This is a genomic window from Actinoplanes sp. HUAS TT8 (assembly GCF_051380535.1).
Lineage (GTDB): Bacteria > Actinomycetota > Actinomycetes > Mycobacteriales > Micromonosporaceae > Actinoplanes.
On the sequence record NZ_CP195646.1, the window covers coordinates 2,299,458 to 2,527,085 of the forward strand.

A 227,628-nucleotide genomic window follows, 5' to 3' on the forward strand; every position below is an offset into this window, starting at 1 on the left:
CGGCGGTCCGAAGCCGCGCACCGTACTCGCCGCACTACTGCTCAACCAGGATCACGTCGTCCCGGAAAGCACGCTCGTCGACCTGACCTGGGGTGAGAAGCCGCCGGCGGGCGCCCGGCGTCAGCTCCAGCTCTACGTGTCCCGACTACGAAAGGTCCTCGGCGGCGCCGGTATCACCCGCCACGGCGACGGATATGAACTCTCGATCGGCCCCGAGGGGCTGGACCTCGACGAGTTCGATGACGAGACGGAGTTGGCCCAGGCCGATCTCGCCGCCGGGCGTCTCGAGCAGACCGCGAATCGATTGCGGCAAGCTTTGAAACTGTGGCGCGGTAACGCGTTGAACGGTACGAGCTCTCTGCTGGCGGAAATCGAAGGACCGGCGCTGGCCGAGCGGCGGCTGACCGCGCTGGAAGCTCTCTTCGAGGCGGAGCTTGAGCTGGGCCGCCACGGACGCGTCCTCGCTGATCTGTATCGGATCGCGGCCGAGGAGCCGTACCGGGAAAAGTTCCAGGCGCAACTCATGCTCGCTCTGCACGAGAGCGGGCGCACCGAAGCGGCCCTGCGGGTTCATGCCGAAACTCGCAAGCGGCTGAGTACCGACCTCGGCATCGACCCCGGCCGGCACATAACCGAAGCGCATCTGCGGATATTGCGCGGCGGTGACCCGGTTCCGATTCCGCCGCGGCAGTGGGTGTTGCGACCCGGCCCCCCGGCCGAGGACACCGGTCCGCCCGTGACGGCTCCGGCCTTCGCGGGTCGTCCTTTCATCGGCGAGCAGACCGGCTGAACCGGTGCGGGGGTGTCGCTGTATCCACAGTCGTGAGTGTTCGGGTTGGTGACGCGCGGACTGGGGGAGTGCGATGGGAGCGTTGCGGCGGCTTCAGGAGGAGGCGGACCGGCTGGTCGGGCAGGCGGCGAGCGCCGACGGCCGGGTCACGGTGACGGTTACCGGCAGCGGTGAGATCGAGGTTCGTCTGGGTGAGAGCGCGCTGCGGGACATCAGCGCGAATGCTCTGGCGGCGACCATCTCGCGGACGGCCGGTGACGCCATGTGGGACCTGCACACGCAGTACCGGCAGACCAGCCAGCGGATCCTGGGACGGCTGTGACATGGCTGACCAGGTCAAAATCGATATCCCGTTCATCACCTACTACGCCGAGGAGCGGATGGAGGACGGTGATGTCGGGGTCGGTCTCGCCCGGCTGATGCTGTCGGTCTACCGGATGCCGCCGCAGGTGTGGGGTGAGCTGCTGCCGTATTCGCCGAGATGGGCGAAGGGTTGGGCCGACAACTGTCTGTGGCGGGCGCAGGACGCCATGGCGGTGCGCGACTTCTGTGTCGAGACCGGCCAGAAGACGTTTCAGGCGCTGGCCGATTTCACCGGGGCCGACGTGGACGCCGCGGAGTCGATCGACGACGTGCAGATTGCCGGCATCGAGCCGTACATGCGGGACTACACCGATCTCGGCCGGCTGCACTCGGGCCGCGGCAACGGTTCCGACCTGGGCACCTTCCGGCCGGGCTCGGGCGGTGAGCCGGATTTCGACATCCCACAGCCGGGCCGGTACGGGCAATCCGCGGATCCGGGATGGGATGCGGCTCCTCTCGACGGTGGCGTGGTCCGGCCGGAGCCGGATGCCTTGGCCGCCTCCATGGGCGATCGGGCCCACGCGATTCTTCAGGCCGAGGTAACTCTCAAAATGCTCGGTCACGAGCCGGCCCCGGTCTACGAGAAGTATCTCGTTCCGGCGCTTTCGCTCAGTCCGTCGGTGATCGAGAGGAATACGCAGGAAATCTGGAAAGCCGTGAACGCCTGGAAGGTGATGGCCGACCGGATCAAGCACGACAACGGTGAGCTGCCCGAGAACTGGGGCGGCGACGCCGGACTTGCGGCGCTGCATCGGGGGACCCGTTTCGCCGACTACGTCGATTACTGCATCACCCAGGCGGAGTGGCTGGCCAAGGCCGGGGACGCGGCGGTGAAGACGCTACGCGAGGTCCGCAACGAGTTCGCGAAGATCTGCGACAGCGTGGCTCAGCAGCTTGTCCAGGAGCACCAGGACATGGTCGGTTTCCTCAAGACGGCCGGGCAGGCGCTGGTCAAGGTGGCGAGCCTCGACTTCGGTGGCGTCGCCGAGAAAATGCTCGACCTGTTGAGCGACGCGGCCCTCCAGGCCGATCGGAAGTTGATCGCGGCGGCGCAGATGGAGAGTGCCGTGCGGGATGTGGAGATCACCGCCGGGACCATTCCGAACATCGGCTCGCTGGAGCACGAGCACCGCGATCCGTTGCGTGACGGCAGTCCTAAGTCGGGAGCCTGGGCCGACCCCGACGACTGGGGTGGGCGCCGCACGCGCGAGCCGTCGCTGCCTCTCACCGGCTGATGTCGGCCCCCGTTGCTGCGTTCGCGGTTTGTTTCATGGCTGGTTGGGGCGGTTTGGCGACCGGTATCGGGGGCTTCGAGTAATTGGCGGGGAAATCAGGTGATTGACTGGCCCCGATCGGGTCGCCAAGATTTCCGGCAAGTTTCTTTACGGTTCGGACCTAGTTGAGAGGCTCCCGCCGAATGACCCGCCCCCGTTTCGCCGGACTGGTGGCAAGTCTGCTTGCCACCACCGGTCTTTTCGTCCCCCAAGCCGCCCAGGCCGCGCCGGCCGCGAGTGTGCAGGCCTGGTTCAGCTCCGAGTCGCGCACCGCGGGCTACGAGCCGAAGAACGGCAACTGGTACACCAGCCCCGCGACCGGGCTGGCCGGCACGCCGTACCAGCTCAGCAAGCAGGCCGACATCGCGACCGCCGCGGCGAGCGGCACGGCCACGATCGCGGTCGACACGACGCAGAAGTTCCAGACCGTGCTCGGTGTCGGGTCCTCGCTGGAGGAGTCGACGATCTTCAACCTGGCCCGGATGAGCGCTACCGGGCGCACGAACGCGCTGCGCGCGCTGGTCGACCCGAGTGCCGGGGCCGGCTTCAACGTCGCCCGGATCACGTTCGGGACCAGCGACTTCACCTCGCACGACTTCTACACGTACGACGACGGCGCCGCCGATCCGACGCTGTCGCGTTTCTCGATCCAGCGGGACATCGACTACAAGATCATTTCCACGCTGCGCGAGGCTCTCGCGATCAACCCGAACCTGAAGATCTTCGCGAGCGCGTGGTCGGCGCCGCCGTGGATGAAGACCAGCAACGCGATCATCACCGGCAGCCTGCTCGACCAGCACATCCCGACGCTGGCCACCTACTACCGCAAGGCGATTCAGGCGTACGCCGCGCAGGGCATCCCGATCTACGGCCTGACGCTGCAGAACGAGCCGCTGTTCGAACCGGCCGACTACCCGGGCATGAAGGTGACGGCCGACCAGGAACGGCGTCTCGCCGTCGCGTTGCGGACCGAGCTCACGAACAACGGGCTCGCGGCCACCAAGATCTGGGCTTTCGACCACAACTTCAGCGAGGGTGTGTCGTACGCGCAAGGGGTCTTGACGAACGACGCCCGCGCCTCGGTCGACGGCATCGCCTTCCACGACTACGCCGGTGACCCGTCGGCCATGGCGACCGTGAAGGCGCAGTTCCCGGAGAAGGACGTGCTGATGACCGAGCGTTCGGTCTGGGGCACCTCGGGCGCCGACCGGGTCGTGCAGTACTTCCGCAACCAGGCCACCCTCTACGAGGGCTGGGTGTCGATGCTCGACCAGAACCGGTCGCCGGAGCGTTGGAGCGGCTCGCCCGACCCGACGATGCTGGTGCAGAGCACGTCGAACCCGGACACGTTCTGGAAGACGCCCGACTACAACATGATCGCCCAGTTCTCGAAGTTCGTGCAGGCCGGCGCCAAGCGGGTCGCCACCGGTTACGGCTCGACCGGCACGGTCACCAACGTGTCGTTCGTGAACCCCGACAATTCACTGGTCACGGTCGTGGTCAACCAGACCGCGTCGAACCAGACGTTCACCCTGCGCGCCGGTTCCCGCCAGTTCACCAGCACCCTTCCGGCGAAAACCACCGGGACGTACGTGTGGGCCGGCGCGGGCGATGCCGGAACGGTCCCGTCGCGCACCGGTCAGATCACCGGGCTCGGCGGCAAGTGCATCGACGTGCCGAGCGCATCCACCACCAACGGCACCCAGGTGCAGCTCTGGACCTGCAACAGCTCGTCGGCGCAGACCTGGACCGTCGGGTCGGACGGCACGGTTCGCGCCCTGGGCAAGTGCCTGGACGTGAACGCGGCGTCCAGCACGAACGGCACCAAGGTCCAGATCTACGACTGCAACGGCACCACGGCCCAGCAGTGGACGGCCGGGACCGACGGCACGCTGCGGTCACTGGGCAAGTGCCTGGACGCGACCGGGCCGTCGTCGGCCGACGGCACCAAGCTGCAGATCTGGGACTGTTTCGCCGGCGACAACCAGCGCTGGACCCTTCCGTAAGCAACCTCGGCCCTCCGGCGTCGCCCGCTCCAGCCCAGCGGGCGGCGCCGGATCGCTCTCAGCCGGCGGCCCGGCCGAGCGGCCGGTTCTCGGCGCGGGCGAGCAGTCCCGAGATGGTCACGGCCAGGCTCTCCCGGAGCAGGTCGGTGAAGTCCACCCGCATCGCGGCGGCCACCGGGTTCGACTCGTAGGCGGCCAGCAGCGCCGCCGGCGGCCGGCTGTATGGCCACGCCGCGGCGGTGAGCAGCGTGGTCGTCGCGATCAGGCGGGCGGCGTCGTGCGGGCCGAGCTCGGGCAGGCAGCGCCGGATGAGCCCGGCCTGCGTCTCGAGGAGGACCCCGAGGGACAGCTTGTGCCGCAGCGCGACCTCGGCCGACACGTTGTGTTCGAGCACGCCGGCGTGGGCGCTGGTCAGATCGCACAGCATCGGCCGGTCGGCCAGGGATTCGGCCAGCACGGCGGCGAGCCGGTCGCCGCGCTCCCGGGCGGTGCCGTCGCCCGCTTCCAGGGTGCGGTCGAGGTAGTCCAGCCAGGCGCGCTGCTCGGCGTCGAGCAGCTCCAGCAGGATGGCCTCGCGCGACTCGAAGTAGCGCAGCACGTTCGACTTGGCCAGGCCGACCCGCCGGCTCAACTCGTTGAGCGCGAGCTGGGCGACCGGCATCTCGGTCAGCATGGCGGCGGTCGTCTCCAGGATCTGCCGCCGCCGCTCGTTGCGCTGCTCATCGCTGCGGGCGCGCTGAAATTCCACGGCGCCCAGCTTACAGACCTCAGGTCTGTTGCCCGGAGGTCGCGGCCCGGCCCAGGTCGCTGTCACTTCGCGGCATGACGGCCGCGAGCGCGACGATCCCGGCGGCGAGGACCGCGGGCACCGCCATCGCGTGGTGCAGCCCGAAACGGGTGACCAGGAAGCCGATCACCGCCGGGCCGGCCAGGAACGCGCCGTACCCGAACGTGACGACGACGGCCAGTACGCGGCCACCGCCGATGTGCCCGGCCACCGCGTACACCTGCGGTGCGATCATCCCGACGCCCAGCCCGACCAGCGCCCAGCCTGCCAGGAGCAGCGGCAAGCCGCTGACCAGGGTCACCGTGGCGTATCCGACGCAGGCGCACGCGCCCCCGAACCGGACCACGGCCCGGCGCCCGAACCGGGCGACCAGCCGATCCCCGATCAGGCGGATGACGACCATGAAGCCGCTCACCGCGATCAGCCCGAGCGAACCGGTGGTGGAGTCGACCCGGGCCACCTCGGTGACGTGCAGCGAGGACCAGTCGGTGCCGGTGCCCTCGGCCAGGCCGAACCCGACCGCCATGATGCCCAGGAGCCAGGCCACGGCCGGGATTTTTGTCCGTACGCCGTCCTTGGTGTGTTCCACCAGGGCGGTCGGCGGGGTGATCCGCACGGCGACGACCAGCGCGACCGCGGCCACCCCGGCCAGGAACAGCATGAGCGGTCGGACGATCGACGACCCGTCGAGGCCGAACACCGTGGCCATCAGCAGCACACACCCGGCGCCGGTGAACCCGCCGAGCGACCACAGCGCGTGGAACGAGCTCATGACCGGCCGCTTCCGGGCGGCCTCGACCTGGACGCCGACCGCGTTCATGGCGACGTCGATGGTCCCGTTGCCGAGGCCGAGCAGCATCGCCGCCGCGACCGCCACCGGGAACGTGGTGGCGAAGGCGAAGGCGATCGCGGCCCCGACGAGGATCAGCAGGCCGGCCAGGGAGATCTGCCGGGCGCCGATCGAGTCGGAGAGCCGGCCGCCGACCTGCATGCCGGCGATGGCGGCCAGGGCCGAGGCGAACAGCAGGATCGAGATGTGGGTGGCGTCGATGTCCAGGCGTTCGCGGATCGACGGGAGGGCACCGCCGTAGCCGCCGACGATCAGGCCGTTGGCGGCGAAGAGGAGCGCCACGGCGACGACGGATCGCGTGGTCGCCAGGCGAGTGGTGAGGTCGTTCGAGGTCATGAGCCGCACGCTAGGGGTGAGAGCGCTCCCAGAGCCAGGGTTCCCGAGACGTTTGTGTACGCTCGTACGCATAGGCTGGATGGAGTGAGATGGCGCAGGTCAAGTTGACGATCGAGGACGTGGCGCGCGCCGCCGGCGTGTCCCGGTCGACGGTCTCCCGGGTGCTGAACAACCGTCCCGGCGTCAACGACACGGTCCGCCGCGAGGTCAAGGCGACCATCGCCGAGCTGGGCTACGTGCCCGACCAGACGGCCCGGGCGCTGGCGTCCCGGCAGCACCCGGCCATCGACGTCGTGGCGGTCACGCACGGGTCGTCGGTGGGGTGGCTCGGCTCGCATCCGTACTACAGCCGGGTCCTGGCCGGGGTGATGACCGCGCTCGACGGCCGCGACGTGCAGCTGCGCGTCCACCGGATCGGGCGCGACGACGCGGCCGAGGCCGTCGACGTCATCGCCGAACGGGCGACCGCGGGCCTGGTGCTGGCCGACGCCCCGCCCGCCCTGGCCGCGCGGCTGCGGAAACTCGGCACCCGGATGGTGTCGCTGGTCGCGACCGCGACCTCGGTGCCCACCGTCGAGGCCGACAACGCCGGGGGAGCGTACGCCGCGGTGAAGTTCCTCCACGACCTCGGCCGCCGCCGCATCGCGGCCATCCACGGCCCGGACGACACCTCGTGCGGCGTCAACCGCCGGGCCGGCTACATGCGCGCGATCGAGGAACTCGGCCTGCCCGACCTGAGCGACGGCGGCAGCTTCCGCCGCGAGGCCGGCTTCGACGCCGCACACCGCCTGCTCGACCGTCACCCGGACATCGACGCCGTGTTCGTGGCCTGCGACCTGATGGCCGCCGGGGCCGTGCAGGCGATCAGCGCCACCGGCCGCAGCATCCCGCAGGACGTCAGCCTGGTCGGATTCGACGACAGCATCGCCGCCGTCTGCACGAACCCGCCGCTGACCACGATGCGGATGCCGGTCGAGGAGATGGCCGCCACCGCCACCCGGCTGCTGCTCGACGACACCGTCCCGGCCGGCTACCACCAGCGCTTCCCGGTCGCCCTGGTCCAGCGGGCCAGCACCACCCGGGTCAGGCCCGCGCCCGCTGCTCCCGCACCACCAGCATCAGCATCGCGAGACCGGTGACCACACCGAGCACGAACTGGGCGGTGACGATGCCGAGCTGCTCGGGCCACTGCGCGTCGATGTCGACACCGGCCATCTGAAGCACGACGAACGGCAGCTTCCAGGCACTCCACGCGAAATGGAAGCCGGACACCAGCCAGAGCAGCCCGACCGGAATCCACAGCCGCACCGACGACCGACCGCGAGCGATCACCCACACGCACCACGCGCCGGTCAGGGACCAGAGCGCCGCGTTGCCGGTCTGCAGACGCCAGTCCAGGTCGCGCGCCCCGGGATGGGCCAGCCCCGCGGTGCCGCCGGCCACCCAATAAAGATCCGCGATCCCGACCAGAACGGTTCCGGCCAGCGCCACCTTCGCCGTCGAAGACCACGATTTCGGCGTACGGCCATCGACCCGCCCCGCGAACGCGGCCGGCCACCGCGCCCGCAGGTAGAGCGGCAACGCCCCGGCCAGCCCCACCGCCATCCCGAGAAAACTCCCCTGAATCGCCACGAACTCCCACGCCGGCATCACCGACGTGCCGCCACCGGACGTGCCCGACGACACCACCGCGTACGGGATCATGGGGATCAGGAACCCACCGCCGACCCAGCTGAACAGCAGCACCGGAAACGCCGGGATCCGCTCACCCCACGGCCGGACCAGCGCCAGTGCGAGCGCAATCCCGGCCAGCCCGAGCCCCACCGTGACCGTGTTGAGCAGCACCATCCCGGCCACGCCGACACCCTCGTCGCGCGGGACCAGACCGAGCAGAGTGCCGCCCGCCCAGACGATTTTGATCAGCACGTACGGTGTCAGCGCCAGCGCCGCCCCGTACCCGAAAACCGCCCGCGTGCGTGAGATCCCCCGATTCTCCATGCCCGGATCGTCACTCCGGCCACCTGTGCCCCCGCTGAGGTTGGGCGTCGGCGCCACCCTCCTGGCATGATCGCGCGATGATCGAACGATCGAAACAAATGCGCGCCGGCCTCGGCATTCTCGGCCGGGCCGCCGTTCTCCTGATCTTCGTGGTCGCCCTGATCCACGCGGCCGAGTTCACGGCCGGCACGTGCAGCCGCGCCGACGGGGCGGCCGGCGGCTGGGCCACCGCGGTCCTGTTCGCCGTGATGGGCCTGCTCGGCCTCCTGCTGCTGGGCCTGTGGCGCACCCGCGGCACCCAGGTCTGGCCCGGCATCCTCCTCGGCTGGGCCCTCGCCGCCCTGGTCACCGTCGCCGTCCTCGCCGCCGAAGCCGCCTACGTCCGCGGCCTCCCGCTCGGCTGCTGACCCCCAGCATCCGCGCCACCCGCCCGTCGGCCCGCTGTCCCGCGGCCGCGCCGCCCCCCACCGGGCTGCTGCCGCCGTGGCCGCGCCGCCTCCCACCGGGCTGCTGCCGCCGTGGCCGCGCTGACTTCCCGTCGGCCCCCTGCCCCGGCCGGCCGCGCGGTCTCCCGCGCGGGGCCGGGCCGGTCAGCAGAGGCCGCAGACGCATGTATTGCTTCGGGGGCGGTTCGCGTTTCCGAAGAGGCGGGGACGCCACGGGCGGCGCAGCGGCGACATTCCGCAACTGCGGAGGAATTCCTTGTCCTCCGGCCGGAGAACGGAATAGTAGTGAAATCCGTAATGAATGGACAGCTCATTTTTCAACTGGGCGCGCAGTAGCGAGGCCTGCCGGATGACCACGCACCCGCGCCGCCGCTCGGCCTCTTCCGCGGACAGCGACGCCAGCTGCCGGGCCAGCGTCGGCGGTGTCATCGCGGCCGGCGGGCAGACGAGGTTCGTGCGCACGGCGACGTACAGGTCACGGGTCGGCGCCGAGGCGAACACGCCGTCCCCGGTGCCGAAGTACCAGTCGACCATGTGGTCGTAGACGACCTTGCGTTCGTCCTCGGTGAGCGGCGTGTCCCGCTCCGGGGTCGCCGTCGCGATGATCGTCCACAGTTTCTGGTAGGAGTCCAGTTGGCGCTCGGCGAGCTTCAACCGGATCTGGCGGCGAAAGCTGTGCACCAGCCAGAGCCCGACGAGCCCCACAAAAATAGTGCTCGCCGTTTGCAGTAAATTGCCGCTCGACATGATGATCCTTAACATGTTGAGGTCAACTTACCGCGCATTGTTCCACCGCCGGTCAAATAGATCTTCGACCGGAATCAATGCGGGCGCGAATTATTCGGCGAGGCCGGAGCGGTAGGCGTAGACGGCGGCCTGCACCCGGTTGGCCAGGCCCAGCTTGCCGAGCAGCGCGCTCACGTGGATCTTCACGGTTCCCTCGGCCAGGTGCAGCCGGCGCCCGATCTCGGCGTTCGACAGGCCGGCCCCGAGCAGCGCCAGCACCTCACGTTCGCGACCGGTGAGGACCTGCACGTCGGCCTGTGCGGCCACCCGCCCGCGCAGCAGCCCGACGATCCGCTGCGCGACCGGCGGCGCCAGGACCGTCCCGCCGTTCACCGCGGCCTTCACCCCGCCGATCAACTCGTACGGATCGCCGGACTTGAGCAGAAACCCGTGCACCCCGGTCTCCAGCGCGCGGGCGATGTATCCGTCCTCGTTGAACGTCGTGATGATCAGCACCCGCACCGCCGGGTGCCGGGCTCGGATCGACTCGGCCGCGGTCAGACCGTCCATTCCGGGCATCCGGATGTCGAGCAGCGCCACGTCCGGCCGGAACCGTTGCACCGCGGTCAGCGCCTCGCGCCCGTCCGAGGCTTCCGCGACGACCTCCAGCTCCGGATCGGACGCGAGCACGGTGCGCAACCCGGCCCGGACCAGCGGCTGATCATCCACGATCAAGATCCGGATCATCCGGTACGCCCGGTCGAGTCCCGCAACCGCACGACCCAGCCGCCCTCGAAGCAGACCGCATAGTTCCCGTACGCCAAGGGATAGTTCCCGTCGGTGTAGTAGTGACACCCCGCCCCGTAGCCGTGACCGAGTCTGATCGGCGCCTCCCGCCCCGGCAGCCGAGCCAGCGCCGCCTCCTGCCCCATCCCCACCCGCAACGAGTCGAACGTCCCCGGCTCCATCGACGCGTCCCGCACCGCCCACGCGTAGAACCCGGTCGCCACCACGAACAGCGCCACCGCGGGCACCAGAACCGTCCCGACCAGGGCCATCCGCGCCCGCCGCCGCCCGCTGTCGTAGTCCGCGTCCTCCCGATCGATCCCCACCGGTATGTCAGCCACGAGCCGGAACAAGCCTTCCGACGACGCCGCGCTCAGCGAACCACCGGCCCGCTCCAGCCGCCCGGCCAGCGCCACCAGCCCGCTCCCTGTCCGATCCGGATTACCACTCGACGGAGCCGTGCCCGGACCGGAGTCACGGGCCGACGGCGTCGCGCCCAGATCCGGTTCACGAGCCGGCGGAGCCGGGCTCAGGTTGCCGGCCGACGGTATCGGGTTCACGATCTCCACCCGCCGGCCACTGAACGTCACGGTCACCGCGGCATCGGGGGCGTGCCGGGCGGCGTTCGACAGGGCCTCGGCCACCAGCCGGGCCACGAACGCCCCCGCCGGCGCCACACCCGCCACCTGGACCGGCATCCCGGCCGCGCGGGCCCGGTCGATCACCGTCGCGACATCCGGATCGGCCTCGGACTCCAGAAGATCGACGATCCGCCGGACGGAGTCGATCGCGGCGGCCGACCCGGCCCGCAGCGCCGCGGCCCGTTCCCGGGTCTCCGCATCGGTCGCCGTCACCTGAATGCCGGCCGCCTGCAGGGACAGCAACGCCAGGTCATGCCCGAGCGTGTCGTGCAGATCGGCCGCGATCCGCGCCCGTTCCTCCAGGCGGGCCCCGCGGGCCCGGGCCCATCCCTGCTCGACGAGGTCCTGCCGCAGCCGCCGGTACGCCCCGGTCAGCGCCCCGAACACGACCAGCACCACGACGAGCTGATCCACCAGCCAGGCCACCGAGTCCTGACTGCGCACGACCGCGATCGCGGCGGCCGCCTCCACGACACCCAGCAGCACGATCACCGCCCACGTCCGCCCGCGCCGCCCGCACAGGTGACCGCCGATGACCACGGCGGCCGCGGCGAGCGCGTACCACTGCCCCCACCCGTGCATGCCGACAGCCTATTGCGCGTCGCGGCGCACGAGCAGCACCTGAGCGCCGGCCAGGGCGGCCACCGTCCAGGCCAGGAGGACCAGGAGATGGCGTATGCCGTCGCCGGCCGCGAAATCCACCGACGCCCACGCCGGGAGGTAGACCCCGAGCCGCTCGTCGACCATCTGCAGCCCGACCAGCAGCACGACCATCGTGGTCAGCGTTCCCACCCCGCTGCGCAGCAGGAACCCCACCCCGGTGGTGAACGCGCAGGCCACCGCCGTGACCACGGCCAGTCGCAGGCAGCCCGCGACCGGATCACCGGCCGCCGCGTGCGGACCCAGCGCGAACGCGCCGGCCGCCCACCCCGCGGCCGAGCCGGCCAGGCCCGCGCCGAAGCCGACGACCACGGCCACCGCGGTCTTGGCCAGCAGCACGTCGCCGCGACGGGGCCGGGCCAGGAACGTGGACCGGATCAGGCCGGTCCCGTACTCCGACGTGACCATCAGCATGGCCAGGGCGACAAGTGCCAGCCGCCCGATCTGGGTGGCCTGGACCAGCGGATCCAGCACGGGCAGCGTCTCGGAAGCCGGGAGGCGGCCGTTGGCGATGTCATAGGCGAAGTCGTTGGCCAGGGTGAACGACAGGCCCGCGGTCAGCAGCACGGCGGCGGCGACGCAGAACCACGGCGACCGCAGCGACCACAGCTTGCCCCACTCGGCGGCGAACGCGGCCCTCATCGGGGCACCGCCACGAACTCGGTCCGGTCCTCGATCAGGCGCACGTAGGCCTCCTCCAGGCTGGGGGCGTCGGTGCGCAGCTCGCGCAGGACCGCGCCGGCTCGGTGCGCGCGGCGGCCGACGTCGGCCGCGTCCCCACCCCGTACGCGCAAACGGTCTTGACCGGTCTTTTCGGCACGATCGCCCATCGCGGTGACGAGCAGGCCGAACGATGCCTCGTCGGCGGCCGCCACCTCGACCGCGGCCGCCTGACCGGCGGTGAACTCGGCCACCGTCGCGTCGGCCAGCAGGCGGCCCCGGCCGATCACCACGACCCGGTCCGCGATCAGGGCGACCTCGCTGATCAGGTGGCTGGTGAGCAGCACCGTGCGGCCCTCGCCGGCCCACGTGCGCAGCAGCTCGCGGACCCAGCGGACACCGTCCGCGTCCAGGCCGTTGACCGGCTCGTCGAGGATCAGGGTGCCCGGATCGCCCAGCATCGCCGCCGCGATGCCGAGCCGTTGGGCCATGCCCAGCGAATACGTCCCGGCCGGGCGCGCGGCGACGGCACCGATCCCGACCTGGTCGATCACCTCCCGCACCCGCGCCCGGGCGAAGCCGTTGTAGCGGGCCAGCGCGAGGAGCCCGGCCCGGCCGCTGCGCCGCGGGTGGAAGGCGCGGGCGTCCAGGTGGGCGCCGACCAGCCGCAACGGACGGCGCAGCTCGGCGTAGCGGCGGCCGTCGACCAGGGCTGTCCCGGAGGTGGGCCGGTCGAGGCCGAGCACGAGGCGCATCACTGTCGACTTGCCGGCCCCGTTCGGCCCGAGCAGCGCGGTGACCTGCCCGGACGGCACGGTGGCGGTAACCTGGTCGACGGCCGTCCGGTCGCCGTACCTTTTGGTGAGGTTCCTGAGCTCGATCACGAGGACCAGCTTTGCGGGTCCGGGTATCGGCCCACATCTGTCTCAGGTCAGTGACCGCGTATGTCTTTGGGCATACCCCGGTGGTGTGTCAGTGGCCACGTCTTCGCAAGTTGGGCGTCATTCTTTGTTTCCCTCCCGTAACTTTGAATGCTGCCCCGGGCGGCGCTGATGCCGCGGACCTGGCTGATGTCTGAACTGCGGTGGAGATGGAGCGCGCCCGGTGACGGTGACCACTGACCTGCGACTGATCGAACTTGCCGAGACCGATGTCTCGGCCGAGGCCCCGGCGGTGTTCCGGTCCGACTCCGCGCCGATCCGTCGCACGCTGGTCGACATCCTGGACGCGACCGTGCGCGACCACGGGGGAGCCCCCGCGATCGATGCCGGCGGCGTGACGCTGACCTACCGTGAGCTGGCCGGACGGGTCGACGAACTGCGGGCGACGCTGCAGGGCCACGGGGTCGGCGTGGGCGACCGGGTGGGCATCCGGATCTCGTCCGGTTCGGCCGAGCTCTACCTGGCCATCCTCGGCGTCCTCGCCGCCGGTGCGGCCTACGTGCCGGTCGACGCGGACGACCCCGAGGAGCGGGCCGAGCTGGTGTTCGGCGAGGCCGGCGTGTGCGCGGTCCTCGGTGACGGGCTGAGCGTCTCGCTGCGCCGTACGCCGGAGGGAATTGCCGGACGACCGGGGCCGGCCGACGACGCCTGGATCATCTTCACCTCCGGTTCCACCGGCACGCCCAAGGGTGTGGCCGTCTCGCACGGCTCCGCGGCCGCGTTCGTGGACGCCGAGGCGCAGATGTTTCTGATCGAGGAGGGTGTCGAGCCGCTCGGCCCGCAGGACCGCGTGCTGGCCGGCCTGTCGGTCGCGTTCGACGCGTCGTGCGAGGAGATGTGGCTGGCCTGGCGGCACGGCGCCTGCCTGGTGCCGGCCGCGCGCTCGCTGGTCCGCAGCGGCGTCGACCTGGGTCCGTGGCTGGCCGGGCAGCGCATCACCGTCGTCTCCACCGTGCCGACCCTGGCCGCGCTCTGGCCGGTCGAGGCCCTGGAGGACGTGCGGCTGCTGATCTTCGGCGGCGAGGCGTGCCCGCCCGAGCTGGCCGAGCGGCTGGCCGTCGAGGGGCGTCAGGTCTGGAACACGTACGGGCCGACCGAGGCGACGGTCGTCGCCTGCGGCGCCCGCCTGACCGGTGAGGGCCCGGTCCGCATCGGGCTCCCGCTCGCGGGCTGGGAACTGGCCGTCGTCGATGCCAACGGCGAACCGGTCGTGATGGGTGGGACCGGCGAGCTGGTCATCGGCGGCGTCGGGCTGGCGCGTTACCTGGACGCGGCCAAGGACGCCGAGAAGTTCGCGCCGCTGCCCTCGCTGGGCTGGGCGCGGGCCTACCGCAGCGGCGACATCGTCCGCGCCGAGCCCGAGGGCCTGCTGTTCCTGGGCCGCGGCGACGAGCAGATCAAGCTCGGCGGCCGGCGCATCGAGATGGGCGAGATCGACGCCGCGCTGCAGGCCCTGCCCGGCGTCGCCGGTGCCGCCGCCGCGATCAAGAAGACCGCCGCCGGCAACCAGCTGCTGGTCGGCTACCTGGTCCCGCACGACAGCGACGCGTTCGACCTGGCCGCGGCCGGCCGGCGCATCCGCGAGCAGTTGCCGGCCGCGCTCGTCCCGCTCCTGGCGGTCGTCGACGACCTGCCGACCCGCACCTCGGGCAAGGTCGACCGGGCCGCGCTGCCCTGGCCGCTGGTCGTGGCCGGCGAGTCCGCGGCCGAGCTGACCGCGGCCGAGGACTGGCTGGCCGGCGGCTGGGAGCAGATCCTCGGCCTGCGTCCGGCCGACGCCGACGCCGACTTCTTCAGCAACGGCGGCAGCAGCCTGAACGCGGCCCAGCTGGTCGCCTGGATCCGGCAGACCTACCCGCAGATGTCGGTCGCCGACATCTACCAGAATCCGCGCCTGTCGCAGATGGCCACCGCGGTCGAGGCGCTCGGCGCGCAGGAGACGTCGCGCCGCGACATCCGGCCCACCCCGCTGTGGTCCGGGCTGGTGCAGGCCCTGCTGATGCTGCCCATGCTCGCACTGGTCGGGCTGCGCTGGCTGACCGTGCTGGCCGCGCTCGGCAAGATCCTGGCCCTGATCTCGGCCGCGCCGTGGGCGCCGCAGGTGTCCTGGTCGTGGATCGCGGCCAGCTGGATCGTGCTGTTCAGCCCGGCCGGGCGGATCGCGGTCACGGCGGCCGGCGCCCGGCTGCTGCTGCGCGGCGTCGGGCCCGGTGACTACCCGCGCGGCGGGGGTGTGCACCTGCGGTTGTGGGCGGCCGAACGGCTGGCCGAGCTGACCGGGGCCAACGGGGTCACCGGGGCGGGATGGATGATCACGTACGCGCGGGCGCTCGGCGCGCGCATCGGGCGCGACGTCGACCTGCACTCGGCGCCGCCGGTGACCGGCCTGCTCAAACTCGGCCGTGGGGTGGCCATCGAGCCCGAGGTCGACCTGTCCGGCTACTGGATCGACGGTGACCTGGTCCGGGTCGGCATGCTCCGGGTCGGGGCCGGCGCCCGTGTCGGTTCGCGCAGCACGCTCATGCCCGGCGCGCGGGTCGGCAAGAACGCGCGGATCGCGGCCGGGTCGACCGTCACCGGTGCGGTCCCGGCCGGTCAGCGCTGGGCCGGCTCCCCGGCCGTGCCCGCCGCGGCCAAGGACGGCGAGGGCTGGCCGGCGCAGCGTCCGGAGCGGCACCGGTTCGGCTCCAAGTTCTGGGTGGCCGCGTACAGCGCCACCGCTCACCTGCTCGGCCTGGTGCCGGTCGTGGCCGCGCTGCCCGCGCTCGCACTGCTCGGCTACGCGCTCGGCGAGCGGCCGACGGCCGGCGCGGCGCTGCTGGCCGCCCCGGTCGCCGCGATCGCCTACGTGATCACGTACGCGATGGTCGTGCTCGTCGCTGTTCGCATGCTCGGCATCGGCATGCGGGAGGGCTTCCACCCCGTGCAGGGGCGGCGGGCCTGGCAGGTCTGGACGACCGAGCGGCTGATGGGGATGGCGCGGACGGCGCTGTTCCCGATCTACTCCAGCCTGTTCACCCCGGTGTGGCTGCGCCTGCTCGGGGCCAAGGTCGGCCGCAACGTCGAGGCGTCGACCGTGCTCGCGCTGCCGAAGATGACGACCGTGGACGACGGGGCGTTCCTGGCCGACGACACGATGGTCGCCACCTACGAGCTGAGCCACGGCTGGCTGCGTGTCGCCCCGGCCCGCATCGGCAAGCAGGCGTTCCTCGGCAACTCGGGCATGGCCGCCCCCGGCCGCTCGGTGCCCAAGCGCGGCCTGGTCGGCGTGCTCTCCTCGGCGCCGCGCAAGGCCAAGAAGGGCTCGTCGTGGCTGGGTGCCCCGCCGATGCCGCTGCGCCGCACGGTCGGGGCGTCCGACGCCAACCGCACCTACGCGCCGCCGCTGCGGCTCAAGCTGGCCCGCGCCGTCTTCGAGCTGTGCCGGGTCGTCCCGGTCATGCTGGCCGGCCTGCTGGTCGTCGGGGTGCTGGCCGTGCTCGCGCTGATCTGGCAGCAGGCCGGTGGCTGGGTGACCGCGCTGGCCGCCGGTCCGATCCTGCTGGCCGGCGCGATCGTCTCGGCCCTGGTCGCCTCGGCCGCGAAGTGGCTGCTGGTGGGCCGGTTCCGGGTCACCGAGCACGCGCTCTGGACGTCGTTCGTGTGGCGCAACGAGCTGGCCGACACGTTCGTCGAGGCGTTCGCGGCGCCGTGGTTGTTCCGTTTCGCCAACGGCACCCCGCTGCTCAGCATGTGGCTGCGCACGCTCGGCGCCAAGATCGGCCGTGGGGTCTGGCTGGAGACGTACTGGCTGCCCGAGTACGATCTGGTGCGCCTCGGCGCCGGCGCGACCGTCAACCGGGGGTGCGTTGTTCAAACCCACCTGTTCCATGATCGGATCATGAGCATGGACGAGGTGACACTGGGCGCGGGCGCGACGCTCGGCCCGCACGGCATCGTGCTGCCCGGCGCGAGCATCGGTGAACGCAGCACGGTCGGACCCGGCTCGCTGGTCACCCGCGGTGACGCCGTGCCCGGTGACAGTCAGTGGCTGGGAAACCCGATCGCGGCCTGGCCGGCCTCGGCTCGCCGGCGGTCATGACCCCGGCGGCATCCCCGGGTGCCGAGCATTCGGCCGACCCGTATCTGCCCGCGCACGGCAACGGCGGATATCGGGTGCTGCACTATGACCTCGACATCGACTACCGGGTGCAACAGAACCGGATCACCGGCACGGCGGTCGTCACCGCGCGTGCCGTCCAGTCGCTGTCCCGGTTCACCATCGACCTCGGACGTTTCCGCGTGCGGGACGTCCGGGTCGACGGTCGGCCGGCGAAATTCGACCACCGGCCCGACAAACTGCGCATCCGGCCCGACCGGCCGATCAGCTACGGCGCCATTTTCAAGATCGAGATCAGGTACGGGGGGAAGCCCGCACCCATCTCGGGACGCTGGGGCGACATCGGCTGGGACGAGCTGACCGACGGCGCCCTGGTGGCCAGCCAGCCGAACGGGGCGCCGTCGTGGTTCCCGTGCAACGACCGGCCCGACGACAAGGCGACCTTCCTGATCGCGGTGACCGCGGCGTCCGCGTACACCGTGGTCGTCACCGGTGACCTGGTCGCGCGCCGCCGCGCCCCCGGCACCATCACCTGGGTGTACGAGCGGAACGAGCCGACCGCGCCGTACCTGATGAGCGTGCAGGTCGGCCGCTACGACCTGGTCGAACTGGCGCCCGGGCGGATCGTGCAACGCGCCGCCGTCCCGCCGCGCTCCCTGCTGACGTTCCGGCACGACTTCGGGCGGCACGGCGAGATCATGGCCGCGCTGGAGCATCTGTTCGGGCCGTACCCGTTCCGCGAATACGTCGTGGTCGTCGCCGACGACGACCTGGACGACCCGATCGAGGCCCAGGGCATGGCCGTCTTCGGGCGCAACCACCTCGACGGGCAGCGCACCCACGAACGGCTCGTCGTGCACGAGCTGGCCCACCAGTGGTTCGGCAACAGCCTGACCGTGGCCAGCTGGCGGCACATCTGGCTCAACGAGGGCTTCGCGACGTACGCGGAATGGTTGTGGTCCGGCGCCTCGGGCGGCCGGTCGGCGGCCGCGCACGCCGCCCAGTGGCACGCGTGGGCGGCCACCCAGCCGGCCGTCATCACCGTGGCCGACCCGGGCGTGGACCGGATGTTCGACCCGCTCGTCTACAAGCGCGGGGCGCTGACCCTGCACGCGCTGCGCGCCCGGATCGGGGAGGCGGCGTTCTTCGCGGCGGTGCGCTCGTGGGTGGCCGAGCACCGGCACAGCACGGTGACGACCGAGCAGTTCCGGGCGCACGTGGCCCGCTTCACGACCCGGCCGTTGGACGACCTGTTCGAGGCCTGGCTGGACCGGCCCGCGCTGCCGCCGCTGCCCCGCACGTCCTGAGGTCCGCGCGCCGCCCGGCCTGGGCCGGTCAGCCTCTCGGAAGGGTCGGGCCGAACATCTTCCGGCGGAGGATCGGCAGGTGGTTCCCGGCCCGGAGCAGGGTGCGGAAGATCGCTCGGCCCGCCGGTGAGGCCAGGGTCGCGTTCGTCGCGTTACGGGTGGAGAGCTTGAGGGCGCGGTTCGCGTATTCCCGCATGACCGTCTCGTAGGCCCCGACCGCGCGCACCGGGTCACCGCCGCCGGTGAGGGCCTGCCGCAGCTGGTCGGCGTCGCGCAAGGCGGTGTTGGCGCCGATGCCGGCCATCGGCGTCATGTTGTGGACGGCGTCGCCGAGCAGGGTGACCGGTCCCGGTTCCCAGTCGGGCAGCGGCGGCATGGTGCGCAGGGGCACGGCCGTGACAGCAGCGGGGTCGGTGGCGCCGACGACGGCGCGCAGGGCGTCGTCCCAGTCGTGGACACGGTCGGTGACCAGCTGTTTGAGCCGGGAACCGTCGTAGTCGTCGACGCCGGCGGGGTAGGACGTCCGCGCCGCCGCCCAGGCCCAGACGAGGTAGCGGTCGGCGCCCTGGCTGAGGTCGGCGTTGTCGGGGTCCCCGGTGGTCCAGGTGGACAGGAACATCCAGCCGCTCCCGGCCGGCACCACGTTGTTGATGCCACCGTCGGTCAGCTCGGCCGGCAGGACGGCGGCGAGGGCCGGGGTGAGCGGGACCCGGCCGGCGACGTTGAGGATGCCGAGATCCAGGCGTCGCAGGTCGGGCAGGCGCTGACCGCGGACACGGGAGTTGCTGCCGTCGGCACCGACCAGCAGGTCACCGTCGGCGTGGGTGCCGTCGGTGAAGTGGGCGCGGACGCCGGTGCCGGTGATCTCGTACCGCTCGAAGGTCTTGGCCCAGTGCACGGTGTCGGCGTCGACCAGGAGGGCTTCGCGCAGCTTGCCGCGGCTGATGGCCCGACGCTTGGTGACCGGGTCGGTGGCGTGCTCGGGAAAACGCCTGTCGACGGTGGCCAGAACACCGCGGCGCGGGTCGTGGAAGCGGATGATCAGCGGGGCGGGCATGCCGTCGGCGTCGATCTGCTTCCAGTTCCGCGCGGGCAGGCTGTCGTGCAGGGCCCGCAGGCCGTCGGCGTCGAGGTGGATGCCGTAGCTGGCCGGCTGCCCGCCGTGCCGCGGCGAGCGCTCGTAGACCTGGGCGTCGAGGCCGGCCCGGCGCAGGCCGTGCAGCAGGGTCAGGCCACCGAGTCCGGCGCCGATGATCAGGACACGCATGGGAGAGCCTTTCGAGGGTGGAGGGCGCGCGGGAACCGCTGACCGGCGTGGATCGGATGCCGGTCGGCCAGGGGCCGGGTGGTCGGGGCCTCAGGCGCCGATCATGAGGCGTAGCAGCAGCTGGAGCTGCTCGTTCTGCTCCGGGCTGAGCGGCGCGGTCGCCGCCGCCGAGACGGGCGCGGCGGCCTCGTAGGCGCGGGCGAACACGTCGTGGCCGTGGTCGGTCAGGGTGACCGCCCGCAGCCGCCGGTCGCCGGGCACCAGCTCGCGCGAGGCCAGGCCGAGGCGCTCGAGGTCGTCGACGATCCGCACGATCGACGCCTTGTCGTGGTCGGTCTGCGCGACCAGGTCACGCTGGTTGAGGGGGCCGCTCGCGTTCAGGCGCATCAGCACCACGAGGTGCCGCCGCTCGATGCCGAACGGGGCCAGCGCCGCGTCCATCGCCGAGGCGAAGCGCTCGTGCGCCTGGCGCAGCAGCAGCCCCAGCGCGAACGGCGACCCGGCCCGCGGGTTTTCCGGAGTTTCCGCTGCTGACGACGAGGCGGTATCAGTGGTCACGCCGGAACACTATCCCGCAAGAAACAGACTTGCAAGAGACAGTTTCACGTGAGACGGTTTTACCCGTGACCAATCAAGAGACCGTGCCGCAGACCGGATGGGCCGCGGTCAAGCAGACCTGGAGCGACCCGCGGAAATGGGTCGGCGTCCTGCTGGCCACCGCGCCCAGCCTGGTCTTCGTGGCCGTCAACGCGGCCACCTCGCTCTACCCGGCGATCGGGGCGGCAGCGGCCACCGCCGTCGCCGGGCTGGGCTATCGGCTGGCCCGCCGGGAGTCGGCCCGATCCGCCCTGGTCGGCATCCTCGTGGTGGCCGCCTGCGCCGGTGTGGCCGCGTTCACCGGGCAGGCCCGCGGGTTCTTCCTGGTGCCGATGCTGATCCCGTTCGCGGCGATCCTGATCTGCCTGGCCACCGTCGTGGCCCGGCGCCCACTGACCGGGCTGATCCTCAACCGGGTCACCGGCGGACCCCGCGACTGGTATCGCGACCGCCGGCTGCTCCGGGTGCACCTGATCGCCACGAGCGCGGCCATCGCGGTCAACGTCGTCAACGCCGCCGTGCAGGTGATCTCCTACGGCCGCGGGGACACCGTCGTGCTGGCCGTGGCGCACGCCGCGACCGGCCCGGTCTTCGCCACCCTGGTCGCGGTCACGATCGTCGCGGTCCGTCGCACCCTCGCCCAGCCGGGTCAGCGGGTGCCGTAGTGGCGGGCGGCCAGGTCGACGAGGGCGCGCAGCAGATCGAGACGGTCGTCGGTGTTCATCATCACGGCGACCGCGGTGCCCGACGCCGGCCAGACGAACGAGAAGCAGCTGAACCCGGTGTTCTGCCCGGTGTGCCCGAAGCATCCCTCGCCGAGCTCGGTGCCCAGGCCGAACCCGCCCGGCACCTGCGGGGTCACCATCTGCGCGGCCAGATCGGCCGGCAGCAGCGCCGACTCGCCCACCGTGGCCCGGAGGATCTCCCGCTCCAGGCGCACCAGGTCGGCCGGGGTGCTCCACAGGCCGGCGCCGGCCATCTCCGGCTGGGTGTGCCAGCCGCCGGGAACCGGAACCCCGCCGGTGCGGCCACGGGCAGCGCGGTGCTCATGTCCGTACGGGAAATGCTGGTTGAAACTGCTGGTGGTCATGCCCACCGGGTCCAGGACGAGCGCGGCCGTCAACGTGTCGAACGGGGACCCGGTCACGTCGGTCAGCAGCTGCTGGAGCACCGCGTAGTGGCTCCCGGAATAGCGGAACTCGGTGCCCGGCGGCAGTTCGCGCCGCACCGGGGGAGTGTTGGCCGGCGGCTCACCCCGCAAAATCTGAAGCATTGAGGGTACGGGCTCGCCCACGGCATACCCGGGGAACCAGTTCTTCGTCAGCCCCGCGGTGTGGGCCAGCACCTGACGCACGGTGACCGTGCCCTCGCCCGGCAACCGCCAGGTGGTCAGATAGTCGTTGACGTCGGCGTCGAGCTCGATCGTGCCGTCGGCGACCAGCCGCAGCGTGCCGAACGCGGCCACGTGCTTGCTGATCGAGCACGCGGGGAACAGCAGGTCGTCGCCGCCGGTCCAGATCTCCCGGCCGGGCCGGGCGACCGCGACCCCGATGCCGTCGTCCGGAACGAGGTCGCGCCACTCCGCTTCGAAACCCATGGTTCCCGAGTATGCCGCCGGCCCACCCGACTTCACGGAATGCTCGCCCGCGCCCCTCTTCCGGACGAGACAGCCATCCGGCTGTCGCGAGATCGGGAAGGTGAGTGCGTGGTGAAGAGCATCGGCGAGTCTCGACCGACGCGGTGGTCGGCCGGAAACCTGGTGATGGTGATCAACGGGATTCTCGTGGGCGTGGGCGGAGTGTTCCTGGCGACCGCATCGGTGCTGGTCACGGTGGTCGCCGCCGTTGCCGCGGTCCTGCTCGCGGCGCTGATCGTCCTGGTTCACCGCTGACGCGGCAGTCTCGATCGTCCGGCCGGAAAAATCGTCGTAAATCATGTCACAGTCGGGCCGGACGGATGCCTCTACTGATTGACAGCCGGCCTCGACGACGAGCAGAAGCAGGTGCCGATGGGCCCGAAGGGGAACAGCCTCCCAGCAGCCGGTCCGCAGCTGCCCCCGGCAGCGGAGTTCGACCCGTTCTTCGATCGCCTCTACCCGCAGTTGGTCAAGTACGGCGCGGTCGTGTGGGGAAGTGTTCTCGACGCGGAGGAGGCGGCCGCCGACGCGATGAGCTACCTGTATCTGCACTGGGACGTGATCGAGAGCAAAGAGGCATACGCCCGGACGATGGTGACGCGATCGATCGGTCGTCTGCGCCGCAATGCCGCCCGGCTCGACCAGACGGGCGCGGTCGAGGAGCGCGCGGAGCCGGACAGCGGCGACGCGGCCGGCGAATGCGCCGACCGGCAGTGGATCGTCGAACTGCTGCGGACACTGCCGCCCACCCAGCAGGCGGTCATGGCCGGATTCTTCGACCAGGTTCCGACCGCCGACATCGCCGCCGCACTGGGCAAGACCGAAGCGGCCGTACGGAAGAACCTGCAGCTGGCCCGGCGCCGATTACGAGACGAGATCGAGCGGCAGAGAACGTGCGACAGCCTGCCGCCGCTCTCGGCAACCGTCGCCGCCCCAACGCCCGGGAGGGAGTTCCAGTGACCAACTTCGAGGATTACGAGCCGGCCCAGGCGCCCGTCGGCGAGCTGATGTCCGAGGTGATCGATCTGGCCGACCAGGCCGTCGCCGCCAGGCTGGCCGACGGTCAGCTGGCCATGCGCCGGGAGATTCTCAAGCTGTCGGCGTCCCCCGGTGCCGAGGCCGTGACCGGTCCGTCGCGGCACGCGGGTTCGTGTGTGTGTGTGCCCGCCCCCGCCCGGCGAGCCGGCTCCGTCGCCGAGCCGGGCGGGTGGCGGCCAGGTCCCGGCCGGGTTCGCGGCTGTGGAGGCCGGGCGTCCTGCTGATGATCGTGCTGCTGGGGCTGGTCGGTACCGGGCTGTCGGCGTCCGCGTCGCGTCGCGCGAATGAGCAGTGGGCTGCTCGGACCATGGACGCCCGCGCCCAGGATGCGAAAGTGACGTTGTCCGATGATTTCGACCGGTACGCCAGCCGGCTCCACGCGTTCGCCGCTGCGGCGGGCACGCGGGAACGACTGGACGCCGCGAGTCTGTGGGACTCCGCCGCGCCGCTGGACCTGCCGAGCCTGCCGGCGGCCGATGTGGTGTCCTTCGTCGTTCCGGCCGACACCGGGCAGATTCCCCAGGTGCAGGCGCGGTGGCGTACCCGGGGGGCGACCGACCTCCTTCTGCGGCCCGCCGATTCGACCGGCCTGCACCTGTTCGCAGTACTCACCTGGACGGTGAGCGAAGGCGGCTTCGCCGCGGACGGCAATGACCTCGTGACGACGTCGGCTGTGGCCGACTCGTTGAGCGACTCCTTGGCCCGCGGCGCGGTCACGGCGAGCCCGCCATACCAACTACTTCGGGATGGCGGTCGTCCCTCGCAGCCCGAGCAGGTTTCCACAGTTCTCAGCATGCCGGTCTACGGGACGGCCGCCGATGTGCCGGACCGGGGCCGGTTCCGCGGCTGGATGGTCCTGGGGCTGAGCCTGCAGGACTTCCTGTCCGGGAACGTCGCGGGAACCACGGCGGGAGATGCGGCCGTGAGCCTTCGAGACGCCAGCTCGAAAGGTGGAAACGGAGCGACGGCCACCTACCCGCCCGGCTCGGCCGTCGCGGTCACCGCGAAACGGACGGACATCTACGCGTGGAACCGGGTCTGGGAGCTGAGTCTGGCCGCCGACGTCGGCCTGCTCAGGCACGGATCCGGTTCGGAGAGGTCCACCTGGGCGATCGGTGCGGTGATCACCGTGCTGCTGGTCGGGCTCACTCTGATCGCCGCCGGCCTGGTCGAGCCCGTGCCGACCGGGCCCTTCCGCCTGCGCGCCAGGAGATCGCGGAAGGGCAGGACGGTCGCGGGGAATGCGTTGTTCTGAAGGCCGGCCGGTCAGGGGCGCAGGTGGTGGACCGCGTCGGCGGCGGCTCGGGCCAGCAGCGAGGCGTCCGAGCCGACGCCGACGAAGCGGAACCCCGCGGCCGTGTAGGCGGCGGCCTGCTCCGGGTCGCCGGCCAGGATCCCGGCGGTGATCCCGGCGTTCTTGGCCGCGGCCAGGACCTGGTCGAGCGCGGCGGTGAACGCCGGCGCGGTGAACCGGCCGGCGCAGCCCAGGTCGGTGGAGAGGTCGCGCGGGCCGACGAACAGGACGTCGACGCCGGGCACGGCGGCGATTTCCGCGGTCGCGGCCAGGGCGCTGCGGCTCTCGATCTGCACGATGCCGACCACGCCGTCGTTGGCGGTGGTCAGGCGGTCGGGGCGCAGGCCGAAGTCGTACACCCGGTTGTAGGTGGCGACGCCGCGGTCGCCCTCGGGCGGGTAGCGCAGGTGGCGGACGGCCGCGCGGACGTCGTCGACCGAGTCCAGGCGGGGGAACATCACCCCGGCCACTCCGGCGTCGAGCAGCCGGCCGGTGCGGATGCGTTCGGCCGATTCGACGCGGGCCAGCATCGGGATCCGGTGGGCCTCGCCGGCCAGCTGCTGGTGCAGCAGGGCCTGTTCGTCGCCGCCGCCGTGTTCGAGGTCGACCAGCAGCCAGTCGAAGCCGGCGACCGCGCACGCCTCGGTGGCCAGGGCCGAGCCGAGCCCGAGGAACGTGCCGTACAGGGTGTCGCCGGCGGCCAGCCGGTCGCGCAGCCCACTCATCGGGACCGGCCCGACAGCTGCTCGACGCCGCGCAGCAGCACCCCGTGGTCGAGGTCGCCGTAGCCGCGCTCGCGGACCGCCTCGATCAGCTGGGCGACGAGTTCCCCGGCGGGCAGCGCGACCTTGGCGGCCCGGGCCGCGTCGAGCACGATCCCGAAGTCCTTATGGTGCAGGTCTATCCGGAAGCCCGGCTCGAAGCGGCGTTCCAGCATCGCCGGCCCTTTGCGGTCGATGACCGTGCTGCCGGCCAGCCCGCCGCCGAGCACCCGTAGTCCGAGGGCCGGGTCGACGCCGCTGGCCTCCAGCAGCACGATCGCCTCGGCCACCAGCTCGATGGTGCCGCCGACGACCAGCTGGTTGGCCGCTTTGACGAGCTGACCGGCGCCGGCCGGGCCGACGTGCACGACGGTGGTGCCGAGCGTTTCGAGGACCGGGCGGGCCCGTTCGAACGCGACGGCGGCGCCGCCGACCATGATGGACAGTACGGCGTCGATCGCCCCCTGCTCGCCCCCGGACACGGGCGCGTCGAGCGCCTGCAGGCTGGCCGCCCCGGCCGCGCTCGCGACGAGCCGGGCGGTCTGCGGCCGGACCGTGCTCATGTCGATGATCAGCGCGCCCGGGTCGGCGTGCCGGATCACCCCGTCCGGCCCGAGCAGCACCTGCTCCACGTCGGGGGAGTCGGGCAGCATCGTGATCACCACGTCGGCGCCGCGTACGGCCTGCGCGATCGTGTCCGCATGGCGGCCACCGGCGGTGACGAGCCGGTCGGTGCCGCCGGGGCGGCGGGTGTGGCCGGCCACGTCGTAGCCGGCCTTCACCAGGTTGCCGGCCATCGGCGCGCCCATCACGCCGAGACCGATGAAGGCGATCGTCCACATATGTAGATGCCAATCCTGTAGTTGGATGCTGCCCAACATAGGAAAGGCAAGAGCAAGGGTCAAGACGCATTTACGTACGAGGATGTCTGCTACTGTCGGCGACCACTGAGAGGAAGGGAGGGCGTCGATGCGCATCCTGGTCACCGGTGGAGCGGGCAAGGTCGCCACCACCCTGCGGTCCCGCCTGGTCGCCGACGGGCGGGTGCTGCGCCTGTTCGACCTGGTCCGCCCGGCCGCCGTCGAGGGTTCCGGCCCGGAGGAGGTCGTGCTCGGTTCGCTCGCCGACCCGGACGCGGTGGCCGCCGCCTGCCAGGGCGTGGACGCGATCGTGCACCTGGGCGGGCAGAGCAAGGAGGCCGACGCCGGCGAGGTGCTGCGGGCCAACGCGCTCGGGACGTATCACCTGCTGGAGAGCGCCCGCCGCCAGGGCATCACACGGCTGATGCTGGCCTCGTCGTCGCACGCCGCCGGCTTCCACGTGCGCGACGCCGAGGCGTACCCGGATGGTCTGCCCGCCGATCTGCCGCCGCGCCCGGACACCCTCTACGGCTGGAGCAAGGCGGCCGTCGAGTCCCTGGCCGGCCTGTACGTCGACCGGTTCGGCCTGGACGTGATCTGCGTGCGCATCGGCCTGTGGTTCCCGACCCCGCCGCAGAACCGGGGCCTGGCCACCTGGCTCTCCCCGGACGACGGCGCCCGCCTGGTCGAGGCGTGTCTGTCCGCACCGAGCCCGGGCTTCCGGATCGTCTGGGGCGTCAGCCGCAACACCCGGCGCTGGTGGTCCCTGGCCGAGGGTGAGGCGATCGGCTACGTCCCGAAGGACGATGCCGAGGTCTTCGCGGCCGAGCGCATCGCCGAGTTCGGCGAGCCCGACTTCGACGCCGACCCGGAACTGAACCGGGTCGGCTCGTGGTGGTGCGACTGGCCCCTGGCCCAGCGCATGGGCTGACTTCCTGCACGCCGCCGAAAAACCAGCGGCGCACGCCGCCGAAAAATCTAACGAATGCCCTCGCGGCGCAGCGTGCGCGCGAGCGCCGAGACGTGCCGGGTCACCGCGTCAGCCACCTGCTGCACGTGTTCGGGGGTGGCCCGGCCGGCCGGCATCGAGCAGGACACCGCGTCGCTGGCCGGGATCCGGTACCCGACCGCCACCGCCACGCAGGCCACACCCTCGGTGTTCTGCTCCCGTTCGAACGCCCAGCCCCGCTTGCGGACCGCGTCGAGCTCCTCGTGCAGCGCCGACCGGTCGGTGATGCTGCCCGGTCGCAGCGCGTCCAGGGTGGCCGGCAGCAGCGCGTCGACCTCGGTCTCGGTCAGCTCGGCGAGCAGCGCCTGCCCGAGCCCGGTGACGTGGGCCGGGAGCCGCCGGCCGACCCGGGACACCCGCCCGCTGGAGTCGCGCGCCTCCCGGCTGGCCAGGTAGAGCACGTGCGCGTCGTCGCGCCGGGCGTAGTGGATCGTGTAGCCGAGTTCGCCGCGCAGATCCTCGATCGTCTCCTGGGCGAATCGCAGGGCCGGGTCGCGGTCCAGATACGCCGTTCCGGACAGCAGTGCGTGCGGGCCGACCCCGAACGCCGAGCCGCTCTCGTCGGCCTCCACCCATTTGAGTTCGCGCAGCGTGCGCACCAGCGCGTGCAGGCTGGACCGCGGGTAACCCATCCGCTCCTGCAGCTCGGAGAGCGTGAGCCGGGTCGGCGAGGCGGCCAGGGTCTCCAGGATCCGCACGGTCCGCTCGGCCGATTTCACCGGCGAGACGTCATTGGCCGTCGTAGATCCGTCAAGTGCCTGCGGCATTGATACCCACCATTGATAAGGAGTGTTGACGGTCATCATACCGGCGGCTAGCTTATCCCTACTTACGTGACACACACGAAACATGCGTCCACATATGTAGACAGGAGGCAGGCACGTGACTGGTCGGAGAGTGCTCGCGCTGGCGGTGACCGCCGTCGTCGCGGCCGGCTGCCTGGTGGCGTGCGGCGGCGACAGTGCGAAGACCGATCCCCACGCCGAGCTGCAGATCTGGGTGCGCAAACCGCCCGGGTCGAGCACCGAGAAGACCGATCAGCAGCTGGCCGCCGCGTTCACCGCCAAGACCGGCATGCCCGCCCACGTCACCGCGCTGTTCGACGACTTCGAGACCAAGTTGCAGCAGGCAGCTGCCCAGAAGAAGCTGCCGGACATCGTCATCAACGACACCGACCGGCTCGGTGGCCTGGTCAAACAGGGTCTGGTCCGGGAGGTCGACCGGGCCGCCCTGGCCGGGCAGGCCGACCTGACCTCGGCCTCCTGGCAGGCGGCGACCGGCGCCGACGGCAAGATCTACGGCGTGCCGTTCTCGGCCCAGTCGTTCGCGCTGTTCATCCGCAAGGACTGGCGGGAGAGGCTCGGCCTGCCGCTGCCCAGGAGCTGGGCCGACCTGGACGCGATGGCGAAGGCGTTCACCACCGGCGACCCGGACGGCAACGGCAAAACCGACACGTACGGCTATGTCATCCCCGCCTCCACCAAGCGCGGCTACACGTCGTGGTACTTCGCCAGCTTCCTCTTCTCGGCCGGCGGCGACTTCCTCACCGGCGAGACCGGCAAGCTCACCCCGGCGATCAACAGCCCGCAGGCCCTCGCCGCCACCCAGGAATTCCGGAAGCAGTTCTGCACCGACAAGACCGTGGTGCCCGGCTCGGTCACGGCCGAGACCACCCAGGCCCACCCGCTGTTCGAGACCGGCAAGGGCGGCATCTACCTGACCGGTCCGTACAACATGGCTCGTTTCGACAAAAACCTCGGTAAGGACAAGTACGAGGTGGTGGCGCTCCCGCCCGGCCCCGGCGGCACGAGCGTGTCGCTGGCCGAGGGCGAGAACGTGTACCTGATGGCCGGTTCGGCCAACCCCGAAGGACAAACCCGATTCGCCGAGTACGCGGTGTCGCCCGAAGGGCAGACGCTGGGCATGGCCGGCGACACCGACGGCAACGTGGTGCGCCTGCCGGTCAACGGCAAGGTCGCCATGGCCGCGGTCCGCCAGGACACCCGCTGGCAGCTGTTCGCCGGCATCTACCAGAACGGCGCCCGCTACGTCCCGGTCGTCCCGGACTGGACCCCGTTCCGCCAGTCCTCCGCCGACACCCTGAACGCCCTGGTCGCCGACTGTTCCCAGGACCCGAAGGCTGCCCTGGACAAGCTCGCGCAGACGTTCTCCGACGAGCTGACCAAGCAGAAAGCAAAGGCGTGACCAGAAGGCACGCGAGCGCCTGGCTCTGGCTCGCCCCGGCGCTCATCCTCTTCGCGCTGTTCAAGTTCGTGCCGATGGCTCGCGCGATAACCATGAGCTTCCAGGAGGTTCGCCCCTACCTCGGCAACCGCTGGGTGGGCCTGGACAACTATCGGACCGTCCTCGGTGACGACGCGTTCCGGGCCGCGGCCGGGCACACGGTCGTCCTGGCCATCGGCGAGACCGTCGGCTCGATCGTCGTCGGCCTCGCCCTGGCCCTGCTCCTGGAAGGCACGGCCCGGCACCTGTGGTTCGTGCGCACCGCGGTGTTCCTGCCCACGGTCACCGCGATGGCCGTGGTCGCGGCGCTGTGGCGGGTCATCTACTACCCGGCGCCGGACGGCGCGCTCAACTCGGTGCTGGGCTGGATCGGACTCGGGCCGGGCCAGTTCCTCGACTCGCCGCACACCTCACTGTGGTCGGTGATGGCCGTCGGCGTCTGGCGCGGCGCCCCGTACGACATGATGATCTTCATTGCCGGCCTGGCCGGCGTCGACCGCACGCTCTACGAGGCCGCGGCCGCCGACGGCGCCGGGCCGCTGCGCCGGCTGTGGCACGTGGCGTTCCCGGCCATGCGCGCGGTCTTCGGCATCGTGATCACCCTCGCCGCGATCCGCGGCCTGCGCGTCTTCACCGAGATCTACCTGCTCACCAACGGCGGCCCGAACGGCTCGACCGAGGTCGTGATGACGCTCGTCTACAAGCTCGGCCTGGAACGCAACGAACTGGGCGTCGCCTCGGCGGCGTCGATGCTGCTGCTGGCCGCCACGGTCGTGCTGACCCTGATCGCGCAGCTGCTGCGGCGGCGATCATGAAGCAACTGGACACCGCGCTGGGGCTCGGCGCGGTCCGCGGGCCCCTCGGCCGGATCATCAAGATCGGACTGTACGTCCTGGTGGTCTTCGTCTTCGCCGGCCCGCTGCTGGCGTTGCTGGTCAGCGCGTTCGGCCGGGTCACCGATCCGACGAAGCTCTCGCTGATCCCGCACGACCTGACCCTGGACAACTTCCGCACCGCGTTCGACCAGGGCGTCCTGCGCTACCTGGCGAACTCGCTGATCGTGGTCGGCGGCGGCCTGCTGCTGCAGATCGCGGTCAGCGTCACGGCCGCGTATGCGCTGGCCCGCAAGCGATTCCCCGGCGTACGTCTGATTCTGTTCTTGATTCTCTCGACCATGATGTTGCCGGAGGAGATCCTGGCCATCCCGCTGTCCCTGGTCCTGGCCGACGTGCCGGTGCTGCACGTCAACCTGATCGGCAGCCTGGCCGGCATGATCGTGCCGGTCGGCGCGTGGGCGTTCGCGATCCTGGTGATGACCGAGTTCATGCGCGACGTCCCGATCGAGCTGGAGGAGGCGGCCCGCCTCGACGGCGCCGGTGACCTGCGGATCTTCTGGTCGGTGATCCTGCCGGTGTGCCGTCCGGCGCTGGGCGTGCTCGGCATCTTCGGCTTCACGATGATCTGGGACCAGTACGTCCTGCCGCTGCTCGTCGCCCAGGACGCGCATCAGTTCACCCTGGCCCTGGCCCTGCGCAGCCTGCGCGCCGACGAGCAGGTCGGCACCGGCGTCGTGATCGCGTCGGCGCTGCTCGCGCTGCTGCCCTCGGTCGTCGTCTTCCTCGCCCTGCAGCGCCAGTTCATGCGCGGCCTGACTTCAGGAGCTATCAAGGGATGATTTCCGTACGCGAGGTGACCGTCACCCCGGTCGCTTTCCCTGACCCGCCGCTGCTCAACTCGGCCGGCGTGCACCAGCCGTGGGCGTTGCGCGCGATCGTCCAGGTCCATTCGTCCGACGGCACGGTCGGGTTGGGCGAGACCTATGGCGACGCACCGCATCTGGCGCTGCTGGCCCGAGCCGCCGCGGCCCTGAAAAACTTGGACATCTTCGATTTAGCGGGACTTGTCCGAAGAATCGGGGCAGCGATCGGTGCCGCCGACGCCCCGGATCGGCACGGACTCACGGGCGACTCCACGGCCGCCAAGACCCTGGCCCGCGTCGTCTCGCCGTTCGAGGTCGCGCTGCTCGACCTGCAGGGTCAAGCCATCGGCCGGCCCGTGTACGACCTGCTCGGCGGCAAGGTCCGCGACCGCGTCCCGTTCTCGGCCTACCTCTTCTACAAGTGGGCCGGAACGGACAACTGGGGCCCGGCGCTCGACCCGGACGGCATCGTCGCCCAGGCCCGCACGATGATCGACCGATACGGCTTCGAGTCGATCAAACTCAAGGGCGGCGTCTTCCCGCCCGACGAGGAGATCGCCGCGATCCGGGCCCTGCGCGACGCGTTCCCCGGCCTGCCGCTGCGGCTCGACCCGAACGCCGCCTGGACCCCCGAGACGTCGATCAAGGTCGCCGAACGGACCGACGGCCTGCTCGAATACCTGGAGGACCCGACCGGCGGGCAAGCCGGCATGGCCGAGGTCGCCGCACTCGCCCCGATGCCCCTGGCCACCAACATGTGCGTGGTCGCGTTCGCCGACCTGCCCGAGGCGATCCGGCGCGGCTCGGTCCAGGTCGTCCTGGCCGACCACCACTACTGGGGTGGCCTGCGGGCCTGCGCCGAACTGGCCGCGATCTGCCGCACCTGGGGGATCGGCGTGTCCATGCACTCCAACAGTCATCTCGGGATCAGCCTGGCCGCGATGGTTCACCTGGCGGCCTCGACACCCCTGCTGACGTACGCCGCCGACACGCACACGCCGTGGCAGGACGGCGTCGACGTGGTCACCGAACCCCTGGTCATCAGCGGGGGAGCGGCGACCGTGCCGGACACCCCGGGGCTGGGCGTCGCGCTCGACGAGGACGCCCTGGCCCGGCTGCACGAGAACTACCGGCGCTGCGGCATCACCGAGCGCGACGACACCGCGTACCGCCGGCAGTTCGAACCGGACTACGTGAAACGGCGTCCGCGATGGTGAGCGGGCACGCCTACCCGTGGGACGTGCTCGGCGACCCCGGCTTTCTCGACCGGGCGCCACGGCGCGTCACCCTCGCGGCCGCCTACCACTCGACCCGCGCCGCGACCCCGATGCATCCCGCGCACCGGATCGTCGACGCGCGCTGGGCGGCGCTCTACCGCCCGGTCCGTGAGCAGGCCTGGAAGGGTCAGGAGCTGCGACCGCTCCCACCGACCTGGGTGTCCTCGCCGGACGCGTTCGGCGACGCAGCCCGCCTGCTCAAGCGAGCCGGCCACGAGGTCAGCGCGTGGATCGTCCTGACCCACAACACGCGGTTGGGGACGCTGCGGCCCGACGTCGCGGTGATCAACGCCTTCGGCGAGATTTATCCGTACGCGTTGTGCCCGGCCCACGCCGAGGTGCGTGACCACGCCGCGACCCTGGCCGCCGAAGCGGTCCTCGACCTGGACCTCGACGGCGTCTCGCTGGAGGCGTGCGGCCAGCTGGGTGTCAACCATCTCGGCCACCACGAGAAGACCGACGGCGCTTTCTCCCCGGAGACCGCGCGCCTGCTCTCGATCTGCTGCTGCACCGCCTGCCGCCGCGCGTGGACGGCCGAAGGCCTCGACCCGGCCGCCGTCGTCGCCGAACTGCGCGCCGGAAACCCCTCCGGCCTGCCCACCCTGCTGGCGATCCGGCACCGGCACACCGACCTGCTGCGCGCCCAGGTCCTCGCCGCGGTGCGACCACTTCCGGTCACGCTGCACGCCCACCCGGATCCGTGGGCCACCGGCCCGTCCCCGGGCCTGACGCCGACGGCCGCCGCCGACGTGGACGCGCTGCTCGTGCCCTGCTGGCCGCTCGGCTCCGACGAACTCGTGCGCGCGGCGGCCGAGCACGGCAAACCGGTCGACGCCTACGTCACGCTGCTGCACCCCATGGAACCCGGCGCGGTCCGCCCGCACGTCCAGGCCTTGACGGCCGCGGGCGCGACCCGCCTGAGCCTCTACCACCTGGGCCTCGCTCCCGCCTGGCGTCAGGAACTGTTCACCGCCCTCGACTGACGGAGTCCATCGTGTTCCGTAAAGCCGCGGCCCTCGCCGCGATCGGTTTCACCGTCCTCGCCGCCACCCCGCCCGCCTACGCCACCAGCCCCGACGACGCGCCCGCGAGCGCCGCGACCCCCATCACCGTGATCGTCGATGCCGCGCATCCGGCCGGGCGGCTCGCCGCCGACGCGGTCGGGCTGTCGTTCGAGATGCGCGAGCTCGGCATCGGCAACCTGGACCCGGCCCGGGGCAACATGACCCAGCTGATGCGCACGCTGGGCGCCGGCAACCTGCGTATCGGCGGCAACACCCTGGACCGCGACACCCTCTGGGTGCCTGCCGGTCAGGCCGCCCCCGAACCGAAGCCGGACTGGGTGCAGGACGTCGTCACCCCGGCCGACCTGCGCCGGCTGCGCGGTCTGCTCGACGCCACCGACTGGAAGGCCGAGGTCGGTGTCAACGTCGGCCGGTGGGATCCGGCGCTCGCCGCCGACCAGGTCCGCGCGATGGACAGGATCCTCGGCAAGCGCCTGGTCGCGGTCGAGTGCGGCAACGAGCCGGACCAGTGGGAGGGCAAGGCGCTGCGCCCGGCCGGTTTCGCCTACCCGCAGTACCACGCCGACTGGGCCGCCTGCGCCGACGTCGTCGGGCACGACCGGATCGCCGGTCCGGACACCGCCGGCACGTCGTCGTCGTGGGCGTCGTCGCTGGCGGCCGACGAGCACGACCGGATGAGCATGCTGACCGTCCACCAGTACGCGTCCGGCCCGGACCTCACCATCGACCGGATGCTCGCCCCGGCCCAGATCACCTCCCAGCTCAATGCTGTCGCCGCGAACCTGGCTGCCGCGAACGCCCATGGCCTGCCGATGCGGGTGGACGAGGCGAATTCGGCGTACAGCGGCGGGGTCGACGGCGTCAGCAACAAGTACGCCTCGGCCCTCTGGGTGATCGATTACGGACTGTCGATGGCGCGGGCGGGCCTGGCCGGCGTCAACATCCACGGCGGGCTCGGCGTCTGCAACGACCCGATCTGGAACGGCAAGTTCCAGCGCTACACCCCGATCTGCGCCTCCAGCACCGCCTACGAGCTGGCCCAGCAGTACAAGGTCATGCCCATCTACTACGGCATCTGGATGGCCCGGCAGATGGGCCCGGGAAGGTTCCTGCCGGTCACTTTGACGTCCGATCACAACATTTCGGCGTACGCCGTGAAGGGCGACGACGGCCGGACCCGCATCGCCGTGGTCAACAAGGACGGCGCCTCCGCCGAGGTGACGCTCTCGGTCGGCGGCCGTGACCGCGCCGGCTCGGTGCTGACGATGACCGGCGCCGCGCTCGATCAGGAGGCCACGGCGGTGCAGGGCGCGACGGTCGACGCGACCGGACGGTTCCACCCGGTGCCGTCGCCGGCCCGGGTCCGGGGCGGCACGCTGACACTCACCGTGGGGGCGGCCGGCGCCGTCGTGGTGACGGTCTGAACGCCGTACGCGCAAATCGTCTTTTGATCTTTGGTCTTTCATCGATATCCGTGCTGCATGACATCTGTCATGGGTCCGCCCCGGGTGAATCAATTAGGAAACTTTGTTAAAGATTCGAATGCGTTGATTCCCCCGGGAGATCCCCATGAGAAGACTGCTCGTCGCCGCGGCCGGCGCCGTCGCGCTGGCCGCGGCCGGCATCGCCGTGGCCGCCCAGGCCGACGCCGCGACCCTGGCCAGCAACTGGTACGCCTCGGCGCCCTACCTGATGCCGTTCGACAACAGCCCGCCCGACCCGATCGAGGTCATGAACGCCACCGGGCAGAAGGCGTTCCAGCTCGCGTTCATCCTGGCCCCCAACGGCGGCGGCTGCACGCCGACCTGGGACGGCACCCGATCGGTGGCCGACGACACCACGGCGTCCGCACTGATCAGCAAGATCCGGGGCAACGGCGGCGACGTCAGCGTGTCGATCGGCGGCTACGGCGGCACCAAACTCGGGCAGACCTGCGGCACACCGGAGGCCACGGCCGCCGCATACCAGCAGGTGGTGACCAAGTACGGGCTCAAGGCCATGGACTTCGACCTGGAGGAGCCCGAGTACGAGAACACCGCGGCCGTGCACAACGAGATCGGCGCCGCGCGGATCCTGCAGCAGAACAACCCCGGCCTGTACGTGTCGATCACCACCGCGGGCACGGCGGCCGGCACCGGCTGGTTCGGCACGCAGATGCTGCTGGAGGCCAAGTCGCAGGGCTTCACGCCGGCCAACTACTCGATCATGCCGTTCGACGGCGGGTTCAACGGGGGCAGCTCGCAGGTGGCGGCCCTCGAAGCGTTCCACACGCTGCTGATGAACACGTTCGGGTGGGACAGTGCCACCGCGTACGCGCATGAGGGCATCTCCCAGATGAACGGGCGCAGCGACGCCGGGGAGTACTTCCGCCAGGCCGACTTCCAGACCACCCTGGACTACGCGCTGAACCACAAGCTGGCCCGCTACACCAACTGGTCGGTCAACCGGGACCGGCAGTGCGCCGACCCGAACCAGAGCACCACCTCCGGCACCTGCAGCAGCGTGCCGCAGACCGCGTGGGAGTTCACCAAGTACTCGGCCCGCTTCGCCGGCGCGACCCCGCCCACCAGCTCGCCGACCGCCGGCCCGAGCGCCACCACCAGCACGCCGCCGACCGGCACGTGCAGCATCGCGGCCTGGAGCGCGACCGCCGTCTACACCCAAGGCAACCAGGCCAGCCAGAACGGGCACAAGTACACCGCCAAGTGGTGGACGCAGAACGAGTCGCCGGCCACGCACAGCGGCCAGTGGGACGTCTGGACCGACGGCGGAACCTGCTGATCGGAGCCCCGCGGCGCGACTTGCGCCGCGGGGCCACACCTTGTCGCCTACGGCTTCAGCTTGTTGAGGATGGCCAGGATGCGGTCGCGGTTGCGCTGACGGGGTGCCGGCGGCCGGGACGCGGCGATGACCGCGGGCCAGGCGGCGCCGAGGCGGGCGCGCTCGTCGTCGACCGCGCCGGCCGCACCCGGCGTGACGGTGCCGGCCGTGCGCCAGGCCCGGGTCTCGGCCACGGCGGCCCGCAGACGCTGATAGAACGGCGACGTGGTGGGAACGTCATCCTGGTCGGACCAGGTCAGGACGTGGCTGAGAACGGCGTCGAACTCGAACATCGGATTCATCGCCGTGTGAGTGCCGATCTTCTGGGCGACCTCGGAGGTGCGGGCCGGGCTGAAACCGGCCCCCGGCAGCAGGTGCATGAGGTCGGCCGCGGTGCTGGTGACATACGCGGTGAACTGCCGGATCTGCTCCGGGTCGGTGGCCGCCGTCCGCTCCGCCTGCCGCTGGCTCTCCGTGGTCGCGGTCGAACCGGCCGGCAGCGGGGCCACCGGATAGTTGAGCATGTCCGAGCCGTACGACTCGTTGATCAGGACGTGGGTGAGCTCGTGCACCAGCACGGCGACCTGCTGCTGGACCGTGCCGGCGCTGGCGTAGTTGATGACATACCGATTGCTGCCGGCGGCGGTGGTGGCATCCTCGTCGATCTGCGTGTGCCCGCCACCGTTGGCAATCGTGTTCCGGGTCCAGGTGGTGACCCGGTGCAGATGCGGCAGCAACTGGTCGAGCAGATCCCGCACGTCCACGTTGGGGGTGCTGTCCCGGTAGTTCCGGACCTCCTGGACCTCGTCGATGGTGATCGGCGGCGGCGCGGCCTGGTCCTGCAGCACCCGCTGAACGGCGGCATTACCCACGGTTCGCTGAAGGGCGAGCACCGAGGCCGGATCGTTCACGACGTGACCACCAGTGGTGGTGCGCTGGGGGCGGGCCGGGCGGGCGGTCCGGGTCTCCGGGTGCACGTGTTGCTGCATCCGGCCACTATGCCCGATGAAGCAGAGACGTCCGGTGGGTGAACGGCAACCTCTGCCCCGACGGCACGCAACTCTGCCCCCGGCGGCGGCCGGGCCGAGCTGCACGTTCGTCACGGCGTCCACTGGTAGTGCTGCGACGTGGTGATCGCGTGGAAGCCGCACCGGCGCAGGATGGGCGCGCTGTCCGGCGACGCGTCCACGTGCAGCAGCCGGAAACCGTGAGCGACGGCATCCCGGGCCCGGGCGGCCAGCAACGCCCGGTACAGGCCGCGGCCCCGCCAGTCCGGCACGGTCGAACCGCCGAGCAGCGCGACGAAATCGGTCGTCGGATGGTAGATCGACCACGCCGTGCAGAGGATCCGGTCGTCCGCCTCGGCGACGAAGATGCTGATCAGGGCGGGGTCGGCGGCGACCCGGCCGATCAGGTCGTCCGCGACCCAGGCCAGGCCCCTGCCCCACACCTCGGTCTGGTGATCGGCGATGCGGCGCAGGGTCTTGTCGTCGCTGACCTGCCGCACCACCACACCGTCGGGCACGGCCGGCGCGATCTCCCCGGCTCGGGCCTCTCCGGCCGCGACCTCGCGGGCCTCTCCGATCAGCACGGTCGACGGGCCCTCCGGCACGAAACCGGCCGCGACCAGCCGATCGGGCAGCTCCGTGGGCAGGTCGTGCGCGCGCAGCTTCCACTCCACGGCCTGCCCTCGGTCCCGGAAGAAGCCGCGTTGACGGGCGATCAGCCGATCCAGCGCGGCACCGGTGACCCCGACGTCGCGCGGCGCCCGGATACGGCCCATGTGCGGGCCGACAACCCGCACGAGCGGCCCGTCCCGCTCATGGGTCACCCCGGCCGGGACGGCACCGGGCGGCATACGCATCTGCGCGTCATAGGCGGCCAGCAGAGCAGCGGTATCGACCATGACCTCCATGGTGCGCCATCGAGGCCGCCGGCACTGCCCGCCCGGCGTCGGTGCCCGCACGCCTGCCACGGCAAATCCGGATGCCGGCACCTGGGGTCACAAGGTTCAATTGGCGCCCGTAGCGAGATGGAAGGCGGGCGTCTTGTCGCGCTGGAAGATGCTGGAGACGTGGGACCGCGACCTTCCCGGCCTCGACGACGAGCAGTTGCGCTCGCGGCTGCTCCTGGCCCGGGAACGCGAGCAGTCGTCCGACCGTTCACCGGGCCGGAACGCCAAAGCTCGGCGCGATTGGCGGCTGCGCCGGGAGGCGGTCGAGTCCGAGATGCAGAAACGCGGGCTGCTGTAGTCGGGGAGCCACCGCGCCGATATCAGTCCGTTTCGGAGTCGGTGGGTAGCGGGGGCGAGTCGAACGTCTCGTACGCCACCCCGATCCGGGGTGCGTTTTCAGCCGCCTGCGGTTCGGGATAGGTGATGCCCAGACGGTGCCACAGATCGGTGAAAGTCCACACCTCCCACGGCGAGAACCTGTCGTCCGGCCAGACCTTGCCGCTGTACGCGGGTCGGGCTCGATGCCAGAGAAGCTTCAACAGACGAGTGCCGACCCCGGCGAAATACGGTGCGATCGGGTCCGGATCGACCCCGAACGTCATGCCGACGGCGCGTGGGTTGCCGCCCCAGCGACGGTTCGCCTCGCGCGAGGTGGTCCCGGGGGAGACGCGGATACGCGGCGTCGTCGAGTACCTGTCCCGGACGACCCCGTCCGCGATGGCGATGTGGCTCCAGTCGTCCTCGAAGACGTCGACGACGCTGGCGACGGTGTTCAGCTCCGCGGACAGCCAACGGGACACCCCGATCGGGAAACCCGTGTAGCGCGGCCAGTCGATGACCGTCCAGCCGTTCACCGGCGGCACGACGACGGCCGCTTTCCGCCTCATGTCCGCCTCGACGGGCAGGATTTCGCTCGCGACGGAGTGCCGGGCGGCAAAGCCGGCGACCGACTCGGCGACCGCGGCCGCGTCCGAACTCCGGACCGCGGTCATCTTGAGGAACAGCCCCACGGGCTGATCGTAGAGAACCGGCTGGGCAGAGACGTCCGATCCCGGTGATGCCCCCATCGGGGCTCGAAGGGATCAGGACTGTTGGCGCGACGTGCTGTCCACGGGGTGGTCGACTTTCAGGGCGAGGGCGGTGCTCAGGCCGTACCGAATGATGGTTTTGCGGAATTGCTGACGAAGGTCGCGAAATCCGACGGCGAGAGCGGTTTGGCGTAGAGGTAGCCCTGGCCGATGTCGCAGCCGAGGGCGCGCAGTTCGGCCGCCTGGTCCTCGGTCTCGATGCCTTCGGCGACAGTGGCCAGGTGCAGGACCTGGGAGAGTCGGACGATGGCCTCGGCGACCGCGGAGCCTTCGGGGGTGTTGTCGAACTCGGCGACGAAGCTGCGGTCGATCTTGAGGATGTCGACCGGCAACCGGGTGAGGTACTGCAGGGACGAGTAGCCGGTGCCGAAGTCGTCGATGGCGATGCGGATGCCGTGGTCGCGCAGGGCTCGCAGGGCGGCGATGCCGCTGGTGTCGTCGACCAGGGCCGATTCGGTGACTTCGAGGACGAGGCGGCGCGGGTCGGTGCCGACGCGGTCGAGGACGGCCAGGATGTCGTGGACGATGGTGGGTTCGCGCAGCTGGCGCGGGGAGAGGTTGACGCTGACGTGCAGCGACTCGTTCCACCCGGAGAGCTCGATCAGGGACTGTTCCAGGATCCAGAGGCCGATGCCGATGATCGCGCCGGAGCGTTCGGCGACCGGGATGAACCGGACCGGGGAGATCGGGCCGCGGGTGGGGTGCTGCCAGCGGATCAGGGCTTCGGCGGCGATCGGGCGGCCGGTGGCCAGGTCGACCTGCGGCTGGTAGAGCACGTGCAGCTCGTCCCGGTCCAGGGCGTGCTGCAGGTCCTCGGCCAGGGCGGCGTCGTCGGCCCGGTGGTCGATCATCGACGGCTCGTAGCGGGCGTACCGGTGGCTGCCGGCGCGCTTGCTGTGGTACATCGCGGTGTCGGCCTGGCGCAGCAGTGTCTTGGCGTCGTATCCGGGTTTGGCCGTGGCGATGCCGATGCTGGCGCGCACCGGGACGAGGTCGTTGTCGAGGCGGGCCGGGTGCGCGCCGGCGGTGGCCAGGACACGCTGGGCCGCGGCGATGGCGTCGTTGACGTGGCCGGTGTCGGCCAGCAGGACCGCGAACTCGTCGCCGCCGATGCGGGCGCACACGTCGACACCACGGATCGCGGCGCGCAGCTGGCGGCCGACGTGCACCAGGTACATGTCGCCTGCGGCGTGCCCGTACGCGTCGTTGACCAGCTTGAACCCGTCGAGGTCGATGAGCAGCAGCGCGGCCGGTTCGCCGCGCTTGGCCGTACGGTCGAGGGCTTCGTCGAGGCCGGCCCGGTTGGACAGCCCGGTCAGCGAGTCGGTGGTGAGCTGGTCGCGGTTCTGCCGGATCGAGATCAGCTGACGCCAGGCGGCGGCGCCGGTCATCACGGTCAGCCCGCAGACCAGGCCACCCCAGGGCAGCAGCTGCCCCTCCCGGATCGTCACGATCATCATGAGCAGGCACCCGGCCAGCGTCGTGCCCATCGCCAGGTAGGTCGCCCAGGCCGGTGGGCGGCTGGTCCGCGGCGTGTACGGCAGTCCGGTCCGGGCGACGGTGAGGATCGGGGCGATGGTCATCAGCAGGGCGGCCACCGCCAGCCCGGACATCATCCGGGCGTCCTGGGTGAGGGTCCAGGTCAGGTCGGTGACGAGCTGAAGGCCCAGGCTCACCGCGAACAGGGTGACCGGTGCCGCGAACCGGGTGACCGCGCCGCCCAGGATGATCGCGGCGATCGCGGCCAGGAGCAGCACGTCGCCCAGCGGCCAGCCGATCGTCATGATCCCGGGTTCGGCCGGGCCCCGATGGGCCAGGACCGGTTCGATCGCGAAGTACCAGACGCCCATGAACCCGGCCGAGAGCACGATGACCAGTTCGGTCACCAGTGCGGCCTTGGCCCGGCCGCGGAACCGGCGCGTGATCGAGGCGAACACCCCGGCGGTGAGCAGCACGAACATCAGCAGGCGGGCGAACGCCCCGGTGGCCTCCCAGGACAGCGCCAGGCAGATCATGGCGAGCGCGGACGCGGCCCGTCCGGCCCCGATCAGCCGCCACGGGATGAGCCCGCTCGGGCTGGTCCGGGCCGCGCGCCAGCTGTAGACCGCGCCGATCACGTCGAGCACCAGGATGATCAGGGCGACGGCCCGGTTGTCGAAGCCGGCTGCCAGCAGACCGGCCGGTACCGCGCCGATCAGCGCGACGGCCACCGGGACCCGGCGCCACTCGGACAGGCTCCAGGAGGTCACGATGCGGCTGCCGCGGCGACGGGTTCGGCGGTGACGCGGGCCCGGCCGGCCCGTTTGCTCGCGTACAGCAGCTGATCCGCCCGGTGCAGGAGATCACCGGGACTCTCCTGGCCGTCCCAGCGGGCCAGCCCGGCCGAGAACGTCTGCCGGGATGGTGTCGCGCTCAGCAGCCGCTCCAGGACAGCGGTTGCCTCGGCCGCCGTGCATCCGGTGAAGAGCAGCCCGAACTCCTCGCCGCCGTAACGGGCCAGCAGGTCGCCGTCGCGCACGTGGGCTCCCCAGGCGGCGGCCGCGCCGGCCAGCAACTCGTCGCCGGCCTGATGACCGTACGTATCGTTGTAGATCTTGAAATGGTCGAGGTCGATCAGGGCGACGAACAGCGCTCCTCCGGAGAATCGGTGCTCGGCGACGGCCGCGGTGAGCCGTTCGTCCCATTGGCGGCGATTGGCCAGCCCGGTCAGCGAGTCCTGCCGCGCGAGCAGCGTCAGCCGGTCGGCCTGGTTCTCGATGCGCCGCACGAGCCCGGCCATCCGGGCCGCGACCAGCAGGAACAGGATGATCGAGCCGATTCCGGTGGGCAGCCAGTCCTGCCCGGCCCGCCCGGTCGCCCCCTTGTACAGCCCGACCGCGGGCGCCAGCAGGATCGTCGCGGTCAGCAGGATCAGCCGCGGCCGCACGAACGCCGGCGGACGCCGCAACGGCACGGTCAGCCGCCGCATCGACGGATGTAGCGCCGCCGCGGCCACCAGCGTGTTGCCCAGCAGCGAGATGGCATCGGTCGCCCCATCAAGATCAAATTCTTGCGAGGGTACGGCGATGAGCAGGATGTCCGAAGCCGCCGTCAACAGCAGCGCCGTCAGCATCAGGCGATAGCTGACCGTACGGGCCCCGGGCGTGGTCACCAGCAGCGAACCGAGCACGAACAGCGCGATGTCACCACCCGCGATGAGCACCGCCAGCAGCTTCTGCGTCCACGGCAGCACCGGATCGGACACGGTGGCCCCGAGCACGAAGATCCAGTAGAGCAGCCACAGGCTCGTCGCGATCATCCCGGCGTCCACCCACGCCGTCCGGTCCTGAGCGCGGGCCCGCCCGCGGATCAGCCCGAACAGCGCCCAGCAGATCAACGGATACCCGGCCAGCTCCAGCAGATCCCCGGTCAGCGACCACGCGTGCCCCGACGTCAACCGGTCGACCACGGTGCTCAACACCCACATCGTGAGCCCGGCGATGAACGTGTGCCAGGTCGCCGGCTGCTGCGGCCGGTAGTGGGCAACCGCCCACGTGACGGCGACGAGGCAGGCCGCACCGATCAGACCGTAGCCGGCCGCCTGCCACCCACCGGCGGGCAGCAGCACATACCCGACGGTGGCGACGGCGCCGACGACGACACACGTCTGCCAGGCCGGGCGGCCCCGCCATCCGTTGATCGGCATACCCGGGTGATCGGCACCTTTCGCCCCAGGTTGAGCCTTAGCCCACCCGGTTTGCGCCGATTCCCCCCAATCCTTGAAGCCGGACGGTCGATCGGCTACGTCACGAGGAGGAAGACGGCAACGTAGTGGCAGGTGGCGGCCGCGCTGACGAAGGCGTGGAAAACCTCGTGATAGCCGAACACCAGCGGCGCCGGATTGGGCCGGCGGAAGTGGTAGGCCAGAGCCCCGGCGACGTAGAGCACACCCCCGAGGAGGGCGAGACCCCCGGCCACCGGCCCGGCATGAGCCCAGACCAGCGGAAGAGCCAGACCCGCCACGGCCCCGAGCCCGATGTAGGTGCCACCGACCACACGCTCGGGTGCTTCCATCCGCGCCAGGTGCAGGCCGGCCGCCACCGCCGCGAGCGTCCAGGTCAGGATCAGGCAAATACGGCTGTAGCGGCCCGGGGCGGCGACCTGATACATCGGCGTGGCCGTCCCGGCGATCAACACGAAGATCATCAGGTGGTCGAGTCGCTGCAGAACCCGATTCACCGCGAACCGCCAGTCGACGCTGTGGTAAAGCGCGCTGGTACCGAACATCGCACTAACGGCACCCGCGTAGACCGCGGACGCGGCAACCATGCCGGTGCCCCGCGCGGCGGCGACCAGGAACACCCCGGCCACCAGCGACAGCGGAAACCAGATCAGATGCAGCCGGCCCCGCCAGACCGGCTTGGCCAGCTTCACCGGCCGGTCTTCCGGGGCCGCCTGCTGCGAAGTCCGATCGGTCATCGCCCCATGAAAGACAACCGAACGGCCGGTGTCCAGCCTCCAGCCGCGAGCCGACAGGTCCACCAGATCATCAGCCGCACCCGCAGCTCAATCACCTCGGGTCCTGACCGGCGGCCAACGGCGAAAAGGCGTCCGTGTTTTTGCCCGGCCTGCGCAAGAATCTGTGATCGTGAGCGAGGTAAGCGTCAGTCATCCGGCCTGGCCGAACGGCGAATTGGCACCTGCCGGTGGCATCTTTGCGGATCGTTCACTCCTCGGACGGGCTGACGAGGCCCTCCGCGCGATGTGGGATCGCCTGGATGCCTTGCCTCGGAGCGATCCGTTCTGGGCCGGCACCAACATGCGCACTACCGGATACAAGGTCTCAGACTTCATCCGCCTCTGCATGGAGCAGGATCCATCGGACGCGACGGCGCGATGGGCCTACGATCGGTCGTCGCCGGTGGGAGCTCTTCGTTTTCGTGTTGTCCCCGGATCCTCCGCAGCTTCAGAATCTTGAGCTGCCCCTGTCGCAGAACAGGTGGCTCGCCGCCGCCCGGGAGAGCTTGAACGACGACGTCGAAGGGATCGACGATCTCATCGACGCGGCTCGGTGGTGGGCACGATACCGCGACACGGATGTCACCTATTGGCTCCGCGAAACGCTCAAGGAGATCCCGCGCGATGTGTTGGAGCGATTCGCATCCGACCACGAAAGTGGCCGGATCGCGCTTGGCGTTCTCGAGCAGCGTGGCGACCTAAGGTCAGAGCGTAGAGACCCGGCGGAGTGAGGAGCACAGGGCATGGCGCGAGTGATCATGCAGGCGGTGGTGTCGGTGGACGGGTTCATCGCGTATCCCGACGACTCGGTGGGGCCGCTCTTCGACTGGTACGGCAACGGCGACGTCACCGTCCACGCCAACGACAAGTGGTCGTTCACCGTCAGCCAGGCCTCGGCCGACTACGTGCGGCCGTTCTGGGGCAAGGTCGGCTGCACCGTGATCGGCCGTCACCTGTTCGACACCACCGACGGCTGGTCGGGTGTGCCGGCGGCCGGGGATCACCTGGTCGTGGTCACCCATCGGCCGCTGCCGCCGGAGTGGTTGGAGCGCTTCCCGAATGCGCCGTTCCACACCGCCGGCTCGGTCGAGGCCGGGATTCAGCAGGCCAAGGAGTTGGCCGGTGACGGTGTGGTCTGTGTGACGGCGGGCGATGTCGGCGGGCAGGCGTTCGCCGCGGGCCTGGTGGGCGAGGTGGCCATGGATGTCGTGCCGGTGGTTCTGGGGGAGGGGGTCCGGTTCTTCGGCGGGCACACCGGCACCGTGCTGCTCGACGACCCGGACGCCGTCGTTCAGGGGGATCGCGTTCTCCACCTGCATTACACCGTCAAGCACGCCGTATCCTGACGCCTGTCGATCGTTCGGACTGCGTCTTTGGGGGACGGATGTGGGAAGCGCTGATCGCCGCGGTCGCGACCGCGGTGATGTCACGGGCCAGTGAGGACATCGGCAACGCGGCGCAATCCACCTGGACGACCCTGTTCCGCAAGGTGCGTGGGCGGCTCGGGACCCGGGCCACGCTCATCGACGCCGGTGACCGGGACGCGCTGGAGCAGGCGCTTCGGGACATCGTGGACGAGGATCCGGCGTTCGCCGCGCGCATGCAGGCGCTGCTGCGCCAGCTCGGTGAGGCGCCCGCGCTGACCGTGCCCAGTCCGGGGCTTCCGGTTCCGGCGACGGTCCGGCTGCTGCCGGCCGGGCCGGCCGATTTCGTCAACCGGACCGGTCCGCTGGCCGCGCTCGACGAGATCCGCGGGCACGGCGAGGCCGGGGCCACCCCGGTTGTCGTGCTGCGGGGCACGCCGGGGGCCGGGAAGACGGCGCTCGCGCTGCGCTGGGGTCATAAGCGGCAGGACTGGTTCGGCGGCGGGCAGCTCTACGCCGACCTGCGCGAACTCCCGGACGCGGCGCTCGGCGGCCCGGAGTCGACCGAGAACATCGTGACGTCGTTCCTGCTGGCCATGGGTGTGCCGAGCAGTCTGGTGCCGGACAGTTTCGCCGCTCGGCTCGCGTTGTACCGGACGATGACGGCGGACCGGCCGGTGCTTCTGCTGCTGCGCGGCGCCGCCCTGCCGGCCCAGATCAGCCCGCTGATCCCGACCGCCGCCGGCAGCATGGTCCTGGTCAGCACCGAGCGCGACGTGAGGGGCCTGGCCATGGACGGCGCCCGATTCATCGACGTCGGCCCCCTCGACGACTCCGCCGCCCGCGAGTTGCTGGAAGCGGTCAGCGGACGCGAGGGCACCGACCCGGCGCCGGTCCGGCGTGTGATCGACCTGTGCGGGCACCTGCCGATCGCGATCCGCATCGTCGGCGCCCGCCTGCGGCTCGACCCCGGCCTCACCCTGGCCGACCTGGTGCGCGACCTGGAGTCGGAGCCGGATCTGCTCGGCGACGAGGTCGGCCCGCTGTTCCAGAACGTCTACCGGCACCTGTCCGATTCGGCCCAGGAGTTGTACCGGACTTTCGGCGCGGTCCCGGTCGCCGAGGTCACCGACGGTCTGCTGGCTCGTCTCGGCTGGTCCGATCATCGGGCCCGGCGGGCCGCGACCGACGAGCTGATCGGCCTCAACCTGCTGGAACGGCCCGGTCCCGGCCGTTGGGCGCAGCATCCGCTGATCCGGGCCCACGCGGCCGGGCTTTCCGCGCACGACGAGGTCGTGGCCGCGACCGTGGACTATTTCTGCGAGTTCGCCGAGGCGGCCGACCGGGCGATCATGGGGGATCGGCGCCGCCTGATCACCGGGCCGCCGGGCCCGGACGGTCCGCCGGGTCGGGCCGAGGCGCTCGACGAGCTGGAACGCGGCCGTGAGGATCTGCTGCGGGTGGCTCGGGCCGGGCTCGCTCTGGGCGCGAACGAGCAGGTCGCGAGGCTGGCGACGGCCGCCCAGGCGTTGTACTTCAACCACCCGCACCTGGCCGACTGGACCGAGATGTCGGAGCTCGGCATCGCCGCCGCGCAGCGCCTCGGCCGGGCCGACGTCGAGGTTCAGATCCGCTGCACGCTCTCCGGCGCGCATTCCGCGGCCGGTGACCTGCGCCGGGCGCAGACCGAGATCGATCGCGCGCTCGCCCTGCTTCCGGCCGCGGACGATCCGGTCCTGGCCGGGACGGTCTGGGAGTTCAATGCCCGCCTGCTCGACCGGGTCGCGCGCGCCGCGTCCGAAAGCGACCAGCCAACTGCACGAGCAAAGGCCGAGGACGCTTTCCGTACGGCCATTGCCACCTTCCATGACGTCGGGCTCCCGCGCGGCGTCGCGCTGGGTCACCTCTACTACGGCGCGTTCCTCGACTCGGCCGGCCGGCCCGCCGACGCCCTGACCGAGCTTGATCAGGCCCGCGAGGGTCTGAACGCGGCCGGCGACGACCGGAACGCCACCCGCGCCGACGCCGCGATCGGGGCCGCGCACCTGCATCTGGGTCACTTCCGGGTGGCCTACGAGGAACTGGCCGCGGCCGCCGCATACCTTGCCGTCTCCCGGCTCTGGCGCTACGAGCTGGAGGTGCGGGAGAACCTGGTGCTCGCCGCGACCGCGCTCGGCGACCGGGCCGCCGTGGCCGAGCACGCCGAGCGAGCCGCCGAGATCCGCCGCCTGTCCAGCCCGGGAAAGTAGCCGAATCAGGTCTTGGGAAGCGGCCGGACCGTCAGCGTGGTGCCGCCGTCGACCTCCCAGTGCCCGTCGATGCCGTCGTCGAGGCGGCGGGCCAGGGCGTACAGGCTCGCGGCGAGCACGGTCACGTCGGCCTCACCGGCCACCTCGGCGCGGCGGCCGTCGCGGAACAGTGCGACGCCACCGCCGGGAACCGCCGCGCACGCGATCATGGCGCCGGGGAACTGATCGAGAACGGTCTCGGCCCAGTCCCACGGATCGGCACACTTCGCGGCCGTCAGGACTTCGGCGTTCTGCAACGTGCGCAGGTCCCACTCGTCCTCGCCGGAGGACAGGTGAGCGTCCCATCCGGGGCCGGGCTCGGTGACGTGCCGGCGGACGGCCGCCGGATATCTCCGTACGTCGATCGTCTTGTCGTTGATCCGAGTGTGGATCATGAAGGAGCCGACCGGAGTCGACTCCGGAACCGGCGGTGGCCAGGCGAGCAGCGGCGCCGGCTCGGCGGGCTCGGGCAGGTCGAGCAGCTCGTAGAGGACCTGGCGCAGGGGGCGCGCGGCCGGGCCGAACGTGCCGTCGATCGCCTCGGCGTGGTTCGCGGGCGTCGCGATCGCGTGTTCGACCTGTTCAGCGAAGGGCCGCCGGACGTCCAGGCGGTGCGCCGAGCGGTGCAGCGCGGTCATCGGGGTGCCCGGCACGACCTCGTCGCTCAGGGGCGCGAGCAGCAGCGGGATGTCGGCGGCGGCCGCGAGGAGGCTGATCGAGGAGTGGTCGCCGATCATGCAGTCGGCGGCGGCGAGGGTGGCCTGCCAGCCCTCGTCGGGCGGGATCATGAGCAGTCCGGCGTCTCGGGCGGCGGCCAGCCAGAGTCGGAGCTGGAGGCCGCCGTGACCGGCGGTGACGTTGGGGTGCAGGACCGTGGCGACACGGTATCGGCCGGCGTCGAGCTGGGCGAGCAGGCGGGCGGGCAGGTCCGGCCGGCGGCCGAAAAGCGAGTGCCGGCCCCAGGTCGAGCTGATCACTATCAGCCGGCGAGAGCCGAGGTCGAGGGCGGTCCGGTAGCGGCGGCGCAACCGGCGGGCGGCTCGGAGCCGTTCGATCATGGGGTCGGTGATCAGGACGGCGTTCCCGGCGGCCGGTCCGAGCTGGGTGATCTGCTGCGGGTGGGTGACCGCGATCAGCATCCGGCGGCCGGTCAGGTCCTCGGCGCGGATCGTCCCGGCGACGCGGCGGCCGTCGCCGCGCGAGTCGGGCAGGTTCTTGTGGAAGCCGACGCCGTGCTGCAGGACCAGGACCGGCGCGTCGATCGGGTCGAACTCGGTGTTCTCGCTGGCGGTGAGCGCGGCGTCGAAGCGGAGGTCCCGGACCTGGTCCCACGGCACGACCCGGGCTCCGGCCCTGGTCAGCAGCTCGGGCACGCCGTCGTTGAACGGCGACGAGTCGTTGACGGTGAACACGACCTGGACCCGCGGATCGTCGCGCAGCAGCTGGACGGCGTCGAGGACCCGGGCGGTCGAGGTCACCGTGCGGGCGACCGCCAGCAGCGTCCGCTCAGCGGCGACCGTGACCCAGAGCCGCGCCTCCGCCCCGACCGGCACGCGCACCGGCTGTCGGCTGTCGGCTGTCGGCTGTCGGCTGTCGGCTGTCGGCTGTCGGCTGTCGGCTGTCGGCTGTCGGCTGTCGGCTGTCGGCTGGGCCTCTAACGAGGGAAGGGGGTCGAAGGGCACGCGAGGGACCTGCCTCTGTTCCGCCGGGTGGAACCACGGGCCCGAAACTAGTCGACCGCCCCTTTCGTGATCCAGCGCCGACCGGGAGTGAGGCAGGGAGCACGGCGGGGTACCCTTACGTACCGGCGCAATTCAGACGCCGTCTGGCCTTCCGCGCCACACTCATCGCACTGCCGCCTCCGTCTGAGGGAAACGAGCGGCTGCCATGCATGGCCGGGACCCCGTCGGGGCATCTACCGGCCCGCTCCACCTCATCACGACGAAAGCGACACATTTCATGACCGATTCATCGACAGAATCCGCGCCGCAGGCGATCGCCGACGAGATCTTCCGTCCGGTGATCGGCATCCCGGCCCCGCGGGCCGCGGTCGCCGCCCGCGACGCCGAGGCGATGCAGCGCCTGCGGAACCCGTTCGCGGTGAGCCCGGATCAGACCGGGAACAACGATTAAAAACCCGGTTTCCAGTACGGGGTGGGCACCCCCACGGCCTCGACGCGAGCGGTGAACAACTTCCCGGAGTCGGGGTGTCCGTCCTGCGCGGCCGTGGTGACGACCAGCAGGTCCAGCCCGGGCCCGGCGAACGCGACGCTCGTGGTGTGCGGCGCGTCCACGGCGACCGTGGCCAGCAGCTCGCCCTGCGGGGTGCGGCACTCGACCCGGCCACCGCCCCAGATCGCGATCCACAGGTTGCCGTCGGTGTCGGCGCACAGGCCGTCGGGAAGTCCGTCGGTGATCCGGAACGCCTCGCGCCTCGCGCCGATCCGCGGCTCGTAATCGCGCACCCACACGACGCCGGGCACGGTGTCGACGCTGAACAGCCGGTCGCCCGCCGGTGACCAGGCCAGACCGTTGGACAGGGTGAGGTCGGCGTCCAGGGTGGTGAGCTCGGTGCCGTCGAGCCGGACCAGCACCTCGGTCCCGGACCTCTGCGCCGGATCGAGGCTGCCGACCAGGAAACGGCCGGCCGGGTCGACCGCGCCGTCGTTGAGCCGGCTCGCCGCCCCCGCCGGCAGAACGCGGGCCAGCTCGGTGCGTGTGCCGTCCAGCCCGACCCGGGTCAGGGTCTCGCGCTCGGCCACCAGCAGCTCGCCGGAGGCGGCCACGGCCACCGCGCACGCCTCGGCGGGGAACCGCCACGTGCCCGTCACCCTGATCGTCGTGCCGAGTTCGCCCTGGTGGACGGCGTGACCGTCGATGTCGACCCAGAGCAGCCGCTGACGGTCGGGGTCCCAGACCGGGCCCTCGCCGAGCTGGTGGACGCCGGCCTCGGCGGGCCGGGCAGTGTAGGCGCGTGTCACCGGGACTCCGTCGGGTCGGGGGCGGCTGCTCCTCCGTACGGAAGCAATTGAATCGGATTTTAGATCGGGTCTAGGATTCGACCTATGTCGATCTGAGGGGCCGCCATGCCGCCACGCCGCAGTGCCCAGTGGTACGCCGGGGACGACCGCAACAGCTACATCCACCGGGCCTGGATGCGTCGTGGCCTGCCCGCCGACGCGTTCGACGGGCGCCCGCACATCGCCATCGCCAACACCGCCTCCGACCTGACGCCGTGCAACGCGCACCTCGACGAGGTCGCCCGCAGCGTCACCGCCGGCATCCACCAGGCCGGCGGCATCGCGCTGAACCTGCCGGTGGTGTCGCTGGGGGAGACGCAGGTCCGTCCGACCGCGATGCTGTGGCGCAACATGGCCGCGATGGCGATCGAGGAGATGCTGCGGGCCAACCCGATCGACGGCGTCGTGCTGCTCGGCGGCTGCGACAAGACCATTCCCGCCCTGCTGATGGGCGCCGCCTCGGTCGACCTGCCGGCCGTCGTCGTGCCCGGCGGGCCGATGCTCACCGGCACGTTCCGCGGTGTCCCGCTGGGCTGCGGAACCGGTGTGTGGCAACTGAGCGAGGAGGTCCGGGCCGGGACCCTGAGCGCGGCCGAGTTCACCCGCTCGGAAGCTTCCATGATCAGAAGCAAAGGGCATTGCAACACCATGGGTACGGCGTCGACCATGGGCCTGCTGGCCGAGGTGCTCGGCATGACCCGGCCCGGCGTGGCCGGCACCCCGGCCCCGGACAGCCGCCTGCTCGAAGCCGCCCACGCGACCGGCCTGCTCGCCGTCGACCTGGTGGACCGGGACCTGCGGCCGAGCGCGGTGATGACCCGCGGCTCGTTCCTCAACGCGATCGTGGCCCTGGCCGCGCTGGGCGGATCCACCAACGCCGTCGTGCACCTGCTGGCCATCGCCGGGCGGCTCGGCGTCGAGCTGAGCCAGGATGACTTCGACCGGGTCGGTTCGCACGTGCCGCTGCTGGTCGACCTGCAGCCGGCCGGCCGGTTCCTGATGGACGACCTGCACCGGGCCGGTGGCCTGCACGCCGTGCTGGCCGAGATCCGTGACCTGCTCGACCCGGCCGCGATCACCGTCACCGGGCGCCCCCTGGTCGACTATCTCGACAGCGCCCGGGTGTACGACCGGGAGGTCATCCGGGCCCGGGAGGAACCACTGCTGCCCGAGGCCGGGATCGCCGTGCTCTACGGCAACCTCGCCCCCGGCGGGGCCGTCATCAAACCGGCCGCCGCCTCGCCCGAACTGCTGACCCACCGCGGGCCCGCGATCGTGTTCGACTCGGTCGAGGACCTGCGCGCCCGCCTCGACGACCCGGACCTGCCGGTGACCGCCGACTCGGTGCTGATCCTGCGGGGCTGCGGACCCAAGGGCTACCCCGGCATGCCCGAGGTCGCCAACATGCCGCTGCCGGCGAAACTGCTCGCCGACGGCATCCGCGACATGGTGCGCATCTGCGACGGGCGGATGAGTGGGACCGCGTACGGCACGGTGGTCCTGCACGTCGCCCCGGAAGCCGCTGCCGGCGGGCCGCTCGGCCGGGTCCGCACCGGCGACATGATCGTCCTGGACGTGGCCGGTCGGCGGCTCGACGTCGAACTGTCCGACGCGGAACTCGCCGCGCGGGAACCCGCGGCCGAGGCGGTGAACGCGTACGCCCGGCCGAGCCGGGGCTGGGAACGGCTCTACGTCGACACCGTCGGCCAGGCCAACACCGGCGCCGACCTGGACTTCCTGCTCGGCGGCAGCGGCGACCAGGTGTCCCGGGAATCCCACTGACATTCGGGACTCTCGATCAAAGTCGGCGGCATGACGCACCACGACACTGCGGATGAACGGGCGGGCCTGCGTCTCCACCCGGGGTGACCTGCTGTCCCAGCTGACCGCCGTGGGTAAACCGCTGGCCGGCGCGCTGGTTCTGGGGATCGAGGAGGTCTACCCGCACTGCCCCAAGTCGCTGCTGCGCAGCGGCGCCTGGAAGCCGGGCCAGTGGCTGCCGGCCGACGCCCAGCCGACCTCGGCCGAGGTGACCCGAGCTGACCATCGCCGACATCGAACGCACCGAGGTCGAGGCCCTCAAGTACCGCTACGAGTAGGAGTCCGCCCGTCCGCGCTCGGCGCGGCGTCGATGTCGTCAAGGACGGTCGCCGGGATGATCAGGTCGGCGCGGTTGCGGGTGGCCATGATGATCTCGGCGTTGCGTTCGTCGGTTCCGGTGGCCCAGGCGATCGCGTCGGCCTCCGGTTTGCCGAAGCGGACGTGCCGCTCGACCAGGCGGCGCAGGCGTTCCTCCTGGTCGAGGTCGAGATACCAGATCTCGTCCGTCTGCGGGCGGACCGGACGCCAGCGCGGATCGTCGACCAGCAGATAGTTGCCCTCGGAGATGATCAGGCGAGCGGCCGGGGGAACCGGGATGGTCCCGGCGATCGGCTGCTCTATGGTCCGCTCGAAGCCGGGCGCGTAGATCATCTCGTCGGCGTCCTCCTTGAGACGCCGGAGCAACGCCGCGTACCCGAGGGCGTCGAACGTGTCCGGCGCACCCTTGCGGTCCCGCGCGCCGAGCCGATCGAGTTCGGCGTCGGCGAGATGAAAACCGTCCATGGGTACGTGCGCGACCGCCACCCCGGCCTCGGACAGCGCCCGGACCAGGTGCCGGGCGAGGGTCGTCTTGCCCGCGGCGGGCGCGCCCGCGATGCCCAGAACGGCCCGCCCGCGCCCGCCGGCGAGGGAACGGGCGCGGTCCACGAGGGCGGCGAAGGTGGTGGTCATGCCGGGCGGGCGCCGAGGTGCGTGGTGATGAACTGGCGGGCGTGCCGGGCCAGGTCCTCGCCGTCGTCCCACAGGTTGCGCCAGATGGACAGGTCGGCCGAGAGGCCGGGCGCGACGACCGCCGACGAGAACGACTCGAACGTGATCGGCCCGGTGTAGCCGATCGTGCCGAGCGCGTGGAAGAACGAGGTGAAGTCCAGGTGCCCGGAGCCCAGGTAGCCGCGGTGGTTCTCGCCGATGTGCACGTAGCCGAGCCGGTCGCCCATGTCGAGGACCGGGCGGACCATGTCGTTCTCCTCGATGTTCATGTGGTAGGTGTCGAGGTGGATGACGATGTTGTCCTCGCCGATGTCGTCGGCCAGGCGCAGCGCGTCGCGGGCGGTGTTGACCACGTTCGTCTCGTAGCGGTTGCAGATCTCCAGCCCGAGGGTGACGCCGGTGCCGCGGGCCTCCTTGGCCAGCCGGCGCAGCACGGTGACGACGTTGGCGCGGCCGGCCGGGCTGAGCGGGCGCGGATAGCTGCCGAACGCGCTGTACAACGCGCCGGTCAGGTGGGTGCTGCCGAGTCCGGCGGCGACGGCCAGGGACTCGTGCAGCAGCCGTTCGCCGCGTTCGACCACGGCCGGGTCGTCGCTGGAGATGTCGGCATCCATGGCCAGGCCGCGCGAGCACGCGACCTTCAGGCCGGCCGCTTCCAGTTCGGCGCGGGCCTTCGGGACGTCCAGGTTGAGCGAGTCGTGCAGGGAGAACTCGAGAAGGTCGTACCCGCAGGCCTTGGTCTTCTCGATGGCGGTGGTGACCGACGTGGGCCCGGTGTCGCCGACCCAGACCAGTGCGTGCACGCCGAGCAGATTCTCAAATCCCATCAAAATTCCTTTCCCGTACGGAGGGTTCAGGCGCTCTTGGCGCCGGTGATCAGGGCGACGATCTCCTCGCCGGTGGTGTCCGCGGTCCGGCGTCCACCGACGCAGCGGCCGGCCCGCATCACCCAGACCTGGTCCGACAGGCGCATCACCTGGTCGAAGTTGTGGCTGATCAGCAGCACGGCCCGGCCGTCGTCGCGCAGCTTGGTGATCAGCTGCTCGACGCGGGCGGTCTCCTGCACGCCGAGCGCGGCGGTCGGCTCGTCCATGATCACCAGCTGGGACTTGAAGCCGGCCGCGCGGCAGATGGCCACGGCCTGGCGCTGGCCGCCGGAGAGGCGGCGGACCCGGCTGCCGACCGCGGGCACGTTGACGGCCAGGGTGGCGACCATCTCCTTGGCCTCGCGCTGCATGGCGCGGCGGTTGAGGACGGCGAGCGGTCCGATGCGGCGGACGAGTTCGCGGTTGAGGAACAGGTTCTGCCAGACGGTCAGGTCCTCGACCAGGGCGAGGTTCTGGTGGACGGTTTCGATGCCCTGCTCGCGGGCGTCCTCGGGCGACCTGAAGTGCAGTCGTTCGCCGCCCATGGCGATCACGCCGTGGTCGGGCCGGTGGACGCCGGAGATGCAGCGGACCAGGGTGGACTTGCCGGCGCCGTTGTCGCCGACCAGGGCGGTGATCTCGCCCTCGGCCACGGTCAGGGAGACGTCGTTGAGGGCTTGGACGCTGCCGAAGGCCAGGGACACGCCGTCGACGCTCAGGAGTGTGCTCACTTCTGGAACCTCGTCAGGAGAGCGGCGAGCACGACGACGAAGCCGACCGCCAGTGGTTGGTAGAACTGGGAGACGCCCAGCAGGGTGAGCCCGTTGGTGAGCGCGGTGAGCAGCAGCGCGCCGATCACCGGCCCGGCGATGGTGGCCCGCCCGCCGAGCAGGCTGACCCCGCCCAGGACGACCGCGGCGACCGAGTTGAGCAGGAACGACGTGTTGGAGGCGGGTTCGGCCGCGCCGACCCGGGCGACCAGCAGGATCGCGCCGAGCCCGGCCAGCAGGCCCGAGATGGCGTAGACGGCGATCTTCACGCGGGCCGTGTTGATGCCGGTGGCGTTGGCCGCCTCGCGGGAGCCGCCGGTGGCCAGCACGTGCGTGCCGAACCGGGTCCAGAACAGCAGGCCGTGCGCGATCAGGGCGACCACGGCGGCGATGATCACGGTCCAGCCGAAGATGCCGATCCCACCGGTGGAGAGCTTGAGCAGGAACGTGTCGATGATGGTGACCGGTTTGCCGTCGGCCAGGATCAGGGCGGCGCCGGAGGCCGCGGAGAGCATGCCGAGAGTGACGATGAAGTCGGTGATCCGGCCGCGGGCGATGACGAAACCGTTGACGAATCCGGTGGCGGCGCCGACCGCGACGGCCAGCAGGGCCGACCAGAGCAGGCCGGCGCCGTGGGAGTAGGCCTGGCCGAAGGCGACCGCGCCGAGGGTCATCATCGAGGCCACCGAGAGGTCGATGCCGCCGGTGGCGACCACGAACGTCTGGCCCACGGCCAGGATGATCAGGATGGCCGCGGCGACCAGCATCGAGGAGATGTTGCCGCTGCTCAGGAACGTCGGGTTGAGGATCTGGAAGACGATGACGAGCAGGACGAGCCCGACGGCGGCGGCCCATTCGGCCCAGAAGCTCACGTCCTTGAGCCGGTTCGTCCAGGTGCGGGTGCGGTGTTCGGCGACGGCAGCAGTGGTCATGACTACTGCCCCAGCAGGGTCTTGAACGGGTCGTCGTAGGTGCCGAACGGCTTCGGCGTCGCCGCCAGAGCCTGGTCGGCGTTGTCCTTGGTGACCACCTCGACCGGCGCTTCGACATCGGCCGGGAGAGTCGCGCCCTTGGCCGCGGCCTGGCACGCCTCCATACCCATCAGACCGATCGCGTACGGATACTGGGCGATCACCGCGTCGACCTCGCCGTTCTTGACGGCGGTGAGCGCGTCCTTGATCCCGTCCACGCTGATGATCTTGATCTGGCCGGCCTTGCCCGCCGTCGCGACCGCGCGGGCCACGCCCAGGCCCATGTCGTCGTTGGCGACGAAGAAGCCCTTCAGGTCCGGCTGGGCCCGCATCACGTTGCCGGCCTGAGTCAGCGCCTCCTGGCGCTCCCAGTTCGCGGCCACGGTCTGGACCAGGTCGAGCTTGCCGGAGACGGCCTGGCTGAACCCGTCGATGCGCTGGCCGCTGGTCACGTCCCCGGCGATGCCGCCGATCGCCGCGACCTTGCCGCCACCGGGCAGCAGGGTGAGCATCTGCTCGCCGGCCTTCTGCCCGGCCGCGGTGTTGTTGGTGCCGATGTAGGTGGCCGGGGTGGCGTTGGCGGCCTTGGCCGCGGCCGCCTCGACCGGGCTGTCGATGTTGACGATCGTCTTCTTCCTGGCCGCGAGCTGGGCGATGCCCTGGATCAGGTTGGTGCCGGAGATCGGGTTGACCACGTAGCAGGAGTAGTCCTGCCCGGCCAGCCCGGTGAGCTTGTCGGCCTGCCCGGTGGTGTCGGTGATCGAGGTGGCCGCCTGCACGGTCACGTCGGTGCCGGAGGCCGACGCCTGCTCCTTGATGCCCTGCTCCATGGACTGGAAGAACGGGTTGTCCAGCCCCTTGATGACCGCGGCGACCTTGGTCGTCCCGCCCGTGGTTGCGCTGGTGGTGCCGCCGCTTCCGCAGGCGGCGACGAGGAGGAGCGCGGTCGCGGAGACGGCCGCGGCGACGCCCCGATGGATCGGGATGCCAGACATGGGGGTCCTTCCGTATGGGGGCGGTTACGTGTCGTCGATGTTTCGAGTGATTAGATTCCGAGTTATGACTTCTGTCAAGCAAAAGATGGCGTACTTACGTATCGCGAACGTCAGTAGTACGATGCGGCGATGTCGATAAGCGCGTCATCGATGGCCCCCGCGACCGGTCTCGGCGAGGTCCTCCAGCTGTTCCGGGGCCGGCCGAGCCTCACCCGCGCCGACGTCATGCAGCTCACCGGCCTGTCCCGGTCGACCGTCAACCAGCGCCTGGACGCGCTGCTCAGCGCCGCCCTGGTCGTCCCCAGCGGCGAGGGCGCGCCGACCGGTGGGCGCCCGGCCAGCCGGTTCACGTTCCACCACGACCGCGGGGTGCTGCTGGTCGCCGACATCGGCGCCACCGGCATGCGTGTCGCCCTGTGCGACCTGCGCGGCGAGGTGCGGGCCGAGAGTGCCCGGACCATCGACGTCGCCGACGGACCCGAGCCGGTGCTCGGCGCGGCCGACGAGATGTTCCGGGAACTGCTGACCGGTGCCGGGCGTGCCGCCGAGGAGGTGCTCGGCATCGGCATCGACGTGCCCGGGCCGGTCGACTTCGGCAGCGGCCAGGTCGTCAGCCCGCCGATAATGAGCGGCTGGGACCGGTACGACATCCCGAGCTGGTTCGCCGGGCGGTACTCGTGCGCCGTGCTGGTCGAGAAGGACGTCAACGCCATGGCCATCGGGGAGCAGCGCAGCGTCTACCCCGACGTGCGGCAACTACTGATGATCAAGGCGGGGACGGGCATCGGCGCCGGCATGATCCTCGGCGGCGAGATCTACCGCGGGGCCGACGGCGCGGCCGGCGACATCGGACACATCCAGGTGACGGTCGAGGACGCCGGGGCCGAACCGGTCTGCCGCTGCGGGAACGTGGGCTGCGTGGAGGCGTACGCGGGCGGTTGGGCCCTTGTCCGTGATCTTCGCGAAGCCGGCAAACAGGTCTCCACCGTGGACGACGCGGTCGCCCTGGTCCGCACCGGCGACCTGGTCGCGGTCCGTCTGGCCCGCCGCGCCGGCCGCATCATCGGGCACGCCATCGCCGATGCGGTCAGCCTGATCAACCCGCGCGTCGTCGTCCTCGGCGGCCAGCTCGCCGGCATCGAGGAACAGCTGTTCGCCGGCATCCGCGAGATGGTCTACCGCCGCTCGCTGCCCCTGGCCACCCGCCGCCTGGAGATCGTCGCGACCCGGCTCGACAACCGCTCCGGCCTGATCGGCCTGGCCCTGCTGGTCGCCGACACCATCTTCGCCCCGGACCGCGTCGAAGCCCTGGCCGCCCACGGCTGACCCGGCCGATTCTCTAGGATCTTCTGCGCGGTCACGTCCGGCCGGTGCGACCTTGATGGAGGACGCCAGTGAGCGGTCAGCGCGGAGGGGTCGCCAACGAGGCGGGCAGCGCCCACCGGCGCGGCGTCGCGGTCTTCCTCGCCGCCTACGGGCTGGCCGGCCGCAGCGTTCCCAGGTCGATCGGATCGTTCGTGCCGGTGTCGCTGGCCTTCGAGACCGACCATGAGACCGATGATCTCGCCTGCCGCGACGCGCTCGGCCGGGCCATGTACATCTCGGCCAAACGGGCCTGCGGCAACGATCAGGAGAGCCTGGGCGGCACCGTCGACCAGTGGGTGGCGCAGGCCGGCTCGCTCGGCCCCGGCGACATGCTCGTGCTGGCCGCGGCCGAGCTCAAAGGCGACATCAAGGCACTTCCGGCCGCCCTGGCCCGGCGCCGGGAGGCCCCCGGAACCCCGATGGAGGCGGCCGAGAAGAGGGCATTGACCGCGCTCGTCAGCAAGATCAACGCCGCGACCTCCGATCGGGCCGTCGCCGAGCGGGTGCTCGATGCCGCGGTCGTACTGACCGTCGACGCCGTCCGATCCGGCGATCCGGGCTTCGAGCTGGCGGCCGCTCTCCTCGAGAACACCCTGGTGCCGGCCGGGGACGGGCCCGCCGCCGTGCGCGCCCTGTCCGAGGCGTTCCACACCCAGGCGGCCAACGCCTACGCCAGCACCCTGGACGACTGGGTCCGTCTCATCGGCGCGACCATCACGGTCTACGCCGACGGGCAAGGATCACCCGGGGCCACCGCTCGCGCCTGTCAGATCGCCGTCGACAGCTATCGCCGACGTCTCGCCACCGAAGCCGGCCGGGTCGACCTGGCGTTGCTCGCCGACGATCTGCCCCCGCTTGTCGTCGCCGACCTCGCTGCGGGGCTTCAGGTCACCGTCATCGACGACGACGGCCACCCGCACGTCGAAAAGAGTCTTCTCGCGGTCGCCCGGCGATGGCCGCGCCTGACCCTGACCGGGCTGCCGGGCATGGGTAAGAGCACCGCCCTGCGGCAGCTGGCGGCCACCTGGGCGGACGACCCCCGCGCGCCGTTGCCGATCCTGGTCCGGCTTCCGTCCCTCGTCGATCGCTGCCACCACGCCGGCGATGTCACTCTCACCCGGCTGTGCGAGATCGCCGGCGGCACTGTTCCGGCCGGACAACGCTTCGATCTGCTGACCGCGCTGGAGTATCACTGCCGGCAGGGGCATGTCGTGCTGCTTCTCGACGGCCTCGACGAGTGCGGTGCCCGCAAGGCGGTGATCAGCGATGGTCTCCACGCCCTGATCGAAGGCCTGCCACCCGAGGCCGGCGTGCTGCTCACCACCCGCCGCAGCGGGATCAGCGCCGCCCGCAAACTCCGCCTGCCCGAGGCCGACCTGGATACCCCGGGCAACCTCGGCGAGATCTGCCACGCGCTGCTGGAGCACATCGCCGAGGCCCGCCGAGTCCCGGCCGCGCAGCGCGACCGGTGGACGGCGACCCGGCGCGCCTGGCTCGCCGCCACCCGCCGCGATCACCGGGACATCGCCGACGTGCCGCTGCTGGCCACCCTGATGACCCTGGTCGCGGCCGACTCCACCGACGCGCCACCGGACCGCGGCCCGGCCCGGATCCTGCGAACCGCCGTCGAACACAGTGTTCTGCGCTGGGAGGAGCATCGCCGGACCGTGATCGGCAGCCGATCGGGCGAGCCGTCGCCGGCCCAGCTGATCGACGGATTCGTGGCCCTCGGCCGCCGTCTCGCCGTCGCCGCGACGACCACCCGGGCCGAGGCCGTCGCCGCGGTGGCCGACATGCTCGCCAACCGGTGGGGTATCACCGGCCGCGGCCAGGCGGCCGAACTGACCGATCATGTGCTGAACTTCTGGGACCACCACGTCGGTGTCTTCGTCCGATCCGGCGACGGCATCATCGTTCCCCGCAGCCGCGTGTTCGTCGAACTCGCCGCCGGCATGGCCGTCTCCGCCCTGCCGGACGAAGCCCTGGCCAACTGGGTCATCGTCGCGCTGGCCGACGCCGACCAGGAAGCCGCTCTCCAGTTCGCCGGACAACTCGACCCCCGGATACCCGACCTGCTCCTCGGCGAGAGCACCGGAGCCGCCCCGGCAACCCGGGCGCTGGTCACCGAGCAGCTGTTCGGGCTCGGCACCCCCGCCGGTGACCACCAGCTCTCGGCACTGATCGACCTGCTGATCTCCGCCGTCGACCGCGGGAACACCGGGATCGCCGACAGCGGGGCGGTGCGCTGGCTTCTCCTGTCGAAACTGGCCGGGCTGAAGCTGCCGGCCGGGCCGCTGCGGGACCGGCGCCGGCAACTGCTGAGCCGGTTCGGTGATCCCGTCGAGCAGCTGCACCTGATCGCCTGCGCGATGCTCGCCGACGCGAATGTCGATCAGCGGCTACTGGACGGCAGCGAGGTCGGGCCGGTGCGGACCCTGCTCACCCTCTCGGCACCTCAGCCGGACGAGCCGGTCATCAGGCGCGTGCTCCTGGACCGGCGGGACATCGTCGTCGAGGTTGTCCGGCACATCGAGGTGCTCGGCGCCGACATGGTGGTGCCTATTCACGAGATCGCCCGGCTCGGACGTAGCCGCGCCCTCCTCGCGGTCGAGGATGCGCTGGTCGCCAACGGCCATGAGGTGCCGCCGGTCCAGTTTCACGGTTTGCGGGCCGTTCTATTTCCGCTGTTCGACCCTCCTTTCCGCTCCATGACCGACCTCGACGTTGCGCTGATGCAGTCGATCGTGGCACTGTCCGATGACCCCGCTCCGTTGTCCGCGTTCGACCGCTGGCGCCTGCCGGCACTCAACGCGCTCATCGACCTGATCGGGGTCCGGGAGGCCGCCATCGGTGACTTCGCCGGCGCCCTGGAAAATCCGGCCTTCACGGCCTGGCTGCGCGCCGCCGTCGCAGCAGCGGACATCGATCCGGACGTCGTCGCCGCCGAGGCGGCTGCTGCTCTCGACGACCACGACCAGGGCGACGACATCCGTGATTTCATCGGCGTCGTAACGCCACGCTCTCCACGGCGATTCGACGTGGCTCGTCTCGACGAACCGGACCGGGCGAGCCTGGTGCGGGCCGTGGCGACCGCGCCGCCCTGGATCGCCGGCCTGGCCCGCGACATCCTGGCCGGCCGTCACGAGCCTGGCCGGCCGTTCGAGGGTGACCGTCCTGGGCACACCACCAGCGAAGGAGGTGGGCACGGTGACCACAAGCGAGTCGAACGCGACGACGGACCTGGTGAGTCAGGCCGCCGCGCAGATCTCCACGCTGGTTCGTGACGAGTTGGCGCCGGCCAAGGCCGAGCTGGCCGAGAAGGGCGAACGGGCCGGTGTCGGCGGCGGGCTGTTCAGTGGGGCCGGCTCGCGCGATACGTGTCACGGCTCGCCGTCGAGGGGCAGCGTGGTGGATGGTGCCGGTTCGTCGCGGATCTCGGCGCGCATCACCCAACGCCACTTCGCGATCTTCCGTACGCGGGTGAAGCCGTGCCGGGCGTACAACTCCTCCGGGCCGGTGTGCAGGTAGGCGCCGCGCTGCGGGGGCCGCTCCTCGGTCTGCTCCGGGTACGCCTCGACGGTTCCGCCGCCGGCCTTTCTGATCTCGTCGAGTGCGGCCGCCACGGCCACGGTGGCGATACCTTGGCCGCGGTCCTTCGAGTTGGTGAAGATGCACCCGATCCGCCAGTCCGGTGCCGGGTCGGCCGCCTGGTCGTACGTCCGCCGGTTCTTGATCGTGGGAAGTTCTTCGGGCGAGCCGAACTGGCACCATCCCACGCAGCGATCGCCGTCGAAGACCAGCACCTGGTGAACCGTGCCGCGGGTGACATGCCGCTGCTTGGCCTCGCGTTTGGCGACGCCCGGCTCCGGCGGGTGGAAACCCATGCACCAGCAGCCACCCCAGACTCCGTTGTTGGCCTCGACCAGCCCGGCGAAGTCGTCCCAGGTGTCGGCCGTGAGCAGCCGCGTCGTCAGTGTCATGCGTCCATTGTCGTGGCCGTCGATGGCGTTCCCGCTGTCCGAGCTGTCGACGTTTGTCCACCTGCAACAATCGCGGCGTGCGGGCGGTCCGGTGCCGGAGGTGCGCCGGACCGCCGTACTCGAATCCGTTTATTGGTTGTTGTTCGGTGTTTGCGCTGGCCAGCGGTGGGAATCGCCGGAAGCTGACCGGCTCGGATCGCTACTCTCGGGCTGAGACGTTGAGGGGGGCGTTGTGCCGAGGCCGGTGGCGAGCACGCTCCGACGTCAGTTCGCCTGGCTGCTGCTCGTCCTGCTCGTCGCGGGCGGGCTGCAACTGGTGGCCGGGCAGGAGACGATGTCGAGGTATCAGGGCGAGTTCACCCGGATCCGGGTCGCCGAGCTGGCCAACCAGCAGGTGCTGCAGATGCTCACCGATGCCGAGACCGGGGTTCGTGGCTATCAGCTGACCCGCGATTCCCGATTCCTGGAACCGTATCGCAGCGGCGTGGCCGGACTGCCCTCCGCGCAGCAGGACGCCGCGGCCGCGGCGCGCGGTGACACCCGGCGGTTGCTGGCCGATCAGCAGGTGGCGGCGCAGGCCTGGCTGTCTGGTTATGCCCAGCAGATCGTCGACTCGGTGCCCGACGGCCGGGACGCCGCCGCGGCCGTGGGCAAGAAACTGTTCGACTCGGTGCGGGAGGCCAACGCGGCCGTCGCCGACGCGCTGCAGGCCGACGAGCGGCGGGCGGCGGCCCACTTCCGCGAGCTGGCCTGGTGGTATCAGGCCGGGATCGGGGTGCTGAGCCTGCTCGCGGTCGGGCTGGCGCTGCTCACCGCCGTGCGGACCAGCCGGCTGCTGCTGGTGCCGCTGCGGGTCATGGGCGGCGTGCTGCAGCGGCTGGCCGGCGGTGACCGGGCGGCCCGGGCGCCGTCCGTCGGCCCGGCCGAGGTCCGGCAGTTCACCGACACACTCAACGGGGCCCTCGACGCGGCCGACCGGGCCGAGGCCGACCTGGCCCGGCGGCGCGACTACGTCGAGCAGGTGCTCGACACGCTGGGGATCGCGGTGGTCAGCTGCGACGCCGACGGGGTGCTGGTCTTCCGGAACCGGGTCGCTCGGGACGCGTCCGCCGCCGGGACACCCCGGCACGTCGACGACCTGGCCGGACTGCACGAGGGCGACCCGCGGCACCCGCTCGCCCGGGCCCTGGCCGGCGAGGTGTTCACCCACCGGGAGATGACCCTGCACCGGCCCGAACGCTGCGGGCGGGCGGTGATGGTCGACGCCTGCCCGCTGGTCGGCGCCGACGGCACCACCATCGGGGCGGTCGCCTCCGGGTACGACGTGACCGTCCTGCGGGAGCGGGAAGCCGAACTCGCCACCTTCGCCGGGGTGGTCGCCCACGACCTGAAAGCGCCGCTGGCCGGGGTCCGCGGCTACGCCGGACTGCTCGCCGAGGAGTTCGCGCCCGGCGAGGAACCGGACCTCGACGAGGTACGGACGCTGTGCCGGCGGATCGAACGCAGCATCGACCGGATGGGTCAGCTGATCGACGACCTGCTGGCCTACGCCACCGCCCGGGACAAACCGCTGCACCCGGAGGCGATCGACCTGAACACGATGGTCGCCCAGATCAGCGGCGACCGTGTCGCCGTGGCCCCGCTGCGGCCGGTGATCGAGATCGACCCGATGCCGACCGTGTACGCCGACCCGGTCATGATCCGCCAGCTGCTGGACAACCTCATCGGCAACGCGATCAAGTACACCGGGCCGGGGGCACCGGCCCGCGTCCACGTGTGGGCGGTCACCGACGGCGAGGTGCTGCGGCTGCACGTCGACGACCGGGGCATCGGCATCCCGGCCGATCAGCAGGCCGACGTGTTCACCGCGTTCCACCGCGCGCACGCCGGGCAGTCCTTCGCCGGGACCGGGCTGGGCCTGGCCATCTGCGAACGCGTCGTCACCCGCCACCACGGGACGATCGCGGCCCGCAGCAACCCGGCCGGCAGCGGCACCCGCATCGTGGTCACCCTGCCCAGCCGGCCACCGGCCACCGGCGCCGACACGTCACTGTTCGCGCCGTCGGCCTTCGCCACGTCCACGAACTGACCCCGGCACGGCGGCGGTCCACACCGGGAACGGTGGTGGCGGCTCGCTCCCGAATCCGTAGCGGCCCGGGAAGGGCAACCGGCCGCCGAAATCGGGATGACAGCTCTCGCCGGGCTCCATAGCGTAGCGATCATGACAGTCGATTCGCAGAATCTCGTGTGGCGCCCGATGGCCGTGTCCGACGCCGCGGCGATGGCCGACCTTCTGAACGCGATCGACGCGGAGGACCACGTCTGGGGGCAGTACACCGTGCAGGACGCGGCCGAGGAGCTGGACTCGCCGGTCGACGACCTCCCGACGTCCACTCTGGCGGTGTTCGACGGCGCGACGATGCTCGGCTTCTCGGCGGTCCACTACAAGCCGGCCGCCGAGGTCGTCCACCGGGTGCATGCGGCCGGCGCCGTCCGTCCCACCCATCGTCGCCAGGGGCTCGGGACGAAGCTCATGCGCCACGGGCTGGCGACCGCCGAGGCGCTGCACGCACTTCATCACCCCACGCTCGAACTGGTCGTCGAATCCGTCTACGGCGAGCATGTCCACGGGGCCGTCGCCCTGTACCGTGCGGCCGGCATGACGGCGACGAAGTGGAGCCGGCACCTGAGGCATCCGCTCGGCACCGTTGTTCCGGACGTCCCGGTCCCCGCCGGCCTGCGGATCGAGGGCTACACGGCCGAGACCGACGAGGAGTTCCGCGCGGTCCGCAACGAGGCCGCCCAGGACGTGGGCGGGTCGCCGCTCAGCGCCGAGCAGTGGAAGGTCTGGGCCGTGAACGCGAACTTCCGGCCCGAGACAAGTTTTCTGCTCCGTGACGTCGAGTCCGGGACGGCCGCCGGCGTCCTGCTGGTCGTCTCGTGGGAGGCGGAGACGGCGGCGACCGGCATCCGCGACGCCTACTTCCGGGTCGTCGCCACGCGGCCCGCGTACCAGGAGCGCGGCGTGGCCGAAGCCCTGATCTCCCACACGCTTCGGGCCGCGCAGGACCAGGGCTACGGGCGGGCCAGCGTCCGGGTCGACGCCGATGGTTCGAGCAAGGAGCTCGGCGTCTACGAGCGGGCCGGGTTCGTCGCCCAGGACACCCAGGTCCACTATTCCATCGCACTCTGACGCGCTCCACCCGCAGGCGGCAAACCGCAAGGTCCCGGCACCTACCAGGATGAGACGGGCGGGGAGTCGGCGAACGTGCTCCCCGGCGTCACCGGCAGTTAAGGTTCGGCTCTTCTCACGGGGACACCGGCCGGACGAGACTGCGAGGGAGTTCTGTCCATTCTGGAGGTCGGTGTGCACATGAGACGGTCTGCTCTCGGGGCCTTGACGTTGTCGCTCGTCGTTCTCGGGCTTCAGGCGCCCGCGGCCGCCAACCCGGCCGGTACGGCCATCGTGATCAGTGAGGTCTACGTCAACGGTGGCTCGGCCGGGGCCAGCTTCGCCAACAAGTTCGTCGAGCTCTACAACCCGACGGCGGGCGCGGTCACGCTGGCCGGGACCACGCTGCAGTACCGGGCCGCGACCAGCACCGTCACCCCGAGCGGGTCGCAGGTGTTCGCGCTGTCCGGGACGGTTGCCGCGCACGGGCACTTCCTCGTGCAGCTGCCGGGTAACGGCGCCGCGAATCCGGGGGCCGCGCTGCCGGCACCGGACCTGAGCACCGGCACCAGCGTCAACCCGGGTGCCGCCGGGGGCACCCTCTACCTGGCCGCCAGCGCGACCGGGGTGCTGCCGACCGATGCCGCGGTGGTCGACAAGGTGGGCTGGGGGACCAGCAACTCGCCCGAGGGGACCGCGCCGACCGGGAACTCGGTGGTGCTCAGCTACCAGCGGGCCGCGTCCGGCGCCGACACCGACGACAACGCGGCCGACTTCACGGTTGCCGCGCCGGCGCCGCAGAACTCGTCCGACGGCGGCACCACCACGCCGCTGGCGGTGACCGGGCCGGGCACGCAGAGCGCGACGGCCGGGACCGCGATCACGCCGTTGACGCTGGTCGCGAAGGGCGGCTCGTCGCCGTACGTCTGGACGGCTCTTGATCTGCCCTCGGGTCTGACGATCTCGGACTCGGGCGTGGTGTCGGGGACGCCGGCGACCGCCGGCACGTCGACCGTGACGGTCACCGTCACCGATGCGGGCGGCGCGACCGCCTCGACGACCTTCAGCTTCGTGGTCACCGCGCCCGCGCCGGCGCTGACCATCGCCGAGATTCAAGGCATCAACACCGACATTTCCCCGTACGCGGGTCAGACCGTCACCACCCAGGGCGTCGTGACGGCCGCCTACCCGACCGGCGGGTTCAACGGTTTCTTCGTGGAGACCGGCGGCGCCGACACCACGCCGGGCGCCTCGGACGGCGTGTTCGTGTTCGGCTCGCAGTCGGCCGCGCAGGTCAGCGTCGGCGACTCGGTGCGCGTCACCGGCAAGGTGGCCGAGTTCCAGGGCGAGACCGAGATCACCGTCCCGTCCGTGACGAAGCTGGCCACTGCCCTCGAACCGGTCCAGGCGCGCATCCTGCCCTGGTCCGACCTGACGACCGACGCGCAGAAGGAGGCGCACGAGGGCGAACTGGTCACCCCGCAGGGCGCGTTCACCGTCTCCGACAACTACGACACCAACTGGTACGGCTCGTTCACCCTGGCCGCCGGGGACAAGCCGCTGCGCCAGCCGACCGACGCCGGGCGTCCCGGCAGCGCGCAGGCGCAGGCCGTGACCGCCGACAACGCCGCCCGCACGATCACCCTGGACGACGGCGCGAGCGTCAACTACAGCTCGGCCGCCAACACCGGCACCCCACTGCCCTGGCTCACCCCGGACCACCCGGTCACGGTCGGCGCCAAGGTCAGCTTCCACCAGCCGGTGGTGCTGGAGTACCGGTTCTCGCTGTGGAACTTCCAGCCGACCGCGCCGGTGACCGGTGACGGCGCCGCCGTGGCGACCTTCTCCGACCTGCGCACCGGCAACCAGAAGCCGGCCGCCGTCGGTGGTGGCGCCCGCCTGGCCACGTTCAACGTGGAGAACTATTTCCCGATGACCGGCGAACGTTACGTCGCCGCCGGCCTGGGCACCTGCACCTACTACAACGACCGGGCGGGCCACCCGATCGCGGTCAACACGTGCACCGGCAGCGGCCCGCGCGGCGCGGCCGACGCGGCCAGCTTCGCCCGGCAGCAGGCCAAGATCGTCACCGGGATCAACCGGCTCGGCGCGAGCATCGTCTCCCTGGAGGAGATCGAGAACTCGGTGAAGTTCGGCGAACCGCGCGACACCGCCCTGGCCGGCCTGGTCGACGCGCTCAACACGGCCGCCGGTTCGGCCGTCTGGTCGTACGTGCCGTCCCCGGCCGCCGACCAGCTCCCGCCGGTCACCCAGCAGGACGTCATCCGGACCGCCTTCATCTACAAGAAGGCCGAGGTCGCCACCGTCGGCGCGTCGGTCGTGCTGACCGGGCTGTCCGACCCGGGCGAGCCGTTCTCGATCGCCCGGCAGCCGCTCGCGCAGGGCTTCAAGAAGGCCGGCGCCGGCGACACCGACGTGTTCCTGGTCGTCGCCAACCACTGGAAGTCCAAGGGCAGCGGCACCCCGCTCTACCCCGGCGACGTCGAGGACACCTCGTCACCGTCGGTCGACCAGGGCGCCTACAACGAGACCCGGGCCCACGAGGCCGAAGCGGTGGTCACCTTCGCCGCGGAACGGGCCGACGTGCTGCGCACCGACCGGATCTTCCTGCTCGGCGACTTCAACGCGTACACCCACGAGGACCCGATGGAGAAGCTGTACGCGGCCGGATACACCGACCTCGGCAGCACCTACGACCCGGACGAGCAGACCTACTCGTACAACGGGCTGGAAGGCTCGCTCGACCACATCCTGGCCAGCCCGGCCGCGAAAGCCCTGGTCACCGGCGCCGACGTGTGGCAGATCAACGCGCAGGAGGCGATCGCGTACGCGTACAGCCGCTACAACTACAACGCGACGCAACTCTTCGACGCCACCGACCCGTTCGCCGCGTCCGACCACGACCCGGTCCTGGCCGGACTGACCCTGCCGGCCACCCCGGCGTTCGACCCGAAGAAGATCTACAACACCGGTGACCTGGTCAGCTACGACGGCGCGACGTGGCGGGCGCTGTGGTGGACGGCGATCATCGCGCCCGGTTCGCCGTACGGGGCGTGGGAGGAGATCGCGGTCACCTCCGACGGCACCCCGTTGTGGACCTCGTCCCGCATCTTCGTGGCCGGCGACACGGTGGTCTACCAGGGCAAGAAGTATGTGGCCCAGTGGTGGACCCGCAACCAGCCCCCGACCGGCCAGCCCTGGGGCCCCTGGAAACTCGCCGCCTGAGGTGACGGGCTCCGGAGGTCACGCCCGCCGCGTGACCTCCGGAGCGCTTTTCTTTCCCGTCCGGTTCCGGCTCCGCGACCACCGGGCCGGTTAGACCTGGCGCAGCACCGAGACGACCTTGCCCAGGATGACCGCGTCGTCGCCCGGGATCGGCTGGTAGGCCGGGTTGCGCGGCTCCAGGAGCACGTGCCCGCCGCGCCGCCGGAACACCTTCACCGTCGCCTCCTCGTCGATCATCGCGGCCACGATGTCGCCGTTCCAGGCTTCGGACTGCTGGCGGACCACGACGATGTCGCCGTCGCAGATCGCGGCGTCGATCATCGAGTCGCCGCGGACGCGCAGGCTGAACAGGGTGCCCCGGCCGACCAGGTCGCGGGGCAGGTTCAGCATCTCCTCGGCTGTTTCGGCGGCCAGGATCGGGGTGCCGGCCGCGATGGTGCCGACCAGGGGCACGCCGACGGTGTCGGCCGGTGGCCGGGTCTCGCCGGCCGGTTCGAGGAACATCCGGATGTCGATGGGCCGGGCGACGGTCCGGCCGCGGCGCAGGTAGCCGTGGTCTTCGAGGGTGCGCAGGTGACGGTTGACCGAGGACGCGGACAGGCCGAGGGCGTCGGCGATCTCGCGGGCCGAGGGCGCGTACCCGTATTTCACCGCCGCGTCCCGGATCACGGTGAGGATCCGGCGCAGGCGTTCGGGCAGGACGGACGTGTCGAATTCTTCCTCGGGTAGCACCCGAAGATCTTGCCTCATGACAAATGTGAACCTGCCCCCGCCTCGCCGTGGCCGGGGCGCGGAAAATGTCGGTTCGGGATCCGACCCGCCCGGCGAGACGCGAAGATGGTGGTCGTGCCGTTTTCACGCTGGTTCGCCGACCGCGGAGTACGCACGAAGGTGCACCTCGCCGTCGCAGTGGTCGCCCTGGTCGCCTGCGCCGTCGGGCTGGAGGCTCTGCTCCGGCTGAGTGACGCCAACGGCCGGATGAACGCGATCACCGAGCAGACCGTCCCCCGGCTGAAGGCGATCGCCGATGTCCGGGGCGCGCAGGCCGAGATGAACGATGCCGCCGCGGAGCTGCTGGCCGGCACGATGACCAAGGTGCCGACGCTTGTCACGTCGGCCAAGACGCTGTTCGCCACCGGTGAGTCGGACATGACGGCCGCGATGGCGTCGCTCGACCAGAACGTCAGCTCGGCCGCCGACCGGAAGCTGTACCAGGACCTGTACGCGAACTGGCAGGTCTACGACAGCAGTTCCCGGTCGAACCAGTTCGGCCTGGACGCCCTCGACGGCGTCACCGCGGTCACCGCCGACAAGCTCACCCCCATCGTGTCGGACATGAACACGCAGATCAAACAACTGGCCACGAACGCCGACGCCGAGGCGGCGGCGGCCACCGCGGCCGGGCGGTCCGAGTACCGGACGGGCATGCTGCTGATCGGCGCGATGCTGCTGGTGGGGCTGCTGTGCGGGGTGGCGATCGCCGAGGTGGTGGCCCGCGCGATCCGGCGGTCGGTCCGGGCCGTCGGCGACGCACTCCAGGCCATGGCCGGCGGAAATCTTCGCAGTACGGTCGTAGTCAGTTCCCGCGACGAGCTCGGGGTCATGTCCGGCGACCTCAATCAGGCCGTGGCCGGTGTCCGTGAGGCGGTCGTCGCGATGGCGGCCAGCGCCGACACCCTGGCCGACCAGGCCGCCCAGCTCTCGGCGAGCAGCCACGAGATCCTCGACCGGGCCGAGCGGACCAGCGACCAGGCCCGGGGTGCGGCGGCCACGGCCGATCTGGTCTCCACGAATGTCGGCGCGGTGGCCGCGGCCTCGCACCAGATGAGCGGCGCGATCGAGGAGATTGCCCGCAACGCCAGCGACGGTGCCACGGTGGCCGGTCAGGCCACCGAGCGGGCGATCGCCACCAACCGGGTGATCAGCAAGCTCGGTGAGTCGTCGGCCGAGATCGGCGAGGTGATCAAGACGATCACGTCGATCGCCGAGCAGACAAACCTGCTGGCGTTGAACGCGACGATCGAGGCGGCCCGGGCGGGGGAGACCGGCAAGGGGTTCGCGGTGGTGGCCGGCGAGGTCAAGGATCTGGCCCAGGAGACGGCCCGGGCGACCGAGGAGATCTCCGAGCGGGTGCGGGCCATCCAGAGCGACACCCAGGGCGCGGTCGCGGCGATCGGGGAGATCACCGAGATCATCCAGAAGATCAACGAGTACCAGGGGTCGATCGCGGCCGCGGTCGACGAGCAGACCGCCACCGCGAACGAGATGAACCGCAGCGTGTCCGAGGCGGCCGGCGGGAGCAGCGACATCGCGACGAACATCGCGCAGGCGGCGACCGCGGCCGAGCAGACGGCGGCCGAGGTCGCCAACAACCGGCAGGCGGCGGCCGGTCTGGCCCAGATCTCGGCCGATTTCCGCGAGCTGGTCGCCCGCTTCCAGTACTGAACGCCGCTTCCGGTACCGAGCGGTCAGGTCAGCAGCCGCGCGGCCCGCCCGGCGGCCCGGCTGATCCGCACCAGCTCCTCCCGGGCGGCGTCGATCTCCGTGCGTCCGGGTGTGTCCCCGCCCAGGCTGGTCCGGACCACTTCGATGTGGCGGCCGATCGCCGCCAGGATGCCGTCGACGTCATCGGCGAGCGCCGATTCATTTTTCAGAACCGGCGATTTCCGTACGGAGGGAACCCCGTCCTCGCACGAGAGCACCTCGGCCAGCAGTTGGGCCACGTCGTCCACGCACCGCAGTTGCCGGGTCGTCCACTGCTGGGGCTGCCGGGCCGCGACCGCGAGAACGGCCACGACCTGCCCGTCCTCGTCGTCGCGGACCGGGAACCCGGCGTACGCCTTGATGTCCTGGCTGCGGACGAGGTCCCGCTCGGCCCAGGCGGGCACCCCGGCGACGTTGCTGATGATCAGCGGCAGCCCGGTCTCGACGATCTCTCCGGCCAGCGACTCGTCCAGGGACAGCCGCTCGCCGGCGGCCAGGGGGTCGGCGCCCAGGCAGGCGAGCACCATGAGACCACCACCGACCACCAGGTAGGCGATCGCCAGGGGCGACTCGGTGCTGTCGGCGACCACCTGGACGAGCCGGGCGATCGCCGGTTGGCAACCGACGCCGAAGAACGAGGCGGGTCGCCGATCGGTATCAGTTCTGCTGTCCGTTGCCATGGCCGCGGCTTCCATAAGTAGGTGTCAACGCTTCGGTTTACACCGTCCCGGAGCCGCCGGTGGGCCGAATCGCGAAACACATGACAAAAGTTGACGCTACAACCTTTGCCCTTCTACTGTCTGAGGCGGCAATATTTGATGCGTCAAGGAAGGTGTCGTTCATGCCGATCATCGACGCACCGGTGGTCGCCACCGAGGGCTCGGACGATCCGTCGGCGCCGCTGGTGGTGCTGCTGCACGGCCGCGGCTCCCACGAACGGGAGATCCTCGGCCTGGCCGGTCATCTCCCGCCCGGTCCGGCCTACGCGGCCGTGCGCGCCCCGATCGCCGAGGGCGGCGGCTACGCCTGGTTCGCCAACCGCGGCATCGGCCGCCCGCTCCCGGAGTCGCTGCGCGTGACCATGGACTGGTTCCGCGCCTGGCTCGACGGTGTCGCGCCGGCCGGACGCCCGGTCGTGCTGATCGGCTTCAGCGGGGGAGCGGCGTTCGCCGGCGGCCTGCTGCTCGACGACCCGGCCCGCTACGCCGGTGTCGCGATCCTCTACGGCACCCTGCCGTTCGACGCGGGCGTGCCCACCACCGCGGGTCACCTCGACCGGGTTCCGGTCTTCGTGGCGCAGGGCGAGCACGACACCGTCATCCCGCGTGAGCTGCTCGACCGCACGTGGGAGTACGTGATCGGCGAGTCCGGGGCGTCGGCCACCGCGCGCCGCGACCCGGTCGGGCACGGCCTCGCCGCGCCCGCGCTGAAGGCTCTGGCCGGGTGGCTGGACGAGCGTCTGGCGCTTCCGCACGACGGGCATAACGAGGCGCCCTCACTTGTTTGACATGTCAATCACTGGAGGGTGACAACCATGACCGATCTCGTACTGGGCCTCGACACCTTCGGCGACGTGCCGCAGGACGACGCCGGTGAACCGATCACGCAGGCCGCCGCGATCCGGCAGGTCGTCGAGGAGGCGGTGCTGGCCGACGAGCTCGGCGTCGACGTGATCGCGCTCGGCGAGCACCACCGCCCGGAATACTCGATCTCCACCCCGGAGACCGTGCTGGCCGGCATCGCCGCCCGCACCTCGCGGATCCGGCTGGCCTCGGGCGTGACCGTGCTCAGCTCGGACGACCCGGTGCGCGTGTTCCAGCGCTTCGCGACCGTGGACGCCATCTCCAACGGCCGCGCCCAGGTGATCCTCGGCCGCGGCTCGTTCACCGAGTCGTTCCCGCTGTTCGGCTACGACCTGGACGACTACGACACGCTGTTCGAGGAGAAGGTCGAGCTGTTCGCCGCGCTGCTCGACGAGAAGCCGGTCACCTGGGAGGGCACGACCCGCGCGGCCCTGCACGAGGCCGACGTGTTCCCCAAGACCGAGTCCGGCCGGCTCGACACCTGGGTCGGCGTCGGCGGCTCCCCGCAGTCGGTGGTCCGCACCGCACGCTACGGGCTGCCGCTGATGCTCGCCATCATCGGCGGCCAGGCCGAGCGTTTCGCGCCGTACGTCGACCTCTACCGCCGCGCCGCCGAGCAGCTCGGCACGGTCGCCCACCCGGTCGGCATGCACTCGCCCGGTTTCGTCGCCGACACCGACGAGCAGGCCAAGGAGCTGTGGTTCCCGCACTACAAGGTGCAGATGGACCGGATCGGCGCGCTGCGCGGCTGGCCCCCGCTGACCCGCGCGAACTTCGAGCACGAGGTGGCCGACGGCTCGCTCTACGTCGGCTCGCCGGAGACCGTCGCCCGCAAGATCGCCAAGTCGGTCCGGGGCCTCGACGTGGGCCGCTTCGACCTGATCTACACGGCCGGGGCGCAGCCGGTGAGCGCCCGGATGCACGCGGTCGAACTGTTCGGCTCCAAGGTGATCCCGATGGTCCGCGACATCCTGAACAGCTGACCCGGCGCCCGCCGGGCGGGAGAGCGGCCGCGCCACCAGGGGCGCGGCCGCTGTGGCCGTACCCGCGAGCTCGCCGTCTGGCTGCACACCCCGCCCGACATGTCGTCCCCGCCGCGCGACGAGCTGGTCATCAAGGTGCTGGCCGCGCTGCGCATGCCCGGCGTCGACGTCCGCGACGTCATCCAGGTGCACCGGCGCGCGCTGGTCGAGCTGATGCAGCAGTGGACCCGTCTGAAGGAGGACGCCGCCACCGACCTCGGCCTGGCCCTGGTCGTCGATGCCGAGCTGTTCCGGCTCGACTCGGTGATCCGCTGGCTGGGCGCGGCCGAGGGCCGGCTGCGCCGCGCCGAGCTCGATCCGCCCGCCCCGGCGCCCGCCGTCACCGCCCCGGCCCGGCTCGGCCGTCGTCTGGGGGTCCGGCGATGAGCGTCCTTGAAATGCGTCAGGTGTCCAAGGTGCACGGTCTCGGCGCGGCCGAGGTCACCGCCCTGCGCGAGGTCGATCTGACGGTCGGCCCGGGCAGCATGGTCGCGGTGATGGGCCCGAGCGGTTCGGGCAAGAGCACGCTGCTCACCATCGCCGGCACCCTCGAACAGCCGACCAGCGGTGACGTCCTGATCGCGGGCGTCCCGGTCGCGTCGATGCCGGCGCCCGAGCGGGCCCGGGTCCGCCGGCGCTCGATCGGCTACGTCTTCCAGGACTTCAACCTGCTGCCCGGCCTGACCGCGCTGGAGAACGTGACGTTGCCGCTGGAGCTCGACGGCACCGCCGCCCGGGCCGCCCGCGACGCCGGCATGCAGGCCCTGGAGCTGCTGGACCTCACCGACCGGGCCGCCTGGTTCCCCGATCAGCTCTCCGGCGGCGAACGCCAGCGGGTCGCGATCGCCCGCGCCGTCGTCGGCGACCGTCGCCTGCTGCTGGCCGACGAGCCGACCGGCGCGCTCGACTCGGTCAACGGCGAGGCGGTGATGCGCCTGATCCACGCCGCCACCCGGCGTGGCGTCGCCGCCGTCGTGGTCACCCACGACGCCCAGCTGGCCTCCTGGGCCGACCGGGTGGTCTTCCTGCGCGACGGCCGCGTGATCGACCGGACCGTGCCCCCACCCGGCCCGGAATCCCTGCTCACCCCCGGCCCCGGCCGATGAGCGGGGCGCGGCGGGCGGTCACCCGCTGGGCCTGGCGGATGTTCCGGCGCGAGTGGCGCGGCCAGCTGCTCGTCCTGATCCTTCTCGGTCTCGCCGTCGCCGCCACCAGCGCCGGCCTGGGCGTGGTCAGCAGTTTCGCGACCGGTCAGGCCGGCCGCTTCGGCGCGGCCGACTACCGGATCACCCTCGACGCCGCCCGTCCGGACCTGCCCGGCGACCTCGCCGCCCTGCGGGCGTCCGTCGGCGCGGTCGAATCCGTCGACCGCCGGCTGGTCTCGGTGCCGGGTTCGGCCACCCCCATGGAGGTGCGAGGGCAGGCCGCCCACGGCGCCCTGAGCGCACCGACGCTGCGGCTCACCGGCGGGCGTTTCCCGGCCGGCCCGGGCGAGGCCGCGGTCACGGCCCGCGCCGCCCGCCTGTTCGGCCTGCACCCGGGCGGGACCTGGGCCGAGACCGGGCACACCTGGACGATCGTCGGCACGGTCGAGAACCCGAACGACCTGCTCGACACGTTCGCCCTGGTCGCGCCCGGGCAGGCCGGCCCGCTCACCGACGTGATCGTGCTGATCAAGGCGACCCCGGCGCAGTTCGCGGCCGCCGCCCGGCCCGACGCCGGTTCGGTCGAGGTCCGCTCCTCGGGTGAACGCGGCGTCGCCACGGCCGCGGTTCTCGGGCTGGCCACGGTCGGTCTGCTCTTCGTCGGCCTGCTCGCGGTCGCCGGGTTCACCGTGCTGGCCCAGCGGCGGTTGCGTGCGCTCGGCATGCTCGGCGCGGTCGGCGCCAGTCCCCGGCACGTCCGGCTCGTCCCGATCGTCAACGGGGCCGCCACCGGCGTCGTCGCCGCCCTGAGCGGGACCGTGACCGGCCTCGGCGCCTGGTTCCTGCTGGCCCCGGCCCTGGAGAGTGTCGTCGAGCACCGCATCGACCGGTTCGACCTGCCCTGGTGGGCGGTCGGGCTCACCGCCGGGCTGGCCGTGCTCACCGCCGTCGTCGCGGCGTGGTGGCCGGCCCGCGCGGTCGCCCGGGTCCCGATCGTGGCCGCCCTGGCGTCCCGCCCGGCCCGTCCCCGCCCGGCTCACCGCTTCGCCGTCGCCGGTCTCGTGCTGCTGCCGGCCGGTCTCGGGCTGCTCGCGGCCGCGCAGCGGGAGAAAGCCGTGTTCATCGTCTCCCTGCCCGCGTACACCTCGGGGCCCTCGGTTCTTCTGACCCCGAAGGGGATGCGTGCGCTCGGCGTGCAGGCCGAACCGGGGGCCTGGCTGCTGGAGGCACCGCGGGCGCTGACGCCGGACCAGGCTGATCAGATGCGGACAGTCGCCGGCGGGGCCGGGCTGACCGTGGAGACCCGGCCGGCCAAGGCCGACCTGTCGGCGCTGCGGTTCTGGTCGGTGCTGGCCGGTGTGGTCGTCGCGCTCGGGGTGCTGGCCCTGACGGTCGGGCTGATCCGCAGTGAGACCGGGCGTGACCTGCGAACCCTGGCGGCGGCCGGTGCACCCCCGCGGACCCGGCGCACGCTCACCGCCTCGACCGCGGCGGCCCTGGCCGTGGTCGGTGCGTTGCTCGGGCTCATCGGGGCGTACACCGCGATGCTCGCCCTCTACCACCGGGATCTCCACCTGTTGGTCCCGGTGCCGTACGCCCCGCTGGCCGGCCTGCTGCTCGGCCTGCCCGTCCTGGCCGTCGCCGCCGGCTGGCTGTCGGCCGGTCGCGAACCGGCCGGAATCGCCCGGTCGCCGCTGGACTGAGCGTCAGCCCTGGGGAGCCGCCGAAGTGGTGGCCGCCCACGACGCCAGCAGCTTCAAGGCCTGGGCCGACGGCGACTGCGGATCGGCCGAGTAGATGGTCAGCGTCAGGTCCGGGTCCGCGCGCAGATCCATGCTCTCGTAGGCCAGCTCCAGCCCGCCCACCACGTGATGATGAAAAGTCTTCACCCCGGTCCCGTGGATGCGCACGTTGTGCGCACCCCACCGCCGCCGGAAGTCGTCGCTGCGGGTGGAGAGTTCGCCGACCAGGTCGTGCAGGCCCTTGTCGTGCGGGTCCTTGCCGGCCGCGGTCCGCAGGTTGGCCACCAGCATGTCGGCGGCCAGGTTCCAGTCCGGGTAGAAGCGGTGCGCCGCACTGTCCAGGAAGGTGAACCGCCCGAGGTTGGGAACGGTTTCCGAGAAGGCGTAGAGGTCGCTGTACATCGCCCGCCCGAGATGGTTGGCCGCGAGCAGGTCCTGACAGTTGTTGACCAGAATCGCCGGGCTGGTCGTTATCGCGTCCAAGGACCATTGCAGGCTTTCCCGTACGGCCCACTGCCGCGGCCGCCGGCTCGGCCGGATCAGCGCGTTGCTCCCGTTCGCCTCGTGCGCGAGCCGCAGCAGGTGGGCCCGTTCCGCGTCGTCGAGCTGCAGTGCCCGCGCGACGGCGTCGAGCACCCCGGCCGACACCCCGCTCAGGTGACCGCGTTCGAGCTTGGCGTAATACTCCACGCTCATCCCGGCCAGCGCCGCCACCTCGGTGCGCCGCAGCCCGGGCACACGACGCTGCCCGATGCTCGGAATGCCGGCCCGCTCCGGGCTGATCTTGGCGCGGCGGGTCGCCAGGAAGTCCCGCACCTCGGCTCGGTTGTCCACGCCCCCGACGGTACGACGCCCCCGGCCCCCGCTGCGATGTACTGGCAGTACACCTATCAGTGGGGACCGGATATGCTCCGGGCACGGCCGTTACTGGCGAGGGTGGAGCACCACCGGGGACCGGCCGGGTCTCACGTGTGTGTCGCGCCGGCCGCCTGGGCGCTTCCGAAGGCAGACGACCTCGGAGGCGAAGTGAACCTGCGATACGGCCTGAACCCGCATCAGCGACCGGCCACCGCCATCCCCGTCGACCCGCACCGCCGGCCGTTCCGGGTGCGGCACGGCGAACCGTCGTACGTCAATGTCCTGGACGCCGCCGGCGCCTGGCAGCTGGTCCGGGAGGCCGCGGCCGCTCTGGGCCGGCCCGCCGCCGCCTCGTTCAAGCACGTCTCCCCGGCCGGGGCGGCCGTCGCGGGCGGGATCGACGAGGTGACGGCTGCGACCTACCGCCTCGACCGGGCGAGCATCAGCTCGGTGACCAGTGCGTACGTCCGGGCCCGGGACGCCGACCCGAAGAGTTCCTACGGCGATTTCGTGGCCGTGTCGGAGCCGGTCGACGCCGAACTGGCCGACCTGCTGAGCCGCGTGGTCTCGGACGGCATCGTCGCCCCCGGCTACGAGCCCGGCGTCGTGGCCACCCTGTCCCGGAAGAAGAGCGGCCGGTTCTTGATCCTCGAAGCCGATCCGACCTTTGTGCCCCCGCCGACCGAGACCCGCGAGGTCTACGGCCTGCGGCTCACCCAGCCGCGCGATCCGGTCGAGCTGAACCGGGATCTGCTGGCCGGCCACGGTCTCCCGGACAGCGCCGTCGACGACCTGCTGCTCGGGCTCGTCGTCGTCAAGCACACCCAGTCCAACTCGGTGGCCTACCTGCGCGACGGCATGACGCTCGGCATCGGCGCGGGCCAGCAGTCCCGGGTCGACTGCACGCGGCTCGCCGGGGCCAAGGTCGACACCTGGTGGCTGCGCCGGCATCCTGCTCTGCGGCCACCGGCGCCCGGCGCCCGGATCCAGGACGTCATCGACCGGCAGATGAGCCTGGCCGAGCCCGCGGAATGGCGGCGCCGGCTGGACGGGGTGGCGTTCGTGTCCGACGGCGCGCTGCCGTTCCCGGACAACGTCGAGCACGCGGCCCGGCACGGGGTCCGCTACGTCGCCGAGCCGGGCGGATCCCTCCGATCGGACGACGTGGCCGCCGCCTGCGCGCGGCTCGGGGTCACTCTCGTACACACTGGGGTTCGTCTTTTCCAGCACTGAGACCTAATATCCAGAAATCCTATATGCCTGATAGGGTATTGGAATGAGTGTGCTCGATGCCATCGGAGACACGCCGCTGATCCGCCTCACCCGGATCACCGCCGGTCTCACCGCCGAGGTCCACCTCAAGGCGGAGTTCCTCAACCCCGGCGGCAGTGTCAAGGACCGCGCCGCGCTCGCCATGGTCCAGGCCGCCGAGCAGTCCGGTGAGCTGCGATCCGGCGGCGTCATCGTGGAGGGCACGTCCGGCAACACCGGCGTCGGCCTGGCCATGATCGCCGCTCAGTGCGGGTACCGGGCGCTCGTCGTCGTCCCCGACAAGAGCAGCGAAGAGAAGATCAAAACCTTGCGCGCGTACGGCGCCCAGGTCGTGATCACCACCGGCGGCGTCACCCGGGAGGACCCTCGGCACGTGTCCCAGGTCGCCGCCCGGCTCGCCGCCGAGACCCCGGGCGGGTGGCTCGCCGGTCAGTACGACAACCCGGCCAACCCGGGCGCGCACCTGGCCACCACCGGCCCCGAGATCTGGCGGCAGACCGGCCACCGGGTCACCCACTTCGTGGCCGGGGTCGGCACCGGCGGCACGATCAGCGGCGCCGGCGCGTTCCTGCGCTCGGCCGGCCGGGTCACCGTGGTCGGCGCCGACCCGGAGAACTCGGTCTACGGCGGCGGCGACGGCAGCCCGTACTACGTGGAGAGCATCGGCCACTACGTGCACCCGGACACCGCCGAGGACGTGTGGCCGCAGTCCTACCACCGCGAGATCGTCCACCGTATCGAACGGGTCAGCGACCGCGAGTCGATCGAGATGACCCGCCGCCTCGCCCGGGAGGAGGGCATCCTGGTCGGCGCGTCCACCGGCACCGCGGTCGTCGCCGCCCTGCGCGTCGCCGGCGAGCTCGGCCCGGAATCCGTGGTCGTGGTCCTCGCCCCGGACTCCGGCCGCGCCTACCTGTCCAAGTATTTCGACGACGGCTGGTTGCGCCGCGCCGGCTTCCCCGCCCCGGCGGCGCCGGGCCCGCTGGTCGCCGACGCCCCGGTGACGGCGCCGCTGCTGGTCCCGGCCACTTCCCGGGTACGAGACCTGCCGGCCACCGGCCCGGCCGAGGTGGCCGTCCTGGTCCTGCCCCGATCGGACCGCCCGATCAGTGATCCGGCCCCCGGCGACGTCATCGGCTCGGTGCCCCTGGAAGCACTCCGCGGTGCCTCCCCGGACGCGCCGCTGACCGCTTACGCCCAGCCACCGCTCCCGCCGGTCGGCACGGCCGAGCCGGCCGCCGAGGCCCTCGCCCGCACCCCCGCCGACGCGGGCCGGCTCGCCGTGCTGACCGACGGACGCATCACCGGCGTCGTCCCGCGCGCCGCCCTCGCCGCCCTCACCCGGCTCGCCCCGGCCGCCTCGAACGCAACCGGGTCGCGGCACTAGTCCCCGGCCGGCCGCGGGGACTCGAAGCAGGCCAGCCACGTCGTGAGGATCGGCTCCAGGCGGGCGGCGTCCTCGGGTGACAGCAGGTCGAGCAGGCGGCGTTCGTTGCGCATGTGCTCGGCGAACGCCTGGTCGATCAGCTTGCGCCCGGCGTCGGTGAGGGCGACCACCCGGGCCCGGCCGTCCCCGCTCGCGCGCCGCCGGGTGACCAGGCCACCGGCTTCCAGGCGGTCGATGCGCTTGGTCATCGCGCCGGTCGTGACCATGGTGAACGCCGCGAGTTCCCCGGGCGCGCGCTCGAACGGCTCGCCGGCCCGGCGGAGGGCGGCGAGCACGTCGAACTCGCCCTCGCCGAGGCCGTAGCGCCGGTAGACCAGGCGTAACTCCTCGGTGAGGTAGCCGGCGAGACGGTGCAGCCGGCCGATGACGCCCTGCGGGCGTACGTCCAAATCTGGTCTTTCCTGATTCCAGGCCTGCTGGATCCGGGCGACGTGGTCGAGCTGCTCAGCCATGCTTCCAGAATAACTTCCGGGGAAGCTATAGTCGCTTCCATGGAAGCTAATCTGCGGTGGCCTCTCGTCACCGCGCTCGCCCCGATCGCCTTCGGCACGACCTACTTCGTGACCCATCGATATCTGCCGGCCGGCTACCCGCTCTGGGGTGCCGCGATCCGGGCCCTCCCGGCCGGGCTGCTGCTCCTGCTCGTGCACCGGCGGCTCCCGACCGGCGCGTGGTGGTGGCGCTCGATGGTCCTGGGCAGCCTCAACATGGGCGCGTTCTTCGCGCTGATCTACCTGGCCGCACAGTTGCTGCCGACCAGCATCGCCTCGACGATCATGGCCACCTCGCCGGTCGGCCTGATGCTGATGGCCTGGGCCGCCCTGTCCGAGCGCCCCCGCGCGGCGCACCTGGCCGGGGCCGGCATCGGCGTCGCCGGCGTCTGCCTGATGCTGCTCACCGGCCCGGTCGCGGTCGACATCCGCGGCGTGCTGGCGTCGGTCGCGGCGATGACGATGTCGTCGCTCGGCTACGTGCTGGCCAAGAAATGGAGCAGCGACATCGACGTCTTCTCGCTGACGTCGTGGCAGCTCATCGCCGGGGGAGTGCTCCTGGTCCCGGCCGCCGTGCTGGTCGAGGGCGGTCCGCCGCCGGTGAACGGGCGGTCGCTGGCGGCTTTCGGGTACGTCACGGTGGTCGCCACCGCGATCGCGTTCTCCGCCTGGTTCACCGGGCTGCGGCACCTGAGCGCGGGCACGGTCGGTCTGATCGGCCTGCTCAACCCGGTCACCGGCGTCCTGCTCGGCACCGCGATCGCCGGGGAGCGGCTCGGCGCCCGGCAGATCTGCGGCCTGGTGCTGGTTCTGGTCGGGGTGCTGCTCGGCCAGCCCGCCGTGCAGGGGTGGCTCAGGGCAGTGCGAGGCCCAGGTTCTCGCGCAGTGTCGCCCCTCGGTAGTCGTCCTTGACGATGCCGCGTTTCCGCAGCTCGTGCAGCAGGCCGTTGACCACGAAGTCGTGCTGCGTGTCATCGTGCAGGCCGCCCAGCGACAGCACGTCGAGCACGCCCGCCTCGAACCGTTCCTGAACCGCGTCGGCGAGCTGCTCCGGCGTGCCGGCCACCGACCAGTGCCCGGTGTCCTGCGCCGCCTGGATCAGTTCACGCAGCGTGCGGCCCTCCCGGATCAGCCGGCTGAAGATCTCGGCCCGCCCACGCCGGCGGTTGATCGCGCCGATCTCGGGCAGCAGGCTCTCCGGCAGCGGCTCGTCCAGCTTGGCCTCGGACAGGTCCACGCCGCCGCCCAGCATGTCGGCGACCAGGCCGCGCCCGCGTTCGTAGTCGATCGCGTCGAGGCGTTCGCGGACCAGCCGCCGCGCTTCCTCCTCGGTCGCCCCGAAAGTCGCATGGAAAGAACTGAAGATCAACGGCAAATGGGGCGTACGGCCATGAGCCGCCGCCCGCCCACGGATCCGGCTCGTGAACTCCCGGGCGTCGGCCAGGGTCGGCAACGCCGTGAACACGATCTCGGCATACCGGGCGCCGAGCGCGATCCCGGCCTCGGACTGCCCAGCCTGAATCAGCACCGGCCGGCGCTGCGGCAGCGGCGGAATGTTCAACGGCCCCTCGACCTGGAAGAACTCCCCGGCATGCCGGATCGGCTCGATCAGCGCCGGATCCAGCACCGCCCGTCCGTCCGGCCCGGCCCGCAGCGCCCCCGGCCGCCAGCTGTCCCACAGCGCGTTGACCACCTCGATGGTCTCGGCCGCGCGGGCGTACCGCTGCTCGGGCGACGGCAGCTCGCCGGGCCCGAAGTTCTGCTCCCCGATCGACGAGGTCACCAGATTCCACGCGGCCCGCCCGTTGCTCACGTGGTCGAGCGTGCCGAAGAGCCGGGCCAGGTTGAACGGGTGATGGAACGTGGTCGAGACGGTCGCGATCAGCCCGGCCTGGGAGGTGACCTGGCTGAGCGCGGCCACGAAGATCAGCGGCTCCTGCGCCCCGATCGTGCCCTGCGCCCCGAACACCAGCAGATCGGGCACGAACAGCGCGTCGATCCGCGCCGCCTCGGCCCGCCGGGCCACCAGCTTCGCGGTGTCGAGCGTCGACCGTCCCGGGTCGAGCGCCAGCTCATACGGCCCGGGAAACCCGCCGGCACCGGCAATCGTGGCGAGCGTACGCGTCATGGATCGAACGTATCGACGAACCGTCACGCCGGTTTCACAGGCGCCGTCACACCTGTCAACGGCCGGTCCCGTAACCCAGCAGCGCCATGGCGGCCCGGTTGTCGGCCCGTGACCAGAACAGCTCGTGCAGCTCGTCGGGGAGTTCGTCGCGATGGCTGCCCGTACGTCCGCGGCGGAAGAACCGGTCGTCGTGTCGACGCAGCTCGTCCATCGACGGGATGACGGCGTCCGGCCGGATTGCCAGGCCGGGCGTCAGCGCGGTGACGACCGGCGGAACGACGGCCCACGGATCGCGTGTCAGGTCCTCGTAGCGCAGCACGACACGATGTTCGGCCGGCGGGCGCAACCAGCTGAGGACGTTGCTTCCCCAGCTGCCGGTGCCGGTCGGTTTGTCCCGCAGGATCTGTGCCCGCAGCTCGGTCTCGTAGCGGCCCGGATTCTGCTCACTGGCCTGCCGGGCCCAGGAGACCAGTGCGTCCCGTCCATCCCGGACCAGGCAGACCGCGTGGTCGCGGTCGTCGACCTCGGCATCGCGCTGCCGGTGCGTCTTGACGAAGTGCGGCTCGTCGGATGCTCGCAACTCGGCCAGGTCCGCAGGGCGTTCGGTGAAGCCGATCAGGTCCGGGCCGAGGCGGGCGGCGACGCCGTCGATGTCGTAGATGGTCGAGGTGCGCACACCGTACAGGCGGTTCAGGACGATGCGCAGGAAGGTGTTGCCGGAGCGGGGAAAGGATGCGACCCAGACGAGCATGTGCGGACTTTATCCAGCGAGCTCTATCCGGGCAGCCGGGGGACACCGGCGAGCAGGGTCCGGGTGTACGGATGTGTCGGCGCACCCAGCACCGCGGCGGTGTCGCCCTGCTCGACCAGCCGGCCGTGCTGCAGGACCGCGGTGTGTGCGCACAGCTCCGCGACCACGCCGAGATCGTGTGACACCAGCAGGATCGTCAGGTCACGTCCGGCGCAGAGAGAGGCGAGCAGGTCGACGATGCGTACGCGGGTGGTCAGGTCCAGGGCGCTGACCGGCTCGTCGGCCAGTAGCAGCCGCGGGTCGCAGACGATGGCGCGGGCGATGGCGATGCGTTGCCGCTGCCCGCCGGAGAATTCGTGCGGGTAGCGGCTCGCGGCGTCGGCCGGCAACCCGACCGCGTCCAGGGCGGCCGCGACCTTCGCCGGGTCGGTGCCGAGGCCGAGCCCGCGCAGCGGTTCGCCGACGATGCGGGCGATCCTCTGACGGGGGTCGAGCGACGAGTACGGGTCCTGGAACACCGCCTGCACGGCCCGCCGATACGCGCGTAACCGGGCCGGGACCAGCGGCTGCCCGTCGAACCGGATGACGCCGCTGGTGGGCCGGGTCAGCCCGAGCAGCAGCCGCAGCAGCGTGGTCTTGCCCGCCCCGGACTCGCCGACGAGGGCGACGTTGCGCCCCGGATGCACCGCCAGTGACACGTCGGTGAGCGTCGCCGCGCCTTTGCCGTAGGCGAATCCGACCTGATCGGCCTCGACGATGGGTTCAGTCACGGGCCAGGCCCTTCAGTGCGGTGTCGAAACGGCGTGCCGCCTCGACGAGCGAGCGCGTGTACTCATGTGCGGGCCGGGCCACGAGTTCGCCGATCGGCCCGGATTCGACGATCCGCCCGGCCCGCAGCACGTGGGTGTTCCGGGCGACCCGCGCGGCCACCGGCAGGTCGTGGGTGATGAACAGCAGCGCCGTCCCGTGCGCGGTGACCAGCCGGTCGAGCAGGTCGAGGATCTCGGCCTGCACGGTCACGTCGAGCGCGGTCGTCGGTTCGTCGGCCAGCAGCAGCCGCGGCCGGCACGCCAGGGCCGTGGCGATCGCCACCCGCTGCCGCTGGCCGCCGGAGAGCTGGTGCGGATAGGAGCCGGCGATCCGATCGGTATCGGTCAGCCGCACCTCGTCGAGCGCTTCCCGCACGGCGTCCCGCAGCCCGTTGCCGCGCAGCCCCCGGAACCGGCGCAGCGGCACGCCGATCTGCCGTCCCACGGTCATCAACGGGTCGAGAGCGGTCAGCGGTTCTTGAAAGACAGTGCTGACCACCTTTCCGCGTACGGCGTTGCGTTCGCGCTCGGGCGCACCCACCATGTCCACCCCGTCGACCGTGGCCGAGCCGGTCGCCGTGATCCCGGCCGGCAGCAGCCCGGCCACGGCGAGCGCGGTCAGTGACTTGCCCGAGCCGGACTCGCCGATCAGCCCGACCCGCTCACCCGCCTCGACGGTGAACGACACGTCGTCGACCAGCGCCTTCCCCGAGTGATCGCGCAGGGTGAGGCCGTCGACGTCGAGAAGGCTCATCGGTCGCTCCGCAGGCGGGTCGGGTCGGTCAGGTCGCGCAGCCCGTCGGCGCTCAGGTTGATCCCGATGACCAGGATGACCAGGGCGATGCCGGGGGCGAGGGCGGCGGTCGGCGCGGTCAGCACGGTGGCCTGGGCCTCGAAGAGCATCCGGCCCCAGGACGCGTTCGGCGGCGGCGTGCCCAGCCCCAGGTACGACAGGCTGGCCTCGGCCAGGACGGCCAGCCCGGCCTGCAGGGACAGGTTCACCAGGACGACCGGGCCGATGTTGGGCAGCACGTGGTCGAGCACGATCCGCGGCCAGGAGATCCCGGCGATCCGCGCGGCGGTGATGTAGTCGCGGGCCAGGACCTGCTTGACCAGCACCCGGGTGAGCCGGGCGACGATCGCGGCCATGGCCAGCCCGATGGCCAGGATCGCCGTGCCCAGCGACGCGCCGGTGCCGGCCACGATCAGCATGGCCAGCAGCAGTGTCGGGAACGCGATGAGGATGTCCAGGGTGACCGCGGCGGCGTCGTCGAGCCAGCGGGTGGCGAACCCGGCCAGCAGTCCGGCGCTCACCCCGAGCACGCCCCCGACGGTGACCGCGCCGAGCGCGGTGCCGAGCGCGATGCGCCCGCCGATCAGCAGCTGGGTGAACAGGTCCCGGCCGAGCTTGTCGGTGCCCAGGAGATGGTCGCCGCCCGGGGGAGCCAGCCTACCGCCGGAGGTGTCGTCCGGGGCGAAGGGCAGCCAGACGTACGACACCACGACCGCGACCACGACGATGAGGACCAGGGTGAGGCCGATGGCCAGGTGCACCGACCGCCGGCGGCTCACGACGCGCTCCGCAGCCGCAGCCGGGGGTCGACCAGTCGCTGGGTCACGTCGCCGAGGAAGCCGACGACGAGCACGGTGGCCGTGCTGACCAGCATCACGCCCTGGATGACCGGGTAGTCGTGCTGGCTTATCCCGCGGACCAGCAGGCTGCCGAGGCCGGGCAGCGCGAAGACGCTCTCCACGACCACGGCGCCGAGGAACGTGGTGGCCAGCTCCATGGCCAGCACGGCGATGACCGGCACGGCCGCGTTGCGCAGCCCGTGCCGCCAGAACGCCTCGCGCGCGGTCGCGCCGAGCGCCCGGGCGGTGCGCAGGTAGTCGGCGCCGAGCACGTCCAGGGTGGCCGCCCGCACGTACCGGATCAGCGACGCGGACATGACCAGCGCGACCGTGACGACCGGCAGGACCAGCGACTCGACGGCCGTCCCGGGGTCGGCCCAGCCGTCCGGTGGGAAGCCGCCGGCCGGCAGGACCTTCAGGTTGAGCGCGAACACGGTGATCAGCAGCAGGCCCAGCCAGAACGCCGGGACGGCGATGCCGAGCTGGGCGATCGCGTTGAGCACCGGCCCGTACCAGCGGTCGGCCCGGGTCGCGGCGAGCACGCCGACCGGCACCGCGACCAGCACGGCCAGGACGAACGCGGCCAGGGTGAGCGGGACCGTGACGGGCAGCCGGGCGGTGATCTCCGGGCCGACCGGGAGCGTGCTGATCAGCGAGTGTCCGAGGTCGAGGGTGACGACGCCGCGCAGCCAGTCCAGGAACTGCGACGGCAGGGACGCGTCGGTGCCCAGCTGCCGGCGGGCCGCCTCGATCTGCTCGGGCGTGGCGCCGACCGGGAGCAGGGCGTTCGCCGGGTCGCCGGGCAGGAGCCGGAGCAGCACGAACAGCACGACCGCGGCGAGGAACAGCGACCCGATGAGGATCGCTGTCCGCCGCACGAGATAACGACTCATCAGCTCTTCGTGATGCCGTACGCGAAGAATTGTGCGTTGAGGCCGTTGACCGGGTAGCCGGAGAGCTTCGACGAGGCGACCACGATCTGCGGGTAGAGGTAGAGCCAGTCGCTGGCCGCCTCGGTCGCGATCGTCTTGTTGGCCTGCTTGAGCAGCGCGGTCTGCTCGTCGGTGGTCTTGGCCTGCTCGGCCTGGTCGATCTCGGTCGTGACCTGCTTGTTGTCGTAGCCCCAGTAGAAGTCCGGGTTGCCGTACCAGACGACGTCGCGGTCGTTGACGTGTTCCTGCAGCGTGGCCGCGAAGTCGTGCTTCTGGTAGACCTTCGTGTACCACTCGTCGGCCGTGATCGTGTTGATGTTCACGGTGACGCCGATCTTGGCCAGCTCGGATTTGATGAAGGTGGCCGCGGTCGGGTGCGGGTCGTAACTCGGCGTGTCCAGGGTGAACGTGAAGCCGTTGGGGAAGCCGGCGCCGGCCAGCAGCTGCTTGGCGCTGTCCACGTTGTAGGCGTTGACCGAGGTCAGGTCCTCGTACCAGGGGTCGCTGGGCGGGACCATCGAGCCGATCAGGGTGCCGTAGTCGCCCCAGATCGACGACAGCAGCTTCTTGTCGTCGATGGCCTGGCTGACCGCCTGCCGCACGGCCACGTCGGTGAACGGCGCGACCTTGTCGTTGAAGGCGAGCAGCAGCTTGGTCGTCGACTTGCCGTTGTTCACCTTGTAGGCCGAGTTGCTGCTGAACTGGGCCAGGGCGTCCGGGCTCTGCTCGCTGGTGACCACGTCGACCGCGTTGGTCAGCAGCGCGTTGTTCAGCGCGGTCGCGTCGGTGTAGTAGTGGAAGACCACGCCGGCGTTCTTGGCCGGGGTGCCCCAGTAACCGTCGAAGCGGGTCAGGCTCAGCGTCGACCCGCGCTTCCACTCGCCCAGCTTGTACGGTCCGGTGCCGTCGGCGGTGGTGGTGAGGTCGGTCGCGGCCGAGTTCACGATCCACACGTAGCTGAGGTTGTAGACGAACGAGATGGACCGGCTGGACAGCGTGACCACCACGGTCGCGTCGTCCGGGGTGGCGATCGACTTGATCACCGACAGGTTGCTCTTGCGGGCCGACTTGGAGTTCTCGGCCGTCACCTTCTCGATGCTGGCCTTGACGTCGGCCGAGGTCAGCGCCTTGCCGGAGTGGAACTTGACGTTCGGCCGCAGCGTGAACGTGTAGGTGAGACCGTCGTCGCTGACCTTCTGGTCCTGGGCGAGCAGCGGCTCGACGGCACCGGTGTCGGTGAGCCGGAACAGTCCCTCGTACACGTTGCCGTTGAGGGCCTCGGTGACGCCCTGCCCGCCGCCGGCGGTGTTGTCCAGGTTCTGCGGCTCGTAGACCGAGCCGATCTGGATGGTGGCGGCCGCGCTGTCGGTCGCGGTCTTGGTGCCGCCACCGCCGCAGGCGGCCAGCAGCCCGGCCAGGCTCAGGGCGGTGACTGCGGCCAATATCTTTCGCACGGCTATTTCTCCAGGTCGGTTCGGAAGAGGGGGAGTTTCTCGCCGGCCTCGACGGGCACGGCGAGCCGGTTCTGCGGCGGCGGCAGCGGACAGTTGTAGTGCTCCGAGAAGCCGCACGGCGGCACGAACGCCTTGTTGAAGTCCAGGACGACCCGGTCGGTTCCCGGTTCGCGTTCGACGAACAGGAAACGCCCTGAGCCGTACGTGTCGGTCCGGTTGGTCGGGTCGCCGAAGACCAGCAGCAGCGTCCCGTCGTCGTCGAACGCGCTCAGCGTGTAGTCCCGCCCGTCCAGGCTCAGGAACAGGTCACCGGGGACCGGCAGGTCACGGGTGAACCCGGCGTCCTGCGCGTGCTCGAACGGCACCTTGCGGTCGTCGGCGACGTCGGCGTAGCGCGCCTCGAGAACCCAGGCCGGGTCGTACGGGAAGGTGTCGATCCGCTCGAATGCCTGGATCGCCGGGGAGGCCGCGTCCCACAGGCGCACGCCGTGCTCTTCGACGCTGGTCAGTGGATTCCACCGGCGCAGCCGGGTCGCGGTCACGGTCGTCGGCTGCCCGTCGAGGGCGGCGTCCGGATCGTCGGTGCCCCACCGTGTCTCGATCAGGGCCAGGTTGCCGGTGGCCCCGGTCACCGCCCGGCGGCGATCCTCCAGCCAGCCGGCGTGCTCACGCGCCGCTACGTCCTGCGTCATCGGGGGATCCCTTGAGTTGATCTTGCGAGTACCTGACCAAACCCTAGCCCCGCAGTAGGCTTAGGGGCCATGGTCACGCTGGTCACAGCCCATAGCGCCATCTATGGACCGGTATGGGATCCCTGAAACCAGGGGTTCTCAGACGTCCCGGGCCGGTGCGGTGGCCGGCAGGATGCTGTCGACGGTGGCGAGCAGGTCGCGCACGGCGATGGGCTTGGTGAGATAGGCGGTGGCACCGGCATCACGGAGCCGGGCCCGGCTGTGCTCGGTCGCATCGGCGCTGAGCACGACGACCGGGATGCCACCGGTGGCCGGCTCGCTCTTGAGCAGCGCGAGCAGCTCCTCGCCGGGCATGTCGGGCAGGTGCAGGTCGAGCAGGATCAGGTCGGGACGTTCCTGGCAAGCCAGGTCGAAGCCGAGCGCCGCGTGCGTGGCCGAGGTGAGCGTGACGGCCGGCCGGTGGGCGAGCACGTCGGTCACCAGGCGCACGTTCTCGGCCACGTCCTCGACGTAGAGCACCCGGACCGGACGTTCGTGGCGTGCGGGGGCGAGCGGGCCGGGTCCGTCGCCGGCGCCCCGGTTATCGTCCGGGGGTGTGGCGGTCGGCAGGTCGACCCAGAAGGTGCTGCCCTTGCCCTGGGTGCTGGTCACGTCGATCTGGCCGTGCATGCTGGTGACCAGATGCCGCGACAGCGACAGCCCCAGGCCGGTGCCCTCGAAACCGGCCTTCGCGGCGTCGAGTCGCTCGAACGGGGTGAACAGGGCGCCGAGCGACTCGGCGGCGATACCGCGCCCGGTGTCGGCGACCTCGATCCGCAGCCGGTGAGCCGGCCGGGACCGCACGGTGACGGTCACCGTGCCGCTCGGACGGTTGAACTTGATGGCGTTGGACAGCAGGTTCATCAGCACCTGGCGCAACCGCTGCCGGTCGGCGGCGACACACGACTCGGGCGGGATCTCCGGCAGCGGCGTCAGCTGCACGGCGGCCGCGTCGGCGATCGGGCGGACCAGGTCCAGGACCTCGGTGAGCAGGGCGCCGACGCGCACCGGTTCGATCGTCAGGGCCAGGTGACCGCCCTCGATCCGGGTGATGTCCAGGACGTCGTCGAGCAGGGCCAGCAGGTGCCGCCCGGCGTTGTAGATCAGCCCGGCCCACGTGCGGTGCTCGTCGTCGATCTCGCTGAACGAGAGCAGTTCGCTGAAGCCCAGGATCGCGTTGAGCGGGGTACGCAACTCGTGGCTGACCCGCGACAGGAAGCCGTTCTTGGCGTCGTCGGCCGCCCGTAGGGCCTGGTTCGCCTCGTGCAGTTCCTGGGACCGGCGCAGGATCTCGGCCTGCATGTGCTGCGTGCGTTCGCGCAGCTCGTCGGTCTCCCGCCGGGTGTTACTGCCGTGCTGCTGCAGCGCCACGAACTCGGTGACGTCCTTGGCCTGGTGCAGGATGTAGATCACGTCGCCGGTGGCGTCGAGGACCGGATTGTTGCGCGGACTCCAGTAACGTTCCTCGAACCCGCCGCCGGCCTCGGCCGGTCGCTCGACGTCGTACTTCTGCACCGCCATGGTGTCCGGCGTCCGCAGATCCAGGACCCGGTGCAGCGACGCGCGCAGGTTCGCGGTGCCGGTCGCCCGCGGGTCGTCGGGATTGTCGGGGAAGACCTCGAAGATGCCCCGGCCCAGCACCTGCTCGCGCCTGGTCAGGGTGGCCTGCAGGTAGGCATCGGTGGCCGCCACGATCCGCAGGTCCGGATCCAGGACCAGGTAGAGATCGGGAGCCGACTCGAACAGCGCCTGGAAGTCGACCGCTTCGGGCTGCACCGATCGGGAGGAATCCGGCAGACCGGTCACGCTCTTGATCGTATCAACGCGCCCGGTCCGGTACCGGCGCAATGAGGTGGCCGGACCCTGCGCTCGGGCCCGGCCACCGCACGTACCCATCAATCGGGTTTTAAGGGAAGTTGACCAGGTAGGAGTTGTTGTAGCTGGAGTTCGCCGCCGCGCCCGTGTTGTTGATGATGTGGGAGATGGTGCCGACGCCGCCGAGAGATACCGCGGCCATGTTGTGGAACTTGACGCCGGCGACCGCGGGGACCTCGAAGGCGTGGGCCGAGGCGACCGAGTTGTTGACGTTGAAGAAGCAGTAGCTGCCCAGGCCCCAGGCCTCGAACGTGGTGACCGCGTTGTTCACCTTGATCGCCGGGTAGCCGTTCTGGGTGCCGTTCATCCAGGCGGCCTGGTTCGGCGGGTCGTAGGGCATCTCGTTCTGGAAGAAGACGATCTTTCCGTTGGCGCCGTTCCAGACGACCTCGTTCTTCTGGTAGTGCTCGACGAACAGGCCGGTGGCCAGGACGTTGTCGCCGTTGACGGTGAGACCGTTGTCGGCCGTGTTGACCGCCCAGCCGATGCCGGCGCCGTGGTCGGCCCGCCACGCCCACGTGTGGTCGATGATCGTGTTGTTGGTGTTGACGACCAGGCTGTTGGTGGCCTTGCCGGCGACCATGCCGCCGATCCGGAAGAACACGTCCTGCACCGTGGTCGGGTTGGCCGCGTGCGACACGGCGGTCTTGGCCAGGCCGACCTTGAGCAGCGTGTCACTGTTGGTGGTTCCGGCATCGAACAGAAGACCCTTGAGACGTACGCCGTCGACGTCGGCCACGTCCATCGCGTTCACGCCGTTGTCCGGGATGATCGTCGGGTAGCCGATGCCCAGCACGACCGTGTTGGCCTTGGTCACGTGCAGGGTCTGGTTGACGTGGTAGATGCCGGGCGTGAAGAACAGGTTGCACCCGTTGGCCAGGGCCGTGTTGATCGTCGCGGCCGAGTCGGTGGGCTTGGCGACGAAGAAGTTGCTCATCGGCAACGAGGTGCCCGGGGTGCTGCCGCCGGCCCAGCTCGGACCCGAGGCGTTGGTGCGCAGCGAGGGCAGGAAGACCCGGTACTTGCCGGCCGAGTCGAGGTAGAGGTACGGCACGTCCCGCGAGATCGGCGTGGTGGCCAGCGTCGTGTAGCGCGGGCCGGCGGCCGGGTCGGTGTTGAAGTTCGTCGCCGGGGCGCCACCGGTCCCGGAGAACACCATGTTCCAGTTCGAGCCGCTCCACGAGCCGAGCGTGCTGTCCTTGGTGTACCACTGCTGCTGGGACGCGGACTCGGCGTTCCCGTCGATCTTCGAGTCGGAGATGTAGCCGCCGCTGGCCCAGCCGTAGCTGGCCGGGAACAGATTCAGTCCACCGATGACATGCATGCGACGGTACGGCGCGGCCTGCGCGACCGCCCAGCGGTTGGTGCCGCCGTTGGTGTTGACCGACAGGTTCTCGGCCGACCGCCAGAAGTTCTGCGTCGCGTTGCCGGCGTCGCTGGCGTTGAACGCGTCCACGGTGACCGCGCCGTTGATCCGTACGTCATCGGGGTTCTGACCCAGGCCCAGGATCGAGGTGTTGAAGCCGATGTTGGCGCCCACGTTGTACGGCGTGGTGCTGGGTTTGAAGACGAGCGCGTCGCGCCGCGTGCCGAACTGGGCCGACAGGGTGTCCTTCTGCGCGTTGAAGACACTGTCCAGCGAGGACTGGATGGCCGCGTCCGACATCGAGTGGTCGTAGATGTGGACGTTGGCGCCGAGGTCCGGGGTGTCGGAGTAGGTCGGGCACGTCCCCGGGTTCGTCGGCGTCGTCCCGACCGCGAACTTCTGCGCGCCGGTGCCGTTGCAATCCCAGATCTGCAGGCGGGTCCCGTTGGCGGTCGCACCGCTGGGGGAGTCCATGCAGCGGCCCGACGACGGGTTCTTGAGGCTGCCGTCGGCCTGCTGGACCCACTGCTGGGCGCCGGTGCCGTTGCAGTCCCACAGCTGCAGGACGGTGCCGTTGGCGGTGCCGGCGCTGGTCACGTCCAGGCAGCGGCCGATCGTGGTCAGCGCGGTCCCGCTCCACGTCCAGTGCTGGTCGGCGCTGGTGGTCTGGCAGTCCCAGAGCTGGATCGGGGTGCCGTTGACACCGGTGTCGTCGCCGCTGACGTCGACACACTTGGCGCCGGGGCCGGTGATGGTGTTGCCGGTGATCGCGGCGAGGGCGGCCTGACCGCCGCCGACGGTGAGGCCGGCCGCCACCAGGATCAGGGCGAGCAGCGCGAGCAAACCGCGCCGTCGGGGGACAACTGCCATTGCTGTCCTGCTTTCTATGGGCACGCGGCCTCACCCTCGACCGGCCCGCGGACTGGGCGAGAGAGCGCTCTCAGAAATGTTTCCTTAGTGTTTCCATCCCTGGCGAGTGTGTCAAGCATCGACAGATCTCAAAAAAGGGCCGGCCCCGCCGGCGTGGTGCTAGACGGCGCGCAGGGCGCGTTTCGGGAGGGAGGCGGGGAACGGCTTGCCGAGGCGACCGAGGACGGCTTCGCGGTAGGCCTGGGTGTGGGCGGCGATGGCCTTGCGGCGGGCGAACCACCGGACGATGTCCAGGTAGCGGTAGCGCTGGTAGCCGGTCGGCTCGACCAGATGGGCGTCGACCATCGTCTCCATGAGCCGTTCGGCCTCGGTTTCCGGCAGGTCGAGCAGGCGGGCCGCGGTGTCGACGGTGACCTCGTCGTCGTCGACCAGCGCGACCAGGCCGAACGCGACGGCGGCGAGCGGGTCGGCGGCCTGCAGGACCGCCAGGTCGCGTTCGAACGGGGCCTCGACCAGGATGCAGTCCTCGTGGACAGCGACCGGCTGGCGCATCTCGACGCGCAGGCGTTCGCCGATCGACGCGACCGACCAGCCGGGGCGGGCGGCCAGGCGGGCGGCGCCGAGGCGTACGGCCAGGGGCAGGTGGGAGCAGGCGTCGGCGAAGTCCAGGGCGGCCCGGTGTTCGGTGTCGACGCGGTCGCGGCCGGCGACGCGCCGGAACAGTTCGACGGACTCCTCCGGCTCGAACGCGGACAGCGACACCCAGCGGGTGACCGGCAGTTCGGGGATGCGCCGGCCGCCGGTGAGGATCACGGCGCTGCCGGTGCCGGCCGGCAGCAGCGGGGCGACCTGGGCCCGGGTCCGCGCGTGGTCGATCAGCACGAGCAGGCGGCGGCCGCAGGTGACGGTGCGCCACAGGGCGGCCCGGTCGGCCGGGTCGTGCGGGATGTCGGCGGCCGGCACGCCCACGGCACGCAGGAAACCGGTCAGCACGTCCCGGTCCTCGCGCAGGTCGGCGTAGAGCTGCCCGTCCGGGAACTCGGGCCGGATGCGGTGGGCCAGGTGCAGGGCGAGCGCGCTGGTGCCGATGCCGCCGAGCCCGACGATCCCGACCACCGGGGTGCCCGGCTCGCGGGTGACGAGGACCTCGGTGAGCTGCTCGATCAGTGCGGTGCGGCCGACGAAGTCCCGGATACCCAGCGGCAGCTGCTCGGGGGCGCTGGTGACCACGGCGACGGCGGGCTGCTCCCAGACCGGCGCGGCCAGGGCCGGGACCGGCTCGCCGGTGAGGATCCGCTGGTGGACGTCGCGCAGCGCCGCGCCCGGGTCGAGGCCCAGCTCGTCGGCGAGCCGGGCGCGGATCCGCTGGTACTCGGCGATGGCCGCGGCCTGCCGGCCGGTGCGGTACAGGCCGAGCATGAGCAGCCCGCTCAGGCCCTCGTCGAGGGGGTGTTGCTCGACCAGGGCGGTGAGGTCGATGACGGCGGCGCCGGCCCGTTCGGTGCCGATGTCCAGGGCGAGCCGTTCCTCGGTGGCGGTGTGCCGTTCCCGTTCGAGCCGCACGCGCTGGGCTGCCGCGTAGGCGCCGGGCACGTCGGCCAGGGCGGAGCCGTGCCACAGACTCTCGGCGTGGTGGAACGCCTGGGCGGCGGTGCTGTGGTCGCCGCCGTCGCGCGCGGTGCGGGCCCGGGTCACCGCGGCGGTGAACTCGGTCAGGTCCAGGGCGTGCGGTTCCAGGCGCATCAGGTAGCCGCCGTTGACGGTCGCGATCACGTCCGTACCGAAGATCTGTCGTAATCGGGAGATGTAGGTGCGCAGCGTCAACGTGGCGGTGCGCGGCGGATCGCCGTCCCACACCGCGTCGATCAACGCCTCGAGGGTCGCCTGGCGTCCCTCGCGCAGCGCCAGGACGCCGACCACGACACGCTGCTGCGGGGCGCCGAGGTCGAGTTCCTGGTCGCCGCGCCAGGCGCGCACCGGGCCGAGCACCGAGAGCCGAATCCGCCGGCTGGTCATCGTCGTCGTCATCGTCATCCACATCCCTGTTGTCGCCGGTCTGGTGCAACAACCATTCAAGCCGGAGTGTTTCCGCCCGCGCCAGCGGCCTGACCAGGGCGTCTACCTTTCGTCGAACCTTCGTCGACGTCGAGACGGCTCAATGGTCGAGTTGTCCGGCACCCGCCGGGCCACGTACTTCCGAAAGGCCGTTTCTCGTGAGCACACTCCACTCTTCCGGCGTCACTTCCGCGGACGACCTCGCCGCGTTGCGGGCGGCGGTCGCCGGTCCCGTCCTTGTGCCCGAGGACGAGGGCTACGCGGACGAGATCGCCACCTACAACCTCACCGTCGTGCACCGGCCGGCCGTCGTCGTGGGCGCCACCACCGCGGCCGACGTCCAGGCGGCGGTCCGGTTCGCGGCCGCCCACCAGTTGCCCGCCTCGGTCCTCGGCGCCGGCCACGGCAGCTCGGTGTCCTCGGCCGGCTCGGTCATGATCACCACCCGGCGGCTGACCGGGCTGGACATCGACGCCGACGCGATGAGCGCGCGGGTCGAGGCCGGCGTCCGGTGGGCCGACTTCATCGAGCAGGCGGCCAAGCTCGGCGTCGCCGGGCTCAACGGCTCGTCGCCGACCGTCACCGTGGTCAGCTACACGCTCGGCGGTGGCCTCGGCCCGTTCGGCCGCAAGCACGGCTACGCGGCCGATCATGTCACCGCGCTGGACGTGGTGACCGCCGACGGCGAGCTGCGGCACGTGACCGCCGACAGTGAGCCCGACCTGTTCTGGGCCTTGCGCGGCGCCAAGGGCAACTTCGGTGTCGTGGTCGCCATCGAGTTCGCGGTCTTCCCGATCGAGGCGTTCTACGGCGGCGGCATCTTCTTCCCGGGCGAGCTCGCCGGCGACGTGCTGCACCTGTTCCGCGAGTGGGTGAAGACCGTGCCCGAGGAGATGACCGCCTCGGTCGGCCTGCTGCACCTGCCGCCGGCGCCGTTCGTGCCCGAGCCGCTGCGCGACCGTCTCGTCGCCCACCTGCGCATCGCCTACCTCGGCGGGCCGTCCGACGGTGCACTGCTGGTCGAGCCGTTCCGCAAGCTGGGCACGCCGATCATCGACGCGGTCGGCGCCCTGCCCTACGCGGCGGTGGCCGCGGTGCACAACGACCCGGTCGACCCGCTGCCCACCTACGAGCACGCGATGCTGCTGCGGGAACTGCCGGCCGAGGCGGTCGACACGATCCTGGGCCTGGCCGGGCCGGGCGCCGAGTCGCCGCTGATCCTGGCCGAGGTGCGGCACCTGGGCGGCGCTCTCGGGCGCGCGCCGGAGGTGCCGAACGCGGTCGGCAACCGGGACGAGACGCTGTTCAACGTGTTCCTGGTCGCGGCCGGGGGCCCGCCCGACGCGCCCGCGCTGCTCGGCTACGAGCAGCGGCTGATCGACGCCCTTCAGCCCTGGTCGACCGGTCGTCGCTACCTGAACTTCATGTTCGAGGCGGACGCCGACGAGAAGACGGCCGCGCTGGCCTACGCGCCCGAGGCCTACGAGCGGCTGGCTGCGATCAAGCGTGAGTTCGACCCGGCCAACCTGTTCCGGATCAACCACAACATCCCGCCGGCGAGCTGACGAACTCCCGCGGCGTGTGGTGTCCCCCTGCCGCACGCCGCGGGCGCACACTCTTAACTTCCTGTTTCAAGACCCGATCATCGACGTACGGCGATGGCTCTTATGGTCTCGGCCATGACCGATTTCCGGGTGCGAGCGCGGTACGCCGCGGCCGTGGCGACCGCCGCGACCCTGCTCGCCGCCGTGCCGCAGATCGCCCACGCCGCCACGACCGCCGCCGACCTGCCGTTCGCGCAGGCGATCTTCCGGGCCACCCACAACTCCTACTCGGGCAACGTGGCCGGCGCCCGGGGCTCGATCACGCAGCAGCTCGACGCCGGGGTGCGTTTCCTCGAGTTCGACGTGTGGAGCGGCGACTACGCGACCGCCGGCGACTACCGGATCGGGCACAGCGAGGCCGGTGACCAGGTCGATCACACGGGCGGCAACCCGGCCGGGGATCAGCTGCGCGCCTGGCTGACGACCGTGAACAGTTGGTCGGCGGGGCATCCGGCGGCTGCCCCGATCACCGTTCTTCTCGATCTCAAAGACGACCTTTCGGCGCGTACGTCGTACGCGAACGGCAATCTTCTGACCTTGAACGACGAACTGCGTGAGGTCTTCGGGGACCGTCTGGCCCGTGGTCTCGACACGCCCGGGGCGTTGGGGCCGGTCGCGTCGCTGCGCGGGCGGATCCTGACCGTGCTGTCCGGGAACGCGACGGCCCGCACCAGTTACAAACGCGACACCGGCAGCAACCCGGCGGTCGCGATCAACACGCGCGGGCAGGTCGTCGAGGTGCACGACAACGGCGCCGGCGTGCTCTGGTACTGGACCGGCGTCTACGGCGCGGACGGCAGCCTGACCTGGCGGCGCCACGGAAAATACGACACCGGCAAGACGCCCGCGGTGGCGATCAACGACGACGGCACGGTGGTCGAGGTGCACCAGGCGCCGAGCGGGAACGCGCTCTGGTCGCGCGTCGGGCGACTCGACGACGCGGGCGAGATCACCTGGTCGGCGTCGGCCAAGTACGACACGGGGGTGCTGCCGAGCATCGCGTTCCCGGACCCGGCCACGAACGCCGTGCGCGAGATCCACCGCAGCCAGAGCGGCAGCCAGAACTGGGACTGGAAGGGCACCGTCGGCGCTACCTCGGTCACCTGGGGCGCGCACGCCACCACGTCCGACGCCCGCTTCCCGACCGTCACCGCGACGTCCGGCGGCCGGTCGGTGACGGTGGCCGGTGGGACCCTGACCGCGGCCACCGACCGTGTCCCGGCCACCGCGATCCGGGCGCCGCAGCTGGCGTTCGTCGAGTACCAGGCCGGAGACAGTGCCACGCTCAAGGACGGATCGGTGTTCTGGGCGGCGACCGCGTCGAACAAGTCGTTCGTGCTGTCCGGGCGCCAGGCCGGGGTCAGCGTGCGCGGCTGGGACTTCGACTCGGCCGGCCTGGCCACGAACCCCCTGGCGAACTACCCGGCGACGAACACGCCCAGTGCCGCCTGGTACCAGACCCTCCTGGCCGGCGCGGTGTCCTGAGGGGTGGCCCTAAACACTACATTGCCCATAGGGTATGCAGAGTAGGGTTCGGGGCAGGCTCGCTCGGGAGGTAACTCGTGAAGTTTCAGGTGCTCGACATCCTTCCCAACCTGACCAACCCGGTGACCGGGCGCGAGATCCAGCCCGACGAGCGGTTCTCGCAGGCGCTGACCTCGGCCCGGTACGCCGAGGAGTTCGGCTTCGACGCGGTGGCGATCGGCGAGCGGCACGCCGGGGCGTTCCTCTCCAGCGGGGTCTCGGTGCTGCTCGGGGCGGTCGCCGCCACCACCAGCCGGGTGCGGATCTCGACCGGGGTGTCGGTGCTGTCCATCCTCGACCCGCTGCGCGTCGCCGAGGACTACGCGACCGTCGACCAGCTGTCGCGCGGGCGGCTCGAACTGGTCATCGGCAAAGGCAACGAGCTGCGCCAGCTGCCGATGTTCGGCATCGAGAACGGCGAGCAGTGGGACGCGCTGGCCGAGAAGTACGAACTGCTGCGCCGGCTGTGGCGAGAGGAGAAGGTCACCTGGCAGGGCCGCTTCCGCGGGCCGCTGGACGAGGTGACCAGCCTGCCCCGGCCGTACGCGGGCGCCCCGCGCGTCTGGCACGGCTCGGCGACCACCCTGACCTCGGCCGAACTGGCCGGAACCTGGGGTGACCCGCTCTTCTCGGCCAACGCGATCCAGCCGCGCGACAACTACACGGTCCTGATCGACCACTACCGGCGCACGTATGCCGAACACGGGCACGACCCGCGCTTCGCCTACGTCGGGGCGGGCGCCGGCTTCCTGTATCTGGCCGACACGACCCAGCAGGCGCGGGAAGCGTTCGGGCCGACGTACGAGAAGATCATCGAATTCTTCAACAGGCCCGGCAACCACACGCCCGGCAACGAGTCGACGTTCTCGTCGATCGACGACGCCATCGCTCGCGGGCCGGTGCTGGTCGGGTCGCCGCAGCAGATCGCCGAGAAGATCCTCTGGTTCCACGAGGCGTTCGGGCACGACCTGCAGTCGTTCAGCCTGCCCACCATGATCCCGCACGAGCAGCAGCTGACCATGCTGGAGCGCTTGGCCTCGGAGGTGCTGCCGGTGGTCCGGCGGGCCGCGCCGACGACGCTGTGGGGCGACGAGGATCCGTACGGGGGACGCCCGGCCGCCTACGGGCGCACGGTCGCCGACGCCGCCGGCGCGGTCGAGGGGAGGACCTCGTGAGTACCACACCCCTGTCCGTTCTTGATCTGATCCCGCGCAGCAGCGGCACCACCACCGGGGAGGCGGTGCGCAACCTGATCGACCTCGCTCGGCGGGCCGAGACCGCCGGGTATCACCGCTACTGGTTCGCCGAGCACCACCTGAACCCGGGCGTGCTCGGTGTCTCGCCGGCCGTGTCCATCGCCCTGGTCGGCGCGGCCACCGCCACGATCCGGCTCGGCTCGGCCGGGGTGCAGCTCGGGCACCGGCAGCCGCTGGCCACCGTGGAGGAGTTCGGGCTGCTCGACGCCGCCTACCCGGGCCGGCTCGACCTCGGGCTGGGCCGGTCCATCGGGCGGCAGAAACCGGACGACGGGCCGGCCGTCACCGCGGCCGTCTCCGCCTACACCGCGCAGCGCGGCGGCGGGCGGCACACCGCCGAGCAACGCGCCGACAACGGTCTGCTGCTGCCCCGGCAGTACGACTTCACCGCGCGGCTGACGACCGCGGGCGGCAAGGTGGCGGCGTTCCTCGACCTGCTGCAGCAGCCGGGCGCGTACACACCCGACTACGAGTCGCAGATCAGCGACATCCTCGACTTCCTGGCCGGTACGTACGTCTCACCGGCGGGCACCCCGATCCACGCGTATCCGGGGGAGGGCGCGCCCGTCCAGGTCTGGATCCTCGGCGCGTCCGGCGGATCCAGCGCGACCGTGGCCGGTGCGCGCGGGCTGCGGTTCGTGGCCGGCTATCACCACAGTCCGAGCACCGTGCTCGACGCCGTGCAGGCGTACCGGAAGGCCTTCGTCCCCTCCGAGGTCCTGGCCGCGCCGCACGTCGCGGTCTCGGCCGACGTCGTCGTGGCCGACAGCGACGAGCAGGCCGCGGTGCTCGCCTCCGGGTACGGGCTGTGGGTGCGCGGCATCCGCTCGGGGGTGGGCGCGATCCCGTTCCCGGCGCCCGAGGACGCCGCCCGGCACGAGTGGAGCGACGACGACCGCGAACTGGTCCGGGACCGGATCGAGACGCAGCTGGTCGGTTCGCCGCGGACGGTGGCCGACCGGCTCGAACAGCTGCGCGACGCGACCGGCGCCGACGAACTGGCGGTCACCACGATCACCCACCGGCACGCGGATCGGGTGCGCTCGTACGAACTGCTGGCCGAGGAGTGGCGGCGGCGCGGCCACTGGTGACCGTCATCGATCAGCGCAGGGCGAGCAGGCTCTCGGCCGTCTCCGCGATGGTGTCCTCGATCGGGCGGGTCTTCCAGCCGAGCAGCCGTTCCGCCTTGGCCGAGGTGGCGTCGAGGTTGCGGCCGAGCAGCATGCGCAGCGAGCCCATCTGCGGGTTGACCCGGGCCAGGCCGCGGGCGGCCCACAGCGGCATCTCGCGGGTGGGGACCTTGGCCGCCCGCTCACCCAGGCGTTCGCGCAGGACGGCGGCGATGTCGCGCTGCCACAGGCTGTGGCCGGCGGTGGCGATGAACCGCTCGCCGGCCGCGGCCGGGGCGGTCATGGCGAGCACGTGCAGGGCGGCGACGTCGCGTACGTCGACGTAGCCGGAGGCGAACTTGAGCAGTGCCGGCATCGAGCCGTCGAGCATGCGGGAGATGACACCGAGCGACGGTGAGAAGTCGGGGCCGAGGACCGGGCCGAGCACGCCCGTGGGGTTGACCGTCGCCAGTTCGAGCCCGCGGCCCGGGCCGCCGGCGAATTCCCAGGCGGCGCGTTCGGCGAGCGTCTTCGATTTCTGGTACGGCCCCACGCCCGCGTCCACGTTCGTCCAGTCCCGCTCGGTGAACGGGGTGTCGCGAGGCTCGTGCCCGTAGGCGATCGCACCGATCGCCGAGGTCATGACCACCCGCCGCACCCCGGCGGCGCGCGCCGCCCGCAGGACCCGCAGCGTGCCGTCGACGGCCGGGCGGACCATCTCGTCGTCGTCGCGCGGCACCGTGGTCAGCGTGGGCGAGGCGACGTGCAGGACCGCGTCGCAGCCGGCCACCGCGTCGGCCCAGCCCTCGTCGCTGCCCAGGTCGGCGCGGACGACTCGGACGTCCGCGCCCGGCTCCAGGGTGGCGCGGATCCGCGGCTCGCGGGCCAGGTCGCGCACGGTCACGCGGACCGAGTGCCCGGCGTCGAGCAGGGCCCGCGTGCACCAGCCGGCGATGTAACCCGAACCCCCGGTCACCAGAACGTCAGCCATGATTTGCCCTCCTTGGAGTGTTTTGTGCGGTCACTCCAAGGTAATGGAGACCTCTCCACTTCGTCAACGGTTAAGTGGAGAAGTCTCCAATTACTTCTGCAGGCCGTCCAGGATCAACGCCAGGATGGGCTGCGAGCGGTCCGGCGCGGCCCGCCAGAGCGCGCCGGTGAGCTGCAGGAAGTCGCCCGGCTCGGCGTCGGCGCGGATGCTGCCCTCGCTCTTGCCGGCGTCCAGCAGTCGCGTGATGGCGGCGATCACCGGTCCGTACGTCTGCTCGGTGATCGACTTGTGCGCGTCCGGGCTGAGTGCGGCGCCCAGGGCGTGCTTCTTGCGCATCGCGTCGACCAGGTCGGTCGTCCAGTGTCGCAGCGCCTCGACCGGGGTCTTGGTGGCCAGCAGCTCGTCGACCGAGCCGATGAGCAGCCCGACCTCGTCCTGGTAGATGTCCAGGATCAGTGCCTCGCGCGACGGGTAGTTGCGGTACAGCGTGGCCGGGCCGACGCCGGCGCGCTGGGCGATCTGGTTCATCGAGGTGTCGCCGTCCTCGGTGAACGCCGCGCGGGCGGCGGCCAGGATGCGAGCGCGGTTCTCGCGGGCGTCCGAGCGGACCATCGTTGCTCCCTCACTTGCTATCTGGAGAGGTCTCCGTTAAATTAGTGGAGACCTCTCCACAACGATAGAGGAGCAGCATGCGCTACATCAAGCTCGGCCGGACCGGACTGGACGTGTCGCCGATCGCCATCGGCGCGATGACCTACGGCGACCCCGGCCGCGGCCACCCGGTCTGGTCACTCGACGAGGACACCAGCCGGCCGCTCATCCGGCACGCCCTGGACGCCGGCATCAACTTCTTCGACACCGCCAACATGTACTCGTACGGGTCCAGCGAGGAGATCCTCGGCCGCGCCCTGCGCGACTTCGCCGACCGCGACGAGGTGGTGATCGCCACCAAACTGCGCCACCCGATGCGGGCCGGGGCCAACAGCAGCGGCCTCTCCCGCAAGGCGATCATGACCGAGGTCGAGCACAGCCTGCGCCGGCTCGGCACCGACTACATCGACCTCTACCAGATCCACCGCAACGACAACGCCACGCCGTGGGAGGAGACCCTCGAAGCGCTGCACGACCTGGTCAAGGCCGGCAAGGTGCGCTACCTGGGGGCCAGTTCGATGCACGCGTGGGAGTTCGCCAAGGCCCTGCACCTGCAGAAACAGCACGGTTGGGCGCGGTTCGCGACGATGCAGCACCACTACAACCTGCTGGCCCGGGAAGAGGAGCGCGAAATGATCCCGCTCTGCCTCGACGAGGGCGTGGGCACGGTCATCTGGAGCCCCCTGGCCCGCGGGCGCCTGGCCCGGGCCTGGGACGACGCGCGGTCCACGACCCGCGCCGAGACCGACGGCGGCTACGCCGACATGCTCTACTCGCCGGCCGAGCAGGACGCCAACCACGCGATCGTCGACGCCGTCGGAAAGATCGCGGCCGAGCGCGGCGTCAGCCGGGCCCAGATCGCGCTGGCCTGGCTGCGGAGCAATCCGGTGGTCACCGCGCCGCTGGTCGGGGCCAACACCGTCGCTCAGATCGACGACGCGGTGGCGTCCCTGGAGATCCGGCTCACCGACGAGGAGATCGCCGCGCTGCAGCGGCCGTATACCCCGCGGTACGACTTCCAGGGCATCTCCGACGAGGCCGAGATGCAGCGGATCCGGGACAGCATCCCCGGCTACGCCCACGCCTGACCGGCGTCAGTACCAGTCGGTGCAGTGGGGGCGGCCCCGGTAGTCGGCGCAGGCCCGGGCCACGTTCGGCCGGTAGTCGTTGTAGGCGCCGGTGTAGGCCGACCGGGCCGGGCCCGACGAGCCCTTCGGGCCGACCCAGTGGGCGCCACCGTCGGTGGAACGATCGAGGTACACCTCGGCCGGCTGTCCGCCGTTGTACCGGGCCCACGCGCAGCGGGCCGCGCTGTTGTAACGCAACTCGACCCGGTTGAAGCCGGTCCCGTCCACCCAGGTCACCACCCTCGCGGTGACGAACTGGCCGGTCGCCGCCCAGTTGGCGGCGGTGCTGCGCTGACCGTCGTCGCAGTGCGGCGCCCAAGGAGCGGTGGCCGCGTGCGGGCCGTCCGTCCAACCCTGCGAGAGCAGAGCGCCGATCGCCAGCGTCGCCGTGGCGAGGGCGGATGCCACCTTCATCGGGAATCCTTCCGGCCGGACATTCTTTCTGACCCTAAATGCGGGCGTACGGAAGGAATAGTTCTGCTTTCAGGGTCCGCCGACCGGCCGATACCCGGTGGCGGCGATGTGGTCGGATCGTCGGGTGGAGCCCGCCTTCGTACTGGTGCACAGTCTGCTGCTGGGGCCGCGGACGTGGGCCCCGGTCGCCGCCGAACTGGCGGCGGCCGGGTCTACCGCGGTCGTTCCGTCGCTGGTCGGGGCGGATCGTCGGCCGCGCTCGTGGCCACCGACTGATCGTCCGGGACGGCGATCACGCGGGCCGACTGGGCCACGAAGGCCGCGCAGAATCCGATCATGACGAGCGCGCCGGCCACCGGGGCCAGGCCGATGGCGAACGCCGCGGCGGCGGTGCCGTAGACGGCCAGGTTCGCGATGATCACCACCTGGTTCGCCCAGGCCCAGAGCGGCACGGCGTCGACGCCGCCGGCCTGGGCGGTGCGGTCGAGCAGGCCCCGCAGCACGCCGTTGATCAGTCCGTAGGTCAGTCCGGCGATCAGGAATCCGGCGTACGCGCCCGCGTCACCGCCGAACACCCAGGCCACCATCGACGCCAGGTAGGCCCCGGCCAGCCACGGCAGCAGCCGTTCGCGATCGGCCACGAACCGGCGTAGCAGCAGCGTCGCGAACCCGCCGATGCCGTAACAGGACAACGCGTACCCGAAGTGCCGGGTGTCGAAGTGATGAATGACGGCGAACACCGGCAGCTCGACGGCGTTGAGGGCAGCCCCGATCAGGCTCAGCCAGGTCCATGCGGTCAGCGCCCGCGCGCGGGACCCGGCCAGCTCGGCCGGCCGCCCGAACAGCCGGCGCAGCGTGAACAGCGACTCCGGCCGGCCCGGTTCGGCCACCGGCTTCCAGGCCGGCCCGGTGACCAGGACGGCCAGGCCGAGCAGGAAACTGGCCGCGTCGATGACCACCAGCCAGCGCAGCCCGAACAGCGCGGCGATGACCCCGCCGACGGCCGGCGACAGGGCCAGGGTCACCGAGCCGATGGCCCCGAGCGCGATGTAGACCGACTGGCGCTCCTTGGCCGGCACCCACTCCCCGACCAGGGCCATGTACAGCGGATTGGCGATGCCCCGCAGCAGGGCCGACAGGGCGAAGAACACCAGCACGTACGGCAGGGGCGTGCCGGCCACGAGCGAGAGGCTCAGCACCGCGAGCGCCAGCTGGGTCGCGTAGTAGACGCCCGGACGCCGCCGGGCCGGGATCCGCTCGACCACGGCCCGCACGAACACCAGGCTCGGCAGGCTCTGGGCGACGAACGCGGCGGCGGTCGCGGCCGAGCCGTACTGGCTCTGCACGTGCTGGGCCAGACCGACGAACGTCAGCCAGTTGCCGACCTGGGACACGAACGAGGCGGCCAGCAACCGGCGCGACGGGGAGACGAGCACGCCCCAGGATATCGACGCAGGAGTATCGTCTTCGACGTGGCACTCGTCGGAGTCCAGAAGACCCTGAGCCCCGTCCTCAAGGCGAAGGCGCTGGACAATCGCCTGCCCGACCCGATTCTCGGCGACGAGTACGCCGAGCGGACGATGCGCCGCCTCGACCCCGACTACGACAAGGGCCGGTTCGGGGCCAGTCAGCTGGGCCTGTCGGCCGTGGTCCGGGCCAAGATCTTCGACGACTGGGCCCGGAGTTTCCTGGCCGACCATCCCGACGCCGTGGTGCTGAACGTGGGGTGCGGCCTGGATGCCCGGGTGTTCCGGGTCGATCCACCGACCGGGGTGGACTGGTTCGACCTGGACTTCCCGCCGGTCGTCGAGCTGCGCGAGCAGTTCCTGCCGGCGCGCGAGCACGACACGCTCATCGGCTCCGACGTCACCGACCTCACCTGGCTCGACCGCGTTCCCCGGGACCGGCCGGCGCTGATGATCGCCGAGGGCCTGGTGCCGTACCTGACCGAGGACGACGCCCGGCGGCTGCTGACCGGCGTCGTCGATGCGTTTCCGGCCGGGCAGATCCTGTTCGACACCGTGTCGGTGTCGGCCTGGCGGGCCTCGAAGTGGGACCCGGTCGGGCGCCGGTACAACGCCGTGTTCCACTGCGGTTTCGACGACCCGGCCGCGCCGGCCGCATGGCATCCGCGGCTCCGATTCGTCGACGAGGCGTCGATGAACGACTCGCCGGTGCTGCGGGCCAAGGCGCCCCCGGCCGTTCGCCGCATCTACCGCCTGCTGAACCTGCTGCCCGGGTTCACCCGGTCCAGCCGCATCGTGCGCTTCCGCTTCTGACCGGTCAGGCCACGCCGAAGGCGTCGACCACCCGGGCCAGCTCGGTCCGCGAGCTGACCTGCACCTTCGGGTAGATCCGGTACAGGTGGGTGCTGACCGTGCGCGGCGACAGGAACAGCCGCTCGCCGATCTCCCGGTTGCTCAGCCCGCGGGCGGCCAGCTGCGCGATCTGCTGCTCCTGCGGGGTCAGCGCGGCCAGGGCGTCCATCGGCTTGCGGCGGGTCTCGCCGGTCGCCCGCAGTTCACCGCGCGCCCGGTCGGCCCACGGCGTGGCACCGAGCGCGTCGAACGTGGCCGCCGCGGCCCGCAGCAGCGGCCGGCTCTCGGCCACCCGGTAGGCCCGGCGCAGCGTCGCCCCGTACGTGAGCTGCAGTCTCGCCCGGTCGAACGGCCACCCGGTCAGGTCCTCGGCGAGCGCGCTCGCGTAATCCTCGGTCAGCACCGCCCGCGCGTATCCGAGCCCCACCCGCAGCGCCGGTGACCCGCTGCGCGCGGCGATCGGCTCCAGCGCGTCGACGATCGGCCGCAGCTCGTCCAGGAAGCCGCCGAGCCACGCGGCCTCGGCCAGGTGCCCGAGCAACAGCAGCTGCTGGTACGGCATGTACGCGCTGTCACCCGGCTCGAACACCCGCATGAGCTGCTGGAACGCGTCCTCGGCGTGCCCCTCGGCCAGCGCCGCCACCCCGCGGGCCCGCTGCACCAGCGCGAGCATCGGCAGCCGCCGGGCCGCGAAGAACACCTGCTCGGCGGCGTCGGCCCGGCGGCGCGCGGACGTCACGTCGCCGCGCAGCGCCTCGGCCAGGGCGGCGATCAGGCTGCCGCCCAGCGACCACATCGGCTGCCCGATCTCGTCGGCCAGCGCGATGCACTCGGCCACCAGGGGCAGCGCGGCCCGGGTGTCACCCAGGCCCGCGTAGGCCGAGGCGGCGGTGTTGAGCGCCTGGGCCAGCACCCCGACCCGGCCCTGGGCGCGCAGGTCGGCGACGGCGGACAGGGCGAGTGTCCCGGCGATCTCGTACGCCCCGATCGCCCACGCCCCCATGGCCAGGTCGCTGCGCGTCACCGGGGTCAGGTCGGCGCGGTGTACCAGCCTCTCCAGCTGCCGCAGCGCGATCGCGCCGTGCTCGACCGGCGAGATCAGCGGCAGCACGATCGTCAACGCCGGATCGTCCTCGGGCAGCCCGAGCGCCCGGGTGATCTCGGTGTACCGGTCCCGGATCTCCGGCGGCACGTTCGAGTAGTAGACCCGCAGGTTGATCTCGCACAGCGCGCGCACGGCCAGCTCCGGGTCGCCGTCGCGGCGCATGGTGTCGATCAGATCGGCGTAGGCCATCAGCCGTTCCGGCCCGGACCAGGCGCTCGGGAAGTACGTCTCGCGCATCAGCGTCAGCCGCGCCCGGTCGGCCGGGCGCAGCGCCCCGGCGTCGATCTCGTCCAGCAACCGCCGCACGGTGTCCCCGTCACCCTGCTCGTGGGCGAGGGTCGACGCCCAGATCTGGCGTCGCCCGCGCGCGGCCGGATCCTCGCTGAGCTGCACCGCCCGCCCGGCCGCGGCGAGCGCCAGGGCGACCATCTGCCGCTGCGCCGCGCCGGTGGCCACGTCGGTCAGCTCCCGCGCCAGCTCCTCGTCCGGCCCAGCCGCGGCCGACGCCCGATGCCAGATCCGGCGCTCCGGAACCCCGTCGAGGACCTCGGCCAGCGCCGCGTGCACCCGCCGCCGATCGCCCGCCGGGGCCTGCTGGCGCAGCGCCGACCGCAGCAACGGATGACGGAAACGCAGCTCATAGCCTTCGTCCACGGTGATCAGGCGGGCCGTCACGGCCGGTTGCACGGCCTCGGCCGGCACCGGTTGCCCGGTCACGATCGCTGCCGCGGCCAGGATCTCGTCGAGCCGCCCGCCGTCGTTCAGCGCGGCGATCAGCAGCAGCCGCCGGGTCAGCGGCGGCAGGTCGGCGACCAGGCCACCGAAGGTCCGCTCGACCCGCGTGCTCAACGGCAGCGACGACGGCAGCAGGGCCGACCCGCCGGACCGGGCCGCCGCCGCACCGAGCTCGACCAGGCCGAGCGGGTTGCCGGCGGCCTCGTCCAGCACCCGGGCCCGCAGCGCCGGGGCCAGCCCGGGCGCGGTCGCGTCCAGCAGCGCCGTCGCGTCCGTGTCACCGAGCGGTTCCAGCGGCAGCTCGGGCAGCCCGGCCGCGGCCAGCCGCCGGTCGACGTCCTCGCCGTCGCGCACGGCCATCAGCACGGCGATCCGGTCGGACTCGACCCGCCGGCTCAGGAACGCGAGCGTCTCCCAGGTCGCGGCGTCCAGCCAGTGCGCGTCCTCGATCGCCAGCAGCGTCGTCAGATCCGGCTCGCCGAGCATTTTCAAGATCTCAACCGCTTGCGTGTACGGCGACAAGCCGCCCGCCCGCACGGAACGCACCGGGCGCAGCAGATGGTCCAGTCCCGCGTACGGGATCTGGCCCTCGGCCGGCACCCCGGTGACCGTCAGCACCCGCAGCCCGCGCTCCCGGGCCCGCCCGATCGCGTGGGTGAGCAGCGCCGACTTGCCGATCCCGGCCTCGCCGCGCAGGACCAGGGCCGCGCCCCGCCGCTCGTCCGCCTCGTCGAGCAACCTCTCGATCCGGCTGATCTGCTGGTCGCGCCCGACGATGTTGCTCACGACTCATCTTGCAACGCTGCAATCGGCACTGAACAGCCGCCCCCACCGGTCCAGTCGCGGTAAAGAGTTCCTTCACCGGCACCGGCTACGTTCGTGGATCGTCGTGGGGGAGGAACGTCGTTTGACCGGGTCAGCGGTGCGGTTGCAGATCATGGGCCCGTTGCGGGTGTGGCGCGGCGACCGCGAGGTGGACGCCGGCCCCCGCCAGCAGCGCTGTCTGCTGGCCCTGCTCGCCGCCCAGGCCGGCCGCCCGCTGAGCATGGCCGACCTGATCGACCTGATGTGGGGCTCCGGGCCGCCGGTGAGCGCGGTCAACGTGGTGCACAAGTACATCGGGGCGCTGCGCCGCCGGCTCGAACCCGGCCTGGCCCCACGCTCGCCGGGCACGTTCCTGACCCGGCACGCCACCGGATACCGGCTCACCGCCGGTCCGGAGATCCTGGACCTGGTCGCGTTCCGCGCTCTGGTGATCCGGGCCGGGCAGGCCGCGCGGGCGGGCCGGGCGGACGAGGCGCTCGACGACTACACCGCGGCGCTCGCCCTGGGCCAGGGGGCGGCCGGGGACAGCCTGGCCGACACGACCGGGGCCACGGCCGCGTTCGCCGCGATCGACGGCGAGTTCTTCGCCGCCGCGGTCGCCGCCACCGACGTGGCCGTGCGGACCGGCCGGCCGTCCCGGGTGCTCGGGCCGCTGCGGCTGGCCGCGCGGATGGGCCGCCTGCACGAGCCGGTGCACGCCGCGCTGGTCACCGCGCTCGGCGCGGACGGCCAGCAGGCCGAGGCGATCGAGGTGTACCGGGCGCTGCGCGAGCACCTGGCCGACGAACTGGGCCTCGACCCCGGGCGTGACCTGCAGGAGGCCCAGCACCGGGTGCTGACCCGGACGGCCGCCGGCCCGCCGGCGGCGGAGGTGGTCCCGGCCCCGCGGGTGCGCCCGGCGCAGCTGCCGCCGGACCAGCCGATGTTCGTCGGCCGCGCGCACGAGCTGGCCGTCCTGCACGACCTGGTGCACGGGATGCGTGACAGCCGCCGGGCCGGCCCGATGGTGATCGCCGTGGACGGCCTGGGCGGGGTCGGCAAGTCGACGCTGGTCACCCACTTCGCCCATCAGGTCGCGGCCGGGTTCACCGACGGGCAGCTCTACCTCGACCTGCGCGGGCACGACGACGAGGACGGCGGTGTCGCCCCCGACGACGCGTTGCGATCGCTGCTGTACGGCCTGGGTCTGCGTACCGCCGACATCCCGGACACGTACGGCGCGCTCATCGGCGTCTACCGCAGCCTGACCGCCGGCAAGCGGATCCTGCTGCTGCTCGACGACGTACGCGACGCCGCCCAGGCCCGGCTGCTGCTGCCCAGCTCGGTCGAGAGTCTCGTGCTGATCTCCAGCCGGCGCCCGCTGGTCGGCCTGGCCGCCTCCGACGGTGCCCGGCTCTACCGGGCCGAGGTACCCGGGCTGCCCGACGCGCGGCAGATGCTGACCACCCGGCTGGCCATGGCCGGGGGCGCCGCCGCCCGGACGGCCGACGCGGTGGTCCTCGACGACGTCATCGAGCTGTGCGGCCGGCTCCCGCTGGCCCTGGCCATCCTGGCCGCGCGGCTGTGCGTGCGGTCCACGCTGTCGCTGGCGTCGGTCGCGGCCGAGCTGCGCGACGGCGATCACCGGCTCGCGGCGTTCCCGCAAGGACCGGGACTGACCGATCCGCGTACGGCCTTCGCCTGGTCCTACCGGCAGCTCAAGCCCGACACGGCCCGGCTGTTCCGGCTGCTGTCGGTCGCGCTGACCCCGGGGATCACCGTCGAGGCGTGCGTCAGCCTGTCCGGGCAGGACGCCGGCCGGACCGGCGCCGAACTGGCCGAACTGACCGAGGCGGCGCTGGTGTCCGAGGACGATCACGGGTGTTTCACCTCGCACGTGCTCGTCACCGCGTACGCGCAAGAGCTCTTCCGGATCGTCGATCCGGTGACCGACCAGCGCGCCGCGACGACCCGGTTGCTCCAGCACTACCTGCACAGCAGCTTCAACGCGCAGGTCATGCTCGAACCGAACCGGCCGCCGATCGCGCCCCCGCCGCCGGAGCCGGGCGTGCGCCCGGAACGACCGGGGAGCTACGCGGAGGCGATCGCCTGGTTCGACCGGCACCGCGAGGTCCTCAAGGAGGCGGTACGGGTCGCGGCCGACCTCGGCGACGGCATCGTGCCCTGGCAGCTGGCCATCACCATGCAGCAGTCCTTCGAGTGGTCCGGCAACTTCCAGGACTGGGAGCAGGTGATGGGCCACGCGCTGCGGGCCGCACGCGAGCGGGGTGACGTGGTCGGCGAGGCGCACGTGCTGCGCAGCCTGGCCGGCGCGCGCTGGTTCCTCGGCGCCGGCCAGGACACCCTCGACCTGCTCAACGCCGCGCTGCGCGTCTTCGTCGACCGCGGCATGCTGCTGGAACAGGCCCTCACCGAGATCAACTTCCACGCGGCCTACACCGCCCTGGGCGATCATGAAAGCGCCCTGCACCACGCCGAGCGGGCGGCCGCGCTGGGCCGCGCCGACGGCAACGACACGCAGCAGGTGCGCAGCCTCGACTGCGTGGGCCGCTCGCTGGCCCGGCTCGGCCAGCACGAGCGGGCCGCGCGGGTGCTGGACCAGGCCCTCGACCTCAACCTGCGGGTCGGCCGCCGGCACGAGGAGGCGATGATCCGGGTCTCGATCGCCCACAACCTGGTTGACCTGGGCCGCCCGGACGACGCCGTCCACGAGCTGCGACTGGCGGTGAAGGCGGCCCGCTCGGTCGGGCAGGGCCCCTACCACTTCGAGGCGTTCCGCAGTCTGGCCGAGCTGCTGCTCACCACCGGGGACCCCGACGGTGCGGGCGAGGCGTTCCGGCGTGCGAGCGAGGTCCTCGACTCGTTCCAGGGCGGCGGGCCCCGTCACATGCGCGCGGAGCTGCGAACTCTCGCGGCGAAGATGCCATGACCCGGCGCCGGGCCTGCTCGATCGGGAGCAGGCCCGGCCACCCGGGCGGACTACTGGAAGTCGCAGCCCGGATTCGGGGCGTCGACCGACAGCGGCGAGCCGGTCGGCAGGACGTAGAGCACGTCCAGGATCACCGGGACCTTGCCCAGGTTGCGGCCGATGTGCACGTTGGTCTCGCCGGCCGGCTCCTTGATGAAGCTGCCGGCCCGGTTAACGCCGTCGGAGGCGCACGTGGCGTCGAAGTGGCTCAGGGTGCCCTGCTTGACCCGGCCGTACAGTTCGCCGCGGTGGAAGTGCCAGCCGGTGGCCTGCCCGGCCGGGATGGTGATCTCCCGCAGGATGTAGTCGGTGCCGCCGACCGTGGTCTGGGAGATGATCGTCCCGCTGACGCCCGGGCCGGGTGGCGTGGCCAGGGCCGGGGCCGCGACCGTCACCGTGGCCGTGAGGACGGCCGCGCTCACGACCGTACTGCGAAGGATCGTCCGGTTTTTCAAAGATCTTCCCCTCGTCGATATGGACGTGTCCGACGGTAAAGGGGGACAGTGACCGATCAGTGAATGCGCGCTGGATCGCCCTCGGTCAGCCGCGGGGCAGGACGCCGAGCAGGGTTGCGGTCAGGGACAGCCGCAGGGCGTCCCGCAGGTTCAGGTGGAAGCGGGCCAGCTCGGGTTCGGCCTGATAGGCGGCCTGCAGGCTGGGCGGGGGAGTGCTGTAGGCCGGGAGCGCGCCGGCCACGACCATGGTCTGCAGGCTGAACAGCGTCGCGTCCTCGCCGAGCTCGGGCAGGCACTTCTGGATCAGGCTGGTCATGGTGGTCAGGCGGGCCAGCGAGGCGCGCTTGTAGCGGGCGACGACCTCGACCGAGACGTTGTGCTCCAGGACGCCGCCCTGCGCGCCGAACAGGTCGCACATGACCACCCGGGCCGAGAGCGAGCGGCTGAGGATCTCGGCCACCGCGGTCGCCCGCTCGGTCATCGGCCCGGCCTCGTCGACACCGGCGGCCAGCTCGCCGGCCAGTTCCGTCAGCCACTCGCCCAGGAAGCGGTCGAGCAGTTCCAGCAACACGGCCTCGCGGGACTCGAAGTAGCGCAGCACGTTGGGCTTGGCCAGGCCGACCCGGCGGCTCAGCTCGTTCAGGGTGACCGCGGCCACCGGCATCTCGTCGAGCATCGCCGATGCCATGTCGAGGATCGCCCGGCGGCGGATCTCCCGCTGTTCCTCGGTTCGCGCCCGCTGGAAAGTCACGATCACCAGCCTAACTTACGTACCTCCGGTACGTTGACAACGTACCGCGAGTACTTTAGCGTTGTTCTCGCAAGATACCTTCGGTACGTTAATAGGGGAGCCGGACATGACCACGAACTGGACGACCACCGCCATCCCGGACCAGCACGGCCGGATCGCCGTGGTGACCGGCGCCAACACCGGGCTGGGATTCGAGACCGCCAAGGCCCTGGCCGAGCGCGGCGCGTCGGTGGTGCTGGCCGTGCGCGACACCGACAAGGGCGAACGGGCCGCCGCCCAGATGCCCGGCGACGTCACCGTGCAGGCGCTGGACCTGACCTCGCTCGACTCGGTCCGGGCGGCCGCCGGGGCACTGCGGTCCCGCCTCGGCCGGATCGACCTGCTGATCAACAACGCCGGCGTGATGTACACCCCGAAGCGGACCACCCGGGACGGCTTCGAGATGCAGTTCGGCACCAACCACCTGGGCCACTTCGCGCTCACCGGGCTGCTGCTGGACCTGATGCTGCCGGTGCCCGGCTCGCGCGTGGTGACGGTCAGCAGCACCGGGCACCGCATCCGGGCCGCGATCCACTTCGACGACCTGCAGTGGGAGCGGTCGTACAGCCGGGTCGGCGCCTACGGACAGTCCAAGCTGGCCAACCTGATGTTCACCTACGAGCTGCAGCGCCGACTGGCCCGGCACGGCACCACCGTGGCGGTGGCCGCGCACCCCGGCGTGTCCAGCACCGAACTGGCCCGCAACACGCCCGCGGCCCTGCGGCTTCCGCTCGAACTGCTCGCGCCGCTGATCACCCAGACCCCGGCGATGGGCGCGCTGCCGAGCCTGCGCGCGGCCACCGACCCGGCCGTGTTCGGCGGTCAGTACTACGGCCCCGGCGGGCGCTTCGAGATCCTGGGCCACCCGCGGCTGGTCACGTCCAGCCCGGAGTCGTACGAGGTGGCCGTCCAGCAGCGGCTGTGGGCCGTCTCCGAGGAGCTGACCGGGGTGACGTTCCCGGCGCCGGTCGCGATCAGCTGATGCGGTGGGCGGCGGCGCCGTTGTGCAGGAACCGGGCGCGGCCGTGCTCGTCCGAGCCGACCAGGGACAGGACCTCGTGGACGCCGGACCGCGGTTCGGCCGTGATGATCGAGTCTTCGTTGAGGCGGACGACCTCGACGCGGCTCTCGGATCCGGCCTCGGTTCGCGGGCGGTAGGTGAGGAACGCGCGGTCGTGCTCGGTGGCGAGGGTGACGTCGTACAGGGTGGAGCGGTACGTGCCGCACATGCGGTCCCGGTCGATCCCGGCCGGGTTCGGCGGCGGAACGGGCAGAGGAGTCGTCTCGACCCCCGCGAGATCCCGCAGCGCAGCACCGAAGATCTCGTAGGCCAAGGGCTCAGCCGCCGCGCTGTTGGTCAGGACCACGACCGCCACACCCGCGGACGGGACGACACGCAGGAACGCCTTCTGTCCCTTGGCGACCCCGGTGTGGCCGACCACCCCGTCCCGGTAGAGCATCCAGGCGAGCCCCCAGCCGAGGGCACCGCCGCCGAAATCCGGGACCGAGGTGACCTGGGGTTCCCGCAGCGCCGCCAGGGCGGGATCGGTCAGGTGGTGGCCGACGAACTCCAGCAGCTCACGGGCGCTGATCGCCAGGTGGGAGCCGCTGGGCGCCGAATAGTAGGAGACCGCCCAGTCCTTCGTCGGCACCGTCCTCCCGTCGGCCGTGACATGACCGACGGCGGCGCGGTGCAGAATCGCCTCGTACGGGTCGGTGGCGACGGTGTGCAGGCCCAGCGGGGTCACCAGACGTTCCCGCAGGACGTCGTGGAAAGGCTTGGCACGCAGCACCTCGACCAGGCGGCCGAGGATCACGAAACCACTGTTGGAGTACGAGAAGACGGCGCCCGGCGGAAACAGATGGTCGGCGTCGGCGAGGGTGGCGACGAACCGCTCGACCGCATCGGCGTTCCGGCCGGTGTCGACGAAATGGTTCCCGTCGACACCGCCGGTGTGGGTGAGCAGGTGGCGGGCGGTCAGCGAGGCGGTGGCGGACGGGTCGCTCAGCCGGAAACCGGGCAGGTAGTCGTGGACCGGACGGTCGAGATCCAGCACGGAGTCGTCGACCAGTTGCTGCAGCAGCGTGGCCGTCCAGATCTTGGTGATCGACCCGATCTTGAACACCGAGTCGGTCGTGACCTCGACCCCGGTGTGCACGCTCAGCACACCGGCCGCCTCGTCCCGGATCTCCCCGCCGGCCAGCACCGCGACCTGGGCGCCGGGCACGTCGTGCTCGGCGAGCAACTCGCCCAGATTCCAGCTCGTCGGGCCAGGCTAATCGGGTGTAAGTGCTCCGTTCTCCAGGCGCTCTACTTGGGGGACGGCGGTGCGGCCGACGGAGTGACGGCCGGGATGGGATTGGTGTTGGTGCCGCTTGGCGCTGCCGGTTGAAGCATGGACGAGACAGCCAGTCCGGCGACCGCTGTGGCCAGCGCGGTGCCACCGGCCACGATGATGGTGGTGACCGGTGTCGCCAGCGAACGGGCTGATCGGAAGTCGCGCACCCGACTCCATGGCAGGTTTGCCTGACGAGCGAGCCGCCATTCCCAGAAAAGGCCTAGTGCGACGAAGAATCCGCCGACCTGGCCGACGCGGAGTGAGGCCGCGAGGGCGAAGACTTTGGCGGGGGCATCGACGAGGACGAGGTTGAGCAACTCGGCGGGGAGCACGGCCAGAACGGCGCTGAACGCCTTGATGACCGGCGTGCGACCGCGGAGCAGCGGGTAGAAGTAGCCGAAGACGACTGCGTAGATCAGCCAGCGTGCGATGTAGCGGATGGTCGCCAGGAGCGTGATTCCGGGCCACCACTGCATATCGCCTACGGCGAACTGATCAGCCAGGGCCGCGACCTCCAATCCGATGATCGGTGCGGCGATGATGACGGCGATACCGAGGGTTCCCAGCGCGCATGTCCACGGGCCGCTCCCTCCGGAGGTGCGCAATCCGGAACTGGCCACAGCCGTGTAGCGGCCCAACGCGGCCGCCTCGTCGATTGCCTCCTGGGCCTGTTGCAGCTTGACGACGCTGGGCCTGACCGGATTTGAGGCCACGTCCGGCAGGCGGTCCCGAAACGCCTTTGCGGCCTCCTTCTGCATACGACGCTGCCAGGATTCCCGCTCCAGCAATGCCATGTGGTCGGTCGTGGTGGTTGCTGCAAGTTCGGCCGCCTCGGTCAGACGAGACTTCGGCAATACCCAGGCCATTCCTACAGCGAGGACGCAAGAGGCGAGCAAAGCTCCGATATGGTCGGCTGTCTGCGGTATGGATCCGGCGACGACGAACGTAATTCCCGCCGCCCTCACCTGCGGACTTCCAAGAGCCGTCGCTGTCTGCCCGGCTTGCCGGAGCTTCGACACGAGCACGACCAGAATCAGTAGGAGCATCAGTGCGACGAAGAGGTTGCTGAACCGCAGGTAGCTGTCGATGAAGATGCCGTTTCCGGCCAGCACCGGCCGGAAGTCTCGGAGGGTGGCCAGCGGAGGTAGGAATAGCAGGGCCGCCATGAACGGTGCGGCTACGAGCGGCCGTGGCAGCAGAGCCCGCAGTGCCGGGATCCAGGCCAGCCCGCAAATGGTGAGAACCAGGGTGGTTGTCTCGGTGATGTAGGCGGTCTCGAATAGATACGGCGCCAGCAGCGTGCCGGACACGAGCAAGGCTCCCGCCGCTGTGCCGTACGGTACTGCCCGCCAACCCTTCGCCGTCCCGGCCAGTCCGGCACCCAGTGCGGCGCCGGCGACCAGCAGCCCGAGTCGCCATATATCCGGGATGACGGAGGGAATGAACAGGAACGGTATCGCCGAACCGAACAGCGAAGCGACCGCGACCGTGACACCCTCTCGATGTGATCCTGCGCGGAGGAGAAGGGCGGCGAGTGGCGGGCTCGCCAGGATGAAGGCAACCGAGAGTTGGCCCAGCCATCCCCGGATTCCGGGTGTCGTGTTCGACACCGCGGCCAGGCTGCATACCACGATTACCAGTGCGGCGACGATCATTGCTTCCGGAATGCCCCGCCCGCCGCGTGGTGACAGTAAAAGGAAGGCGGCCAGCGGTACGAGCAGCGCCAGCCCACTGAAGATGTTTCCGGGCGCCAGGGATGAAGCTGTCTCCCCGATGTTGCTGAAGAAATACAACGACTGCGGCGAACGGCGTTCGATCCTTTCGGCATCGATGGTGATGTTGTCCGGTGGGCCGGTGAACCGTGCATCGTGCTCGCCTCGGCTGGCCGCTTTCGGTCCCGTGACAGCTGTAATCCGGAGGCCGTGATACTTCACGGTTAGGGCACGAGAGTTGACTTGGGCGGTGACCACCGCCGGTCCGGCTTCGATCTGAAGTGAGATGTGATCGTTGTCCTCGGCCCATTCCCAGGGCGTTTCGGCGAGGGTTACGGTGGCTGTGCGGGCGCTTTCGGGGCGTTCGACGACCAGCGGCACATCGTAGGTTCCTTGGTGGAATCCGAGCAGGTAGAGGGCAACCTGATCCGGGTACCCGGCTGTCCCGTCCTCGATCGATGCCAGCAACGGATCGTCGTGGTCCATGACAACTTGCGAGACGGTGCTGTACCGATATCCGTGCGCCGTGGTGGATACCTCTACCGTAGTTGTCGCTTTTCGTGAGGTGGGTGCGGGAAGGCCGACCCAATCCGGGGGCGGGGGTGTAAGATTCGCGGCCGGGTAATTGCGATACTCCGGCCATTCTTTTTTCGCTGCTATGAAGCTGAGCGCGGTCGCGATCCCAACAAGTACTACCGCGGTCACTAGTGCCTCGTCATGCGGCCTTGAACGGGTAATCCGGGTGGCGGATCTTGGACTCGGTCGCGTATCCGGTTTTCGGACGGGCTCGCTGGTTGTGCCAGCGGATGTAGTCACCGATCGCCGTGTCCTGCTCGGCGTGGGTGCGGTGGTCGGTGCCGTTGAGGGCGAAGTAGCGCAGGGCGGCGAACTCGGCCTCGATCCAGTTCAGCCACGAGCTGTAGGTCGGCAGGAAGACAAGGTCGATGTCGTTGGCCTGGCACCAGGCCCGGACGGTCGGATGCTTGTGCGGGGAGAAGTTGTCCAGGATCAGGTGCAGCGTCTGTCCTGGCCAGCGGCGTCGCAGGCTCTTGAGGAAGGCGAGGAACTCGCCCGAGCGTTTCCGGTCCCTGATCCGGTAGTGGATCTTCCCGGTGGCCAGGTCGAGGCTGGCGATCATGTGCCGGACCCCGTGGTCACGGTGGTAAGTCGCCCGTAGCCGGACCGGCTTGCCCGGTGGTTTCCAGGCTTTGCCCGGCCGGGGCTGCAGGTTCAGCGGCCCGAACTCATCGACGCAGACGACCCGCCCGCCGGCCGGTGGATGGTCGTAGAGGTCGAGGACCCGGCGCATCTTGGCGGTGAAGTCCGGGTCGTTGCTGGCCTTCCACGTCTTCGACTGCTGCCAGGTCACGCCGCGTTCGTGCAGGATCCGCCGGACCGTCTCGATACTGATCGTGGCGACCCGGCCGCTCTCGATCAGGTAGTCACGCAGCTTCGACAGCGACCAGCAGGAGAACGGCTGGCCCAGGAATCGGGGGTCACATCGGGCGATCACGCAGATCCAGTCGCGGACCGGCTCACTGATCTTGTTCGGTGTGCCCCCTCTCCATTTTGGGTCCAGCGCGTCGAACCCCCGCTCGTTGAACGCGTGGATCACGTCGCGGACGTAGTCCTCGGTGGCCTTGAGCAGGTACGCGATGTCCGGCGCCGGCTGGCCCTGGCCGGACATCAGCACGACGATCGCCCGGCGCAGCTTGACCGGGTTTTTCGCAGTCCGCGTGATCTTCTGCAGCCGTTGACCTTCGGCCATCGACAGTGCCCGCACGAACACTTCCGGGCGTCGTCCCACCCGGCATCACCTCCCACACCACAACGCGAGAGGAACAGCCTGCCCGAAACGGCCTCAGAACCGACGGATTACACGGCCAACGTTCAAAGACGAGGCACTAGCTTCTTCACTCTCGGATCCTCACGGTATCGAACCGGCAGCGCACCGCCGAGGGTGCTGAGACGGGCCACCCGGACGCCAAGCTAATACTTGGCGAAGTCGGGATAGGAGAGTATCGATCAATATTACTTCGCAAAACATCCGAACGGGTGACATGCCCTCGGCGTCGATCGAGAGTGAGACCTTGATGGTGCCGCGAGGCGCCGGGGGTTCGCCTCAGGCGTGCCGGTGGTCAACTGTGAAGGGATGCCGGACCGCGGGTGCGGGGTCGGTGCGCAGGCGGGCGTGCAGTTCGACGTCGAAGCGCACGCCGTCGTAGGCCAGTTTCGCCCGCTCCAGGCCCTCGACCAGGAAACCGGCTCCCCGCGCGACACCGCACGAGCCAGGGTTGTTGGCGCGATGCCCCAACTCCAGCCGGAACAGGTCCAGCTCGGCGAACGCCCACGCGGCCAGCGCGGCCGTGGCCGACGTGCCGATCCCCTGGCCGCGGACGGCGCGCGTCGTCCAGTAGGAGACCCAGCCGGTCGCGTGCCGCCGGTCCACCGCGCTGACCGCGACGTGGCCGACGACCCGGCCCGTGGACACGACGGCGAACGGGAACGCCTGCTCGGCCGCGCGCCAGTTCGCGATCCAGCGCCCGGCCGCGGCCAGGTCGGTGATCGGTTCGCCGGCCTGGCCGGTCATGTCGTCGGCCGCGAACGCCGACAGCACCGCCGGGGCGTCGTCGTCGGTCCACGGCCGGAGGAGCAGTTGCTGTTCTGTCGGGGGCACGCGCGGATGATCCTATTCGGGCATCCGGGCCGCAAGCGGCTTACGCAGGATGTAGTTGAAGCCGAACTCGGTCTCGCTGGTGCGCACGTCCGCGTATCCGAGCCGCAGGTAGAACTCGTGGGCGGTGATGCTGGCGCCGGTCTCCATGTGGTCGTGGCCGTCGGCCGCGGCCAGCGCCTCGATGTGGTTCATGAGCCGGCGGCCCACCCCGCGGCCGATCATCGCCGGCTCGACGAACATCGTGAACACCTTGTTGCCGTCCCGCGACACCGTGCCGACGACGGTGTCGGCCTCGACGGCGACGACCATCTGCCGTTCCCCGGCCAGCTGCTCGATCCGCTCGGGGGTGAAGTGCGCACACATCCGCGTGATGATCTCGGCCGGGTAGTCGCGGCTGTTGATCTCGCGCAGGCACCGCCCGACGATGCCGCTCACGGCTGCCGCGTCGTCGGTCCGGAAAGAGCGAATGTCCACCATCGTGCCATGGTCCCCGGTCCGGTTGAGGTTCGCGCGCTCGCCGGTAAACAACTTTTCCACTGCCCGGTCGTAGGTTGACGTCGGGTGGAAACGCCAGAGCCGGTAACCGAAGACACGTTCCAGGAGTCAGCAGGACATGCGTAATCTCAGCCCGGGCCCGCACAGCTTCACGGCGTACGGAAATCGGCAGGTCTATCACGTCGCCGGGCGCGGCCCGGTGATGGTCGCGCACTCGGGTGGGCCCGGTGTCGAGTACTCCTACCTGCGGTCGGCACTGCTGGAGGAGCATTTCACCATGGTGTACGTCGAACCGTTGGGGACCGGCGATTCGGGGCCGGTGCCGGACGGCGGGACGTACGTCGACACGTACGCCGCAATGCTTTTCGCCCTGGTTGTTCATCTCGGCGTGGAGCGCGTGAGTCTGCTCGGGCACTCGCACGGCGGGGTCGTCGCGCAGCGTTTCGCCGTGCTGCATCCGGAGCGGGTCGCCGGGCTCGTGCTCTACAGTTCGACGCCGGTGACCGACGCGGTGTTCTGGGCGGCGGCGGCCGAGCAGGCGGCGGCCCATCCGCGAAGGTTTCCGGACGTCCCCGAGGCGGCGGAGGCGGCTGCGGTGATGGCCGGTCCGGCGGTCGATGGCGACAAGAGCGCACGGCTGGCGGCGGTCCTGCCGATCTACTTCGCCGATTTCTGGGGGCGGCGCGCGGAGTTCGAGCCACTGCGCGACGGCATCCGGGCGTGGGATGTGCCGTTCGCGTCGACCGAGGTGGACCTGCGGGCCGACCTGCCGCTGATCACCGCGCGGACGGTGGTGGTGACCGGCCGGCACGATTTCATCTGCGGGCCGGTGTGGGCGCGGATGCTGCACGCGGGGATCGCCGGGTCGCGGCTGGTGATCCTCGAGGACAGTGGCCATTTCGGTCATCTGGAGGAGCCCGAGCGGTTCGTCGAGGCGCTGCTCCCGGAGTTCGCCGACGAGGTCCGGTCGGCGTTCCGGCGCGGCGACAGTGCCGAGGTGTTGCGGCTGGCCGGCGCCGAGGTGCGGCGGGCGCGGGCGGTGGGGGAGCCGGCCGGCGAGGTCGAGGCGCTGTACGCGATGTCGCGGGTCGCGCTGCGCAACGACGATCTCGGGCTGGCCGAGGAGGTGGCGCGGGAGGCCCTCGACGTCGCGGTGCGGTCGGGGGTGCGGGCGTTGGAGGAGCGTCCACGGCACGTCCTGGCCGCGGTGGCCCGGCTCTCCGGTGATCTCGCGCTGGCCCGGGAACGGTATCGGGACAGTATCGCGCTCAACGCCGGCCTCGGTCAGCCCGAGCAGGTGACGTCCGAGTCGTACAACCTGGGTTTTGTCGAGCTGCATCTCGGCCACCTGGATCGGGCCCGGGAGCTGTTCGCCGGGGTCCGTGAGCAGGTGTTCCGCGGCGACATGCGGGCGTTCGTGCCGTACCTCGGCATCGCCGCCGCCGCGACGGCCTCGGCCGAGGGTGATCATCCCCGCGCGGCGCGGATGGCCGGGTTCGCCGACAGCGCGTTCGCGGCGGCCGGGCAGGTGCCGGACCCGGACGATGCGGTCGAGCTGTCCCGGGTCCGGGCCGCCGCGGTCGCCGCGCTGGGCGAGGACCGGTACGCGTTCGACTATGCGGGCGGCGCCGTGCTGGATCCGGTCGCCGCGTTCGGCATCAACGGGGAGGCAGCGCTTCGAGTACCCGGCGCAGTGTGAGCCGGGTCCGGGCCTGCTCCCGCGGCATGTCCAGCTTCTCGAAGAGGCGCAGGGCGGCCCGGAGCAGGCCGGGGGACTCCTCGCCGGCGCCGAGCGACCATCGCGCGCCGGCCAGGCCGCGCAGCACGTGCGCCTCGCCGAGGTCGTCGCCGCTGTCCCGGGCCGCCGGCAACGCAACCCGCATGACGTCCTCCCATTCCTGAAAGTGCCCGCTGACCTGCAGGTACTGCTGCATCGCGACGGCCAGCGGCCACGCCGTGGCCGCGTCTCCGGTCTCGGCGGCGAGCCGCACCGCCTCGGTCAGCGTCTCCCGCTGCCCGTCGAACCAGGTCAGCGCCGCCTCGGAAGTCTCCGGCCGCTCGGGCCGGACCCCGGCCACCGGCGGCGCGGACGTCACCGGCTCCCGGGCCGGGTCCAGGATCACCTGCGCGTTGACGCAGCTGTGCAGGTAGTAACTGAGCAGCCGGCCCACCGCGGCCCGGCGCTCGCCGTCCTCTTCGACACTGCCGAAAAGCTCTTGCGCGTACGTCTTGACCAGCACATGTGACGTGAACCGGCCCCCGCCGTGCTCCTCCACGAGCGCCGCCTCGGCGAGCTCGTCGAGGCCGGCCCGGGTGTGCGCCGGGTCGCCGCCGGCCAGCGCGGCCAGGGCCCCGGCGGTGATCCCGGGGGCGAGGGCCAGCGACAGCAGCCGGAACAGCCGGGCCGTGTCGTCGCCGAGCTGCCGGTACGACCAGGCGAAAGCGGTACGCGGGTCGCCACGCCGTCGCCGGCCGCGAGCACCTGCAACCGGCGGGCTCCGTCCCGCAGGTCGGCCGCGACCGCCTCCAGCGACAGGGCCGGCCGGGCGGTCAGACGCGCGGCCAGGATGGCCAGGGCCAGCGGCAGCCGCCCGCACGACTCGATGATCTCGTCGACCACCGCGGTGTCCGCCGTCCGGCCGGTCAGTCGCCGTTCGAGCAGCTGTTCGGCCGTGGACCGGTCGGGCAGGTCGAGGCGCAGCAGGTGCGCGCCGTCGAACGCGGCCAGCCCGAGCAGCGGACGACGGCTGGTCAGCAGCACCAGGCTCTCCGGCGAACTGGGCAGCAGCGGCCGGACCTGCGCGGGATCGCGCACGTTGTCCAGGAACACCACGATCCGGCGCCCGGCGGTACGGCTGCGGTAGGCGCCCACCCGCGCGTCGAACGTGTCCGGGACCTGAGCGGCCGGCACCCCGAGGCCGTACAGCAGCGAGCGCAGCGCGTCCCCGGCCCGGACGTCGTCGTCGCCCCGATCGGCCTGCAGGTCCAGGTAGAGCTGACCGTCCGGGAACCGGTCGGCGTAGCGGTGCGCGAAGTGCGTGGCCAGGGTGGACTTGCCGACCCCGCCCATGCCGTCGAGCGCCACGATCAGCGGGGCCGACCGATCGGCCATCCCCTCGACCAGGTCACCGAGGGCGGCCAGCTCGGGCGCGCGCCCGACGAAGACCGGGAGATCCGGGGGCAGCTGCGCCGGCGTCAGCGGCGGCCGGGCGTCCACCGCCGGCCGCGGCACGTCCTGGGTCAGCACCCGCCGGTGGGCGTCGGCCAGACTCTGCCCCGGGTCGATGCCCAGGTCGTCGGCGAGCCGCGCGCGGATCGTCCGGTACACGGCCAGGGCCTCGGCCTGCTGCCCGGCCATGGCCAGCGCGGTGATCAGCCCGGCGTGGACCGGCTCGTGCAGCGGATTCATCTCGGCGGCCAGCCGCAGCGGGGCCAGCACCGGCGCCGGGCGGCGCAACCGGACCGCGAGATCCGAGGCGGCCACCACCGCGTCGTAGAACTCGCTGTCCACGGCCGCGAACGTGGCCGACGCCCCGACACTGTCGGCCAGGGCGTCACCGGAGAGCCCGTGACACAGCGGCAACGCCTCGGCGTAGTGCTTCAGCGCCTGCTCCGGCTGCTCGGCGGCGCGGGCAGCCGCCACCCCGGCGCGGAACTCGGCCAGGTCGAGGACGTCCGGGCCGGCCGTGAGACGGTAGCCGCTGGTGCCGCTGTGCAGGTAGGCGCCGGGAACACGTACGGGAAGATCGGGTTCCAGAAGGCGACGCAGGGTGCCGACGTATTTGTGGACGACGTTGACCGCGCTCGGCGGCGCGCCCGGCCCCCAGACCAGCGCGATCAGATCGGACATGCCGACCGGGGCGCCGTCGCGGGCCAGCAGCAGTGCCAGCAGGGCCCGCTGCTGACGCGGCCCGGCATCCACCTCGGCACCGTCCCGCCAGACCCGCAACGGTCCCATGACCTGCAGACGCAGGGGGACGGCGCTCACCAGTCGAGCACCTCGCCGGCCGCGACCGACGGCCCGGGACCGTGCCGCGGGCCGCCGCCGTGGGCGACCCGGCGCGTGAACTCCATCAGCACCGAGGCGAACCGTTCCGCCTCCTCCACGTGCGCGAACCGCCCACTGTTCTCGAACAGGGCGACCCCGGCCGACGGCATGGCCGCCCGCAACGCCGCCGCCGACGACGGCCCGAACACGAAATCGTGCGCCCCGGCCAGGATCATCGTCGGCACGGAGATCGACGGGATCCGCTCGCGCAGGTCGAACGCGGCGAAGTCGGCGGCCGGCCGCGGCCAGCACCGCACCGCGTCCACCAGCGGCGCGAACTCGGGTCGCCGGCGCTCGTAGTGGGCGAAGTGCGACGGCAGAACCTCCCGCAGCCGCCGGCTCGCCGCCTCCACGTCGCCCGCGTCCCCGTCGGTGTCGCGGTGCAGGTTCCACCGGGCCTGGGCCAGCATCGGCGCGTCGGCGACGGCCCCGGTCGCGTACAGGATCAGCCCGGCCAGCGCGCGCGGCCGGGTCAGGGCGTAACTCTGCGCGACGAAACCGCCGTGCCCGTGACCGAGCACGAACACCGGCTCGTCGGCGAACGCCGCCACCACGGCGTCGAGATGCTTCACGTACGTGTCCAGGTCATACCGGGCGTCCGCGGGCAGCGAACCGGAGTCGCCGGTGCCGGCCGGCTCGACGTAGATCATGGTGTGGTCGCGCTCGGCCAGCGGCATCCGAAGATACTCCCAGTGCATGCCCGGGCCGGCCGGGTGGGCGACACAGCGGGGGCCCCGCCCCCGCACGTGACAGACCAGGGGCAGGTCGCCGATGCGGACCTCCGAACCCACGTACATCTCTCATCGGCTCCTTCGGCTGACCGCGGGAACCGATCGTCGCAGAGCGCAGTTGACGAATCGTTGATTCACCGCGATCCGGTCGATCTCCACTCCGGCCCGGGATCCCCATGATGAGCTGGGTCGACCCGCTCAGGTAGCGAGAAGTCGGGACGGAGTTCGTCCGGACCGATCGGCGCCGGGTCGAGCTCGAGGTCGTCTCCGTCGAGGCGTCCGACTCGTCGGACATCACCCGGATCGCTGTCGTCGTGCGCTGCCTCGCCTGATCGGGGCGCTTCTGATCAGGGGACGAAGACGAGGCGGTCGGTGGATTCGGTGGTCCAGTGCCGGCCGATGTCGGCCAGGGGGACGGCGCGGGACTGCACCTGAAGGGTGCCGGCGGCCAGCGCGGCGGCGAGTTCCGGGAGTTCGGCCAGGAAGTCGCGGGAGGTGACCGAGCCGATGCCGCTGCCGATGATCTGCAGGCGGGCCGCGCGCAGGGCGACCGACGGGACCGGGGCGTGTTCGCCGGCGATCGATCCGATCTTGATCCAGGTCAGCGGGGCGGTGCGGTCGGCGCGGGCGGTGAGCAGGGGGAGCATCGTCTGGGCGGACGGGGCACCCCACACGAGGTCGATGACGACGTCGGTGTCGGCGGCCCGGTCGATCTTGTCGAAGGTGATCGTCTCGTCGGCGCCGAGGGCGGCCAGGCCGGCCAGCCGCGCGGTGTCGCGGCCGGCGGCGATGACCTGGGCGGCGCCGAACAGTTTGGCGATCTGGATCGCCATCCGGCCCGCGCTGCCGGTGGCGCCGAGGATCAGCACGCGCTGCCCGGGCCGGAAGTCGATGCGGCGGCGCAGGGCGACCCAGGAGGACATCGCCGGGTTCATGGCGGCGGCGATCGTCACCGGGTCGGCGCCCGCGGGCAGCGGGATGCTGCGGCGCACGTCGATCACCGTGCGGTCGGCGAAGGTGCCGAGGTTCGTGTCGTCGAGGGCGGCGTAGCGCAGGGTGCCTTGCGGGTCGCGGACCACGGCGTCGGCGCCGGGGACGATCGGGAACCGGCCGGTGCTGCTGTAGTGCGTGCCGTCGGCCTTGGCCCGGGTCAGGTGGTGCAGGCCGGCGGCGAGAACGTCGACGACGATCTCGTGGTCGCCGGTGGCGAGCGGCTCGGGGTGTTCGCGGTAGACCGGCGGGGAGTCGAACGAGGTGATGACGGCGGCGCGCATGGAGAACCTCCGAAAAATGGGTGGGGTTACCAACTAATACGAGAATGGTTGGTAATCCCATCCATGTCAAGTAGGGTGACGGCATGACGTCCGACGCCGTGGTGGATGCGCTGGTCCGCAGCAGCTTTCAGGTGATGGGGGTGCTGACCCGGGTCGGCGCCGGGAACGATCTGTCCCTGACACAGCTGCGCGTGCTCGGCATCCTGCGCGATCGCCGCGCCCGGGTCACCGATCTGGCGCTCTTCCTGGGCGTGGACAAGTCGTCGATGTCCGGGCTGATCGACCGGGCGGAACGCCGCGGGCTGATCGGGCGCGACAAGAGCCCCGAGGACCGCCGGGCCACCGATGTGTTCCTGACCCCGGCCGGGCTGGAGCTGACCGGGCGCATCTACGCCGAGGTGCGGGCCGCCCTGGAGCCGTCGACCCGGGGCCTCGACGCGGAACAGCAGCAGACCCTGGCCGGCCTGCTCGAACCCATCCTGATCAGCTCGGCCGGCCCGGGGCCGCTCAAACCGGGCGGTGACTGAGCCGGGCCCGCACCGTCAGCACGGCGTCGGCGAACGCGTCGGGCGCCTCCTGCGGAAGGTTGTGACCGGCATCGATCAGGCGGTGCTCGTGCCCGGCGGCGAACATCGGAGCGTGATCGGCCGTGCCGCCCGGCTTCAGCACGTCGGAGGCGCCGTCCAGGGTTACCGCGGGCACGATGATCCGCGGCCGCCCGGCCAGGCGGGCCTCCAGGTCGTCGTAGGCCGGATCGCCCGCGACCTGACCGAGCGCGTGCCGGTAGGCGTGGATCACGACGTCGACGAAGTCGGGGTTGTCGAACGACGGCGCGGTCCGCGCGAACGTCGCCTCGTCGAAATCCCAGCCGGGCGACCACTGCCGCCACAACATCCGGCACAGCTCACGGCGGTGCGCGGCCAGGCTCTCGCGGCCCCGCTCGGTCTGGAACAGATGCTGGTACCACACGACGTGCTCGACGGCCGGGGTGAACGCGTGCCGCTGCCGCTCGATGTCGATGACGTCGTAGCCGGCCAGCGACACCAGCCCGGCCACCCGCTGCGGCCACAGCGCGGCCGCGACACAGGAGGCCAGACCGCCCCAGTCGTAGCCGGCCACGATCGGCCGGTCGAGCCCCAGCGCGTCGATCAGCGCGACCAGATCAGACCCGAGAGCGGCCTGCTGCCCGCTGCGAACCGTGCCGGCGTCGCGGAAACAAGAAGGTCCGAAGCCGCGGAGGTACGGGCGGATCACCCGGCCGCCGTGCGCGGTCAGAACCGGGACGACCCGGTCGTAGGCGTGAACGTCGTACGGAAAGCCGTGCGACAGGACGACCGGCCAGCCGTCGACCGGGCCGTCCTCCAGGTAGGCGACCGACAACACGCCGGCATCCACGTGCTTCGTCATCCGCGGGACCTTTTCTGACGCCGTACCGAAAAATGTTGATCTATAGTTGCCCGGACATGAGCCTCAGCATTCACATTGTCACCGATCTTCCGGACGACGAGTTCGCTCTGGAGGAGACGCCCTACGGAATTTTCGACGGGGTCGGGGCCGAGCGGGTGTGGACCGCGCCGGTGATCGGCGAACTGGGGGCGACGTTCCTGCCGCGGGTCGCGGGCGGTTTCCTCCGGATTCGGGCCGACGAGACCGAGGCCTTCCTGCGGGAATGCGCCACGCTGCTGCTCCGCGCGCCGGAGATCGCCGCGGCGACGCTCGACGGCAAGACGCTGGACGAGAACCAGAACTACATCGAGCGCAACCTCAGCACGATGATCTACATGACCTACCACGCCCGGAGCCGGGAGTCCGGCCTCCTGATCTGGTAACCGCGCCGCTCAGTAGTGCACGTAGTGATCGACGTCCGGATGATCCTCGTCGTCCACGACCTCCTCGTGCTCCTCCGGGTCGTCGTCCGGGTGATCCTCGTCGTCATCGTCGCCGGTCTCGTGGTCGCGGTTGGCCTCGCCGGCGGGAATCGACGGCGGCGGGGCCGTGGTCGCACCGGTGTCGTCGTCGGCGAGCAGATCCCACAGCCCGTCGGCGATGATCGCGGCCGACTCGACCGCCACCACACCGACGAAGATCCCCCCGATCAGCCGGGTGGTGTGCGCCGAGGCGTACGGGTCCACGGCCGGCCCCTTCGGCGCGAGAGTGATCCACGCCGTGCCGGTGTACTCCTTGAGGGCCACGTTGAACGGGTGGAACTCCGAGGACGGCAGGCCCGGATAGTCCTGCTCCACCACGTCCCGGAACAGGTCGTCGGCCACGATGAACGCGAGGTCGCTGGTCGCCTTCGCCCGAGCCAGGCCGTCCTTGAGCTCCGGCACGTCGACCAGACGGCACGCCTCCACCACCGCCTGCCCCACATAGCCGAGGTCCCCGGTGTGAACCACGCCCTGGGTCAGGGCGGCCCGCAGCCGCAGCGTGCCCCACTGCTCGGGGTTCCGGTTCGCCTCGTGAAGGGCGTTGCGCAGCCCGAGCACGAGCGCCGCGACGACCCGGGCCTCGTCCACCCCGACCGGCAGCAGGAGCATCACGCCGTCGCCCTTGTCCTGCCGGACCATGTGGGACAGCTTGATCCGGGCCCGGCGGCACACCGACCGGACGATCGTCAGGATCCGGTTCTGCGCGTCGAGCTGAGCCATGTTCTTGTGCCGGCTGTAACCCTCCATGTCGATCACCAGGCAGAGCCGGCGGATCGCGGGGGTGGGTCTGCGCATCATTGCCTCCCGGTCGGGTCGGTGGTGCCCCGGCCGAACTCGGCCAACCCCCGCGGGTCGGTCACCACGGTCCGCCGGTAGGTGCGGGTGATCAGGCCCAGCCGTTTGAGTTCGGCCAGGGCGCGCTGGACCGAGGCGAGCGAGATGCCGATCATCGCGGCCAGGTCGCCCTCGCTGAGCGGCACGTCGACGACCCGCCCGGCCGGATCCGGCCGGCCGTGCCGTTCGGCCAGCTGATGCAGGACCCGGGCCACCCCGGTCTGGGCCGAGGCGCCGCTCAGATCGATCCGCAACCGGGTCGCCTCCCGCAGTTTGGCGGCGACCGACTGCCGTACGGCGACGGCCGCGGCCGGGTACGAGTCCAGGTACGTGTCGAAGGCGGCCCGGTCGACCGACCGGACCGTGACGGCGGTGCAGGCGGTCACCGTCGCCGACCGCCGGCCGCCGTCCATCACGGCCAGCTCACCGATCAGGTCACCCGGCACCCGGATGGCCAGCACCGTGGTGCGCCCGTCGTAGGTGTCCCCGGAGACCTTCACCAGCCCGTCGAGCAGGACGTGGACGGAGTCGCCGTCATCGCCCTCGCGGATCAGGGTCTCGTCGCGGCCGAGCGCGCGCCGGGTACCGAGGGTGAGCAGGCCGGCCCGGTCGGCCGGGGTCAACATCGCCAGCAGGCTGCCGGCCGGCCAGTGCGGTCGCGCCGCCGTCGTCCGCTGTGTGCTCATCGGATGCCCACCCCACCACTGCCGCGGTCGGCACCGGGCGTGGACGACGGTAGGGGCCGGGATCTCCCGGCGGAACAGACGATCGGACGGCATCCGGCTCCTCAAGGGACGGTTCACGATCCCGGCCGGTCGACGGTAGGACGGATCGACGGCTGAAACCCCCTCAGACGATGGGATTCGCCGGCGGCGACACGTCCATCGTCTACACCAGACCGTCCGGTGTGCCGGCGGCCCGTGATCACGGAGGATCGCGGCACACCGACGGATGGGCCGGGAGGGGACGCTGGTGGAGTGGACGCTCGCCGTGGACGTGGGCGACACGTCGTGCGGTGCCGCCGGCGACCCGGGCGGTGCGCCGTGGGAGATGCGGTGGCCGGTGCCGCCCGGCACGATGCCACTGCGTGAGCTGGGCCTGCGCCTGCCCGGGGGACGGGACGCGGTCGCGGCCGAACTTCGGACCGCCCGGGGCGATCGGACCCGGCCGCACCGGCTGGTGCTGGTCCACCCGGCCGCCTGGGCCGGTGGCGACCTGGACGAACTGCGTGAGGCGGCCCGGCGGGCCGGCCTGCCGGCACCGGAGTTCACTCCCACCCCGGTCGCCGCCGCGGGCACCCTGGCCGCGGGTGAGCGGGTCATGGTCTACGACTTCGGCGGGCACGGCGCCGACCTGGCCGTCGTCGCCTCGGCCGGTGGCCGGCCGCAGGTGGTCGCCGCGGCCGAGGAGCCCGAGCCGTTCGGCGGCATCGACCTCGACGACATCATCCTGCGGCTGGTCACCGGGCACGCCGCCGACCGGGATCCGGGCATGTGGGCGGTCGCGCGGGACGCGCTCGACGAGGACGCCGGCGATCGGCTGAAGCTGCTCGGGTCGGTCACCGCCGCCCGCGAGACCCTGTCGGCCGAGCGGGCGGCCACGGTCACCGTGCCCGGGCTGGCGGAACCGGTGATGGTCACCCGGGGCGAGTTCGAGGAACTGGCCGAGCCGGAGCTGGCCGGCGTGCTCGACCGGCTCGACCGGATCCTCGGCGACGCCGGGCCGGCCCGGGCCGGGTCGAGTGCGGCCGTCCTGACCGGCGGGGTCGCCCGGACGCCGCTGCTGGCCGACCTGGTCGCGGCCCGCTTCGGCGGCCCGGTCCGGGTCGGCGCCGCCCCCGAACTCACCGCCGTGCGTGGTGCCGCCGCCGGGCGCCCGGGTCGGCGGGCCGGGGCGCGGACGGTCACCGACGACCTCGACGACTACTTCGGCGGCGGTGGGCGACGGTGAACATCGTCATGCTGGGTCGTAGCAGCGCGGGCAAGACCACGTACGTCTCGCTGATGTACGACCTGATGAGCCGCGGCGTCGCCGGATTCCGGGTCAGCGCCGATCCGGGCACCGACCGGCGGCTGCGGTCGGCGGCCGAGGGCATCCGGCAGGGGCGGTATCCGTTCGCCTCCGGGACGCACACGTCCTACGACCTGATGCTGCGCTTCGGCGGCGTGAACATCTTCCCGTTCACCTGGCGCGACTATCGCGGCGCGTCGCTGTCCGAGCTGACCGGGCAGAGCGAGGACGCCCGCCGGCTGCACGACGACCTGCGGACCGCGGACGGACTGGTGCTGTTCGCCGACGCGCCCGGCCTGCTGCGCGACGGTCCCGGCTCGAGCGACGCGCGGCTGCTGTCGGGGCTGGCCCGCCGGGCCGTCGCGCTGCGCGGGGAGCGGCTGACCCCGATCGCGATCGTGCTGACCAAGGTGGACCTGGTCGACCGGACCGACCCGGCTGTGCTGGAGCGGCTGCGGGCACCGTTCCGGCCACTCGTCGACGCGGTCGCCCGGACCGTGCACGTGCAGGGGGTGATCGTGCCGGTCGCCTGCGGGCCCCGGCCGATCGGGGTGCGGCTGCCGGTGCTGTGGATGTTGCAGCACGGCATCGTCGAGCGGGCCACGCGCTTCGAACGGCCCGAGACGCTTGTCGAACCCGCGAACCACCTCGGTGACCTGCTCGCCCAGGTCGATCGATTCTGACTGTCGCGGCCCGTACCGGGCCCGGGGAGGGAGACGACGATGACGGTCCCCACGATCACCATCACCATGGTGGGTGGCCAGCACTCCGGCAAGACGGTGTTCCTGCACGCGTTGTACGCGATGCTGTCGGCCGGGGTGGACGAGCTCGCGCTGCTGACCGTCGACCCGGATCAGGACACCCTCATGATGCGCGCCTGGCTGGGGATGAAGGAGCGGGGTATCCGGCTCACCGCCACCGACGGTGAGCAGCGGAAGTACCGCTTCTGGCTGACCGACGGCTTCGACACCATCGCCGATCTCGACATCGTCGACTTCCGCGGCAGCGCGATGATCGCGGCCAGCGGACCGGACGCGCCGGTGTTCCGGGAACGGTTGGTCGGCTCCGACTGCATCGTGATGGTGCTCAACGGTGAGCACCTGCGCGCACACCTCGCCGGATCACCGGGGTCCTACTCCGAGGAGTTGCGGCAGATCGGTACGAACGTCCGCCGGGCGTTGCGGGATCGCCACGACGCCGGGCGGCCCGATCCGTCGCTGATCGTGATGATCACCAAGGCCGACCTGCTCCACGGCCTCGGCGGCGCGACGCTGCGCGAGACGATGACCAGGATCGAGCAGGAACTACCCGACCTGGTCACGGTGATCGGAGTACCCGGGGCCACCGTTCTGGTCTGCCCGGTCACGGTCGGCGACATCGGCGAGCGGGAGGACACCTTCACCGCGGCCGACGTGCGGCCGCGGCACATGGAACGGCCACTGATCTACGCGTTGGTGCGGCTCCTGGAGGCGGAGATTGCCCGCCGGACCGCCGCCCTGCCCCCGGCCCCGATCGTTCCGGTCAGCGCGTCGCCCCCACGGATGACGCTGGTCCGGGCGATGACGTCCCTGCTGTCCGCGCAGCTCAGATGGGCCAGAGCGGCCGCCCCCGCGCTCCCACCCGACCTGGCCCTGACGCGGGAGGCCGAACTGGCCGCGCTGGCCCAGGTCGGAGAGCTGACCACCCGGCTGCGCAGCCGGCTGCGCGGCATGACCGTCTTCGTGGACGGCGAGCGGACGGAGATCGTATGACCGGCGACTGGGCTCCGATTCTGTACGGCCGCACCCGGTACGCCGACATGTGGTGGCGGGTCCTGCCGCCGGGCGAGACCGATCGCGGCACCCTCGCCGGCCTGGTCCTGGCCACGGTCGGCGGCGGCGACGCTCTCGACCTGCGCCCCCGGTTCGTGCTGGCCCGCGGCGACTTCGGGGTGCTGGCCGGCGTGGCCTGCGACGCGGCCGAGGTCAGCGACACGATGGCCACGCAGGCCAGGCGCCCCCTCTACACGTTCGTCGGGTGGCTCGGCCCGGCCGGCGCCCGGGTGCCGGCCTACGCGACGTGGGAACGGCGGTGGCGGGAATGGGCGCGGCCCACCTACGACCGGCTGATGCGCGTCGACTGGGATCTCCCGGAGCACGAGGTCACCGGCCCGCGGACCGCCGAGCCCGAACAGTTCGCCGGGTACGTCGGCGACGAGCCGGGCAGCCCGGACGAGACGTGGCGGCCGGCCGTGCCGGGCGCGATCTGGCTGCTCCCCGAGGCGCAGGCGGCCGGCGCGTGGGACGCTGCGCGGGACGCCCCGGGACCGTTCTGCCTTTGCACGGGCTGGGCCTGGGGACAGGGGACCGCTCCGGGGCGCATCACTCATCTGTGCTCCCAGGACGTACGGGAAACGCGGTTGTCGCGGGCTCGGCCCGCGCCGCTGACGACGGCACCGACGACTCCGGTGGCCTCCGAGGTGGCCCCTGCCGCGGACAAGGCGCCGGACCGGATGTGGTTGTGTCGCCAAGCCGCCGCGATCAAACGGCTCGTATGGCGAAAACCCGCCGCGGCGGAACCGACGCGGGATCGGCCGCCGGCGACGTCGCACTACGACCGGCCGTCCGGGCCGATCGTCCCGCCTACCGGCCCCGGGACCCGCCGCCGCGAGTCCCGCGCCATCGATGACGACCTGGACGACCTGTTCGGCACCGACTGAACCGACGTCGTCCGGCACTGAACCGACTTCGGCCAGCACTGAACCCCGAAGGGGGAGACCCGATGAACGGACAGCATCCACTCGCGGGCATCGTCGCCCAGGTCTGCCTCGACGCGGCCACCGCGGTCGAGGCGCTCGGAGACGCGCCCGCCCTCCGCGAGGCCGCCGAACTGACTCGCTCCGAGGTGCGCAACCTGCGGGCCGGCGCGGCCGTCGCGGTGGTCGCGGGCGAGACCAAACGCGGCAAGAGTTCCGTGATCAACGCGCTGCTGGGCGACCGTGATCTGCTGCCGGTCGAGGCCGACGTCGCGACGGCGACCTACATCGAGGTACGGCACGGCGAGCCGGTGTCGGCCCGCGTGCACCACCTGCCGCCGGCCGCCGTCCGGGAGATCAAGGTGGACGAGGTCGCGATGTACGCGGCGGTCGACCCCGACACCGGCCAGGCCCGGCGCGACGACGTGGACCGGGTCGAGATCCACCATCCGGCGTCGCTGCTCGACGGCCTGTGCCTGATCGACACGCCCGGGGTGGGTGGCCTGGACGCCGGGCACCGCGCGATCACCCTGGCCGGGCTGTCCCGCGCCGACGCCCTGGTCTTCGTGGTCAGCGGCGCCCGCGAGCTGACCAGCTCCGAGCTGGACTTCCTGGCCGCGGCCACCGAGCGGATCACCGGAGTGCTGTTCGTGCTGGCCCAGGCCGACAAGTTCCCGGGCTGGCCAGAGGTCCTGGAACGCAACCGAGCGTTGCTGGCCGGGCACGGTCCCCGCTGGACCGACGCCCCTTGGTACGTCGTGAGCAGCCGCGACGAGCTGGACGCGGCCGACGCGGCCCGGGCCGGCGACACCGCCACGGCCGGGCGACTACACGAGCGGGGCGGCTTCGGCGCCCTCACCGCTGCCCTCACCGACGGGGTCGCCGCGCACGCGCAGGACCTGCGGATCGGCAACGCCCTGCAGGTCGCTGCCGGTGCCCTCGCCGCCGCCCTGACCGCCGGCCGGCGGCGGCTGCGCGCGCTGACCGACGACCCGCTCGTGACGGCCGAGATCCAGCAGCTACGGGCCCAGCTGGCCGCGCTGGAGGAGCAGGACGCGGCCTGGCGCACCGGGCTGCGCCGCCGGTCCAAGAAGCTCAGCGAGGAGTTGACGCTCGGCTTCCGGCGCAGCCTCGGCGAGCTGCGCACCCGGGTCGAGGACCGGATCGCCGGCGCCGACCCGAACGTCGTCGACAACCTGCCGGCCGAGCTCGGGGACGGACTTCACGGCATCTGGCTGGACCTGCGGGACGAGGCCGAGCGGGGATTCGCCGACATCGCCACCGAGATCGCCGGGCACTTCCCGGACCTGGAGACCTCCGGGCGGGTCACCCCGGACATGCCGGACCGGCTGCGGGAACTGCCCGGGGTCACCCGGACCACGCACGACCAGACCGGGCTGATGGCCTTCGTCGAACGGATCGGGCCCGCGTCGCGCGGCGGCGCCCTCGCCTACATGTTCCTCGCCGTGGTGACCGGCGGGACCGGGATCATCCCGCTGATCGGCGGCACCGCGGTCGCCGGCGAGGTGCTGCGCCGCCGCTTCCAGCGGGAGAAACTGACCCGGGCGCGCGGCGACGCCAACCGGTACGTCGGCCGGATCATCACCCAGGCCCAGACCGAGATCCCGGCCCACATCAAGGCGATGGTCGACGACACGGTCGGTGCCCTCACCGGGCGGGTCACCGCCTGGATCGCCGACGAGCGCCAGGTCCTGGCGGCCGACCTGGCCGAGAATCGGCAGACTCACCAGCGCACCGCGGCCGACCTGGCCGCCCGGCGCGAGCGCCTGAGCACCGCCGTCAGCACCGCCGAGGCGCTGTTGGCCCGCACCCGCGAGCTGCGCACCGCCGTCGGCAGCCCGGTCACCGGGATCGCGGAGTCGTGACCGGCGACGGGCCGCTGCCGGCGCTGCGGGTCCTGTGCGAGAACGCCGCGGCCCGGCTCGGCGGCCACCCGGCGGCCGCGGTGGTCACCGCGGTCGCCCGCCGGCTGGCCGAGCCGGCACTGCGCGTCGCGGTCGGCGGGCGGCTCAAGGCCGGCAAGTCGACGATCGTCAACGCGCTGGTCGGGCACACCGTGGCCGCCACCGCGACGACCGAGTGCACGACGCTCGTCGCCCGGTTCCGGCCGGCCGCGGGCAACCGGGTCGTGGTCCACGACCTCGACGGTACGACGACCGTGGTGCCCGGCCGGCCCGGCGGCGGGATGCCGTCCACGGTCGCGGCGCTGGGCGTCGCCCCCGACCGGATCCGGCACGTCGACGTGGAGCTGGCCGACCGGCGGATGCCGACCGGCCGGATCCTGATCGACACGCCGGGGATCGACTCGCTGACCGGCCTCGACGACGTGGCGCTGGCCGCGCTCGCCGACGCCGACGCGCTGCTCTACGTCATGCCGCACCCCGGCGAGGGCGACGTCGAGGCGATCGGCGAGGTCCGCCGGCTGGCCCGCACCGCGCACACGTCGCTGACCGCGGCCACCGTGATCGGCGTCCTGAGCCGGGTCGACGAGCTCGGTGACGGTTCCGACCCGGCCGCCACCGGGGAGCGCATCGCCCGCAACCACCGGCGCCGGCTCGCCGGGCTGATGGCGACCGTCGTGCCGGTCAACGGACTGCTGGCCGAGAGCGCCCTGGCCGGAGTCGTGACCGAGCACGACGCCACGCTCGTCAACCGGCTCCGCGCCGTTTCCCGGCCGCCGCTGCGGGACGCGGCGTCCTTCCTCGACTGGGACTCGGCCGAGCTGACCCGGACCGAACGGCGGCGGCTGCTCGACCGGTTCGCGATCCACGGCGTACGGGAGGTGGTCCGGCTGCCCCGGTCCGGGCCGCTGTCTGCGGCGACCCTGCGGGCCGAACTGCGACGGCTGTCCGGTGCCGACGCGCTGCTGTCCGAGATCGACACCCGGTTCACCGGCTGCGCCGACCGCCTGCGGGCCCGGTCCGCGTTCACCGCGCTGCAGCGGCTGCCCCGGGCCGGCGCCACCGGCCGGCAGAGCGAGGCGCTCGCGACCCTGCGCGCCGGGCTGCGGGACCTGCGGCTGCACCCGGCTCTGCGTCAGGGCCTGCTGCAGGCGGCGCTGGCCGACCTGGCCACGGGACGGCTCGACCTGCCGGCCGCCGACAGTGCCGCGCTGCAGACGCTGGCGACCGCGCCCGACCCGGTGGCCGCGCTCGGCGGGCCGGATCGCCGGCGAGGCGAGATCGACCGCTGGCGCCGGCTCGAGACCGCCCTGTCGGCGACCACCCGCCGTCACGCACGGACAGCGCGCGAATACTGCGAGTACCTCATCTGACGGCGTTCGGCCGGCCGGATCATGGTGTTCTGCTGGTATGACGCTCACCGGCACCACCCCCGCGGACCGCGAGGACCTCGCCTTCTTCGAACTGCAGGTCGCCCTCGGCGCCGTCAACTCGTTCCAGTCGGCGACGCAGCACGCCGACGGCAAGGCCGGCACTCTTGTCGCCGTCTACGCCGGACTCACCGCGTTCGTCGCGTCCCGGGCCGGCGAGGTGCTGCCCGACCTGATCGGAGCGCCGCACGGCTACCCGGGCCTGGCCGTCCTGGCCGTCTTCACCGCGGCGACCGTCGCCACCGGGCTGTCGCTGCTGCAGGCGATCCGCCCCCGGGTCACGCCGCCGCCGGGGGAGAACCGGTTCGCGTTCCCGACCGTCGCCGCCGGGTTCGCCCGCGGCGTGCCGATCCGGCGGGCCGACGCGGCGACGATGACGGCCGAGGCCTGGAGCATGGCCGGGGCCATGGCGGTGATCGCCCTGACCAAGCACAACCACGTCCGCCGGGCCGTCTACGGCATGACGGTCATGCTGGTCGCCAGCATCGCGGCGGTGTGGCTGCTGGCCTGAGCCCGTCACGATCCACACCGGGCGCTCGCCGGCTTCGGCCTCATCGAAAGCGAGCGCCCGCCGTGGAAGTTTGATCGCCTTCTCGGTGGCCTTCCTGCCGCAGTTCGTCGATCCGGGCCTGCGGCTCGCCGTGCGGTCGTCACCCCTGCAGATAGCGCAGGACCGCGAGCACCCGGCGATTGTCGATCTCCGAGGCCGACAGGTGCAGTTTGCCGAAGATGCTCGCGACGTGCTTCTCGACCGTGCCCAGGGTCAGGACGAGCGCGGTCGCGATGCCGGCGTTCGAGCGGCCCTCGGCCATCAGGGCGAGCACATCGCGCTCGCGGGCGGTGAGCGGGTCGAGCCCGCCGGTGCGCCCGCTGGCGGCCAGCAGGTGGCGGACCACCTCGGGGTCGAGGGCGTTGCCGCCGGCCGCGACCCGGGTCACGGAGTCGACCAGCCGGCCCTCGGCGGCCAGGGACTTCATCAGGTCCCGGATCCAGCGGATGCCCTCCGGGTCCAGCCCGTTGACCGGCTCGTCCAGCAGCAACACGGCCGGGTCACCCAGCAGAGCAGCCGCGATGCCGAGGCGTTGAGACATGCCCAAAGAGAATTTTCCCGTACGGCGATCAGCCGCGCTCTCCAGCCCCACCAGCGCGGAACGGGGTTGCTCGCCGCCGGCGCGGTAGGGTGCGCCCGCGCGCTGCGGCCCGGATGGAACGCCTTGGTCTCCAGCAGCGCCCCCACCTCACGCAGCGGCCAGGCCAGCTCACGGTAGCGGCGCCCGTCGATCAGCACGGTGCCGCGGTCGGGCCGGTCCAGGCCGAGCATCATCCGCCTGGGGTTTTCCCCGGGGTGGACCGAGGCTGTGGCGCTCAGGCCGGGTGGGCCGTCGTGAGGTCGGCGAAGACGACGATGTTGTCCTCGTAGTGCCCGGCCGCCCGGTCGAAGTCGCCCCCGCAGGTGATCAGCCGCAGCCCGGCCCGATTGATCGCGCCGTACACGGCCTCGGTCGGGAACCTCGCCTTGGCGTAGCGCACGACCTCGACCACGGTGAACATGGCCATGCTGCCGTCCGCCCGATCCACGTTCACCGAGTCTCCCGGCCTGAGGTCGGTGAGCTTGTTGAACGTGCCCGGCTTGTTCTTGTAGTCGACGTGCCCGGCGAGCACGGCCGGCCCGAGGGCACCGGGGGTGGGCGCCCCGGTGTACCAGCCGACCGTTTTCGCGTCCGTGGGCACCTGCATGGTCCCGTCGGCCTGCTGACCGAGCCCGGTCAGCGGCACGTCCACGTCGAGCGCCGGGATCACGACCCGGGTCGGCGTCGAGGTGCTCATCAGCGGCCCGGTCGTCAGGCCGGTGGTGGGCGCGTGGTCGGGCGGCGTGGCGTCGGCACTGACCGCGGCCAGGGGCGGCTGAGCGGGTTCGGCCCGCGTGCCCCGGACCAGTGCGGTGATACCGATGACGCTCAGGACCAGGACCGCCGCCGAGAGCGCGTAGCGCCCCCAGCGGTTCCCGGCCGACGACGAGGTGCCGGCGATGGACACGCCCGGCTCAGCTCAGCCGGCGGCGGGCGACGAAGGCGCCGGCCGCGGCGAGCAGGGCGAACCCGCCGAGCGCGTACAGCGGCGCGGAGTCGTGCCGGGTGCTGCCGTCACCGGTGGCGACCCCGCCGACCGGCACGGAGCCGACCGCCGCGCCGGAGACCATCCCGCACAGCGCCGGGTCGGTCACCTCCTCCGGGATGCCGGACAGGCCGGCCGACTTGGCCAGAGTGGACTCGCCGAGCCCGGCCAGGTCGTACTTGCCGTTCTTGTTGGCGTCGATGCCGTGCTCGACGACGTGCAGGTCCTTGAGGTGCGCGATGGTGCCGGCGGGCAGGTCGGCGGCCGGGATGACCCGGTCGTAGGCCAGGTTGCCCTTGGCGTCGGCGGTCGGCATCCGGTCCACGGCCAGGCCGCTCTTGGGCGTGGTGTCACCCTTGGTGGTCAGCGACACGAAGATGTTGCCGTAGACCGGCATCCCCTCCTCGGTGCTGACGTAGCCGTTGCCGTCCTGGTCGGCCGACATGTCCGGGCAGTGGAAGTCCATGCCCTCGGTGGATCCGTGCAGGTGCTGCGCGTGCGGCGAGTTCGGGACGAGCCCGGTCGACCGGATGCTGACCTGCAGGTCACCGTCGGACATGGCGGTCAGCGTGGCGGTGCCCGAGGCGCCCGAGTGGTTGAGAGCGTCGAGCTTGACGTGCACGCTCTCGTCGGCGAACGCGGCGCTCGGCGCAGCCAGCAGCAGCACGGCCGCGGCGGGCAGAGCGAGAACGGTGCGGGAAAGTTTCATGACGGGCTCCCTCATTTGCAGTCACGAGGGATTCGGAGCCGTACCTGGTCCGGATTGGTCAGCGGCGTGGTCCGGGGATCGTCCAGATCACCGACGGACGGGCCGAGTCACGAAACCCGTCGACCAGGGTGCGCTCGATGGGCAGGTCGAGATCCCAGTCGGTGTCCCGGGTGGTCCAGGTCAGCGAGTAGGAGCGATCGTCGCCGGCCGCCAGCAGCACCCGGTAGACGTGCCGGCGCGGACCGGTCGCGGGCTGCCAGGAGTACTCCCAGTCGGCGCCCCCACCGGTGATCAGAAGCGGTCCCATGCTGATCTTCCGATAGCCGGGCAGGGCGGCCGTCCGCTCGGCGTCCCGCAGGCGCTGCTGCGGCCGGCCGTCGAGGGCCCCGCCGACCGCCACGAGCAACGACCGGATCCCACCGGGATCGCCGAAGCACACCCCATCGGCGGTGACGGCCCGACTCCAGCCCCGGGGCACCGGGAGGGCGAATCCCGCGCTGTCGACGTGCCACGACCAGCCCTCGGGCAGCGAGATCGGCGCACGCTGGTCGGCGGTCGTCAGTGCTTGCGTCGGTGCCGCGCCGCAGGCGCCCAGCGGTGTGGCCGATGCCGCCGCGGGTGGCGCGACCGGCTCCCCGCCGCGGTGGGATCGCACCGCCACCGCGGTGCCACCGGCCGCGACCACGACGGCGGTGGCGATCCCGGCGAGCAGCAGTCCCCGCCATCGGCGCGCACCGGCCGCCGGTGCGGGCTCGGTGGCCGGGCCGGGCTTGGGGGCGGGCAGCGCGGCGGCAGCGGACCGATAACGCACGGCCTCGACGGTCGGGCGCCGCTGACGCGGTACGGCGTGCACGCCCACGGCCCGCCGGGTGAGGTCACGCATGGCCGCCCGGGCCGCGTCGGCGCTCAGCCGTCGTTCCGGATCGGCGACCAGCAGCCCGGCGATGACCTCGTGCAACGGTCCCGGGCAGAGCGGCGGATCGGGCGCCTCGCTCAGCAGCGCGGCCAGGGAGTCGGCAACTTCCAGGCGGGCGTACGGCGGCCGCCCCTCCACCGCCGAGTACAGCGTGGCGCCCAGCGACCACAGGTCGGCCTGCCGGCTGGAGATGCCGTGGCGGTAGCGTTCCGGGGCGATGTAGTTCGGTGACCCGAGCAGCGGCTCGCCCCGCGCGGGCGTCCCGGCCAGGATGGTGGCCAGGCCGAAGTCGGTGAGCACGACCCGGCCGTCCCCGGCGATCAGCACGTTGTGCGGTTTGACGTCGAGGTGCAGGACACCGGCCCGGTGTGCGGCCTCCAAGGCGTCGAGCAGGGCCAGCCCGATCCGGGCCGCGTGCTGATGGGTCAGCGGCCCGTCCTTGTCCACGATGTCGTGCAGGGATCGCGACGGCACGTACTCCATGACGATCCACGACCGGCCGGCCGCGCTGACCACGTCGAAGATCCGGACGACGCCGGGGTGGTCGAGGCGGGCGGCGGCGCGGGCCTCCCGGACCGTGTCGCGCAGGATCTCGGCCCGGTCCCGGCCCGGCTGGGCGGCCGGCGCCAGGACCTCCTTGACCGCGACCTCCCGATCGAGGAGTTCGTCGTGGGCGCGCCAGACCCGGCCCATGCCGCCGGTCCCGGCCAGCTCGGTCAGTCGATACCGGCCGGCCACCACCTGGTCGTGCCGCTGTTCTCCGGCGTCGAGGCCACTGTCCGGTTTCACGCCGTCCCCCTCTTCCCGGGGCGTCCGCCACCCGCTCACCGGGGATTCGACGCCGATCGGCGCCCGGATTGGTCGCCGCGTAATCAGGCGACGGTGACCGAGATCGTGTGGTGGCCGGTCGCACCGTCCGGGAACGGGGTGGCGCGGGTCGCGGGCTGCACCGCGCCGGTCCGGTCGGTGGCGCGCACGGCCAGCGAGTGCGGTCCGCTCGTCGCCGGCCAGCGGAAACGCCACTGCGTCCAGGTGTCGATCGAGGCCGTGGGCAGCAACTCGGCCGCCTTCCACGGGCCACCGTCGACGCTGACCTCCACGGCCCGGATGCCGCGCCGCTGGGCCCAGGCGACACCCGCGACGGTCACCGTCCCGGCCGCCGGCCGCCCGAACGGCTTCGGTGTGTCGATGCGCGACGCCGTCTTCACCTCGCCCCGGGCCGCCCACCCCCGTTCGACCCAGTAGGCGTCGAACTGATCAAAAGTGGTCAGCTCCAGCTCGGTCACCCACTTGCAGGCGCCTGCGTAGCCGTACAGTCCGGGGGTCAGCATCCGGACCGGGAAGCCGTGTTCGAGCGGCAGCGGCTCCCCGTTCATACCGACCGCGAGCATCGTGTCCCGGCCGTCGACCGCGGTCGCGACCGGCGTGCCGATCGTCATCCCCTCGACCGAGCGGGCGACGATCTGGTCGGCGCCGGCGCGCACCCCGGCCTCGCGCAGCAGCGCCGCCAGGGGCACGCCGAGCCACCGGGCGGTGCCGATGTAGGGGCCGCCGACCTCGTTGGACACGCAATTCAGGGTGATGTCACGCTCGATCAGCGGCCGCCGCAGCAGATCGGCCAGCGACAGCTCCAGCTCCCGATCGACCATGCCGTGGATGCGCAGCCGCCACCGCGCCGGATCGATGCGCGGCACCGTCAGCGCGGTGTCGACGCGGTAGAACGCGGTGTTCGGCGTCGAGAAACCGGCTGCGACTCCGGCCGGCAGCGGCGTGGCCGGATCGGCCGCGGCCGGCAGCCGCACCGCCTCACGGGACCGTCCGGCCGCGTCCTCACGCCGACCAGAAACGGTCAGGGCAGCGGCCTCGGCCACCCCCGCGCCGGCCGCCAGCAGCGACAGGCGAAGAACAAGACGACGATCAACACCCGTTTCCCGTACGGAGGTGAGCCCGGCCGCCCGGGGTTCCCGCAGCGGCCACCACAGGATCGCCCCGGCCAGCGCCGCACCCAGCAGCGACGGCACCACGTCGAGGGCGGTCGCGGCCGGGCGGGACAGCGCGGCGGTCGCGCCGACCGCGCCGAGCAGGGCGGTCCCGACCGGGATGGCGACCCGCCGGCGGGTCGCGGAGATGCCGGTCACCGCGGCGAGCCCGGCCAGGACCACGGCGATCACCGTGAGCAGGACCGGCTTGTCGTTGGTGCCCAACTCCCGTACGGCAAATTCTTTGATCGTCGTCGGTGTGGCGTCGATGACCGCGCCGCCCACCGCGACCAGAGGTGAGGCCGCGGGCCGGGCCGCGGCCGCGAGAAGTTCCGCGGCCGCGATCCCGGCACCCGCCGCGACGATCCCGGTGATCGTCCCGCGCAGAGTGCGCCTCATCAGCTCTTCGGCATCAGGACGGAGTCGATGATGTACACGTTGGCGTTGGCCGTCTGCACATTGCCGCAGATCACCGACGCCGAGTCACCGACCATGAAGTTCTCGCCGCTGCCGGTGACCGTCAGGTCGCCGCCCTGCAGCGTCTTGTGGGTGCCGGCCAGGTCGGCCGGGGTCAGCTTCCCGGACACCACGTGGTAGGTCAGGATGCTGGTCAGCGTCTTCTTGTCGGCGAGCACCTTGTCCAGGGTGGCCTTCGGGATCTTGGCGAACGCGTCGTTCGTCGGCGCGAACACGGTGATCCCGTCGGCCGAGTTCAGCGAGTCGACCAGGCCGGCCTTCTTGACCGCGGTGACCAGCGTCGACAGCAGCGGGTTGCCCGAGGCGGCGGTCGCCACCGGCACCTTGCCCATCGCGTCGAAACTGCCGGCGTTGGACGGGTCGGTCGGTACCGCGGCGCAGCCCGCGCCGAAGTTGACCATGTCGGTCCCCATGCTCGGGGCCATGCTGGGGGCCATTGTCGTGGCCATCGGAGCGGCGGCGCCGGTGTCACCGCTGCTGCTGTCCTTCGAGTCGCTGCCACAGGCCGCCAGGGAGATCGCGAAAATCGTCGCGGCGGTCAGGGCGGTGAACTTCGTTGCACGCATGGTTCGCTCCTCATTTTTGGTGACTTACACCGATGATTCGGAGCGAACCGTGCGCCGGATTGGTGCGATCTCAGATTGTTTTCACGGCGGCCACCATCTGCGTCGGCGTGGGGGACCCACCGGCCGGTTCGACCGACACACCGACCGCCGAGGCGGCCGAGACACCGTGGACGATCTGCACGGCCGAGGTCTGGCCGACGGCCAGGACACCCTCCGACACCGGCGTGCCCGAGCGGACCGTCCACAGCTGATAGACCCGGCCGCCGTCCGGTGCGCTGTCAGCCGCCATCAGGATCACCCCGGAGTCCTTCAACCGGGAGTACGCGACGGTGACCTTGCCGCCGGAGGCCAGCACCTGGTCGCGCAGCACCACGTCGGGGGCGCCCAGGATGCCCCGGACCTGCTCCTCCTGGGTGCGGGCGGCCTCGGCGGTGACCCGCTGATCGCGTACTCGCTGCTCCTGGACCACGAAGACGGCCGTGCCGGTGCCGACCGCGGCGACCACGGCGGCGGCCGCGGCCACCCACCGCGACGGGTAGGCCCGGCGCGCCCGGCGCGGCGTCTCCACCGGCACCTGACGAGTCGTCGCGACCGCGGCCAGCACGCTCTCCCGCAGCCGGGGCGGCGGCACCGACCAGGTGCTGTCCGAGAGCCGGCCCGCGGCCTCCCGCAACTCGGCCGTCTCGACCCGGCACGCCTCGCACTCGCGCAGATGCCGGTCGAACGCGGCCCGTTCGATGTCGTCGACCGCGTCGAGCACGTACGCCCCGACCAGCGAATGAATGTCCGCGGTCACGCCGCCACCTCCACGCCCAAGCAGTCACGCAACCGGATCAGGCCGTCGCGCATCCGCGTCTTCACCGTGCCCAGCGGGGTCCGCAACAGCTCCGCCACCTGCGGATACGAATGCCCCTGGTAGTACGCCATGGTGACCACCTGCCGCTGCAGATCGGTCAGCTCGTCCAGGCAGTGCCGCACCTGCTGACGCTCCAGCCGCCCGGCCACCTCGTCGTCCACCGAGTCGTACGGCGTGTCCAGCGCCGCCGCCCCGGCCTTGACCGTCCGCGCGGCCGACGCCTGCTCCGACCGCACCCGGTCCACCGCCCGCCGGTGGGCGATCGTGAACATCCACGCCGTCGCCGACCCGGCGTCCGGATCGAAGCGGGCCGCCGTGCGCCACACCTCGACCAGCACCTCCTGCGTCACCTCCTCGGCCTGCGCCGGATCCCGCAGAACCCGCCTGATCAGGCCGAACACCCGGGGCGCGACCAGGTCGTAGAGCCGGGCGAAGGCCGGCTCGTCGCCCCGCCCGACCGCCCGTAGCAGGTCACCCACGTCCACCGGGGGTGTCGGATCCGGTCCGGGAACCGGAGTCAGATGCTCCGCCCGGCGGCCTTTGCCACGCTCGACCATCAAAGAACCGTCCTTAGGGCTCGAGGCTTCAGTGGCCATTCGGAGCCGATGGGCGCCCGGATTGGTCAGGACTTTTCCGTGCCGACCCGATTCTCCACCTCGACGGCACCGGCCGATACGATCCGACGGTTGTCGGGGAGGAAACATGCCTGAACTGCCAGAGGTCGAGTCGGCCCGCGCGGTCATCGAACGATCCGGGCTCGGCCGCAAGATCGTGGGCGTGGACGACTCCGACACGTACGTCTGCCGTCCGCATCTTCCCGGGCAGATCCGAGACGCCCTGGTCGGGCGGGAACTCGTGGAAGCGCACCGGCGCGGCAAGAGCATGTGGTGCGACAGCTCGGACCACGGCCCGGAGCTCGGCATTCACCTCGGCATGTCCGCCAAGATCGTGATCGCCGACCCGGACGGCAGCGAAACCGACGGCGGCGACTACTGGGAGGGCCGCCGCCTTCCCGGCGACTACCGCTGGGCCCGCTTCACCCTGACCTTCGCCGACGGCGGCCGTCTCATGCTCGTCGACCCGCGCCGCCTGGGCCGCGTCCGCCTGGACCCGCCGGTCGAAGCCCTCGGCCCGGACGCCGCCACCGTCACCCCGGCCCAGTTCCGGGCCGCGCTCGCCGCCGGCACCGCCCCGGTCAAGGCCCGTCTGCTCGACCAGGACGCCATCGCCGGCATCGGCAACCTGCTGGCCGACCAGATCCTGTGGGCCGCCCGCATCAACCCGGGCCGTCGCGTCGACCGCCTCACCCCGGACGACGTCGACCGCCTGCTGCGCTCCACCCGGTCAGCGGTCCGCTCGGCGATCCGCGACGGCGGCGTCCACACGTTGAAACTGATCCCGTTCCGCTTCGAAGGTGGCCACTGCCCCCGCGACGGCGCCCCGATGACCCGCAGCAAGGTCGGCGGCCGAACCAGCTGGTGGTGCCGCCTGGAGCAGGCCACCTGACGGCTCGTCCGGTCGTGGGCGGCCAGTCGCCTGGCTCCGTCCGCCCCCGGCCGGAACAATCGGGGCAGTGAGCATTGATCGACCCGGATGGGTGAAATCAGGGGTCGGTCATGACGCCGGAGACCTGCGGCGGCTGTGGGCGGCGTACGCCGTCAGCCAGGCCGGATCCGGGATCGGCGCCGGGGCGCTGCCACTGGCCGCGATCCTCGTCCTGCACGTCTCCGACTTTCAGGTGTCGATGCTGGTGGCGATCGCCGGGATCGCCGGGGCGGCCGCGATCGTGCCGCTCGGGCCCTGGGTGGAGTTCCACCGCAAGCGCCCGGTGATGATCGGCGCCGATCTGTTGCGCTTCGCGGCCCTGCTCAGCATCCCGGTCGCGGCGCTGGCCGGGGGACTCACCTACGGACAGGTCTGCGTGGTCGCCGCCGTGCAGACGGTCGGGACCATCCTGTCGTCGGCGGCCAGTGCCTCGTACGTCAGAAGCGTCGTTGATCCGGACCGGCTCGCGGTGATCAACGCGCGGTGGGAGACGACGATGTGGACCGCGAGCACCGGCGGACCTCCCCTAGGTGGATTATTGATCTCGGCGTACGGGGCGTTCACCGTCATCGCCGTCGACGCGATCAGTTTCCTGCTGTCCGCCGTCAGCCTGCACCGCATCCGCCGTCCCGAACCGGCCCCGCCGATCCCGGCCGACCGCCGGCGCCGCCTGGCCGAGATGACCGCGGGCTGGCGGCACATCGCCGCCCACCCGGTGCTGCGGTCCCTGTTCGTGAACGCCATGTGGTTCGGCGGGTGCATCATCGCATCCACTCCGCTGATCACCATCCTGATGCTGCGCGACCTGGGCTTCACCCCGGCGCAGTACGGTTTTGCCCTCGGCGTGCCCTGCGCCGCCGGTGTGGTCGGCTCGCTGCTGGCGCCCCGGATCATCGCCCGCGCCGGGCTGATGCCGACGATCCTGGTCGCCGGCGTCGCCCGCTGCCTGTGGCTGGGCGTGATCCCGCTCGCCCCCGCCTCGGCCACCGGTCTCGCGATGATTATCGGCTCGGACACGGCGTTGCTGCTGTGCGCGGGCGTGTTCAACCCGGCGTTCACCACGTACCGGATGAAGGTCACCGCCGACGGCTACCTCGCCCGGGTCACCGCCGCCTGGGGCGTGAGCAGCAAGATTGTCCAGCCCCTGATGATCGCGGCCGGCGGTGTGGCCGCCGCGACCCTGGGTGCCCGGACCGCACTGCTCGCCCTGGCCGGTCTGCTGCTGGTCAGCATCGCGTTCCTGCCCTGGAAACGATCAGGGTGACGTCCGGACCGGCTACGCCCTGGCCAGGCGTTCGGACAGGCGTTTCTTCGCGGCGGGCCACTCGGCCAGCCGCATCGTGTAGGTCAGAAGGCCGGTTTCCGGCTCGGAGCCGGTCAGGGTGGCGCCGACGCGCGTGATCGCCTCCCGCGAGCGCAGATTACCCGGACCGATACGCCAGACGACGGCCGCATAGTCGAGCGCTTCGAACACGTAGGACATCGTCAGCAGCTTCGTCTCGGTGTTCGCCGCGGTACGCCACCACTTCCGGCCGAACCACGTGCCACCGATCTCGATACGACCGTCGGCGCGATGCCAGCTGTGCAGGTTCGTCGTGCCGATCGCCGTCCCTCCGTCCTGGCTCAGCACGGCGAACGCGACCCGCTTCCCGTCCTCGACGTCCTTGAGGCGTCCGGACACGATCCCCCGCAGCTCGGCCTCGGTACGCGGGGTGGGCGCGCTCAGCCAGCGCCACACCTCCTCGTCGCGCCCGCCCGCCTCGAACAGGTCAGGAACATGGGACTCGGCAAGGGGTTCGAGTCGTACGTGGCGGCCCGCAAGGACAGTCGGTCCCGGAGCTGACGGCATGGCCGAGACGCTACCGGCCCGCTGCCACGAATTGACGCCGGGTCGGCCGGTCGGCTGGGGTGACGGTGTGGGGAATGAATCTCGCATCCGGCGGATCGCGATCGTAGGCAACGGCGGGGCGGGAAAGACCGTGCTGGCCAATCGGCTCGGCGCCCGGCTCGGCCTCCCGGTGACGCATCTGGACGCGCTGCGCTACGCCGACGACTGGAGCCCGGTCGCCGAGGACGTCTTCGTCGCCCGCCAGCGGGAGATCGTCACCGGCGAGCGGTGGATCATCGACGGCAACTCCCTGGCGTCGCTGCCCGTCCGGGCCGCCGCCGCGGACACGGTGCTCATCGTCGACCCGCCGCCGCTGGTCTGCCTGTGGGGAATCCTGCGGCGCCGCCTGCGCTACCGCGGCGGCCGGCACGCCGACGGCGTGCACGACCACATCACCCCCGCCTTCCTGCTGTACGTGTGCCGCTACCGCCGCGACCACCTCCCGCGGGTCCTGGCCACCCTCCGCGAACACGCGAGCCACGCCACCGTCATCCACCTGACCAGCCGAAACCAGGCCGCCGCCCGGTTCCCGTCGTGACCCCGCACCCCCGTCGGCGTCCCCACCCGACCGGGTGCGGTATCGGTTCCGGGGCTCAGCCGACGGCTTCGTGGCGTTCGATCGGGAGGTGAGGTTTCGTCCGTCCGCGGATGAGGGCGACCGCGACAGCCGCGAACAGCATGAATCCGATGGTGGCGAGGGCGGCCAGCGTCGCCCAGCCGTTGCCGCCGCCGGTGCCGACCGTCTGATCGATCCCGCCGGTGGACAGAAACGTCGTCGGGTCGGTGATCGCGTGCAGGATGACGGCGGCCCAGATGCTGCCGGTCACCCGCATGGCCAGGTACATGCAGATGCCGAAGCAGAACGTGTAGAGGACGGTCGTGGCCACGGTGGTGACCGTCATGCCGGCAAGCAGGTTGGTCGTGTGCATCAGCGCGAACAGCAGGGACGACACCACGGCGACGAAACGCTCGCCGTGCCCGGCGTCGCGCAGCATCTTGACGGCCAGGCCGCGGGTGGCCAGTTCTTCCGCGACGCCGATGCACAGCCCGGCGAGCACGATCAGAGCGACCTGTGCGGCGCTCCACGCGCTCCGATCGGTGGCGCCGACGTGCCCGACGACCGCGGCGAACACCGGCACCGGGCCGATCCACATCCAGCCGCGACCGCGGATCGGCTGCGGCCCGAAGACGTCCCGCAGCCAGCCGGCGCGCCAGGTGAACACGAGCAGCGCCGCGGCTCCGATCGCGATTGGCAGGACCAGGCCGAGGAAGATGCCGGTCGGGGCGGCCAGCAGGTCGTCGGCGTTGATGTGGTCGCCGAACAGCAGCCCGATCAGCTGCCCGACGGCGAGGTAGAAGGCCAGGTAGACGACGATCAGCAGAACGGGTTTCCAGGTCGCCGGGCGGTACCGGAGGTTCTCGGTCACGGATCGGAGTCTGTCAGGGTCCGGTTACCAAGAGCGAAACTCTATGGCGCTGATCATCAAGGCCTGGTTGTTACGATTTCGCATGCGGGAAGGTCGGGAAGCGCAGCCCACCCTGGTGGTGATCCGAGGGAACTCGGGCAGTGGGAAGACCACCACGACACGGGAGATTCGCCGACGGTACGGCCGTGGGGTCGCGCTGATCGAGCAGGATCACGTTCGCCGCGTCGTGCTCAGGGAGCACGGCGGCCAGCGGGACCCGGTCGCTCCCACGATGATCGCGACGATGGCCCGGTGTGCTCTGGACGCCGGTTACCACGTACTGCTGGAAGGGATCTTGTCGAACGGCTCCTATGGGCCGATGTTGCGGCAGCTCATCGGCGACCACCCGGGGCCGTCGGCGGTCTACTGGATGCGGGTCGGTTTCGACGAGACCGTGCGGCGGCACCTGCGGCGCGAGGAGCCGATCGCGGTCACCGCCGACCAGATGCGCGAGTGGTTCACCGAGCTGGACCTGCTCGGCGTTCCCGGCGAGCACATCATCCCGGAGTCCACCGGCTTCGAGGACGCCGTCACGACGATCCTGCACACCAGCGGCCTGGACCGGGCCGCGCCCCTGACCCCGTGCCCGGCCGCCTGTCCCCGCTGCGAACAGAAAGCTGTTGTGCCGCCGACCACGGATCGGTGAGTTCCGGTAATGCCGATGGGACGGTGATGCCGACCTGGTCAGTGATGACCATTATGGATGTCGTGCACCGACGGCGGGCGTGGATGTCACGGTTGGGCTGGACTCTGATCGGGGTCGCCCTGCTGGTGGTGAGCCTGTGGGTGGTCGTGTCGACCATGCGGGCCCGGACTCCGGACGAGTTCAACCGCTGGGTGGGGTGGGCCAACGTCCTCGCGCTCGTGGTCGGCGCGCTGGGTACGGCGCTGGTCGCGTTCGACAAGGCGGGGCAGCGGCGCGACCATTCCGCTCCGGACGGATCGGGTGAGGTCTCGGAGCGCTGCCTGGCCGAACTCGGATCGGCTATCGAGCAGGTCTGGTCCCGTGAGGCCGTCATCCGCCAGGTCGGCCCGCCGGCCCCGGTCATGGTGCGGTGGTCGTCGACCGGCCGACCAGCGGCCGGCCGTGACGTGGTCCTGGACGAGCCGGAAAGCCCCGGCTGGCGGGAGTTGCCGATGGAGGGCGACGCCGGTCAGATCGTGGCCGCGTTCCGTGCCCTGCCCCACCGCCAGCTGCTGGTTCTCGGGGACCCGGGTGCGGGCAAGACGGTCCTGGCAATGCTGCTGACCTTGGGGCTTCTGCGTCACCCGGAACCGGGCGAGCCGGTTCCGGTTTTCCTTTCCATCAGTTCATGGGACACCGGCGAGCCCATCGGCGAGTTCATCGTTCGTCGCCTGGCCGAGGACTTTGCCGCCGTTCTGGCCGGGCATGGCGAGCCCGTGACGCTGGCGCGGCGGTTGCTCGGCGGGCGGCGGCTGCTGCCGATTCTCGATGGCCTCGACGAGTTGCCGGACGATCAGCACGGCGAGGCACTCGACGCCCTCGATCGTTTCGGCGCGGAGGAACGGCCGTTCGTCGTCACCTGCCGGGGCCTCGACTACGACCGCGCGGTACGCCGCCGGCAGATGATCCTCTCCCGGGCGGCCGTCATCGAGATTCAACCTGTGGGTGTGGAAGCGGCGGTCACGTTCCTGTCCTACCCGGAGCCGGGGCGCCAGCGTTGGCAGCAGGTCTTCCGCCGGATGCGCGAGCGTCCCAAGGGGCATCTGGCCGCCGGCCTGTCCACACCTCTGCTGGTCGCCCTGGCGCGGGTGGCGTACCGGGAGCCGTCCAGTTTGCCCGCCGAACTGCTCGACCTCCCCAACCGGACCGCGGTCGAGAACCACCTTGTGCGAGCATTCCTGACCAGCGTCTACTCCCGGCCCGGCCCGGCCCCGGACGGGACCCGTCCGAGCCGGGCGTACCCGCTGGAGCGGGCGGAACGATGGCTGACCTGCCTCGCCTTTCACCTGAACCGGACCGGGCTCCGTGACCTGCGGTGGTGGCAGATCGATCCGACGCTGCTGTCCCGGCATCGGGTGCGAGCGTTCTTCTTTCCGCTGATCGTCGTGGTCTTCGGCCTCGCCGCGATCTGGGGCGTGCCCGTGGGTGCTACGCAGGGTTGGTGGCCCGGCGCCCGAGCTGCCGCGACAGGCTTGGTCATCGGTGTCCTGGCCGTCTTCGAGGTCTACCAGGCGATGTGGCCCGGCGGGTACCCGTCGTTCCTGGGACGGGTTCAGCGGATGCAACAGGCGCGGCGGGGGCGATTCGTGGCCACCCGGCGGCTGCGCCTCGGGTACGGGATCGGCGGCGGCCTGCTCACGGGTCTCCTCGTCACCGATCTGCGTACGACGATTCCGGCCGGGATCCTGTGCGGCCTGCTGGCGATGATCGTGCCCACCTTGCGGATACCCCGGCGACTGCCGAGCAACGATCCCGCCCTGTCGTTCCTGATCAACCGGCGCAGCGTGGCCGGTGCTGTCGTGCAGCATGGCGTCACCGCCGGAGCCGTGTTCGCCGTGCTGGCATGGCTGGTGGGATCCACGTCGATCGGGGCGGCGGCCGCTGCCGGGGCGGCGGTCTACGCCACGACGGCGGGCCTGGCGGCCGGTGGCGGGATGTGGATCCAGTTCCGGCTGGTTCATGCGCGGCTGGCCTGGAGCAACTGGCTGCCCTGGCGACTGGGCGCGTTTCTCGACGATGCGCACCGCAGCGGCGTCCTTCGCCAGGCCGGTTCCGTCTATCAGTTCCGCCACGCGCTGCTCCAGGACCACCTCGCCACCCGCCTCCGAAAGGAACGTCTGCGTGAGGATGCCGCGCGGGGCGATGTCAGCTCCGTCTCCAAGCTGGCTGAACTGCTGGTGGACGAGGGTGCCGTAGACGAGGCGATCGACGTGCTGCGGGTGAGTTGTGCCGACGGTAACTGGATCTGCCGGGACCGGATGATCGACCTGTTGGCCGCGCGTGAGCAGGTCGACGAACTCAGGTTGTTGGCCGATCAGGGGATCCCGGCGGCCGTGTGGCACGTGGCTCTACATCTGGCCGGAAATCGTCAGGTGCCCGAGGCCGTGGCGCTACTTTCCAGTATCGATGTGGCCGGGCCCTCCGGACACTCCGACTCCGAGGTCGAGCGAAGATTCGCCGAGATGCTCGCCAGGCAGGGTTGCGAGCGTGAGCTGACCGAGCTGGCCGATCGAGGCAACCACAGCGCGGCATCGGAGCTGGCGGTCCTGCTCGCACGGGCGAGCCGGGCCGATGAGCTGCGGGCGAGAGCCGACGGCGGGGACACTTTCGCCTCTTGGCGCCTGGTGCGATTACTGCGCGAGGAGGGCCGTATCGATGAGGCGATCGTCATGCTGCGAACCCGGATCGGCCGCGGCGACTTGTCGGCCGTCGTCGACCTGACCGAACTCTTCGCGGGACAGGGGAACTGGGAAGCCGTCACCGACCTGCTTCGGGAGGCGGTTGCCGGCAGAAAGTTTCTGAGATCCTTCCGTGAGGCAAAGGTGGTCGACTTGCTGGCCGAACGCGGTCGTGTCGATGAGTTGCTGATGCTGACCGAGGCTGGTAGCCGACATGCGTCCGAACAAGTGACCCCATTGCTGGTCGCGCGGGGCCGGGTTGTCGAGGCCATCGAGATGCTACGCGCGGGTGTCAAAGCCGGTCGGGTCGGCGCGGTCACCGCACTGAACGATCTGATCGCCGATCCGGCTGTGGTCGAGGCAGCCGTCGAGGTGCTGCGTGCGAGCGCCGAATCCGGCGATACCGAGGCCGGGCGCCGACCTGAGGAGTTGACCGCCGACCTCCATGAGAGTCGCGTAATGACCGAGCTATTACGCGCGCAAGCCCGGGCGGGGGACAAGAGCGCCGGCTACTTCCTCGCCGAACTGCTGGTCAAGCAGGGCCGGGTCACGGAGTTGCGGGCTCGCGCGGATACCGGGGACCAGGCGGCCGGAGATCGGCTGGCCGAGCTGCTCATGAGGCAGGGGAGCGTCGACGAGCTGCGTGCTCGTGCGGACAGCGGTGACCAGGCGGCCGGCGAGCGGCTGGTGGAGCTGCTGGCCGACCGAGGCGACCTCGACGAGTTGCGGGTTCGAGCCGACGGCGGTGATCGGAAGGCCGTCGAACCCTTGGTCGACCTGCTGGTCAAGCGTGGCCGCAGCGACGATGCGATCGAGCTCATGTGGGCGCGGGTCGACATCGACGTCAGGGTCAGGGACGGTGATAACGCCCTGCCTCTGCGACTGGCGGGTCTGCTCGCCGAGCAAGGGCACGTCAACGACGCTGCCCGAATTCTGCAGGCACTGGCGGACCGGAACGACTTCGAGGCAACCCGGCAACTCGCCGACCTGAAAGCGATTCAATCCGCCATCGACGTGCTGAGCCCCTACGCCGAGGACGGCAACGCCGACGCCGACGAGCAGCTGGCCGAGCTGCTCGCCGCGCACGGTCGCGTCCGGGAGCTGGGGCAACGGGCTGATTCCGGCGGCCGGCACGCATCCGTCCGGTTGGCCGAACTTCTTGCCGGGCAGGACCGGATCGTCGAGTTGCGCAGGCGTGCCGACGCCAACGATTACTCGGCCGAGAGACTTCTGGTCGATCTGCTGGTCACGAAGAATGACGATCAGGCATTGCGCGAATGGGCCGAGACCGGCAACGGGTCGGCGCTCTGCGGGCTGGTCGCGCTCCACACCGAACAGGGCCGACTCGATCAGGCGATCCGGGTCGTGCGGAGCGCGGGCGACGGCGCGGGCCGCAGGGAGGCGGCCCGTTCCTTGGCCGGCCTACTCGCCGATCGGCATCGGGTCGACGAGGCCATCGATGTCCTTCAGACGTTCACCGACGCCCGGGACCGCTCAGCGTCCAGGGCTCTGGTCGAGTTGCTCACCGGACAGGGCCGTCTGGACGACGCGATCAGGGTTGTCGGGCAGGTTCTCGATTTGGAGTACGCGGCCCTCGAACCTGTCCCGGACGTCGAGCCGGACCGAGAAGGCCCGGCGGCCGAATCGAACCCGGATGTCGAGTTCGGCGGCGAGTGGCTTGACCTCGACGGGGAGGTGCGCGAGTGGGAGCGACGTATGTGCGATCTGTCGGTCGAACGGGGCCGGCTCGACATTGTGCGGGCCGCCGCGGATGCCGGCGATTCCTACGCGCGCAGACGGCTGGCCGCCCAACTCGCTCTGCTCGGCCACATCGACGAACTGCGAACACGCGCCGACACGGGTGATCCTGCCGCCACCGAGGAGCTTATCGTCGTGCTGCACCGGCAGGGCGACATCGAACAGGCCATCGAGCGTCTGCCGGCCTGGGTCACGAACCGGCGGTTGAACTCCGCCTCGGCCCGGTTCGACCTGACACTGTTTTACTCGTCGGCGTCGACGAGTATCCACGAGACCAAGATTGCGTTGATGGATCTGCTGGCGAAGCAGGACCGGGTCGATGATCTGGCCGTTCTGGCCGCTGCTGGTGACTCGGACGCCGAACGGCGATTTGCGGCTCTGCTTGCTCGCCTCGGCCGCACCGACGTTTTGCAGGAACTCAGCGACGCCGGCGATTCCTATGCCGCTGGACTGTTGATCGAAACGCATGCCCGAGAGGATCGGCTGCCCGAGATCGTCACGATCTTACGAGCGGGAGCCGGCGGTAGATTTTCCCGAGCGTCGTTGCGCAGGGCCGGCCGAAAGGTGGCCGACTCGCTCACCGGCCAGGGACGCACCGAGGACGCGCAGGAGATTCTGCAGGCACTCCCGGCCCCGGAGATTATGGTGGCCCGCCCGCGACGGGCCGCCGAGGCCGCCGAGGCCAAGAAGGCCGCCGAGCGCGGTGACATCAATGAGCTGCGCGCGCTCGCGGATGCCGGCCGCCCGGGGGCCGATTGGCGGCTGGCCGGCCTGCTTGTCCGGCTGGGGCGCGTCGAGGAGCTGCGGGAACGGGCCGGCGCCGGCGATTGGGAGGCTGCCAGCCGGTTGGCTCAACTGCTCGTCGAGCGGGTCAGCTGACGCCGGCGCCCAGAAGTCCCGGAGTCCTCGTTCTCGTCGGCGGGTCACGAAGAAATGCTCGGGCATCCGACTGTCTGGTGATGGAATAGTTGGACGTCCTAGTATCGTGGAGGCGGCCCGTCCAGGAGAGTAGGTGTGGCATGGCGTTGCATGTTCCGGTCCATCCCGTGCGGTTCGTGACCGCGGCGAGCCTGTTCGACGGGCATGACGCGGCGATCAACGTGATGCGACGGCTGCTGCAGGCGCAGGGCGCCGAGGTGATCCATCTCGGGCATGACCGCAGTGTCGACGCCGTGGTGCAGGCCGCGGTCGAGGAGGATGCGCAGGGCGTCGCGATCTCGTCCTACCAGGGCGGCCACGTGGAGTACTTCACGTATCTGGTCGAGCGTCTGCGTGAGGCCGGCGCCGGGCACGTCAAGGTGTTCGGCGGTGGTGGCGGGGTGATCGTGCCCGAGGAGATCGCGCTGCTGGCCGAGCGTGGTGTCACCATCTTCTCGCCGCAGGACGGGCAGCGTCTCGGCCTGCCCGGCATGATCAACGAGCTGATCCGGGCCTGCGACGTGGATCTGGCCGCGCGGGAGCCGGATGTCGACGCCGTTCTCTCCGGTGACCCGGCGGCGCTGGCGCGGGCGATCACGGTTCTGGAGGCGGGTCGTTCGCCGGAGATCGCCGCCCGGTTCCGGGAGGCCGCGCGGGCCGTGCCGGTGCTCGGTACGACCGGCACCGGCGGTTCGGGCAAGTCGTCGCTCACCGACGAGCTGCTGCGCCGGTTCCGCCTCGATCAGGAGGACAAGCTGCGGATCGCGGTCCTGGCGATCGACCCGACCCGGCGTCGCGGTGGTGGCGCGCTGCTCGGCGACCGGATCCGGATGAACGCGCTGGAGACCGGCCGCACGTTCTTCCGCTCCCTGGCCACGCGTACTGCGGGCGCGCAGCTGCCGGAGCACCTGGACGACATCATTGCGGCGGTCCGGGCGGCCGGGTTCGACCTGGTCATCGTGGAGACGCCCGGCATCGGGCAGGGTGACGCGGCCATCGTGCCGTTCTCCGACGTGGCGCTCTACGTGATGACGCCCGAGTTCGGCGCCGCGTCCCAGCTCGAGAAGATCGACATGCTGGACTTCGCCGACGTCGTGGCCATCAACAAGTATGAGCGTCGTGGTGCCGAGGACGCCCGGCGTGACGTGGCCCGGCAACTGGTGCGCAACCGGGAGGCGTTCGGGACGCCGTGGGAGCAGATGCCGGTCTTCGGCACCAGCGCGGCCCGGTTCAACGACGACGGCGTGACCGCGCTCTACCAGCACCTGCGGGAGCTGCTGGTCGCCAAGGGGCTGCCGGCCGGCGCGGGGACGCTGCCGCACGCCGACGTGCACGCGTCGTCGGGGCTGACCAGCGTCGTTCCGTCGGCCCGGGCGCGATATCTGGCCGACATCGCCGACGCGGTGCGCGGCTACCACCAGGCGACGGCGGCGCAGGTCGAGGTGGTGCGGCGACGTCAGGCCCTGCGTCTGACCGCCGATCTGCTCGGCGAGGACCCGGCCGGGGAAACGGTTCGCGGAATGGCCGAGGGCGCCGATCGGGAACTGCTTCCGGACGTACGAAATCTGCTGTTGAACTGGTCTTCGGTTGTCGAGGACTATGCCGGGGACGAATACGTGTATCGGGTTCGCGACCGGGAGATCCGGACGCCGCTGACCCGCACGACGTTGTCCGGTTCGAAGATCCGGCGGGTGGCGTTGCCGCGCACCGGTGACGAGGCCGAACTGGTGTCGTTCCTGCGGCGGGAGAATCTGCCGGGGTTCTTCCCGTTCACCGCCGGGGTGTTCCCGTTCAAGCGCGAGGGCGAGGCCCCGGCCCGGATGTTCGCCGGCGAGGGTGATCCTTTCCGGACGAACCGGCGGTTCCATCTGCTGTCGCAGGGGCAGCCGGCGACCCGGTTGTCGACGGCGTTCGACTCGGTCACGCTCTACGGCCGCGACCCGGATCTGCGCCCCGACATCTACGGCAAGGTGGGCACCTCGGGTGTCTCGATCGCCACCCTGGACGACATGAAGGTCCTCTACGACGGCTTCGACCTGTGCTCGCCGACCACGTCGGTGTCGATGACCATCAACGGACCGGCGCCGGCGATCCTGGCCATGTTCCTGAACACCGCCATCGATCAGCAGCTGGCCGCCAACCCGGACGAACCCCGCGAAGAGGTCGTCGCGCGGACGCTGTCGACGGTGCGCGGGACCGTGCAGGCCGACATTCTCAAGGAGGATCAGGGGCAGAACACCTGCATCTTCTCCACCGAGTTCGCGCTGCGCTGCATGGGCGACATCCAGCAGTGGTTCATCGACCGGAAGGTCCGGAACTTCTATTCGGTATCGATCAGTGGCTATCACATTGCCGAGGCGGGCGCGAACCCGATCAGTCAGCTCGCGTTCACCCTCGCCAATGGGTTCACGTACGTCGAGTCGTACCTGGCCCGGGGTATGAAGATCGATGATTTTGCCCCGAACCTGTCGTTCTTCTTCTCCAACGGCATGGACGCCGAGTATTCGGTGATCGGCCGGGTCGCCCGGCGCATCTGGTCGGTGGCGATGCGCGAGCGGTACGGCGCGGGGGAGCGCTCGCAGAAGCTGAAGTACCACGTGCAGACGTCGGGGCGCTCGCTGCACGCGCAGGAGATGGACTTCAACGACATCCGGACCACGCTGCAGGCGCTCTGCGCGATCTACGACAACGCCAACAGCCTGCACACCAACGCGTACGACGAGGCGGTCACCACCCCGAGCGAGCACTCGGTGCGCCGCGCCCTGGCCATCCAGATGATCATCGACAAGGAGTGGGGACTGGCCGGGAACGAGAACCCGTTGCAGGGCTCGTACATCATCGACGAGCTCACCGACCTGGTCGAGGACGCCGTGCTGGCCGAGTTCGACCGGATCGCCGAACGCGGCGGGGTGCTCGGCGCGATGGAGACCGGCTATCAGCGCGGCCGCATCCAGGACGAATCGATGCTGTACGAGCACCGCAAGCACGACGGCACGCTGCCGCTGGTCGGCGTCAACACGTTCCTCGACCCGCACCGCGACGACAGCCCGCCGCAGAAGGTCGACCTGGCCCGCGCGACCGAGCAGGAGAAGAAGTCCCAGCTGGACCGGCTGGCCGACTTCCACGCCCGGCACGCGAGTGAGGCGCCGGCCGCGCTGGCCCGGCTGCAGCAGGCGGCGATGGGCGGCGGGAACGTGTTCGCCGAGCTGATGAACGCGGTGCGGTACTGCTCGCTCGGGCAGATCTCGGACGCGTTCTTCGTGGTCGGCGGCCAGTACCGGCGCAACGTTTGACCACCTCCCACGCCGACGATCTCGGGTTCGTCACCCGGCTGACGGGGCCGCCGCGGCGGATCGTCTCGCTGGTTCCGTCGCTGAGTGAGGCCCTGGCGGTAACCGTGCCGGATCGGCTCGTCGCGGTCACCGACTGGTGCACGCACCCGGCCGGCCTCGACGTGCCCCGGGTTCGCGGCACCAAGAACCCGGATCGGCGGGCGATCGCCGCGCTGCGCCCGGACCTCGTGGTGGCCAATCAGGAGGAGAACCGGCAGCTCGACGTGGAGCGGCTGCGGGCGGCCGGCGTGCCGGTCTGGGTGACGGCCATCGAGTCCCTGGACGACGCGTTCCGGTCGATGCGCCGGCTGTTCGTGCAGGTCCTCGCGGTCGAGGAACCGGCCTGGCTGCGGACGGCGGTGGCGTCGTGGAGCCGTCCGGCTCCGCTGCCGCGCCGCACGGTGGCCGTGCCGATCTGGCGGGATCCGTGGATGGTGATCGGCGCGCGCACGTTCACCGGTGACCTGCTGGACCGGCTCGGCCTGGACAACGTGGTCGGCGGGGACCGTTATCCCCGCCTGGAACTCGACGAGTTGAGGGCGTTCGCGCCGGATCTGGTGCTGCTGCCCGACGAGCCCTATGTCTTCACCGCGAAAGACGGACCAGAAGCCTTTCCCGACGTACGGACGGTGCTCGTCCCCGGCCGGCAACTGACCTGGTACGGGCCGTCCCTGGCCACCGCGCGGGACGAGTTGCTCGCCCTCGTCGACGTCGGTGAGCGGGAACCGGGTTGGCCGGGCGCCGGATAATCGATTATCCTTGCCATCGTCGATCAGATGGGAGGGAACGACCGATGACCACAGTCTTCCTCACGGGCGCCACGGACGGGTTGGGCCGGGCGGTCGCGCATCGGCTGGCCGAGCAGGGCGCCGACCTGATCCTGCACGGCCGCGACCGGGCCCGTCTGGACCGGGTGGCCGCCGAGGTCGGTGGCAAGCCGCTCACCGTGCTGGCCGACCTGGCCGACCTCGCCCAGGTCCGCGCCCTGGCCGCGGAGGTCTCGGCCGCGACCGACCGGCTGGACGTCTTCATCAGCAACGCGGGCGTCGCGCCCTCCGACGACGGGCGGGAGCTCAGCCACGACGGTTATGAGCTCGGCTTCGCGGTCAACTATCTGGCCGGGTTCCTGCTCACCCGCGAGCTGCTGCCCCTGCTGCGCCGCTCGGCCCCGGCCCGCGTCGTCAACGTCGCCTCGCTGAGCCAGACGCCTCTGGACCTCGACGATCTGATGCTCGACCGCGGCTATTCGGGTGACCGGTCCTACGGCCAGTCGAAGCTGGCGCAGATCATCTCCGGCATGGAACTGGCCACGCGCGTCGACCCCGCCGAGGTGACCGTGAACAGTCTGCATCCGGCGACCTTCATGCCCACCAAGATGCTGGGCGGCGACCTGCACCTGGCGATGGATTCCATCGAGACGGGCGTGGCGGCGACCGTGCGACTGGCCACCGGCCGCGACGTCGCCGGCGTGACCGGCCGGTTCTTCAACCGGCAGCGCGAGACCCGGGCCGCCGCGCAGGCCTACGACACCGCCGCTCGGGCCCGGCTGTGGCAGCGCAGCGAGGAGCTGGTGGACCGTTAGTTCGTCTGCTCCAGCTCCTGTCGCCACCGGCCCAGGTCCTCGGCGAGCCGGCCCAGTGTCGCCGGGGGCAGTCCGGCGCTCAGTTCGGCCATCGCGGCGTCGAAGGTGGGCCGGGCCGTGGCCACCGCCTGCTCGCCGGCCGGAGTGAGGACGAGCAGGGACGAGCGCCGGTCGTCCGGGTTGGCCTGGCGTTCGCACCAGCCGCGGGCGACCAGCCGGTCGACGGCTTTGCTGGTGGCGCCGACCGTGATGTCGACCTCCAGGGCGATGTCGTTGACCCGGCACGCCGGCCGTTCGCCGATGATCTGCAGGAATTCCAGGGCGCCGAGCGGCATGTCGTGGCGGGCGCGCAGGCGTGCGTCGATGCGGTTGTAGAGCCGCGTCTCGGTCCGCACCAGATCGGTGAAGAGCTTCATGGCGTCCGTCACAGTCCGACTTCCGTTCATGGGAATTATCTTCTAAGGAATCTACTTTGATTCCTAGGAAGACATTCTCGCACTGGAGGACGACATGACCCGACAGCAGCAGCGCGACGCCGTCCGAGCCGCCCTGGCCGCGACCCCGCGCGAACGCGGCACCCTGGAGCAGGAACGGGCCGGATTCGAGATCTTCGGGACGTCGCGCCCGCTCGCCGACGGCGTGACCGGCGTCGACACCACGCTCGGCGGGCGGCCGGCGGTGCGGCTGACGGCCGGCTCGGGTCCCACCGTGCTGCTGTACCTGCACGGCGGGGGCTACGTCGTCGGATCCGCCCGCACCGGCACGCGGCTCGCGTCCGCGCTGATCGCGCGCACCGGCGGCACCGCCTACTCGCTGGACTACCGGCTCGCGCCGGAACACCCGTACCCGGCCGGGGCCGACGACGCGCTCGCCGCCTACCGCGAACTGCTCCGGTCGAGCCCGGCCGGGAACATCGTGGTCGCGGGCGACTCGGCCGGCGGTGGACTGGCCGTCGCCATGCTGGTGGCCGCGCGCGAGGCCGGCCTGCCGCAGCCGGCCGCCACCGCGGTGTTCTCGCCGTGGGCCGACCTGACCCTGAGCGGCGACAGCCTGCGGACCCGGGCCGAGGCCGACCCGCTGTTCACCGTCGACTCCCTGCGCTGGTACGCCGAGCGCTACGTCCCCGAGGGCGCCCGCCCGGCCAGTCCGATCTTCGCCGACCTGTCCGGGCTGGCGCCCCTGCTGGTCCAGGTCGGCGCCGACGAGATCCTCCTCGACGACGCCGTGCGCCTGGCCGCCCGCGCCGCCGCCGGCGAGGTCGAGGTGACCCTCGAGGTCGGCCCCGGGCTGCCGCACGTGTACCAGCTCAACTTCGGCTCCCTCGACGACGCCGACGACGCCCTGGACCGCGCCGCCGCCTTCCTGTCCCGCAAGCGGTAGATCGGCGACCGTCGCGTCCGGGCCGAGGCGAGACGGCGCCGGCCGGGTCGTGACGGTCAGTTCTTCCGGGCGTCCTTGCTCATCTGTTTCCACACCTTGCGCTGCTCGGCCATGGCGGCCGGGTCGTTGCGGCGCTCCTGGTAGGCCAGTTCGCGCTGGATGGCCCGCCAGCTGTCCAGCCGTCGCTCCGGGAGCTCGCCGGTGGCCACGGCCTCCTCGACGGCGCAACCGGAGTCGCCGTCGTGGCCGCAGTTGCGGAACCGGCACGCCTCGGCGAGATCGCTGATGTCGGAGAACGTCTCGCCGACCGCCTCGTCCGAGGCGAGCAGGTCGAGCGACCGGATGCCCGGAACGTCGAGCAGCACGCCGCCGGCGCTCGTCCGGAACAGCCGGCGGGTCGTCGTGGTGTGCCGGCCCTGCCCGTCGCCGCGCACGTCCCGGACCGCCTCGGCGCGACCCTCAAGTGCGTTGAGCAGGGAGGTCTTGCCCACGCCGGAGGCGCCCAGCATCGTCGTGGTGCTGCCGGACCGCAGGTGGTCGCGCACCTGGTCGAGTCCGCTGCGATCCACCGAGCTGGTGACGATGATCGGCGTGCCGAAGGCGACGGAACCGGCCTGCTCCACGGCCTCGCCGGGATCGGCGCAACCGTCGGCCTTGGTCAGAACCACGACCGGCGCGGCCCCGCTGTCCCAGGCCATCACCTGAAGGCGCTCCAGCACGTGCAGGTTGAGCGGCCGGTCGATCGGCAGCACGATCATGATGGTGTCGATGTTGGCCGCCAGGACCTGGATGTCCTTGCCGTTCGGGTCCGGCCGCTGCAGCGCGGTCCGGCGGACGCCGACCTCGGCGACCCGGCCGTCCTCGACCGCCACCCAGTCACCGGCCACCGGGCGCAGGTTCAGGTCGTGACCGAGGTCGAAGGTCTCGTGCACCGTCCGGTCGTCGGCCGGGAACCAGGCGATCTCCACCTTCGCACCGTGCATGACGATCACCCGGCCCGGCCGGCGGCCACCGGCCAGGGCGAACTCCAGGTCGTCGGCGGCCGACCACCCGACCGCGGTCAGCTCGGTCGTCAGGTCGTCGGAGATCCGGATCTGCGGCATTGATCAATACTTTCAGAGCGCCGGAACGGTGGGCAAAGCGGTCGTCCGCGGGCGGCCGTGCGTCCGCGGGGGCGAAGATGGGCCGATGGGGGAGTTGCTGGCCCGGCTCGTGGGAGCGGACCCCGACGCCGCGCGGGAAGCGGCGCTGGAGCTCGGGGATCGCCGTGACTACGAGGCGGTGCCCGTGATGCTGGAAGTCCTGGCGACGACCCCCGACACCAGGGTGCGCAACGGGGTCGCCTACGCGCTGTCGGCCATGCGGATCCCCGAGACGTTCGACGTCGTCGTGGCGCTGCTGAGGGAGGAGCGGACCCGCGGGGCCCGGGGCACGCTGCTGTTCGCGCTGCGGCCCTTCGACTGCCTGAGCATTCTGCCGCTGCTGGTGGAGATCGTCATCGACGACACCTGGGAGTCGTCGCGGGAGGCGGCGTACCTGATCAGCGAGGTCGAGGTCATTCCGGTCGAGGCCTGGGAGCCGCTGCGGGAACGGCTGCGGGCGGCGCGCGTGGACGACGAGCGCCGCGAGACGATCGAGTTCCTGCTCGGGTTCTTCCGGGCGGAGGGGTGACCTTTACGTCGCCGCTACAGGGCTACCGCTTGGATGGGCCGCATGAACCACGACGTTGCTCTGTCCGCGCCGACCCGACGTACGCGCGGATGGGTTTTGTGGGGTTTGGTCCTGGTCGCTGTCGCGGGAGCGCTGTTCGTGGTGCGGGGGCCGCTGCTGATGTCGGCGCCGGCGTGCCTGGGCCTGCGGTGGCACGGCTGCCTGAGCACCGAGAACGGTGTGGTGCTGGTGACCCTGGCCCTGATCCCGGTGTCGCTGCTGGTGGCGGCCGCGCTGACCGCTCTGCGGCGGGCGCCGGGCGCGTGGCGGCGGTCGGTGGCCGAGGTGGGGATGGTGCACGGGACGCTGCCGTTCGTGTGGATGACGCTGATGCCGGGGCCCGGCGCCGGGTTCGTCGACGGGCGGGTGAGCCTGATCCCGCTGCGTGACCTGGTCACCATGGGGCCGATCGGGATCGGCGGGAACCTGCTGGTGCTGGCGTCGCTCGGGTTCTTCGGGCCGATCCGGTTCGCGGCGCTGGCCTCGCTGCCGCGGATCCTGGCACTCGGGGCGGGCTGCTCGATCCTGATCGAGACCGCGCAGTACGTCTTCCAGCTCGATCGAGTCTCCTCGATCGACGACGTGCTGGTCAACGCGACCGGTGCGGTGCTGGGCGCCCTGCTGTCGCGCCGCTGGTGGGCCGGTGATGGGGCGTCACCGGTCCGTGACGACCGGTGAGACACACGGGTGCGCGGGCCGGGGTCCGTACGGGAAGCTTCTCGGGTCGGCAACTTCGGACGTACGCGAAAGGGCGCAGATCATGGACATGAAGCTGGAAGTCGTCGTGGTGCCGGTCTCCGACGTCGATCGGGCCAAGGCCTTCTACACCGGCCTCGGATGGCGGCTGGACGCGGATTTCACCAAAGATGACCTACGGGTCGTGCAGGTGACCCCGCCCGGATCCCCGGCCTCCGTCATTTTCGGCAAATCGATCACCAAGCAGGCGCCCGGCACCGCCGAGGGCCTGCAGTTGATCGTCGCCGACATCGAGGCCGCGCACGACGAACTCAAGCGCCTCGGCGCCGAACCCAGCGAGGTCTGGCACGACGCCGGCGGCGTGTTCCACCACGGCGGCACCGACGCCCGCGTGCCCGGCCCGGCCGCCGACCGCGGCAGCTACGGCTCCTACCTGTCGTTCGACGACCCGGACGGCAACGGCTGGATCCTGCAGGAGATCACCACCCGGCTGCCCGGCCGCGTCGACCCGTCGACCACCACCTACGCGTCGGTGTCCGACCTGGCCGACGCCATGCGCCGGGCCGCCGCCGCGCACGGCGAGCACGAGGCCCGCACCGGCGAGGCCGACGCGAACTGGCCCGACTGGTACGCGTCGTACATGGTCGCCGAGCAGGCCGGCACCGAACTCCCGCAGTGAGCGTCCCCGAGTGAGCGGAGCAGGCCCCGGCCGGGCCCTCGGCGACGTGCTGTGCCGCGACGGTGTCGAACTCGCCCTGGCCCGGCCGCGTCCGCCGCCTGCCTCGACGGCGACGAGTACGTCGCCCGGCCGAGGTCGTTTACGTGACTTCTGGCCGCTGGGCGCGGGTGTCGACGTGGAGCATGATCGCCCGGGCGTAGAGGTACAGGCCGCCGAGGGCGCTGACGACGGCGACCGGGATGCCGTAGGCCGCAGGCAGGTACATGGCCAGGAACCAGGAACGGGCCTCGACGCCGCGCAGGATGAAGATCAGCGGGATCAGGCCCTGCGGGAGGAGCAGGATCGAGCCGAGCCCCCACAGCAGACCCTCGACCGAGGACCCCTTCTGCGGGGTCGCGCGGGCGGCCGGCACGGCCCGGCCGGTACGCATGGTGTGGAGCAGGTCGGGCCCGTGCGTGGCCAGCCGCCGGGCCGCCAGCGCGCCCAGCCGGTACGCGACCAGCACCCCGGTCGCCACCCCGACCGGCACCCCGGCCCAGGTCAGCCAGGTCAGGTCGAGCCGCGAGCCGAGGAACACCACGCCCGCCGCGGGCACGGCCGGCAGCAGCCCGACCCAGAACAGGACGTTGGACTGTCCGGTGGTGTCGGCCCGTTCGAGCGGGTTGCTCGGCCGTTTGTGCGCGTCCGGCCCCGGGACCAGGCCGAACACCGACGCGTAGACGATGAGGCCGGCGCCGCCGCCGAGCAGGGCCGGGATCAGGGCGGCGACCCACGGCCAGGTCCAGGTGTAGCCGCCCCACCAGGTGAAGCCGGCACCGAGCAGGACGGCCGGGGGACCGAAGACGATCAGGTACGCCCACTGGCGCCCGCGGACGTCGGCGCGCTGGGCGCCGGCCGTCAGGGTCTGCCAGACGGCCGTACCGTCCTGGCTGTAGAGATTGCACGCCGAGGTGATCGCGAACAGGGCGAGCGCCGGCCCGGCCCAGGGCAGCAGCAGCCGGGCGTCGAAGGTCAACGGCAGCAGCACCGTGCCCAGCGCCCAGAACAGCGGCACGGTGGCCGTGGTGATCCGCAGCGGGTCGCGCCACCAGGTGCGCAACTCCTTGACGACGACCGCGCGGACCGGGCCGGTGCCGGGGGTGCCGTGGGCGCCGCCGCCGCCGATGGTGACCCGGGCGCGGCGCGAGGCGCCCAGCTCGATCGACCAGACCAGGAGCAGCAGCCCGGACAGCACGGCCAGGCCGAGCGGCGCGCCGACGGCGAGCGGCCAGTCCCCGCGGGCGGCGGCGTCGACCGCCACGATGCCCCAGCTCGACGGGATCGCCCGCAGCACGGTGGTCGTCGTGGCCGAGAACCCGGTGGTCAGGATGTCCGAGTAGGCGATCGCGAGGGCGATCATCCAGCCGGACTGGGTGAGCACGAGCATCGCCGCGAACAGCAGGCCGGTGACGGCCGCACCGACGCGGGACGCGGCGACGACACCGAACAGCGCGTACGCCACGCGGGACAGCAGCACCACGAAGACCAGCTGCACTGCGGCCACGGGGGCCGCGACGAGGGCCGGGACGAGACCGTGCCGGCCTCCGTACACGATCAGGGAAGTGAATCCCACTAGGGTGACCGCGGTGGTGATGCCGACGAACGCGGCACCCAGCAGACCGACCGCGAGCTTGCGCCGGGGAACCGGGAGCAGCGCGAAATGGTCGGCCCGCAGCACGGCCGAGCCGCCCCAGAGCGGACCGATCAGCCAGCCCAGCGTCCACATCACGAACACGCAGGCCAGCAGGTCGCCCCGGACCTTCTCGGCCGGAAGATCGACCATGGTGAGCCAGATCGTGCCGGCCGCGAACAGCAGACCGAAGGCGGCGCCGACGAGCATCCAGGCGGCCCGGCCGCCGGTCATCGAGTTACGGATGATCGCCAGCTTCATCCGGATCAGGACGCCAGCCACGACAGGCCCTTCCGGGTGTGCTCGTCGCCGCCGACCAGGCGTACGAAAGTCTGCTCCAGGGTCGTGTCGCCGCGCACCTCGTCGAGGGGTCCGGCCGCGACGACCCGCCCGCGGGCCATCACCGCGACGGTGTCGCACAGCTGCTCGACCAGCGGCATCACATGGCTGGAGAGCACCACCGAGCCGCCGCCGGCCACGAACCCGTTCAGGATCGCCTTCAGCGCCGCCGCCGAGACCGGGTCGACCGCCTCGAACGGCTCGTCCAGCACCAGCAGCCGGGGCCCGTGCAGCAACGCCGTGGCCAGGCCGATCTTCTTGCGCATGCCGGTCGAGTAGTCCACCACCAGCGTCCGCTCGGCGGCTTCGAGCTCCATCACTTCCAGCAATTCGCGTACGCGTCCGGCCAACACCCCGGCCTCGATGCCGCGCAGCTCGCCGATGTAGGTGAGCAACTCCCGCCCGGTCAGCCGCTCCGGCATCGACAGCCCGTCCGGCAACACGCCCATCAGCGTCTTCGCCTCGGCCGGGGCCGACCACACGTCGACGCCGAACACCTGCGAGGTGCCGGAGTCCGGCCGCAGCAGCCCGACCGCCATCGACAGGGTGGTGGTCTTGCCGGCGCCGTTCGGCCCGACCAGCCCGAAGAACGAGCCCTGCGGCACGACGAGGTCGACGTCCTCGACCGCCACCTTCTCGCCGAACCGCTGGTGCAATCCGGACAGGCGGAGAGCGGGTGTGGTCGCTGGATCCATGGTTCCCCTCGGCAGTTCGTGCACGAAGCGAACAGTCTGACCGATTCGGGGGCGGGCCGCTGCCCCGATCATCTTCAGCCGCCGCGCTCGGTGCCGATCAGGATGGCCGTGAGCAACCGGCTGCTGACGCGGCTCGCGGTAATCGTGCTGACAGGGATAGCCCTGCAGCTTCTTCTGCCGTGCCTGTCGAAGAACGCCGGCCTGATCGTGGCCTGCCTGCCGATCGCCGTCTCCGGTTGTTACGCGGCGTTCGGCTTCCGTCGGCAGGCGCGGCAGAATCGGGGCCGGCAGCGGGCCGGTCTGATGCTCGGGGCGCTGGCCGCCGGCATGCTGGGCGTCTCGTACCTGTTCTACACGCTCGACGCCGTTCTCGGCGGGGTCACGCTGGTCAGCGACATGGCGAGCTTCATCAGCATCGCGGCCGCGGTGGTCGTCGTGCCGGCCATCCTGGTCGCCGTGCCGCCGTTCCCCAATCGGCTGGCCCGGATCACGTACGCGATCGACGTCACCACCGTGGCCGGGGCCATCTTCGCCACGTCCTGGCAGTTCGTGCTGGCCCCGGCGGCGAGCCGCCTCGACGCCGGGAACCGGGCGTTCTTCATCGTCACGGTCCTGCCCGAGGTGATCGCCGCCGCGCTGGCGCTGATGCTGATGTCACGCCCGGCCGCCGGCCGATATCGATCAATGCGTCTGCTCTCGGCGGGACTGGCCACGTTCGCTCTCGCCGCGATCATCAGCACCCACAATCATGTGTACGACGTTCCGTGGTACACCAACGGGCTGGGCGCGGTCTACTTCGTCGGCGGTCTGATCATGGGGCTGGCCAGCCAGACCATGGTCACGCGGAACGACACCCGGGACGACGAGGCCGAGCCGATCGCCGGTTCGTGGAGCATCCTGCCGTACCTGCCGGTGAGCGTGGCGCTGACCTCGGTCGCCGTGCCGTACGTGCACACCGGGTCGCTGAGTCCGGTTCTGGTCTGGACCCTGTTGTCGACGTCGGTGCTGGCCATGATCCGGCAGTTCCTCAACCTGATCGCGGTCAAGGCGCTCGTCACCGACCTCGAGGAGCAGCGCCGGCGCCTCGACCATCAGGCCCACCACGACGTGCTGACCGGGCTGCCGAACCGGGCCGCGTTCTACACGATCGCGCGCACGACCCTGGCCCGGACCCGGCCGGGGAGCTGCACCGCCGTACTGCTGCTCGATCTTGATGGATTTAAGATCATCAACGATACGTACGGTCATGCGGCCGGTGACGCCCTGCTGGTCGAGACGGGCGCCCGGATCAGCGCGGCGCTGCGCCAGCAGGACACGGTCGCGCGCCTCGGCGGCGACGAGTTCGCCATCATCATCACCGAGGTGACCGATCCGGCGGACGTCGCGGCCACCGGCGACCGCATCCTGGCCGGTCTCGCCGAGCCGATGACGATCGCCGGCACGACCCTGTTCGCCCGCGGCAGCGTCGGCGTCGCCCTGGCCGAGGGCCCGGGACACGACATCGACCGGGTCCTGCACGAGTCGGACGTCGCGCTCTACGCCGCCAAAGCCGCCGGCAAAGGCGTGGTACGCCTCGCGAGCTGATCGGTGAGCCGCGTCATGGTGGGTGGCGGTATCCACGCTGCGTGAACTAATTTCGTTAATAAGCGAAATGCCGAAGGGCGGTGGGTGCCGGTGCTGGAGGAGTGCAAGGCGCTGTCCAACGAGACGCGCCTGGCGATCCTGGAGTGGCTGAAGGATCCCGCCGCGCACTTCCCCGGGATCGAGGACACCGAGGCCGGCGTGTGCGTCGGCCTGCTCCAGCGGCGGGCCGGCTGCTCCGCCTCCACCGTCTCGGCCCACCTGGCGATCCTGCAACGAGCCGGCTTCCTGCGGTCGACCCGGCGCGGGCAGTGGACCTACTACCGCCGGGACGAGGAGCGCATCCGCGCCTTCGCCGAGCGCCTGCACCACGATCTGTGACTCACGAAAGGCGGCACCTCGATGCCCACCAAGCTCTCCCTGCTCGACCTGGCGCCGATCGCCGCCGGGCAGACCGCCCGTGACAGCTTCGAGGCCAGCGTGACGCTCGCCCGCGCGGCCGAGGCGGCCGGCTTCGAACGGGTCTGGTACGCCGAGCACCACAACATGGCCACGATCGCGTCGTCGGCCACGAGCGTCGTGATCGGCTACGTCGCCGCCCACACGTCGACGATCCGGCTCGGCGCCGGCGGCATCATGCTGCCCAACCACTCACCGCTGGTCATCGCCGAGCAGTTCGGCACCCTGGAGACGCTCTTCCCGGGGCGCATCGACCTCGGGCTGGGCCGGGCGCCGGGCAGCGACCAGCTCACGGCCCGGGCGCTGCGGCGCGACCACACGGCGGCCGACACGTTCCCGCAGGACGTCCTGGAACTGCAGGGCTACCTGGCCGGCCGCTCGGTGATCCCGGGCGTGCAGGCGGTCCCGCGCGCCGAGCAGCCCGTCCCGCTCTACGTCCTCGGCTCCTCGCTGTTCGGGGCGCAGCTCGCGGCCAAGCTCGGCCTGCCCTACGCGTTCGCCTCCCACTTCGCCCCGGACGCGCTGCACGAGGCGGTGCGCGTCTACCGCACCACGTTCGAGCCGTCGGCGCAGCTCGCCGAGCCGTACGTGATCGCCGGCGTCAACGTGATCGCCGCCGACAGCCACGACGAGGCGGTCGCGCAGAAGACGTCGGCCTACCGGGCCCGCACCCGCGCGTTCATCTCCCGCGGCAGCGTCGGACGCAACTACACCGACGCCGAGATCGACGCGTTCCTGGCCTCCCCGGGCGGTCAGCAGCTGGCCCAGATGACCCGGTACACCGCGGTCGGCACGCCGGACGAGGTCCGCGACTACCTGGCCGAGTTCGCCGAGTCCAGCCAGGCCGACGAGCTGATCACCGCCCACCACGCCCAGTCGGTCCAGGACCGCGTCCGCTCGATCGAACTGACCGGCGCGGCCATGGCGGCCACCGCGGCCGCCTGATCGCCGCAGCGCGGCTCAGCAGGGGGCGATCGAACGGGCCGGGCCGCCGATCCGGTACCACCGGTCGCCACTGCCGCTGTACTTCACGACCATGTCCCGGGTGGGGGACAGGGTGTAGAGGGCGGTGTCACCGACCAGGAACGTGTAGCCGGGACCGCCGATCCGGTTCCACTGCCCGTTGGCGTATCGGATGATGTCGCCCGAGCCGGGGCTGATGGCGAAGAAGCCGTAACCACCGGCGTACAGCTTGCGGGCCTGCCGCCCACCGGGGTCCAGGCGGTGCCCTGACCGGCCCGCCAACCCGACCCCGGCCCGTCCAACCCGACCCCGGCCCGTCAAGCCCGGCCCGTGCAGCCTGGCCTGTAATCGGCCCGGCCAGCCCGGCCTGTAAGAGGCAGGCCGGCGTTGCTTGTTCGCTTGAATCCCGGGCCCGCCGGCGAGTTGCGGTCGTGGGTGGTCAAGGTTTTGGTTGCCAGGCAACGTAAGCGCCGGTCGAGGTGGTTGCCGCCGCTTCGGCCCGGTGCGGTGCCAGCTCAAAGCAGGCCGCCCCGGGTCACGATCCGCCGTCCGCCCCCCCTGCCGCCCACCACAAGAACCCCTTCCGGGTACGGCGATCCGCCGCCCACTCCGCCGCCGCCCGCAAAGCACCCCACCGAGAGCCGCCAGCTGGCGCCGAGTGCTCCAAAGCGGCCCGGAAGGAACCGTCAGCGCCAGCTGAGAGCCGTCGGCTGGTGGTGAGGGCTCCAAAGGGGCCGGGAAGGAGCCGTGAGTGCCAGCTGCGGCTTGCCGGCTGGTGGTGACGGCTCCAAAGCAGCCCGGAAGGAACCGTGAGTGCCAGCTGGGGGTTGCCGGCTGGTGGTGAGGGCTGCTAAGCGGGCGGGAAGGAGCCGTGAGTGCCAGCTGGGGGTCGCCGGCTGGTGCTGGAGGGTGTGAGGACGTCGGGGAACCGGCCCGGGCGCCGGGCGGGTGGGGAGTCAGGGGAGCAGGCAGGCGGGTGAACCGGTGTGGAAGACCGCACCGGTCGGCTGCGGTGAAGGACCGGCCGTGAAGGTCACGACCGTGTCCGAGTGCTGGTTGGCGACGTGGACGAGTCCACCCTCCACCACGAGGTCGCGCGGCCAGGCCCCACCGCACGGCACCTCCGCGATCGGCCGCAGGTCCAGGTCGAAGACGGCCAGGGTGTCGGCACCCCGGTTGGCCACGTACAGCAGGTCACCGTCGAGCCGGATCGCGCTGGGCAGGTTTGACCCGCCGAAGCCGGTGGTCGGGACCGATGTCAGCACCTGCTCGCCGTCGAGCAGCAGGATCTGTGAGGACAGCTCGCCGACCAGATACCGCCGCCCGGACGGCTGGGTCACGAAGTGGCGCGGCCCGGTCCCCGCCGGCACCACCGTTTGACCGGTTCCGATCAGCTTGCCGCCGCGCAGTCGGTAGTGCCACAACCGGTCCGACCCGAGGTCCACCACGGTCACCGCCCCGGACGGGTCCACGACGACCTGGTGCGCGTGCGGCCCGTCCTGCCGGTCCGCCCGTGGCCCGCTTCCGTGAAGCATGACCAGGTCCGTGTACGCCCGCAGCACACCCCCACCCACGGGATGCACCGACACACTGCCGCTCCCGTAGTTGGCTACCAGCACATATCCGTCTGGGTGATAGGCCAGGTGGCACGGCCACACCCCGCCGGTCGGCACGGTGGAGAGGACGGCCAGGGTGTGCCGGTCGTAGGAGCTGACCGTCCCGTCCCCGGTCTCGTTCACCGCGTACAGGAAATCGTCTTGGGAAATGATGTAGGACGGTGACGGTGTCTCGACACTGGGTCCGCCGGGTATGACGAGCCCGGTGCCGTTGCCGCCCATCTCCGCGGTGTAGCAGCCGATGATCACTGGCGCTCCAGCTCGACGAGGTCCGCGTCATGAGACACCGTCCAGCGGACCGGCAGCCCGACCGCCATGAGATGACTCCCCGAATAGGTGTCCGTTCCTGATCGGTAGCGCGCGGTGGGTTCGAGTCCTCGCAGCGGCAGCCGGATGTCGCGGGCCGGCACGGTGTCCTGCCCGTCAAGGCCGCCCGCGTTCCACGCCAGGACGACGACGCGTGACCCGTGCGTGTACTGCACGGCGCATCGTGCCTGGTCAGGCCCGCCGATCCGGTGCACCTCGCCGCGAGTGATCACCTCGCGGACCGCCTTGTACCGCGCGATCCACTCCGCGGCCTCGGCCCGTTCCGACGGGCTCCACCGGGTGATGTCAGCGCCGATCCCGAGCACCCCGGCGCTGGCCAGCACGAACCGGAAGGCCAGGGACCGTTTCTGCACATCGAACAGTCCGGGTGCGTCGGTCACCCACGAGCTCATCAGGTGCGGCGCGTGGGCGGAGAGGAAGCCGTGCTGGATGCGCAACCGATCGAGCGGCGCGGTGTTGTCGCTGGGCCACAGCACGTCGGTGCGGGCGGCCGTCGCGTAGTCGACCCGGGCGCCACCGGCGGCGCATCCCTCGATGGTCACGTCCGGGTGGGCTGTCCGTAAATGATCGAGCACGCGGTAGAGGTTGCGCACGTGCGCGCCGTCGAGGTCGGCCGTGTCGCGGTCGGCTTCGGTGCGGGGACGGTTGAAATCCCATTTCACATACCCGATGGGGTACGTCGTGAGCAGCCCGTCCAGGGTGTCGCGCACGAACGCGAACACATCCTCGCGCCCCAGGTTCAGCAGGTACTGATTGCGGATCGTGCTGCGTGGCCGCCCCTGCGCCTGATAGATCCACTCCGGGTGCGCCGCGTACAGCGCCGATTTCGGGTTCACCATCTCCGGCTCCACCCACAGCCCGAATTCAAGACCTTTTGCGCGTACGGCGTCGACGAACGCCCCGAATCCGTCCGGGAACTTCGCCGGGTCGGGCGTCCAGTCCCCGAGCCCGCCGGTGTCGTCGTGGCGTCCCACGAACCAGCCGTCGTCCACGACGAACGTCTCCACGCCGAGCGAGGCCGCCACGTCGGCCAGGGCCAGCTGCCCGTCCGCGGTGACGTCGAAGGTGGTCGCCTCCCACGAGTTGTAGATGACGTTGCGGGTCCGGCCGAGCCGCTCCCCGGCCAGGTGCCGCTCGTAGGCGTGCCACTGCCGGGCCACCCCGTCGACCCCGTCCGCGCTGTACACGCCCACGGCCACCGGTGTCGTCACCGTCTCGCCGGGGCCGAGCCGCACCGGCTCGCCGGTCACGGATCGTCCGGCCCGGATCCGGGTGAGCCCGGCGTTGTCGGCGTCGGCGGTCAGGTGCCACGACCCGGTCCAGGCCAGGCCCACGCCGTACGCCGCGTCGCCGTTCTCGATGGTGAGCGTGGGCGAGAACAGATGCCCGGTCACGCCGAGCTCGCTGCCGATCTGGAACCGCCCGCGGGTCAGGATGGTCGTCGCCGGCGTGAATTCCTGCGCCCACTGCCCCCACAGGTAGTGGAGCGTCGCCCCGGCCGGGGTGGGCACGGTGAAGCCGGCCGAGTCGAGCCGGGTCAGCGTGAGCGGTTCCGGTCCGCCGTTGTGCAGGGTCGCCCAGCGTTCGAGCACGTCGGTGCCGGGCGCGAACCGCCAGCGCAGGGTCGCCCGCAGCCCGGTCACGTCGTCGACCAGGGTGGCGGTCAGCCCGTCGCCGTCCTCGACGCCGTCGAGCCGCCAGGTCAGCGCGTGACCGGCCACGGACAGGTCGGCGCCGGTGAACGGCCGCAGCCCGTCCGGCGCGTATTCGAGCGCGGCCACGTCGCCGGGCAGCATGTACTGCACCTTGCCGTGGAACGCGTACGCCGACGGCCCGTCGGTGACGCCGTGCGGCCCCCAGGCGACCAGTTCGATCCGGTCGTTCACCGTGTATTCCGTGCTGTCGCCGGTGATGGTCCACATGCTCAACGGTTCTCCCGGAACTCGTCGTTCAGTCGTCGCTGCAGGTCGACGTCCTGCCACATCGGGTGGTGGGGCGCGGCGTTGGAGCAGATCACCGTGCCCCAGGCGCCCAGGTCCCGGGCCCGGCGGACGGCGTGCTCGCAGATCTCGGCGCCGACCGGGCCTTCCTCGAAGTTCGCGTGCAGCGGGGTGTAGCCGACCCAGCCCTCGCCGAACACCAGCGGGATCCCACGCCCGGCCGCGTAGTCGGCGGCCACGTTCAGCCAGGTGTCGAGCGTTTCCCGCATGGCCCGGCGGTGCTCGCCGTACCGGTCGTAGAGCCACCGGTCCCACCTGTCCGGGTCGCACCAGTCGTGGGTGTAGATCTCGCGCTGCGGCACGATCGTGGCGGCGGTCTTCCACGAGTCGGGCGGCCGCCAGTCCGGCAGCGGCGGTGCGTCGTCGCGCAGCAACTCGGCGAACGCCCGCTCCTGCGGGAACGGCCGGCCGGTGTCGCGCAGCGCGAACTCGTCGATGAGCTGGTCGAGAACGCCGTACACATAGGGGTGAAAGACCGCCACGTCCTGGTTGCGCGGCAGCCACCGCATCTGGCCGACCGGCACGCGGCTGAAGTTGGCGGCCACCGGAACACCGGGGTGGCGTTGCTTGAAGCGGTCGATGCCGCGTTCCAGCGCGTCGCGCATACCGGGTAGCCCGGATCCGTCGTTGAGGCCGCTGTGCGTGACCTCGTTGTGCAGCTCGACGTAGGCGACCACGTCGTCCAGGCCGTGGTCGCGCAGGAAGTCGATCAGTGCGGCGTGGGCGTCGGCCAGCACCACGGTCCGGTCCTCGAACGGGACCGCCTGCAGCGCGCGGTGCCAGGCGTCGTCGACCGCGAACGACGGGCTCTGCTGGTACTCCCAACTCGACACGATGACCCGGCAGCCGTGGGCCTCGGCCTGGCGGAACAGTTCGAGCAGATGTGCCCGCCCGTCGATTGCCGACCCGTCCGGGGGTACGTCGTACCAGCGCGTCCGCTGACCGAACTCCCCGCCGAGCCCGGAGAATCGCAGCGCGGACGTGTCCAGGCCGGAACCGAACAGCAGGTAGGGCATCGCGCAGATCCGCACGGTGTCGTAACCCCGGTCGACCGCCTGTCCGAAGACCAGAGCAAGGTCCCGGAACCGGGTGTACCAGGTGAAGTCCCACAGGGTGATGTTCACTTGGCCGACCCCACGAGCAGGCCGGACACGAAGTGCTTCTGGAAGGCGAAGAACACGATCGCGGTCGGCACGGCGGCGATCACCGAGGCCGCCGCCACCACGTTCCAGTTGCTCACGTACCCGCCCTGCAGGTTCAGCAGCGCGGCCGTGACCGGCAGTTTCGCCTCGGTCCGGAGCACGGTGATGGCCCAGATCAGGTCGTTGAAGATCCACGTGGTGGCCAGTGCGCCGAGCGCGGCCAGGGCCGGGCGGCACAGCGGCATGATGATCCGGGCGTAGACGGAGATCGGCCCGGCGCCGTCGATCCGGGCCGCCTCGGTGATCTCCTCGGGCAGCGCGCGCATGAACCCGTGCAGCACGAACGTGTAGAACCCGAGCCCGAAGCCGACGTGGATGGCGACCAGCGCGATCAGCGTGTCGTAGATGCCGAGCGACTCCATCACCCGCGACACCGGGATCAGCAGGATCTGCGGGGGCAGCAGGTTGCCGGCCAGCATGGTCAGCAGGATCGCCCGCCGGCCGGGGATGGTGTACCGGCTCAGCGCGTACGCCGCCCAGGACGCCAGCAGCAGGCTCAGCAGCACGGCCGGAACGGTCACCTGCACGCTGGTCCACAGCGCCCGGCCCATCTCGCCACGGCCGAACGCCTCCCGGAAGCCGTCCAGCGCGAACGACGCCGGGAACGCCGCGGTGCCGTGCTCGGCGATGTCGTCGAACGAGCGGAACGCCAGGACCAGCACGAACAGCATCGGCGCGACCCAGATCAGGGCCAGCGGTCCCATCACCGCGTGGAAGACCCATCGGCGTTTCATCGGAACTGTCGTCACGCCTCCTCCTTCGTGGCCCGCACCAGGTAGGTGATGATGAAGACCAGGGCCAGCGCGAAGATCACCACGGCGATCGCCGAGGCGTAGCCGAGGTTCAGGAACGTGAAGCCCTGCTGGAACATGTACGTGCTGAGCAGCTCGGACGAGTGGTAGGGCCCGCCCTGGGTCATCGCCCAGACGATGTCGAAGGTCCGCAGCGAGTCGATCACGGTGACCGCGAAGACCACCGTGTTCACCCCGCGCAGCTGCGGCCAGGTCACGAACCGGAACCGCTGCCACGGGCCGGCGCCGTCGACCGCGGCGGCGTCGTCCAGCAGCGGGTCGGTGCCCTTGAGGCCGGCCAGGTAGAGCACCATCACGTACCCGACCTGGCGCCACACCGCGGCGATCAGCACCGCGTAGAGCGCCGTGTCCGGGTCGGCCAGCCACTGCTTCTCCAGGCTGTGCAGGCCGACCGCGCCGAGCAGCGTGTTGATCGTCCCGTCGGGCTGGTACTGCACCCGCCAGAACAGGCCGGTGACCGCCAGTGAGAAGACCATCGGCAGGTAGATGGCGCTGCGGTACAGGCCGACCCCGCGCCGGGGCCGGTTCAGGGCCACGGCCAGGGCCAGCCCGCCGAGCACGGACAGCCCGCCGAACCCGACGGCCCAGATGACGTTGTTCTTCAGCGCCCCGAGGAACACGTCGTCGGAGAACAGGTCGCGGAAGTTCTGCAGCCCGACGGGCCGGGCGGCGCCCAGCCCGTTCCACTCCGTCAGGGACAGGTAGAAGCTGTTGACCGCCGGCCAGAACACCATGCCGACCTCGGCCGCCGCCGGGATCAACAGAAAGAGCCAGACAATTTTCGGTACGGCGTGCAGCCTCCGTCCCCGGCGCAGGGTCGGGGCGGCAACGGTCGGCGGCCGTGGTGGCGCGGCGGTCGTCGTCACGAGCCCAGTACCTTCTTCGCGCTCGCCTGCCACTCGGTGAGGATCTTGCCGACGTCACCGGGGGAGTCGAGGAACTTGGTCAGCGCGGTATCGGCCGTGGTCTGCAGCTCGTCGCTGGAGTCCCGGTTGAAGAACTGGGTGATCGACTTGCTGTCGTTGAGCATCGTGATGCCCTTCTGCACCAGCGGCGAGAACGTGCTGGTGTCGACCTGCGACGAGGTGGGCAGGTTGGACGACTTGGCCAGCTGGATGAACTGCTGCTGGGCCGGTGCCGAGGCCAGGTAGGACAGCAGGTCCTTGGCGCCCTGCGGGTTCCTCGACTTGGCGCTGGCGAAGTAGCCGTCGGTCGGTGCCTCCTCGGCCAGCGGCACGCTCGGGTCGATGATCGGCACCCGGAAGAAGTCGAGGTCGTCGACCTGGTCCTGGGGCACCGCCGAGGTGACGAACGCGCCGATCAGGTACATGCCGGCCTTCTTCGAGGCGAGCGGGGTGACCGCGTCCTGCCACGAGTACGAGCGGCCCTTGGGGTCGATGAACTCGACCAGCTGCTTGTAGTGGTCCATCACGGCCTTGACCTCGGGGCCGTCGAACGAGTGCTTGCCGGCCAGCAGGTCACGGTGGAAGTCGGCGCCGTTGATCCGCAGGTTCAGGTAGTCGAACCAGCCGGAGGCGACCCACGGGGTGGAGCCGGTGCCCATCGAGATCGGCGCGACACCCTTGCTCTTGATCGTCTTGCAGACGTCGATGAACTGGTCCCAGGTGGTCGGGACCTGCACGCCCCACTCCTGGAAGGCCGACTTGCGGTAGAAGACGCCCCACCAGTAGTAGTTCGTCGGTACGAAGATCTGCTTGCCGCCGGCCGTGGACAGTTCCTTGAGCGCGGGCGAGAACCCGGCGCAGGCCCCGTTGCCGGTCCACAGGTCGGACACGTCGAGCAGGAAGCCCTTGCTCGAGTAGTCCCGGGCGACCGAGCCGGCGTACCAGGTCAGCACGTCCGGCGGGTTGCCCGAGTTCAGGTAGGTGGGCAGCTGCGCCCGGAACGTCTCGATGGCAATGGTGTTGAGCGTTGTCTTCGACGTGGTGTAGCCCTCGACGACCTTCGTGAGGGCGGCCTTGGGATCGGGGTCGGACAGGGACGACTGCAGGGTGAGCGTCGTGGCCGCCGCCCCCGACTTGTCGTCACTCCCGGTAGCGCACGCGCCGAGCAGCCCGGCCATGCCGAGACCACCCACCCCGGCGAGGAACCCGCGGCGACTGAGAGGAGCAGAGATCATGCTGAGCCTCCTGGGTTGTGTTTCCAGAAGGTTGCATCAACGTGGATGGGCTGTCAACATATCTTCGTAATTAATGAAGATACGGCGTGCCGGGGGTACCGCATGGATGGACGTTTCGCAGGTCGGACGGCAGTCGTCACCGGTGCGGCCTCCGGCATCGGTGCGGCTACCGCCCATCGTCTGGCCTCGGAGGGTGCCTCCGTGGTGCTGGCCGACATCCGTCCCCCGGACGAGATCGCCCAGGCCATCGAGGACGCCGGGGGCCAGGCCCGGGCGGTCGTCGCGGACGTCTCCAGCCCCGAGGATTGGGGCTTGGTCGCCGCTACTGCGCGTGATAGCTTCGGCCCGGTCGGGGTGCTGGTGAGCAACGCGTACACGGTGGACGTCGCCCCGGCCGGCGAGACCACGCTCAGTTCCTGGGAGCGCCAGATCGCGGTCAACCTGACCGGCACGTTCCTCGGCGTCAAAGCTCTGCTGGGCGACCTCACCGCGGTCGTCGTCGTCTCCTCGGTGCACGCCCTGATCGGCCTGCCCGGCCGGCCCGCCTACGCGGCGGCCAAGGGCGGGCTGGTCGCGCTGGCCCGGCAACTGGCCGTCGAGTACGGTCCGGCGCTGCGGGTCAACACCGTCCTACCCGGACCGATCCTCACCCCGGCCTGGGACTGGGTCGGCGAGGACGACCGTGCGGCGAGCGTCGCCGAGACGGTCGCCGGCCGCTTCGGCACCCCCGAGGAGGTGGCCGCCGCGGTCGCGTTCCTGGCCTCACCCGAGGCGAGCTACGTGACCGGAACGAGCCTGGTCGTGGACGGCGGCTGGACCGCCACCAAGGCCTCGGCATGACCAACGCAACGACAGGGAGAACAACGGGATGCAGTCGTACTCGGCGCGCGGTGTGCACGGTCAGGTCCTCGAAGTCCTCGCCCAGCGGATCCTCACCGGTCAGCTGGCCGAGGGCGAGACCCTGGACATGACCGGGCTGCAGGCCGAGTTCGACGTCAGCCTGACCGTGCTGCGCGAGACGTTGCGGGTGCTCGCGGCCAAGGGCATGGTCGACGCCCGGCCCAAACGCGGCACCTTCGTGCGGCCCCGGTCCAACTGGAGCCTGCTCGACGGCGACGTGCTGCGCTGGCAGTTCGCCCGCTCGCACCACCAGCCCGGACTCTTCGACGACCTGCACGAGCTGCGCGGCATCGTCGAGCCCGGCGCGGCCAGCCTGGCCGCCGCCCGCGCCACCCCGGACGACCTGGCCGCCCTGGACACAGCCCTGGCCGACATGGCCGCGGCCGGCAGCGACGCGGCGGCCGCGGTCGCCGCCGACCTGGCGTTCCACCGGGCGCTGCTGGCCGCCACCCACAACGAGCTCATCCAGCGCATGGAGGTGGTGATCGAGACCGGCCTGGCCGAACGCGACCGCCTCGTCCACGGCGCCGACGGGCCGACCGACCCGGTGCCCAGCCACAAAGCCGTGGTGGAGGCCATTCGTCGGCACAACCCGGCGCAGGCCGCGCGGGCCATGAACAAACTGCTCGACCAGGCCGTCGAAGACGTGGCCCGGCTGGAGAGCGCACCGAGGGAGAACGATGAAGATCGACAGAATTGAGACCTTCCTCGTCCCGCCGCGCTGGCTGTTCTGCCGCGTCGAGACGGACGAGGGCCTGGTCGGCTGGGGCGAGCCGGTCGTCGAGGGCCGGGCCGAAGTGGTCCGGGCCGCGGTCGACGTGCTCGCCGAGTACCTGATCGGCGAGGATCCACTCAAGATCGAGAACCACTGGCAGGTGCTCACCAAGGGCGGCTTCTACCGCGGCGGGCCGATCCTCTCCAGCGCCGTCGCCGGGCTCGACCAGGCCCTGTGGGACATCGCCGGGCAGGCCTACCAGGCCCCGGTGCACGCGCTGCTGGGCGGCCCGGTGCGGGACCGGGCCCGGGTCTACGCCTGGGTCGGCGGCGACGAGCCGGGCGAGATCACCGACGCCGTCACCGAGCACGTCGAGGCCGGTATGACCGCGATCAAGATGAACGCCAGCGGCCGGCTCTCCCCGATCCCGACCAGCGCCGAGATCAACGACGTGGTCGACCGGATGGCCGCCGCCCGGGCCGTGCTCGGCGACCACCGGGACGTGGCCATCGACCTGCACGGCCGGGCCACCCTGCCGGCCGCCCGGATGATCCTGCCCGCGGTCGCCCCGCTGCGCCCGCTGCTGGTCGAGGAACCCCTGGTCCCCGAGCAGACCCACCTGCTCGCCGACCTGGTGCGCTGTGCGCCGGTGCCGGTCGCGACCGGGGAGCGCCTGTTCGACCGGGCCGGTTTCCTGCCCGCGTTGCAGGCCGGCGTCAGCGTGGTCCAGCCGGACCTCTCGCACGCCGGGGGCATCTCCGAGGTACGGCGCATCGCCGCGCTCGCCGAGACCTACGGCGCTCTTTTCGCCCCGCACTGCCCGCTCGGCCCGATCGCCCTGGCCGCCAGCCTGCAGGTCGCGTTCGCCACGCCGAACTTCCTGATCCAGGAGCAGAGCATGGGCATCCACTACCACCGCGGGACGGCCGACCTGCTCGACTACGTGGCCGACCCGGCCCCGCTGCGGATCGTGGACGGGCACATCGCCCGCACCGACGCCCCCGGCCTGGGGATCACCGTGGACGAGAAGGCGGTCCGCCGGGCCGACGCGGCCGGGCACGCCTGGCGCAACCCGGTGTGGCGCCATGACGACGGCTCGTTCGCCGAATGGTGACCTTCGACGCGGCCCGCGGCGGCCGCTGGACCAGCCTGACCATGGGCGGCCGGGAGTGGCTGTGGCACCGGCCGGACGACGCCCGCCACCGGGTCGGGCCGGGTGCCGGGTTCGTCGACGCCGGCGGGGTCGAGGAGTGCATCCCCACGATCCGCGGCCTCCCCGATCACGGCGACGCCTGGTCACGGCCGTGGACGGCGCTGTCGGCGGCGACCGCGGTCCTGGACACCGGCGAGTTCCGGCTGACCCGTATGTTCACCACCTCCGGGGACGCGCTCATCGCGTCCTACCGCCTGGAGGCCGAGCCCGGATGGCGCTTCCTGTGGGCCGCGCACGCCCTGCTCGACGTGAGTCAGGCGGCCCGGCTGGAAGCGCCCGACGGCACCGTGACCAGGGTCGACGGCGGCGGTGACCAGAAGTGGCCGACGCCGCTGGCCGACCTCGGGCCGGACGACGGCACCGCCACCGGCGCGATCCTGCTCGACTGCCCGCGGGTGACCGTCACCGACGGTGAGCGGCTCAGGTTCCACCTGGAGGCGAGCGGGTTGCCGGTGTCCACGGCCCTCTGGCGCAATCTGCGCGGCTGGCCGGCTCTCCGTCCGTACCGAAGCATCGGTGTTGAACCTATGGTGGGCCGCGTCTGGGACCTGGCCGAAGCCGGGCCGGGCGACGCCGCGATCGTGCCCGCAGGCGGCGTCTGCACGTGGCAGCTGACGGTGAGCGCCGCATGATCGACGTCGTCTGCGTGGGGGAGACCATGGCCCTGGTCACCCCCGATCCGCCCGCGCCGCTCTACCTCGGCGGCCCCACCCGGCTCGACCTCGCGGGCGCCGAGTCCACTGTGGCCAGTTACCTGGCCCAGCTCGGGGTGCGCAGCGCCTGGGTCAGCCGGGTCGGCGACGATCCGCTGGGGCTGCTCGTGCAGCGGGGCGTGGCCGGGTACGGCGTCGACGTCGCGCACGTCGTCGTGGACCCGGACCGCCCGACCGGCGTCTTCTTCAAGGATCCGGGCGTGGACGGGACGCGCGTCTTCTACTACCGGGCCGGTTCGGCCGCGTCGGCGATGGACGCCGGCACGCCGGTCCCCGATGCGCGGCTCGTGCATCTGAGCGGCATCACCCCGGCGCTCTCGGACGGCTGCGCCGCGCTGGTCTCGTCGCTGCTGGCGAGTCGGCGCTGCAGTTTCGACGTCAACTACCGTCCGCGACTGTGGCCGGTCACGACGGCCGCTCCCGTGCTGCGTTCGCTGGCCGCGCAGGCGTCCCTGGTGTTCGTCGGCCTCGACGAGGCGCAGACGCTGTGGGGCGTCAAGACCCCGGCCGACGTGCGCGAACTCCTGCCCGAGCCGGCAGTTCTGGTGGTCAAGGACGGCGCCGTCGCGGCCACCTCGTTCCACCCCGGTGGCGTCACCGTCGCCCCGGCGCCGGCCGTGGACGTCGTCGAGCCGGTCGGCGCCGGGGACGCGTTCGCCGCCGGCTATCTGTCCGCGCTGCTGGCCGACCGGCCCGAGGACGAACGCCTGCGTGAGGGGCACCGGATCGCCGGGGCGGCCCTGCGGGTGACCGGCGACATCGCCCGACTGGAGGAAACCCGATGAGCTTCGACGACATTCTCGGCGGCGTCACCGTCATGGCCATCCTGCGCGGGCTCCCACCGGCCGAGACGGTCGCGGTGGCCGGGCAGCTGTGGGACGCCGGGGTCACCGTCCTGGAGATCCCGATCGGGTCGCCCGAGCAGATCCCGGCGCTGCGGGCCACCGCCGCGGCCGCCGCCGAGCGGGGGCTGCGGGTCGGCGCCGGGACGGTGATCACCGTCGAGCAGGTGCGCGCCGCCGCCGGCGCCGGCGCCCAGTACACCGTCGCACCCGGCCTCGACCTGGACATCTCCGCGGCCAGCGCCGCCGCCGGGATGCCGCACCTGCCCGGCGTGGGCAGCGCCACCGACGTCCAGCGGGCCTGGCTGGCCGGGCATCGCTGGCTCAAGGCCTTCCCGGCCACCGCACTCGGCCCGGCGTGGATCACCGCCATGCGCGGGCCGTTCCCCGACGCGAACTTCGTCGCCACCGGCGGGATCGCGGTCGGGGACGTCACCACCTTTTTGCAAGCCGGAGCGCGTGTGGTCGCGCTCGGCGCCGCGCTGGCCGACCCCCGCCAGCGCGACCTGTTGCACCTCAAGAAGGAGTAAGTGTGCGCCTCCTCCGTACTGCTGCTCTCGGTCTTCTCCTCATCCCTCTGATCGCCGCCCCCGCCTACGCCTCACCACCGGTGAGCTCGTCGACCCCCTACATGGGGTGGAACACCTACTTCGGGCTCGGCGGCGACCCCACCGAGGCCGAGGTGAAGTCCATCGCCGACACCATGGCCCGCGACGGCCTGCGCGACGCCGGGTACCGGACCATCTGGATCGACGGCAACTGGGCCGCGCCGACCCCGCGCGACGCCAAGGGTGCCCTGGTCGCCGACCCGGCCCGGTTCCCGTCCGGGATGCGGGCGTTGACGAAATACCTGCACGACCGTGGTTTCCAGGCCGGCATCTACACCGATGCCGGGCCGTACATCGAGGGTCAGTGCGGCCTCGGCAGCTACGGGCACTACCGCGACGACGTCCGCCAGTTCGCCGGGTGGGGCTTCGACGCGCTCAAGGCCGACTGGCTGTGCGGGCGGGCCGCCGGGCTCGACCCGGAAACCCTGTTCCGGCAGCTCGCGACCGAGATCGATCACGCGCCGCGGCCGATGTTCCTGAACATCTGCAACCCGGTCAGCAGCGACTGGGGCGGTGGACCGTACCCGCCGCAGAACCTGTCGACGTGGAGTTACACCTACGCGCCGCGGATCGCCCGGTCGTGGCGCACCTACACCGACGTCGGCCTGGTCGACGTCCAGCCGCAGTGGCAGTACCAGTGGGTGCTGCGCAACATGGACGTCAACGCGTACCACCCGTCGGCGACCTCGCCCGGGCACTTCAACGACCCGGACTACCTGGTGCCGATGCGCCCGATGCCCGGCGGCGGCACCGAACTCACCTTCGACGAGTCGAAGACCCAGCTCGGCATGTGGGCGATGATGGCCTCCCCGCTGATCATCGGCTCCGACCCGCGGACGTTGCCGGCCGAGATGATCGGCGCGCTCACGAACCCGGAGATCGTCGCCGTCGACCAGGACCCGCTGGTCGAGCAGGGCGTCAAGGTGGCCGACACGTCATCGACGACCCAGGTGTGGAGCAAGACGCTGACCGGCAGCGGACGCCGCGCGGTCGCCCTGCTCAACCGGGGTGACACCGCGCAGGACATCACCGTCACGTTCGGGACCGTCGCCCTCGGCGGCGGCGTCCGGGTCCGTGACCTGTGGGCCCGCGCGGACGCCGGCACGTTCACCGGCAGCTACACCACGACGGTCCCGGCGCACGGCGTCGCCATGCTCGGCCTGACCGGAACCGATCAGGTGGCCGGCACCGATCTGGGCGTCGCGTCGGCGGCTCCGGCCACGGCCGGCGGCCGGGTCTTCGCCCGCGGCACCGACGGCACGCTGCAGGAGAACGTCGACGGCCGCTGGCGCGGCCTCAACCTCAAGATCAAAGGCCAGCCCTTCGCGTACGGATCGTCCGGCGGCCGCATCGACGTCTTCGCCCGCGGCACCGACGACCGGATCCGGCACCGCACGCTGACCGGCGGCACCTGGGGCGCGTGGACCGACCTGGGTGGATCGGCGGCCGACGACCCGTCGGTGGCGTTCGTCAGCCCCACCGACTGGACCGTCTTCGTCCGCGGCTCCGACGACCTGCTGCACTCGCGGGGGCCGAACACCGGCTGGACCGTGTTCGGCGGCCCGGACGGCCAGGCGGTTCTCGGCCGGCCCGGCGTGGCGATCGACGGCACCGGGGCCGTGCACGTGACGGTCCGGGGCCGTACCGAATCGATCTCGGAAATCGTGCGCACGGGCACCACCTGGAGTTCGTGGCAGGACCTGGGCGGCACGCTGAGCGGCAGCCCCACGGCGGTGGCCGCCGAGGGCCGGATCTACCTGTTCGCGGTCGCCGCCGACAACCGGCTGTGGCAGCGCAACTTCGTCGACGGCGCGTGGGGCGGCTGGTTCCAGCGCCCCGAGTTCGCCACCGACGAGATCCAGGGCGCGATCGGCGCCGAACCCGGCCCCGGCGGCAGCGCGACGATCGTGCTGCGCGGTGTGGACGGGCACATCCACCGCACCACGCTGTAACCAGGCGGGGGCGCCGGTCATGACCGGCGCCCCCGTTCTCACAGTCCGAGGTAGGCGGCGCGGACCGCGGGGTCGGCGAGCAGCTGCGCGCTGGTGCCGTGCAGGGACACGGTGCCGGTCTCGACGACGTAGCCGCGGTCGGCCACCTCCAGCGCGCGGCCCAGGTTCTGCTCCACCAGCAGGATGGTCAGGCCCTCGGCGTGCAGGCGGCGGATGATGCCGAACATCTGGTCCACCACCTTCGGGGCCAGGCCCAGGCTCGGCTCGTCCATCATCAGCAGCCGGGGGCGGCTCATCAACGCCCGGCCGATCGCGACCATCTGCTGCTCGCCGCCGGACATGCTGCCGGCCAGCTGACCGGCCCGATCCTTGAGCGTCGGGAACAGCTCGTGGACGTGGTCGAGGGAAGCGGACCGGTGGGCGCGGGCGGACCGGTCGTAGGCGCCCAGCTCCAGGTTCTCCCGCACCGTCATCTGCGGCCACAGCTCCCGGCCCTCGGGTACGAGCGCGATGCCCATCCCGGGCCGGCGGTGAGCCGGGATCCGGCTCAGCGAGGAGCCCTCGAAGAGCAGGTCACCGCCGGAGAGGGGACGGATGCCGGCGATCGCGCGCAGGGTCGTGGTCTTGCCGGCCCCGTTCGCGCCGAGCAGGGTGACCAGTTCGCCCTGCTCGACGGTGAGGCCGATGCCGTACAGGGCCTGGGCGTCACCGTAGTGGACGTCGATGTCACGTACCTCAAGCATGGTTGCCGCCCCCGAGGTAGGCCTCGATGACGACCGGGTCGTTGGCGACCTCGGCCGGGCGGCCGTCGGCGATCTTGCGGCCGTGGTCGAGGACGACGACCCGGTCGGAGAGGCTCATCAGCGCGTGCATGACGTGCTCGATCATGATGATGGCGATGCCGCGGTCGCGGATCTGCCGGATCAGGTCGACGAACCGCCCGGCCTCGGCCGGGTTGAGCCCGGCCACCACCTCGTCGAGCAGCAGCACGCGGGGTCCGGTGGCCAGAGCCCGGGCCACTTCCAGGCGCTTGCGGCCGGCCAGGGTCAGCTCGGCCGGCAGCCGGTCGGCCCGGTCGCCCAGGCCGATGAAGTCGAGGATCTCCCGCGGGTCCCGCGACCGGCCGGCGGGACGACCGTAGTGGTGCCCGACCAGCACGTTCTCCAGGACGGTGAGACGGGCGAAGGGCCGGACGATCTGATGGGTGCGGCAGATGCCGTGGTGCACCGACCGGTGCACGGCCCGGCCGCTGACGGGCTCGCCGTCCAGCAGCACCCGGCCGGCGGTCGGCCGGATCGAACCGGCGGCGACCGAGAACAGGGTGGTCTTGCCGGCGCCGTTGGGGCCGATCAGCCCGAGGATCTCGCCCTCGTCCAGGTGGAAGTCGACCCGGTCGACCGCGCGCAGCCCGCCGAAGTGCCGGCTGACCGACTCGCCCACGAGCAGATGGCTCATGTGCCGCTCCGGTCGGCGGCGACCGTGGTGAGCGGCGCGGACCCCGGCCGCCCGCGGCGACCGACGAGGCGGCGCAGCCGGTGGGCCAGACCGGTCAGGCCGAGCGGCTCGAACAGGATGATCAGGATCAGCAGGCCGCCGTACAGCCCGAGGTACAGCTCGGAGTAGTTGGCCAGCAGGAACTCCTGGATGATGACGAAGACCACGGCGCCCCAGACCGGCCCCAGGACCGTGCCGAGGCCACCGATCGCCGCCATCAGGATCAGCCCGATCGAACGGTCGAAGCTGAACATGTCCTGCGGGTCGATGAACGCCTGGTAGGAGGCGTAGAAGCCGCCGCACACGCCGACCATCACCCCGGACAGGAACAGGACCAGGTCCTGGTACAGCGTCGGGTTGACGCCGACGTCGCCGGCCGCCTCGACGTCCTCCTTGATGGCCAGCAGGCCGAGCCCGATGCGGGAGCGGCGCAGCCAGTAGGAGACGGCCACCGCGGCGGCGAGCAGGTACAACCCGTACCAATAGAGCTGGTATTTGGTGGGGTTGGCGGCCAGGGGCAGGGACAGGCCGGAGGATCCGCCGGTGAAATCCGACCAGTACGTGGCGAACAGGCGGGTGGCCTCGCCGACGCCGATCGTGGCGATCGAGAAGTACGGGCCGCGCAGCCGCAGCGTCGGATGCCCCCAGAGCAGCGCGTAACCGCCGGCCACCAGGCCGCCGAGCAGCCAGGCCAGGGCGAACGGGAGGTGCAGGGCGATCATGGCCCGGGCGGCGACGAACCCGCCCACGCCGAACATGGCCGAGTGTCCGAAGCTGATCTGCCCGACGAAGCCGCCCAGCCAGTTCCAGGCCAGCGCCGCCGCCATGAACATGAAGGTCAGCCCCACGATGTCGTGCGTGTAATCGCTGACCGGCAGCAGCAGCGGCGCCAGATACAGCACCACGAGAGCCAGGACGAACAGGGCCGACGCCCGCCGGCTCAGCCAGGCCGGCCACCGGGTCATCGCAGCACCCGCTGCCCGAACAGGCCGCCCGGGCGCAGCACGAGCACCAGGACCAGCAGCACGAAACCGACGGCCGAGGTCAGGTACGGCGGGACCAGGTAGATCGAGAACACCTCGGCGAACGCCAGCACCAGCGCGCCCAGGGCGATCCCGACGATGCTGCCGAGCCCGCCCAGCACGATGATGACGAAGCTCTTGAGCAGCTCACTCGCCCCGAACGACGGGGTGAACGCGAACAGGGTCGAGGCCAGCACCCCGGCCAGGCCGGCCAGCGCGGTGCCCAGGCCGAACGTGAACACGTAGACGCGTTCCACGTTGATGCCGGCCAGGGTGCAGCTGTCCGGGTTCTGGGCCACGGCCCGGATCGCCCGGCCCAGGTAGGTGCGGGTCAGCAGCACGTGCAGGCCGAGCAGCGCGACGACCGCGACCGCGAACACCGCCAGCCGGGCTGCCGAGAAGCTCCCGCCGGCCAGCCGCACCGACGACGTCGCGTACGAGGTGTGGATGACCTGCTCGTTGCCGGTGAACAGCAGGTAGGCGACGTTGCGGATGACCAGCCACAGCCCGAACAGCAGCAGCAGGGACGGGACCGCCCCGGCCGGGCCGCGCGGCAGGAACCGGACCAGTCCGAGGTAGATCCCGGCGCCCACCCCGAAGAACACGACCAGGGCGAGCGGGATGGCCAGGAACGGGTCGAGGTGCCACCGCTCGAACAGCTGCCAGGTCAGGTACGCCGAGGCCATGATGATGCCGCCGTGGGCCAGGTTCACGATGCGCAGGACCCCGTAGATCAGTCCGAGGCCGTACGCCATGGCGGCGTAGAACCCGGCGAGCAGGACGGCCGAGATCGCCAGGACGACGACTTCGCCCATCCCGGTCAGCCCTTGCAGTTCGGGTTCGGGGCGACGCCCTGGCCGGTGGCGACGTCGGCCGGGTAGATGATCGGCGAGGTCCCGTCCGGCCGGTTCTGCTGGACCACGAACGGGTAGTCGGCCTGACCGCCCTTGCCGGGCGGGTAGGCGAGTTTGCCGCCGGGCAGGATGGAGTCCATGTCCAGCGCCGACAGCTTCTGCCGGATCTGCTCCCGGTCGACCGAGCCGGCCTGGCCGATCGCGGTGAACAGCGACCGGGCCGCCTCGTAGCCCAGCGCCTGGTACCACTCCGGGTCGGCGCCGTACCTGGCCTTGTAGGCGTCGACGAACGCCTTGTTGAGCCCGGCGTTGCCCAGCTGCTTGTTCCACCACACGGCGGACAGGATGTAGTCGACACCGGCCTGGCCCAGGGCCGTTCTGGCGTCCGACTCGGTGCCCCGGGCCCCGTACGTGATGATCTTGTGGCACATGTTCGAGCTCAGGTACTGCCGTTGCATGGTGATGAAGTCCGGCAGATGGGCGTCGACCATGAACAGGTCGGCCCTGGCCGCGCGGACCTTGCTCAGGATCGCCGAGAAGTCCTTGCCGTCCAGCGCGAACGACTCGTCGGTGACGATCTGGTAGCCGTCGCCGTGCGCGGCCACGAAGTCCTTGACGCCCTTGCGGAAGTCCTGGCCGTGCGAGGTGTTCTCCCAGATCACGGCCATCCGGGCCGGCTTGGGCAGTTTTCCGGCCGCCTGCTGGGTGTCGATCCAGCTCATCTCCGCGCCGGCCAGGTTGGCCACCGGGGCCAGGGTGCCGAACACCCACTGATACCCCTTGGCGTAGATCGAGGTCGCGGCGCCGCCGCCGGTGACGTACGGGATCTTGTTCTGCTCGGCGACCGTGCTCTGCGCCTCGACCAGCGACGTCGAGTACGTACCGAGGAAGGCGTTGACCCTGTCCTGGGTGATCAGCCGTTGCGCGAGGTTGACCGCCTTGGCCTGATCGGTGGTGTCGTCGAGCAGCTTCAGCTCGACCGGGATCTTCCGGCCGCTCAGGTCGATGCCGCCGTCGGCGTTCTCCAGGGCGAAGGCCAGCTCGAAGCCCTGCTTGAAACGTTCACCGGTCCGGACACGCAACGGCGGCCCGCCAGCCGCTGAGACATCGACAAGGACACTTTGGCGATCCATGACCATCGATGTCAAGCGGCCTCCGGGGCCGTCCGGGTCAGGCCGCGGTGGTGGCCACGTACACCGTATTGGCGGAGTTTCCGCCGGTCAGCGCGTTGGCGAACGGCACCACATGGGCGGCCGCGGTCGCGAAGCACTCGCGCAGGACTGTCAGGAACGCGTCGTCCGGGGCGTCGTCCGACCACAGCCCAAACACGCCACCGGGACGCAGCCGGGCGGCCAGCCGCCCCAGACCGGCCGGCGTGTACAGGTCGGCGTGGGTCGCGTCGAGCACGTTGACCGGCGAGTGGTCGATGTCGACCAGGATCGCGTCGAACCGGCGCCCGGCGTCGGCCGGGTCGAAGCCGGCACCGTCGCGCACGAGCGCGAAGAAGTCGCCCTCCAGCAGCGTCACGCGCGGATCCTCGGCGAGGGCGCGGCCCTCCGGGATCAGGTCCTGGCGGTGCCAGTCGATCACCGGCGCCAGGGCCTCGACCACGATCAGCGACCGGACCCGCGGATCGGCCAGCGCGACCCGCGCGGTGTAGCCGAGCCCGAGACCGCCGACCACGACGTCGCCCGGCCGATCCGGCAGCGCGGCCAGCCCGAGCCGGCTCAGCTCCTCCTCGGCGACGGTGAACAGACTGGACATCAGGTACTCGTCGCCGAGCTTGACCTCGTACACCTCGGTCCGGGTGGCCGGTTCCAGGCGCCGGCGCAGACTGATCTCGCCGATACGGGTGGGAGCCCAGCCGAGCTCGGCGAATCGTGGATGCATGGCGATGACCCTAACCTCCCGGGCGATCAGGGCCCGGGGCCACGCCGGAGCCGCGCGTACGCGAGGATGATCCGAATGGACATTCGCCAGACCACCGCCGATGACCTGGAGCAGCTCCTCGGGGTTCGCAGCTACGCGTTCGAGCCCACCCCGCTCACGCCGGAGCGCACCGAAGAGGCCGCCGCGTTCATGCGCACCCGGCTCAACAACATCTCCCTGGTCGCCGAGGAGGACGGCGAGACCCGGGCCACCGTGTCCGGCATCCCGATGCGGCAGAACGTGCGCGGCACCGACCTGCCGATGCTCGGGGTCGGTGGCGTGGCCGCCCACCCGCTGCACCGCCGGCGCGGGTACGTCCGGGTGCTGATGAACGCCCTGCTCGACCGGGGCCGCACCGACGGCTACGCGGTGAGCGTGCTCTACCCGTTCCGGGCCGGCTTCTACCACCGCCTCGGCTACGTCGGCCTGCCCGCCGCCAAGGCCGTCCGGGTGCGCACCGACACGCTGGGCGGGCTGCTCAAGCTGGACCTGCCGGGCGAGGTGCGGCTGCGCCGGCTGGCCGACGGCTGGGACGACTTCACCGCACTGCTGGACCGGCAGCTGTCGGCCCGGCACGGCTTCTCCAAGTTCCCCGAGTACCGCAGCGAGCAGTGGCGCAAGGACAACGACCACTGGCTGGCCACGGTGCACCGCGACGGGCAGGTCACCGGCGCGCTGGCCTACCGGACCGGCGAGTGGGGCCAGGAACTCAACGCCCGGCAGCTGGTCAGCGACGACCCGATCAGCCGGACCCAGCTGCTGCGCTTCCTGGCCGGGCACGCCGACCAGTACGCGCACGTCAACCTCGAAGTGGCGCCGGACGCGCGACCGGAACTGTGGGCCACCGACTTCGCCGGCACGATCACCACCACGATCGCGGTGCCGCACCCGGCGCCGCCGATGGCCCGCGTCATCGACCTTCCCGGGCTGGCCGGGATCGCGGCCGGCGAGAGCCGCATCGCGATCACCGTGGCCGACGACCCGCTGATCGGCGGGGACTGGGTGCTCGACGGCGACGGCGGCAAACTCGCGGTCACGGCGGCGACCGGCTCGTCCGACGTACGCCTGACCGTGGCCGGGCTGTCCGCGCTGGTCTACGGCGTGCAGTCGGCCGAGGAGGTGGTCGCGCTCGGCCTCGGCGTGATCCCGCCATCGGCCTACGCGGCCCTCGACACCCTGTTCCCGCGGGCCGACCCCTGGGTCTTCCTGCACTTCTGAGCCCTCAGGCGGTGGCCGTCACCAGGTGGGGTCGGCGGCACCTCTGCCGGGTCGTGGACGGGCTCGGGCAGGACCGGGAGTGACCCGGCCGGTCGGTACCCTCTGCGCATGGTTGAGGAGCGGCGGGCGACGCTGAAGGACGTGGCGGCGGCCAGCGGCGTCTCCCGGGCCACGGTCAGCTTCGTCCTCAACGACACCCCGAACCAGACGATCTCCGAGGTCACCCGCACGAGAGTGCTGCGGGTCGTGCGCGAGCTGGGCTACAAGCCGCACGGGATCGCGCGCGCCCTGCGGGAGGGTTCGTCGCGCATCGTGGTGCTGTTCATCGAGAGCGGCCTGGAGGGCAACTACTCGCGCAGCTACATCCGGGGCCTGGACGAGGAGTTGGCCGCGCACGATCACGTGCTGGTCGTGCGGCACGGGCCGACCGGGCCGGCGGCGGCCGAGCAGGTGCTGGGCGCGATCAACCCGCGGGCGGTGCTGCGCTTCGGCGAGGCGTACCGGACCGGGCACGGGCCGGAGGACTCCGGCGGCGACGGGCTGGCCGCGTACACCGGCCTGCAGCTCGGTTTCCTGGCCGAGCGCGGGCACACGGTGATCGCGCTGGCACTGCCGGACGACGCGCCGCTGGGGGAGGTGCGGCGCACCTTCGCCCGGCGGGCCGCGGACGCGCTGGGCCTGCCGCCGTTGCGCGACCTGACCGTGCCGTGGGACCGGGCCGCCGCGACCGCCGCCGTGGAGGCGTTCCGGCGGGCCGAGCCGGCGGTCACCGCGATCGCCGCCCACGACGACGACGTGGCCCTGCGGGTGGTGACCGGCCTGCACGACCTCGGGCTGCGGGTGCCGGGCGACTGCGCGGTCATCGGCTTCGACGACAACGAGTACGGCGCGCTGTTCACCCCGCCCCTGACCACGGTCCACATCGACGCCGAGGGGCACGGCCGGGTCGCCGCCCGTACCGTCCTCGGCCTGCCCGGCGACGACGTCGCCCCGGCCTCGGCGCAGGTCCTGACCCGGCAGACGGTCTGACCCGGCCCGGCCGGGATGCCGGTTTTCGGGGTCAGGCCGGCAGGATCTCGCCGCCGTGCTCGATGGCGACGGCGATCCCGAGCTCGGCGGATGCCGCTTCGGCCAGGGCGGCATCCGCGGCGGCGGTTCCCTCGGCCGGGGGCTTGCGGTACTCGCCGCTGACGGTGACGCCGTCGAAGTCGGCCGAGAGGCCGGCCGACGAGTAGATGGTGAAGTTCGCGAACGCGCCCCGCCCGGAACGACCGTCCAGCTTCTTGAGCGCGGCATTCAGGTCGGCCACGGTGTACCGCCGCTGCTGAACCGTCACGGCGATGCCGCGCCGGGCCGCCTCGTCCCGGATCTGCTGCTGGAGGTCGTCGGCCGGGCCGTGCCACAGCAGCGTCGTCGACCGGGTTCCGGCGTCGTTGACCGACTCGATGTAGCCGCTGGAGTCGATTCCCGGCCGGGATCGGATCCACTCCCGCAACTCGGACAGGGAGTTCTGACCGTCCCCGAGCGCCTGGTCGGAGCTGGGGGAGGCCGAGGGCGGGTCGGTTCGCACGGGCGGCAGGACGCCGACGGCGATCGCGCCGGCCGCGAGCGTTCCGGCCGCGCACCACAACAGCCATCGGCTGGACCTTCTGTCGGCCTTGATGGCGATCACCCCGTTCCGTCGAACCGCTGCGTCGTGGCAAAGTACCAGGTCAGAGGCAATTTCCCCGTACGGGAGGAAGGGTTTTGTTAGCGTGCCCGGATGCCTTCTCCGCGTGCACTGCTGCCCCGGTCGACGCCCGCCGCGTCGGGAGTGTCGTCGCGGGCGGTGGGTGCGCTGCTCGATCGGCTCGAAGCGCGGGGCGTCGAATGCCATTCGATGATGATCGTGCGCCGGGGGCACGTGGTGGCCGAGGGGTGGTGGGCGCCGTACTCGGCCGAGAGGCCGCACCTGCTCTACTCGCTGACCAAGTCGTTCACCGCGCTCGCGGTCGGGCTGGCGGTCGGGGACGGTCTGCTGTCGCTGGACGACCGGGTGGTGGACGTGCTGCCCGAGCACGTCCCGGACGACGTCTGCGAGCAGGGGCGCCGGCTCACCGTGCACCACCTGCTGTCGATGACCAGCGGACACGACACCGACAGTCTGGCGCAGGCCTGGGAGCGGGAACCCGCCGATCTGGTGAAGGGTTTCCTGCGCGTGCCGTTCCCGTTCGCCGAGGGGACCCAGCACGCCTACGACAATGCGACGACCTTCGTCCTGGCGCGCATGGTGGAACGGGTCACCGGTCGCGGCCTGCCGGAATGGCTCGACGAACGGCTTTTCGGCCCGATGGGAATCGACCCGCCGGAATGGGATCGGGTCGGCAGCGGCGCCACCTTCGGATTCCACGGACTGCATCTGACCACCGAGGCGGTGGCCGCCTTCGGCGAATTGCTGCTGCGGGAGGGCCGGTGGGGAGACCGCCGGCTCGTCGCGAGTGAATGGGTGCGGGCGGCGACCGGACGGCACGTCGAAACCCGGCCGGTCGGATCGTCGGACGTCGATTACCTCAACGGCTACGGCTACCAGTTCTGGATCTCCCGGCACGGATATCACGGCGACGGCTCGTTCGGGCAGCTGTGCGTGGTCGTTCCCTCGCACGATCTCGTGGTCGCGACCACCGGAGCCCACACGCAGTCCCAGGTTGTGCTGGACGCGATCTGGGAGTGCCTGCTGCCCGGAATCGATCAGGCCGACCCGGACGACGCGATCCTGGCCGACCGGCTGCGGCGACTGTCCCTGGACCCGGTGCGGGGTTGCGCCGACGGCACGTCCCCGATCGTCGCGCCCATCGACGGCGGGTGGCTGGTGAGTCTCGGGCCGTCCCTGAACGTCGAGGTCGGCCACGAGGTGTGGCGGGAGAGCGCACCGCTGGGCCGCCCGGTCGTCGCCCGCGGCGCCTGGCTGGGTGACACCTTCGTCGCCGACGTCTACAACATCACCACCCCCCATCGCGTACGGGTGGTGGTCGCCGCCGGAACAGCCACCGTGACGTGGAACATCGAGCCGCTGACCGGTTCCGATCTGGCCACGCACCTGCGGGCGCCGCTGGTCACCCGACCCGACGTTTCATGATCACCTGGGGCTGAACCGTCGCCCAACTCGGGTCGCGCAGGCCGATCGTCGCGCATCCTCGACGTGACCACACCATGTCACGAAGGGACGAAGATGACCTCCACCAGGTGGATGCGGGCCGCGGCCGTCGCACCGCTGCTGGCTGTCGTGGTTTCGGCTCCGGCGCAGGCCGAGCCGGCGCGGGCCGGGGCCAAGCCGGATCCGGGTCAGTTGAGGGCCACCGGGCAGAGACTCGTCGCCACACCGCCGGTCCGTGGGGTCCGGCCGGCCACGGCCCTCCCGATCTCGCGGGCCACCAGCGCCAACCTGAAGCATTCCTGCTACCCGCTGGCCCTGGTCGTCGGGGGGAGCCTGACCTGCACCGTCACGGTGGAGAACACCGGACCCACCGCGGCCGCGGTTGAACTGGGGTCCGCCTTCGGCCCGGAACTGGCCGTCGTCGAGGCGAGCGGGGCGGCCGTGACGACCCCGCGTGCTGTCCAGGCGTCGCGGACGACCCTCGCCCCGGCGACCGCGGCCGGTCCGAGCAGCGTCGCGCCCGATCCCGGCACCGTCATCGGGTACGTCCCGCTCAGCACGTTCACCGGAACCACCGTGCGCGGGATCGGGGACGAGGAGACCACCGAGCTGAACGTTCCGGCATTCGTCTACGACGGAACGACGTACGGGAAAATCGGTGTTTCCTCGAATGGCTATCTGGTGGCCGGCGGCGGCGCGGCGGCCGATGTCGGGCCGAACGGGCACCTGCCCCACGCGGTGCGGCCGAACAATGTGATCGCGCCGTTCTGGACCGACCTGGACGGCACCGGCGCCACCGGTGTTCTGGCCAATGTGCTGACCGACGGCGTGTCCCGCTGGATCGTCGTCGAATGGCAGGTCAACGCCAAGGGAACCCGGTCGCGGAAGGTCTTCCAGACCTGGATCGGCGTCAACGGCACTCAGGACATCCAGTTCGCCTACAAGCTCGACACCATCGCTGGCCCGGTCCGTTCGCTGACCGTCGGCGCCGAGAACGCGGACGGCACGGTCGGCGTGCGCCTGCCGGCCGGCACCGTGCCCACCGGCGACCTGCGCCTGACCAGCGCCGATCGCCGGCCGGGGGGCGCCCTGTCCTACACGGTGACGCTCAAGGCCGTGCGCGAGAGCATGGCCGCGATGGTGACCAGCACCGCCAGGGTCCAGGGCCTGAAGCGGCCGCTGACGACCAGCCTGTCGGCCAATATCGCCTCGGCGCCCTGACCCCGGACGGTCCCGGCGCTTCGGGGGAGGGAAGCGCCGGGCCCGCTCAGTGGTGCCCGAGCAGGGCGGGCAGCCCGCCGAGGTCGTCGACCCGGTCGTCCGGCACGTAGGAGTCCGGGTCGGTGCGGAGGTCGCGGGCCGCCGGGTAGGCCGCGTTGGTGACCAGCACCGGGCGCATGCCGGCGCGACGGGCGCCGTCGTGCTCCCGGCTGCCGCCGTCCCCGACGAACCAGCACTGCGCCGCCGGGACACCGAGCCGCTCGCACGCGGTCGCGTAGAGGCGCGGATCCGGTTTGCGGTAACCCTCCTGCCAGGAGAACACCGGGGCGTCGATCAGTTCCGCGTACGGCGTGCCCGCCCACGCCTCGCACAACTCGCTGGAACAGTCGCTGATCAGCCCCAGTGCGTAGCCGTGACCGCGCAGCTCCTTCAGGACCCGGACGGCCTCGGCGCGCGGACGCCGGACCAGCTCGGCGCCCGCCCGATGAGTGTCCACGGCCGCGGCCAGACGCGCCTCGCCCGGCTCGACGCCGCAGGACCGGGCCATCGCCAGCAGAGTGTCCCGGGTCCCGCCGAACGCACCGACCGTACGCTGCCCGAAGCTTTCCACCATCGCGGCCCGGAACCGGTCGGCCGGCACCCCGAGAATCGCCGCCGTGGCCGCGAACGTGCCGAGCCGGTCGCTCTCGGCGTCCGGGTCGGTGAGCGTGCCGAAGAAGTCGAAGATGATCGCGCGCATCCGCGCATCCTCCCGCACAAACGAGAGCGCCGGACCCAGCGACTGCTGAATCCGGCGCCCTCGTGCTCATCATCAGCCGCGACGCGGCAGCTTCCAGTCCGGCCGCGGGAAGTGGCAGGTGTAGCCGTTCGGAATCCGCTCCAGGTAGTCCTGGTGCTCCGGCTCGGCCTCCCAGAACGGGCCGGCCGCGGTCACCTCGGTGACCACCTTGCCCGGCCACAGCCCGGACGCGTCCACATCCGCGATGGTGTCCTCGGCGACGGCCTTCTGCTCGTCGCTCTCGAAGAAGATCGCCGACCGGTAGCTGTCACCGATGTCGTTGCCCTGCCGGTTCAACGTGCTCGGGTCGTGGATCTGGAAGAAGAACTCCAGAAGATCCCGGTACGACGTGACGGCCGGATCGAACGTGATCTCGATCGCCTCGGCGTGGCCCGCGTGGTTGCGGTACGTGGCGTTGTCCACGTGCCCGCCCGTGTAGCCGACCCGCGTCGTGACCACACCCGGCCGCCTGCGGATCAGGTCCTGCATCCCCCAGAAGCAGCCGCCGGCCAGAATCGCCTTCTCGGTGGCCATGTCGTGTACCCCATTCCCGTCGTTCACGTTCTCGTCCTTCCGAGAAAGGTAACAACGCGGCCCGGTCGCCTATGCCCGGCGCCGGCCAGGACCGGCGGTTCCGCGAGCGGCGCCTCGAAGACCGGGTGACGATCATGCGCGGCCGGGGATCGGGGCCGCCCGCGGCGAGACATTCCTTTCCGCGCGAATGCGCCGGGTATTGCCACGGTCGTGCTCTACTCGACGCATGCGCGCCCCACGACCGTACCTCTGGAGTGTCTTTTCTGTCGTTCTTCTCCTGACGACCGCGACGCCGGCGAATGCCGCGGACTATCCGTCGTTCGAGGGTGTGAAAACCATTCATCTGACGGGGAGTGCGGCCATCGTCAAGGCCGGCCCGGGGCACCGGGCCGTGCTCCGGCTGACCGGCGGCGGCTACCGGCAGGCGGGCGCGGCCTGGGATCATGCCCGGGTCGACGTGACCGGATCGTTCACCAGCGAGTTCTACGCCATGCTGGACGGCCCGCCCGGAACGGGGAATCTCGCCTTTGTCCTGCGCGACGCGAAACGGAATGTCGCGATCCGATTCGCCGACGACAGAATCGGGCTGAACGGTGAGGCCGGCACCAAGGCGAATATTCCTCTGACCGGGTCGCCGTTCATGGCGCGAATCACCTATGACGCGCCCACCAAGAATCTGCGCGCCTATCTGAGCGCCCCCGACGGCGTGGAGCAGCCGGTCGTCGACCGCACGGTCGACCTCGGCGCGACCCCGCTGGAGGCCGGTTTCACCGGCAGCGCCACGATCACCCAGGACATCATCTCCTGGGAGCTTCAGACGTCGGACTCGACCGCGAACGTGTTGCCGTCCGGGTCCTGAAACCAGGCGATCCGCCCACCCCCGGCGCGCGGCCCGATCCCCTTGGCGTCCTGCCCGAAACCCTCGTAGCGGGCGAACTCCACCCCGGCCGCGGTGAGTTCGTCCACGATCTGGTCCAGGTCGTCGACATACCAGGTGGCCAGGGTCGCCCGGGTCTGCCCGGCGGTGGCCGACTGGTACACGTTCAGCGCCGGACCGCCCCCGGAACCGTAGATGCGGCTCCCGCCGGCGATCGCCGCGCTGGGCCCGGACCGCAGCACCGGCAGACCGAGCCGGCCCTCGTAGAAGGCGACCGCCCGGTGGATGTCGGACACGGCGACCGAGGCTCTGACGTGATGCTCGCTCAACGGCATGCCGCTAGTGTGCCAGCGTGGCGAACGGGATCAGGCGTTCGGAGCTGCGCGGTCGGCGGCTCGAACGGGACCGGCTGGACGGCCTGCTGCGCGACGTCCGCGACGGGCACAGCCGGGCGCTGGTGCTGCGCGGCGAGGCCGGCTGCGGCAAGACCGCCCTGCTCGATCACCTGGCCGCGCAGGCCGGATCGGTCCGGGTGCTGCGGGTGGCCGGCGTCGAGTCCGAGTCCGAGATCGCCTACTCGGCGCTGCAGCAGCTCTGCGCGCCGCTGCTGACCCACCTGGACCGGCTGCCGCCGCCGCAGCGGGACGCGTTGCGCACCACGTTCGGGCTCAGCGGCGGGCCGGTCCCGGAGCGGCTGCGGGTCGGGCTCGGCGTGCTCGGCCTGTTCGCCGAGGCGGCCGCCGAGCAGCCGCTGGTCGGCGTGGTGGACGACGTGCAGTGGGTCGACGCGATGTCGGCCGGGATCCTGGCGTTCGTGGCGCGGCGCCTGGCCGCCGAGTCGGTGGCGCTGGTCTTCGCGACGCGCGACGCCGGGGACGAGCCGATGCTGGCCGGCCTGCCCGAGTTGTGGGTGCCGGGGCTGCCGGATCCGGAGGCGCGCGCTCTGCTCGACTCGGTGCTGACCGGGCCGGTGGATGCCCACGTACGGGATCGGATCGTCGCCGAGACGCAGGGAAACCCGCTGGCCCTGACCGAGTTGACCCGCGGCCTGTCGGCGGCCGAGCTGGCGTTCGGGTTCGGTGGTCAGAGCGCGGTCCCGCTGTCGAGCCGGATGGAGGACGGTTTCCGCCGGCGGATCGCGGCGCTGCCCCCGGAGAGCCGCACCGTGCTGCTGGCCGCCGCGGTCGAACCGGTCGGCGACGCCCAGCTGTTGTGGCGCGCACTTGACCGGCTCGGCGTCGGCGGCGAGGCGGTCGCCCCGGCCGAGGCCGACGGGCTGATCGAGTTCGGGGTGCGCGTCCGGTTCCCGCATCCGCTGGTCCGCACGGCCGCGTGGCGGTCGGCCGACGCGGGCCGGCTGCGGGCCGTGCACGCCGCCCTGGCCGAGGTCACCGACCCGGTCCGGGAGCCGGACCGGCGGGCCTGGCATCGCGCGCACGCCGCGTCCGGCCCGGACGACGAGGTCGCCGCCGAGCTGCGCGACTCGGCCGGCCGGGCGCTGGCCCGGGGCGGCTGGTCGGCCGCGGCCGCGTTCCTGGAACGGGCCGCGCAGCTCACCGCCGACCCGGCCGGCCGCGGGGAACTGCTGGTCGAGGCCGCGGCCGCGCACGCCGAGGCGGGCCAGTTCGTCCAGGTGCCCGAGCTGCTCGGCGCCGCCCAGCTGGGCCCGCTGGACGCGCTGCGGCAGGCGCGGGCCGAGCGGCTGCGGGCGCAGGTCGCGTTCATGCTGCAGCACGGGCGGGCCGCAGTGCCGCCGCTGCTGGCCGCCGCATCCCGGCTGGAGGCGCTCGACCCGGTCGCGGCCCGCGACGCGTACCTGACCGCGATCGGCGCCGCCATGTACGCCGGCCGGTTCGGCGGCGACGTCCTGCGCACCGCCGCCGAGGCCGCGCGCCGGGCCGCCCCGGCCGGGGACACCGTGCCCGACCTGCTGCTGGCCGGCCTGACCGCGTGGATTCTGGACGGCCGCACGTCCGCGGTGCCCCGGCTGCACCGCGCCCTGGACGCGATGACCGACGACGACGCCGACCTGGTCTGGCTGGCCGCACCGGTCGCGCACGAGGTGTTCCGGTTCGACCTGGCCAACCGGATGAGCGAACGGGCCGTCCCGTCCGCGGTGGAGAGCGGCGCCCTGTCACGGCTGCCGACGGCACTGGCCATCTGGGCCAACAGCCTGATCGACACCGGTCGCCTGGCCGAGGCGGCCGACCTGGTGGAGGAGATCGACGCGGTCACCCGGGCCACCGGTGCGTCCGTCTACCAGCTGTCCCGCCTGGTCCTGGCCGCCTATCAGGGACCCGAGCAGTCCGCGACGGCGCTGATCGAGGCCACGCTGCGCGACGCCGACGCCCGGGCGGACGGGCGGCTGCGCGCGGTCGCCGGCCTGGCCGCCGCGATGCTGCACAACGGACTGGGCGATCACGAGGCGGCGCTGGAGGCGGCGTCGCGGACCGCCGAGTACCCGGACATGGCGCTCAACCACTGGGCGTTGCGGGAATTGGTCGAGGCTTCCGCCCGTACGGGAAAATCTGACGTTGCCGCCGAGGCCCGGGAACGCCTGGCCGAGCGGACCGCCGCCACCCCCACCCGGACCGCGCGCGGTCTGCAGGCGTTGGCCGACGCGCTCGCCGGTCCGGAAGATCGGGCCGAGGAGAACTACCGTGCGGCCGTGAACGGCCTGGGTGTCGTGGAGAGCGCCACTCAGGGCCATCGCGCCCGGCTGCTGTTCGGCGAGTGGCTGCGGCGGCGCAACCGGCCAGGGGAGGCCCGCGCCGAGCTGCGGATCGCCTACGACGCGTTCACCGCCATGGGTGCCCACGTCTACGCCGGCCGGGCCCGCCGCGAACTGGCCGCCACCGGCGAGAACGTCCGCGAACGCACCCGCGGGGACCGCGAGCGGCTCACCCCGCAGGAAGCCGCGATCGCGCAGCTCGCCGTCTCCGGCCGTACGAATCCGCAGATCGCGTCCGCGCTGTTCCTGAGCCCGCGCACGGTCGAGTGGCACCTGCGCAAGACCTACCACAAGCTGGGCATCACCTCACGCCGCGAACTGGCCGCGGTCCTCACCGCTCGATGAGCAGCTGGTCCCGGCGCCGCCTCAGCACGGCCCGGGCCCGCCGGGCCGCCCACAGGTTGACCGCGGCCACCGCACCGAGCGCGAGCACCACACCCAGCAGCACCGGCGTCACGGCGATCAGCACCGCGCCCAGCGCGAAGACCAGCCACGCGCCGGCGCCCAGCCACGCGGCGATCACCCGATCCCGGGCGAACAGCGGCGCCCGCCGGCTCACCGCCCAGCCGCCGAACCCCGCCCAGCCCAGACCGATCACCACCAGCACCGCGAACGCGGCACTCGTGCGTGCCGGCAGGCCGGGCTCGGTCGCCCAGAGCAGGCCGATCAGCGCGCTGCCGGTCAGCCCGGCCAACCCCACGATCAGGTAGAAGACCCGCCTGCGCAGCGACAACGGCGCGTCCAGCCGCGCCAGCACCTCGTCCGGCGTCATCCCTCGAACCCCTTCCGCACGAGTTCGCGGCGCAGCAACATCCGCGCCCGGTTCAGCCGCGACTTGACCGTGCCCACCGGCACCGCGCAGATCTGCGCGCACGTCTCCAGCGGCAGATCCTCCAGATGGAACAGCACCAGCACCTCCCGTTCCCGGGCCGGCAGCGCGGCCAGGGCGCCGGCGATCGTCTCCCGGTTGACGACCTGCTCGGCCTCGTCCGGCCCCGGCCCGCCGTCCCCGTCGATCGGTTCCGGTTCCGGGCGCGCGTACTGGTCCCGCAGCCGGTTCATGACCGCCCGCCGCGCAAGCGTGAACAGCCACGGCGTGAACCGTTCGGGCTGCCGCAACCGGGGCAGCCCGCGCACCACGGCCAGCCAGATCTCCTGCACCACGTCGTCGTCGGGGCCGCCGAGCATCCGCCCGACGTACCGTTCGATCGCCGGATGCCACGCCCGCACCAGCTCGGCGAACGCCTCCCGCTCACCGAGCCGGCAGCGGATCACCAGCAACTCGTCGCTCATCGGCCCTCCTCACCCAGTTCAGTCGGAGTGGGGCCCCGGCAGGTTCACTAGGATGATCGAATGACCGATGAGAACACTCCCGAGAACCTCCGGCAGAAGCTGGCCGACCTCGACGCCGAGATCGCCGAGCTGCGCCGCCTCGACGGCGACGCCCAGGCCCGCCGCGGCGAGGACGGCGACCAGTCCGAAGGCATCATCGAGAACGAGGAGCTGGCCACCGAGCTGACCGGCATCGCCGAGAACGAGGCCGTCATCGACGTCCTGCTGGAGCGCCGCGACCGGGTCGAGGCCCAGCTCCGCGCCCTCGGATGAGCTTGCGTGGCGGTCCGGCCCGCGCTAACCGGGCAGGACCGCCACGTTGCTGAAGAATCGCTCGATCTGCTGAACGGCCGACTCGAACGCGTCATAGTCCATCGGCTTGGTCACGAACGCATTGGCGTGCCGAACATAACTGCCGACCACATCCAACTCGGCCGTGGACGTCGTCAGCACCACAACCGGAATGGTCTTGAGATCGTCGTCGGCCTTCAATTCGGCCAGCACCTCATGACCGTTCATCCGCGGCATGTTGAGATCCAGCAGAATCAGATTCGGCCGCGGCGCCTCGGCATACCGCCCGACCCGCCGCAAATACTCCATCGCCTCGCCACCATCGGTGACGGCATGCACGGCCGGCGGCGCCGCGACGGCCTGCAACGCCTCTTCGATCATCAGCGTGTCGGCCGCGTCATCATCGACGACCAGCACATCGAACACTCGGCCGCTCATAGTGGTCGCCGCATTTCCATCGCCGGTCGGGTCGTGTCGCGCTCGACAATAGCCCCTGGGCCGGCCGCCGGTGCACCGACGCGCTCACTCCGTTTTCCCACCCCAAGATCAAATTCAAATTCTTCATTGCCTATCTCCGCCGGGGTACAGACCGTCGCTCCCGCGGGGACCCTTCCGGGGGCCGCAGGGCGCTGGCGCGCCCAGAACGCGACCCCCTCCAGGGCGACGTCCGCGGGTGGCTGAGCTCAACCCCAAACCCGCCCACACCCGTAAAGCCACCTCGACAGCACACCCTCCACAGCGCAGCCCGTTCCCCGCCGCTGTCGATGCGCGCGACGCCTTACGCGACCCCGAGGCCACTCCGGCTCCAGCCGCGCCCCGCCCGCCGGGCTGGTGCTGAGGGCTGTCCCCAGACCCCGGAGACAGCCCTCAGCACCAGCCAGAGCCGCGCCCCGACGCCGGCCGCCGGGGGGATCCGTCGTCGCGCCCGACACCCGGTCGATCCGGGCGGCAAACCATGTTCCGGCCGCAACGACGGGCAAATTCAAGCTGCTCGACCGGGTTGCCGGTGCTCGTGGCCGCCGGCAATGTCGGCGTCGACCGGTCAGCGCAGCGCTGCGGCGATCGCCTCGGCCGGCGTCGCGGTCGGCCGTCCGATCAGGCGCCGCAGGTCGCCGGAATCGGTGAACATCTCGTCGCGGCTCATGGCCAGGTCGGCGTCGGCGAGAACATGCGCCAGTTCGGCGGGCACTCCCGCGTCGAGCAGCACCCGGGTGAACGCGTCGGCCGTGAGATGGGTGTACTCGATACGTCGGCCGGCGGCGGCGGAGATCGCCGCGGCCAACTCGGCCAGGGTGAACGACTCGTCGCCGCCCAGTTCGTACACCTTGCCGGTGTGACCCTCGGTCGTCAGCACGACCGCGGCGGCGTCGGCGTAGTCGGCGCGGGTCGCGGCGCTGATCCTTCCCGGCCCGGCGGCCCCGACGACGGCTCCGCCCTGCAATACCTGCGGAAGCTGGGCGGTGTAGTTCTCCAGATACCAGCCGTTGCGCAGCATCACGCTGGGCAGTCGCTCGCGCAGGTATTCCTCGGTGGCGCTGTGAGTCGGGGCAAGGCTCGTGGTGGACGTGTCCGCACGCAGCATGCTCGTGTACGCGACCAGGGAGACGCCCGCCGCGACGGCGGCGTCGATGGCACGCCTGTGGTTGGCGACGCGTTCGCTCGGCGTCGTGGTGGAGATCAGCAGGAGTTTGTCCGCGCCCTCGAAGGCTGCCGGCAGGCCGGCGGGCTCGGCGAAGTCGGCCCGGCGAACCGTGACGCCGCGGTCGGCGAAGTCTTTGATCCTGGAGACGTCCCGGCTGGTCGCGACGATCCCGGAAGCCGGAACACCGCGGTTCAGAAGGGCTTCGACGGTGAGCCGGCCGAGCTGGCCGGAGGCTGCGGTAACAACGATAGACATGGTGGTCGTTCCCATCCTGCCGTGGACCTCCCACGGCACGAGGACCACGATGACCTGGTCGCTCTCCTTTGGTAAGTGCGCACTTGCGGGTAAGGTGATCACCTCGACGTTAGGATCGAGGTAGGCGCGATGACGACCGCCCCGGAAGTGAACGAGCCCACATCGTCATGGGATCCGTACACCCGTGGCTGTCCGTCGCGTGATCTGCTCGACCAGATCGGCAGCAAGTGGGCGGTCCTCGTGCTGGGCGAACTCGGCCGCCACGGGGCGTGCCGGTTCACACAGCTGCGCCGGCAACTCGCGGGGGTCAGCGAGAAGATGCTCACCCAGACGCTGCGCACGCTCGAACGCGACGGCCTGCTGCTGCGGACGGTGTACCCGGAGACCCCGATCCGGGTGGAGTACGAGCTGACGCCGCTCGGCCAGACGCTGCGCGGTCCCCTGAAAGCGCTCACCGACTGGTCGGTGGAGCACGTCGAGGAAGTCCTCGGCGCGCGCGAGGAGTATGACGAGCGCGCCGGCAAACGTTAGCGAGCGGACCCATCGCATAGATCAACTCAAACCGGTCGCGACCGCTCTCTCAAGTCCACCGTGAGCGAGGCCGGCGACCGAAATACCTGGCCGGCTTCGCCGCTCAGAGGTGTGGGGACGGCCAGAGCTCGGCGACCAGGCGGTGGGACTCGCGGGTGGTGGCCGGATCGAGGTCCGGGGGTGGGCCGGTGAAGCCGAGCGCCCCCAACGCCATCTCGGCATACCGGGCGGCCAGGTCGTCGAGCGTGAGCAGCCCGTCCGGCTGGTACCAGCGGGCGACGCCGCTGCACATCTCCAGCAGGGCCATCCGGGCGATGCCGGGTTCCCGCACCTGGAATGCCCCGGCGTTCACCCCGGCGTCGATGGCCTGCTGCCACACCTGTTCGTACCCGTCGCGCAGGGCGATGATCTCGGCCCGGGGCGTCTCGGACAGCGCGCGCAGTTCGTCGTCGGCGACGCGGGTGTGCAGCGGCCGGGCGGCGTGGGTGAGGACGTGGACGTGGACCAGGCGGACGATCCGGTCGGCCGGTGTGCCGTCGGTGCCGACCAGGGCGGCGGCCCGGACGAGCAGGCTCATGCTCTCCCGCATGATCTCGGCGAGCAGGTCTTCCTTCGTACCCATGTAGTGGTACAGCGTCGCGGTGGAGAGCCCGGCCCGTTGGGCCAGGTCGCGGATGCCGGTGCCGTGGAAGCCGCGTTCCGCGAACAGGGTGAGGGCGGCTGCTCGCAAACGTCGTCCCGCCGGTTCCATGCCGGGCAGCCTACACAGTTTCCGCGACCCGATCGACCGATCGATCGGGAAGTTGTAGGGTGGCCCGCATGGTGGTCGACTACGAGTACGCCGACGGCATCGCCCGGATCTTCCTGAACCGGCCGGAACGGCTCAACGCCGTCACTCCGCCCCTGGTCGACGGCGTTCTCGCCGGTCTGGCCCGGGCCGAGCAGGATGCCGCCCGGGTGGTGATCCTGGCCGGGCGCGGCCGGTCGTTCTGCGCCGGGCACGACTTGAAGGAGCCGACCCCGGTCGAGACGGTGACCGAGACCCGGCAGCGGCTGGAGCGGATCCAGGACGTGACCCGCCGGATCCGGACGTTCCCGGGTGTGGTCGTCGCCGCCGTGCACGGCTATGCGCTCGGCGCCGGCTGCGAGTTCGCCCTGGCCTGCGACTTCGTGGTCGCCGACGAGCAGGCGCAGTTCGGCTTCCCCGAGGTCGGGGTCGGCCTGAGCGTCACCGGCGGCATCTCCCAGCTGCTGCCTCACCTGGTCGGGCTGGCCAAGGCCCGTGAGCTGCTGCTGCTCGGTGATCGCATCACCGCGCCGGAGGCTCTCGCGATCGGGATGATCCACCGGGTCGGCCCGCACGAGCAGGTCGCGGCCGAGCTCGCGGCCCGCCTCGTCGAGCGCCCGCAGGGCGCCCTTCAGCTGGCCAAACGCGTACTGGATCTGGGTTTGGACGGAACTCTGGAAACAGCGCTGGCCGTCGAGGTCGAGCACGCGCTGATCACGAGCCTGGCCGGTGAGCACGACAAGCCACGTGAGGAGTTCTCCCATGGCTGATCTGATCTCTCTCGTCCGGCGGGCGGCGACGACCTGGCCGGAGCGGGTGGCCTGGCGTTTCGATCCGGGCGTGGCCCTCACGTTCGCCGACGTCGACCGGCTCACGGCCGGATTTGCCGAGGCGCTGCGCCGGCGGGGGGTGAAAGCCGGCGACCGGGTCGCGGTGATGCTGCGCAACCAGGCCGAGTTCCCGCTGGTCTGGCTGGCCCTGGCCCGGCTCGGCGCGGCGATGGTCCCGGTCAACGTGCGCTACCGGGCGGCCGACACCGCGCATCTGCTGCGCGACTCGGGTGCGACCCTCGCGGTCACCACCGCCGAGTTCGCGCCGCTGCTCGGCGACCTGGCGATCCTGGTCGAGGATCTGGAGCCGCTCGACGGCTTCGAGCAGCCGCCGATCGACCCGGGCGCGACGGTCAATATCCAGTACACGTCCGGCACCACCGGCTCGCCCAAGGGCTGCCTGCTCTCGCACGACTACTGGCTGCGGCTGGCGACCAGCCTGGTCGACGAGTTCCCGAAGCTCACCGCCGACGACATCATGTTGACCGCCCAGCCGTTCAGCTACGTCGACCCGCAGTGGAACGTCGTCGCCGCCCTGGTCTCCGGCGCCGAGCTGGTCGTGCTGGACGGCTTCCACCCGTCGAGCTTCTGGGCCAAGGTCCGCGAGCACCGGGTCACCTACTTCTACTGTCTCGGCGCGATGCCGAATCTGCTGCTCGCCATGCCGGTCGACCCGCACGACCGCGACCACCGGGTCCGGGCCGTGCAGTGCTCGGCGATCCCGCCCAACCGGCACGCCGAGTTGGAGGCCCGCTGGGGTGTCGGCTGGTTCGAGGCGTTCGGCATGACCGAGACCGGCGCCGACATCCGGGTCGGCGCGGACGAGCACGACGAGCTGGTCGGCACCGGCTGCCTGGGCCGCCCGGCCGCGCACCGCGAGGTCCGCATCGACGAGAACGGCGAGATGCTGCTGCGCGGGCCCGGCATGTTCGACGGCTACCTCGGCTATCCGCCGCCCTGGCGCGACGGCTGGTTCCCCACCGGCGACCTGGCCCGCCTAGACGAGCAGGGCCGCGTCTACCACCTGGGCCGGATCAAGGACATGATCCGCCGTGGCGGGGAGAACGTGGCCGCCGCCGAGGTCGAGCAGGTGTTGATGGAACACCCGCAGGTCACCCTCGCCGCCGTCGTCGGTGTGCCCGACGACCTGCGCGGCGAGGAGGTCAAGGCGTTCGTGGTCGGCACCGCGACCGCCGAGGAACTGGCGGAGTACTGCGGGCAGCGCCTGGCCTCGTTCAAGGTCCCGCGCTACTGGGAGTTCCGCGACGACCTGCCCCGCACCCCGTCCGAACGGGTCGCCAAGCAACTACTCGACCGGAGCGCGCCGTGACCTTCACCTACCAGAGCCCGGTCTTCTTCGACGAGTTCGACCCGAACGGGCACCTGCACAACACGCGTTTCGCCGTGCACGTGGAGCGCGCCCAGACCGCGTACTTCGACAAGCTCGGAATGACCGGCCCGGATCTGCACTACGTGGTGCGTGAACTGCACGTCGAGTTCCTCGCCCCGGTCGATGTTCCCGGAGATCTGCCGGTCACGATGACCGGCATCAAGATCGGGAACACCAGTGCGACGTACGGTTTCACGTGCGGCCTCGACCCGATCCGCGCCCAGGGTTACCGCGTCGTCGTGAAGGTCGACCCGGCCACCGGACGCCCGGCGCGATGGACCGACGAGTACCGCCAGGCGTTCGCCGGGATCGCCGCATGATCGCCGCCGACCTGCTGCTCACCAACGCGCGCGTGATCACCGTGGACGGCCCGGACGCGTCCGCCCTGGCCATCCTCGGCGACCGGATCGTCGCCCTCGACGACGTCCCGGCCCGCACCGTCGTCGACCTGGGCGGCGCCACCGTCGTCCCGGGCTTCCACGACGCCCACAACCACATGGCGTGGTTCGGGCTCACCCTCTCCGAGGCCGACCTGCGCGTCCCCACCCTCGACGCGGTCTTCGACGCCCTGTCCCGGCAGGCCGCGACCACGCCGGCCGGGCAGTGGGTGGTCGGCAACGGCTACGACGAGAACAAGATCGGCCGGCATCCGACCCGCGACGACCTGGACCGGCTCTGCCCGGGCCGCGAGGTGTGGCTCAAGCACGTCTCCGGGCACATGTGCGTGGTCAGCTCGCCCGTGCTGCAGCGGCTCGGGCTGGCCGAGCGCGCGACCGAGGTCGACGGCGGCCGGGTCGTCACCGACGCCGGCGGGCGACCCACCGGGCTGCTGCAGGAACGCGCGCAGAACCTGGTCGGGGACCTGGTCATGCCGTACCCCTTGAAGCAGTTGACCGATGCCATCGACCGGGCCGGCCGGCGGTACCTGCGCGAGGGTGTCACCAGCGTCGTCGAGGCCGGCATCGGTGGCGGCTGGATCGGGAAGAGCCCGGTCGAGCTGGCCGCCTACCAGAACGCCCGCGACCGCGGCCTTCTCCACGTGCGCACCGAACTCATGGTCGCCGCCGACGTGCTGCATCCGCTGGCCGCGCACCCCGACGACGACCTGCCGCTCGGGCTCGACCTGGGCCTCCGCACCGGATTCGGCGACGACTGGCTGCGGCTCGGCCCGGTCAAGGTGTTCACCGACGGCTCGCTGATCGGGCACACCGCGGCCATGTGCCACGAGTATGCCGACATGCCCGGCGAGACCGGCGCGCTGCAGGGCGACCCGGCCGCCGTTGCCCGAGACGATCATCGCGGCGCATCGCGGCGGCTGGCGTCGTGGTGGCGCACGCGATCGGGCGACGCGGCGGTCGACCTGACCTGGACGCGAACGGCGCGACCGCGGTGTGCGCCCGATCATGGTCTCGCCGAGCATCCGCACATGGCCGCGTGTGCCCGACGACGACCTTGACCGGGCCGAGCCGCAGCCAGTCGTCGCCGAATCCGGTGCGGAGGCCCAGGTCGAGCCCGAGCGGCAGGTCGTCGTCGGGGTGCGCGGCCAGCGGATGCAGCACATGGTCGCCGCCGACGTGCTGCATCCGCTGGCCGCGCACCCCGACGACGACCTGCCGCTCGGGCTCGACCTGGGCCTCCGCACCGGATTCGGCGACGACTGGCTGCGGCTCGGCCCGGTCAAGGTGTTCACCGACGGCTCGCTGATCGGGCACACCGCGGCCATGTGCCACGAGTATGCCGACATGCCCGGCGAGACCGGCGCGCTGCAGGGCGACCCGGCCGCCCTCACCGAGACGATCATCGCGGCGCATCGCGGCGGCTGGCGGGTCGCGGCGCACGCGATCGGGGACGCGGCGGTCGATCTGACCCTCGACGCGTACGCCGAAGCGCAACGCCGCTACCCCCGACCGGACGCCCGGCACCGGATCGAGCACTTCGGCGTCACCCGGCCCGACCAGGTGAAACGCGCCGTCGAGCTCGGGGTGATCGGCGTGCCGCAGGCCCGGTTCGTGCCCGAGATCGGCGACGGCATGCGTCGTGCGCTCGGGGCCGATCGCGTGGCCGGCGCGTACCGGTTGCGGTCGTTGCTCGACGCCGGAATGGTGCTGCCCGGCAGCTCCGACCGCCCGGTGACCGAGGGGGCGCCGCTGCTCGGCATCCAGGCCATGGTCACCCGCACCACGGCCAGCGGCCAGCCGTTCGGCCCCGGGGAGGAGATCACCGCCCGGCAGGCGTTGCACGCGTACACGCTCGGGTCCGCCTACGCCTCCCACCAGGAGAACCGCACCGGCTCCCTGGCCGTCGGCAAACTCGCCGACCTGGTGGTTCTCGCCGACGACCCCACCAAGGTCGCCCCGGACCACATCGGAAAGATCGAGGTTCTGCGTACGATGATCGGCGGTCAATGGCGATGAGACTGATCGACGCCCACGAGCTGGACGAGACCGCGCTCGCCGCCGCCGAGGAGATCTACACCGAGGCGTTCCCGGACGGGCTGCGCGCCCCGTTCCCCAGCCTGCTCGACGACGACACCGTCGTCCTCACCGTCAACGGTCGCCCGGCCGGCCTCGCCGTGTCCCGTCCGCTCGGCCCCACCGGCTGGGTGTTCCTGCGCTACTTCGCGGTCGCCGACCGCGGCCGCGGCACCGGATCCGCCCTGTGGCGCCTGGCCTGCGCCCGCTGGGCCGCCGCCGGTTTCAGCAAGGTCCTGCTCGACGTCGAGGACCCCGCCGAACCGGACATCACCCACGACGAGCACCTGCAGCGCAAACGCCGCATCGTCTTCTACCAGCGCCTGGGCGCCCGTCTGCTGCCGGTCCGGGACTTCGCCCCGGAGCAGCCGGGCGGCGACCAGCACGGCCTGCGCCTGTTCGTGGCCGACACCCAGCCTGACCCGGTCCGGGATCTGGTGCTGGCCGTCTACAAGTACCGCTACGGCCTCGACGAACACGACCCGGTCGTCCGCCGAACCCTGCAGAACAGCGAACTGGATCCGGACCTTCCGCCGGGCATGGTCAACTCCTCAGTCGGCGGGCCAGCACTGTGAGGGTCTGACCGATGGCGTCCTTGGCCTGGTAGAGACGTTTGCCGTTGGTCATCGGGATCACGTTAGGTTCATACTTGTTGAACTTTCGGAACGCAGGTGTCGTGCCGTGCGGCACCTGGAACTGTTGCACCCCCGCGTCGATCATGAAGCTGGACGGCAGTCCGGCCACGGCCCATACCCGGCCATCAGCCCCGAGAAATGCGTTGACCATGCCTTCGTAGGTGTACCCCGCGCCGCTGTAATCCTTCTGGAAAACGCCTTGGGGGACGATCCAGGCCGCGCTTCGGGCCATCTCGCGCGGCTCGCCGCGGCCCCGCCACCCGGCCGCGGCGAGGTCGACGATGTCGTGCGTCGGCGGACCCGCATGTTCGACGATCAATCGCCAGGCCCGCAGTAACTGCGGAACGGTTCCGTCGACCCCGGCGGCGACCAACTCCAGCATCCGCGAGGGGTCGGTGCACGACGGGAACTCGCTGCTCCGCGCCGCCCGCCGTTTCGCCTCGTCGATCTCCGCGGCCTGTGCCTGCTGGGTGGCGGCACGCCCGGCGGCCCGTCGGCAGAGAACGCACAGATTCCGCCCGGAGGACCACCCGGCGATGTAGGCCTCCAGGTCCGCACCGGCCGCAAGCGGTTCGAACTGGGCGGCGCTCAGCATCTGCGAACGGTCGAACGGATACCACGTGTTCACATGCCGGGTCGTCCCGCCCGGCGCCCAGATCTCGGTGGATATCACCAGATGGTTCGCGCAGGCGGGGCGGCCACATCCCGAGCAGACACCGACGCCGGCCATGCCGCCGGAGCCCTCACACGCAACGCAGATCTCCGCCCCCTGCGCGCGGCCGTCGATGTTGAGGACGAAGTTGCCGTCGCCGGTGATCACCCATCCGTCCGCATTACCGACCGCGCGTTCGCCGGGGACGTGCGTCCCTGGTTCGTTCACGGGTGGCCGCCGCCGCGCACGGTGTTGTTGTCACCGGTGATCACCGTGCCGCCGGCGTATCCCACCGAACGGTCGCCGGTCACCACGATGCTGTCGCTGACCGAACCCGCCACCGACCGGTCACCCGACGCGGTGGCCTGCTGCGCCTGTCGTAGCAGCGCCGCCACCTCGGCCAGCAGTTCCGGTGACCCGGTCAGAGCTTTGCCGATCTGCAGCCGCAACGCCGCGTGTGTGTTCGTGTTGCCGGGATCCGCGATCACGTCGCTGACCGCCTCGCCGACAGCCTCACCCGGCGCCGAGCCCCGCAACCGCGACGCCAGCCGCCGGCCCCAGCCGGCCGCCTCCGCCGTCGCGACGTCCTCGGCCTGTGACCACAGGCGTTCACCCAACGACTTCGCTGCTGCCACCACGTACGGCACCACCGCGGCAGCCACCTGCGACGCCGACCGTGGATCGAAACCAAGCCCCAACGGATCCACAAACCCCACCAAGATCACGAAGCGTGCACCGACTGGAGACGCATCGTAGCGTGCGCCCCCAATCCCAGCGATACCCTCCGATCAGTCAGAGCGGTACGGCCGGGGCCTGAGGTCAGGGTTGTTGCGTTCTCGCGGAGCGGTGCCCTGAACAGTGGCTTCCGGGAGTGAACGGCCTTTTTGGAGGCGGAGGGAGCAGGGGAAGCACTCAAGGTGCTCATCGATGTCCTGGCGCTGTATGACACCGACGGCGTCATTCCTGAACTCTGTACGGAACGTGACCGCCCTAGGGCCGGCACGCTGCCAAACCGGTCACTGACGGTGAATGCGCGGCGTTTTTCGAAGCCGTGAGTCTAATGCCGGACCTGCGTAAACCTTTCGAGGGAAAGGTCTGCTGTTGCCGTCTTCCACTGTCTACGGTTGGTAACTACGAGTAGTCTTCGGTTTCTGGTCTTAGGGGTAGGAATGCAGGTACTCCGGTTCGTCACGGCAGCGGTGGGCGCGGCGCTGTTGACGCTCAGTTCGATGACTCCGGCGCGGGCAGACGTCGTCTCACCGGCGAAGACTCACATCACAGTGGAGATGGCTGAGTGTGACGTGATGGATGTCGGGACGGTTGGTTCCTGCGTCATCAGTTTGCAGACATGGATGAACTGGGCGGTCGGCACCAAGAAGACCGTGATCCCGATCGACGGGGTGTACACGGAGCAGACACGTGAACTGGTGCAAGTGTTCCAGCGGCGATATGTGTCGAGTGTGACGCCGAATGGCCGGTTCGGTGTCCGCTCCCGGGCCGCCCTGGCTAGGTGGTTCGAGCGGGGTGCGCGCCGTCCGCACGGTCAGGGCAAGCCGTGTAACCCCGCGCTGGGCTGGGGCTGTGACGACGGCGCGGTCGTCTCCGGCTTGAACATCAGCGGTTTCGGGAAAGCGGTCAAGTCGATCTCATGCGGTGCGCTCGGTGTCGGGGTCGGCGCTGTAGCTGGTGCCCCTGCGGGTTTTGGTTCCGGCGTGTGGTGTGACCTGACGTTCGAGTGACGGCACTGCGGACAACAAGTGGTCAGAGCGGTTTTGATGGGACATGCCGAGGCGCGTGCGGGTGATCCGGATGCTTGTTCGCCCCGGTCACCGGCCAGGATCTGTGACCGCCCGGACCCGGTCCGGGATCTGGTGCTGGCCGTCTACAAGTACCGCTACGGCCTCGACGAGCACGATCCCCTGCAGAACAGCGAACTGGACCAGTAAGGCACCGGCCGGTCCGTCTCCGCAGTCGCGCTTGATGAGGTCCGGACACTCTGCCTCCGAGCGAAAGCAAATTTCACGAAAGTTCCTCGACCTGCGGTTCGGTAAGGCCGAGGAACTCACGAAGGCGCCGGCAGAGGACTTCGACGGCGAGCTGGTGGTCCTCATCGGTGACCAGGCGACTCTCATCCGCATGGTCGCCGAAGGCCTCCACCAGGATCAGGGCCCAGAAAGTCAGAGGGCTGCCCGGATGGCGTCGGAGCATCCACTGCTGGAACTCCGCCAGCTCGCCCTGCCCGCGAGCAAGGTCGAAGCCGGTGATGACCGAGAAAGCCCGGTCATATCTCGGGCGTCCGACGTACATCCCGAGTCGCTTCTCGACCATTGACAAGAGTTCACGCCAGTCCACCGCGCGATTCTGCCACCCGATTCGACGGGCCTGAGGGTGAGCGCCGCAGGGCGTGGCCGCACAGGCGGCACATGACATCACGACGGCCGGGAAACGGGAATCTGACAAGTGTTCGTGAGCATCGGGCGGCATGAGACGAATACTGTTCGTTCCGGTCGTGCTGGTGCTCGCGGCGGTGCCGATCACGGCGTATGCCGGTGAGTCGGACGGGCCGGAGCTCACCGTCCGTACGCCGGGCGAGGTCTTCCTGGCCAACATCGACGACGACGCCGGGAAGTGCCGGGCGCCGGCCCGCAAGATCGCGAAGGCGGCCGTGGCCCGCGAGGAGGACAACTCGACGCGCTACTACCAGATCGACGATCCGACGCTCGCGCAGCGCAAGGAGTACCGCGACGAGCAGACCCTGGCCGATCGGCAGCTCGCGGCCTGCAACGACGCCTCCGACGAGATCGTCAACGGCGCCCGCGACGAGCAGGATCTGGCGCGGCTGCACGCCTCGTTCACCTCGTCGCCGGACGGGGCGACCGCGCAGGTGATCACCACCGGCGACGTGCGGGTCTTCGTGAAGCGCCAGGGCTGGGAGGTCGCGACGACGCTGACCACGGACGAGTTGCGGCACGGTGTCGAGCTCGGCGTGGAGGGCCGGGACGTGGTGCGGGACCGGGCCGTCTGGGACGGCACGGCCACGGTCACGCTTCGCGTGACGTCCAAGAACAGGATCAAGTCCGCGGACGTACGGCTTCGTGAGGCCCCGATCCGTACCCAGCTCAACACCCGGCCGCTGGAGCGGGTGCTCGCCGCGACCGCGGACGACGCCAACGGCAAGGCGTGGCGGGCCGCGACCGCCGCGGTTCTGCCCGACGGCGTCCCGATGTCGCTGATCGACACCACCGACCCGACCGACGACTGGATGCAGGACCTCTTCGAGCCCGCCTACCAGGTCATGAACGGTCACGCCATGCGCGTGCTGATCACCTCGCCGAACCAGGCGCACCGCCAGGCCGACCGGATCGTCTACACACAGTTGCGCGGGCCGGACATCGGTGCGGTGTTCATCCCGACCACGCCGGTCGACGGGGTCGACGACCTGAACACCTACGACTCGATGGGCAACCTGGAGACCGTGCCGGACGGCCGGGTCGTCCTGGGCGGCAAGCCGGCGCCGGAGCTGGTCACGTTCCTGAAGGCGCAGGGTACGACGGTGACGATCGTGGACTCGGCCTGGCTGGAGGTCGGCCACGTCGACGAGTTCCTCCAGTTCGTCCCGGTCGGCGATTCCTGGAAGGTGATCGTGGCCGACCCGTCGGCCGGCGTCGCCCTGCTCTCGACCGTCCCGGCCGGCACACGTCTGCACGGCAACCTGCCCGACCTGGGGGACGTGGCGGGCCGCATCGACCAGCGCACAGTCGGCGAGTTCCGGGCCGACGAGCAGTTCCTGGACACGAACCGGATCGCCGCCCGCAAGATCGACGCCGCGATCGCCGCGCTGGGTCTGCCCGCGTCCCGTGTCGTCCGGATCCCGATGCTGTACGGCGCCCGCGGCTTCGACTGGGGCCTGCTCCAGAGCGAGATCGACAGCCTGCCGCCGGGCCCGGAGCGTGACAAGGCCGTGGCCGCCCAGGCCGCCCTGCGCAACGCCGGCGCCGAAACCCCGAACCCGGTGAACGGCCTGCTGGCCGGCGCCGGCCGATATGTCGCACCGAAGCCGTTCGGCCCGATCGTCGGCGGACGTGACATCTTCGCCACCGCGATCTCCGAGGTCATGCGCGGCATCGGCTACAAGGTCACCTACGTCGACGATCTGACCTCGGCCCACGTCTCCCTCGGCGAGATCCACTGTTCCACGAATACGTTCCGCACGATCCCCTGACCTCTCGCGCTGGGGCCCGGAATCACTCGGTCCGGGCCGCAGCGTGACCCCGGGCCCCCGGTCGGCACTCAGGGTTGCTTCAGGGCCTCCGAGACAAGCCCTGAATGCCGGCCGGGGGCGGTGAGCGCGGCCGGGGCTGGAGTGGCGGCGGGCTCGGGTAAGGCGTTGCGCGGGGCGGAGGGGGTTTTGGGTTGAGCTCGGCCAACAGCGGACGTCGCCCTGGAGGGGCTCGCGTTCTGGGCGCGCCAGCGCCCTGCGGGCCCCGGAAGGGTCCCCGCGGGAGCGACGGTCTGTACCCCGGCGGAGATAGGACATGAAGAATTTGATCTTGATTGGTTTGTGAAAGACGACCATCGCGGGACGGCTCGGCTGCGAATTCTGTGGAAGGTGCGAATGCTAATTTCGCAAGATGACCCGGACGGGCGGGAAGAAGATCTGGGCGCACGCGAAGTTGCGCCGGCTGCGCCGTGAGCACGGCCTCAGCCAGATCGAGCTCGCCCGTCGCCTGGAGATCTCCACCAGCTACCTGAACCAGATCGAGCAGAGCCTGCGCCCGCTGACCGCGGCCGTGCTGCTGCGGATCGCCGAGGTGCTCGGGGTCGATCCGGAGTTCTTCTCGGACGCCGACGAGGAGCGGCTCGGCACGGACCTGCGCGCGGCCCTCGCCGACGAGGCCAGCGGGACCGAGCTGAGCGCCACCGACGTCAGCGAGATGATCCGCGACTATCCGGAGATCGCGCGGGCGCTGGTGGCGCTGCATCACCGCTACCGGGACGCCGCCGATCGGGTCGCCGCGCTGGCCGGGCCGGACTTCACGCTCAGTGAGCCGCATGATGATGTGCGGGACTTCTTCTACGCGCATCACAACTACTTCGATCCGCTCGACCGGGCCGCCGAGGATCTTGCGTCACGCCTGGATCTGGCGCCGGGCCGGGTGGCCGACGCGCTTGTCCGTCATCTTGACGAGCATTTCGGCGTACGGGTCGTGTTCACCGGCAGTAATCGCCCGGGGCCGGATGTGCGGCGCTACGACCCGGACAGCGCGGTGCTGTACCTGAACGGCACGCACACCGACGGGCAGCGGGCGTTCCAGTTGGCGACGCAGCTGGCCGTGCTCGCGCACGGTGGCCTGCTCACCGCCCTCGCGGCCGATCCGCTGCTGCAGGGTGAGGCGGCGCCGCTGGCCCGGATCGGACTGGCCAGCTACTTCGCCGGGGCGCTGCTGATGCCGTACACCGCTTTCCACGACGCCGCCGAGGAGTTGCGGTACGACATCGAGCTGCTCGGCGCCCGGTTCGGGGTGGGGTTCGAGACGGTGTGCCATCGGCTGAGCACGCTGCAGCGGCCGGCGCTGCGCGGGGTGCCGTTCGCGTTCCTGCGGGTGGACCGGGCCGGGAACATCTCGAAACGGCAGTCGGCCAGCGATTTCCACTTCTCGCGGCTGGGCGGGACGTGCCCGCTGTGGACCGTGTACGAGGCGTTCGCGGCCCCGGGCCGGATCCTCACGCAGGTCGCGGAGATGCCGGACGGCAAACGGTACTTCTGGATCGCGCGGACGGTGACGCGGGGCGGGTTCGGGCATCACGCGCCGCGCAGCACGTTCGCGGTGGCGCTCGGCTGCGAGTTGCGGCACGCCCACCGGCTGGTCTACTCGGAGGGGGTCGCACTCGACGATCCGCGCGGGGCGACCCCGATCGGGCTGGGGTGCCGGATCTGCGAACGGCAGGACTGCGCGCAGCGCGCCCGACCACCGGCCGGGGGCTCGCTGGCCGTGGACGAGAACCGGCGTACCGCCGTGCCGTACCCGATTCTGCGCAGCCCATGACGGCGTTAACTGGAGTTGGTAGGGGTTGTCGCCGGCCACCCCGGCGGGCAGGGTTACCGAACGTCACTGATCGGAAGGAAACGCGTGTCGACGTCAGCTGAGGGGCTCACGCTGGGTGCGGATTTCCCCGCGGCCACCGCTGAGCAGTGGCGGCGCCTGGCCCTGGCCGCGCTGCGCAAATCGGGCGGGGCGACCGAGGACACGACGCCCGAGCAGGTCGAGGAGCTGCTGGCTTCGGTGACCTATGACGGGCTGAAGGTGGCGGCGTTGCACACGCCGGACGGGCCGCCGGTTCCGCCGTCGGGGCTGCCGGGGCAGTTCCCGTTCGTGCGCGGGTCCCGGGCCGTGGGCGGGTGGGATCTGCGGCAGCGGCACGGGGGCTCGGATCCGAAGCAGGTCCGTGAGGAGATCCTGACCGATCTGGAGAACGGGGTCACCTCGCTGTGGCTGGCCGTGCCACCGAGTGTGCTGCCGGCGGCACTCGACGGTGTCTACCTGGATCTGGCCGCGGTGGTTCTCGACCCCGGCCCGAATTTCGTGGCCGCCGCCGAGGCGTTGTTCGCGCTGCTCGACGAGCCGCTCAAGGCGCGTGGCGGGCTCGGCGCCGACCCGCTCGGATGGCAGGCGCGCACCGGTGAGGCGGCAACCGGCCTCGGCGACGCGGCCGCGCTCGCGGTTCGGTGTGCGGCCGACTATCCCGGTCTGCGGGCGATCACCGTCGACGCGACCGTCTATCACGAGGCCGGCGCGTCCGACGCCGAGGAACTGGCCTGCGCCCTGGCCGCCGGGGTCGCCTACCTGCGTGTACTCACCGACGCCGGCCTGCCGATCGAGAAGGCGCTCGGCCAGCTGGAGTTCCGGTTCGCCGCGACCGCCGACCAGTTCGCCACGATCGCCAAGCTGCGTGCCGCCCGCCGCGTCTGGGCCCGGGTCGCCGAGATGTGCGGCGCCCCGGAGGCCGGCGCCCAGCACCAGCACGCGGTGACGTCGGCCGCGATGATGACCGCCCGCGACCCGTGGGTGAACCTGCTGCGGACCACCCTGGCCACGTTCGCCGCCGGCGTCGGCGGCGCGGACGCCGTCACCGTCCTGCCGTTCGATCACCGGCTCGGCCGGCCCGACGCGTTCGCCCGGCGGCTGGCCCGCAACACCTCGATCCTGCTGGTCGAGGAGTCGCACGTGGCCCGGGTGGCCGACCCGGCGGGCGGCTCCTGGTACGTCGAGCGCTACACCGAGGACCTGGCCCACGCCGCCTGGGACTGGTTCACCACGATCGAGGGCGCGGGCGGGATCGTCGCCGGGTTGGACAGCGGCCTGATCGCCGACCGGCTCGCCGCGACCTGGGCGAAACGCGCCGACAACCTGGCCCACCGCCGCGACCCGCTGACCGGGGTGAGCGAGTTCCCGAACCTGGGGGAGCGGCTGCCCGAGCGGACGCCCGTACCCGAGCCGGCCGGTGGTGGACTGCCACGGCATCGGCTGGCCGAGGCGTTCGAGCGGCTGCGTGACCGCAGCGACGCGCACCTGGCCGCGACCGGCAGCCGCCCGGCGGTCCGGCTCGCGGTTCTCGGGTCGCCGGCCGCGCACGGGCCGCGGGTCACGTTCGTGACCAACCTGCTCGCGGCCGGGGGCATTGCCGTCACCGACGGCGCGTCGCCGGTGGCCTGCGTCTGTGGGCCGGACAAGGCGTACGCCGAAGAAGCTTTTCCAAGCTCGGAGGTGTTGCGGGCCGGCGGCGCGAGCCGGGTCCTGCTGGCCGGCCGCGGCGACTACCCGGGCATCGACGGGTACGTCTTCACCGGTGGCGACGCCATCGCCACGCTGACCACCGTTCTGGACGACCTCGGAGTGCCGCGATGATCCCCGACTTCTCCACGGCGAAACTGACCGACCCGTCCCCGGCGCCCGGCGCCGAGCAGGCCTGGCGGGACGCCGTGCTGGCCGAGACGGGCCGGACGGCCGACGAGCTGACCTGGGCGACCCCGGAGGGCATCGCGGTTCCGGCGCTGTACACCGGCGACGCTCTGACCGGTCTCGACGCCTACCCGGGCATCGCCCCGTACGTCCGCGGGCCCTACCCGACGATGTACGTCAACCAGCCGTGGACCATCCGCCAGTACGCGGGATTCTCCACCGCGCAGGAGTCCAACGCGTTCTACCGCCGCAACCTGGCCGCCGGGCAGAAGGGCCTGTCGGTCGCGTTCGACCTGCCCACCCACCGCGGCTACGACTCCGACCACCCGCGGGTGACCGGTGACGTCGGCATGGCCGGGGTGGCGATCGACTCCATCTACGACATGCGGCAGCTGTTCGAGGGCATCCCCCTGGACCGGATGAGCGTGTCGATGACGATGAACGGCGCGGTGCTGCCGATCCTGGCGCTCTACATCGTCGCCGGTGAGGAGCAGGGCGTTCCGCCGGAGAAGCTGTCCGGCACGATCCAGAACGACATCCTCAAAGAGTTCATGGTCCGCAACACCTACATCTATCCGCCCGGGCCGTCGATGCGGATCATCTCCGACATCTTCGCGTACACCTCGCAGCGGATGCCGCGCTTCAACTCGATCTCCATCTCGGGCTATCACATCCAGGAGGCCGGGGCGACGGCCGACCTGGAGCTGGCCTACACGCTGGCCGACGGCGTGGAGTACCTGCGCGCCGGCCGGGACGCCGGCCTGGACATCGACGCGTTCGCGCCGCGGCTGTCGTTCTTCTGGGCGATCGGCATGAACTTCTTCATGGAGGTCGCCAAGCTGCGCGCCGGCCGGCTGCTCTGGGCCAAGCTGGTGCGCGAGTTCGGGCCGAAGGATCCTCGCTCGCTGAGCCTGCGCGCGCACTCGCAGACCTCCGGCTGGTCGCTGACCGCGCAGGACGTCTACAACAACGTGATGCGCACCTGCGTCGAGGCGATGGCCGCGACCCAGGGGCACACGCAGTCGCTGCACACCAACGCCCTCGACGAGGCGCTCGCCCTGCCGACCGACTTCTCGGCCCGGATCGCCCGCAACACGCAGCTGGTGCTGCAGCAGGAGTCCGGCACGACCCGCGTCGCCGACCCGTGGGGTGGCAGCGCCTACGTCGAGCAACTCACCCGGGACCTGGCCGCCCGCGCCTGGGAGCACATCGAGGAGGTCGAGGCGGCCGGCGGGATGGCCCGCGCCATCGACGAGGGCATCCCGAAGATGCGCATCGAAGAGGCCGCGGCCCGCACTCAGGCCCGCATCGACTCCGGCCGCCAGCCGGTGATCGGCGTGAACAAGTACCGGCCGGCGTCCGACGCGCCGATCGAAGTCCTCAAGATCGACAACGCGGCGGTCCGGGCCGCGCAGATCGAGAAACTGCGCCGGCTGCGGGCCGAACGCGACGAGACCGCCTGCACCGACGCGCTGGCCGCACTGACCAACGCCGCCGGCGACCCGAAGGCGAACCTGCTCGAACTCGCGGTCGACGCGGCCCGCGCCAAAGCGACCGTCGGCGAGATCTCCGACGCGCTCGAGAAGGTGTACGGGCGGCACACCGCGCGCGTCCGTACCATCTCCGGGGTGTACCGCAAGGAGGCCGGCGAGGTGAGCAACATCGAGCGCGCCCGGGCCGCCACCACGGCGTTCGCCGAGGCCGAAGGCCGGCAGCCGCGCATCCTGGTCGCCAAGATGGGCCAGGACGGGCACGACCGCGGCCAGAAAGTGGTGGCCACCGCGTTCGCCGACCTCGGCTTCGACGTCGACGTGGGGCCGCTGTTCGCGACGCCGGCCGAGGTGGCCCGCCAGGCGATCGAGGCCGACGTGCACATCGTCGGCGTCAACTCGCTGGCCGCCGGACACCTCACGCTCGTCCCCGCCCTGCGGGACGAACTGGCCGCGCAGGGCCGCCCGGACATCATGATCATCGCCGGGGGTGTGATCCCGCCGCAGGACTACGACGCGCTGCGCGAGGCCGGCGCCGCCGCGATCTTCCCGCCCGGCACGGTCCTGGCCGACGCGGCGATCGACCTGCTGGCCGACCTGTCGGCGCAGCTCGGCCACCGGTGATCGCCCTGGACGAGATGGCCGCCGGGGTGCGCAACCGCACCCCGGCCTGGGTCGCCCGCGCCATCACCCTGGTCGAATCCACCCGCGCCGATCACCAGAGCCAGGCCCAGCAGCTTTTGAAAGAGCTGCTCCCGGACACCGGCCGCTCCCACCGCATCGGCATCAGCGGCGTACCCGGCGCCGGCAAATCCACCTTCATCGACGCCCTGGGCAGCGACCTCACCGCCGCCGGCCACCGCGTGGCGGTCCTGGCCGTCGACCCCTCCTCGGTGCGCAGTCGCGGCAGCATCCTCGGCGACAAGACCCGGATGGCCCGCCTGGCCGCCGACCCGAACGCCTACGTCCGCCCGTCCCCGACCGCCGGCACCCTCGGCGGCGTCGCCAAGGCCACCCGCGAGGCCATCGTCGTCGTCGAAGCCGCCGGCTACGACGTCGTCATCGTCGAGACCGTCGGCGTCGGCCAGTCCGAGATCACCGTCGCCGACATGGTCGACTCGTTCCTGCTGCTGGCCCTGGCCCGCACCGGCGACCAGCTGCAGGGCATCAAAAAAGGCATCCTGGAGATCGCCGACGTGATCACGGTCAACAAGGCCGACGGCCCGCACACGGCCGAGGCCAAGCGGGCCGCCCGCGAACTCGCCGGCGCCCTGCACCTGATCCGCGACGATACGAACTGGACCACGCCGGTCCTGACCTGCAGCGCTCTCGAAGGCACCGGAGTCGCCGAGGTCTGGTCCCAGCTGACCGCCCACCGCGAAAGCCTCGACCTCGCCGAGCGTCGCCGCCGCCAGCAGGTCGGCTGGATGCGCTCGATGGCCGAGGAAGCGGTCCTGAGTCGTTTCCGCAACAGCCCCGCGGTCCGGGCGGCCGCCACCGACGCGGAGCAGCAGATCCTCGACGGCACGCTGACCCCGGCCCAGGCCACCTCGCTGCTGCTCGACGCCTACGACAAGACCTGAAACCAAACCCGATTTCCGGTACGAAGGGTCCCCGGCGGGGCCATAATCGTTCGTTTCCGCAGCTCAGGGCCCACTCGAACTCTAGGCTGCCGCCATGAATGTCACGAATTTCGCCCGCCGGACCGCGGCGCTGGCGTTGCTCGCCGGGACCGGTGCGTTGCCGGCGTCACCGGCTCAGGCCGCCGCGTCCGGGCCTTCGGTGGCGCCCGGGTACCGCGCCGTCGATGTGGTGATCTACAACGGATCCGACTGCAGTCTGATCCGCACGGCAAAAAGTACCGACAGTCCGGGGTTCTTCATCACGGTGCCGCCCGCCTACATCGCCCGGCACGCGGTCGGCACCGGGCAGATCGAGAGCGAGGACGCGTACGAAACCGTCGGTAGCGTGGACTACCTCACGTCCTGTGAGTCCGGCCCGGCCGACGGCGTGACCCTCAACCTGCGATTCGAGGCCGGCACGGGCATCCGGCGGTACTCCGGCGTGAACGAATTCTCGGGATTCGAGTGCTCGGAGGCCACGTCGGAGGAGACCGCCGGTGGCGCCCGAATCGTCTACAACCTGCAACGCTGCTGAGCCCGCCCGAAGCCGGGCCGGGCACCGCAAGCATGTCGGGAAACCACGGACAGGCGGGCCGCGATGGCGCCGCCTGTCCGGAGGCGTCCGACCGGAGGAGAACGTCGCTCGACACCGCGGTGGGCGGCGGCAGCAGGCACGATCGAGGGCCCACGCGGCTGGCATAATCCCGCCGTGACCGCGATCGACGAGGTACTGCACCGGCTGGGCAAGGCCTTCGTAGCGGGACTGCGGGAGCCCGGATATCAGCTGACCACCGTGGACCCGCACGGTCACCGGAGCCAGACCTACTCCATGGCGGGTGAGCCGGCCCTGCTCGGCCGCTGGAACAACCTGGACCTCAACGATGCGATGGCGGCGCTGCCCGGGGTTGCCGGCCCCGGCATGGTCCTCGAGATGATCGGTGACCCGAACGGGATCTACACGATCCACTGGTCGCGGGACCTGCCCTCGCTGCCGGCTCGGATCGTCCTCGACGCCGAGTACCGCCTGCCCGGACATGAACTGCCGCCGGCCCGGGAACCCGGCACCGCCGACATCCGGGTTACCGATCCAGCGGTGCTGGCCGAGGTCGAGCACCTGGTCGGCGGGTTCGTCGCGCGGCATCACCCGGCGGGCTACGCGCCCGGCTACACCGAGGAGGAGATCCGGGCCGCTGAACACCACCTCGGGGTGCGGTTACCGGACGATCTGCGGGCGCTCTACCGGCTGATCCACGACGACAGCGGCGAGTCCGGGCTGCTCGACCCGTTCGTCCTGGCGCCGCTCGACGTGCTCGTCGACTGGAACAAGGAGATCTTTCCCGGCTACCACGACGGCCCGTTCGACGACGCGGTCATCTTCGACTGTGTTCCGGCCGGGCATGTGCGCCGGGTGTCGTCGAGCAACGGCTGGGTGACGTTCGCCGGCGACTACGGCATGAATTTTGCGGCGGTCGACCTCGATCCGGGTCCGCTGGGCCGCATCGGCCAGGTGGTCACGCACGGGCGGGACGTGTGGGCGCCGGTCGAATACGTGGCATCGTCGGTCACCGACCTGATCCGTCGAGCGATCACGACTCTCGGCAGCGAGCGTCCGTCACCGCCCGAGCCCGAGATATGGGTGACCAGCGTCGCGGAGGTGCCGTTGACGGCCCAGGGCGTTGTGATGCGCACGGAAGACCCGGTTGGGCTCACCGACTTCGGGCATTTCGCTAACCTGCGATCCCTGGTGATTCGTGGCGAGGCCCCAATGGTCGACGTGGCCCTCCCCGCCGGACCGCCGATCGAAAGTCTGCACGTGGAGGCGGCGGCTTGGCGGCTGGCCACGCTGCCGCCGACCGTCACCGACCTCACCATGAAAGGCAACGTCGAGCCGACGCCGATCGCCGCTCTGGCCGCCTTGCCGAACCTGGTCCGCCTGGATCTGTCCGGTGCGACGGTGCCGGACATCGAGGTCATCGCCACGTTGCCGGCTCTGCGAGTCCTGACCCTCAACGGCCGCCAGTGGACGCAGCTGCTGGCCACCACCGGGAAGCCGCCCCGACTGGCCGCGGCCGGGCTGGGTGGATCCGCCGGGGTGGGCGACGCCGTCCGCTGGTCACAGGCCTTCGGGCGATCAGGCGGCGTCCACACCCTCACCGGCGGCTGACTACAAAACCACAGATCAAACCCGGTTTCCCGTACGGCGATAGCGGCCGTGAACCCCGCCCCGGAATGCGACGATTCGCCGGGGAGCACGACCGTTGCTCAAGCCGTGAGGACGGTGAGTTCGGATCATGGGATCGTCACCGGTCAGAGGTGTCGTCGCCGTCAGTGTCGTCGCCGTAGTGGCCGTCGCGCTGTCTGCCTGCGGTCAGAAGACGGTGACGCCCGCAGTCTCGACGCCACCGCCGTCACCGCCGTCGCCTTCGCAATCCGCGTCGCCGCCGCCGTGCGGCCCGCCCCCGACCGCACCCCGGGTCGACGAGAGCGACGGCATCCTGGGACCGGACAACATCTGCATCCCGGACACGCCCTCGAACAGCTGATCGCGGTCACCGGAGGACTTCGCCGAGCACCCGGGCCGGCGGCGGCAGTGGGCCCGGCGGGCCGGAGGCGCGGAACGCTTCGACGGCCAGGGCGGCCAGCCGGCGGGCGGCGGCCACCCGGATGTCCGGGGCGTCGACCGGCAGCCCGCGTCCGGCCATGAACACCAGGATCAGGTCGTCGAGGACGAAGTCCGGCCGCAGGGCGCCGGCCTGCTGGGCGCGGCGAGTCAGGCCGGTCAGCGCCCGCAGCATGCTCGCCCGGTGTGCGCCGAAGTCGACCGCGCCCGGGTACGACGACGCGAACGCGTCGACGAAGCCCTGGTTGCGCGCGTTGAGCTCGGCGATCTCGCGGATCACCGTGCACAGGCCGCGCCACGGGTCGGGGTCGGCGCAGCCGTCGCGGACGATGCCGCTGCACGCGTCCAGTTCGTCGGTGAACGCCTCGTCGACGAGGGCCTGTTTGGTCGGGAAGCGCCGGTACAGCGTGGCCGGTCCGACCTCGGCCCGGCGGGCGATCTCGCGCATCGGGACGCCGAGCCCACGCTCCGAGAACAGTTGCCGGGCCGCCTCAAGGACACGGTCGCGGTTGTCCCGCGCGTCCGAGCGCAGCATCTGAGGCAAACGGTCGTCCATGAGCTCTCACTCTAGCCAAGTGGACGGGGGCGTCCACTACCGTCGGCCGGGTACCGCGAGTGATCGGAGACCGTAGTGAAGGCAGTGAGCATCCAGGCGTTCGGTGACCCGGACGGCCTGGTGGTGATCGACGCGCCCGACCCGGCGCCGGCCCCCGGGCAGGTGCTGATCGCGACCGAGGCGATCGGGGTCGGCGGCGTCGACGCCGTGATCCGGCGCGGCACGCTCGGCGGGTACGGCTTCCGCGCGGGGATCATCCCGGGCAGTGAGGTCGCGGGCCGGGTGACCGCCGTCGGCGACGGGGTCGACCGGGCGTGGATCGGCCGGGCCGTGTGGGCGTTCACCGGGGTCGGCGGCGGCTACGCCGAACTGGCGGTCGCCGCCCTGGACGACATCACCGCGCTGCCGGACGGCCTGTCGCCGGTCGACGCCGTGACGCTGGGCAGCGCCGCGCCGGTCGCCCACTTCGCGCTCGCCCACGGCCGGTTCGCGCCGGGCGAGTCGGTGCTGGTCCGCGGCGCGGCCGGCAGCATCGGGGTCACGGCCGTCCAGCTGGCCGCCCGGGCCGGGGCGGGCCGGATCGCGGTGACCACGTCCTCGCCCGAGCGCGGGAAACGCCTTCGGCAGCTGGGCGCCACGACCGTGCTCGACCGTTCCGGCGAGACCGGGGGCGAGTTCGACGTCATCCTCGACATCGTCGGCGGGGCCGGGCTGCCGGGGTTCCTGGACCGGCTCGCCGACAACGGGCGGCTGGTCGCGGTGGGGGTCGTGGGCGGCTATCCGCCCGCGGACTTCGGGATGAGCCTGATGCGCGCGTTCCAGCGGTCCCGATCGTTCGCGACGTTCAGCCTCAA

The 227,628-nt window shown here is 71.4% G+C and carries 205 protein-coding genes, 3 pseudogenes and 1 riboswitch (2 of these 209 running past the window's edge); of the genes and pseudogenes, 106 read left to right on the top strand and 102 right to left on the bottom strand.

The genetic code is table 11. From position 1 onward, the window contains the following. The 4 genes from ACSHV8_RS10060 to ACSHV8_RS10075 form a co-directional block, all read left to right on the top strand. Positions 1–790, top strand: partial view of an AfsR/SARP family transcriptional regulator gene (locus ACSHV8_RS10060; protein ID WP_436531645.1) — the 3' portion only. It extends 74 nt beyond the left edge of the window; 790 of the gene's 864 nt are visible here — the last part of the coding sequence; its start codon lies beyond the left edge, outside the window; its stop codon occupies positions 788–790. Between the two features lie 73 nt (positions 791–863). Then, entirely contained in the window at positions 864–1,112 is a 249-nt protein-coding gene (locus ACSHV8_RS10065) for a YbaB/EbfC family nucleoid-associated protein (protein ID WP_436531647.1), read from the top strand. A 1-nt stretch (position 1,113) separates the two neighbouring features. Further along, positions 1,114–2,388: a hypothetical protein gene (locus ACSHV8_RS10070; RefSeq protein ID WP_436531649.1), complete on the top strand. Its 1,275-nt coding sequence runs from the start codon at positions 1,114–1,116 to the stop codon at positions 2,386–2,388. Positions 2,389–2,570: 182 nt separating this feature from the next. Beyond that, positions 2,571–4,433: a ricin-type beta-trefoil lectin domain protein gene (locus ACSHV8_RS10075; protein ID WP_436531651.1), complete on the top strand. Its 1,863-nt coding sequence runs from the start codon at positions 2,571–2,573 to the stop codon at positions 4,431–4,433. Positions 4,434–4,491: 58 nt separating this feature from the next. Here the strand turns inward: ACSHV8_RS10075 and ACSHV8_RS10080 are convergent, their stop codons facing one another. Then, a complete protein-coding gene (locus ACSHV8_RS10080) occupies positions 4,492–5,181 on the bottom strand; it encodes a TetR family transcriptional regulator (RefSeq protein ID WP_436531652.1) in 690 nt (229 codons plus the stop codon). A gap of 19 nt (positions 5,182–5,200) precedes the next feature. Continuing rightward, positions 5,201–6,406, bottom strand: a complete 1,206-nt coding sequence (locus ACSHV8_RS10085; RefSeq protein ID WP_436531654.1) for an MFS transporter — start codon at positions 6,404–6,406, stop codon at positions 5,201–5,203. An 89-nt stretch (positions 6,407–6,495) separates the two neighbouring features. On the opposite strand from ACSHV8_RS10085, the gene ACSHV8_RS10090 reads away from it, so the two are divergent. After that, positions 6,496–7,545, top strand: a complete 1,050-nt coding sequence (locus ACSHV8_RS10090; protein WP_436531656.1) for a LacI family DNA-binding transcriptional regulator — start codon at positions 6,496–6,498, stop codon at positions 7,543–7,545. Here ACSHV8_RS10090 and ACSHV8_RS10095 read toward each other — a convergent pair. Continuing rightward, the gene (locus ACSHV8_RS10095) at positions 7,490–8,404 is read right to left on the bottom strand and encodes a hypothetical protein (RefSeq protein ID WP_436531658.1); all 915 of its coding nucleotides are present in this window, start codon (positions 8,402–8,404) and stop codon (positions 7,490–7,492) included. The genes ACSHV8_RS10090 and ACSHV8_RS10095 overlap by 56 nt on opposite strands. Before the next feature lie 77 nt (positions 8,405–8,481). Between ACSHV8_RS10095 and ACSHV8_RS10100 the strand changes: the two genes are divergently transcribed. Next, complete coding sequence (locus tag ACSHV8_RS10100) at positions 8,482–8,811, top strand: hypothetical protein (RefSeq protein ID WP_436531659.1); 330 nt, start codon at positions 8,482–8,484, stop codon at positions 8,809–8,811. 183 nt (positions 8,812–8,994) lie between these two features. Here the strand turns inward: ACSHV8_RS10100 and ACSHV8_RS10105 are convergent, their stop codons facing one another. From ACSHV8_RS10105 to ACSHV8_RS10125, 5 genes are all read right to left on the bottom strand, one after another. Next, entirely contained in the window at positions 8,995–9,597 is a 603-nt protein-coding gene (locus ACSHV8_RS10105; protein ID WP_436531660.1) for a hypothetical protein, read from the bottom strand. Positions 9,598–9,687: 90 nt separating this feature from the next. Next, on the bottom strand, positions 9,688–10,323 hold the full coding sequence (locus tag ACSHV8_RS10110) for a response regulator (RefSeq protein WP_436531662.1): 636 nt from the start codon (positions 10,321–10,323) through the stop codon (positions 9,688–9,690). Beyond that, positions 10,320–11,585, bottom strand: coding sequence for a sensor histidine kinase (locus ACSHV8_RS10115; RefSeq protein WP_436531663.1), 1,266 nt, complete (start codon positions 11,583–11,585; stop codon positions 10,320–10,322). Before ACSHV8_RS10115 ends, ACSHV8_RS10110 begins: the two co-directional genes overlap by 4 nt. Positions 11,586–11,594: 9 nt before the next feature. Next, complete coding sequence (locus tag ACSHV8_RS10120) at positions 11,595–12,305, bottom strand: hypothetical protein (RefSeq protein WP_436531665.1); 711 nt, start codon at positions 12,303–12,305, stop codon at positions 11,595–11,597. Continuing rightward, positions 12,302–13,207, bottom strand: a complete 906-nt coding sequence (locus tag ACSHV8_RS10125) for an ATP-binding cassette domain-containing protein (RefSeq protein ID WP_436531667.1) — start codon at positions 13,205–13,207, stop codon at positions 12,302–12,304. The genes ACSHV8_RS10120 and ACSHV8_RS10125 overlap by 4 nt, the downstream gene beginning before the upstream one ends. Positions 13,208–13,427: 220 nt before the next feature. On the opposite strand from ACSHV8_RS10125, the gene ACSHV8_RS10130 reads away from it, so the two are divergent. Together ACSHV8_RS10130 and ACSHV8_RS10135 are read left to right on the top strand one after the other, a co-directional pair. Further along, positions 13,428–17,345 carry a Pls/PosA family non-ribosomal peptide synthetase gene (locus ACSHV8_RS10130; protein WP_436531669.1) on the top strand — a complete coding sequence of 1,306 codons (3,918 nt, stop codon included), beginning with the start codon at positions 13,428–13,430 and terminating at the stop codon, positions 17,343–17,345. Further along, complete coding sequence (locus ACSHV8_RS10135) at positions 17,342–18,670, top strand: M1 family metallopeptidase (RefSeq protein WP_436536737.1); 1,329 nt, start codon at positions 17,342–17,344, stop codon at positions 18,668–18,670. The genes ACSHV8_RS10130 and ACSHV8_RS10135 overlap by 4 nt, the downstream gene beginning before the upstream one ends. Positions 18,671–18,698: 28 nt before the next feature. Here ACSHV8_RS10135 and ACSHV8_RS10140 read toward each other — a convergent pair whose 3' ends face one another. Beyond that, on the bottom strand, positions 18,699–19,937 hold the full coding sequence (locus ACSHV8_RS10140; RefSeq protein WP_436531670.1) for an FAD-dependent oxidoreductase: 1,239 nt from the start codon (positions 19,935–19,937) through the stop codon (positions 18,699–18,701). Positions 19,938–20,027: 90 nt separating this feature from the next. Next, a complete protein-coding gene (locus tag ACSHV8_RS10145) occupies positions 20,028–20,495 on the bottom strand; it encodes a MarR family winged helix-turn-helix transcriptional regulator (protein WP_436531672.1) in 468 nt (155 codons plus the stop codon). Positions 20,496–20,560: 65 nt separating this feature from the next. On the opposite strand from ACSHV8_RS10145, the gene ACSHV8_RS10150 reads away from it, so the two are divergent. Further along, positions 20,561–21,199, top strand: coding sequence for a DUF3159 domain-containing protein (locus tag ACSHV8_RS10150; protein ID WP_436531674.1), 639 nt, complete (start codon positions 20,561–20,563; stop codon positions 21,197–21,199). Here the strand turns inward: ACSHV8_RS10150 and ACSHV8_RS10155 are convergent. Beyond that, complete coding sequence (locus ACSHV8_RS10155) at positions 21,184–22,131, bottom strand: serine hydrolase domain-containing protein (RefSeq protein WP_436531676.1); 948 nt, start codon at positions 22,129–22,131, stop codon at positions 21,184–21,186. The genes ACSHV8_RS10150 and ACSHV8_RS10155 overlap by 16 nt on opposite strands. A 108-nt stretch (positions 22,132–22,239) precedes the next feature. Here ACSHV8_RS10155 and ACSHV8_RS10160 point away from each other — a divergent pair, with 108 nt between their 5' ends. The 4 genes from ACSHV8_RS10160 (at position 22,240) to ACSHV8_RS10175 (ending at position 24,463) form a co-directional block, all read left to right on the top strand. Continuing rightward, positions 22,240–22,425 (top strand): hypothetical protein, encoded by a 186-nt coding sequence (locus tag ACSHV8_RS10160; protein WP_436531678.1) that lies wholly within the window; start codon positions 22,240–22,242, stop codon positions 22,423–22,425. 78 nt (positions 22,426–22,503) lie between these two features. Continuing rightward, entirely contained in the window at positions 22,504–23,130 is a 627-nt protein-coding gene (locus ACSHV8_RS10165; protein ID WP_436531680.1) for a sigma-70 family RNA polymerase sigma factor, read from the top strand. Further along, positions 23,127–23,432 (top strand): hypothetical protein, encoded by a 306-nt coding sequence (locus ACSHV8_RS10170; protein WP_436531682.1) that lies wholly within the window; start codon positions 23,127–23,129, stop codon positions 23,430–23,432. The genes ACSHV8_RS10165 and ACSHV8_RS10170 overlap by 4 nt, the downstream gene beginning before the upstream one ends. After that, positions 23,432–24,463, top strand: a complete 1,032-nt coding sequence (locus tag ACSHV8_RS10175) for a CHASE domain-containing protein (protein ID WP_436531683.1) — start codon at positions 23,432–23,434, stop codon at positions 24,461–24,463. Before ACSHV8_RS10170 ends, ACSHV8_RS10175 begins: the two co-directional genes overlap by 1 nt. A gap of 11 nt (positions 24,464–24,474) precedes the next feature. On the opposite strand, the gene ACSHV8_RS10180 is transcribed toward ACSHV8_RS10175, so the two are convergent. Beyond that, positions 24,475–25,227 (bottom strand): HpcH/HpaI aldolase family protein, encoded by a 753-nt coding sequence (locus ACSHV8_RS10180; RefSeq protein ID WP_436531685.1) that lies wholly within the window; start codon positions 25,225–25,227, stop codon positions 24,475–24,477. Next, positions 25,224–26,105: a 2-hydroxy-3-oxopropionate reductase gene (locus ACSHV8_RS10185; protein ID WP_436531687.1), complete on the bottom strand. Its 882-nt coding sequence runs from the start codon at positions 26,103–26,105 to the stop codon at positions 25,224–25,226. The genes ACSHV8_RS10180 and ACSHV8_RS10185 overlap by 4 nt, the downstream gene beginning before the upstream one ends. Before the next feature lie 127 nt (positions 26,106–26,232). Between ACSHV8_RS10185 and ACSHV8_RS10190 the strand changes: the two genes are divergently transcribed. Continuing rightward, a complete protein-coding gene (locus tag ACSHV8_RS10190; RefSeq protein WP_436531689.1) occupies positions 26,233–27,054 on the top strand; it encodes an NAD-dependent epimerase/dehydratase family protein in 822 nt (273 codons plus the stop codon). A 47-nt stretch (positions 27,055–27,101) separates the two neighbouring features. Here the strand turns inward: ACSHV8_RS10190 and ACSHV8_RS10195 are convergent, their stop codons facing one another. After that, positions 27,102–27,899: an IclR family transcriptional regulator gene (locus ACSHV8_RS10195; RefSeq protein WP_436531690.1), complete on the bottom strand. Its 798-nt coding sequence runs from the start codon at positions 27,897–27,899 to the stop codon at positions 27,102–27,104. Positions 27,900–28,014: 115 nt separating this feature from the next. Here ACSHV8_RS10195 and ACSHV8_RS10200 point away from each other — a divergent pair, with 115 nt between their 5' ends. The 7 genes and pseudogenes from ACSHV8_RS10200 to ACSHV8_RS10230 form a co-directional block, all read left to right on the top strand. Continuing rightward, the gene (locus ACSHV8_RS10200; protein ID WP_436531692.1) at positions 28,015–29,337 is read left to right on the top strand and encodes a sugar ABC transporter substrate-binding protein; all 1,323 of its coding nucleotides are present in this window, start codon (positions 28,015–28,017) and stop codon (positions 29,335–29,337) included. Continuing rightward, a complete protein-coding gene (locus ACSHV8_RS10205; RefSeq protein ID WP_436531694.1) occupies positions 29,334–30,191 on the top strand; it encodes a carbohydrate ABC transporter permease in 858 nt (285 codons plus the stop codon). Before ACSHV8_RS10200 ends, ACSHV8_RS10205 begins: the two co-directional genes overlap by 4 nt. Next, positions 30,188–31,051, top strand: coding sequence for a carbohydrate ABC transporter permease (locus tag ACSHV8_RS10210; protein WP_436531696.1), 864 nt, complete (start codon positions 30,188–30,190; stop codon positions 31,049–31,051). The genes ACSHV8_RS10205 and ACSHV8_RS10210 overlap by 4 nt, the downstream gene beginning before the upstream one ends. Further along, a complete protein-coding gene (locus tag ACSHV8_RS10215) occupies positions 31,048–32,292 on the top strand; it encodes a glucarate dehydratase family protein (RefSeq protein ID WP_436531698.1) in 1,245 nt (414 codons plus the stop codon). The genes ACSHV8_RS10210 and ACSHV8_RS10215 overlap by 4 nt, the downstream gene beginning before the upstream one ends. Next, on the top strand, positions 32,286–33,335 hold the full coding sequence (locus ACSHV8_RS10220) for a hypothetical protein (RefSeq protein WP_436531700.1): 1,050 nt from the start codon (positions 32,286–32,288) through the stop codon (positions 33,333–33,335). The genes ACSHV8_RS10215 and ACSHV8_RS10220 overlap by 7 nt, the downstream gene beginning before the upstream one ends. A gap of 11 nt (positions 33,336–33,346) precedes the next feature. Further along, positions 33,347–34,801 carry a hypothetical protein gene (locus tag ACSHV8_RS10225; protein ID WP_436531702.1) on the top strand — a complete coding sequence of 485 codons (1,455 nt, stop codon included), beginning with the start codon at positions 33,347–33,349 and terminating at the stop codon, positions 34,799–34,801. Positions 34,802–36,005: 1,204 nt separating this feature from the next. After that, positions 36,006–36,155 (top strand): annotated as a pseudogene (locus tag ACSHV8_RS10230) (carbohydrate-binding protein); the annotation flags it as partial. A 50-nt stretch (positions 36,156–36,205) separates the two neighbouring features. Here ACSHV8_RS10230 and ACSHV8_RS10235 read toward each other — a convergent pair. Together ACSHV8_RS10235 and ACSHV8_RS10240 are read right to left on the bottom strand one after the other, a co-directional pair. After that, the gene (locus ACSHV8_RS10235) at positions 36,206–37,186 is read right to left on the bottom strand and encodes a hypothetical protein (protein WP_436531704.1); all 981 of its coding nucleotides are present in this window, start codon (positions 37,184–37,186) and stop codon (positions 36,206–36,208) included. Between the two features lie 110 nt (positions 37,187–37,296). Continuing rightward, entirely contained in the window at positions 37,297–38,103 is an 807-nt protein-coding gene (locus ACSHV8_RS10240; RefSeq protein ID WP_436531706.1) for a GNAT family N-acetyltransferase, read from the bottom strand. A gap of 142 nt (positions 38,104–38,245) precedes the next feature. Between ACSHV8_RS10240 and ACSHV8_RS10245 the strand changes: the two genes are divergently transcribed. Next, entirely contained in the window at positions 38,246–38,449 is a 204-nt protein-coding gene (locus ACSHV8_RS10245) for a hypothetical protein (protein ID WP_436531708.1), read from the top strand. 22 nt (positions 38,450–38,471) lie between these two features. On the opposite strand, the gene ACSHV8_RS10250 is transcribed toward ACSHV8_RS10245, so the two are convergent. The 4 genes from ACSHV8_RS10250 to trhA form a co-directional block, all read right to left on the bottom strand. Next, complete coding sequence (locus tag ACSHV8_RS10250) at positions 38,472–39,161, bottom strand: hypothetical protein (protein ID WP_436531710.1); 690 nt, start codon at positions 39,159–39,161, stop codon at positions 38,472–38,474. Between the two features lie 134 nt (positions 39,162–39,295). Beyond that, positions 39,296–41,488, bottom strand: coding sequence for a putative bifunctional diguanylate cyclase/phosphodiesterase (locus tag ACSHV8_RS10255; protein ID WP_436531712.1), 2,193 nt, complete (start codon positions 41,486–41,488; stop codon positions 39,296–39,298). Then, positions 41,485–42,924 carry a GGDEF domain-containing protein gene (locus tag ACSHV8_RS10260; protein ID WP_436531714.1) on the bottom strand — a complete coding sequence of 480 codons (1,440 nt, stop codon included), beginning with the start codon at positions 42,922–42,924 and terminating at the stop codon, positions 41,485–41,487. Before ACSHV8_RS10260 ends, ACSHV8_RS10255 begins: the two co-directional genes overlap by 4 nt. Positions 42,925–43,019: 95 nt before the next feature. Next, positions 43,020–43,697: a PAQR family membrane homeostasis protein TrhA gene (trhA, locus tag ACSHV8_RS10265; RefSeq protein ID WP_436531716.1), complete on the bottom strand. Its 678-nt coding sequence runs from the start codon at positions 43,695–43,697 to the stop codon at positions 43,020–43,022. A gap of 545 nt (positions 43,698–44,242) precedes the next feature. On the opposite strand from trhA, the gene ACSHV8_RS10270 reads away from it, so the two are divergent. Genes ACSHV8_RS10270 through ACSHV8_RS10280 form a run of 3 tightly spaced genes read left to right on the top strand, consistent with a single transcriptional unit; the run spans position 44,243 to position 47,349 of the window. Further along, positions 44,243–44,467: a hypothetical protein gene (locus ACSHV8_RS10270; protein WP_436531718.1), complete on the top strand. Its 225-nt coding sequence runs from the start codon at positions 44,243–44,245 to the stop codon at positions 44,465–44,467. A gap of 12 nt (positions 44,468–44,479) precedes the next feature. Continuing rightward, positions 44,480–45,082, top strand: coding sequence for a dihydrofolate reductase family protein (locus tag ACSHV8_RS10275; protein ID WP_436531719.1), 603 nt, complete (start codon positions 44,480–44,482; stop codon positions 45,080–45,082). Positions 45,083–45,120: 38 nt separating this feature from the next. Then, positions 45,121–47,349, top strand: coding sequence for a hypothetical protein (locus tag ACSHV8_RS10280; protein ID WP_436531721.1), 2,229 nt, complete (start codon positions 45,121–45,123; stop codon positions 47,347–47,349). Positions 47,350–47,354: 5 nt separating this feature from the next. Here ACSHV8_RS10280 and ACSHV8_RS10285 read toward each other — a convergent pair whose 3' ends face one another. Further along, positions 47,355–48,947 (bottom strand): hypothetical protein, encoded by a 1,593-nt coding sequence (locus ACSHV8_RS10285; protein ID WP_436531723.1) that lies wholly within the window; start codon positions 48,945–48,947, stop codon positions 47,355–47,357. 400 nt (positions 48,948–49,347) lie between these two features. Here ACSHV8_RS10285 and ACSHV8_RS10290 point away from each other — a divergent pair, with 400 nt between their 5' ends. Beyond that, entirely contained in the window at positions 49,348–49,521 is a 174-nt protein-coding gene (locus ACSHV8_RS10290) for a hypothetical protein (RefSeq protein WP_436531724.1), read from the top strand. Here ACSHV8_RS10290 and ACSHV8_RS10295 read toward each other — a convergent pair. Then, a complete protein-coding gene (locus ACSHV8_RS10295; RefSeq protein ID WP_436531726.1) occupies positions 49,518–50,369 on the bottom strand; it encodes an SMP-30/gluconolactonase/LRE family protein in 852 nt (283 codons plus the stop codon). The genes ACSHV8_RS10290 and ACSHV8_RS10295 overlap by 4 nt on opposite strands. Positions 50,370–50,474: 105 nt before the next feature. Here ACSHV8_RS10295 and ACSHV8_RS10300 point away from each other — a divergent pair, with 105 nt between their 5' ends. Further along, on the top strand, positions 50,475–52,190 hold the full coding sequence (locus ACSHV8_RS10300; RefSeq protein ID WP_436531728.1) for a dihydroxy-acid dehydratase: 1,716 nt from the start codon (positions 50,475–50,477) through the stop codon (positions 52,188–52,190). Positions 52,191–52,487: 297 nt separating this feature from the next. Here ACSHV8_RS10300 and ACSHV8_RS10305 read toward each other — a convergent pair whose 3' ends face one another. Genes ACSHV8_RS10305 through ACSHV8_RS10325 form a run of 5 tightly spaced genes read right to left on the bottom strand, consistent with a single transcriptional unit; the run spans position 52,488 to position 56,821 of the window. After that, positions 52,488–53,180: a nucleoside/nucleotide kinase family protein gene (locus ACSHV8_RS10305; RefSeq protein ID WP_436531730.1), complete on the bottom strand. Its 693-nt coding sequence runs from the start codon at positions 53,178–53,180 to the stop codon at positions 52,488–52,490. Beyond that, positions 53,177–54,046: a sugar phosphate isomerase/epimerase family protein gene (locus ACSHV8_RS10310; RefSeq protein ID WP_436531732.1), complete on the bottom strand. Its 870-nt coding sequence runs from the start codon at positions 54,044–54,046 to the stop codon at positions 53,177–53,179. Before ACSHV8_RS10310 ends, ACSHV8_RS10305 begins: the two co-directional genes overlap by 4 nt. A gap of 26 nt (positions 54,047–54,072) precedes the next feature. After that, positions 54,073–54,816 carry an ATP-binding cassette domain-containing protein gene (locus tag ACSHV8_RS10315; protein WP_436531734.1) on the bottom strand — a complete coding sequence of 248 codons (744 nt, stop codon included), beginning with the start codon at positions 54,814–54,816 and terminating at the stop codon, positions 54,073–54,075. After that, entirely contained in the window at positions 54,813–55,787 is a 975-nt protein-coding gene (locus ACSHV8_RS10320) for an ABC transporter permease (protein ID WP_436531736.1), read from the bottom strand. The genes ACSHV8_RS10315 and ACSHV8_RS10320 overlap by 4 nt, the downstream gene beginning before the upstream one ends. Before the next feature lie 2 nt (positions 55,788–55,789). Beyond that, entirely contained in the window at positions 55,790–56,821 is a 1,032-nt protein-coding gene (locus ACSHV8_RS10325) for a substrate-binding domain-containing protein (RefSeq protein WP_436531738.1), read from the bottom strand. Positions 56,822–56,950: 129 nt separating this feature from the next. On the opposite strand from ACSHV8_RS10325, the gene ACSHV8_RS10330 reads away from it, so the two are divergent. From ACSHV8_RS10330 to ACSHV8_RS10340, 3 genes and pseudogenes are all read left to right on the top strand, one after another. Continuing rightward, entirely contained in the window at positions 56,951–58,147 is a 1,197-nt protein-coding gene (locus tag ACSHV8_RS10330) for an ROK family transcriptional regulator (protein WP_436531740.1), read from the top strand. Positions 58,148–58,215: 68 nt separating this feature from the next. After that, on the top strand, positions 58,216–61,470 hold the full coding sequence (locus tag ACSHV8_RS10335; protein ID WP_436531741.1) for an NACHT domain-containing protein: 3,255 nt from the start codon (positions 58,216–58,218) through the stop codon (positions 61,468–61,470). Further along, positions 61,394–61,555 (top strand): annotated as a pseudogene (locus ACSHV8_RS10340) (phage holin family protein); the annotation flags it as partial. The gene ACSHV8_RS10335 and the pseudogene ACSHV8_RS10340, both read left to right, overlap by 77 nt. Before the next feature lie 11 nt (positions 61,556–61,566). On the opposite strand, the gene ACSHV8_RS10345 reads toward ACSHV8_RS10340, so the two are convergent. Then, positions 61,567–62,166: a GNAT family N-acetyltransferase gene (locus tag ACSHV8_RS10345; protein ID WP_436531743.1), complete on the bottom strand. Its 600-nt coding sequence runs from the start codon at positions 62,164–62,166 to the stop codon at positions 61,567–61,569. Between the two features lie 232 nt (positions 62,167–62,398). Here ACSHV8_RS10345 and ACSHV8_RS10350 point away from each other — a divergent pair, with 232 nt between their 5' ends. The 3 genes from ACSHV8_RS10350 (at position 62,399) to ACSHV8_RS10360 (ending at position 68,584) form a co-directional block, all read left to right on the top strand. After that, positions 62,399–64,255 (top strand): sensor histidine kinase, encoded by a 1,857-nt coding sequence (locus tag ACSHV8_RS10350; protein ID WP_436531745.1) that lies wholly within the window; start codon positions 62,399–62,401, stop codon positions 64,253–64,255. Positions 64,256–64,387: 132 nt separating this feature from the next. Next, complete coding sequence (locus tag ACSHV8_RS10355; protein WP_436531747.1) at positions 64,388–65,359, top strand: GNAT family N-acetyltransferase; 972 nt, start codon at positions 64,388–64,390, stop codon at positions 65,357–65,359. Positions 65,360–65,539: 180 nt separating this feature from the next. Continuing rightward, positions 65,540–68,584, top strand: a complete 3,045-nt coding sequence (locus ACSHV8_RS10360) for an ExeM/NucH family extracellular endonuclease (protein WP_436531749.1) — start codon at positions 65,540–65,542, stop codon at positions 68,582–68,584. Positions 68,585–68,674: 90 nt separating this feature from the next. Here the strand turns inward: ACSHV8_RS10360 and lexA are convergent, their stop codons facing one another. Continuing rightward, positions 68,675–69,334, bottom strand: coding sequence for a transcriptional repressor LexA (gene lexA, locus ACSHV8_RS10365; protein ID WP_436531751.1), 660 nt, complete (start codon positions 69,332–69,334; stop codon positions 68,675–68,677). Positions 69,335–69,430: 96 nt separating this feature from the next. On the opposite strand from lexA, the gene ACSHV8_RS10370 reads away from it, so the two are divergent. Beyond that, entirely contained in the window at positions 69,431–71,029 is a 1,599-nt protein-coding gene (locus ACSHV8_RS10370) for a methyl-accepting chemotaxis protein (RefSeq protein ID WP_436531753.1), read from the top strand. 23 nt (positions 71,030–71,052) lie between these two features. Here the strand turns inward: ACSHV8_RS10370 and ACSHV8_RS10375 are convergent, their stop codons facing one another. Continuing rightward, complete coding sequence (locus ACSHV8_RS10375) at positions 71,053–71,748, bottom strand: GAF domain-containing protein (protein ID WP_436531755.1); 696 nt, start codon at positions 71,746–71,748, stop codon at positions 71,053–71,055. 161 nt (positions 71,749–71,909) lie between these two features. On the opposite strand from ACSHV8_RS10375, the gene ACSHV8_RS10380 reads away from it, so the two are divergent. From ACSHV8_RS10380 to ACSHV8_RS10400, 5 genes are all read left to right on the top strand, one after another. Further along, entirely contained in the window at positions 71,910–72,575 is a 666-nt protein-coding gene (locus tag ACSHV8_RS10380; RefSeq protein ID WP_436531757.1) for an alpha/beta hydrolase, read from the top strand. A 27-nt stretch (positions 72,576–72,602) separates the two neighbouring features. Further along, positions 72,603–73,634 carry an LLM class flavin-dependent oxidoreductase gene (locus ACSHV8_RS10385; protein WP_436531759.1) on the top strand — a complete coding sequence of 344 codons (1,032 nt, stop codon included), beginning with the start codon at positions 72,603–72,605 and terminating at the stop codon, positions 73,632–73,634. 99 nt (positions 73,635–73,733) lie between these two features. Next, on the top strand, positions 73,734–74,060 hold the full coding sequence (locus ACSHV8_RS10390; RefSeq protein WP_436531761.1) for a hypothetical protein: 327 nt from the start codon (positions 73,734–73,736) through the stop codon (positions 74,058–74,060). Further along, on the top strand, positions 74,057–74,779 hold the full coding sequence (locus tag ACSHV8_RS10395; protein ID WP_436531763.1) for an ABC transporter ATP-binding protein: 723 nt from the start codon (positions 74,057–74,059) through the stop codon (positions 74,777–74,779). The genes ACSHV8_RS10390 and ACSHV8_RS10395 overlap by 4 nt, the downstream gene beginning before the upstream one ends. After that, positions 74,776–76,521, top strand: a complete 1,746-nt coding sequence (locus ACSHV8_RS10400; protein ID WP_436531765.1) for an ABC transporter permease — start codon at positions 74,776–74,778, stop codon at positions 76,519–76,521. Before ACSHV8_RS10395 ends, ACSHV8_RS10400 begins: the two co-directional genes overlap by 4 nt. A 3-nt stretch (positions 76,522–76,524) precedes the next feature. On the opposite strand, the gene ACSHV8_RS10405 is transcribed toward ACSHV8_RS10400, so the two are convergent. Then, positions 76,525–77,394 (bottom strand): helix-turn-helix transcriptional regulator, encoded by an 870-nt coding sequence (locus ACSHV8_RS10405; RefSeq protein WP_436531767.1) that lies wholly within the window; start codon positions 77,392–77,394, stop codon positions 76,525–76,527. A gap of 79 nt (positions 77,395–77,473) precedes the next feature. Further along, a riboswitch (ZMP/ZTP riboswitch) is annotated at positions 77,474–77,562 on the top strand. 24 nt (positions 77,563–77,586) lie between these two features. Here ACSHV8_RS10405 and ACSHV8_RS10410 point away from each other — a divergent pair. Further along, positions 77,587–78,651 (top strand): hypothetical protein, encoded by a 1,065-nt coding sequence (locus tag ACSHV8_RS10410; RefSeq protein ID WP_436531769.1) that lies wholly within the window; start codon positions 77,587–77,589, stop codon positions 78,649–78,651. A gap of 43 nt (positions 78,652–78,694) precedes the next feature. After that, positions 78,695–80,077 (top strand): pyridoxal-phosphate dependent enzyme, encoded by a 1,383-nt coding sequence (locus ACSHV8_RS10415; RefSeq protein WP_436531771.1) that lies wholly within the window; start codon positions 78,695–78,697, stop codon positions 80,075–80,077. On the opposite strand, the gene ACSHV8_RS10420 is transcribed toward ACSHV8_RS10415, so the two are convergent. Continuing rightward, the gene (locus ACSHV8_RS10420) at positions 80,074–80,589 is read right to left on the bottom strand and encodes a MarR family winged helix-turn-helix transcriptional regulator (RefSeq protein WP_436531773.1); all 516 of its coding nucleotides are present in this window, start codon (positions 80,587–80,589) and stop codon (positions 80,074–80,076) included. The genes ACSHV8_RS10415 and ACSHV8_RS10420 overlap by 4 nt on opposite strands. 39 nt (positions 80,590–80,628) lie before the next feature. On the opposite strand from ACSHV8_RS10420, the gene ACSHV8_RS10425 reads away from it, so the two are divergent. Continuing rightward, the gene (locus ACSHV8_RS10425; RefSeq protein WP_436531775.1) at positions 80,629–81,540 is read left to right on the top strand and encodes a DMT family transporter; all 912 of its coding nucleotides are present in this window, start codon (positions 80,629–80,631) and stop codon (positions 81,538–81,540) included. Here ACSHV8_RS10425 and ACSHV8_RS10430 read toward each other — a convergent pair. The 11 genes from ACSHV8_RS10430 to ACSHV8_RS10480 all read right to left on the bottom strand — a co-directional run bounded on the left by ACSHV8_RS10430 (position 81,482) and on the right by ACSHV8_RS10480 (position 95,210). Continuing rightward, complete coding sequence (locus ACSHV8_RS10430; RefSeq protein WP_436531777.1) at positions 81,482–82,756, bottom strand: NtaA/DmoA family FMN-dependent monooxygenase; 1,275 nt, start codon at positions 82,754–82,756, stop codon at positions 81,482–81,484. The genes ACSHV8_RS10425 and ACSHV8_RS10430 overlap by 59 nt on opposite strands. A gap of 55 nt (positions 82,757–82,811) precedes the next feature. Next, positions 82,812–83,507, bottom strand: a complete 696-nt coding sequence (locus ACSHV8_RS10435) for a sulfotransferase domain-containing protein (protein WP_436531779.1) — start codon at positions 83,505–83,507, stop codon at positions 82,812–82,814. A gap of 23 nt (positions 83,508–83,530) precedes the next feature. Next, the gene (locus tag ACSHV8_RS10440; RefSeq protein WP_436531781.1) at positions 83,531–84,277 is read right to left on the bottom strand and encodes an ABC transporter ATP-binding protein; all 747 of its coding nucleotides are present in this window, start codon (positions 84,275–84,277) and stop codon (positions 83,531–83,533) included. After that, positions 84,270–85,070 (bottom strand): ATP-binding cassette domain-containing protein, encoded by an 801-nt coding sequence (locus ACSHV8_RS10445; RefSeq protein ID WP_436531783.1) that lies wholly within the window; start codon positions 85,068–85,070, stop codon positions 84,270–84,272. The genes ACSHV8_RS10440 and ACSHV8_RS10445 overlap by 8 nt, the downstream gene beginning before the upstream one ends. Further along, on the bottom strand, positions 85,067–85,888 hold the full coding sequence (locus ACSHV8_RS10450) for an ABC transporter permease (protein ID WP_436531785.1): 822 nt from the start codon (positions 85,886–85,888) through the stop codon (positions 85,067–85,069). Before ACSHV8_RS10450 ends, ACSHV8_RS10445 begins: the two co-directional genes overlap by 4 nt. Further along, positions 85,885–86,841: an ABC transporter permease gene (locus ACSHV8_RS10455; RefSeq protein WP_436531787.1), complete on the bottom strand. Its 957-nt coding sequence runs from the start codon at positions 86,839–86,841 to the stop codon at positions 85,885–85,887. The genes ACSHV8_RS10450 and ACSHV8_RS10455 overlap by 4 nt, the downstream gene beginning before the upstream one ends. Continuing rightward, the gene (locus ACSHV8_RS10460) at positions 86,841–88,334 is read right to left on the bottom strand and encodes an ABC transporter substrate-binding protein (RefSeq protein ID WP_436531789.1); all 1,494 of its coding nucleotides are present in this window, start codon (positions 88,332–88,334) and stop codon (positions 86,841–86,843) included. Before ACSHV8_RS10460 ends, ACSHV8_RS10455 begins: the two co-directional genes overlap by 1 nt. 2 nt (positions 88,335–88,336) lie before the next feature. Then, complete coding sequence (locus ACSHV8_RS10465) at positions 88,337–89,026, bottom strand: DUF1684 domain-containing protein (protein ID WP_436531790.1); 690 nt, start codon at positions 89,024–89,026, stop codon at positions 88,337–88,339. 138 nt (positions 89,027–89,164) lie between these two features. Then, a complete protein-coding gene (locus tag ACSHV8_RS10470) occupies positions 89,165–90,871 on the bottom strand; it encodes an ATP-binding protein (RefSeq protein ID WP_436531792.1) in 1,707 nt (568 codons plus the stop codon). A gap of 100 nt (positions 90,872–90,971) precedes the next feature. Next, positions 90,972–93,176, bottom strand: coding sequence for a ricin-type beta-trefoil lectin domain protein (locus tag ACSHV8_RS10475; RefSeq protein WP_436531794.1), 2,205 nt, complete (start codon positions 93,174–93,176; stop codon positions 90,972–90,974). A gap of 159 nt (positions 93,177–93,335) precedes the next feature. Then, a complete protein-coding gene (locus ACSHV8_RS10480; RefSeq protein WP_436531796.1) occupies positions 93,336–95,210 on the bottom strand; it encodes a BTAD domain-containing putative transcriptional regulator in 1,875 nt (624 codons plus the stop codon). A gap of 179 nt (positions 95,211–95,389) precedes the next feature. Between ACSHV8_RS10480 and ACSHV8_RS10485 the strand changes: the two genes are divergently transcribed. The 4 genes from ACSHV8_RS10485 to ACSHV8_RS10500 all read left to right on the top strand — a co-directional run bounded on the left by ACSHV8_RS10485 (position 95,390) and on the right by ACSHV8_RS10500 (position 100,706). Next, positions 95,390–96,796, top strand: coding sequence for an FAD-binding oxidoreductase (locus tag ACSHV8_RS10485; RefSeq protein WP_436531798.1), 1,407 nt, complete (start codon positions 95,390–95,392; stop codon positions 96,794–96,796). Positions 96,797–96,910: 114 nt separating this feature from the next. Next, on the top strand, positions 96,911–98,320 hold the full coding sequence (locus ACSHV8_RS10490) for a hypothetical protein (RefSeq protein WP_436531800.1): 1,410 nt from the start codon (positions 96,911–96,913) through the stop codon (positions 98,318–98,320). 77 nt (positions 98,321–98,397) lie between these two features. Then, positions 98,398–99,534 (top strand): LLM class flavin-dependent oxidoreductase, encoded by a 1,137-nt coding sequence (locus ACSHV8_RS10495; RefSeq protein ID WP_436531802.1) that lies wholly within the window; start codon positions 98,398–98,400, stop codon positions 99,532–99,534. Then, positions 99,531–100,706: an LLM class flavin-dependent oxidoreductase gene (locus ACSHV8_RS10500; RefSeq protein ID WP_436531804.1), complete on the top strand. Its 1,176-nt coding sequence runs from the start codon at positions 99,531–99,533 to the stop codon at positions 100,704–100,706. The genes ACSHV8_RS10495 and ACSHV8_RS10500 overlap by 4 nt, the downstream gene beginning before the upstream one ends. A 10-nt stretch (positions 100,707–100,716) precedes the next feature. On the opposite strand, the gene ACSHV8_RS10505 is transcribed toward ACSHV8_RS10500, so the two are convergent. Together ACSHV8_RS10505 and ACSHV8_RS10510 are read right to left on the bottom strand one after the other, a co-directional pair. After that, on the bottom strand, positions 100,717–101,715 hold the full coding sequence (locus ACSHV8_RS10505; RefSeq protein ID WP_436531805.1) for an NAD-dependent epimerase/dehydratase family protein: 999 nt from the start codon (positions 101,713–101,715) through the stop codon (positions 100,717–100,719). A 90-nt stretch (positions 101,716–101,805) separates the two neighbouring features. Next, positions 101,806–102,327 carry a TetR/AcrR family transcriptional regulator gene (locus ACSHV8_RS10510; protein WP_436531806.1) on the bottom strand — a complete coding sequence of 174 codons (522 nt, stop codon included), beginning with the start codon at positions 102,325–102,327 and terminating at the stop codon, positions 101,806–101,808. 77 nt (positions 102,328–102,404) lie between these two features. Here ACSHV8_RS10510 and ACSHV8_RS10515 point away from each other — a divergent pair, with 77 nt between their 5' ends. Continuing rightward, complete coding sequence (locus ACSHV8_RS10515) at positions 102,405–103,454, top strand: aldo/keto reductase (RefSeq protein WP_436531808.1); 1,050 nt, start codon at positions 102,405–102,407, stop codon at positions 103,452–103,454. A 6-nt stretch (positions 103,455–103,460) separates the two neighbouring features. On the opposite strand, the gene ACSHV8_RS10520 is transcribed toward ACSHV8_RS10515, so the two are convergent. Both ACSHV8_RS10520 and ACSHV8_RS10525 read right to left on the bottom strand, forming a co-directional pair. Beyond that, on the bottom strand, positions 103,461–103,907 hold the full coding sequence (locus ACSHV8_RS10520) for a DUF2690 domain-containing protein (protein WP_436531809.1): 447 nt from the start codon (positions 103,905–103,907) through the stop codon (positions 103,461–103,463). Between the two features lie 212 nt (positions 103,908–104,119). Next, positions 104,120–105,343, bottom strand: coding sequence for an MFS transporter (locus tag ACSHV8_RS10525; protein ID WP_436531811.1), 1,224 nt, complete (start codon positions 105,341–105,343; stop codon positions 104,120–104,122). Positions 105,344–105,379: 36 nt separating this feature from the next. On the opposite strand from ACSHV8_RS10525, the gene ACSHV8_RS10530 reads away from it, so the two are divergent. Continuing rightward, on the top strand, positions 105,380–106,186 hold the full coding sequence (locus ACSHV8_RS10530) for a class I SAM-dependent methyltransferase (RefSeq protein ID WP_436531813.1): 807 nt from the start codon (positions 105,380–105,382) through the stop codon (positions 106,184–106,186). A gap of 4 nt (positions 106,187–106,190) precedes the next feature. Here the strand turns inward: ACSHV8_RS10530 and ACSHV8_RS10535 are convergent, their stop codons facing one another. After that, the gene (locus ACSHV8_RS10535; RefSeq protein WP_436531814.1) at positions 106,191–108,851 is read right to left on the bottom strand and encodes a LuxR C-terminal-related transcriptional regulator; all 2,661 of its coding nucleotides are present in this window, start codon (positions 108,849–108,851) and stop codon (positions 106,191–106,193) included. Positions 108,852–108,972: 121 nt separating this feature from the next. On the opposite strand from ACSHV8_RS10535, the gene ACSHV8_RS10540 reads away from it, so the two are divergent. Next, complete coding sequence (locus tag ACSHV8_RS10540; RefSeq protein ID WP_436531816.1) at positions 108,973–111,819, top strand: BTAD domain-containing putative transcriptional regulator; 2,847 nt, start codon at positions 108,973–108,975, stop codon at positions 111,817–111,819. Positions 111,820–111,869: 50 nt separating this feature from the next. On the opposite strand, the gene ACSHV8_RS10545 is transcribed toward ACSHV8_RS10540, so the two are convergent. Together ACSHV8_RS10545 and ACSHV8_RS10550 are read right to left on the bottom strand one after the other, a co-directional pair. Continuing rightward, positions 111,870–112,280: a cupin domain-containing protein gene (locus ACSHV8_RS10545; protein ID WP_436531818.1), complete on the bottom strand. Its 411-nt coding sequence runs from the start codon at positions 112,278–112,280 to the stop codon at positions 111,870–111,872. A gap of 118 nt (positions 112,281–112,398) precedes the next feature. Then, on the bottom strand, positions 112,399–113,070 hold the full coding sequence (locus ACSHV8_RS10550) for a TetR/AcrR family transcriptional regulator (RefSeq protein ID WP_436531819.1): 672 nt from the start codon (positions 113,068–113,070) through the stop codon (positions 112,399–112,401). 100 nt (positions 113,071–113,170) lie between these two features. On the opposite strand from ACSHV8_RS10550, the gene ACSHV8_RS10555 reads away from it, so the two are divergent. Next, the gene (locus tag ACSHV8_RS10555; protein WP_436531821.1) at positions 113,171–114,085 is read left to right on the top strand and encodes an SDR family NAD(P)-dependent oxidoreductase; all 915 of its coding nucleotides are present in this window, start codon (positions 113,171–113,173) and stop codon (positions 114,083–114,085) included. On the opposite strand, the gene ACSHV8_RS10560 is transcribed toward ACSHV8_RS10555, so the two are convergent. The 5 genes from ACSHV8_RS10560 to ACSHV8_RS10580 form a co-directional block, all read right to left on the bottom strand. Continuing rightward, complete coding sequence (locus ACSHV8_RS10560) at positions 114,078–115,349, bottom strand: serine hydrolase domain-containing protein (protein WP_436531822.1); 1,272 nt, start codon at positions 115,347–115,349, stop codon at positions 114,078–114,080. The two genes, ACSHV8_RS10555 and ACSHV8_RS10560, sit on opposite strands and share 8 nt — an antisense overlap. A 65-nt stretch (positions 115,350–115,414) precedes the next feature. Further along, the gene (locus ACSHV8_RS10565) at positions 115,415–117,640 is read right to left on the bottom strand and encodes a hypothetical protein (protein ID WP_436531824.1); all 2,226 of its coding nucleotides are present in this window, start codon (positions 117,638–117,640) and stop codon (positions 115,415–115,417) included. Positions 117,641–117,869: 229 nt separating this feature from the next. Beyond that, on the bottom strand, positions 117,870–118,961 hold the full coding sequence (locus ACSHV8_RS10570) for an IS630 family transposase (RefSeq protein ID WP_436525318.1): 1,092 nt from the start codon (positions 118,959–118,961) through the stop codon (positions 117,870–117,872). Between the two features lie 315 nt (positions 118,962–119,276). Next, the gene (locus ACSHV8_RS10575; RefSeq protein ID WP_436531826.1) at positions 119,277–119,831 is read right to left on the bottom strand and encodes a GNAT family N-acetyltransferase; all 555 of its coding nucleotides are present in this window, start codon (positions 119,829–119,831) and stop codon (positions 119,277–119,279) included. 12 nt (positions 119,832–119,843) lie between these two features. Further along, on the bottom strand, positions 119,844–120,308 hold the full coding sequence (locus ACSHV8_RS10580) for a GNAT family N-acetyltransferase (protein WP_436531828.1): 465 nt from the start codon (positions 120,306–120,308) through the stop codon (positions 119,844–119,846). Positions 120,309–120,444: 136 nt separating this feature from the next. Between ACSHV8_RS10580 and ACSHV8_RS10585 the strand changes: the two genes are divergently transcribed. Beyond that, positions 120,445–122,025: an alpha/beta fold hydrolase gene (locus ACSHV8_RS10585; RefSeq protein ID WP_436531830.1), complete on the top strand. Its 1,581-nt coding sequence runs from the start codon at positions 120,445–120,447 to the stop codon at positions 122,023–122,025. On the opposite strand, the gene ACSHV8_RS10590 is transcribed toward ACSHV8_RS10585, so the two are convergent. From ACSHV8_RS10590 to ACSHV8_RS10605, 4 genes are all read right to left on the bottom strand, one after another. Then, positions 121,985–122,497, bottom strand: a complete 513-nt coding sequence (locus ACSHV8_RS10590; RefSeq protein ID WP_436531832.1) for a hypothetical protein — start codon at positions 122,495–122,497, stop codon at positions 121,985–121,987. The genes ACSHV8_RS10585 and ACSHV8_RS10590 overlap by 41 nt on opposite strands. Continuing rightward, a complete protein-coding gene (locus ACSHV8_RS10595) occupies positions 122,446–124,314 on the bottom strand; it encodes a BTAD domain-containing putative transcriptional regulator (protein WP_436531834.1) in 1,869 nt (622 codons plus the stop codon). The genes ACSHV8_RS10590 and ACSHV8_RS10595 overlap by 52 nt, the downstream gene beginning before the upstream one ends. Next, a complete protein-coding gene (locus tag ACSHV8_RS10600; protein ID WP_436531836.1) occupies positions 124,311–125,171 on the bottom strand; it encodes an alpha/beta fold hydrolase in 861 nt (286 codons plus the stop codon). Before ACSHV8_RS10600 ends, ACSHV8_RS10595 begins: the two co-directional genes overlap by 4 nt. A gap of 281 nt (positions 125,172–125,452) precedes the next feature. Beyond that, entirely contained in the window at positions 125,453–126,379 is a 927-nt protein-coding gene (locus tag ACSHV8_RS10605) for a quinone oxidoreductase family protein (protein ID WP_436531838.1), read from the bottom strand. 83 nt (positions 126,380–126,462) lie between these two features. Here ACSHV8_RS10605 and ACSHV8_RS10610 point away from each other — a divergent pair, with 83 nt between their 5' ends. Continuing rightward, positions 126,463–126,906: a MarR family winged helix-turn-helix transcriptional regulator gene (locus tag ACSHV8_RS10610; protein WP_436531839.1), complete on the top strand. Its 444-nt coding sequence runs from the start codon at positions 126,463–126,465 to the stop codon at positions 126,904–126,906. Here ACSHV8_RS10610 and ACSHV8_RS10615 read toward each other — a convergent pair. Further along, positions 126,887–127,786, bottom strand: a complete 900-nt coding sequence (locus tag ACSHV8_RS10615; RefSeq protein WP_436531841.1) for an alpha/beta fold hydrolase — start codon at positions 127,784–127,786, stop codon at positions 126,887–126,889. The genes ACSHV8_RS10610 and ACSHV8_RS10615 overlap by 20 nt on opposite strands. A 56-nt stretch (positions 127,787–127,842) precedes the next feature. Between ACSHV8_RS10615 and ACSHV8_RS10620 the strand changes: the two genes are divergently transcribed. Further along, the gene (locus ACSHV8_RS10620) at positions 127,843–128,208 is read left to right on the top strand and encodes a hypothetical protein (RefSeq protein WP_436531843.1); all 366 of its coding nucleotides are present in this window, start codon (positions 127,843–127,845) and stop codon (positions 128,206–128,208) included. A gap of 9 nt (positions 128,209–128,217) precedes the next feature. Here ACSHV8_RS10620 and ACSHV8_RS10625 read toward each other — a convergent pair whose 3' ends face one another. After that, entirely contained in the window at positions 128,218–129,102 is an 885-nt protein-coding gene (locus ACSHV8_RS10625; RefSeq protein ID WP_436531845.1) for a hypothetical protein, read from the bottom strand. Continuing rightward, complete coding sequence (locus ACSHV8_RS10630; RefSeq protein ID WP_436531846.1) at positions 129,102–129,827, bottom strand: Crp/Fnr family transcriptional regulator; 726 nt, start codon at positions 129,825–129,827, stop codon at positions 129,102–129,104. Before ACSHV8_RS10630 ends, ACSHV8_RS10625 begins: the two co-directional genes overlap by 1 nt. Positions 129,828–130,113: 286 nt before the next feature. On the opposite strand from ACSHV8_RS10630, the gene ACSHV8_RS10635 reads away from it, so the two are divergent. From ACSHV8_RS10635 to ACSHV8_RS10665, 7 genes are all read left to right on the top strand, one after another. Next, a complete protein-coding gene (locus ACSHV8_RS10635) occupies positions 130,114–131,091 on the top strand; it encodes an Hsp70 family protein (RefSeq protein ID WP_436531847.1) in 978 nt (325 codons plus the stop codon). Further along, on the top strand, positions 131,088–131,834 hold the full coding sequence (locus ACSHV8_RS10640) for a TRAFAC clade GTPase domain-containing protein (RefSeq protein ID WP_436531848.1): 747 nt from the start codon (positions 131,088–131,090) through the stop codon (positions 131,832–131,834). The genes ACSHV8_RS10635 and ACSHV8_RS10640 overlap by 4 nt, the downstream gene beginning before the upstream one ends. Before the next feature lie 39 nt (positions 131,835–131,873). Next, the gene (locus tag ACSHV8_RS10645; protein WP_436531849.1) at positions 131,874–132,902 is read left to right on the top strand and encodes a hypothetical protein; all 1,029 of its coding nucleotides are present in this window, start codon (positions 131,874–131,876) and stop codon (positions 132,900–132,902) included. After that, positions 132,899–133,849 (top strand): hypothetical protein, encoded by a 951-nt coding sequence (locus tag ACSHV8_RS10650; protein WP_436531850.1) that lies wholly within the window; start codon positions 132,899–132,901, stop codon positions 133,847–133,849. The genes ACSHV8_RS10645 and ACSHV8_RS10650 overlap by 4 nt, the downstream gene beginning before the upstream one ends. 62 nt (positions 133,850–133,911) lie before the next feature. Further along, on the top strand, positions 133,912–135,771 hold the full coding sequence (locus tag ACSHV8_RS10655) for a dynamin family protein (protein WP_436531852.1): 1,860 nt from the start codon (positions 133,912–133,914) through the stop codon (positions 135,769–135,771). Beyond that, positions 135,768–137,180, top strand: coding sequence for a GTPase (locus ACSHV8_RS10660; RefSeq protein ID WP_436531854.1), 1,413 nt, complete (start codon positions 135,768–135,770; stop codon positions 137,178–137,180). Before ACSHV8_RS10655 ends, ACSHV8_RS10660 begins: the two co-directional genes overlap by 4 nt. 37 nt (positions 137,181–137,217) lie before the next feature. After that, positions 137,218–137,748, top strand: a complete 531-nt coding sequence (locus ACSHV8_RS10665; RefSeq protein ID WP_436531856.1) for a hypothetical protein — start codon at positions 137,218–137,220, stop codon at positions 137,746–137,748. 139 nt (positions 137,749–137,887) lie between these two features. On the opposite strand, the pseudogene ACSHV8_RS10670 reads toward ACSHV8_RS10665, so the two are convergent. The 8 genes and pseudogenes from ACSHV8_RS10670 to sigK form a co-directional block, all read right to left on the bottom strand. Next, positions 137,888–138,690, bottom strand: a pseudogene (locus ACSHV8_RS10670) (ATP-binding cassette domain-containing protein). Beyond that, on the bottom strand, positions 138,603–139,274 hold the full coding sequence (locus ACSHV8_RS10675) for a class F sortase (protein ID WP_436531858.1): 672 nt from the start codon (positions 139,272–139,274) through the stop codon (positions 138,603–138,605). The pseudogene ACSHV8_RS10670 and the gene ACSHV8_RS10675 overlap by 88 nt, the downstream one beginning before the upstream one ends. A 7-nt stretch (positions 139,275–139,281) precedes the next feature. Continuing rightward, positions 139,282–140,061, bottom strand: a complete 780-nt coding sequence (locus tag ACSHV8_RS10680; RefSeq protein ID WP_436531860.1) for a hypothetical protein — start codon at positions 140,059–140,061, stop codon at positions 139,282–139,284. 58 nt (positions 140,062–140,119) lie between these two features. Next, a complete protein-coding gene (locus tag ACSHV8_RS10685) occupies positions 140,120–141,766 on the bottom strand; it encodes a serine/threonine-protein kinase (protein ID WP_436531862.1) in 1,647 nt (548 codons plus the stop codon). An 83-nt stretch (positions 141,767–141,849) separates the two neighbouring features. Further along, entirely contained in the window at positions 141,850–143,355 is a 1,506-nt protein-coding gene (locus tag ACSHV8_RS10690) for a molybdopterin-dependent oxidoreductase (protein WP_436531863.1), read from the bottom strand. Further along, positions 143,355–143,999 carry a fasciclin domain-containing protein gene (locus tag ACSHV8_RS10695; protein WP_436531865.1) on the bottom strand — a complete coding sequence of 215 codons (645 nt, stop codon included), beginning with the start codon at positions 143,997–143,999 and terminating at the stop codon, positions 143,355–143,357. Before ACSHV8_RS10695 ends, ACSHV8_RS10690 begins: the two co-directional genes overlap by 1 nt. 70 nt (positions 144,000–144,069) lie before the next feature. Beyond that, positions 144,070–144,795 (bottom strand): anti-sigma factor, encoded by a 726-nt coding sequence (locus ACSHV8_RS10700; protein WP_436531867.1) that lies wholly within the window; start codon positions 144,793–144,795, stop codon positions 144,070–144,072. After that, a complete protein-coding gene (sigK, locus tag ACSHV8_RS10705) occupies positions 144,792–145,412 on the bottom strand; it encodes an ECF RNA polymerase sigma factor SigK (protein ID WP_436531868.1) in 621 nt (206 codons plus the stop codon). The genes ACSHV8_RS10700 and sigK overlap by 4 nt, the downstream gene beginning before the upstream one ends. A 145-nt stretch (positions 145,413–145,557) precedes the next feature. Between sigK and ACSHV8_RS10710 the strand changes: the two genes are divergently transcribed. Next, positions 145,558–146,361, top strand: coding sequence for a DNA-formamidopyrimidine glycosylase family protein (locus tag ACSHV8_RS10710; protein WP_436531869.1), 804 nt, complete (start codon positions 145,558–145,560; stop codon positions 146,359–146,361). Between the two features lie 67 nt (positions 146,362–146,428). After that, a complete protein-coding gene (locus tag ACSHV8_RS10715) occupies positions 146,429–147,664 on the top strand; it encodes an MFS transporter (protein ID WP_436531871.1) in 1,236 nt (411 codons plus the stop codon). Positions 147,665–147,676: 12 nt separating this feature from the next. On the opposite strand, the gene ACSHV8_RS10720 is transcribed toward ACSHV8_RS10715, so the two are convergent. Then, positions 147,677–148,249, bottom strand: a complete 573-nt coding sequence (locus ACSHV8_RS10720; RefSeq protein ID WP_436531873.1) for a GNAT family N-acetyltransferase — start codon at positions 148,247–148,249, stop codon at positions 147,677–147,679. A gap of 67 nt (positions 148,250–148,316) precedes the next feature. On the opposite strand from ACSHV8_RS10720, the gene ACSHV8_RS10725 reads away from it, so the two are divergent. Continuing rightward, the gene (locus tag ACSHV8_RS10725) at positions 148,317–148,826 is read left to right on the top strand and encodes a topology modulation protein (RefSeq protein WP_436531875.1); all 510 of its coding nucleotides are present in this window, start codon (positions 148,317–148,319) and stop codon (positions 148,824–148,826) included. 55 nt (positions 148,827–148,881) lie between these two features. Here ACSHV8_RS10725 and ACSHV8_RS10730 read toward each other — a convergent pair whose 3' ends face one another. After that, a complete protein-coding gene (locus tag ACSHV8_RS10730) occupies positions 148,882–149,715 on the bottom strand; it encodes a CPBP family intramembrane glutamic endopeptidase (RefSeq protein WP_436531876.1) in 834 nt (277 codons plus the stop codon). An 82-nt stretch (positions 149,716–149,797) separates the two neighbouring features. Here ACSHV8_RS10730 and ACSHV8_RS10735 point away from each other — a divergent pair, with 82 nt between their 5' ends. The 5 genes from ACSHV8_RS10735 (at position 149,798) to ACSHV8_RS10755 (ending at position 160,707) form a co-directional block, all read left to right on the top strand. Continuing rightward, the gene (locus ACSHV8_RS10735) at positions 149,798–150,400 is read left to right on the top strand and encodes a zeta toxin family protein (RefSeq protein ID WP_436531878.1); all 603 of its coding nucleotides are present in this window, start codon (positions 149,798–149,800) and stop codon (positions 150,398–150,400) included. After that, the gene (locus tag ACSHV8_RS10740; RefSeq protein ID WP_436531880.1) at positions 150,397–155,754 is read left to right on the top strand and encodes a hypothetical protein; all 5,358 of its coding nucleotides are present in this window, start codon (positions 150,397–150,399) and stop codon (positions 155,752–155,754) included. The genes ACSHV8_RS10735 and ACSHV8_RS10740 overlap by 4 nt, the downstream gene beginning before the upstream one ends. 140 nt (positions 155,755–155,894) lie before the next feature. Then, positions 155,895–159,086: a fused isobutyryl-CoA mutase/GTPase IcmF gene (icmF, locus tag ACSHV8_RS10745; RefSeq protein WP_436531882.1), complete on the top strand. Its 3,192-nt coding sequence runs from the start codon at positions 155,895–155,897 to the stop codon at positions 159,084–159,086. Continuing rightward, positions 159,083–159,874 (top strand): helical backbone metal receptor, encoded by a 792-nt coding sequence (locus ACSHV8_RS10750; RefSeq protein ID WP_436531884.1) that lies wholly within the window; start codon positions 159,083–159,085, stop codon positions 159,872–159,874. The genes icmF and ACSHV8_RS10750 overlap by 4 nt, the downstream gene beginning before the upstream one ends. Before the next feature lie 44 nt (positions 159,875–159,918). Beyond that, on the top strand, positions 159,919–160,707 hold the full coding sequence (locus tag ACSHV8_RS10755) for an SDR family NAD(P)-dependent oxidoreductase (protein ID WP_436531886.1): 789 nt from the start codon (positions 159,919–159,921) through the stop codon (positions 160,705–160,707). Here ACSHV8_RS10755 and ACSHV8_RS10760 read toward each other — a convergent pair. Then, a complete protein-coding gene (locus ACSHV8_RS10760) occupies positions 160,704–161,135 on the bottom strand; it encodes a MarR family winged helix-turn-helix transcriptional regulator (protein WP_436531888.1) in 432 nt (143 codons plus the stop codon). The genes ACSHV8_RS10755 and ACSHV8_RS10760 overlap by 4 nt on opposite strands. Before the next feature lie 82 nt (positions 161,136–161,217). Between ACSHV8_RS10760 and ACSHV8_RS10765 the strand changes: the two genes are divergently transcribed. Next, a complete protein-coding gene (locus ACSHV8_RS10765) occupies positions 161,218–162,087 on the top strand; it encodes an alpha/beta hydrolase (RefSeq protein ID WP_436531890.1) in 870 nt (289 codons plus the stop codon). A gap of 56 nt (positions 162,088–162,143) precedes the next feature. On the opposite strand, the gene rsgA is transcribed toward ACSHV8_RS10765, so the two are convergent. After that, a complete protein-coding gene (gene rsgA, locus ACSHV8_RS10770) occupies positions 162,144–163,190 on the bottom strand; it encodes a ribosome small subunit-dependent GTPase A (protein WP_436531892.1) in 1,047 nt (348 codons plus the stop codon). An 85-nt stretch (positions 163,191–163,275) separates the two neighbouring features. On the opposite strand from rsgA, the gene ACSHV8_RS10775 reads away from it, so the two are divergent. From ACSHV8_RS10775 to ACSHV8_RS10785, 3 genes are all read left to right on the top strand, one after another. Continuing rightward, positions 163,276–163,758, top strand: coding sequence for a HEAT repeat domain-containing protein (locus tag ACSHV8_RS10775; RefSeq protein ID WP_436531894.1), 483 nt, complete (start codon positions 163,276–163,278; stop codon positions 163,756–163,758). A gap of 42 nt (positions 163,759–163,800) precedes the next feature. Further along, positions 163,801–164,475 (top strand): VanZ family protein, encoded by a 675-nt coding sequence (locus ACSHV8_RS10780; protein ID WP_436531896.1) that lies wholly within the window; start codon positions 163,801–163,803, stop codon positions 164,473–164,475. An 82-nt stretch (positions 164,476–164,557) separates the two neighbouring features. Next, the gene (locus ACSHV8_RS10785) at positions 164,558–165,172 is read left to right on the top strand and encodes a VOC family protein (protein ID WP_436531898.1); all 615 of its coding nucleotides are present in this window, start codon (positions 164,558–164,560) and stop codon (positions 165,170–165,172) included. Between the two features lie 139 nt (positions 165,173–165,311). Here ACSHV8_RS10785 and ACSHV8_RS10790 read toward each other — a convergent pair whose 3' ends face one another. Both ACSHV8_RS10790 and ACSHV8_RS10795 read right to left on the bottom strand, forming a co-directional pair. After that, positions 165,312–167,123 (bottom strand): hypothetical protein, encoded by a 1,812-nt coding sequence (locus ACSHV8_RS10790; protein WP_436531900.1) that lies wholly within the window; start codon positions 167,121–167,123, stop codon positions 165,312–165,314. Beyond that, the gene (locus tag ACSHV8_RS10795) at positions 167,108–167,875 is read right to left on the bottom strand and encodes an ABC transporter ATP-binding protein (RefSeq protein WP_436531902.1); all 768 of its coding nucleotides are present in this window, start codon (positions 167,873–167,875) and stop codon (positions 167,108–167,110) included. The genes ACSHV8_RS10790 and ACSHV8_RS10795 overlap by 16 nt, the downstream gene beginning before the upstream one ends. A gap of 108 nt (positions 167,876–167,983) precedes the next feature. Here ACSHV8_RS10795 and ACSHV8_RS10800 point away from each other — a divergent pair, with 108 nt between their 5' ends. From ACSHV8_RS10800 to ACSHV8_RS10810, 3 genes are all read left to right on the top strand, one after another. Next, complete coding sequence (locus tag ACSHV8_RS10800; RefSeq protein WP_436531904.1) at positions 167,984–169,459, top strand: diguanylate cyclase domain-containing protein; 1,476 nt, start codon at positions 167,984–167,986, stop codon at positions 169,457–169,459. A gap of 84 nt (positions 169,460–169,543) precedes the next feature. Beyond that, on the top strand, positions 169,544–169,837 hold the full coding sequence (locus ACSHV8_RS10805; protein ID WP_436531906.1) for an ArsR/SmtB family transcription factor: 294 nt from the start codon (positions 169,544–169,546) through the stop codon (positions 169,835–169,837). A gap of 21 nt (positions 169,838–169,858) precedes the next feature. Beyond that, on the top strand, positions 169,859–170,860 hold the full coding sequence (locus ACSHV8_RS10810; RefSeq protein ID WP_436531908.1) for an LLM class flavin-dependent oxidoreductase: 1,002 nt from the start codon (positions 169,859–169,861) through the stop codon (positions 170,858–170,860). Positions 170,861–170,875: 15 nt separating this feature from the next. Here the strand turns inward: ACSHV8_RS10810 and ACSHV8_RS10815 are convergent, their stop codons facing one another. The 7 genes from ACSHV8_RS10815 to ACSHV8_RS10845 all read right to left on the bottom strand — a co-directional run bounded on the left by ACSHV8_RS10815 (position 170,876) and on the right by ACSHV8_RS10845 (position 178,975). Continuing rightward, a complete protein-coding gene (locus tag ACSHV8_RS10815) occupies positions 170,876–171,160 on the bottom strand; it encodes a hypothetical protein (RefSeq protein WP_436531910.1) in 285 nt (94 codons plus the stop codon). Positions 171,161–171,834: 674 nt separating this feature from the next. Next, complete coding sequence (locus tag ACSHV8_RS10820; protein ID WP_436531912.1) at positions 171,835–172,743, bottom strand: lactonase family protein; 909 nt, start codon at positions 172,741–172,743, stop codon at positions 171,835–171,837. Next, positions 172,740–174,743: an alpha-galactosidase gene (locus ACSHV8_RS10825; RefSeq protein WP_436536739.1), complete on the bottom strand. Its 2,004-nt coding sequence runs from the start codon at positions 174,741–174,743 to the stop codon at positions 172,740–172,742. The genes ACSHV8_RS10820 and ACSHV8_RS10825 overlap by 4 nt, the downstream gene beginning before the upstream one ends. 2 nt (positions 174,744–174,745) lie before the next feature. After that, a complete protein-coding gene (locus ACSHV8_RS10830; RefSeq protein ID WP_436531914.1) occupies positions 174,746–175,945 on the bottom strand; it encodes a cellulase-like family protein in 1,200 nt (399 codons plus the stop codon). Next, complete coding sequence (locus tag ACSHV8_RS10835) at positions 175,942–176,772, bottom strand: carbohydrate ABC transporter permease (RefSeq protein WP_436531916.1); 831 nt, start codon at positions 176,770–176,772, stop codon at positions 175,942–175,944. Before ACSHV8_RS10835 ends, ACSHV8_RS10830 begins: the two co-directional genes overlap by 4 nt. Beyond that, positions 176,769–177,701, bottom strand: a complete 933-nt coding sequence (locus tag ACSHV8_RS10840) for a carbohydrate ABC transporter permease (protein WP_436531918.1) — start codon at positions 177,699–177,701, stop codon at positions 176,769–176,771. Before ACSHV8_RS10840 ends, ACSHV8_RS10835 begins: the two co-directional genes overlap by 4 nt. After that, entirely contained in the window at positions 177,698–178,975 is a 1,278-nt protein-coding gene (locus tag ACSHV8_RS10845) for an ABC transporter substrate-binding protein (protein ID WP_436531920.1), read from the bottom strand. The genes ACSHV8_RS10840 and ACSHV8_RS10845 overlap by 4 nt, the downstream gene beginning before the upstream one ends. Before the next feature lie 102 nt (positions 178,976–179,077). Here ACSHV8_RS10845 and ACSHV8_RS10850 point away from each other — a divergent pair, with 102 nt between their 5' ends. The 7 genes from ACSHV8_RS10850 to ACSHV8_RS10880 are packed head-to-tail and all read left to right on the top strand — an operon-like array spanning position 179,078 to position 185,918. Continuing rightward, positions 179,078–179,815 carry an SDR family NAD(P)-dependent oxidoreductase gene (locus tag ACSHV8_RS10850; protein ID WP_436531922.1) on the top strand — a complete coding sequence of 246 codons (738 nt, stop codon included), beginning with the start codon at positions 179,078–179,080 and terminating at the stop codon, positions 179,813–179,815. Between the two features lie 28 nt (positions 179,816–179,843). Then, entirely contained in the window at positions 179,844–180,575 is a 732-nt protein-coding gene (locus ACSHV8_RS10855; RefSeq protein ID WP_436531924.1) for a FadR/GntR family transcriptional regulator, read from the top strand. After that, positions 180,556–181,704: a galactonate dehydratase gene (gene dgoD / locus ACSHV8_RS10860; RefSeq protein WP_436531926.1), complete on the top strand. Its 1,149-nt coding sequence runs from the start codon at positions 180,556–180,558 to the stop codon at positions 181,702–181,704. Before ACSHV8_RS10855 ends, dgoD begins: the two co-directional genes overlap by 20 nt. Next, the gene (locus ACSHV8_RS10865; RefSeq protein WP_436531927.1) at positions 181,698–182,435 is read left to right on the top strand and encodes a hypothetical protein; all 738 of its coding nucleotides are present in this window, start codon (positions 181,698–181,700) and stop codon (positions 182,433–182,435) included. The genes dgoD and ACSHV8_RS10865 overlap by 7 nt, the downstream gene beginning before the upstream one ends. After that, the gene (locus tag ACSHV8_RS10870) at positions 182,432–183,301 is read left to right on the top strand and encodes a sugar kinase (protein ID WP_436531928.1); all 870 of its coding nucleotides are present in this window, start codon (positions 182,432–182,434) and stop codon (positions 183,299–183,301) included. Before ACSHV8_RS10865 ends, ACSHV8_RS10870 begins: the two co-directional genes overlap by 4 nt. Further along, positions 183,298–183,888, top strand: a complete 591-nt coding sequence (locus ACSHV8_RS10875; protein ID WP_436531930.1) for a bifunctional 4-hydroxy-2-oxoglutarate aldolase/2-dehydro-3-deoxy-phosphogluconate aldolase — start codon at positions 183,298–183,300, stop codon at positions 183,886–183,888. The genes ACSHV8_RS10870 and ACSHV8_RS10875 overlap by 4 nt, the downstream gene beginning before the upstream one ends. Positions 183,889–183,890: 2 nt before the next feature. After that, positions 183,891–185,918, top strand: coding sequence for a glycoside hydrolase family 27 protein (locus ACSHV8_RS10880; RefSeq protein ID WP_436531932.1), 2,028 nt, complete (start codon positions 183,891–183,893; stop codon positions 185,916–185,918). 38 nt (positions 185,919–185,956) lie between these two features. Here the strand turns inward: ACSHV8_RS10880 and ACSHV8_RS10885 are convergent, their stop codons facing one another. From ACSHV8_RS10885 to ACSHV8_RS10910, 6 genes are all read right to left on the bottom strand, one after another. Further along, entirely contained in the window at positions 185,957–186,661 is a 705-nt protein-coding gene (locus ACSHV8_RS10885) for an ABC transporter ATP-binding protein (protein WP_436531934.1), read from the bottom strand. Beyond that, on the bottom strand, positions 186,654–187,373 hold the full coding sequence (locus tag ACSHV8_RS10890) for an ABC transporter ATP-binding protein (RefSeq protein ID WP_436531936.1): 720 nt from the start codon (positions 187,371–187,373) through the stop codon (positions 186,654–186,656). The genes ACSHV8_RS10885 and ACSHV8_RS10890 overlap by 8 nt, the downstream gene beginning before the upstream one ends. Beyond that, positions 187,370–188,377 carry a branched-chain amino acid ABC transporter permease gene (locus tag ACSHV8_RS10895; RefSeq protein ID WP_436531937.1) on the bottom strand — a complete coding sequence of 336 codons (1,008 nt, stop codon included), beginning with the start codon at positions 188,375–188,377 and terminating at the stop codon, positions 187,370–187,372. Before ACSHV8_RS10895 ends, ACSHV8_RS10890 begins: the two co-directional genes overlap by 4 nt. Continuing rightward, positions 188,374–189,249: a branched-chain amino acid ABC transporter permease gene (locus ACSHV8_RS10900; protein WP_436531939.1), complete on the bottom strand. Its 876-nt coding sequence runs from the start codon at positions 189,247–189,249 to the stop codon at positions 188,374–188,376. The genes ACSHV8_RS10895 and ACSHV8_RS10900 overlap by 4 nt, the downstream gene beginning before the upstream one ends. Before the next feature lie 5 nt (positions 189,250–189,254). Beyond that, positions 189,255–190,370, bottom strand: a complete 1,116-nt coding sequence (locus ACSHV8_RS10905; protein WP_436531941.1) for an amino acid ABC transporter substrate-binding protein — start codon at positions 190,368–190,370, stop codon at positions 189,255–189,257. An 88-nt stretch (positions 190,371–190,458) separates the two neighbouring features. Next, a complete protein-coding gene (locus ACSHV8_RS10910) occupies positions 190,459–191,178 on the bottom strand; it encodes a spermidine synthase (protein WP_436531943.1) in 720 nt (239 codons plus the stop codon). A gap of 75 nt (positions 191,179–191,253) precedes the next feature. Here ACSHV8_RS10910 and ACSHV8_RS10915 point away from each other — a divergent pair, with 75 nt between their 5' ends. Both ACSHV8_RS10915 and ACSHV8_RS10920 read left to right on the top strand, forming a co-directional pair. Continuing rightward, entirely contained in the window at positions 191,254–192,435 is a 1,182-nt protein-coding gene (locus tag ACSHV8_RS10915) for a GNAT family N-acetyltransferase (protein ID WP_436531944.1), read from the top strand. A 108-nt stretch (positions 192,436–192,543) separates the two neighbouring features. Continuing rightward, positions 192,544–193,464: a LacI family DNA-binding transcriptional regulator gene (locus ACSHV8_RS10920; RefSeq protein ID WP_436531946.1), complete on the top strand. Its 921-nt coding sequence runs from the start codon at positions 192,544–192,546 to the stop codon at positions 193,462–193,464. Between the two features lie 31 nt (positions 193,465–193,495). On the opposite strand, the gene ACSHV8_RS10925 is transcribed toward ACSHV8_RS10920, so the two are convergent. Beyond that, entirely contained in the window at positions 193,496–194,107 is a 612-nt protein-coding gene (locus tag ACSHV8_RS10925) for a hypothetical protein (RefSeq protein ID WP_436531948.1), read from the bottom strand. Positions 194,108–194,197: 90 nt separating this feature from the next. Between ACSHV8_RS10925 and ACSHV8_RS10930 the strand changes: the two genes are divergently transcribed. Beyond that, entirely contained in the window at positions 194,198–195,550 is a 1,353-nt protein-coding gene (locus tag ACSHV8_RS10930; RefSeq protein WP_436531950.1) for a serine hydrolase domain-containing protein, read from the top strand. Between the two features lie 93 nt (positions 195,551–195,643). Next, positions 195,644–196,789, top strand: coding sequence for a hypothetical protein (locus ACSHV8_RS10935; RefSeq protein ID WP_436531952.1), 1,146 nt, complete (start codon positions 195,644–195,646; stop codon positions 196,787–196,789). A 46-nt stretch (positions 196,790–196,835) separates the two neighbouring features. Here ACSHV8_RS10935 and ACSHV8_RS10940 read toward each other — a convergent pair whose 3' ends face one another. Continuing rightward, positions 196,836–197,528 (bottom strand): HAD family hydrolase, encoded by a 693-nt coding sequence (locus ACSHV8_RS10940; protein WP_436531954.1) that lies wholly within the window; start codon positions 197,526–197,528, stop codon positions 196,836–196,838. Between the two features lie 72 nt (positions 197,529–197,600). Further along, positions 197,601–198,128, bottom strand: a complete 528-nt coding sequence (gene msrA, locus ACSHV8_RS10945) for a peptide-methionine (S)-S-oxide reductase MsrA (protein ID WP_436531956.1) — start codon at positions 198,126–198,128, stop codon at positions 197,601–197,603. Positions 198,129–198,327: 199 nt separating this feature from the next. Here msrA and ACSHV8_RS10950 point away from each other — a divergent pair, with 199 nt between their 5' ends. After that, positions 198,328–198,960: a hypothetical protein gene (locus tag ACSHV8_RS10950; protein ID WP_436531958.1), complete on the top strand. Its 633-nt coding sequence runs from the start codon at positions 198,328–198,330 to the stop codon at positions 198,958–198,960. On the opposite strand, the gene ACSHV8_RS10955 is transcribed toward ACSHV8_RS10950, so the two are convergent. After that, a complete protein-coding gene (locus ACSHV8_RS10955; RefSeq protein WP_436531959.1) occupies positions 198,915–199,313 on the bottom strand; it encodes a VOC family protein in 399 nt (132 codons plus the stop codon). The two genes, ACSHV8_RS10950 and ACSHV8_RS10955, sit on opposite strands and share 46 nt — an antisense overlap. Before the next feature lie 17 nt (positions 199,314–199,330). On the opposite strand from ACSHV8_RS10955, the gene ACSHV8_RS10960 reads away from it, so the two are divergent. Next, a complete protein-coding gene (locus ACSHV8_RS10960) occupies positions 199,331–202,054 on the top strand; it encodes a helix-turn-helix transcriptional regulator (RefSeq protein WP_436531961.1) in 2,724 nt (907 codons plus the stop codon). On the opposite strand, the gene ACSHV8_RS10965 is transcribed toward ACSHV8_RS10960, so the two are convergent. Next, complete coding sequence (locus tag ACSHV8_RS10965; RefSeq protein WP_436531963.1) at positions 202,041–202,481, bottom strand: hypothetical protein; 441 nt, start codon at positions 202,479–202,481, stop codon at positions 202,041–202,043. The two genes, ACSHV8_RS10960 and ACSHV8_RS10965, sit on opposite strands and share 14 nt — an antisense overlap. Continuing rightward, on the bottom strand, positions 202,478–203,002 hold the full coding sequence (locus ACSHV8_RS10970) for an RNA polymerase sigma factor (RefSeq protein WP_436531965.1): 525 nt from the start codon (positions 203,000–203,002) through the stop codon (positions 202,478–202,480). Before ACSHV8_RS10970 ends, ACSHV8_RS10965 begins: the two co-directional genes overlap by 4 nt. Before the next feature lie 60 nt (positions 203,003–203,062). Between ACSHV8_RS10970 and ACSHV8_RS10975 the strand changes: the two genes are divergently transcribed. Next, positions 203,063–203,314, top strand: a complete 252-nt coding sequence (locus ACSHV8_RS10975; RefSeq protein WP_436531966.1) for a hypothetical protein — start codon at positions 203,063–203,065, stop codon at positions 203,312–203,314. 24 nt (positions 203,315–203,338) lie between these two features. Here ACSHV8_RS10975 and ACSHV8_RS10980 read toward each other — a convergent pair whose 3' ends face one another. Together ACSHV8_RS10980 and ACSHV8_RS10985 are read right to left on the bottom strand one after the other, a co-directional pair. Further along, a complete protein-coding gene (locus ACSHV8_RS10980; RefSeq protein WP_436531968.1) occupies positions 203,339–203,770 on the bottom strand; it encodes a response regulator in 432 nt (143 codons plus the stop codon). A 604-nt stretch (positions 203,771–204,374) separates the two neighbouring features. Continuing rightward, positions 204,375–205,229: an NmrA family NAD(P)-binding protein gene (locus ACSHV8_RS10985; RefSeq protein ID WP_436531970.1), complete on the bottom strand. Its 855-nt coding sequence runs from the start codon at positions 205,227–205,229 to the stop codon at positions 204,375–204,377. Between the two features lie 129 nt (positions 205,230–205,358). On the opposite strand from ACSHV8_RS10985, the gene ACSHV8_RS10990 reads away from it, so the two are divergent. Further along, positions 205,359–205,760 carry a winged helix-turn-helix transcriptional regulator gene (locus ACSHV8_RS10990; RefSeq protein WP_436531971.1) on the top strand — a complete coding sequence of 134 codons (402 nt, stop codon included), beginning with the start codon at positions 205,359–205,361 and terminating at the stop codon, positions 205,758–205,760. Positions 205,761–205,863: 103 nt separating this feature from the next. Here ACSHV8_RS10990 and ACSHV8_RS10995 read toward each other — a convergent pair whose 3' ends face one another. Next, a complete protein-coding gene (locus ACSHV8_RS10995) occupies positions 205,864–206,511 on the bottom strand; it encodes a TetR/AcrR family transcriptional regulator (RefSeq protein ID WP_436531973.1) in 648 nt (215 codons plus the stop codon). Positions 206,512–206,579: 68 nt separating this feature from the next. Between ACSHV8_RS10995 and ACSHV8_RS11000 the strand changes: the two genes are divergently transcribed. The 6 genes from ACSHV8_RS11000 to ACSHV8_RS11025 are packed head-to-tail and all read left to right on the top strand — an operon-like array spanning position 206,580 to position 211,813. Beyond that, a complete protein-coding gene (locus ACSHV8_RS11000; protein ID WP_436531975.1) occupies positions 206,580–207,317 on the top strand; it encodes an enoyl-CoA hydratase/isomerase family protein in 738 nt (245 codons plus the stop codon). Further along, entirely contained in the window at positions 207,310–208,707 is a 1,398-nt protein-coding gene (locus ACSHV8_RS11005; protein ID WP_436531977.1) for an AMP-binding protein, read from the top strand. Before ACSHV8_RS11000 ends, ACSHV8_RS11005 begins: the two co-directional genes overlap by 8 nt. Next, the gene (locus ACSHV8_RS11010; protein ID WP_436531979.1) at positions 208,704–209,087 is read left to right on the top strand and encodes an acyl-CoA thioesterase; all 384 of its coding nucleotides are present in this window, start codon (positions 208,704–208,706) and stop codon (positions 209,085–209,087) included. Before ACSHV8_RS11005 ends, ACSHV8_RS11010 begins: the two co-directional genes overlap by 4 nt. Further along, a complete protein-coding gene (locus ACSHV8_RS11015; RefSeq protein WP_436531981.1) occupies positions 209,084–210,223 on the top strand; it encodes an amidohydrolase in 1,140 nt (379 codons plus the stop codon). The genes ACSHV8_RS11010 and ACSHV8_RS11015 overlap by 4 nt, the downstream gene beginning before the upstream one ends. Then, positions 210,204–211,181 carry an amidohydrolase gene (locus tag ACSHV8_RS11020; protein WP_436531982.1) on the top strand — a complete coding sequence of 326 codons (978 nt, stop codon included), beginning with the start codon at positions 210,204–210,206 and terminating at the stop codon, positions 211,179–211,181. Before ACSHV8_RS11015 ends, ACSHV8_RS11020 begins: the two co-directional genes overlap by 20 nt. After that, complete coding sequence (locus ACSHV8_RS11025) at positions 211,178–211,813, top strand: GNAT family N-acetyltransferase (RefSeq protein ID WP_436531984.1); 636 nt, start codon at positions 211,178–211,180, stop codon at positions 211,811–211,813. Before ACSHV8_RS11020 ends, ACSHV8_RS11025 begins: the two co-directional genes overlap by 4 nt. Here ACSHV8_RS11025 and ACSHV8_RS11030 read toward each other — a convergent pair. Together ACSHV8_RS11030 and ACSHV8_RS11035 are read right to left on the bottom strand one after the other, a co-directional pair. Next, positions 211,782–212,693, bottom strand: coding sequence for a hypothetical protein (locus ACSHV8_RS11030; RefSeq protein ID WP_436531985.1), 912 nt, complete (start codon positions 212,691–212,693; stop codon positions 211,782–211,784). The two genes, ACSHV8_RS11025 and ACSHV8_RS11030, sit on opposite strands and share 32 nt — an antisense overlap. A gap of 56 nt (positions 212,694–212,749) precedes the next feature. Next, positions 212,750–213,187, bottom strand: a complete 438-nt coding sequence (locus ACSHV8_RS11035; protein WP_436531987.1) for a hypothetical protein — start codon at positions 213,185–213,187, stop codon at positions 212,750–212,752. Positions 213,188–213,694: 507 nt separating this feature from the next. Between ACSHV8_RS11035 and ACSHV8_RS11040 the strand changes: the two genes are divergently transcribed. Continuing rightward, entirely contained in the window at positions 213,695–214,264 is a 570-nt protein-coding gene (locus tag ACSHV8_RS11040) for a peptidoglycan-binding domain-containing protein (RefSeq protein ID WP_436531989.1), read from the top strand. A gap of 36 nt (positions 214,265–214,300) precedes the next feature. Then, positions 214,301–214,471, top strand: a complete 171-nt coding sequence (locus tag ACSHV8_RS11045; RefSeq protein ID WP_436531991.1) for a hypothetical protein — start codon at positions 214,301–214,303, stop codon at positions 214,469–214,471. 73 nt (positions 214,472–214,544) lie between these two features. On the opposite strand, the gene ACSHV8_RS11050 is transcribed toward ACSHV8_RS11045, so the two are convergent. Beyond that, positions 214,545–214,877 (bottom strand): hypothetical protein, encoded by a 333-nt coding sequence (locus tag ACSHV8_RS11050; protein ID WP_436531993.1) that lies wholly within the window; start codon positions 214,875–214,877, stop codon positions 214,545–214,547. Positions 214,878–215,007: 130 nt separating this feature from the next. Between ACSHV8_RS11050 and ACSHV8_RS11055 the strand changes: the two genes are divergently transcribed. The 7 genes from ACSHV8_RS11055 to ACSHV8_RS11085 all read left to right on the top strand — a co-directional run bounded on the left by ACSHV8_RS11055 (position 215,008) and on the right by ACSHV8_RS11085 (position 225,762). Further along, a complete protein-coding gene (locus ACSHV8_RS11055; protein WP_436531995.1) occupies positions 215,008–216,747 on the top strand; it encodes a protein-arginine deiminase family protein in 1,740 nt (579 codons plus the stop codon). A gap of 409 nt (positions 216,748–217,156) precedes the next feature. Then, positions 217,157–218,572 carry a short-chain fatty acyl-CoA regulator family protein gene (locus tag ACSHV8_RS11060; protein ID WP_436531997.1) on the top strand — a complete coding sequence of 472 codons (1,416 nt, stop codon included), beginning with the start codon at positions 217,157–217,159 and terminating at the stop codon, positions 218,570–218,572. Positions 218,573–218,656: 84 nt separating this feature from the next. Continuing rightward, on the top strand, positions 218,657–220,432 hold the full coding sequence (locus ACSHV8_RS11065; protein WP_436531999.1) for a methylmalonyl-CoA mutase subunit beta: 1,776 nt from the start codon (positions 218,657–218,659) through the stop codon (positions 220,430–220,432). Beyond that, positions 220,429–222,600: a methylmalonyl-CoA mutase gene (gene scpA / locus ACSHV8_RS11070; RefSeq protein WP_436532001.1), complete on the top strand. Its 2,172-nt coding sequence runs from the start codon at positions 220,429–220,431 to the stop codon at positions 222,598–222,600. The genes ACSHV8_RS11065 and scpA overlap by 4 nt, the downstream gene beginning before the upstream one ends. Next, on the top strand, positions 222,597–223,559 hold the full coding sequence (gene meaB, locus ACSHV8_RS11075; RefSeq protein ID WP_436532003.1) for a methylmalonyl Co-A mutase-associated GTPase MeaB: 963 nt from the start codon (positions 222,597–222,599) through the stop codon (positions 223,557–223,559). The genes scpA and meaB overlap by 4 nt, the downstream gene beginning before the upstream one ends. Positions 223,560–223,653: 94 nt before the next feature. After that, entirely contained in the window at positions 223,654–224,133 is a 480-nt protein-coding gene (locus ACSHV8_RS11080; protein ID WP_436532005.1) for a hypothetical protein, read from the top strand. A gap of 174 nt (positions 224,134–224,307) precedes the next feature. Continuing rightward, complete coding sequence (locus tag ACSHV8_RS11085; RefSeq protein WP_436532007.1) at positions 224,308–225,762, top strand: SMI1/KNR4 family protein; 1,455 nt, start codon at positions 224,308–224,310, stop codon at positions 225,760–225,762. A gap of 385 nt (positions 225,763–226,147) precedes the next feature. On the opposite strand, the gene ACSHV8_RS11090 is transcribed toward ACSHV8_RS11085, so the two are convergent. Then, a complete protein-coding gene (locus ACSHV8_RS11090; protein WP_436532009.1) occupies positions 226,148–226,774 on the bottom strand; it encodes a TetR/AcrR family transcriptional regulator in 627 nt (208 codons plus the stop codon). Between the two features lie 75 nt (positions 226,775–226,849). On the opposite strand from ACSHV8_RS11090, the gene ACSHV8_RS11095 reads away from it, so the two are divergent. After that, on the top strand, positions 226,850–227,628 hold the 5' portion of the coding sequence (locus ACSHV8_RS11095; protein ID WP_436532011.1) for a zinc-binding dehydrogenase. Its footprint extends 172 nt past the window's final position; only the first 779 of its 951 coding nucleotides appear in the window; its start codon is at positions 226,850–226,852; the stop codon falls past the right edge of the window.

What these genes read in the sequence shown, in the direction of transcription:
- ACSHV8_RS10065 (WP_436531647.1), top strand. Translation starts at nt 864, where the DNA reads ATGGGAGCGTTGCGGCGGCTTCAGGAGGAGGCGGACCGGCTGGTCGGG.
- ACSHV8_RS10070 (WP_436531649.1), top strand. Translation starts at nt 1,114, where the DNA reads ATGGCTGACCAGGTCAAAATCGATATCCCGTTCATCACCTACTACGCC.
- ACSHV8_RS10075 (WP_436531651.1), top strand. Translation starts at nt 2,571, where the DNA reads ATGACCCGCCCCCGTTTCGCCGGACTGGTGGCAAGTCTGCTTGCCACC.
- ACSHV8_RS10085 (WP_436531654.1), bottom strand. Translation starts at nt 6,406, where the DNA reads ATGACCTCGAACGACCTCACCACTCGCCTGGCGACCACGCGATCCGTC.
- ACSHV8_RS10090 (WP_436531656.1), top strand. Translation starts at nt 6,496, where the DNA reads ATGGCGCAGGTCAAGTTGACGATCGAGGACGTGGCGCGCGCCGCCGGC.
- ACSHV8_RS10095 (WP_436531658.1), bottom strand. Translation starts at nt 8,404, where the DNA reads ATGGAGAATCGGGGGATCTCACGCACGCGGGCGGTTTTCGGGTACGGG.
- ACSHV8_RS10100 (WP_436531659.1), top strand. Translation starts at nt 8,482, where the DNA reads ATGATCGAACGATCGAAACAAATGCGCGCCGGCCTCGGCATTCTCGGC.
- ACSHV8_RS10105 (WP_436531660.1), bottom strand. Translation starts at nt 9,597, where the DNA reads ATGTCGAGCGGCAATTTACTGCAAACGGCGAGCACTATTTTTGTGGGG.
- ACSHV8_RS10110 (WP_436531662.1), bottom strand. Translation starts at nt 10,323, where the DNA reads ATGATCCGGATCTTGATCGTGGATGATCAGCCGCTGGTCCGGGCCGGG.
- ACSHV8_RS10115 (WP_436531663.1), bottom strand. Translation starts at nt 11,585, where the DNA reads ATGCACGGGTGGGGGCAGTGGTACGCGCTCGCCGCGGCCGCCGTGGTC.
- ACSHV8_RS10120 (WP_436531665.1), bottom strand. Translation starts at nt 12,305, where the DNA reads ATGAGGGCCGCGTTCGCCGCCGAGTGGGGCAAGCTGTGGTCGCTGCGG.
- ACSHV8_RS10135 (WP_436536737.1), top strand. Translation starts at nt 17,342, where the DNA reads ATGACCCCGGCGGCATCCCCGGGTGCCGAGCATTCGGCCGACCCGTAT.
- ACSHV8_RS10140 (WP_436531670.1), bottom strand. Translation starts at nt 19,937, where the DNA reads ATGCGTGTCCTGATCATCGGCGCCGGACTCGGTGGCCTGACCCTGCTG.
- ACSHV8_RS10155 (WP_436531676.1), bottom strand. Translation starts at nt 22,131, where the DNA reads ATGGGTTTCGAAGCGGAGTGGCGCGACCTCGTTCCGGACGACGGCATC.
- ACSHV8_RS10175 (WP_436531683.1), top strand. Translation starts at nt 23,432, where the DNA reads ATGATCGTGCTGCTGGGGCTGGTCGGTACCGGGCTGTCGGCGTCCGCG.
- ACSHV8_RS10180 (WP_436531685.1), bottom strand. Translation starts at nt 25,227, where the DNA reads ATGAGTGGGCTGCGCGACCGGCTGGCCGCCGGCGACACCCTGTACGGC.
- ACSHV8_RS10185 (WP_436531687.1), bottom strand. Translation starts at nt 26,105, where the DNA reads ATGTGGACGATCGCCTTCATCGGTCTCGGCGTGATGGGCGCGCCGATG.
- ACSHV8_RS10190 (WP_436531689.1), top strand. Translation starts at nt 26,233, where the DNA reads ATGCGCATCCTGGTCACCGGTGGAGCGGGCAAGGTCGCCACCACCCTG.
- ACSHV8_RS10195 (WP_436531690.1), bottom strand. Translation starts at nt 27,899, where the DNA reads ATGCCGCAGGCACTTGACGGATCTACGACGGCCAATGACGTCTCGCCG.
- ACSHV8_RS10210 (WP_436531696.1), top strand. Translation starts at nt 30,188, where the DNA reads ATGAAGCAACTGGACACCGCGCTGGGGCTCGGCGCGGTCCGCGGGCCC.
- ACSHV8_RS10215 (WP_436531698.1), top strand. Translation starts at nt 31,048, where the DNA reads ATGATTTCCGTACGCGAGGTGACCGTCACCCCGGTCGCTTTCCCTGAC.
- ACSHV8_RS10220 (WP_436531700.1), top strand. Translation starts at nt 32,286, where the DNA reads ATGGTGAGCGGGCACGCCTACCCGTGGGACGTGCTCGGCGACCCCGGC.
- ACSHV8_RS10235 (WP_436531704.1), bottom strand. Translation starts at nt 37,186, where the DNA reads ATGCAGCAACACGTGCACCCGGAGACCCGGACCGCCCGCCCGGCCCGC.
- ACSHV8_RS10240 (WP_436531706.1), bottom strand. Translation starts at nt 38,103, where the DNA reads ATGGTCGATACCGCTGCTCTGCTGGCCGCCTATGACGCGCAGATGCGT.
- ACSHV8_RS10260 (WP_436531714.1), bottom strand. Translation starts at nt 42,924, where the DNA reads ATGCCGATCAACGGATGGCGGGGCCGCCCGGCCTGGCAGACGTGTGTC.
- trhA (WP_436531716.1), bottom strand. Translation starts at nt 43,697, where the DNA reads ATGACCGATCGGACTTCGCAGCAGGCGGCCCCGGAAGACCGGCCGGTG.
- ACSHV8_RS10275 (WP_436531719.1), top strand. Translation starts at nt 44,480, where the DNA reads ATGGCGCGAGTGATCATGCAGGCGGTGGTGTCGGTGGACGGGTTCATC.
- ACSHV8_RS10280 (WP_436531721.1), top strand. Translation starts at nt 45,121, where the DNA reads ATGTGGGAAGCGCTGATCGCCGCGGTCGCGACCGCGGTGATGTCACGG.
- ACSHV8_RS10290 (WP_436531724.1), top strand. Translation starts at nt 49,348, where the DNA reads ATGACCGATTCATCGACAGAATCCGCGCCGCAGGCGATCGCCGACGAG.
- ACSHV8_RS10300 (WP_436531728.1), top strand. Translation starts at nt 50,475, where the DNA reads ATGCCGCCACGCCGCAGTGCCCAGTGGTACGCCGGGGACGACCGCAAC.
- ACSHV8_RS10305 (WP_436531730.1), bottom strand. Translation starts at nt 53,180, where the DNA reads ATGACCACCACCTTCGCCGCCCTCGTGGACCGCGCCCGTTCCCTCGCC.
- ACSHV8_RS10310 (WP_436531732.1), bottom strand. Translation starts at nt 54,046, where the DNA reads ATGGGATTTGAGAATCTGCTCGGCGTGCACGCACTGGTCTGGGTCGGC.
- ACSHV8_RS10320 (WP_436531736.1), bottom strand. Translation starts at nt 55,787, where the DNA reads ATGACCACTGCTGCCGTCGCCGAACACCGCACCCGCACCTGGACGAAC.
- ACSHV8_RS10325 (WP_436531738.1), bottom strand. Translation starts at nt 56,821, where the DNA reads ATGTCTGGCATCCCGATCCATCGGGGCGTCGCCGCGGCCGTCTCCGCG.
- ACSHV8_RS10330 (WP_436531740.1), top strand. Translation starts at nt 56,951, where the DNA reads ATGTCGATAAGCGCGTCATCGATGGCCCCCGCGACCGGTCTCGGCGAG.
- ACSHV8_RS10345 (WP_436531743.1), bottom strand. Translation starts at nt 62,166, where the DNA reads ATGACACTGACGACGCGGCTGCTCACGGCCGACACCTGGGACGACTTC.
- ACSHV8_RS10355 (WP_436531747.1), top strand. Translation starts at nt 64,388, where the DNA reads ATGACAGTCGATTCGCAGAATCTCGTGTGGCGCCCGATGGCCGTGTCC.
- ACSHV8_RS10360 (WP_436531749.1), top strand. Translation starts at nt 65,540, where the DNA reads ATGAGACGGTCTGCTCTCGGGGCCTTGACGTTGTCGCTCGTCGTTCTC.
- lexA (WP_436531751.1), bottom strand. Translation starts at nt 69,334, where the DNA reads ATGAGGCAAGATCTTCGGGTGCTACCCGAGGAAGAATTCGACACGTCC.
- ACSHV8_RS10375 (WP_436531755.1), bottom strand. Translation starts at nt 71,748, where the DNA reads ATGGCAACGGACAGCAGAACTGATACCGATCGGCGACCCGCCTCGTTC.
- ACSHV8_RS10380 (WP_436531757.1), top strand. Translation starts at nt 71,910, where the DNA reads ATGCCGATCATCGACGCACCGGTGGTCGCCACCGAGGGCTCGGACGAT.
- ACSHV8_RS10385 (WP_436531759.1), top strand. Translation starts at nt 72,603, where the DNA reads ATGACCGATCTCGTACTGGGCCTCGACACCTTCGGCGACGTGCCGCAG.
- ACSHV8_RS10390 (WP_436531761.1), top strand. Translation starts at nt 73,734, where the DNA reads ATGTCGTCCCCGCCGCGCGACGAGCTGGTCATCAAGGTGCTGGCCGCG.
- ACSHV8_RS10395 (WP_436531763.1), top strand. Translation starts at nt 74,057, where the DNA reads ATGAGCGTCCTTGAAATGCGTCAGGTGTCCAAGGTGCACGGTCTCGGC.
- ACSHV8_RS10400 (WP_436531765.1), top strand. Translation starts at nt 74,776, where the DNA reads ATGAGCGGGGCGCGGCGGGCGGTCACCCGCTGGGCCTGGCGGATGTTC.
- ACSHV8_RS10415 (WP_436531771.1), top strand. Translation starts at nt 78,695, where the DNA reads ATGAGTGTGCTCGATGCCATCGGAGACACGCCGCTGATCCGCCTCACC.
- ACSHV8_RS10420 (WP_436531773.1), bottom strand. Translation starts at nt 80,589, where the DNA reads ATGGCTGAGCAGCTCGACCACGTCGCCCGGATCCAGCAGGCCTGGAAT.
- ACSHV8_RS10425 (WP_436531775.1), top strand. Translation starts at nt 80,629, where the DNA reads ATGGAAGCTAATCTGCGGTGGCCTCTCGTCACCGCGCTCGCCCCGATC.
- ACSHV8_RS10430 (WP_436531777.1), bottom strand. Translation starts at nt 82,756, where the DNA reads ATGACGCGTACGCTCGCCACGATTGCCGGTGCCGGCGGGTTTCCCGGG.
- ACSHV8_RS10435 (WP_436531779.1), bottom strand. Translation starts at nt 83,507, where the DNA reads ATGCTCGTCTGGGTCGCATCCTTTCCCCGCTCCGGCAACACCTTCCTG.
- ACSHV8_RS10445 (WP_436531783.1), bottom strand. Translation starts at nt 85,070, where the DNA reads ATGAGCCTTCTCGACGTCGACGGCCTCACCCTGCGCGATCACTCGGGG.
- ACSHV8_RS10455 (WP_436531787.1), bottom strand. Translation starts at nt 86,841, where the DNA reads ATGAGTCGTTATCTCGTGCGGCGGACAGCGATCCTCATCGGGTCGCTG.
- ACSHV8_RS10465 (WP_436531790.1), bottom strand. Translation starts at nt 89,026, where the DNA reads ATGACGCAGGACGTAGCGGCGCGTGAGCACGCCGGCTGGCTGGAGGAT.
- ACSHV8_RS10475 (WP_436531794.1), bottom strand. Translation starts at nt 93,176, where the DNA reads ATGGCAGTTGTCCCCCGACGGCGCGGTTTGCTCGCGCTGCTCGCCCTG.
- ACSHV8_RS10480 (WP_436531796.1), bottom strand. Translation starts at nt 95,210, where the DNA reads ATGACGATGACGACGACGATGACCAGCCGGCGGATTCGGCTCTCGGTG.
- ACSHV8_RS10490 (WP_436531800.1), top strand. Translation starts at nt 96,911, where the DNA reads ATGACCGATTTCCGGGTGCGAGCGCGGTACGCCGCGGCCGTGGCGACC.
- ACSHV8_RS10505 (WP_436531805.1), bottom strand. Translation starts at nt 101,715, where the DNA reads ATGGCTGACGTTCTGGTGACCGGGGGTTCGGGTTACATCGCCGGCTGG.
- ACSHV8_RS10510 (WP_436531806.1), bottom strand. Translation starts at nt 102,327, where the DNA reads ATGGTCCGCTCGGACGCCCGCGAGAACCGCGCTCGCATCCTGGCCGCC.
- ACSHV8_RS10515 (WP_436531808.1), top strand. Translation starts at nt 102,405, where the DNA reads ATGCGCTACATCAAGCTCGGCCGGACCGGACTGGACGTGTCGCCGATC.
- ACSHV8_RS10520 (WP_436531809.1), bottom strand. Translation starts at nt 103,907, where the DNA reads ATGAAGGTGGCATCCGCCCTCGCCACGGCGACGCTGGCGATCGGCGCT.
- ACSHV8_RS10555 (WP_436531821.1), top strand. Translation starts at nt 113,171, where the DNA reads ATGACCACGAACTGGACGACCACCGCCATCCCGGACCAGCACGGCCGG.
- ACSHV8_RS10565 (WP_436531824.1), bottom strand. Translation starts at nt 117,640, where the DNA reads ATGGACCACGACGATCCGTTGCTGGCATCGATCGAGGACGGGACAGCC.
- ACSHV8_RS10580 (WP_436531828.1), bottom strand. Translation starts at nt 120,308, where the DNA reads ATGGTGGACATTCGCTCTTTCCGGACCGACGACGCGGCAGCCGTGAGC.
- ACSHV8_RS10585 (WP_436531830.1), top strand. Translation starts at nt 120,445, where the DNA reads ATGCGTAATCTCAGCCCGGGCCCGCACAGCTTCACGGCGTACGGAAAT.
- ACSHV8_RS10600 (WP_436531836.1), bottom strand. Translation starts at nt 125,171, where the DNA reads ATGTACGTGGGTTCGGAGGTCCGCATCGGCGACCTGCCCCTGGTCTGT.
- ACSHV8_RS10605 (WP_436531838.1), bottom strand. Translation starts at nt 126,379, where the DNA reads ATGCGCGCCGCCGTCATCACCTCGTTCGACTCCCCGCCGGTCTACCGC.
- ACSHV8_RS10610 (WP_436531839.1), top strand. Translation starts at nt 126,463, where the DNA reads ATGACGTCCGACGCCGTGGTGGATGCGCTGGTCCGCAGCAGCTTTCAG.
- ACSHV8_RS10615 (WP_436531841.1), bottom strand. Translation starts at nt 127,786, where the DNA reads ATGACGAAGCACGTGGATGCCGGCGTGTTGTCGGTCGCCTACCTGGAG.
- ACSHV8_RS10620 (WP_436531843.1), top strand. Translation starts at nt 127,843, where the DNA reads ATGAGCCTCAGCATTCACATTGTCACCGATCTTCCGGACGACGAGTTC.
- ACSHV8_RS10625 (WP_436531845.1), bottom strand. Translation starts at nt 129,102, where the DNA reads ATGCGCAGACCCACCCCCGCGATCCGCCGGCTCTGCCTGGTGATCGAC.
- ACSHV8_RS10630 (WP_436531846.1), bottom strand. Translation starts at nt 129,827, where the DNA reads ATGAGCACACAGCGGACGACGGCGGCGCGACCGCACTGGCCGGCCGGC.
- ACSHV8_RS10645 (WP_436531849.1), top strand. Translation starts at nt 131,874, where the DNA reads ATGACGGTCCCCACGATCACCATCACCATGGTGGGTGGCCAGCACTCC.
- ACSHV8_RS10650 (WP_436531850.1), top strand. Translation starts at nt 132,899, where the DNA reads ATGACCGGCGACTGGGCTCCGATTCTGTACGGCCGCACCCGGTACGCC.
- ACSHV8_RS10655 (WP_436531852.1), top strand. Translation starts at nt 133,912, where the DNA reads ATGAACGGACAGCATCCACTCGCGGGCATCGTCGCCCAGGTCTGCCTC.
- ACSHV8_RS10665 (WP_436531856.1), top strand. Translation starts at nt 137,218, where the DNA reads ATGACGCTCACCGGCACCACCCCCGCGGACCGCGAGGACCTCGCCTTC.
- ACSHV8_RS10680 (WP_436531860.1), bottom strand. Translation starts at nt 140,061, where the DNA reads ATGAAACTTTCCCGCACCGTTCTCGCTCTGCCCGCCGCGGCCGTGCTG.
- ACSHV8_RS10690 (WP_436531863.1), bottom strand. Translation starts at nt 143,355, where the DNA reads ATGAGGCGCACTCTGCGCGGGACGATCACCGGGATCGTCGCGGCGGGT.
- ACSHV8_RS10695 (WP_436531865.1), bottom strand. Translation starts at nt 143,999, where the DNA reads ATGCGTGCAACGAAGTTCACCGCCCTGACCGCCGCGACGATTTTCGCG.
- sigK (WP_436531868.1), bottom strand. Translation starts at nt 145,412, where the DNA reads ATGGTCGAGCGTGGCAAAGGCCGCCGGGCGGAGCATCTGACTCCGGTT.
- ACSHV8_RS10710 (WP_436531869.1), top strand. Translation starts at nt 145,558, where the DNA reads ATGCCTGAACTGCCAGAGGTCGAGTCGGCCCGCGCGGTCATCGAACGA.
- ACSHV8_RS10720 (WP_436531873.1), bottom strand. Translation starts at nt 148,249, where the DNA reads ATGCCGTCAGCTCCGGGACCGACTGTCCTTGCGGGCCGCCACGTACGA.
- ACSHV8_RS10735 (WP_436531878.1), top strand. Translation starts at nt 149,798, where the DNA reads ATGCGGGAAGGTCGGGAAGCGCAGCCCACCCTGGTGGTGATCCGAGGG.
- icmF (WP_436531882.1), top strand. Translation starts at nt 155,895, where the DNA reads ATGGCGTTGCATGTTCCGGTCCATCCCGTGCGGTTCGTGACCGCGGCG.
- ACSHV8_RS10755 (WP_436531886.1), top strand. Translation starts at nt 159,919, where the DNA reads ATGACCACAGTCTTCCTCACGGGCGCCACGGACGGGTTGGGCCGGGCG.
- ACSHV8_RS10765 (WP_436531890.1), top strand. Translation starts at nt 161,218, where the DNA reads ATGACCCGACAGCAGCAGCGCGACGCCGTCCGAGCCGCCCTGGCCGCG.
- rsgA (WP_436531892.1), bottom strand. Translation starts at nt 163,190, where the DNA reads ATGCCGCAGATCCGGATCTCCGACGACCTGACGACCGAGCTGACCGCG.
- ACSHV8_RS10775 (WP_436531894.1), top strand. Translation starts at nt 163,276, where the DNA reads ATGGGGGAGTTGCTGGCCCGGCTCGTGGGAGCGGACCCCGACGCCGCG.
- ACSHV8_RS10780 (WP_436531896.1), top strand. Translation starts at nt 163,801, where the DNA reads ATGAACCACGACGTTGCTCTGTCCGCGCCGACCCGACGTACGCGCGGA.
- ACSHV8_RS10785 (WP_436531898.1), top strand. Translation starts at nt 164,558, where the DNA reads ATGGACATGAAGCTGGAAGTCGTCGTGGTGCCGGTCTCCGACGTCGAT.
- ACSHV8_RS10795 (WP_436531902.1), bottom strand. Translation starts at nt 167,875, where the DNA reads ATGGATCCAGCGACCACACCCGCTCTCCGCCTGTCCGGATTGCACCAG.
- ACSHV8_RS10810 (WP_436531908.1), top strand. Translation starts at nt 169,859, where the DNA reads ATGCCCACCAAGCTCTCCCTGCTCGACCTGGCGCCGATCGCCGCCGGG.
- ACSHV8_RS10825 (WP_436536739.1), bottom strand. Translation starts at nt 174,743, where the DNA reads ATGTGGACCATCACCGGCGACAGCACGGAATACACGGTGAACGACCGG.
- ACSHV8_RS10845 (WP_436531920.1), bottom strand. Translation starts at nt 178,975, where the DNA reads ATGATCTCTGCTCCTCTCAGTCGCCGCGGGTTCCTCGCCGGGGTGGGT.
- ACSHV8_RS10850 (WP_436531922.1), top strand. Translation starts at nt 179,078, where the DNA reads ATGGATGGACGTTTCGCAGGTCGGACGGCAGTCGTCACCGGTGCGGCC.
- ACSHV8_RS10855 (WP_436531924.1), top strand. Translation starts at nt 179,844, where the DNA reads ATGCAGTCGTACTCGGCGCGCGGTGTGCACGGTCAGGTCCTCGAAGTC.
- dgoD (WP_436531926.1), top strand. Translation starts at nt 180,556, where the DNA reads ATGAAGATCGACAGAATTGAGACCTTCCTCGTCCCGCCGCGCTGGCTG.
- ACSHV8_RS10865 (WP_436531927.1), top strand. Translation starts at nt 181,698, where the DNA reads ATGGTGACCTTCGACGCGGCCCGCGGCGGCCGCTGGACCAGCCTGACC.
- ACSHV8_RS10870 (WP_436531928.1), top strand. Translation starts at nt 182,432, where the DNA reads ATGATCGACGTCGTCTGCGTGGGGGAGACCATGGCCCTGGTCACCCCC.
- ACSHV8_RS10875 (WP_436531930.1), top strand. Translation starts at nt 183,298, where the DNA reads ATGAGCTTCGACGACATTCTCGGCGGCGTCACCGTCATGGCCATCCTG.
- ACSHV8_RS10885 (WP_436531934.1), bottom strand. Translation starts at nt 186,661, where the DNA reads ATGCTTGAGGTACGTGACATCGACGTCCACTACGGTGACGCCCAGGCC.
- ACSHV8_RS10890 (WP_436531936.1), bottom strand. Translation starts at nt 187,373, where the DNA reads ATGAGCCATCTGCTCGTGGGCGAGTCGGTCAGCCGGCACTTCGGCGGG.
- ACSHV8_RS10895 (WP_436531937.1), bottom strand. Translation starts at nt 188,377, where the DNA reads ATGACCCGGTGGCCGGCCTGGCTGAGCCGGCGGGCGTCGGCCCTGTTC.
- ACSHV8_RS10900 (WP_436531939.1), bottom strand. Translation starts at nt 189,249, where the DNA reads ATGGGCGAAGTCGTCGTCCTGGCGATCTCGGCCGTCCTGCTCGCCGGG.
- ACSHV8_RS10910 (WP_436531943.1), bottom strand. Translation starts at nt 191,178, where the DNA reads ATGCATCCACGATTCGCCGAGCTCGGCTGGGCTCCCACCCGTATCGGC.
- ACSHV8_RS10915 (WP_436531944.1), top strand. Translation starts at nt 191,254, where the DNA reads ATGGACATTCGCCAGACCACCGCCGATGACCTGGAGCAGCTCCTCGGG.
- ACSHV8_RS10920 (WP_436531946.1), top strand. Translation starts at nt 192,544, where the DNA reads ATGGTTGAGGAGCGGCGGGCGACGCTGAAGGACGTGGCGGCGGCCAGC.
- ACSHV8_RS10930 (WP_436531950.1), top strand. Translation starts at nt 194,198, where the DNA reads ATGCCTTCTCCGCGTGCACTGCTGCCCCGGTCGACGCCCGCCGCGTCG.
- ACSHV8_RS10935 (WP_436531952.1), top strand. Translation starts at nt 195,644, where the DNA reads ATGACCTCCACCAGGTGGATGCGGGCCGCGGCCGTCGCACCGCTGCTG.
- ACSHV8_RS10940 (WP_436531954.1), bottom strand. Translation starts at nt 197,528, where the DNA reads ATGCGCGCGATCATCTTCGACTTCTTCGGCACGCTCACCGACCCGGAC.
- ACSHV8_RS10950 (WP_436531958.1), top strand. Translation starts at nt 198,328, where the DNA reads ATGCGCGCCCCACGACCGTACCTCTGGAGTGTCTTTTCTGTCGTTCTT.
- ACSHV8_RS10955 (WP_436531959.1), bottom strand. Translation starts at nt 199,313, where the DNA reads ATGCCGTTGAGCGAGCATCACGTCAGAGCCTCGGTCGCCGTGTCCGAC.
- ACSHV8_RS10965 (WP_436531963.1), bottom strand. Translation starts at nt 202,481, where the DNA reads ATGACGCCGGACGAGGTGCTGGCGCGGCTGGACGCGCCGTTGTCGCTG.
- ACSHV8_RS10970 (WP_436531965.1), bottom strand. Translation starts at nt 203,002, where the DNA reads ATGAGCGACGAGTTGCTGGTGATCCGCTGCCGGCTCGGTGAGCGGGAG.
- ACSHV8_RS10975 (WP_436531966.1), top strand. Translation starts at nt 203,063, where the DNA reads ATGACCGATGAGAACACTCCCGAGAACCTCCGGCAGAAGCTGGCCGAC.
- ACSHV8_RS10980 (WP_436531968.1), bottom strand. Translation starts at nt 203,770, where the DNA reads ATGAGCGGCCGAGTGTTCGATGTGCTGGTCGTCGATGATGACGCGGCC.
- ACSHV8_RS10985 (WP_436531970.1), bottom strand. Translation starts at nt 205,229, where the DNA reads ATGTCTATCGTTGTTACCGCAGCCTCCGGCCAGCTCGGCCGGCTCACC.
- ACSHV8_RS10990 (WP_436531971.1), top strand. Translation starts at nt 205,359, where the DNA reads ATGACGACCGCCCCGGAAGTGAACGAGCCCACATCGTCATGGGATCCG.
- ACSHV8_RS10995 (WP_436531973.1), bottom strand. Translation starts at nt 206,511, where the DNA reads ATGGAACCGGCGGGACGACGTTTGCGAGCAGCCGCCCTCACCCTGTTC.
- ACSHV8_RS11000 (WP_436531975.1), top strand. Translation starts at nt 206,580, where the DNA reads ATGGTGGTCGACTACGAGTACGCCGACGGCATCGCCCGGATCTTCCTG.
- ACSHV8_RS11005 (WP_436531977.1), top strand. Translation starts at nt 207,310, where the DNA reads ATGGCTGATCTGATCTCTCTCGTCCGGCGGGCGGCGACGACCTGGCCG.
- ACSHV8_RS11015 (WP_436531981.1), top strand. Translation starts at nt 209,084, where the DNA reads ATGATCGCCGCCGACCTGCTGCTCACCAACGCGCGCGTGATCACCGTG.
- ACSHV8_RS11025 (WP_436531984.1), top strand. Translation starts at nt 211,178, where the DNA reads ATGAGACTGATCGACGCCCACGAGCTGGACGAGACCGCGCTCGCCGCC.
- ACSHV8_RS11040 (WP_436531989.1), top strand. Translation starts at nt 213,695, where the DNA reads ATGCAGGTACTCCGGTTCGTCACGGCAGCGGTGGGCGCGGCGCTGTTG.
- ACSHV8_RS11045 (WP_436531991.1), top strand. Translation starts at nt 214,301, where the DNA reads ATGGGACATGCCGAGGCGCGTGCGGGTGATCCGGATGCTTGTTCGCCC.
- ACSHV8_RS11055 (WP_436531995.1), top strand. Translation starts at nt 215,008, where the DNA reads ATGAGACGAATACTGTTCGTTCCGGTCGTGCTGGTGCTCGCGGCGGTG.
- ACSHV8_RS11060 (WP_436531997.1), top strand. Translation starts at nt 217,157, where the DNA reads ATGACCCGGACGGGCGGGAAGAAGATCTGGGCGCACGCGAAGTTGCGC.
- scpA (WP_436532001.1), top strand. Translation starts at nt 220,429, where the DNA reads ATGATCCCCGACTTCTCCACGGCGAAACTGACCGACCCGTCCCCGGCG.
- ACSHV8_RS11080 (WP_436532005.1), top strand. Translation starts at nt 223,654, where the DNA reads ATGAATGTCACGAATTTCGCCCGCCGGACCGCGGCGCTGGCGTTGCTC.
- ACSHV8_RS11090 (WP_436532009.1), bottom strand. Translation starts at nt 226,774, where the DNA reads ATGGACGACCGTTTGCCTCAGATGCTGCGCTCGGACGCGCGGGACAAC.